The organism is Streptomyces sp. NPDC002680, from assembly GCF_042889145.1.
In the GTDB taxonomy this organism is placed as follows: domain Bacteria; phylum Actinomycetota; class Actinomycetes; order Streptomycetales; family Streptomycetaceae; genus Streptomyces; species Streptomyces adonidis.
Genome location: NZ_JBIAQP010000001.1, coordinates 685,055 through 909,156, shown reverse-complemented (window position 1 = coordinate 909,156; position 224,102 = coordinate 685,055). Strand labels below are relative to the sequence as shown.

229 protein-coding genes, 9 pseudogenes and 1 riboswitch (1 of these 239 cut by a window edge) are annotated in these 224,102 nt (G+C 69.1%); of the genes and pseudogenes, 93 read left to right on the top strand and 145 right to left on the bottom strand.

Going from position 1 to position 224,102, the window contains the following annotated elements; genetic code table 11:
- From ACFYXF_RS04175 to ACFYXF_RS04160, 4 genes and pseudogenes are all read left to right on the top strand, one after another.
- Positions 1-122: the final stretch of a PucR family transcriptional regulator gene (locus ACFYXF_RS04175; RefSeq protein ID WP_389347944.1), read on the top strand. The gene continues 952 nt to the left of window position 1, outside the view; only the last 122 of its 1,074 coding nucleotides appear in the window; its start codon lies beyond the left edge, outside the window; it ends in the stop codon at positions 120-122.
- A gap of 71 nt (positions 123-193) precedes the next feature.
- Complete coding sequence (locus ACFYXF_RS04170) at positions 194-1,873, top strand: choline dehydrogenase (RefSeq protein WP_389347943.1); 1,680 nt, start codon at positions 194-196, stop codon at positions 1,871-1,873.
- Between the two features lie 158 nt (positions 1,874-2,031).
- Positions 2,032-3,219, top strand: coding sequence for a cytochrome P450 (locus ACFYXF_RS04165; RefSeq protein WP_389347942.1), 1,188 nt, complete (start codon positions 2,032-2,034; stop codon positions 3,217-3,219).
- A 49-nt stretch (positions 3,220-3,268) separates the two neighbouring features.
- A pseudogene (locus ACFYXF_RS04160) lies at positions 3,269-4,250 on the top strand (epoxide hydrolase family protein); the annotation flags it as partial.
- A gap of 70 nt (positions 4,251-4,320) precedes the next feature.
- On the opposite strand, the gene ACFYXF_RS04155 reads toward ACFYXF_RS04160, so the two are convergent.
- The gene (locus ACFYXF_RS04155) at positions 4,321-4,515 is read right to left on the bottom strand and encodes a ferredoxin (RefSeq protein WP_389347941.1); all 195 of its coding nucleotides are present in this window, start codon (positions 4,513-4,515) and stop codon (positions 4,321-4,323) included.
- 396 nt (positions 4,516-4,911) lie between these two features.
- Here ACFYXF_RS04155 and ACFYXF_RS04150 point away from each other — a divergent pair, with 396 nt between their 5' ends.
- Complete coding sequence (locus ACFYXF_RS04150) at positions 4,912-5,178, top strand: hypothetical protein (protein WP_389347940.1); 267 nt, start codon at positions 4,912-4,914, stop codon at positions 5,176-5,178.
- Positions 5,175-6,437, top strand: coding sequence for a cytochrome P450 (locus tag ACFYXF_RS04145; RefSeq protein WP_389347939.1), 1,263 nt, complete (start codon positions 5,175-5,177; stop codon positions 6,435-6,437). Before ACFYXF_RS04150 ends, ACFYXF_RS04145 begins: the two co-directional genes overlap by 4 nt.
- Positions 6,438-6,670: 233 nt before the next feature.
- On the opposite strand, the gene ACFYXF_RS04140 is transcribed toward ACFYXF_RS04145, so the two are convergent.
- The 4 genes from ACFYXF_RS04140 to ACFYXF_RS04125 form a co-directional block, all read right to left on the bottom strand.
- Positions 6,671-7,606, bottom strand: a complete 936-nt coding sequence (locus ACFYXF_RS04140) for an EamA family transporter (RefSeq protein WP_389347938.1) — start codon at positions 7,604-7,606, stop codon at positions 6,671-6,673.
- Positions 7,607-7,768: 162 nt separating this feature from the next.
- Positions 7,769-8,428, bottom strand: a complete 660-nt coding sequence (locus tag ACFYXF_RS04135; RefSeq protein ID WP_389347937.1) for a GntR family transcriptional regulator — start codon at positions 8,426-8,428, stop codon at positions 7,769-7,771.
- Between the two features lie 30 nt (positions 8,429-8,458).
- Entirely contained in the window at positions 8,459-9,385 is a 927-nt protein-coding gene (locus ACFYXF_RS04130) for an LLM class flavin-dependent oxidoreductase (protein ID WP_389347935.1), read from the bottom strand.
- Positions 9,386-9,665: 280 nt separating this feature from the next.
- Positions 9,666-10,295 carry a TetR/AcrR family transcriptional regulator gene (locus ACFYXF_RS04125; RefSeq protein WP_389347933.1) on the bottom strand — a complete coding sequence of 210 codons (630 nt, stop codon included), beginning with the start codon at positions 10,293-10,295 and terminating at the stop codon, positions 9,666-9,668.
- A gap of 121 nt (positions 10,296-10,416) precedes the next feature.
- On the opposite strand from ACFYXF_RS04125, the gene ACFYXF_RS04120 reads away from it, so the two are divergent.
- Together ACFYXF_RS04120 and ACFYXF_RS04115 are read left to right on the top strand one after the other, a co-directional pair.
- Positions 10,417-11,619 carry an NAD(P)/FAD-dependent oxidoreductase gene (locus ACFYXF_RS04120; protein ID WP_389347931.1) on the top strand — a complete coding sequence of 401 codons (1,203 nt, stop codon included), beginning with the start codon at positions 10,417-10,419 and terminating at the stop codon, positions 11,617-11,619.
- 22 nt (positions 11,620-11,641) lie between these two features.
- Entirely contained in the window at positions 11,642-13,246 is a 1,605-nt protein-coding gene (locus ACFYXF_RS04115; protein ID WP_389347929.1) for a CocE/NonD family hydrolase, read from the top strand.
- Between the two features lie 61 nt (positions 13,247-13,307).
- Here the strand turns inward: ACFYXF_RS04115 and ACFYXF_RS04110 are convergent.
- Positions 13,308-13,663, bottom strand: a pseudogene (locus ACFYXF_RS04110) (transposase family protein); the annotation flags it as partial.
- Positions 13,664-14,587: 924 nt separating this feature from the next.
- On the opposite strand from ACFYXF_RS04110, the gene ACFYXF_RS04105 reads away from it, so the two are divergent.
- Positions 14,588-14,809 (top strand): hypothetical protein, encoded by a 222-nt coding sequence (locus ACFYXF_RS04105; protein ID WP_389347927.1) that lies wholly within the window; start codon positions 14,588-14,590, stop codon positions 14,807-14,809.
- 291 nt (positions 14,810-15,100) lie between these two features.
- Entirely contained in the window at positions 15,101-15,991 is an 891-nt protein-coding gene (locus ACFYXF_RS04100; RefSeq protein ID WP_389347925.1) for a DUF5655 domain-containing protein, read from the top strand.
- A 305-nt stretch (positions 15,992-16,296) separates the two neighbouring features.
- On the opposite strand, the gene ACFYXF_RS04095 is transcribed toward ACFYXF_RS04100, so the two are convergent.
- The 6 genes from ACFYXF_RS04095 to ACFYXF_RS04070 form a co-directional block, all read right to left on the bottom strand.
- Positions 16,297-16,902 carry a hypothetical protein gene (locus ACFYXF_RS04095; protein WP_389347923.1) on the bottom strand — a complete coding sequence of 202 codons (606 nt, stop codon included), beginning with the start codon at positions 16,900-16,902 and terminating at the stop codon, positions 16,297-16,299.
- A gap of 236 nt (positions 16,903-17,138) precedes the next feature.
- Entirely contained in the window at positions 17,139-18,692 is a 1,554-nt protein-coding gene (locus ACFYXF_RS04090) for an AAA family ATPase (RefSeq protein WP_389347921.1), read from the bottom strand.
- A 158-nt stretch (positions 18,693-18,850) separates the two neighbouring features.
- On the bottom strand, positions 18,851-20,224 hold the full coding sequence (locus tag ACFYXF_RS04085) for a DUF317 domain-containing protein (RefSeq protein ID WP_389347919.1): 1,374 nt from the start codon (positions 20,222-20,224) through the stop codon (positions 18,851-18,853).
- A gap of 57 nt (positions 20,225-20,281) precedes the next feature.
- Entirely contained in the window at positions 20,282-21,397 is a 1,116-nt protein-coding gene (locus ACFYXF_RS04080) for a DnaB-like helicase N-terminal domain-containing protein (RefSeq protein ID WP_389347917.1), read from the bottom strand.
- Positions 21,397-22,668 carry a DNA cytosine methyltransferase gene (locus ACFYXF_RS04075; protein WP_389348460.1) on the bottom strand — a complete coding sequence of 424 codons (1,272 nt, stop codon included), beginning with the start codon at positions 22,666-22,668 and terminating at the stop codon, positions 21,397-21,399. Before ACFYXF_RS04075 ends, ACFYXF_RS04080 begins: the two co-directional genes overlap by 1 nt.
- A 5-nt stretch (positions 22,669-22,673) precedes the next feature.
- Complete coding sequence (locus tag ACFYXF_RS04070) at positions 22,674-22,949, bottom strand: hypothetical protein (RefSeq protein WP_389347915.1); 276 nt, start codon at positions 22,947-22,949, stop codon at positions 22,674-22,676.
- Between the two features lie 159 nt (positions 22,950-23,108).
- On the opposite strand from ACFYXF_RS04070, the gene ACFYXF_RS04065 reads away from it, so the two are divergent.
- Positions 23,109-23,483 (top strand): hypothetical protein, encoded by a 375-nt coding sequence (locus ACFYXF_RS04065; protein WP_389347913.1) that lies wholly within the window; start codon positions 23,109-23,111, stop codon positions 23,481-23,483.
- 12 nt (positions 23,484-23,495) lie between these two features.
- A complete protein-coding gene (locus ACFYXF_RS04060; protein WP_389347911.1) occupies positions 23,496-24,185 on the top strand; it encodes an XRE family transcriptional regulator in 690 nt (229 codons plus the stop codon).
- 97 nt (positions 24,186-24,282) lie between these two features.
- Here the strand turns inward: ACFYXF_RS04060 and ACFYXF_RS04055 are convergent, their stop codons facing one another.
- From ACFYXF_RS04055 to ACFYXF_RS03960, 20 genes are all read right to left on the bottom strand, one after another.
- Positions 24,283-24,903, bottom strand: a complete 621-nt coding sequence (locus tag ACFYXF_RS04055) for a hypothetical protein (RefSeq protein ID WP_389347909.1) — start codon at positions 24,901-24,903, stop codon at positions 24,283-24,285.
- 403 nt (positions 24,904-25,306) lie between these two features.
- Complete coding sequence (locus tag ACFYXF_RS04050) at positions 25,307-26,152, bottom strand: hypothetical protein (RefSeq protein ID WP_389347907.1); 846 nt, start codon at positions 26,150-26,152, stop codon at positions 25,307-25,309.
- Positions 26,149-27,954 carry a type IV secretory system conjugative DNA transfer family protein gene (locus tag ACFYXF_RS04045; RefSeq protein WP_389348459.1) on the bottom strand — a complete coding sequence of 602 codons (1,806 nt, stop codon included), beginning with the start codon at positions 27,952-27,954 and terminating at the stop codon, positions 26,149-26,151. Before ACFYXF_RS04045 ends, ACFYXF_RS04050 begins: the two co-directional genes overlap by 4 nt.
- A 24-nt stretch (positions 27,955-27,978) precedes the next feature.
- The gene (locus tag ACFYXF_RS04040; RefSeq protein WP_389347905.1) at positions 27,979-28,758 is read right to left on the bottom strand and encodes a DUF317 domain-containing protein; all 780 of its coding nucleotides are present in this window, start codon (positions 28,756-28,758) and stop codon (positions 27,979-27,981) included.
- The gene (locus ACFYXF_RS04035; RefSeq protein ID WP_389347903.1) at positions 28,755-29,357 is read right to left on the bottom strand and encodes a hypothetical protein; all 603 of its coding nucleotides are present in this window, start codon (positions 29,355-29,357) and stop codon (positions 28,755-28,757) included. The genes ACFYXF_RS04040 and ACFYXF_RS04035 overlap by 4 nt, the downstream gene beginning before the upstream one ends.
- Before the next feature lie 172 nt (positions 29,358-29,529).
- Positions 29,530-30,141, bottom strand: coding sequence for a hypothetical protein (locus ACFYXF_RS04030; RefSeq protein WP_389347901.1), 612 nt, complete (start codon positions 30,139-30,141; stop codon positions 29,530-29,532).
- The gene (locus ACFYXF_RS04025) at positions 30,138-31,001 is read right to left on the bottom strand and encodes a DUF317 domain-containing protein (RefSeq protein ID WP_389347899.1); all 864 of its coding nucleotides are present in this window, start codon (positions 30,999-31,001) and stop codon (positions 30,138-30,140) included. Before ACFYXF_RS04025 ends, ACFYXF_RS04030 begins: the two co-directional genes overlap by 4 nt.
- A complete protein-coding gene (locus tag ACFYXF_RS04020; protein WP_389347897.1) occupies positions 30,992-31,210 on the bottom strand; it encodes a hypothetical protein in 219 nt (72 codons plus the stop codon). Before ACFYXF_RS04020 ends, ACFYXF_RS04025 begins: the two co-directional genes overlap by 10 nt.
- A gap of 61 nt (positions 31,211-31,271) precedes the next feature.
- Positions 31,272-32,087, bottom strand: a complete 816-nt coding sequence (locus ACFYXF_RS04015; RefSeq protein WP_389347895.1) for a DUF317 domain-containing protein — start codon at positions 32,085-32,087, stop codon at positions 31,272-31,274.
- A complete protein-coding gene (locus ACFYXF_RS04010; protein WP_389347893.1) occupies positions 32,084-32,470 on the bottom strand; it encodes a hypothetical protein in 387 nt (128 codons plus the stop codon). Before ACFYXF_RS04010 ends, ACFYXF_RS04015 begins: the two co-directional genes overlap by 4 nt.
- 264 nt (positions 32,471-32,734) lie before the next feature.
- A complete protein-coding gene (locus ACFYXF_RS04005; RefSeq protein WP_389347891.1) occupies positions 32,735-33,046 on the bottom strand; it encodes a DUF317 domain-containing protein in 312 nt (103 codons plus the stop codon).
- 135 nt (positions 33,047-33,181) lie between these two features.
- Entirely contained in the window at positions 33,182-33,379 is a 198-nt protein-coding gene (locus tag ACFYXF_RS04000) for a hypothetical protein (protein WP_389347889.1), read from the bottom strand.
- A gap of 37 nt (positions 33,380-33,416) precedes the next feature.
- Complete coding sequence (locus ACFYXF_RS03995) at positions 33,417-33,830, bottom strand: hypothetical protein (RefSeq protein WP_389347886.1); 414 nt, start codon at positions 33,828-33,830, stop codon at positions 33,417-33,419.
- Between the two features lie 42 nt (positions 33,831-33,872).
- Positions 33,873-34,628: a hypothetical protein gene (locus ACFYXF_RS03990; RefSeq protein WP_389347884.1), complete on the bottom strand. Its 756-nt coding sequence runs from the start codon at positions 34,626-34,628 to the stop codon at positions 33,873-33,875.
- Between the two features lie 593 nt (positions 34,629-35,221).
- A complete protein-coding gene (locus ACFYXF_RS03985; RefSeq protein ID WP_389347882.1) occupies positions 35,222-36,133 on the bottom strand; it encodes a hypothetical protein in 912 nt (303 codons plus the stop codon).
- The gene (locus tag ACFYXF_RS03980) at positions 36,130-36,564 is read right to left on the bottom strand and encodes a hypothetical protein (RefSeq protein WP_389347880.1); all 435 of its coding nucleotides are present in this window, start codon (positions 36,562-36,564) and stop codon (positions 36,130-36,132) included. The genes ACFYXF_RS03985 and ACFYXF_RS03980 overlap by 4 nt, the downstream gene beginning before the upstream one ends.
- Before the next feature lie 35 nt (positions 36,565-36,599).
- Positions 36,600-37,037, bottom strand: coding sequence for a hypothetical protein (locus ACFYXF_RS03975; RefSeq protein WP_389347878.1), 438 nt, complete (start codon positions 37,035-37,037; stop codon positions 36,600-36,602).
- Between the two features lie 105 nt (positions 37,038-37,142).
- Positions 37,143-37,640, bottom strand: coding sequence for a hypothetical protein (locus ACFYXF_RS03970; protein WP_389347876.1), 498 nt, complete (start codon positions 37,638-37,640; stop codon positions 37,143-37,145).
- Between the two features lie 36 nt (positions 37,641-37,676).
- Positions 37,677-38,018, bottom strand: coding sequence for a hypothetical protein (locus ACFYXF_RS03965; RefSeq protein ID WP_389348458.1), 342 nt, complete (start codon positions 38,016-38,018; stop codon positions 37,677-37,679).
- A 355-nt stretch (positions 38,019-38,373) separates the two neighbouring features.
- A complete protein-coding gene (locus ACFYXF_RS03960) occupies positions 38,374-38,919 on the bottom strand; it encodes a hypothetical protein (protein WP_389347873.1) in 546 nt (181 codons plus the stop codon).
- A 319-nt stretch (positions 38,920-39,238) separates the two neighbouring features.
- On the opposite strand from ACFYXF_RS03960, the gene ACFYXF_RS03955 reads away from it, so the two are divergent.
- On the top strand, positions 39,239-39,547 hold the full coding sequence (locus tag ACFYXF_RS03955) for a hypothetical protein (protein WP_389347871.1): 309 nt from the start codon (positions 39,239-39,241) through the stop codon (positions 39,545-39,547).
- Between the two features lie 25 nt (positions 39,548-39,572).
- On the opposite strand, the gene ACFYXF_RS03950 is transcribed toward ACFYXF_RS03955, so the two are convergent.
- The 3 genes from ACFYXF_RS03950 to ACFYXF_RS03940 all read right to left on the bottom strand — a co-directional run bounded on the left by ACFYXF_RS03950 (position 39,573) and on the right by ACFYXF_RS03940 (position 41,600).
- Positions 39,573-40,100: a hypothetical protein gene (locus tag ACFYXF_RS03950; RefSeq protein ID WP_389347869.1), complete on the bottom strand. Its 528-nt coding sequence runs from the start codon at positions 40,098-40,100 to the stop codon at positions 39,573-39,575.
- Entirely contained in the window at positions 40,100-40,849 is a 750-nt protein-coding gene (locus ACFYXF_RS03945; RefSeq protein WP_389348457.1) for a glycosyltransferase family 2 protein, read from the bottom strand. Before ACFYXF_RS03945 ends, ACFYXF_RS03950 begins: the two co-directional genes overlap by 1 nt.
- A 616-nt stretch (positions 40,850-41,465) precedes the next feature.
- Complete coding sequence (locus ACFYXF_RS03940; protein ID WP_389347867.1) at positions 41,466-41,600, bottom strand: transposase; 135 nt, start codon at positions 41,598-41,600, stop codon at positions 41,466-41,468.
- A 964-nt stretch (positions 41,601-42,564) separates the two neighbouring features.
- Between ACFYXF_RS03940 and ACFYXF_RS03935 the strand changes: the two genes are divergently transcribed.
- Together ACFYXF_RS03935 and ACFYXF_RS03930 are read left to right on the top strand one after the other, a co-directional pair.
- Positions 42,565-44,478, top strand: coding sequence for a tetratricopeptide repeat protein (locus tag ACFYXF_RS03935; RefSeq protein ID WP_389347865.1), 1,914 nt, complete (start codon positions 42,565-42,567; stop codon positions 44,476-44,478).
- Between the two features lie 299 nt (positions 44,479-44,777).
- Entirely contained in the window at positions 44,778-45,152 is a 375-nt protein-coding gene (locus ACFYXF_RS03930) for a hypothetical protein (protein ID WP_389347863.1), read from the top strand.
- A gap of 9 nt (positions 45,153-45,161) precedes the next feature.
- On the opposite strand, the gene ACFYXF_RS03925 is transcribed toward ACFYXF_RS03930, so the two are convergent.
- From ACFYXF_RS03925 to ACFYXF_RS03900, 6 genes are all read right to left on the bottom strand, one after another.
- Positions 45,162-45,707 carry a hypothetical protein gene (locus ACFYXF_RS03925; protein ID WP_389347861.1) on the bottom strand — a complete coding sequence of 182 codons (546 nt, stop codon included), beginning with the start codon at positions 45,705-45,707 and terminating at the stop codon, positions 45,162-45,164.
- Positions 45,704-46,396, bottom strand: coding sequence for a hypothetical protein (locus ACFYXF_RS03920; RefSeq protein ID WP_389347859.1), 693 nt, complete (start codon positions 46,394-46,396; stop codon positions 45,704-45,706). Before ACFYXF_RS03920 ends, ACFYXF_RS03925 begins: the two co-directional genes overlap by 4 nt.
- Before the next feature lie 40 nt (positions 46,397-46,436).
- Positions 46,437-47,441: a hypothetical protein gene (locus tag ACFYXF_RS03915; protein ID WP_389347857.1), complete on the bottom strand. Its 1,005-nt coding sequence runs from the start codon at positions 47,439-47,441 to the stop codon at positions 46,437-46,439.
- 74 nt (positions 47,442-47,515) lie between these two features.
- On the bottom strand, positions 47,516-48,070 hold the full coding sequence (locus ACFYXF_RS03910) for a hypothetical protein (RefSeq protein ID WP_389347855.1): 555 nt from the start codon (positions 48,068-48,070) through the stop codon (positions 47,516-47,518).
- 26 nt (positions 48,071-48,096) lie between these two features.
- Entirely contained in the window at positions 48,097-48,888 is a 792-nt protein-coding gene (locus ACFYXF_RS03905) for a hypothetical protein (protein WP_389347853.1), read from the bottom strand.
- A 17-nt stretch (positions 48,889-48,905) separates the two neighbouring features.
- Entirely contained in the window at positions 48,906-49,418 is a 513-nt protein-coding gene (locus ACFYXF_RS03900; protein ID WP_389347851.1) for a hypothetical protein, read from the bottom strand.
- A 350-nt stretch (positions 49,419-49,768) separates the two neighbouring features.
- Here ACFYXF_RS03900 and ACFYXF_RS03895 point away from each other — a divergent pair, with 350 nt between their 5' ends.
- Positions 49,769-50,389, top strand: coding sequence for a hypothetical protein (locus tag ACFYXF_RS03895; RefSeq protein ID WP_389347849.1), 621 nt, complete (start codon positions 49,769-49,771; stop codon positions 50,387-50,389).
- Here ACFYXF_RS03895 and ACFYXF_RS03890 read toward each other — a convergent pair.
- The 8 genes from ACFYXF_RS03890 to ACFYXF_RS03855 all read right to left on the bottom strand — a co-directional run bounded on the left by ACFYXF_RS03890 (position 50,347) and on the right by ACFYXF_RS03855 (position 58,241).
- A complete protein-coding gene (locus ACFYXF_RS03890; RefSeq protein WP_389347847.1) occupies positions 50,347-51,945 on the bottom strand; it encodes a VirB4 family type IV secretion system protein in 1,599 nt (532 codons plus the stop codon). The genes ACFYXF_RS03895 and ACFYXF_RS03890 overlap by 43 nt on opposite strands.
- Positions 51,946-51,976: 31 nt before the next feature.
- Entirely contained in the window at positions 51,977-52,432 is a 456-nt protein-coding gene (locus tag ACFYXF_RS03885) for a DUF6238 family protein (protein WP_389347845.1), read from the bottom strand.
- 81 nt (positions 52,433-52,513) lie between these two features.
- Positions 52,514-53,986: an SCO6880 family protein gene (locus ACFYXF_RS03880; RefSeq protein WP_389347843.1), complete on the bottom strand. Its 1,473-nt coding sequence runs from the start codon at positions 53,984-53,986 to the stop codon at positions 52,514-52,516.
- Between the two features lie 89 nt (positions 53,987-54,075).
- Positions 54,076-55,407, bottom strand: coding sequence for a conjugal transfer protein TrbL family protein (locus ACFYXF_RS03875; protein WP_389347841.1), 1,332 nt, complete (start codon positions 55,405-55,407; stop codon positions 54,076-54,078).
- 44 nt (positions 55,408-55,451) lie between these two features.
- Positions 55,452-56,129: a hypothetical protein gene (locus tag ACFYXF_RS03870; protein ID WP_389347839.1), complete on the bottom strand. Its 678-nt coding sequence runs from the start codon at positions 56,127-56,129 to the stop codon at positions 55,452-55,454.
- Positions 56,129-56,437 (bottom strand): DUF6112 family protein, encoded by a 309-nt coding sequence (locus ACFYXF_RS03865; RefSeq protein WP_389347837.1) that lies wholly within the window; start codon positions 56,435-56,437, stop codon positions 56,129-56,131. The genes ACFYXF_RS03870 and ACFYXF_RS03865 overlap by 1 nt, the downstream gene beginning before the upstream one ends.
- Before the next feature lie 223 nt (positions 56,438-56,660).
- On the bottom strand, positions 56,661-57,026 hold the full coding sequence (locus ACFYXF_RS03860) for a hypothetical protein (RefSeq protein WP_389347835.1): 366 nt from the start codon (positions 57,024-57,026) through the stop codon (positions 56,661-56,663).
- Between the two features lie 99 nt (positions 57,027-57,125).
- The gene (locus ACFYXF_RS03855) at positions 57,126-58,241 is read right to left on the bottom strand and encodes a C40 family peptidase (protein WP_389347833.1); all 1,116 of its coding nucleotides are present in this window, start codon (positions 58,239-58,241) and stop codon (positions 57,126-57,128) included.
- A gap of 529 nt (positions 58,242-58,770) precedes the next feature.
- On the opposite strand from ACFYXF_RS03855, the gene ACFYXF_RS03850 reads away from it, so the two are divergent.
- The 22 genes and pseudogenes from ACFYXF_RS03850 to ACFYXF_RS03745 all read left to right on the top strand — a co-directional run.
- Complete coding sequence (locus ACFYXF_RS03850) at positions 58,771-59,526, top strand: DNA-methyltransferase (RefSeq protein ID WP_389348456.1); 756 nt, start codon at positions 58,771-58,773, stop codon at positions 59,524-59,526.
- Positions 59,527-59,695: 169 nt separating this feature from the next.
- Complete coding sequence (locus tag ACFYXF_RS03845; RefSeq protein ID WP_389347831.1) at positions 59,696-60,343, top strand: DUF4913 domain-containing protein; 648 nt, start codon at positions 59,696-59,698, stop codon at positions 60,341-60,343.
- Positions 60,340-60,834, top strand: coding sequence for a hypothetical protein (locus ACFYXF_RS03840; RefSeq protein WP_389347829.1), 495 nt, complete (start codon positions 60,340-60,342; stop codon positions 60,832-60,834). Before ACFYXF_RS03845 ends, ACFYXF_RS03840 begins: the two co-directional genes overlap by 4 nt.
- Entirely contained in the window at positions 60,831-61,418 is a 588-nt protein-coding gene (locus tag ACFYXF_RS03835) for a hypothetical protein (RefSeq protein WP_389347827.1), read from the top strand. The genes ACFYXF_RS03840 and ACFYXF_RS03835 overlap by 4 nt, the downstream gene beginning before the upstream one ends.
- Positions 61,337-61,906: a GNAT family N-acetyltransferase gene (locus tag ACFYXF_RS03830; RefSeq protein ID WP_389347824.1), complete on the top strand. Its 570-nt coding sequence runs from the start codon at positions 61,337-61,339 to the stop codon at positions 61,904-61,906. The genes ACFYXF_RS03835 and ACFYXF_RS03830 overlap by 82 nt, the downstream gene beginning before the upstream one ends.
- A 58-nt stretch (positions 61,907-61,964) precedes the next feature.
- Positions 61,965-62,627 carry a hypothetical protein gene (locus ACFYXF_RS03825; RefSeq protein ID WP_389347822.1) on the top strand — a complete coding sequence of 221 codons (663 nt, stop codon included), beginning with the start codon at positions 61,965-61,967 and terminating at the stop codon, positions 62,625-62,627.
- A gap of 17 nt (positions 62,628-62,644) precedes the next feature.
- The gene (locus ACFYXF_RS03820; RefSeq protein ID WP_389347819.1) at positions 62,645-63,367 is read left to right on the top strand and encodes a hypothetical protein; all 723 of its coding nucleotides are present in this window, start codon (positions 62,645-62,647) and stop codon (positions 63,365-63,367) included.
- 413 nt (positions 63,368-63,780) lie between these two features.
- Positions 63,781-64,257, top strand: coding sequence for a hypothetical protein (locus ACFYXF_RS03815; protein WP_389347817.1), 477 nt, complete (start codon positions 63,781-63,783; stop codon positions 64,255-64,257).
- Complete coding sequence (locus ACFYXF_RS03810; RefSeq protein WP_389347815.1) at positions 64,254-64,700, top strand: hypothetical protein; 447 nt, start codon at positions 64,254-64,256, stop codon at positions 64,698-64,700. Before ACFYXF_RS03815 ends, ACFYXF_RS03810 begins: the two co-directional genes overlap by 4 nt.
- Positions 64,701-64,709: 9 nt before the next feature.
- Positions 64,710-65,141: a hypothetical protein gene (locus ACFYXF_RS03805; protein WP_389347813.1), complete on the top strand. Its 432-nt coding sequence runs from the start codon at positions 64,710-64,712 to the stop codon at positions 65,139-65,141.
- 32 nt (positions 65,142-65,173) lie between these two features.
- Positions 65,174-66,058: a winged helix-turn-helix transcriptional regulator gene (locus ACFYXF_RS03800; protein ID WP_389347811.1), complete on the top strand. Its 885-nt coding sequence runs from the start codon at positions 65,174-65,176 to the stop codon at positions 66,056-66,058.
- Positions 66,055-66,576, top strand: coding sequence for a hypothetical protein (locus tag ACFYXF_RS03795; protein WP_389347809.1), 522 nt, complete (start codon positions 66,055-66,057; stop codon positions 66,574-66,576). The genes ACFYXF_RS03800 and ACFYXF_RS03795 overlap by 4 nt, the downstream gene beginning before the upstream one ends.
- Positions 66,573-67,814 (top strand): MFS transporter, encoded by a 1,242-nt coding sequence (locus ACFYXF_RS03790; RefSeq protein WP_389347807.1) that lies wholly within the window; start codon positions 66,573-66,575, stop codon positions 67,812-67,814. The genes ACFYXF_RS03795 and ACFYXF_RS03790 overlap by 4 nt, the downstream gene beginning before the upstream one ends.
- 386 nt (positions 67,815-68,200) lie before the next feature.
- The gene (locus tag ACFYXF_RS03785) at positions 68,201-69,424 is read left to right on the top strand and encodes an ATP-grasp domain-containing protein (RefSeq protein WP_389348455.1); all 1,224 of its coding nucleotides are present in this window, start codon (positions 68,201-68,203) and stop codon (positions 69,422-69,424) included.
- Positions 69,421-70,578 carry an MFS transporter gene (locus ACFYXF_RS03780; RefSeq protein WP_389347805.1) on the top strand — a complete coding sequence of 386 codons (1,158 nt, stop codon included), beginning with the start codon at positions 69,421-69,423 and terminating at the stop codon, positions 70,576-70,578. The genes ACFYXF_RS03785 and ACFYXF_RS03780 overlap by 4 nt, the downstream gene beginning before the upstream one ends.
- Positions 70,575-71,213: an HAD-IA family hydrolase gene (locus ACFYXF_RS03775; protein ID WP_389347803.1), complete on the top strand. Its 639-nt coding sequence runs from the start codon at positions 70,575-70,577 to the stop codon at positions 71,211-71,213. The genes ACFYXF_RS03780 and ACFYXF_RS03775 overlap by 4 nt, the downstream gene beginning before the upstream one ends.
- A gap of 37 nt (positions 71,214-71,250) precedes the next feature.
- Positions 71,251-72,096 (top strand): DUF317 domain-containing protein, encoded by an 846-nt coding sequence (locus ACFYXF_RS03770; RefSeq protein WP_389347801.1) that lies wholly within the window; start codon positions 71,251-71,253, stop codon positions 72,094-72,096.
- Positions 72,097-72,129: 33 nt separating this feature from the next.
- On the top strand, positions 72,130-72,996 hold the full coding sequence (locus ACFYXF_RS03765) for a hypothetical protein (RefSeq protein WP_389347799.1): 867 nt from the start codon (positions 72,130-72,132) through the stop codon (positions 72,994-72,996).
- 21 nt (positions 72,997-73,017) lie between these two features.
- Complete coding sequence (locus ACFYXF_RS03760; protein ID WP_389347797.1) at positions 73,018-73,878, top strand: DUF317 domain-containing protein; 861 nt, start codon at positions 73,018-73,020, stop codon at positions 73,876-73,878.
- A 20-nt stretch (positions 73,879-73,898) separates the two neighbouring features.
- Positions 73,899-74,375: a hypothetical protein gene (locus tag ACFYXF_RS03755; RefSeq protein ID WP_389347795.1), complete on the top strand. Its 477-nt coding sequence runs from the start codon at positions 73,899-73,901 to the stop codon at positions 74,373-74,375.
- Positions 74,376-74,407: 32 nt separating this feature from the next.
- Positions 74,408-74,605 (top strand): hypothetical protein, encoded by a 198-nt coding sequence (locus ACFYXF_RS03750; RefSeq protein WP_389347793.1) that lies wholly within the window; start codon positions 74,408-74,410, stop codon positions 74,603-74,605.
- Between the two features lie 36 nt (positions 74,606-74,641).
- Positions 74,642-75,525, top strand: a pseudogene (locus ACFYXF_RS03745) (transposase); the annotation flags it as partial.
- Between the two features lie 165 nt (positions 75,526-75,690).
- On the opposite strand, the gene pepE reads toward ACFYXF_RS03745, so the two are convergent.
- The 6 genes from pepE to ACFYXF_RS03715 form a co-directional block, all read right to left on the bottom strand.
- Complete coding sequence (gene pepE / locus ACFYXF_RS03740) at positions 75,691-76,431, bottom strand: dipeptidase PepE (protein ID WP_389347791.1); 741 nt, start codon at positions 76,429-76,431, stop codon at positions 75,691-75,693.
- An 8-nt stretch (positions 76,432-76,439) separates the two neighbouring features.
- Positions 76,440-77,090 (bottom strand): LysE family translocator, encoded by a 651-nt coding sequence (locus tag ACFYXF_RS03735; RefSeq protein ID WP_389348454.1) that lies wholly within the window; start codon positions 77,088-77,090, stop codon positions 76,440-76,442.
- Positions 77,091-77,109: 19 nt separating this feature from the next.
- A complete protein-coding gene (locus tag ACFYXF_RS03730) occupies positions 77,110-77,919 on the bottom strand; it encodes a hypothetical protein (RefSeq protein WP_389347789.1) in 810 nt (269 codons plus the stop codon).
- A 22-nt stretch (positions 77,920-77,941) separates the two neighbouring features.
- A complete protein-coding gene (locus tag ACFYXF_RS03725) occupies positions 77,942-78,232 on the bottom strand; it encodes a hypothetical protein (RefSeq protein WP_389347787.1) in 291 nt (96 codons plus the stop codon).
- 150 nt (positions 78,233-78,382) lie between these two features.
- Positions 78,383-78,565, bottom strand: coding sequence for a hypothetical protein (locus tag ACFYXF_RS03720; protein WP_389347785.1), 183 nt, complete (start codon positions 78,563-78,565; stop codon positions 78,383-78,385).
- A 415-nt stretch (positions 78,566-78,980) separates the two neighbouring features.
- Positions 78,981-79,880 carry a hypothetical protein gene (locus tag ACFYXF_RS03715; RefSeq protein WP_389347783.1) on the bottom strand — a complete coding sequence of 300 codons (900 nt, stop codon included), beginning with the start codon at positions 79,878-79,880 and terminating at the stop codon, positions 78,981-78,983.
- Here ACFYXF_RS03715 and ACFYXF_RS03710 point away from each other — a divergent pair.
- From ACFYXF_RS03710 to ACFYXF_RS03680, 7 genes are all read left to right on the top strand, one after another.
- On the top strand, positions 79,879-80,223 hold the full coding sequence (locus ACFYXF_RS03710) for a hypothetical protein (protein WP_389347781.1): 345 nt from the start codon (positions 79,879-79,881) through the stop codon (positions 80,221-80,223). The genes ACFYXF_RS03715 and ACFYXF_RS03710 overlap by 2 nt on opposite strands.
- Entirely contained in the window at positions 80,210-81,016 is an 807-nt protein-coding gene (locus ACFYXF_RS03705) for an alpha/beta fold hydrolase (RefSeq protein WP_389347779.1), read from the top strand. Before ACFYXF_RS03710 ends, ACFYXF_RS03705 begins: the two co-directional genes overlap by 14 nt.
- A 107-nt stretch (positions 81,017-81,123) precedes the next feature.
- Positions 81,124-81,933 carry a helix-turn-helix domain-containing protein gene (locus tag ACFYXF_RS03700; RefSeq protein WP_389348453.1) on the top strand — a complete coding sequence of 270 codons (810 nt, stop codon included), beginning with the start codon at positions 81,124-81,126 and terminating at the stop codon, positions 81,931-81,933.
- A gap of 296 nt (positions 81,934-82,229) precedes the next feature.
- A complete protein-coding gene (locus tag ACFYXF_RS03695) occupies positions 82,230-82,607 on the top strand; it encodes a hypothetical protein (RefSeq protein ID WP_389347777.1) in 378 nt (125 codons plus the stop codon).
- Positions 82,608-82,720: 113 nt separating this feature from the next.
- Complete coding sequence (locus ACFYXF_RS03690) at positions 82,721-83,005, top strand: hypothetical protein (protein WP_389348452.1); 285 nt, start codon at positions 82,721-82,723, stop codon at positions 83,003-83,005.
- Between the two features lie 82 nt (positions 83,006-83,087).
- Positions 83,088-83,774 carry a DUF317 domain-containing protein gene (locus tag ACFYXF_RS03685; protein ID WP_389347775.1) on the top strand — a complete coding sequence of 229 codons (687 nt, stop codon included), beginning with the start codon at positions 83,088-83,090 and terminating at the stop codon, positions 83,772-83,774.
- A 394-nt stretch (positions 83,775-84,168) separates the two neighbouring features.
- Positions 84,169-84,552, top strand: a complete 384-nt coding sequence (locus ACFYXF_RS03680; protein WP_389347773.1) for a hypothetical protein — start codon at positions 84,169-84,171, stop codon at positions 84,550-84,552.
- A gap of 160 nt (positions 84,553-84,712) precedes the next feature.
- On the opposite strand, the gene ACFYXF_RS03675 is transcribed toward ACFYXF_RS03680, so the two are convergent.
- From ACFYXF_RS03675 to ACFYXF_RS03625, 11 genes are all read right to left on the bottom strand, one after another.
- Complete coding sequence (locus tag ACFYXF_RS03675) at positions 84,713-85,135, bottom strand: NUDIX domain-containing protein (RefSeq protein WP_389347771.1); 423 nt, start codon at positions 85,133-85,135, stop codon at positions 84,713-84,715.
- Between the two features lie 169 nt (positions 85,136-85,304).
- Positions 85,305-85,997 carry a hypothetical protein gene (locus tag ACFYXF_RS03670; RefSeq protein WP_389347768.1) on the bottom strand — a complete coding sequence of 231 codons (693 nt, stop codon included), beginning with the start codon at positions 85,995-85,997 and terminating at the stop codon, positions 85,305-85,307.
- Between the two features lie 102 nt (positions 85,998-86,099).
- Entirely contained in the window at positions 86,100-86,549 is a 450-nt protein-coding gene (locus ACFYXF_RS03665; protein ID WP_389347766.1) for a hypothetical protein, read from the bottom strand.
- Positions 86,550-86,630: 81 nt separating this feature from the next.
- On the bottom strand, positions 86,631-88,364 hold the full coding sequence (locus ACFYXF_RS03660) for a relaxase/mobilization nuclease domain-containing protein (RefSeq protein WP_389347764.1): 1,734 nt from the start codon (positions 88,362-88,364) through the stop codon (positions 86,631-86,633).
- Positions 88,361-89,023, bottom strand: a complete 663-nt coding sequence (locus ACFYXF_RS03655; RefSeq protein WP_389347762.1) for a plasmid mobilization protein — start codon at positions 89,021-89,023, stop codon at positions 88,361-88,363. Before ACFYXF_RS03655 ends, ACFYXF_RS03660 begins: the two co-directional genes overlap by 4 nt.
- Entirely contained in the window at positions 89,020-89,172 is a 153-nt protein-coding gene (locus ACFYXF_RS03650) for a hypothetical protein (protein WP_389347759.1), read from the bottom strand. Before ACFYXF_RS03650 ends, ACFYXF_RS03655 begins: the two co-directional genes overlap by 4 nt.
- Positions 89,173-89,355: 183 nt before the next feature.
- Positions 89,356-89,547: a hypothetical protein gene (locus ACFYXF_RS03645; RefSeq protein WP_389347757.1), complete on the bottom strand. Its 192-nt coding sequence runs from the start codon at positions 89,545-89,547 to the stop codon at positions 89,356-89,358.
- On the bottom strand, positions 89,544-91,247 hold the full coding sequence (locus ACFYXF_RS03640) for a hypothetical protein (protein ID WP_389347755.1): 1,704 nt from the start codon (positions 91,245-91,247) through the stop codon (positions 89,544-89,546). Before ACFYXF_RS03640 ends, ACFYXF_RS03645 begins: the two co-directional genes overlap by 4 nt.
- A complete protein-coding gene (locus tag ACFYXF_RS03635; RefSeq protein ID WP_389347752.1) occupies positions 91,244-91,858 on the bottom strand; it encodes a WhiB family transcriptional regulator in 615 nt (204 codons plus the stop codon). Before ACFYXF_RS03635 ends, ACFYXF_RS03640 begins: the two co-directional genes overlap by 4 nt.
- Before the next feature lie 124 nt (positions 91,859-91,982).
- The gene (locus ACFYXF_RS03630; protein WP_389347750.1) at positions 91,983-92,738 is read right to left on the bottom strand and encodes an ATP-binding protein; all 756 of its coding nucleotides are present in this window, start codon (positions 92,736-92,738) and stop codon (positions 91,983-91,985) included.
- The gene (locus tag ACFYXF_RS03625; protein ID WP_389347747.1) at positions 92,735-93,793 is read right to left on the bottom strand and encodes a hypothetical protein; all 1,059 of its coding nucleotides are present in this window, start codon (positions 93,791-93,793) and stop codon (positions 92,735-92,737) included. Before ACFYXF_RS03625 ends, ACFYXF_RS03630 begins: the two co-directional genes overlap by 4 nt.
- Before the next feature lie 808 nt (positions 93,794-94,601).
- Here ACFYXF_RS03625 and ACFYXF_RS03620 point away from each other — a divergent pair.
- Positions 94,602-95,519 carry a helix-turn-helix domain-containing protein gene (locus tag ACFYXF_RS03620; protein ID WP_389347745.1) on the top strand — a complete coding sequence of 306 codons (918 nt, stop codon included), beginning with the start codon at positions 94,602-94,604 and terminating at the stop codon, positions 95,517-95,519.
- A 224-nt stretch (positions 95,520-95,743) separates the two neighbouring features.
- Here the strand turns inward: ACFYXF_RS03620 and ACFYXF_RS03615 are convergent, their stop codons facing one another.
- On the bottom strand, positions 95,744-96,268 hold the full coding sequence (locus ACFYXF_RS03615) for a peptidylprolyl isomerase (protein WP_389347743.1): 525 nt from the start codon (positions 96,266-96,268) through the stop codon (positions 95,744-95,746).
- Positions 96,269-96,506: 238 nt separating this feature from the next.
- Here ACFYXF_RS03615 and ACFYXF_RS03610 point away from each other — a divergent pair, with 238 nt between their 5' ends.
- The gene (locus ACFYXF_RS03610; protein ID WP_389347741.1) at positions 96,507-96,830 is read left to right on the top strand and encodes a hypothetical protein; all 324 of its coding nucleotides are present in this window, start codon (positions 96,507-96,509) and stop codon (positions 96,828-96,830) included.
- 153 nt (positions 96,831-96,983) lie between these two features.
- On the opposite strand, the gene ACFYXF_RS03605 is transcribed toward ACFYXF_RS03610, so the two are convergent.
- From ACFYXF_RS03605 to ACFYXF_RS03595, 3 genes are read right to left on the bottom strand one after another with little or no spacing between them, the layout of a single operon-like run.
- Complete coding sequence (locus tag ACFYXF_RS03605; protein ID WP_389347738.1) at positions 96,984-98,177, bottom strand: amidohydrolase family protein; 1,194 nt, start codon at positions 98,175-98,177, stop codon at positions 96,984-96,986.
- Positions 98,178-98,200: 23 nt separating this feature from the next.
- Positions 98,201-99,316, bottom strand: coding sequence for an MAB_1171c family putative transporter (locus ACFYXF_RS03600; RefSeq protein WP_389347736.1), 1,116 nt, complete (start codon positions 99,314-99,316; stop codon positions 98,201-98,203).
- A gap of 3 nt (positions 99,317-99,319) precedes the next feature.
- Positions 99,320-99,682, bottom strand: a complete 363-nt coding sequence (locus ACFYXF_RS03595) for a hypothetical protein (protein ID WP_389347734.1) — start codon at positions 99,680-99,682, stop codon at positions 99,320-99,322.
- An 826-nt stretch (positions 99,683-100,508) separates the two neighbouring features.
- On the opposite strand from ACFYXF_RS03595, the gene ACFYXF_RS03590 reads away from it, so the two are divergent.
- Positions 100,509-100,997: a pyridoxamine 5'-phosphate oxidase family protein gene (locus tag ACFYXF_RS03590; protein WP_389347731.1), complete on the top strand. Its 489-nt coding sequence runs from the start codon at positions 100,509-100,511 to the stop codon at positions 100,995-100,997.
- Between the two features lie 97 nt (positions 100,998-101,094).
- Here the strand turns inward: ACFYXF_RS03590 and ACFYXF_RS03585 are convergent, their stop codons facing one another.
- The 16 genes from ACFYXF_RS03585 to ACFYXF_RS03510 form a co-directional block, all read right to left on the bottom strand.
- The gene (locus ACFYXF_RS03585; protein WP_389347729.1) at positions 101,095-102,216 is read right to left on the bottom strand and encodes a hypothetical protein; all 1,122 of its coding nucleotides are present in this window, start codon (positions 102,214-102,216) and stop codon (positions 101,095-101,097) included.
- Between the two features lie 114 nt (positions 102,217-102,330).
- On the bottom strand, positions 102,331-104,412 hold the full coding sequence (gene fxlM / locus ACFYXF_RS03580) for a methyltransferase, FxLD system (protein WP_389347727.1): 2,082 nt from the start codon (positions 104,410-104,412) through the stop codon (positions 102,331-102,333).
- Between the two features lie 24 nt (positions 104,413-104,436).
- A complete protein-coding gene (locus tag ACFYXF_RS03575; protein WP_389347725.1) occupies positions 104,437-105,708 on the bottom strand; it encodes a lanthionine synthetase C family protein in 1,272 nt (423 codons plus the stop codon).
- Positions 105,705-108,776 carry a lantibiotic dehydratase gene (locus ACFYXF_RS03570; RefSeq protein ID WP_389347723.1) on the bottom strand — a complete coding sequence of 1,024 codons (3,072 nt, stop codon included), beginning with the start codon at positions 108,774-108,776 and terminating at the stop codon, positions 105,705-105,707. Before ACFYXF_RS03570 ends, ACFYXF_RS03575 begins: the two co-directional genes overlap by 4 nt.
- 85 nt (positions 108,777-108,861) lie before the next feature.
- Entirely contained in the window at positions 108,862-109,035 is a 174-nt protein-coding gene (locus ACFYXF_RS03565; RefSeq protein ID WP_217570664.1) for an FxLD family lanthipeptide, read from the bottom strand.
- Between the two features lie 219 nt (positions 109,036-109,254).
- The gene (locus ACFYXF_RS03560) at positions 109,255-110,091 is read right to left on the bottom strand and encodes a GntR family transcriptional regulator (protein WP_389347720.1); all 837 of its coding nucleotides are present in this window, start codon (positions 110,089-110,091) and stop codon (positions 109,255-109,257) included.
- A 235-nt stretch (positions 110,092-110,326) separates the two neighbouring features.
- Positions 110,327-110,557: a hypothetical protein gene (locus tag ACFYXF_RS03555; protein ID WP_389347718.1), complete on the bottom strand. Its 231-nt coding sequence runs from the start codon at positions 110,555-110,557 to the stop codon at positions 110,327-110,329.
- Positions 110,558-110,937: 380 nt separating this feature from the next.
- Positions 110,938-111,774 carry a zinc-dependent metalloprotease gene (locus tag ACFYXF_RS03550; RefSeq protein WP_389347716.1) on the bottom strand — a complete coding sequence of 279 codons (837 nt, stop codon included), beginning with the start codon at positions 111,772-111,774 and terminating at the stop codon, positions 110,938-110,940.
- Between the two features lie 138 nt (positions 111,775-111,912).
- Positions 111,913-113,124, bottom strand: a complete 1,212-nt coding sequence (locus tag ACFYXF_RS03545) for an acyl-CoA dehydrogenase family protein (RefSeq protein WP_389347714.1) — start codon at positions 113,122-113,124, stop codon at positions 111,913-111,915.
- Positions 113,125-113,212: 88 nt separating this feature from the next.
- The gene (locus ACFYXF_RS03540; RefSeq protein ID WP_389347711.1) at positions 113,213-113,851 is read right to left on the bottom strand and encodes a GAF domain-containing protein; all 639 of its coding nucleotides are present in this window, start codon (positions 113,849-113,851) and stop codon (positions 113,213-113,215) included.
- On the bottom strand, positions 113,851-114,405 hold the full coding sequence (locus ACFYXF_RS03535) for an ATP/GTP-binding protein (RefSeq protein ID WP_389347709.1): 555 nt from the start codon (positions 114,403-114,405) through the stop codon (positions 113,851-113,853). The genes ACFYXF_RS03540 and ACFYXF_RS03535 overlap by 1 nt, the downstream gene beginning before the upstream one ends.
- 67 nt (positions 114,406-114,472) lie before the next feature.
- Positions 114,473-114,793: a DUF742 domain-containing protein gene (locus ACFYXF_RS03530; RefSeq protein WP_389347707.1), complete on the bottom strand. Its 321-nt coding sequence runs from the start codon at positions 114,791-114,793 to the stop codon at positions 114,473-114,475.
- Entirely contained in the window at positions 114,675-115,379 is a 705-nt protein-coding gene (locus ACFYXF_RS03525; RefSeq protein ID WP_389347705.1) for a roadblock/LC7 domain-containing protein, read from the bottom strand. Before ACFYXF_RS03525 ends, ACFYXF_RS03530 begins: the two co-directional genes overlap by 119 nt.
- A 61-nt stretch (positions 115,380-115,440) precedes the next feature.
- Positions 115,441-116,832, bottom strand: a complete 1,392-nt coding sequence (locus tag ACFYXF_RS03520) for an ATP-binding protein (RefSeq protein WP_389347703.1) — start codon at positions 116,830-116,832, stop codon at positions 115,441-115,443.
- A 131-nt stretch (positions 116,833-116,963) separates the two neighbouring features.
- Entirely contained in the window at positions 116,964-117,485 is a 522-nt protein-coding gene (locus ACFYXF_RS03515) for a hypothetical protein (RefSeq protein WP_389347700.1), read from the bottom strand.
- Between the two features lie 32 nt (positions 117,486-117,517).
- The gene (locus ACFYXF_RS03510) at positions 117,518-118,159 is read right to left on the bottom strand and encodes an ATP-binding protein (RefSeq protein WP_389347698.1); all 642 of its coding nucleotides are present in this window, start codon (positions 118,157-118,159) and stop codon (positions 117,518-117,520) included.
- A gap of 130 nt (positions 118,160-118,289) precedes the next feature.
- Between ACFYXF_RS03510 and ACFYXF_RS03505 the strand changes: the two genes are divergently transcribed.
- Positions 118,290-119,534 carry a helix-turn-helix domain-containing protein gene (locus ACFYXF_RS03505; protein WP_389347696.1) on the top strand — a complete coding sequence of 415 codons (1,245 nt, stop codon included), beginning with the start codon at positions 118,290-118,292 and terminating at the stop codon, positions 119,532-119,534.
- 65 nt (positions 119,535-119,599) lie between these two features.
- On the opposite strand, the gene cutA is transcribed toward ACFYXF_RS03505, so the two are convergent.
- Positions 119,600-119,926, bottom strand: a complete 327-nt coding sequence (gene cutA / locus ACFYXF_RS03500; protein ID WP_389347694.1) for a divalent-cation tolerance protein CutA — start codon at positions 119,924-119,926, stop codon at positions 119,600-119,602.
- A 624-nt stretch (positions 119,927-120,550) separates the two neighbouring features.
- On the opposite strand from cutA, the pseudogene ACFYXF_RS03495 reads away from it, so the two are divergent.
- Positions 120,551-121,415, top strand: a pseudogene (locus ACFYXF_RS03495) (IS5 family transposase).
- Positions 121,416-121,436: 21 nt separating this feature from the next.
- Here ACFYXF_RS03495 and ACFYXF_RS03490 read toward each other — a convergent pair.
- Positions 121,437-121,820 carry a VOC family protein gene (locus ACFYXF_RS03490; RefSeq protein ID WP_389347692.1) on the bottom strand — a complete coding sequence of 128 codons (384 nt, stop codon included), beginning with the start codon at positions 121,818-121,820 and terminating at the stop codon, positions 121,437-121,439.
- Between the two features lie 375 nt (positions 121,821-122,195).
- Between ACFYXF_RS03490 and ACFYXF_RS03485 the strand changes: the two genes are divergently transcribed.
- On the top strand, positions 122,196-122,723 hold the full coding sequence (locus ACFYXF_RS03485) for a WhiB family transcriptional regulator (RefSeq protein ID WP_389347690.1): 528 nt from the start codon (positions 122,196-122,198) through the stop codon (positions 122,721-122,723).
- Positions 122,704-122,931: a helix-turn-helix domain-containing protein gene (locus ACFYXF_RS03480; RefSeq protein WP_389347688.1), complete on the top strand. Its 228-nt coding sequence runs from the start codon at positions 122,704-122,706 to the stop codon at positions 122,929-122,931. Before ACFYXF_RS03485 ends, ACFYXF_RS03480 begins: the two co-directional genes overlap by 20 nt.
- A 33-nt stretch (positions 122,932-122,964) precedes the next feature.
- Here the strand turns inward: ACFYXF_RS03480 and ACFYXF_RS03475 are convergent, their stop codons facing one another.
- From ACFYXF_RS03475 to ACFYXF_RS03455, 5 genes are all read right to left on the bottom strand, one after another.
- Entirely contained in the window at positions 122,965-124,089 is a 1,125-nt protein-coding gene (locus tag ACFYXF_RS03475) for a tyrosine-type recombinase/integrase (RefSeq protein ID WP_389347686.1), read from the bottom strand.
- A gap of 309 nt (positions 124,090-124,398) precedes the next feature.
- On the bottom strand, positions 124,399-125,232 hold the full coding sequence (locus ACFYXF_RS03470; RefSeq protein WP_389347684.1) for an ABC transporter ATP-binding protein: 834 nt from the start codon (positions 125,230-125,232) through the stop codon (positions 124,399-124,401).
- Positions 125,229-126,989 (bottom strand): dipeptide/oligopeptide/nickel ABC transporter permease/ATP-binding protein, encoded by a 1,761-nt coding sequence (locus ACFYXF_RS03465; RefSeq protein WP_389347682.1) that lies wholly within the window; start codon positions 126,987-126,989, stop codon positions 125,229-125,231. Before ACFYXF_RS03465 ends, ACFYXF_RS03470 begins: the two co-directional genes overlap by 4 nt.
- A complete protein-coding gene (locus ACFYXF_RS03460) occupies positions 126,986-127,927 on the bottom strand; it encodes an ABC transporter permease (RefSeq protein WP_389347680.1) in 942 nt (313 codons plus the stop codon). Before ACFYXF_RS03460 ends, ACFYXF_RS03465 begins: the two co-directional genes overlap by 4 nt.
- Before the next feature lie 9 nt (positions 127,928-127,936).
- Positions 127,937-129,490: an ABC transporter substrate-binding protein gene (locus ACFYXF_RS03455; RefSeq protein WP_389347678.1), complete on the bottom strand. Its 1,554-nt coding sequence runs from the start codon at positions 129,488-129,490 to the stop codon at positions 127,937-127,939.
- 637 nt (positions 129,491-130,127) lie between these two features.
- On the opposite strand from ACFYXF_RS03455, the gene ACFYXF_RS03450 reads away from it, so the two are divergent.
- Entirely contained in the window at positions 130,128-131,129 is a 1,002-nt protein-coding gene (locus ACFYXF_RS03450; RefSeq protein WP_389347676.1) for a LacI family DNA-binding transcriptional regulator, read from the top strand.
- 276 nt (positions 131,130-131,405) lie between these two features.
- On the opposite strand, the gene ACFYXF_RS03445 is transcribed toward ACFYXF_RS03450, so the two are convergent.
- From ACFYXF_RS03445 to ACFYXF_RS03430, 4 genes are read right to left on the bottom strand one after another with little or no spacing between them, the layout of a single operon-like run.
- The gene (locus ACFYXF_RS03445; protein ID WP_389347674.1) at positions 131,406-133,646 is read right to left on the bottom strand and encodes a glycoside hydrolase family 3 C-terminal domain-containing protein; all 2,241 of its coding nucleotides are present in this window, start codon (positions 133,644-133,646) and stop codon (positions 131,406-131,408) included.
- A 27-nt stretch (positions 133,647-133,673) separates the two neighbouring features.
- A complete protein-coding gene (locus tag ACFYXF_RS03440; RefSeq protein ID WP_389347672.1) occupies positions 133,674-136,316 on the bottom strand; it encodes a family 78 glycoside hydrolase catalytic domain in 2,643 nt (880 codons plus the stop codon).
- A complete protein-coding gene (locus ACFYXF_RS03435) occupies positions 136,313-137,089 on the bottom strand; it encodes an alpha/beta hydrolase (RefSeq protein WP_389347670.1) in 777 nt (258 codons plus the stop codon). The genes ACFYXF_RS03440 and ACFYXF_RS03435 overlap by 4 nt, the downstream gene beginning before the upstream one ends.
- Positions 137,086-138,393: an MFS transporter gene (locus ACFYXF_RS03430; RefSeq protein WP_389347668.1), complete on the bottom strand. Its 1,308-nt coding sequence runs from the start codon at positions 138,391-138,393 to the stop codon at positions 137,086-137,088. The genes ACFYXF_RS03435 and ACFYXF_RS03430 overlap by 4 nt, the downstream gene beginning before the upstream one ends.
- Positions 138,394-138,580: 187 nt before the next feature.
- Between ACFYXF_RS03430 and ACFYXF_RS03425 the strand changes: the two genes are divergently transcribed.
- Positions 138,581-139,588: a LacI family DNA-binding transcriptional regulator gene (locus ACFYXF_RS03425; RefSeq protein WP_389347666.1), complete on the top strand. Its 1,008-nt coding sequence runs from the start codon at positions 138,581-138,583 to the stop codon at positions 139,586-139,588.
- Positions 139,589-140,046: 458 nt separating this feature from the next.
- Here the strand turns inward: ACFYXF_RS03425 and ACFYXF_RS03420 are convergent, their stop codons facing one another.
- The 9 genes from ACFYXF_RS03420 to ACFYXF_RS03380 form a co-directional block, all read right to left on the bottom strand.
- The gene (locus ACFYXF_RS03420; RefSeq protein ID WP_389347664.1) at positions 140,047-140,829 is read right to left on the bottom strand and encodes an intradiol ring-cleavage dioxygenase; all 783 of its coding nucleotides are present in this window, start codon (positions 140,827-140,829) and stop codon (positions 140,047-140,049) included.
- 117 nt (positions 140,830-140,946) lie between these two features.
- Positions 140,947-141,357, bottom strand: a complete 411-nt coding sequence (locus tag ACFYXF_RS03415; RefSeq protein WP_389347662.1) for a nuclear transport factor 2 family protein — start codon at positions 141,355-141,357, stop codon at positions 140,947-140,949.
- 2 nt (positions 141,358-141,359) lie between these two features.
- On the bottom strand, positions 141,360-142,166 hold the full coding sequence (locus ACFYXF_RS03410; protein WP_389347660.1) for an MBL fold metallo-hydrolase: 807 nt from the start codon (positions 142,164-142,166) through the stop codon (positions 141,360-141,362).
- Positions 142,167-142,196: 30 nt separating this feature from the next.
- The gene (locus ACFYXF_RS03405; RefSeq protein WP_389347659.1) at positions 142,197-142,823 is read right to left on the bottom strand and encodes a DsbA family protein; all 627 of its coding nucleotides are present in this window, start codon (positions 142,821-142,823) and stop codon (positions 142,197-142,199) included.
- A gap of 154 nt (positions 142,824-142,977) precedes the next feature.
- Positions 142,978-143,472: a MarR family winged helix-turn-helix transcriptional regulator gene (locus ACFYXF_RS03400; protein ID WP_389347657.1), complete on the bottom strand. Its 495-nt coding sequence runs from the start codon at positions 143,470-143,472 to the stop codon at positions 142,978-142,980.
- Positions 143,473-143,577: 105 nt separating this feature from the next.
- Positions 143,578-143,796, bottom strand: a complete 219-nt coding sequence (locus tag ACFYXF_RS03395) for a hypothetical protein (RefSeq protein ID WP_389347656.1) — start codon at positions 143,794-143,796, stop codon at positions 143,578-143,580.
- Between the two features lie 208 nt (positions 143,797-144,004).
- The gene (locus ACFYXF_RS03390; RefSeq protein WP_389347654.1) at positions 144,005-145,654 is read right to left on the bottom strand and encodes a carboxylesterase/lipase family protein; all 1,650 of its coding nucleotides are present in this window, start codon (positions 145,652-145,654) and stop codon (positions 144,005-144,007) included.
- 945 nt (positions 145,655-146,599) lie between these two features.
- Positions 146,600-147,739: an ABC transporter substrate-binding protein gene (locus ACFYXF_RS03385; RefSeq protein ID WP_389347652.1), complete on the bottom strand. Its 1,140-nt coding sequence runs from the start codon at positions 147,737-147,739 to the stop codon at positions 146,600-146,602.
- A gap of 173 nt (positions 147,740-147,912) precedes the next feature.
- Complete coding sequence (locus ACFYXF_RS03380) at positions 147,913-148,956, bottom strand: LacI family DNA-binding transcriptional regulator (RefSeq protein WP_389347649.1); 1,044 nt, start codon at positions 148,954-148,956, stop codon at positions 147,913-147,915.
- Positions 148,957-149,278: 322 nt separating this feature from the next.
- Here ACFYXF_RS03380 and ACFYXF_RS03375 point away from each other — a divergent pair, with 322 nt between their 5' ends.
- The 5 genes from ACFYXF_RS03375 to ACFYXF_RS03355 all read left to right on the top strand — a co-directional run bounded on the left by ACFYXF_RS03375 (position 149,279) and on the right by ACFYXF_RS03355 (position 158,788).
- Positions 149,279-150,229 (top strand): carbohydrate ABC transporter permease, encoded by a 951-nt coding sequence (locus ACFYXF_RS03375; protein ID WP_389347647.1) that lies wholly within the window; start codon positions 149,279-149,281, stop codon positions 150,227-150,229.
- Positions 150,226-151,047, top strand: coding sequence for a carbohydrate ABC transporter permease (locus ACFYXF_RS03370; RefSeq protein ID WP_389347645.1), 822 nt, complete (start codon positions 150,226-150,228; stop codon positions 151,045-151,047). Before ACFYXF_RS03375 ends, ACFYXF_RS03370 begins: the two co-directional genes overlap by 4 nt.
- 29 nt (positions 151,048-151,076) lie before the next feature.
- Positions 151,077-152,348 carry an ABC transporter substrate-binding protein gene (locus tag ACFYXF_RS03365; RefSeq protein WP_389347643.1) on the top strand — a complete coding sequence of 424 codons (1,272 nt, stop codon included), beginning with the start codon at positions 151,077-151,079 and terminating at the stop codon, positions 152,346-152,348.
- 135 nt (positions 152,349-152,483) lie between these two features.
- Positions 152,484-155,615: a family 78 glycoside hydrolase catalytic domain gene (locus ACFYXF_RS03360; protein ID WP_389347641.1), complete on the top strand. Its 3,132-nt coding sequence runs from the start codon at positions 152,484-152,486 to the stop codon at positions 155,613-155,615.
- On the top strand, positions 155,612-158,788 hold the full coding sequence (locus ACFYXF_RS03355) for a family 78 glycoside hydrolase catalytic domain (RefSeq protein ID WP_389347639.1): 3,177 nt from the start codon (positions 155,612-155,614) through the stop codon (positions 158,786-158,788). Before ACFYXF_RS03360 ends, ACFYXF_RS03355 begins: the two co-directional genes overlap by 4 nt.
- Before the next feature lie 579 nt (positions 158,789-159,367).
- Here ACFYXF_RS03355 and ACFYXF_RS03350 read toward each other — a convergent pair.
- Together ACFYXF_RS03350 and ACFYXF_RS03345 are read right to left on the bottom strand one after the other, a co-directional pair.
- Positions 159,368-160,417 carry an MsnO8 family LLM class oxidoreductase gene (locus ACFYXF_RS03350; protein WP_389347637.1) on the bottom strand — a complete coding sequence of 350 codons (1,050 nt, stop codon included), beginning with the start codon at positions 160,415-160,417 and terminating at the stop codon, positions 159,368-159,370.
- A 36-nt stretch (positions 160,418-160,453) separates the two neighbouring features.
- Positions 160,454-161,512 carry an LLM class flavin-dependent oxidoreductase gene (locus ACFYXF_RS03345; RefSeq protein ID WP_389347635.1) on the bottom strand — a complete coding sequence of 353 codons (1,059 nt, stop codon included), beginning with the start codon at positions 161,510-161,512 and terminating at the stop codon, positions 160,454-160,456.
- A 111-nt stretch (positions 161,513-161,623) separates the two neighbouring features.
- On the opposite strand from ACFYXF_RS03345, the gene ACFYXF_RS03340 reads away from it, so the two are divergent.
- A complete protein-coding gene (locus ACFYXF_RS03340) occupies positions 161,624-162,175 on the top strand; it encodes a winged helix-turn-helix transcriptional regulator (RefSeq protein WP_389347633.1) in 552 nt (183 codons plus the stop codon).
- Between the two features lie 60 nt (positions 162,176-162,235).
- On the opposite strand, the gene ACFYXF_RS03335 is transcribed toward ACFYXF_RS03340, so the two are convergent.
- The 4 genes from ACFYXF_RS03335 to ACFYXF_RS03320 all read right to left on the bottom strand — a co-directional run bounded on the left by ACFYXF_RS03335 (position 162,236) and on the right by ACFYXF_RS03320 (position 165,476).
- On the bottom strand, positions 162,236-163,438 hold the full coding sequence (locus tag ACFYXF_RS03335) for a cytochrome P450 (RefSeq protein WP_389347631.1): 1,203 nt from the start codon (positions 163,436-163,438) through the stop codon (positions 162,236-162,238).
- A 401-nt stretch (positions 163,439-163,839) separates the two neighbouring features.
- Positions 163,840-164,037: a ferredoxin gene (locus tag ACFYXF_RS03330; RefSeq protein ID WP_389347628.1), complete on the bottom strand. Its 198-nt coding sequence runs from the start codon at positions 164,035-164,037 to the stop codon at positions 163,840-163,842.
- Between the two features lie 33 nt (positions 164,038-164,070).
- Complete coding sequence (locus tag ACFYXF_RS03325; RefSeq protein ID WP_389347626.1) at positions 164,071-164,208, bottom strand: hypothetical protein; 138 nt, start codon at positions 164,206-164,208, stop codon at positions 164,071-164,073.
- Positions 164,205-165,476, bottom strand: a complete 1,272-nt coding sequence (locus ACFYXF_RS03320) for a cytochrome P450 (protein ID WP_389347624.1) — start codon at positions 165,474-165,476, stop codon at positions 164,205-164,207. Before ACFYXF_RS03320 ends, ACFYXF_RS03325 begins: the two co-directional genes overlap by 4 nt.
- Before the next feature lie 177 nt (positions 165,477-165,653).
- Between ACFYXF_RS03320 and ACFYXF_RS03315 the strand changes: the two genes are divergently transcribed.
- From ACFYXF_RS03315 to ACFYXF_RS03295, 5 genes and pseudogenes are all read left to right on the top strand, one after another.
- Complete coding sequence (locus tag ACFYXF_RS03315; protein WP_389347622.1) at positions 165,654-166,307, top strand: TetR/AcrR family transcriptional regulator; 654 nt, start codon at positions 165,654-165,656, stop codon at positions 166,305-166,307.
- A gap of 55 nt (positions 166,308-166,362) precedes the next feature.
- Positions 166,363-167,278: pseudogene (locus tag ACFYXF_RS03310) on the top strand (aldo/keto reductase).
- A 329-nt stretch (positions 167,279-167,607) separates the two neighbouring features.
- The gene (locus tag ACFYXF_RS03305) at positions 167,608-168,504 is read left to right on the top strand and encodes a helix-turn-helix transcriptional regulator (RefSeq protein ID WP_389347620.1); all 897 of its coding nucleotides are present in this window, start codon (positions 167,608-167,610) and stop codon (positions 168,502-168,504) included.
- 167 nt (positions 168,505-168,671) lie between these two features.
- On the top strand, positions 168,672-169,523 hold the full coding sequence (locus tag ACFYXF_RS03300) for an aldo/keto reductase (protein WP_389347617.1): 852 nt from the start codon (positions 168,672-168,674) through the stop codon (positions 169,521-169,523).
- A 151-nt stretch (positions 169,524-169,674) separates the two neighbouring features.
- Entirely contained in the window at positions 169,675-170,424 is a 750-nt protein-coding gene (locus ACFYXF_RS03295; RefSeq protein WP_389347615.1) for an SDR family oxidoreductase, read from the top strand.
- Positions 170,425-170,433: 9 nt separating this feature from the next.
- Here the strand turns inward: ACFYXF_RS03295 and ACFYXF_RS03290 are convergent, their stop codons facing one another.
- From ACFYXF_RS03290 to ACFYXF_RS03255, 8 genes are all read right to left on the bottom strand, one after another.
- Positions 170,434-171,555: an XdhC family protein gene (locus ACFYXF_RS03290; protein WP_389347613.1), complete on the bottom strand. Its 1,122-nt coding sequence runs from the start codon at positions 171,553-171,555 to the stop codon at positions 170,434-170,436.
- Between the two features lie 76 nt (positions 171,556-171,631).
- Entirely contained in the window at positions 171,632-173,863 is a 2,232-nt protein-coding gene (locus ACFYXF_RS03285; RefSeq protein WP_389347611.1) for a xanthine dehydrogenase family protein molybdopterin-binding subunit, read from the bottom strand.
- Positions 173,860-174,840, bottom strand: a complete 981-nt coding sequence (locus ACFYXF_RS03280; protein ID WP_389347609.1) for an FAD binding domain-containing protein — start codon at positions 174,838-174,840, stop codon at positions 173,860-173,862. Before ACFYXF_RS03280 ends, ACFYXF_RS03285 begins: the two co-directional genes overlap by 4 nt.
- Positions 174,841-174,846: 6 nt before the next feature.
- A complete protein-coding gene (locus ACFYXF_RS03275) occupies positions 174,847-175,488 on the bottom strand; it encodes a (2Fe-2S)-binding protein (RefSeq protein WP_389347607.1) in 642 nt (213 codons plus the stop codon).
- 244 nt (positions 175,489-175,732) lie between these two features.
- Positions 175,733-176,353, bottom strand: coding sequence for a flavodoxin (locus ACFYXF_RS03270; RefSeq protein WP_389347604.1), 621 nt, complete (start codon positions 176,351-176,353; stop codon positions 175,733-175,735).
- A 119-nt stretch (positions 176,354-176,472) separates the two neighbouring features.
- Positions 176,473-177,459, bottom strand: a complete 987-nt coding sequence (locus ACFYXF_RS03265; protein ID WP_389347602.1) for an aldo/keto reductase — start codon at positions 177,457-177,459, stop codon at positions 176,473-176,475.
- A 110-nt stretch (positions 177,460-177,569) separates the two neighbouring features.
- Entirely contained in the window at positions 177,570-178,421 is an 852-nt protein-coding gene (locus ACFYXF_RS03260; RefSeq protein ID WP_389347600.1) for an aldo/keto reductase, read from the bottom strand.
- A gap of 74 nt (positions 178,422-178,495) precedes the next feature.
- Entirely contained in the window at positions 178,496-178,768 is a 273-nt protein-coding gene (locus ACFYXF_RS03255; protein ID WP_389347598.1) for a hypothetical protein, read from the bottom strand.
- Positions 178,769-178,934: 166 nt separating this feature from the next.
- On the opposite strand from ACFYXF_RS03255, the gene ACFYXF_RS03250 reads away from it, so the two are divergent.
- Positions 178,935-179,846 carry a helix-turn-helix transcriptional regulator gene (locus ACFYXF_RS03250; protein WP_389347597.1) on the top strand — a complete coding sequence of 304 codons (912 nt, stop codon included), beginning with the start codon at positions 178,935-178,937 and terminating at the stop codon, positions 179,844-179,846.
- A 64-nt stretch (positions 179,847-179,910) separates the two neighbouring features.
- Here ACFYXF_RS03250 and ACFYXF_RS03245 read toward each other — a convergent pair whose 3' ends face one another.
- The 6 genes and pseudogenes from ACFYXF_RS03245 to ACFYXF_RS03220 all read right to left on the bottom strand — a co-directional run bounded on the left by ACFYXF_RS03245 (position 179,911) and on the right by ACFYXF_RS03220 (position 186,613).
- On the bottom strand, positions 179,911-180,825 hold the full coding sequence (locus ACFYXF_RS03245) for a helix-turn-helix transcriptional regulator (protein ID WP_389347595.1): 915 nt from the start codon (positions 180,823-180,825) through the stop codon (positions 179,911-179,913).
- A 278-nt stretch (positions 180,826-181,103) separates the two neighbouring features.
- Positions 181,104-181,850 carry an alpha/beta hydrolase gene (locus ACFYXF_RS03240; protein ID WP_389347593.1) on the bottom strand — a complete coding sequence of 249 codons (747 nt, stop codon included), beginning with the start codon at positions 181,848-181,850 and terminating at the stop codon, positions 181,104-181,106.
- A gap of 283 nt (positions 181,851-182,133) precedes the next feature.
- Positions 182,134-183,672: a glycoside hydrolase family 43 protein gene (locus ACFYXF_RS03235; protein ID WP_389347591.1), complete on the bottom strand. Its 1,539-nt coding sequence runs from the start codon at positions 183,670-183,672 to the stop codon at positions 182,134-182,136.
- Between the two features lie 208 nt (positions 183,673-183,880).
- Positions 183,881-184,915: a zinc-binding dehydrogenase gene (locus tag ACFYXF_RS03230; RefSeq protein ID WP_389347589.1), complete on the bottom strand. Its 1,035-nt coding sequence runs from the start codon at positions 184,913-184,915 to the stop codon at positions 183,881-183,883.
- Positions 184,912-185,469 (bottom strand): annotated as a pseudogene (locus ACFYXF_RS03225) (fumarylacetoacetate hydrolase family protein); the annotation flags it as partial. The gene ACFYXF_RS03230 and the pseudogene ACFYXF_RS03225, both read right to left, overlap by 4 nt.
- A gap of 313 nt (positions 185,470-185,782) precedes the next feature.
- Positions 185,783-186,613 (bottom strand): IclR family transcriptional regulator, encoded by an 831-nt coding sequence (locus tag ACFYXF_RS03220; RefSeq protein ID WP_389347587.1) that lies wholly within the window; start codon positions 186,611-186,613, stop codon positions 185,783-185,785.
- 49 nt (positions 186,614-186,662) lie between these two features.
- On the opposite strand from ACFYXF_RS03220, the gene ACFYXF_RS03215 reads away from it, so the two are divergent.
- The 7 genes from ACFYXF_RS03215 (at position 186,663) to ACFYXF_RS03185 (ending at position 192,691) form a co-directional block, all read left to right on the top strand.
- On the top strand, positions 186,663-188,375 hold the full coding sequence (locus tag ACFYXF_RS03215) for an IlvD/Edd family dehydratase (RefSeq protein ID WP_389347585.1): 1,713 nt from the start codon (positions 186,663-186,665) through the stop codon (positions 188,373-188,375).
- 89 nt (positions 188,376-188,464) lie between these two features.
- Positions 188,465-189,463, top strand: a complete 999-nt coding sequence (gene paaA / locus ACFYXF_RS03210) for a 1,2-phenylacetyl-CoA epoxidase subunit PaaA (RefSeq protein ID WP_389347583.1) — start codon at positions 188,465-188,467, stop codon at positions 189,461-189,463.
- Positions 189,460-189,768, top strand: a complete 309-nt coding sequence (paaB, locus tag ACFYXF_RS03205) for a 1,2-phenylacetyl-CoA epoxidase subunit PaaB (protein WP_389347582.1) — start codon at positions 189,460-189,462, stop codon at positions 189,766-189,768. The genes paaA and paaB overlap by 4 nt, the downstream gene beginning before the upstream one ends.
- Before the next feature lie 10 nt (positions 189,769-189,778).
- The gene (gene paaC, locus ACFYXF_RS03200) at positions 189,779-190,606 is read left to right on the top strand and encodes a 1,2-phenylacetyl-CoA epoxidase subunit PaaC (RefSeq protein WP_389347579.1); all 828 of its coding nucleotides are present in this window, start codon (positions 189,779-189,781) and stop codon (positions 190,604-190,606) included.
- Positions 190,600-191,106 carry a 1,2-phenylacetyl-CoA epoxidase subunit PaaD gene (gene paaD, locus ACFYXF_RS03195; protein WP_389347577.1) on the top strand — a complete coding sequence of 169 codons (507 nt, stop codon included), beginning with the start codon at positions 190,600-190,602 and terminating at the stop codon, positions 191,104-191,106. The genes paaC and paaD overlap by 7 nt, the downstream gene beginning before the upstream one ends.
- The gene (paaE, locus tag ACFYXF_RS03190) at positions 191,106-192,215 is read left to right on the top strand and encodes a 1,2-phenylacetyl-CoA epoxidase subunit PaaE (RefSeq protein WP_389347575.1); all 1,110 of its coding nucleotides are present in this window, start codon (positions 191,106-191,108) and stop codon (positions 192,213-192,215) included. The genes paaD and paaE overlap by 1 nt, the downstream gene beginning before the upstream one ends.
- 53 nt (positions 192,216-192,268) lie before the next feature.
- Positions 192,269-192,691, top strand: a complete 423-nt coding sequence (locus ACFYXF_RS03185) for a ferredoxin (protein WP_389347573.1) — start codon at positions 192,269-192,271, stop codon at positions 192,689-192,691.
- A gap of 24 nt (positions 192,692-192,715) precedes the next feature.
- Here ACFYXF_RS03185 and ACFYXF_RS03180 read toward each other — a convergent pair whose 3' ends face one another.
- Positions 192,716-193,309: a histidine phosphatase family protein gene (locus ACFYXF_RS03180; protein ID WP_389347571.1), complete on the bottom strand. Its 594-nt coding sequence runs from the start codon at positions 193,307-193,309 to the stop codon at positions 192,716-192,718.
- A gap of 160 nt (positions 193,310-193,469) precedes the next feature.
- Positions 193,470-193,553: riboswitch (cobalamin riboswitch) on the top strand.
- 61 nt (positions 193,554-193,614) lie between these two features.
- On the opposite strand from ACFYXF_RS03180, the gene ACFYXF_RS03175 reads away from it, so the two are divergent.
- The 3 genes from ACFYXF_RS03175 to ACFYXF_RS03165 all read left to right on the top strand — a co-directional run bounded on the left by ACFYXF_RS03175 (position 193,615) and on the right by ACFYXF_RS03165 (position 196,052).
- Complete coding sequence (locus ACFYXF_RS03175) at positions 193,615-193,836, top strand: CbtB-domain containing protein (RefSeq protein ID WP_369029652.1); 222 nt, start codon at positions 193,615-193,617, stop codon at positions 193,834-193,836.
- A 25-nt stretch (positions 193,837-193,861) separates the two neighbouring features.
- Positions 193,862-194,638: a CbtA family protein gene (locus tag ACFYXF_RS03170; RefSeq protein ID WP_389347568.1), complete on the top strand. Its 777-nt coding sequence runs from the start codon at positions 193,862-193,864 to the stop codon at positions 194,636-194,638.
- A 235-nt stretch (positions 194,639-194,873) separates the two neighbouring features.
- Positions 194,874-196,052 carry an acyl-CoA dehydrogenase family protein gene (locus ACFYXF_RS03165; protein WP_389347566.1) on the top strand — a complete coding sequence of 393 codons (1,179 nt, stop codon included), beginning with the start codon at positions 194,874-194,876 and terminating at the stop codon, positions 196,050-196,052.
- A 592-nt stretch (positions 196,053-196,644) separates the two neighbouring features.
- Here ACFYXF_RS03165 and ACFYXF_RS03160 read toward each other — a convergent pair.
- Positions 196,645-197,373, bottom strand: a complete 729-nt coding sequence (locus tag ACFYXF_RS03160; protein ID WP_389347564.1) for a DUF6193 family natural product biosynthesis protein — start codon at positions 197,371-197,373, stop codon at positions 196,645-196,647.
- A gap of 272 nt (positions 197,374-197,645) precedes the next feature.
- Here ACFYXF_RS03160 and ACFYXF_RS03155 point away from each other — a divergent pair, with 272 nt between their 5' ends.
- The gene (locus tag ACFYXF_RS03155) at positions 197,646-198,155 is read left to right on the top strand and encodes a nuclear transport factor 2 family protein (RefSeq protein WP_389347562.1); all 510 of its coding nucleotides are present in this window, start codon (positions 197,646-197,648) and stop codon (positions 198,153-198,155) included.
- Positions 198,156-198,177: 22 nt separating this feature from the next.
- On the opposite strand, the gene ACFYXF_RS03150 is transcribed toward ACFYXF_RS03155, so the two are convergent.
- From ACFYXF_RS03150 to ACFYXF_RS03110, 9 genes are all read right to left on the bottom strand, one after another.
- Positions 198,178-198,840: a TetR/AcrR family transcriptional regulator gene (locus ACFYXF_RS03150; protein ID WP_389347560.1), complete on the bottom strand. Its 663-nt coding sequence runs from the start codon at positions 198,838-198,840 to the stop codon at positions 198,178-198,180.
- Between the two features lie 83 nt (positions 198,841-198,923).
- The gene (locus ACFYXF_RS03145; RefSeq protein ID WP_389347558.1) at positions 198,924-199,697 is read right to left on the bottom strand and encodes a TetR/AcrR family transcriptional regulator; all 774 of its coding nucleotides are present in this window, start codon (positions 199,695-199,697) and stop codon (positions 198,924-198,926) included.
- A gap of 79 nt (positions 199,698-199,776) precedes the next feature.
- Positions 199,777-200,313 (bottom strand): NAD(P)H-dependent oxidoreductase, encoded by a 537-nt coding sequence (locus ACFYXF_RS03140; RefSeq protein ID WP_389347556.1) that lies wholly within the window; start codon positions 200,311-200,313, stop codon positions 199,777-199,779.
- Between the two features lie 80 nt (positions 200,314-200,393).
- Positions 200,394-201,278 (bottom strand): 3-hydroxyisobutyrate dehydrogenase, encoded by an 885-nt coding sequence (gene mmsB / locus ACFYXF_RS03135; protein ID WP_389348451.1) that lies wholly within the window; start codon positions 201,276-201,278, stop codon positions 200,394-200,396.
- Positions 201,279-201,310: 32 nt separating this feature from the next.
- Positions 201,311-202,405 carry an enoyl-CoA hydratase/isomerase family protein gene (locus ACFYXF_RS03130; RefSeq protein WP_389347554.1) on the bottom strand — a complete coding sequence of 365 codons (1,095 nt, stop codon included), beginning with the start codon at positions 202,403-202,405 and terminating at the stop codon, positions 201,311-201,313.
- 30 nt (positions 202,406-202,435) lie between these two features.
- On the bottom strand, positions 202,436-203,197 hold the full coding sequence (locus tag ACFYXF_RS03125; protein ID WP_389347552.1) for an SDR family NAD(P)-dependent oxidoreductase: 762 nt from the start codon (positions 203,195-203,197) through the stop codon (positions 202,436-202,438).
- A gap of 102 nt (positions 203,198-203,299) precedes the next feature.
- A complete protein-coding gene (locus ACFYXF_RS03120; protein WP_389347550.1) occupies positions 203,300-204,718 on the bottom strand; it encodes an FAD-binding oxidoreductase in 1,419 nt (472 codons plus the stop codon).
- Positions 204,719-204,972: 254 nt separating this feature from the next.
- The gene (locus tag ACFYXF_RS03115; RefSeq protein WP_389347548.1) at positions 204,973-205,866 is read right to left on the bottom strand and encodes an NADP-dependent oxidoreductase; all 894 of its coding nucleotides are present in this window, start codon (positions 205,864-205,866) and stop codon (positions 204,973-204,975) included.
- Positions 205,867-205,916: 50 nt separating this feature from the next.
- On the bottom strand, positions 205,917-206,756 hold the full coding sequence (locus ACFYXF_RS03110) for an ester cyclase (RefSeq protein WP_389347546.1): 840 nt from the start codon (positions 206,754-206,756) through the stop codon (positions 205,917-205,919).
- 97 nt (positions 206,757-206,853) lie between these two features.
- On the opposite strand from ACFYXF_RS03110, the gene ACFYXF_RS03105 reads away from it, so the two are divergent.
- From ACFYXF_RS03105 to ACFYXF_RS03085, 5 genes and pseudogenes are all read left to right on the top strand, one after another.
- Entirely contained in the window at positions 206,854-207,519 is a 666-nt protein-coding gene (locus ACFYXF_RS03105; RefSeq protein ID WP_389347544.1) for a TetR/AcrR family transcriptional regulator, read from the top strand.
- A 67-nt stretch (positions 207,520-207,586) separates the two neighbouring features.
- Complete coding sequence (locus ACFYXF_RS03100; RefSeq protein WP_389347542.1) at positions 207,587-208,648, top strand: LLM class flavin-dependent oxidoreductase; 1,062 nt, start codon at positions 207,587-207,589, stop codon at positions 208,646-208,648.
- A gap of 99 nt (positions 208,649-208,747) precedes the next feature.
- Positions 208,748-209,897: pseudogene (locus ACFYXF_RS03095) on the top strand (thiolase family protein).
- Between the two features lie 42 nt (positions 209,898-209,939).
- Positions 209,940-210,272, top strand: a pseudogene (locus ACFYXF_RS03090) (helix-turn-helix domain-containing protein); the annotation flags it as partial.
- A 93-nt stretch (positions 210,273-210,365) separates the two neighbouring features.
- A pseudogene (locus tag ACFYXF_RS03085) lies at positions 210,366-210,488 on the top strand (hypothetical protein); the annotation flags it as partial.
- 76 nt (positions 210,489-210,564) lie between these two features.
- Here ACFYXF_RS03085 and ACFYXF_RS03080 read toward each other — a convergent pair.
- On the bottom strand, positions 210,565-211,194 hold the full coding sequence (locus ACFYXF_RS03080; protein ID WP_389347540.1) for a TetR/AcrR family transcriptional regulator: 630 nt from the start codon (positions 211,192-211,194) through the stop codon (positions 210,565-210,567).
- A 145-nt stretch (positions 211,195-211,339) separates the two neighbouring features.
- Here ACFYXF_RS03080 and ACFYXF_RS03075 point away from each other — a divergent pair, with 145 nt between their 5' ends.
- From ACFYXF_RS03075 to ACFYXF_RS03065, 3 genes are all read left to right on the top strand, one after another.
- Positions 211,340-212,089: an SDR family NAD(P)-dependent oxidoreductase gene (locus ACFYXF_RS03075; protein WP_389347538.1), complete on the top strand. Its 750-nt coding sequence runs from the start codon at positions 211,340-211,342 to the stop codon at positions 212,087-212,089.
- A 91-nt stretch (positions 212,090-212,180) separates the two neighbouring features.
- Positions 212,181-212,369 carry a hypothetical protein gene (locus ACFYXF_RS03070; RefSeq protein ID WP_389347536.1) on the top strand — a complete coding sequence of 63 codons (189 nt, stop codon included), beginning with the start codon at positions 212,181-212,183 and terminating at the stop codon, positions 212,367-212,369.
- Complete coding sequence (locus ACFYXF_RS03065; protein WP_389347534.1) at positions 212,366-213,037, top strand: DsbA family oxidoreductase; 672 nt, start codon at positions 212,366-212,368, stop codon at positions 213,035-213,037. Before ACFYXF_RS03070 ends, ACFYXF_RS03065 begins: the two co-directional genes overlap by 4 nt.
- Before the next feature lie 110 nt (positions 213,038-213,147).
- Here ACFYXF_RS03065 and ACFYXF_RS03060 read toward each other — a convergent pair whose 3' ends face one another.
- Positions 213,148-213,969, bottom strand: coding sequence for a hypothetical protein (locus ACFYXF_RS03060; protein WP_389347532.1), 822 nt, complete (start codon positions 213,967-213,969; stop codon positions 213,148-213,150).
- A 281-nt stretch (positions 213,970-214,250) separates the two neighbouring features.
- A complete protein-coding gene (locus tag ACFYXF_RS03055) occupies positions 214,251-214,901 on the bottom strand; it encodes an FMN-dependent NADH-azoreductase (protein ID WP_389347530.1) in 651 nt (216 codons plus the stop codon).
- A 132-nt stretch (positions 214,902-215,033) separates the two neighbouring features.
- Between ACFYXF_RS03055 and ACFYXF_RS03050 the strand changes: the two genes are divergently transcribed.
- On the top strand, positions 215,034-215,396 hold the full coding sequence (locus tag ACFYXF_RS03050) for a winged helix-turn-helix transcriptional regulator (protein ID WP_389347528.1): 363 nt from the start codon (positions 215,034-215,036) through the stop codon (positions 215,394-215,396).
- Between the two features lie 79 nt (positions 215,397-215,475).
- On the opposite strand, the gene ACFYXF_RS03045 is transcribed toward ACFYXF_RS03050, so the two are convergent.
- Both ACFYXF_RS03045 and ACFYXF_RS03040 read right to left on the bottom strand, forming a co-directional pair.
- The gene (locus ACFYXF_RS03045; RefSeq protein ID WP_389347526.1) at positions 215,476-216,075 is read right to left on the bottom strand and encodes a TetR/AcrR family transcriptional regulator; all 600 of its coding nucleotides are present in this window, start codon (positions 216,073-216,075) and stop codon (positions 215,476-215,478) included.
- A gap of 146 nt (positions 216,076-216,221) precedes the next feature.
- Complete coding sequence (locus ACFYXF_RS03040; RefSeq protein ID WP_389347523.1) at positions 216,222-217,061, bottom strand: helix-turn-helix transcriptional regulator; 840 nt, start codon at positions 217,059-217,061, stop codon at positions 216,222-216,224.
- 143 nt (positions 217,062-217,204) lie between these two features.
- On the opposite strand from ACFYXF_RS03040, the gene ACFYXF_RS03035 reads away from it, so the two are divergent.
- Positions 217,205-217,906 carry an alpha/beta fold hydrolase gene (locus tag ACFYXF_RS03035; protein ID WP_389347520.1) on the top strand — a complete coding sequence of 234 codons (702 nt, stop codon included), beginning with the start codon at positions 217,205-217,207 and terminating at the stop codon, positions 217,904-217,906.
- A gap of 1 nt (position 217,907) precedes the next feature.
- On the top strand, positions 217,908-218,768 hold the full coding sequence (locus ACFYXF_RS03030; protein ID WP_389347518.1) for an alpha/beta hydrolase: 861 nt from the start codon (positions 217,908-217,910) through the stop codon (positions 218,766-218,768).
- A 161-nt stretch (positions 218,769-218,929) separates the two neighbouring features.
- Here ACFYXF_RS03030 and ACFYXF_RS03025 read toward each other — a convergent pair whose 3' ends face one another.
- The gene (locus tag ACFYXF_RS03025) at positions 218,930-219,115 is read right to left on the bottom strand and encodes a hypothetical protein (RefSeq protein WP_389347516.1); all 186 of its coding nucleotides are present in this window, start codon (positions 219,113-219,115) and stop codon (positions 218,930-218,932) included.
- A gap of 28 nt (positions 219,116-219,143) precedes the next feature.
- On the opposite strand from ACFYXF_RS03025, the gene ACFYXF_RS03020 reads away from it, so the two are divergent.
- Positions 219,144-219,437 carry a CoA-transferase gene (locus ACFYXF_RS03020; RefSeq protein ID WP_389347514.1) on the top strand — a complete coding sequence of 98 codons (294 nt, stop codon included), beginning with the start codon at positions 219,144-219,146 and terminating at the stop codon, positions 219,435-219,437.
- A gap of 190 nt (positions 219,438-219,627) precedes the next feature.
- Here the strand turns inward: ACFYXF_RS03020 and ACFYXF_RS03015 are convergent, their stop codons facing one another.
- Both ACFYXF_RS03015 and ACFYXF_RS03010 read right to left on the bottom strand, forming a co-directional pair.
- A complete protein-coding gene (locus ACFYXF_RS03015; protein ID WP_389347512.1) occupies positions 219,628-220,008 on the bottom strand; it encodes a nuclear transport factor 2 family protein in 381 nt (126 codons plus the stop codon).
- 52 nt (positions 220,009-220,060) lie between these two features.
- The gene (locus ACFYXF_RS03010; protein WP_389347510.1) at positions 220,061-220,810 is read right to left on the bottom strand and encodes an SDR family oxidoreductase; all 750 of its coding nucleotides are present in this window, start codon (positions 220,808-220,810) and stop codon (positions 220,061-220,063) included.
- 277 nt (positions 220,811-221,087) lie between these two features.
- Here ACFYXF_RS03010 and ACFYXF_RS03005 point away from each other — a divergent pair, with 277 nt between their 5' ends.
- From ACFYXF_RS03005 to ACFYXF_RS02990, 4 genes are all read left to right on the top strand, one after another.
- The gene (locus ACFYXF_RS03005) at positions 221,088-221,396 is read left to right on the top strand and encodes a 2Fe-2S iron-sulfur cluster-binding protein (protein ID WP_389347508.1); all 309 of its coding nucleotides are present in this window, start codon (positions 221,088-221,090) and stop codon (positions 221,394-221,396) included.
- A gap of 52 nt (positions 221,397-221,448) precedes the next feature.
- Positions 221,449-222,033 (top strand): VOC family protein, encoded by a 585-nt coding sequence (locus tag ACFYXF_RS03000; protein WP_389347506.1) that lies wholly within the window; start codon positions 221,449-221,451, stop codon positions 222,031-222,033.
- 13 nt (positions 222,034-222,046) lie between these two features.
- Positions 222,047-223,243 (top strand): NAD(P)/FAD-dependent oxidoreductase, encoded by a 1,197-nt coding sequence (locus ACFYXF_RS02995; RefSeq protein WP_389347504.1) that lies wholly within the window; start codon positions 222,047-222,049, stop codon positions 223,241-223,243.
- A gap of 64 nt (positions 223,244-223,307) precedes the next feature.
- Positions 223,308-223,793 (top strand): flavin reductase family protein, encoded by a 486-nt coding sequence (locus ACFYXF_RS02990; RefSeq protein ID WP_389347502.1) that lies wholly within the window; start codon positions 223,308-223,310, stop codon positions 223,791-223,793.
- Positions 223,794-224,102 lie beyond the last annotated feature (309 nt).

Below are 224,102 nucleotides of genomic sequence, written 5' to 3'. Positions count from 1 at the left end.
TCACCCGCACCAACCTGCAACTTGCCCTCTGGCTGGCTGCCTACCGCAGTGCCGGCGAACCCGAAACGACCACTCTTCGACACCTGTCGAACGACAGTCGCGAGTCTCCTTCCAGGCGTTGATGCCCGCGACGGGTGACTGACCCTACGTTCAAGTCACCTGCGCACCCGGAATCGCCTGAAGGAGTCATCCGGTGACCCTGAAATTCGACTACATCGTCGTCGGAGCCGGTTCGTCCGGATGCATCGTCGCCACCCGGCTCACCGAAGACCCGAACGTACGGGTCCTTCTCGTCGAAGCGGGCGGCACCGACCGCACCAACATGTTCATCGCCATGCCAGGGGGGCTGCCGTTCGTCTACCAGAACAAGAAGATCGGCTGGGGCATCCAGTCGGGCCCCGAACCGCACCTGCACGGCAAGACCATCGACGAGAAGGCCGGCAAGGTCCTCGGTGGCGGTTCGTCCGTCAACGCGATGATCTACAACCGCGGCAACCCGATGGACTACGACGGCTGGGCGGCGGACGGCCTGAAGGACTGGGACTACGCCCACTGTCTGCCGTACTTCCGCAAGATGGAGACGTTCGAGGACGGTCCTGACGAATGGCGTGGCGGCAGCGGTCCGCTGCGCATCAGCCGGGCCCGCGCCCAGCACAAGATGTACGAGACGTTCCTGCGCGCCGGCGAACAGGCGGGGTTCGATACGACCCCGGACCACAACGGACAGCGGCAGGAAGGTCTGCACATCGCGCAGTCCTTCATCCATGACGGCGTCCGCATGAGCGCCACCAGGGCGTATCTGCGCCCGGCCCTCGACCGGCCCAACCTGAAGGTGCTGCCGAAGACGCTGGTGACACGTGTGCTCGTCGAGAACGGGGCCGCGGTCGGAATCGAGGTGGCCGGTCCCGACGGCCCGCGGCGAGCACTGTGCGAGCGCGAGGTGATCCTTGCCGCGGGCGCCATGAACACCCCCAAGCTGCTGTTGCTGTCCGGGATCGGTCCGGGTGACGAACTGCGCCGCCACGGTATCGACGTTGTAGCCGAGGCTCGCGAGGTGGGCCGCAACCTGCAGAACCACCCTGGTGTGGACCTGCAGTTCGGCACCCGCGCCGAGGACTCGCTCACCTCCGAGCTCGGCCTTGTCGGGCGGGCGAAGCTCGGCGCGGACTGGATGCTGCGCCGCAAGGGCCTGGGCACCACCAACTTCTTCGAGGCCGGTGCCTTTCTGCGCACCCGCGACGACATCGACTTCCCGAACATGCAGTGGGAGTTCCTGCCGCTCACCCGGCAGCTGAGGGGCGGCAGGCTGGTGCCGGTGCCCGGCTTCCAGTTCTGGATGGACCTCTCGCGCCCGCTCAGCCGTGGTGAGGTCACCCTGCGCTCGGCGAACCCGGCCGAGGCGCCGTCCGTCGTCTTCAACACGTACGCCGAGCGTCAGGACCTGCAGGACATGATCGACGGCGTCCGGATGACGAGAGAGATGCTGGTGGGGCAGTCCGCCTGGCAGCGCTACCGTCCCCAACTCCTCACCCCGGGCCCGGAGGTCACCTCCGACGCCGAGATCGAGGCGTTCGTCCGCCGGGCCACAGGCACCTCCTACCACCCGTCGGGCACCTGCCGGATGGGCACGGACGCGGAGGCCGTCGTGGACGGCGAGGGCCGTGTGAACGCCGTGCGCGATCTGCGCGTCGTCGACGCGTCGATCATGCCGAAGGTCATCACCGGCAACCTCAACGCGCCGGTGATGATGATGGCGGAGAAGATCGCCGACCGGATCCGCGGACGGGCACCGCTGGCGCCGTCCGACGCCGTGTACTACCGGCGTGCCGGGACCGGGACGGGGACCGCAGGTTCGGAGGCGGTCCCGGTGTGAGACCGCCGGGAGGACGAGGCGGGTGGGGTGGCTGATTCTCGCGGCACGACGGGGTGCTTGACGCGATGCAGGTGGACGAATTTCCTCCGTTTCGCCTACGGTCGAAAGCCAAGCGGACGAAATTCATCCGAATATGCCGAGCGCACTCGGAGGCCCCCATGCCCGCCACCCCCACCCCCGCTGCCCCCCTGTCCCTCGTCCGGACGTGTCCCTACGCGCCCGTGGAGGAGCACGTCCGGCTGCGTGAGGAGGAACCTGCCGCCCGCGTCACACTGCCGAGCGGCATGCAGGCCTGGGTACTGACCAGGCACGACGACATCCGGAAGATGCTGGTCGACCCTCGCTTCAACCACAACCGGAACCATCCCGGCATCCCGAGGACGGAAGCCGGCCGACTCGGTTCGCTGCCCCGCATCCCGCTCCTCACCGTGGACCCGCCGGTACACGCCCGCGAACGGCGGGAGGTCACGGGTGAGTTCACCGTGAAACGGGCCGCCGCGCTGGAATCGCGCATCCAGCAGATCGTCGACGAACACATCGACGCGATGCTCGCTGGCCCGCGCCCCGCCGACCTGGTGCAAGCACTCGCTCTACCCGTCCCGTCTCTGGTGATCTGCGAGATGCTCGGCGTGCCCTACGCCGACCACGCCTTCTTTCAGTCCCGCTCCGCCGCGATGCTCCGCTGGTCCACGCCGCAGGAGGAGCGGGCCGCGGTCATGCTTGAGCTGATGGCGTACATGCACGAGCTGACCGCGCGCAAGGAGCGGGAGCCCGGCGACGACCTCATGAGCAGGATGGTGGCGAAGACCGGGGACCTGGAGGGAATGGCCGGTCTCGGATTCCTGCTGCTGATCGCGGGCCACGAGACGACCTCCAACGTGATCTCCCTTGGCGCGATGACGCTGCTGGAGCGTCCCGAGACCCTCGCGGTGATCCGTGAGGACCCGACGAAGACGCCCGGCGCGGTCGAGGAACTGCTGCGGTACTACACCGTCGCGGAGTACGCGATCGTGCGGGTCGCGGAGGAGGACGTCGAAATCGCCGGCGTGACCATCCGCGCGGGCGAGGGCGTCCTCGCGCTGTCGAACACCGCGAACCGCGACCCGGCCGCTTTCGAGGCCCCGGACGAGTTCGACATCGCCCGTGGCGCCCGCCATCACCTGGGCTTCGGGTACGGCGCCCACCAGTGCCTCGGTCAGAACCTGGCCCGGCTCGAACTGCGCATCGTGTTCGACACGCTGTTCCGCAGGGTGCCGGGCCTGCGCCTCGCCAAGCCCGTCGAGGACCTGCCGTTCAAGTCCGACGGGCAGGTCTACGGCCTCTACGAGTTGCCGGTGGCCTGGTAGCGGCCGGTCGTGCTGGTGGCCGCGCACTGACGGGAGCCGGGATCCGATCATGACGTCCGTACCCGCCGACGCGATCCGGCCGTTCCATATCGACATCCCGCAGGGCGAACTGGACGATCTCCAGGCTCGCCTCGACGGCCGGACGACCTGCCGGGCGTGGGAAGGTCGTACGGCGGTCCCCGGGGGTATCTGCGTGAACTCGCGCGGTACTGGTGGCACGAGTAGGGCTGGCTTGTCACCGAGGCCGACTGAACGCGTGGCCGCAATTCACGGCCACGATCGACGGGGCCGCCGTGCACTTCGCCCGCGTCCGCTCCCCGGAACCGGGCACCACCCCGCTGGCCATCACCCATGGATGGCCCGGCTCGATCGTCGAATTCCTCGACGTCGTCGGTCTGTTGACCGATCCTGCCGCGGTGGCGATCCGACGGACGCGTTGCACGTCGTCCTGGGCATTCCGGGGTACGGGCTGTCCGGGGCCGTACTGGAAGTGGGCTGGGGACCGGGCCGGGTCATGCGCGGGCCCGGCCTGGTGGAGAGACTTGGCTATGAGTGCCTGTGCACAGGGCGGCGACTGGGGCGTGGTCATCACCCGCGAGTTGGGCCGTGCCCACCCGGGTCGCGTGCTCGGAGTCCACCTCAACCTGCCGCCGGGCGCCGCTGGGTGGAGTGGGCGAGCGAGGGCGCCGGGTACGCGGTGCTGCAGGCCTCTCGTCCCCTCACCGCCGACGTACACGCTCACGGACTCGCCCGTCGGCCAACTCGCCTGGTTCGTGGGGAAGTTCCGGGAGTCGACGGCCTGCGAGGAACTGTCTGGGGAGGCCGTGGACCGCGACCGGTTGCTCACCAACGTCAGCCTGTACTGGCTGACCGGGGCCGCCGGTTCGTCCGCCCGCATGTACTACGAACACCACCATGTCCCGGACACCGCTGCGGCACAAGGCGGAGCGGACGGAGAACTCGTACGGTGGACGGAGTTCGACCGGGGCGGCCAACTCCCCGCGATGGAGGAGCCGGTTCTTCTGGTCGACTCGGAAGTCCGTCAACCCGCCTTCGTGGTAGGGAAGTTGACTCGGCTGTCTGCGGGGGTGGGGGCTTGCGTCACTCCGTCAGCCGGATCGCGGCGGCCGGGCAGACCGCCGCCGCGTCCCGGACGCCGTCGAGCAGTTCGTCACCGGGGTTCTCGACGAGCACGACGGCGATGCCGTCCTCTTCCCGCTGGTCGAACACCTCGGGGGCGGCGACGACGCACTGTCCTGCGGCGACGCACCTCGGCTCGTCGAATTCCACACGCATGACGGTCTCCTGTGTTCGGTGGTGCAGTTGGGATGGGGCGCGGGCGGTCACCAGGCCATTGCCGATGCGCCTGTCGGCCGGCTCGCTGTGTCTTGCAACGACGCGAGTTCTCTGCGTGGGTGGCGGTCACGTCCGGCGCGCCGAGCCCTGTGGTGCTCCGAACTGCTGACTCTCTCGCCGGCTGATGAACCGCGGGGGCGAGATCAGTCTAACTTCTAAAGTTTTTCAGTGATAGATTTTAGAGGGGTTGATGGGCGGCTCGTCCCGCAACGTCCAGGACAGGCCGGGCCGGCTGACTGTCCGACCAGGACGGGAGGGCGTCGGCGCGGGCATCTACGCCCCGTCCGTCACCATGCCGGCGAGTTCTGGGACCGGGACGAGATCAGGAAGGGCCGCATGGTCGTCCACGCGAGCGGGTCGTTCCCTGAGTCCCATGTCAACGGGCGCGAGACCTTCCTCGCCGCCGTGAACTGGGTGGACGACTGGCCTGTGGCCGTCGAGGAGCAAGTCGCCGGAGGATTCACCGGCCGGGTGATCGGCGTGGAAACCCTCGGCGCGGACGCCCCGCTCACCCGCTTCGAGCACCAGCCGCAGCCCGTCCCCGACACCGGTCCGCGGTTCGGGCTGACTGCAATCCCCCCACCTGAAAGGAAAGTGACTTGACGCGACTCAAGGACAGTCACCAGGCTCCTCGGCCGTACCACGAACTCGACATCTCCAGCCCGGCGTTCTGGGGCCGGACTTTCGACGAGCGCGAGACGACCTTCGCGCGGCTGCGCGCGGAAGGCGGACTCACCTGGCACGAACCCATGGGGGCCTACCCGGGTGGCGAGTCCGGTTTCTGGGCGGTGACCCGCCACGAGGACATCGTCGCCGTCAGTCGCAACCACGATGTCTTCTCCTCGGCCGAGGGCGTCAGCGTTCCCCCGATGCCCAAGGAGGCCGCACGGGAGACCTCGTTCTTCCTGGTCATGGACCCGCCCGAGCACATGTCCTTCCGGCGGCTGATCGCCGCGGCCTTCACTCCCAAGCAGGTCGCCCGTATCCAGGCGCAGATCGAGACCGACGCGCGGGACATCGTCGGCGGACTGGTCGGGGCGGGGGAGATCGACTTCGTCTCGTCGTGCTCGGCCGTGCTGCCCATGCGGACCGTCTCCGACATGATCGGGATCGCGCCGGGGGACAGGGAGGCGGTCACACACGCCGCCGAGGTGTTGTTCGCGGGCCCGAGCGAGGAGGACCTGGCAGCCGGTGTCGACGGGTTGGCTCTGGTGCGGCGTCAGGTGGACGTGCTGCGTGAGGCGGCGGTCGAGATCGCCCGGGACCGGCGGCGCCGGCCCAAGGACGACCTGATGACGAACATCGTCCAGGCCGAGGTGGACGGCCGGAGGCTCACGGACGAGGAGATCGGGGCCTTCATGGTCCTGCTGTCCACCGCAGGCAACGACACCACCAAGCAGACCGCCTCGCACACCGTCCTGGCCCTGGCCAGGAACCCCGAGCAGAAGGAGTGGCTGCTGGCCGACTGGCCCGCGCGCATCGGTACGGCGGTCGAGGAGTTCGTCCGCTTCGCCTCTCCGGTCATGAACTTCGCCCGCGTCGCCAAGGTCGACGCCGAGATCCGCGGTACCACCATCCGGGCCGGCGAGAAGGTGGGTCTCTTCTACTGCTCGGGCAACCGCGACGAGACGGTCTTCGACCGGCCCGACACGTTCGACCTCTCCCGGTCGCCGAACCCACACGTCGGTTTCGGCGGCGGTGGTGTCCACTTCTGCCTCGGCCACACGGTCGCCAAGACACAACTGCGCGCTCTTTTCCGGGAACTGCTCACCCACGTGGCCGACATGGAGGTGGGTGAACCCGAATGGCTCCCCCACACGTTCGTCCACGGCATCAAGAGACTGCCGGTGCACGTGCGCTGAACACCGGCGCAACCTCTACTCAGAGACCGTTCCGCTCCCCACCGCTCGGTGGCCAGGGCGGACAACGCGGTTGAGGAACCGGGTGGTGGCGGCTGTCCACCCGGTTTCCGCCCTAAGTGGCCGCCACTGGACCTCGGCCAGGTTCTGGTTGAAGGGAACAGGGTGATCGTCCGACGGCAGTTTGGTCATTCATGGATCCTGCCCGGTGCGCGAACCGGCCCGACGCGGTTCGGTCACCGACCCAGCTCGCACGGCGCCGTCTCGCTGGGCTGTGTTCGCCGGGGGTGGATCGCGGCGCCTCGCAGGCGTTGTGCCGTGCGTATGTCGCGTACTGACAGCAGCGACTGGACCGCCAGAAGGAGCAGAGCCAGGGACAGCAGGGAGTAGACGACGATGTCCGGGCCCGTGATCCGTTCGCCGAGAGTCAGGGCGACGAAGAAGAGGAGTACGGGTTCCGCGTAGCTGAGGAGTCCGAAGGCCGGCATGGACAGGAGTCGCGCGGCTGCGAGGAAGGCATACATACCGGCCGTTCCCGCGAGCGCCATCGCGCTGATCGCGAGGACGCCCTGAGTGGTGGAGGGCCCGGGACCGGATGCGATCGCGATCAGTGCGGCGGGGCTCAGAACGGTGCACTCCGCCGCGAAGACGGCCGCGTTGTCGAGACGGAAGTACTTTCGTACGGCGAGATAGGCGGGATAGCCGAGACAGATGGTGAGGGTGACCCAGCTGATGGCGTGGGTCGCGGTGATTCTCAGAGCGACGGCGGTGGCGGCGACGCCGACGGCGATCCACTGCACGCGGGTGACGCTGTCGTGGAACACGAAGCGTCCGGTGAGGACGAGTGAGATGGGCAGAAGCAGGTAGCCGAGGGAGACGTCGAGGGCGTACCCGTGTACGGGTGCCCAGGTGAACAGCCAGAGCTGCGCTCCGATGCCGGCGCTCAGGGCCAGGAGGACGAGCGGCATCCACCAGGTGGCGGTCACGGCGGTCCAGAGCTGTTTGACGAGTTGCCGCGTGGGGCGCAGGGAGAGCAGCGCGATGCCCGATCCCGATGTGAGCAGCACCCGCCAGGCGGTGGCCACTTCCGGTGAGGTGCCGACCTGGTCGGTCAGGTAGAAGACCAGTCCGAACAGGCACGAGGCGGACAGGGAGACGGCGACTCCCCGCATCAGGCGCGCTCCTCGCGGGGGCACACCGCGTTTTCAAGACTTGACATTGTCGGATTGCTCGGCCTTCGCTCGGGGCTGCAACGGTGGTGTGCAGCACGGGTTGTGCCGGTGGCGCGTGCGGATGCGCCGCAGGTGCGGTGTCGGGCGCTGCCGGGCCGGGGATCAGCGATCGTCGCGGCGGCGGCTCTCGATGAAGGCGGCCAGTTGCTGCCCCGAGTGCTCGATGTGGTGACGCAGGAGGGCGCACGCCTCCTTCTCGGCGCCTCGGGCGACGGCATCGAAGATGGGGCCGTGCTCGTCCGCGACCGCGGTGACCGTGGCGTACAAGGGCTTCTGCCGCACCATGGCGAGTCGTGTCTCGGCCTGAAGTGAGGCGTAGGTGCGTGCCAGGCGAGGGCTGGCCGCGGCGTGGACCAGCGCGTGGTGGAAGGCGAAGTCGCGGTTGATCACCTCGGTCCATGACGCGTCCCGCGGGATCGCCTGGAGGTGTCGACAGGCCTCGCGGACTGCGTCGAGGGAAAGCTTGCGGCTCACGATCACGTGCACCGCTTCGAGTTCCAGAGCGACGCGGGCGCGGAAGATGTCGAGGACGTCCTCGGGCTCGACGGACGCGACGAACACGCCGCGTCGCGGTTCTCTGCGCAACAGCCCTTCGCTCTCAAGGGCCTGCAGGGCGATGCGCAGGGTGTGCCGTGCGACCGCGTACTGGTCGGCCAGCGACTTCTCCACGAGGTGCTCGTCCGGATCGAAGTCCCCGTTCAGGATTCTCGACCGCAGTGCATCGGTGAGCGCGTCGAGCGCGGACACCGTGTTCAGAGACATTGCTCAGCAATTGACAAGTTGGTCATAAAGTCAGCTTACCGGGTGAGGGGGCGAGGAGCTCCCCGCAGCGACTCCGATCCGCCGCAGATCTGGTAGCTCGGCGGCGATGGCGTCCAGCAGCGCTTCGTCCCCGCGGAAGGGCTGGTCCTTGCGCGGCCAGGCGATGGTGACGTCGGTGAAACCCAGCTCGGTGGCCCGGCCGAGCCGGTCGCGCAGGTGGTCGACCGAGGACAGCGAGGCCGTGCCGGACTCCATGTTCAGCATCCGTACGTACGGCCAGGCGCCCTCCAGCGTCTCGTCCATCCGGCAGGCCGTGCGGGCCACATCCCTCCACCACGCGGCCTCCTCCAACCCGCGGTCCCTGGTCCCCATCGTCACCCAGCCGTCGCCGGGCCGGCGGGCGCCGGCCGCGGCGACCCGCATGCCACGCGGACCGTCGGCGGCGACGAGGAACGGGGGGCGGGGCCGCTGCACGGGGCCGGGGATCATGCGCGCGTCCACCGCGGAATACCAGTCCCCGGACCAGTTCGTCACCGGCTGGGAGAGCAGCCGGTCGAGCAGACCACGGAACTCGACGAACCGCGCGTGGCGCCGCGCGGGTGACAGCTCCTCGCCGCCGAGCACGGCCGAGTCGTACCCCGGGGCACCCGCACCGAGCGCGACGCTGATCCGTCCGCGCGACATCACGTCCAGAGTCATCAGGTCCTTGGCCAGCGGAACCGGGTGCCGGAAGTTCGGCGTGGTGACCAGCGTGCCCAGGCGGATCCGGCTGGTGGTGAGCGCCGCCCCGACCAGCGTGGGCAGAGTCGCGTGCCACGGCCCGTCGGCCAAGGTCCGCCAGGCCAGGTGGTCGTAGGTCCACGCGTGATCGAACCCGTAGCAGTCGGCGCGTTCCCAGCGCTTTCGGTCGGTGTCCCAGTCCCGCTCGGGAAGGATGATGACGCCAATACGGATCATCGAGTCCTCAGCTCCTTGTCGGGAGCTACTGGTCGGGGTGAACACCGGCCCCGGACGGTCGGCGGCCGCACCTGCTCCCGTATCAGCAACGTAGGGGCGGGCGGTCGCACCGGGGTAGCTCCGGCTGTAGGACGTTCCGGTTTCTTCTTCGACAGATGCTGAGAGAGGGGATTCCCGCTTCTTACCCGCACTCTTCAGCTGGGCGACGCCCCTTTGGCTCCGATCGAGGGGGCCCTGCCGGGCTCCGCCGCCGGATGGGCGAGAGCCTGGGCCCGCGGGGTCAGATCGGGAAATTGTCCACTCGGCGAGACACCATGGACTCGGTGACCGGGGGCAGTTGGCTCGCGGCTGTAGGGGACAGGGCGTCCAGGAGGAGCGCGAGGTAGCGTCGCCAGCCGTCGCTGTTCGGGGGCATGGTCCGTAGCACGCCGAAGAGCATGACCATCAGCCTGGGCATGTCCTCGGGGACCACGTCGTCGCGGATGAGCCCCGCCTGCTGGCCGCGGCGGACCAACTCGGCGAGTACGTCGTGGAATTCGGCGGCGACGTCCGTCGTGAGTGAGTCGGACATCCGCGCGGCGGCCAGGGTGTTGTGCTCGCGAGCTCCGAGGGTGAGCGCCTCTTCGATCAACGCTCTCAGGCCACGCAGGGGGTCGTCGTCCTCCAACGCTCGTGCCTGGGCGGGGGACAGGTCCTCGGCGAGGAATTGCTCTAGCGCCGCCCGGGCGAGCAGACCCTTGTCGGGGAACCGGCGGTAGAGCGTCGAGATGCCCACTCCCGCCTGCCGGGCGATCTCCTCGAGTGGGGCGTCGGGCCCCTGTTCCGCCCAGACCTTGCGCGCGGCGCGCTGGATTCGCTCGGCGTTGCGCGCCGCGTCGGCACGCAGGTGTCGGGAGGCGTCCGTCGTCATCACTCCAGTCTATAACTGGGAGCTTACTTCCAGTTATGGTTCACTGGGCCAACCGGTAGTGAACTTCCAGTTCTGGGAGGCGAGTCGAGTGACAGCAACAGTCGACAGAGGAGGCCGGGCGATGAACCGTGTGGTGGTCGTCGGCGCGTCGGCGGGCGGGCTGGCCACGGCGGAGGCCCTGCGCAGAGGGAAGTACGAGGGTGAGATCACGCTCATCGGGGATGAGCCGCAGTTCCCCTACGATCGTCCGCCGCTGTCGAAGCAGTTGTTGTGCGGGCAGTGGGAGCCGGACCGGCTCTACCTGCGCTCCGGTACGGACCTTGAGGCGTTGGGTCTGGACTGGCGCCTGGGATTGCCCGCGACCGGACTCGACACGGAGCGGCGTGCGGTGATCCTGGCCGACGGTTCCGAGGTCCCGTACGACGGTCTGGTGGTGGCGACCGGTGTGCGTCCCCGGCGTCTGCCGGGTGGTGAGGCGCTGGTCGGGCTGCATGTGCTGCGGACGTTGCCGGATGCGTTGGCGTTGAAGGCGGCGCTGCGTCCGGGTGGGCGGCTGGTGATCGTCGGGGCCGGGTTCGTGGGCGCGGAGGTGGCTGCTACGGCTCGGGGCCTGGGGGCGGAGGTGACGTTGCTGGAGTCGGCGGCGGTGCCGCTGGCGTCGGCCGTCGGTGAGGAGGTGGGTCGGTTTCTCACTCGTCTGCATCGTGATCAGGGTGTCGAGGTGCGCACGCGGGTTGCGGTGGCCGAGGTTCTCGGGGAAGCCGGCCGGGTCTGCGGGGTGCGTCTTACGGATGCGACCGTGATTCCGGCGGACGATGTGCTGGTCGCCATCGGCTCGGTCCCCAACACCGAGTGGCTGGCCGGCAGCGGGCTTACCGTGGACAACGGGTTGGTGTGCGACGAGCACTGTGCCGCCGCACCCGGTGTGTACGGGGTCGGGGATGTGGCCCGCTGGCACAATCCGCTCTTCGGCACGGTGATGCGTGTCGAGCACCGTACGCACGCGGCTGAGCAGGGTATGGCGGTGGCGCGCAATCTGCTTCAGCCGGACGTGAGCCGTCCTTTCGCGCCGGTGCCGTACTTCTGGTCCGACCAGTACGGGATCAAGTTCCAGGCCCACGGAAACCTGCGGGACCACGACGAGGCATTTGTGGTGGACAGCGACTACGAGGGACACAAGCTCCTGGTCGCCTACCGCAAGGGCGAGAGGCTGACCGGCGTGGTGGCCGCGGGCGCCTCGCCCAAGACCCTGCGCGCCTGGCGCTCCCTCATCGCCGCCCGCAGCGCCTGGACGGACGCCCTTGCCGAAGCGCCGGCCGCGTGACGAGCGGCAGGGGAGGAGAGCGATGAAAGCGGTGAGCCACCTCGCCCAGCGGATCCTGAAGCTGGATCCCCCCATCACCAGGGACGTGACCGTCCAACGTGACGTGCCCGTCCCGATGCCCGACGGCACCGTGCTGCTGGCCGACCGTTGGGCACCACGGTCCGGCGGCGACGGTCTGCCGGTCGTCCTGGTGCGCTCCCCGTACGGACGGCGGGGTCCCATCGGCGTGCAACTGGGCCGGATGCCCGCGGAGCGTGGCTTTCAGGTGCTGATCCAGAGCGTGCGGGGCACTCATGGCTCTGGCGGCGTGTACGACCCCATGCGTCAGGAACGCGACGACGGGCTGGCGACGCTGAAGTGGTTGGTCGAGCAGCCGTGGTGCGGGGAGTCCGTGGTGCTGGCAGGGGCCAGCTATCTCGGTTATGTGCAGTGGGCCATGGCCGACGGACTGCCGTCGCAGGTCAAGGCGTTGATACCGAACATGACCGAGTCCGCGCTGACCCTTGAGTTCCTCCGGCCCGACGGCCTCTCCCTGGAGACGCCGTTCACCTGGGGCGTGAACAACGCCGTCGCCGAGCCGGCCGGCATCCTGCGGGGGCTGGCCCAGATACGCCGCAAGCAACGGGCGCTGAACACCCTGCCGTTGGGGCGGGCGGACGTCGCCGCGACCGGGCAGCGCGTGGAGTACATCCAGGACATCCTCGACCATGACGCCGACTCGCCGCGCTGGAGCGGGTTCGACCACCGGCACCGGGTACCCGAGACGTCCGTCCCGGTGAGCTCGATCGGCGGCTGGTTCGACATCTTCCTGCCCGGCCAGATCCGCGACTTCCAGGTTCTGCGGGCGGCTGGACGCGAGGCGAGGCTGACGATCGGGCCGTGGACTCACGCCAATCTCGACAACACACCGACGCGCGAACTGCTCACCTTCGGGCTGGCCCTGGCCCATGGCCGGCGGCCACCCGAGCGGCCCCCGGTGCGTCTGTACGTGATGGGCGAGGAGGCCTGGGCGGACTTCCCGTCCTGGCCGCCGCCCGGCTACCGGCCCACCCGATTCCACCTCCAGCCCGACGGCGGTCTGTCCACCGACCCGCCCGCCGACTCTCCGCCCGACGGGTACCGCTACGACCCGGCGGATCCCACCCCTGCCCTGGGCGGTGTCCGTGCCTCCGGGGGCGGAAGAAAGGACAACGCCAAGCTGGAGGCCCGGTCCGACGTGCTCGCGTACACCACCCGCGTTCTCGACGAGGACATCGAGGTGGTGGGCGAGGTGAGCGCCGAGATCTGGTTCCGCTCCAGCCTGCCGTACGCCGATGTGTTCGTGCGGCTGTGCGACGTGGACGAACGGGGCCGTTCGGTCAACGTCTGCGACGGGCTGGTCTCACTCTCCGGCGCGGACGAGTTGACGTGCGCGACCGTCCGGCTGTGGCCGACCGCCTATCGGTTCCGGCGCGGACACCGCATCAGGGTGCAGGTCTCCAGCGGTGCCTTTCCGCGCTACGCCCGCAACCCGGGCACCGGAGAACCGATCGCCGCCGCCGTCGAACTCCGCACCGCCCAGCAGGAGGTGCATCACGGACTTGACTGTCCCTCCGCCATCGTCCTGCCCGTGCTCCAGGTGCCGTGACCCGGCCTCACCGGCCGAGCATCCGCAAGGACGCGGTCCACGACTCCTCGGGGTCCAGGGCGTGCGCGGCACGCTGACCAGTGGATGGCTGCTCCCAGCGGCCCAGGTAAGGCACCCGCACATGGCCACCCGCACCCTGGTCGCCCTTGTTCGCCCAGCAGCGCAGGCCGACTGTGGCCAGAGCGTTGATGATGCTGCGGGTACGCGCTGCCTTGATGTCGTGCACCGGCCCGGGCAGCGCGGGCGACGCCCAACGCGGATTCCCGACCGGATCGGTGAGGACCTGCACGTTCATCCCGCGCTTCCTGTGCTTGCCTGAGCAGTACGGGCGGTCGGCGGCGACTCTGTCGATGGGCAACGGCATTCCGCCGAGGAGTCGAGGATCAGATACGCCTTGCGCCCTGCGGAACGCATGGCGGCGGAGACGTCCGCGGCCATGGCTAACGGCATTGATGTGATTCCTTGTTGGCCTCGCTGATGGGCGGGGCTCCTGGGGGCGGCGGGCGAAGGCCGGCCGAGCGGACTGGCCTCCACCCGGGCTCTCGACGGTCTCCGATGAGGGAGCGGACAGTCGGCACCTGCACGAAGGCGGCGAACTGCTGACCTGGCCGGGTTGGGTCCTGCGCCAGGGCGAGGATCTCGGGAGGCGGGTCAGGCAGGTTGCTTCGGCTGGGACGAACTCACCGGTGTACAGCAGCGGATTGTGCGAGCCAGTCCTTAGGATCGAGTCCGCGACCGAGGAGGAGAAGCCGAAGCCGCGCCGTACGCAGGCCGACAAATGGGTGATGAACTTCGCCGCCGCCAAACAGTTCTGGCGAACGCGGTGTCGCCTTCGAGTGCCGAAGCACCACATGTCGAGCGGATCAGCGGCGACAGCAGTGGGAGCGACGAGGAGCGGGAGCTCCGTCGAGGGGCATGGATCGGCAATCAGGGGAGCGGCTGTCCGCGACCGGCATGTGCGGGGCGTAGAAGTCGTGCGTCACACGTCCCTGTGATTCCCCCAGAACTGAGATGCAGGGGCCCGGACCCCAATGGTCCGGGCCTTCGCCGTGTCCCGCGAGGCCGCGACGCAAGCACCGAAGATCGGCTGTGGTGCTGCTTGCTCGCCAACGATACAGAGGAAGGCACCAGCTGATGACCAGTCACCAGACGCCCGGAGGAACGGACGCACCGGTTACGGCTACGCTGAACTCGCCACCCTGGGCTTGGGCTGAGACCCGGCAGGGACGCTCTCACGCAGAGAGCCACAGCAGGACCGCCGACCGCGCGGCGCACACCCCCGCGGATGACACCACGCAGGTGTCCGCGATCCTCGATCCCTCTGCTCAAGGGAGCAGCATCATGACACGGGACAGAGTTCCTGCCCCCGTCCAGCCGACCGATCCCACTCTCGTTCCACAGCAGTCCGCCATCGGTGCCGGCGTTCCCGCCGCGATACTCCAGGGTGCCGTACAGGGTGCCGCGCGCTCCGTCACGGCACGCATGGCGGACAAGTTCCTGTCCAACTCGCCCGACTGTCTGAAGGCGCTGTGGGACATGCTCCCACGCCCCTGGGACCACTAGCTCGCCGTGCTGGTCAGGGGTCGCCCCCTGACCAGCACCCTGGTGCGTGCCCTTGTCTCAGAATCTCTGTCTACGCGTTCAGACGGCGCCTTTTGTCCTGGCCTGCCTAGTCTGGTCTGCGGTTTCCTACGTCCCTGACGTGGGTTCCAGCCATCCGTGGGAATTTTGGTGCAGCAGTGTGATCCAGCGGTCGGACGCAGAAACTCGCACCATCTTCACGTGCTCGAAGGTGATTGTGGAAACAATCGCACCCTTCCCGGTGTTCTCGATCTCCGAGCCGAGGAGGGAAAGGTGTTGGGCCTGAAGCTGTTCCATATGATGAATGACGATGTGACGGAGGTCGCGCCGCGTCTTGCTGAGGCCGAGGCGGATGTGCAGAACCTCATCGAGGCGCACATGGTGACGATGCTGGGGGTACGGTTCCTGGCGAGTGAGTACAGTACCGGTCCCGTCCACGGAGGTCGGATCGATTCGCTCGGCATCGACGAGAACGGCGCTCCTGTGATCGTCGAGTACAAGCGCGGTACCGACGCCGGCGTCATCAACCAGGGACTGTTCTATCTGTCCTGGCTGATGGATCACCGTGCCGAGTTCGGGCAGTTGGTTCGGGACCGGCTCGGGGCGACGGCCGCGGCCCAGGTGCTGTGGAGCGCGCCCAGGCTGATCTGCGTGGCTGGCGACTTCACGCGCTACGACGTGCACGCCGTGCGGGAGCACCGGCGCAGCATCGACCTGGTCCGCTACTGCTACCTCGGCACAGAGCATCTCGGTCTTGAGACGGTGGCCTCCGTCACCGCCCAGGCCTCCGTTCCCAGGGCAGCTCACCGCCGGACGCCGACGATGGCCCGGGCGCGCATCGCAGACGTTGCGATGACAGAGCTGGCTGCGGCAGTCGACGAGGTCCTGCTCGGCCTCGGGGAGGGCATCACCCGGGTGCAGCGCAAGCAGTACTGGGCCTATCAGCGGCTGCGGAACTTCGCCTGCGTCTGCCCGCCGCAGGAGACCAAGCTTCTCGTCTACCTCAAGGCTGACCCGAAACAGGTCGACCTCGTACCGGAGTTCACCCGGGACGTGACAGGGCTTGGCCACCACGGCACGGGAGACCTGGAGCTGCAGCTGCGTACGGAGCGGGACTTGGAGCGCGCCAAGGATCTACTCCGCCTCAGCTACGCCGTCGCGTAGAGCCGCGCGCGATGTACTGGTCGGGGTGCGCGGTGATGGGAGTACGCGGTTGTCGATCAGGGCTCGTGGTGGTGCCTTCGACGACGTGCCGGCCCTGGCCGGTGCCGTTCTGCGTGCCCTGTCGCGAACCAACCGGTAAATTGTCCGCTCAAGTTCCTGCTGAACATGTAGTGATGTCACGAAGAGGCGCATGGGTCTGGAATACCGAGCCAATGGATCGGTTGGGAAAGCCTGACGCAGGCGGGCTGATCCAGTGCCGGAGGGGCCAGCACCCTCTCAAGCGCCGGAAGAGGGGCTTGACCTTTTTACCCCTGCGTGTGCCATCCACCGTTGACGTACCACTCGTCGGCTGCAAGGCCCCTGTATAGCGCGCCTCCCATTGTGTTGGGATTTCCCTCATACGCCCAGCCCCGTGCTTTGCGGGAAAGCCAGGTGGATACGTCTCTGATGGGGGTGGTCTTGAGGTCGTGGTTGGTGGCGGCGATGTGGGTCGCGACCAATTGGCGGTAGCGGTAGTCGAGGTTGAAGACTCTCAGGTGGGTGCGGAGTCGTCCGGTGAGAGTGTCGTCCCAGTCGGGGTGAGGGTCGACGAAGAATTCCATGGACATTGGTTCATGTCCTTGGGTCTTCCTCACTCTGGCGCCGAGCCAGGGGTGGAGTGAGAAGTCGTCGAAGTACGGGTGGAGTGTCTGTTCCTTTGCGTCGGCCGGACGTGTTTCTCCCTTGTTGTTGTTGCAGTCGTGGCACGCGGGAACCAGATTGATTGGCACTACGCTCAGCAAGGGATATGCGCTACTGGGGAGATGGTGGTCGAGGGTTGTGACGACGCCCTCTCCGCACAGAGGGCACTTGTTGGTGGCGCCTCTGATGGCTTCGTAGATCTGCCGGCCCGGTGAGGTCTCCTTGCGCATGCGGTCTTTGTAGACTTTCTTGAGTGATGCCCGGTCCTGGTGGCCCGAAGGTTCGCTCGCAAGATAAGTGAGGGTATGCAGAGCCTGCTGCTGGGCTGCGGCCTCATATTCGTCGCTAGCGGTGGCGACAGCGTCCTCGAAGGGCTCTAGCCGGGATCTGGTTGTTGGTCGGGTGCCATTGATACACGTTGCGAAGGAGGTGCGGGCGTCAATCCCCGGTGCTTCCAGGCGTCGCATCAGCCCTGCCCCTGTGTTTCGTTGCGGATTCCGAGCAGTGCGCTGAGCACGAGCTGAGCCTCACTGCCCAGTCGGTCACGGAAATGTTCCATGACGGCGTCGTAGGAATATCCATCCGCCACAAGACGCTGCAATTCCTTTTGGAAGCCAGCTGCGGTGACTTCAAGACCGAACACCTCATGAGTCAGGATCCCGACGTTCTCTCCGTACGTCTCGATGCGAGGCTGTTCGGCGCCCATGTATCCGCCGTAGCTCCATAGCTTCCATACGCACCGGGCTGGTATCTCCTGGAGGACCACTGGCGAGTGGGTAGCGACGATGGCGAGTCCGTTGCGCTCGGTCAGCAGGGCGGAGAGGGCGCGCATAAATGCGGCCAGGAGTGGGGGATGGAGGTGATTTTCCGGCTCGTCGATGATGACCAGCGTGCGCTCGCTGACGTGCTCGATCAGCCTGGTCATGGTGAGCAGCACGATCCTGTGACCGGAGCTGAGATGACGGAAAAGTTTCCGGGCTTTCCGTTCACGGCTGCGATGACTCGGCGAGTTCTCGAAGTTCTCCAGCCAGCCATCTTCTAGCAGACTGCTGCCTGGATAGTTGAGGGTACGGAGAGTCTCAATCCACTGTCCTAAACGTTCCCGTGTCAGGCATGCCTGCATGCCTTGGGCGAAGTCGCCCCGCAGACCGTAGGGCGTCTTGAAACGCGGTGAGCGAGCGCCTTGGACTCTCAGGCCGACATAGGAGGCGATGAACATCTCGTCGCTCTCCACGAGAGGGAAGTCGTCGAACGCGCTGAAGGACACGGTCACGAGGTTGGTGAAGGAGCGACCTTCCCGGCCGAACTCGATCACCCGCCCGAGGGTTTCCGGCTGCGGGTCGCCTGCGGCGACCGCGCGCGCCAGATGAGACAGCACGAATGACTTCCCCACCCCGTTACGTCCTGTGAGGGCGTGAACGTTGCTCGGAGGATGGGAATCGGGCTCGACCTGGAACCGGAACCGGACCGGCTCTGCCCCGTGAGGAGTGGGAGGCTCGTAGGCGACGTTGAAGCTCATCTTGCGCTCACCGCCATGGGCGATCCGCCGCAACTGTCCCCGCACAGCGGCGAGTTTCACGAAACGGAGCAGAGATTTCTGGGTAACGTCGTATCTCAGCGCTGTCAGGAGGTTGGCCTCGTCGAACGAAACGTCACGGAGAGCCCGTAGTACGTCGTCGTATGTGGAGCCGACTACGTCGCGCACATTCCGGTAGTACTCGTCCGACTGGCCAACTGAGAAGAACGACGAGTCAAGTCGGCTGAAGCGTGCTGGCAGAGGAGCGACGCGTTCTCGTTCCGCGTGCATTGATGTATGACCGATCTTCACCCTACCGATTTCCGCAATGCCTGTGCCCATGCGGATACGCAGGATGTAGACCGTGCGATATCCGCCATCCAGCGATTCAATCTCGTCGCCGGTTGCCCAAGGGTCATGGAATAGAACAGCATCGACATCCTCAGGCCAGTACTCGGACTCCTCACCCTCGGGATAGACGTGGTCCAGGACCGCGAACTGCACGGTGGCATCCTCCGGTTGAGCGCCTGGGAGTTCTGATCGGACGATCCTAGGCCGAGGAACATTCGGCCCTCATCTTGGGGTGCTGCCTGTGGACGCGGTACGACTGCCTGCGGGGGGCTGCAGCCGGGTCGAGTCCGATGGCCCCATGGTTGTGCCGGTCAGCGCCGGATGCTTGTCGGCCGGGTGCGCGGCGGCGTTGTGGGGGAAGACGTGTTCGTGATCTGCTCAGTGCGCTGGAGGGTTTGCTTGGGGACGGTAGAAGCGCGGGTCCCGGTTCCGTGCGTGAGTTCTCCTGCGAGGTCAGCGATCACCGAGGCTGGGGTGGAGGGCGACGCGTGCAGCGCCCAGGTGCGCTGGTCGACATGAGGGCCGGCCCAGATCGTCCAGGTGCCGAGGGGGCTGTTCGGGTTCTGGGCAGCGAACGCGTCGAATTGGACTCCAGCGTCTTCGGACGGGTTCGTCCAGCGCATCCAGCGTCCGTCGACGGTGTGCGTCCATCCGGCGTCGGTGAGGGGCTTGGTGGCGGCGGTGACGGTTGTGTCGGTGATGGGGCGGCCGATGACGGTGTCCCAGCCGTCGCCATCGGCGAGATGGCTGAACAAGGTCTGGAGCATGGGGGCTGGGGTGGTGCCGGTCGCGGTGAGGTGCCACATGCGGTCGGAGACAGGTGTCTCGTAGGCGGCGATGGTCCAGGCGGTGTCGCGGGGGCGGGCGTCGTGCGTGAGTTCGATGCGCAGGGTGTGGGACTCGTGGATGGCATGGGTGGTTTCGTCGGACCAGGTGCGCCACTTTTCCCAATCGCTGTGTTCGGCAAGGAAGTTGTCGAGGAGGACGTCGGGGTCTGCGGGGTCGGCGGCGTACGCCGCTACCTGTTCGGTGACCGGCTCTCGTGCCACCGGTGGGGTGTCGGTCGTCTGGAGGCTGGTGCGGGCTTGGGCTGTTTGGCGTTCGGTGTCGGTCATGGGGGCATGTCCGGGGCGCAGGGTGTCGCGGTGGGCGCGTTCGAAAGCGGTGAGGGCTTCGGCGATGGAGTCGAATGCGCCGGCGACACACCGCAGGTGGTTCTCCCCGTGCAGGTAGACGCTCTTGCCGGTGTCGCGGTAGGTGCCGACGGCCACGGTGGTCCCGTCGTCGTCGGCGTGCGCGTGGATGAGCAGGCGGCCGTGGTGGATGTCGTCGTGGATCTGCTGGGCCTCGTCGGAGACCTCGCGGATCTCGCTGCGGGTGAGCCAGGACATCGGGTGATCGGCCCAGGTCCACTCCTCGTGGATGGCTTCCCGCAGTCGGGGTGTGATCTCGCTGGCGATGCCCTGGTCGGCCAGCTCCTGGGCGGTCTTGTTGGCCCAATGGGGCTCTTCGTGGTCGATCCGGGCCAAGACCATGGTGCGGTCATCGAGGGTTTCGAAGCCCCGGCCGGTCAGCAGAGCTTGCGCGGTACCCTGCGGGCTGCCGGTGAGGTGAGCGGTGACGGCAGTGGAGTGGGCGGGGTGGGTGTCGAAGCGGACGTGGACGTCGGTGGAGGTGCCGGACATGAAGGGCGCGCTCGATTCGATCCGGGCTCGGAGATGGGGCGGGCCCGGTGGTTGAGGTCAGCGGTGGATTCGTAGGGCGGTTGGAGCGGTCTGCCGTGGAGGCCCGGCTGCTCGGGGCAGCGGCGCGGGGCGGGCGGGCGCACCGGCGACGGGCGTGGTGGCGCGGCTGTAGCGGGCGCGCAGCGTGTTGAGGTCGGCCAGGGCGCGGCGGCTGCCCGTGATGAGCTGGTGGGGCGTGTTGGCGAGGTCGTCGGTGTAGGCGGTGATCCGTTCAGCGACCTGGTGGGCGCGGGCGAGGAGAGCGCGCCCCAGGATCTGCTCGCCCCAGTACTCGGGAGACCCCGCGGGGGTGGAGACCAGGGCCATCAGATCCCGTGGGGTGAGGACCTTGGTGAGTAGTCCGCGATGCTGTGCTTCGCCGAGGACGGTGACTGGGTCGACCATGTCCCCGCGGTGGACCAGCGCGGTGATGGACTGCCAGAGTGCCGCGTGCAGCGGCAGGACGAAGTCGTCCGCCGTCAGCCACCACATCTTCTGTACGTCGCGGGGGCTTGCCGCGGCCGAGGCCAGGAGCAGGCGTTCTTCGTCGAGTTCCTCCTCGCAGGCCTGTCGTACGGCCGGGATAGGGATCGCCGTACGGGGCAGAGGGCCGGCGTGCGGGGCGAACTCGCTGGCGAGGGCGTCCAGGAGGTGGCTGAAGTCGTCGGCGAGCACGAGGACCGTGGCTGCTGGATTCGGCAGGCAGGGGTCGCCTGCGGTGAGTCCGAGGCGTTCGGCGTGTCCGCGCAGGAGCCGTCGGGCGTGGTCGGCGCGGATCATCCGGGCGTACGCCGCGGCATGCTGGGAGCGGGGGCAGAACTGGATGAGGGCGTGGAGATAGGCGGCGCTCAGGCCAGGCGCGTGCGGGCGGGCGAAGTCAAGGACCTGGTTGAGCCAGGCCGTGTCCTTGGCGTGGGCGGCGGGATCGGGCGCAGGGAGCGTGCCGATCCCCGTGAACACGGCGGCATGGGTGTGGCTCTCGAAGTGGTCGGCGGTCAACTGTCCGATGTCGGCGACACGTGTGGGGTCGAGGAGGAGGGCGCCGAGCAGCGCCTGCTCGGCGTAGTGGACGGGCCTTGGCGCTGGCGCGAGGTCGAGGTCGTCGTCCTCGTCGGGTTCGGGGGTGTGGGGCATCAGGCGGCGAGGGTGAAGTCGTCGGGGTTGAAGGGCTTGCCCAGGTGCGGGGCGAGCAGGTGGGCGGCGAGACGCGGGGGGACGGCGTTGCCGATCTGGGAGAATCGTCGCCCCTTGTTGCCCTGCCACGGGTAGTCGGCGGGGAAGGTCTGCAGGAGGCCCGCCTCGCGCGCGGTGATCCTGATCGGCGGCGGTGCCTCTGCTGGCTCCGTACCGTCGGGCGGGTGTACAGGTTCGGCGACCCAGCTGCACTGGTTGACCCTGCGACCGAAGAACAGGGTGCTGGCCGGCTCGGTGAGGGAACGCACGGTGGCGTTGGTCTGGTTATTGCTGCGCAGTGACCACGACCAGCGGTCTGCCTCGGCGGTGAACCGGGGCGTCGCCACGTTGGAGAGGCGATGGTGGCGGGTGCCGTGGTGCGCGACCCGGCTGGAGCCGTCCTTCCGAGCTGCCAGGGCGGTCTCCGTATCGGTGCGGGGCGTCCAGGTACCGCGGTCGCGAGCGTCGGTGAGGGTCTTGCGGGAGCCGGAGGGGAAGGGCTCGGGGCCTCCGCCCGGGCCGCCGCCGGCACATACCGTGGGCACCGGGCCGTCGGTGCGGCCCCAGCCCAGGGCTTCGGCCATGGACACCCACCGCTCGCGGCCTGGGCCGAACAGGCTTTGCGGTTCGGCGAGTTGAGCGTGCGTGGGCGGCGGGGGTTCGGCGGTGCGTACGCGGGAGGCGAGCAGGATCGCCCGCCTACGGGTCTGGGGGACGCCGAAGTCGGCCGCGTTGAGGACCCCCGTCCACACGGAGAAGCCCCATCCCCGCAGGATGGCCGCGTACTGCCGCCACAAGGGCAGGACGTCGGGGACTTCCTCCATCACCACCCACTCGGGCTCGCCCACCAGATTGAGGGCGTGCAGGTAGCGCATGGGCTCGGCTGCGAGGAGCGAGCGGGCGTCCGCGCACGCGCCGATCAGGTGGTCGCGGGTGTCGCGTCCGGCTGAGAGGTCGGCGACGGCCTGGTGGACGAGCGGCTGGTCGACCAGACCGAGCCTCTTACCGGCCTTCGACCATGCCTGGCACGGTGGGGAGGCAATCAGCCCGAGGATCCGCCCGGAGAAGATCCACGTCGGATAGGCGGCGACGTCGGTCCTGATCGTCAACTGGCCTGCTCTGGCACGGGTCTTACAGGCCCACTCGTCCCATTCCAAACCCACATCACGCGTGCCGAGGACGGTGAGCGCGTGGCTCCAGCCGCCGGGACCGGCGAACAGGTCGAGGATGATCCGTCTCAAGAAGCCAGTCCGAAGTCGTCCTGTACGGGCTCGGCTTCACCCCGGCAGGCCCAGGGAGAACAGCCATCGGCCACGCCGTCCTCCAACTCCTCGGCCGCAGCGGCAGGGTCGTCGAGTTCCTGCTGACGCGCTGCCCATTCGGAGGCCGTGACGTGGTCGATGGGGGCCCGGCTGAGCGGTACGCGGGAGCGGTGCAGGAACGCGTGCCCGAGCAATGGGTTCCCGGAGGCGCGGGCGTTGCCCTGGTGGATGGCCGCGTCGAAGGCGACCACGTCCGCCCATTCCTCGGGACTGGTGTCCCGGATATTTCGCCACTGCTGATTTCCGTGAAATCGGCAAGTTATTGAGAATCGAGACAGGGTTGTGACCCTTCGTTTGTGGCAGGCGAAGCCTGAGTGGGGTGAATAGGACGGACGTGGTAGACACGCGGCATGGCTGCGTTCTTGGCGTTCTTCGATGGCTCGACCACCACTTGGAGGGTGAGCTCAGCCGTTGTGACTGCTGCGATCACGGACCTTTGGCCGGAGGTCGAAGTCGACCCGACGCGACGTAGTGAGGCATGTGCCTTCACCTGGAACTTCTGCACGGATGAAGGTCCGTGTGAGGTAGCTATGCCGGAAGATGAAACGGGCCTCTACTTGGATGCGGCCCTAGCGGACTCTGCGCAGCTCGCGTGCTTGCTTCGCCAGTGGATGCCGGACTCTGTCGACTTGGTGTTCTGCGATCAGGGCTACAACTTCGATGTTCGAGTAAGCCCGGGTGCCACCGTGGCGAAGCTCATCGAAGAGGTGGACGATCAGCCCTGATGAGACTGTGCCGTGGCAGAGAACGTTCGCCTGGTCAAGGGGGATGGCTCTGTCGACCGGTGGGACAGTGTGGCCATGGAGATTGCCAACAGCACGCTGACGGTGGACGTGATCGCGGCACTGACGTACTGGCCAGACGTCATCTGGGGAGGTCAGAAGAACCCTCCGGACCCGGTGGATCTCACCGTTCTGCCTCCCTTCTTCAACGAGGTGTTGCAGGAACTTCCCTGGTGGAACCGCGACTGGAAGGTCAGCCAGGTTGAGCCGGGTCTTCCCCTGGAGATCGAGAGTGATCACCACGGTCACCCTTCAAGGTTCACCGAGGTGTCAGTGCCGGGCACGGTCGGTTCCAGCGGTGGTGAGAGCCTGCCTTTCGTCGCGAAGGTCGGGTTTGCGGGCGACCAACTGATCCGATTTCAAGCCAAGATCGGCGACGTGGTCCTCGCTCCTGCCCTTGCCCCTGCTGGGCGACTGGAGCCACATCCGTTCGCAAGGGTGCTCACCGGGTTGATGGACCTGCGTGGGATTCCGGTCAAGGCGATGGCAAGGGACACCGCACGATCGATGTCCACGATCCACATGCTCCGCAGCGGAAGGCACAACCCGGATCCGCTTCTCACCCAGGAGATCGCCAAGGTTCTGTGCATGTCCGAAGCGGACATCAGAGTCATCGCTGGACTCGACGACGGCAGTACGCGGTAGCTGACAGGCGACGGCGTCACGATGCCGCGTTGGTACTGCGTCAAGCGACTCGCTCACCTGGCGTCCTTCTGCCGGGTGACGGCGTCCGTGAGCTGGGTCAGGGGGATGAAGGCGGACGCTGTTCCAAGTTCCTTGGGCGTGGGCCCGGCAGGGGTCGGGAACTCTTATACAGCCGCCCGCCATCCACGAGTGCCTTGAGGGCGTTGTACTGGGTGAGCGTGAGCGCGGGACCGGTCGCCTGCTGTGCGGATGCCGTCTTGCGGTGCTGCACGGAGGTGAGGTTCTCGGTGCTGTCGTGGGCCACGTAGCGACAGCCGGACGCGCTCAGGTCGAGCTGGTGGGCGGCATCGCCGAGGTGCCCGGCCATGCGCGGAACCGCCTCGGCGTGCCGCGCGGTCCGCGACGACGCGTCGTCGGTCGGGTGGTCGGAGAGCGGCGCGCCCTCGTATGGGTTGGCGGAAAGGGCGTTGGCGAGGTCGGTGCCGGCGAGTGATGAGGTGTACACGACCGAGGCCATCAGCTCCAGACCGGCGGGGCTGCCGGCGAGGCTGGTGTACGCGCTGTCGTCGAGGGCGGTCAGGTGCCTCAGGGCGGTGGCCGTGAGGTTCTGTGCGGTGAGCAAGAGCGGGCCGATGCGGCGCAGCGCGTCGGTGCCGGGGGGTGTGGGAGACGTCGTGTATGCGTGCGCGGAGGGCTTCGAAGTCCTGTGCCAACTCACGGAGTTGGCGGACGCGGTCGTTCAGGTCGGATGGGGGCGTGGAGATGGGGTGGCTCCTGGAGGGGCGGCGGTTCAGCGGCTTCGGGCGGGCGCCTGAGTCGCCCCACACCGTCGTTCCGAGGGAAGGACGGTGTGGGGCGATGAGCCGCTCTCAAAACGCCGGGGTGGGCGGCGAGTTGAGGACATTTCGTGCGCTGGCGGACTCAGATGGGGCCCGTGAGGTGCAGGGGTTCGTCGGCGGCGGCACCTTGCTGACGATGGCGCTGCCCGTTCGGCGGCGAGCGAGGCGGCGGCTGACTTACCGGCACCGTGCCGACGGAAACGGCACCTGGAACAGCCGTCCGTCGATCTCGTGGCGGAGGCCGGGTTGAGGGAGAGCAGACTCCGGGGGTGGGAGACGCGGTCACCGGGAGCGCGGGCGATGCTGCTGGGGCGAGCCGGCTGACCGGCCTGGTGAGCCGGAGCGGACTGCGGCGACCCGTGCCTGTAGTGCCGTCGGCGGGAGTTGGAGGGCGGAAGCGAGCCCGGCCACCAGGCTGGTGCGACCGGCCTGGGTGAGATGAAGGCGCCAGCTGGCGAAACTCGGGTGCTTGACTTCGAGTTGGACCAGGCCCCGGGATTCCAGGGAGTTGGTCGTGGCCCGGGTGACGTGCAGATTTCCGTCGCAGAAGACATGGGTACGGTCGGCCTGTTGGGACAGGGAGACGGTGCCGAGGGAGACCTCGCGCAGCACGGCGTACTGCAGAGCGGAGAGCCGCTCGGTCGGCGCCGTGACGGTGGTGGCGATGTCGGCGGGCGGCAGGACGGAGGCCAGTGTCTCGACGGCGTGGGTGCACGCGGCGGGCACCTGGGCGAGCAGGCTGTGGGCGGCATGCAGGGGCTTGCTGGCCGCAGCGGCGAGCCGGCGGTCCCAGTGCACTCCTTCTGCTTCCGGTTGAAGCCGGCGGCCGTGGGTGACGAGTCCGGCGACGATCTGCTCGGAGGCGAGTTCGACGAGGTGAACAGAGGTGACGAGCCGCGATGTCGTCTCGCGGATCTCCCGGTGCGTGTGGGACAGGACCTGGCAGGTGCCGGACCAGGGACGCAGTCCGGAGGCGATCGCATCGGCTGTGTCCGCGAGTTCCCCGAGCGCGGGTAGCTTCAGCGGGAGACCGATATCGAAGGCGCCCCATAGATCGTCACGCAGCGCCACGGTCTTGCTTCCGAGTGCGTACAGGTCGACGAGCGTGCGGCGGGCGGGAGTTGTCATGCGGCCGTCCCGAAGTCATCTTGCTGCGGTGCGTGTTTGGCGACGGCGCGGGCGGTGATGGCCTTGGAGGCGCGGGCGGAGGCGGCGGACAACTGGTCGGCGCCGGGCTCCAGATACCAGGGGCGCAGGTCGAGCATGGCGACGCGCATGCCGGTGGCGTAGAGGAGGGCGGTGCCCTTGGGCAGGGCGCGGATCGCGTCCGCGGGCAGGATCCGTTCCTGCCGCATCGACACGGAGGTCGACTTCCCCGACTCGGAGGTGGACGTCGAGGTGGTCTGGACGTCGTGGTCGCCGATGAGGCGGGAGAGCTTGTCCGCGAAGTCCGGGTCGTCGATGCCGGAACCGATCACCTTGACGGTGGAGGCGGACCACATGGCGTCCATGCCCGCGTCGCCCCAGACCTTCTGGCCCTGGCGGTAGGACTGCAGGATCGTGATCGGGATGATCCCGCGCGACCCCAAGTGGCTGTACAGGTCCGGGAGATCGCTGATTTTGCACACGTTGGCGGCCTCGTCGAGGATCGCGAGCATCGGCGGGTCGAGGCGTCCGCCGGCGCGTTCGGCCTGGGCGGTCGCGGCCCGCATGACGGAGTCCGCACAGGCCGCGATCAGCGCGGAGGCGCCGCCTCCGCCGTCCTTGGACAGCAGGTACAGCGTGTCGGCAGAGCTGACGAACTGCGAGGGCCGGAACTCGGGTAGGTCCTTCTGCGGGGTGACCCAGGCGGCGATCTCACTGTTCAGGAGGGCTGCGGCGTACTGGCGGGCGGTCTCGTAGATCCCGTCCCGCGTCTCGGGCGGTCCTTCGACGGTGCCCTTCAGCTGCGCGGCGACCGCGGTGAAGCTGTGGTCCCGGAGGATGTCCAGCGGGGTGCGGTCGGCGGGGAACGCGAGCCACTGCATGACGTCCGTGATGGGCCGTTCGTCGAGCGCGGCGGCGAGGAAGAGCTGGGAGAGGATGTTGCTGCCGGCCTTGGACCAGAAGTCGCCCTGCTGGCTCGCGTCCACGGACGCGGCGAGGAAGTGTCCGGCCAGGCGGCCCGCGCCGTCCAAAGTTGTGGCGTCGGCGAGCGGGTTCCACCACATACGGCGCTCGGCATGGGCGATCTGCTGCGGGTCCATCGACCACACCCGTCCCACGGCGGCGCGAGCGTCGAGGGTGGCGGTGTACGCGTCGCCGGCTGCCTTGTTCGAGGTCAGCAAGACCGCGCCGGGGGCCGCCAGGATGGAGGGGATCGCGAGGCTGGTGGTCTTGCCGGAGCGCGGCGCCATGATCGCGACGGCGACGTCCTCGTAGCCCATCCTCATCTCGTGGCGGGTGCCCTGGAGGTTGCCGAGGAGGATGCCGGTGTCGGCAGCGACGATGTGCTTGGCGTTCTTCAGACTCGGGCGCAACGAACGGGCCTTGGCGGTGATCGCCCTGGCCATCAGCGGCTCGACGTCCCTCGCCTCGGCCATCCCGGCAATCTTTCCTTTCCGTCCGCCGTCGGCGCTCCTGCGGCGGGACCAGACGATCGCGATGGTGGCGGCAAGGGCGATCATCAAGGTGGCAGGGATGACGCGGGCGCCGACGAGCAGGGACGTTTCTCCGGCGGTCGGCCAGAGCCGCTCGGGATGGAGGAGGGCATCGGTCGGCTGGTACGGCGCCCAGGTGCCGGAGTCGGCGAACCGGACGGTGAGGTTGCCGCACAGCCAGGCGAGGTTGGACAGAGGGACGGAGACGGCGAGGATGCCTAGGAGGAGTCTGAAGGCGATGTCGTAGCCGTCGCTGCTGGAGGGGGCGGAGGGGCTGTTGGGCAAGGGCAGGGTTCCGGGGTAGTGGGGACCGGGTCAGCGTGTACGGCGCGGTGTCGGCAGTGGCCCACGCGGTGGTGAGGGTGCCTGATGTCGGCCGCGGGTGGAGAGGTCCTGGACGCGCTGTTCCAAGGGATCCAGTAGGTCGGCCGGACTGTCCGGCGGGACGGCGGTCCGGACGTGGGGGCGGACCCGGCGGGGCAGACCCCCAAGAACGCGGCGCAACGGTGTGGGATCGGTCAGGGCGCGGGCTAGAGGAGTGATCAGGTGGGTTGGGGTGTTGCCGTCGAGGCGTGCCTGCCAGACCAAGTCCTCGGGGTCGTCGCTGAGCGCGGTGGTGATGAGCCAATGGTCAAAGCCGCGAAGGGCGAAGTGGTCCACGTGGACGCGTCCGTCGGGAGAGGTGAACCAGTCGTCGTCGGTCTGATGCCAGTCGGCCTGCCGGAGCGGCTCGAAGGGATTACTCACGGCCGTCCCGGCGGGCGGCTGGGGAGCGGTGAGGGCGTCGGTGAACGCGGCGAGGATCTCCACCGGGGTGCGGGCTCCGAATCGGGCGTACCAGGCGGGGTGTTCATCGGTGGGGGCGTGGAGGATCGTCCACCACGGCTCGTCCGGGTCCGGGGACAGGCGCAGTCCGGCCTGTTGGTCGGGCCGGATCAGATGGACGATCGGGGAGAGCGGGGTGTGGTTGTAGCGCCATCCGTCGACATGGTGGAGAGCGGCCATGATCCAGCGTGGATCTCCGCCGCCGGCCAGATAGGGCGGGCTGATGAGAACTTCATTGGCCCCGTCGGGCTGGACGTACATCGAGTTCATCGCCGTGGTCCGCGTGTTGTGTCAGGGGATGGTGGCGGAACAGGGGGTGCCGCGCCATTCTTCGTACGCGGCATGTGGCGTTCGAAGTGCTCGTTGACGAGCCAGATCGACGATACGTACAGAGACAGCTTCCGTACGGCGTACCAGGCTTTGGCGTTGCGCTCCTCGATGAGGGAGTTGTACGCCGGCGTTCCCGCCACGGCTGATGAGGGCAGGTTGTCCAGGCGGATGCGGTAGGCCTCTTCGAGGGCGTCGAACTGGTCGAGGGCCTCTTCGCTCCATGTCAGCTCGGAGTACCAGTGGCTGGTGTTGGTGCGGCCCACAACCTCATCCACCTGAATCTTCTGTGCTCGCGCGATCGAGATCAGCTCGCGAAGAATGGCCCGGAGCGGCGCGACTGTGTTCCAGACGTCGGCGTCACGGCGGGTGATTCGCCGTCCGAACGGCTGATCGTCCTGCGCCGCTTCCCTGGGGTCGTCCGACAGGTAGATGTATTCGGTCCAGCCAGCCAGGGAGACGGTCTCGGTGAAGAGACGGTTCGCGAGTTGATCAAGGCGCTGCTGGTGGGAGGGGCTTGGCTGCGAGGGCGTGCTGGTCACAGGGGGGCCTTCATGAGCTGGGCGGGGGCGAGGATCGCGCCGTCCTGGGACTGAACGGGGGACCCCGGGGCGGCCGGAGGAGATGCCGTCCGGGCGGTACGCGGAGGGGCGGTTCCACGGGCGGAGTCATCTTGCGCGGCGCTGTACGTGACGATGACGGTGTCGGGCACGGTCACTTCCGTGCTGGGCTGCGGCGGCCGGGAACCGGGGCTGGGGTTGTGGCCGGCGTGGGGGCTAGCACGGAGGGGGTGTGCTGGGCGGCGGAGTGGATGTCCTGGATGGCGTGGTCGTGGGCGGCCCAGTCGTCGAGGCATGCCCACGCCTCGGCGTGGTGGACGGCGAGCGTGTCGTCGAAGACCTCGGTCCCGGGGCGTGCGTCGGCAGGCAGGCTGTCGAGGGTCTTCAGCCACACGTCGTGCAGGGAGTCGAGCCGGTCGAGTGCATCGTGCAAGACGCCCAATTGCCACACCCAGCGGTTCTGCACCGCGCGGGCGGGCAGGACGGTGAGCTGGACCTCGGCGGTGGCAAGCAACTGGTGCGCTCCCTCGCGTACGGGCTCGAACGCGAGGGCGGTGTCGGCGTCGCGCCGACTGGCACGCCGACCGTAGGCGTCATCGTCGTACGGCCAGCCGTCGGGATCGGTGTGCTGGTCGGAGTAGGCGTCCCACGCGGCCAGGATCCGTTCACTGGTGTTCAGGAACGTGGCGAACTGGTCGAGGTGCTGGTGGTGGAGGGCGCTTTGAGAGGAGGGGGTGGTGGCCACTGCGGGTCTTTCGTCGGTCATCGTGTGCGGGTGGCCGAAGGCATGGCGGGAGCGGGCGCAGTTGGTGAGGGGGAGGTTCCCAGCCGTTGGCGGCGTCGATCGGCGCGGACCCGGGCCTTGATGTGTGCGAGGCGCTGCTGGTGGGCGTCGGCTATGTCGGTGCCGGTGTGGTGGGTCTCCTCGTGCTGGACGGCGTGGTGCCAGCCGTGCTGGCCCCAGCCGCGTAGTAGCGGTTCGGCGCTGGTCAGTGCGGTCACGAGGCCGGTGACGGCATGGGTGGGCGTGTGCCCGTTGAGGTGGCCGGACCACACGTGGCGTCCTGGGGAGGCGTACTTGGTGGCATCGGCGGGGTACTCCGTGACGCGGATGCGCCAGTCGCGGTACCGGGTCTCGTCGCGGTAAGGATGGTCGCAGGTCACCGTCGCGCGCCGGTCGGGGGAGGATGCCTCCAGCCCGGTTCCGTCCTCGCTCTGGGTGACGTTCCATCCGGCCCTGCGGAAGAGGTCCCACGGATCGGGCAGGTCGGGCGGCTTGGGGAACAGGAGTGTGTCGGTGAGCCCGGCCAGGATTTCGGCCGGGATCTGTCGGGTGAAGGAGGCGTACCAAGTAGGGGAGTTGGGCGGGTGGATGGTCAGGTTCCACCAGTTGCCGGATGGGTTGAACTGGGGTGCGGCCGTGAGGCGGGCCAGGAGGTGGGGGCCGGTGACTTCGGTCTCCGGGGAAGCGGGGTCGGAGGTGATGGTCCAGCCTGCGGCGAGCAGGGCGTGGGTGACGTGGCGGGCGTCGCCCGATCCGGCGAGATGTCGGGGGCTGGTGGCGCGGGGGATCGTCGACTCGTGGTCGCGCCGGAAGGCGGCGAGCTGCCGCGCGGTCACCGGCATGTCCCACTCCCTGCGGTAGCGCCGCGCCCGATGCGGATCGGGGGCTGTTGCAGCGAGCGCCGTGTCTGGTGGAGCGGTTGGCGCAGCTGGTGAGCGGCGGCGACGTTGTCGGCGCTGGAGTGTAGGTGGGCGGTGAACCCGGTCAGGCTGTGGACAACCCTGTGGATATCTTCGGTGGTGGACGCGTCGTCACAGGTCAGATCGATCATGAACCTCCTTGCGGTCGAGGGGAGTTGGGGACAGAGGGTGGGCGGGACCGCCGGAAGCGGGTCAGCGGCGTCGGCCGCGGGCCGTGGCGTACGGGCTGGTGGCGGCGGACGGAGTGCGGGTACCGGTGGTGGCGAAGCGCGCCCAGGTGGCGGCGCGGGCGGCAGCAATGCGGGCCTGCTGCCAGGCGGAGAGCTGGGAGGGAAGCACCGACACGGACGTCGTGCGGATCCGGCTCGTGGACGGGACGTGTTCGCGCGGTCGCATCACGGGCTGAGGGTCGGCCAGCGCGGTGGCGAATGCCTCGATCAAGTACAGCGGGGTGGTGGAGGTGAACACGGCGTCCCAGGTCTGCCCGTGGTCGGTGCGGGCGCCCGCCCACCACAGAGCCTGGCCGTGCTCGGCGGGGCGGTACTGCAGCCAGGTGTCGCGGCCGGGATGTACGGCGGAGAAAACATGGTCCTCGCCCCGCTCGGCCGTCCAGTCTTGCTGCTGAAGTGGGGCCCAGGCGTTGGGCGCGTGCGCGGAGCGGGGCCGGGTGAGGGCGTCGGTGACACCGGCCACGATCTCCACCGGAGTCTGCCGACCGAACGTGGCGTGCCACGACGGCTGAGCACCGGCGGCCTTGCCGGAGACGGTCCAGCCGCCGGGTTCGGTGTGCGGGTCGTAGCCGATACACACCTGGTTGTCGGGGCTGTCGAAGACGAACGGGCCGCCTCGGGGGGAGGAGTCCTTCCAGCCGGAGGCACGCAGGAACTCGGTGACATGCCGCAGGTCGCCGCCGCCGGCAAGATGACGCGGCTCGATGAGGTAGTGCTGCTCGGCCTGTTCCGCCCCGGCGCGCGGTGCACTCCAGCCGGTCCACTGTTTCCTGCTCACCGGCGTCGCCTCACGACCATGGCGGTCGGCACCGGATTCGGCGCCGTCGTGGGAGTCGAGGTCCCGGTGCCGGCGAGGGCGTCGAGGACCTCGGTGTGCTCGTCGAGGTCCAGGTGGATGTCGTGGAGTTCGTTGGCGGCGCGGCCCATCGCCAGCCAGACCTCGGGCGGAAAGACCCCCTGCTCGGAATGGTGCCTGGCGGACTGGGAGCCGGTGATCAGCAGCCCCGTGAACCGGTCGAGGATCCCGTCTTCACTGAGGACGGTGGCAAGGATGCGGGCGGCCTCGTGCGGTCGGGCGAGCGAGAGATGCTCAGCGAGTTGCCCGAGCTGTTCGGCGATCGCGCGGGCGTGGGGAACCAGCGAGAGGGGAGGGTCGGTCATGGGCCTCTTGGTGGCAGACGGGTCAGGGTCAGGTGTGGTGACCGAGGCGCCGGGACTCATTCAGCGCGGACTCGGGGCGGCCGGCGGCCAGTGGGTTGGCCCTGTCTTGGGAGCTCAGGACGAAGGCACGGAGGTATCGGCGGAAGAGGAAGACGGCCAGACGGGGTGGACGATCAGCGGTGATCGATGGCGGACTTCGGCGTGGTGCGGGGATACGGAGAGCTCCTCAAACCGGGGGTGATAAGCGGGGAACCGGGGGTGTGGTCAATGCGCGCGAGTGCGCGCCGTGTGGCCTGCAGCGGGCGGCGGTACGGCGGGCGGTGAACCGGCGTGTTGACGGCCACGGGCTTCGGCGATCCGAGCTTCGAGCCGTGCCTGTTCGTCGTCGTAGCCGCGCGAGGTCTGGGTGAGGCGGGTGTAGGGTCCGCAGCCGTACAGAGGTGTGCCGATGGCCATCCGGGGCAGCGGGTCGTCGCGTGCGAGGCTGCGGGTGAACGCGGCGACGATGCCGGGTGGGGTGTGCGTGCTGAAGGCTGCTGTCCACCATCGGAATCCGTCGACCGTGCGGCCTGCCACGGGCGCGGCGCACGGCTGGGGTCGGGCTCCTCGGTGAAGCGGACCAGGCCGTCCGGTGACACGGCTGCGGGCGTTGCGGCAGCAGCATCTGTCGTCCACCCGGCCTCGTGCAACGGGCCGACGACGGCGGGGTGTTCAGCAGGTCCAGGCTCCCCGGGGTTTGAGAGCGACATGTAGACGGCCGTGAGGGTTGGTCAGGGCGGTGTGCTGGTCGATCGTGGACACGTCCCGCCAGTTGTGGCCGCTCAGAAGCAACTCGATCAAGTGGGCGCAGTCGCCTCCGTCGGCGAGATAGCCGGGCGCCGTCAGGACGTAGGGGGTGGGGCGGGGCACGCAGCTCCTGAAGAACGGACAACAGACCAGGGTGAATTCAGCCGGCGCGACGAGAACATCGGGGCCGCGAGTCCGCCCCGGCTACGGGTCCATGGGCGGGCGGTGCGGAGCGCCGGGCGCGCACGTCCGCAACGGCGCTGCGGTATGCGGCCTGGTCGAAGAGATGGTCCGCGATGGAGACGACGTAACCGGCCATCAGCAGCGGGGGAACGGCGCGGGAGGCGAGCTGCTTCTGCTCGTCCTCCCCGAGGCGGGCGGGGGTCTCGTGCCAGATGTAGACCGGACCCGCCGGGCCTGCGGGCCGGACAGTCTTGCGTTCGAAGCCGAGCTCGTCGAGCAGTGCGAGAAGCTGCTCGGGGGCGCCGGTGGGGGTGTCGGCGTGGACCGTGTAGGTCAGGGGCTTGCGGTAGATCTCGACGTCGGTGCCTTCGTCGTCGGCACGATTTCCCATGGAACGAACTCCTTCTGCGGCGCTACAACTCCTGAAGGTGGGTCACCGGGTCCGGTGCGGGACCCGTGCCGGTGAGGCGGACGGCTGAGCGGGCGCAGTGTCCAGCGCAGGCTGGCCGGGCGGGCGCGACAGCAGGACGCCGACACCCAATTCGGACAGGCGGTCGCCTACCGCTCGGACGGACGCGGCCACCCGGGCCGAGTCGCCGTCGGACAGCACGTACAGGTGCCGGCCTGCATCGAAGGTGAAGCCGGCCGCGGTCAGGGTCCGGGCGACGTCGTCGCGATCAGGCTTGGTGACCACGAGATCCTCGCCCGACCAGGTCATCACCACGCGCTGCTGATCGGCGGCCGGGGCTGTGGCGAGGCGGGAGACGTTGTCCCGCACCTGTGCCAGGGCTGCGTGGTAGCGGGGCAGCAAGCGGAGCGAGACGTGCTTGGCGGCACGGAAGGGGTCCTCGTCGACGGCGATGCCGTCCGGCTCGCGGACGCCGCGGAATGCCTCGGCGGGAAGACCTTCGGGCGCCATGGCGGCGATGAGGAAGCCGTTGTCATGGCCCTTGCGGTCCATGACGAACAGCCGGGTGCCATCCACGTGCCGGGTCAGAACGGCGTAGTGGTCGACGACGTACTCGGCCATGGCATCGGCGACCTGGTCCATGTCCCAGACGCTGGCGGTCAGTTCGTCGTGGTCGGTGTTGCCGCCATGGTCGGGGTGGTGTCGGCTGTTCCAATGGCCGGACAGCTCACCGGCGAGGACGGCGGCGAAGGAGGCGAGGGAGTCATCGAGCGCGGGCAAAGGTTTCCTTGGGGAAAGGCGGCGGGTCATCCTCGGCGGCCGGTGGAGACTGGCGCGGTGGGGAGAGCACCGGGGCTGGTGGGGATACGAGGTGGTGGGCAGGCGCAGACGGCGGAGGCTTCTGTCCCGCCCGGCCGGTCTCGGCCGTGCACGGCCGCCGAGCGGGGTGCGCGCCGGTTGGCGAGGCAGTGCAAACGCTGAGGGGTGTGTCGGTCGGCCGGCTGGCCGAGCCCGTCGTAGTCGGTGACCAGGATCAGCGAGGTGCCCGGGCGGTCAGAAGACTGTCGTGCGTGCGGTCAACTTCGTGAGGAGGTCGGCAGCTTCGTCCGTCGTGGCTGCTTCGCACAGGCACGCGGCGACACGCGACCTGGGCATCGAGCGGGAGTTCGTACGGTTCGCGGCCGTAGGCGTCGAAGGCTTCGTCGCAGTCGACGTGGTAGTGGACCGCGCGCCGCCGGGCGACGGGACGAACTCGGTGCGTTCCAGGATCCCGTGGGCGTCGGAGTCTCCGCCACGGCTGAGGACTTCGCCGGATCGAGCATCACGCCGGAGGGCCAACAGGCGCTCGGCCAAGGCCAAAGGGCAGGAAAGTTCTAGGGAGTTGAAGACGAACGGGCTGGCGTGGCCGAGGGCTGCGGGACGGCCGGAGCAGTGGTGGGAATCGCCCGGTGGGGTGCGGCGGCCAGGTCTGCCGCAGCGGTGTCGAGGTCCTGCTGGACGCCGTACAACCGGCGGGCGATCCAATCCAGTTGGTGCCGGGCTCGGTTGGCTCCGGGGAAGTCGGACTGCATGGCGAGGCACTGCGCCGTGTACTCGACGACCGCACGGACCGCGGCCAGCGGTCCGTCGGCCTCATTGCTCAGCTGGGCCAGCAGCGTCGAGAACTGGACCGAGGCGTTCGGGACGACGGGCGGCGAGGACGGTGAGTCCGCCGCAGGGGAGCGGAGTGAACGACATTCGGCGGTCGGGACGGGGAGCAGTCGGAGGTCGGATTCGATGTGCCGTGCCTCGTCCGACAGTTGTCGGAGCAGAATGTGGGGCTGTTTCTGCCAGGTGCCGTCCTCGCGGATGAGGCTCGCGAGCAGGTCGAGGCGTCCGGGCTGTGCCTGGATGGCGAACCAGCGACAGCCCTGCCCGTCGCCGGGGACCGCGAGGTGCGCGGTGCGGGCGAGGCGGTGGGCGATCTCCGACCACTCGGGTCCGGTGGGCGCCCGGTCGTCGGGGTGCAGACGAACCGTCGCGTGCCAGATGGCATCCCGGCTGCCGTGCCGGTCCGTGGTGGCGGGCCACTTCCAGCACAGGTCGTCCAGGCGCTCGGCCCACTCGTCGGACGTCCAAATGTTCGTACCGTCAGGGCGGTCCGAGGCGACGTAGTCCACTTGGCCCGGCCAGTGGGCGATCACCGTGTGTCCGGTCAGTTTCTCCTCGACGCAGACGGGACGGCCCAGCGCCTCGGCGAGCGCATCGGAGGCGGTGTCCCCCAGGGGTGCCACGCGTACGATCATGTACGCACCTCGGCGGTGCCTCGTCCGGCCAGCTCGCGAATGTCCTTGCTGGCCGCAATCAGCGATGGGTCGCGGACCAGGTCTGCGTACACAGACGCATCGCGGGGCGGCGACAGGTCCAGCTTGCGGTCTATCGTCTCCAACGCGGCCTGATGCCGGTCGAGTTGACGTGGAGTGCCCGCTGCGCGGAAGGGCACGATCGGATCGGCGCACCCGGCGAAGGGCGGTCGGGCGGCGATGCTCGGTATCGGCTCCGCATGCGGCAGGCCGAGCACACCTTGTCCGCGAGCCCGGACCATCGATGCCGCGTCGGTGCACGCCTGCGCCGATTCCTGCCAGGTGGCGGCGAGTTCCCGCAGGTCGCGAGAGCGCTGGTCGGGCCACTGGTGACCGGCTGCGGTGTTCCCGGCCAGGCTGTCGGCACGAAGCAAGGTGGGGGCGGGTCCCGGGCGACGGGCAGGACGCGTCATCGTCCGCCCCGGGCATCAGTGACGTGCACCAGCTGGTTCAGATGGGTGAGCGTGTACCAGCCGCAGTCGAAGGACCTACTGGTGACGGGCGCCTTCGGCAGCACGAAGTCCTCCAGCGCGCGCCGGTGGATCAAGCAGTCGGGGCAGTGGTGGCCACGGTGGATCATGTAGCGGGGGTGGGCGGTGATGAACGTACGGTCGCCACCGGCCGGGTTGCGCAGCCGCCAGCCGTCCTCGTCCGTCGGCAGATGCCAGGAGGGAGCGACGATCGCCATGATGTCGCCGACCAGGAGACCGTTGGCGACGCGCTGAGGGATCACGACTTGGTCGCCGGGGGCGAAGTGGGCGTGGGTGATGTCCCGTCTGGCGGTCACCGTCTCCAAGGAGGGTCTCCAGGCGGCGGGGATGTGCGTGGGGCCAGGAGCGTCAGACACAGCAGGGGTCCTTCCACGAGCAGCACGGGTGGCGGTGGAAGGCCAATCCTCCGGAGCATCCCCGGTTTCGGTAACCGGGGAACGTCGGCTATAACCGCGGGTCGGCTACCGGTACGGATTCTCGGAGCCGCGGTCGTTGTCGGTGGCGGCGTCGAGGAGTTCGGGCAGATCGGTGCCGTCGGCATCCCTTTGGTCGATCCACCATCCGGCCCGGCTGATCGTGCGGATTCTCTCCTCCAGCACCGCCCAGTCGGTCTCGTCCCAGGTGCCCTCCGTGACCAGGGCGGCGTACGCGCGGGTGGCCAGTTGGTGACGGGAACGCTCGCCCCAACCTTGGGCACGTTCGGTGCCCTCCAGCGGCGGCATCTCGAATTGCTCGGCCCATTCCGCGGCGGCCTGCTGCTCTGCGGCACGTCGGGCGGCGAGCCATTCCTCCCTGCCGGCTGCGTCGCTGTCACGCGCGGCCTTCCAGCAGTCGTTGCAGTCGCGTTCGGTGAGCCAGCGGGCGAATCCGGCCCGCCGGTCGGCAGGGCGGTCGGACAGGTCGTGCGTGATCTCGTGTCCGCAGGCGTGGACAACGGTCCAGATCTTCTGGACGGCCATAGACGGGAAGTCTCCTTTGGTCGGGTGGTGTACGGGTCAGCGGTGCTGCTGTCGTCTGCCGGACGGCGGTGAGGGCTGGGCGGTCGTCGCCGTCCTCGTACGGAGTGCCGTCGGCGGGGCGGATACGGCGGGGGGTACGGGACGCAGGCCTGGGTCGAGGTCGACGTGGTAGCGGGCGGCGGTGAGCATGTCGGCCGCCCAGCTGGCGTGTTCGTTCTCCCAGGCGCGGCCGAGGTCGAAGGGCAGTCGGACCCACTGCCCGCGCAGGGTGGGGAACGTCATGAATCCGGCGCGGGCCAGGATGCTCGCGGCGAACGCGTCATACGGTCCTTCGACTTCGACTTCGCCGCCTGTGCCGCGGGTGATGCGGATCGGCACGCTGGTCAATTCACAGGCTCCGCCCTCGGTCGTTCACGGGGGCCTCGCCGGTTGCTGGCCGGAGGCCGGGCAGTCGTCGGCGTGGGAGCCGGATCGAGCGTGCTGCTGGCCTGCACTGGATAGCCGAGGTGGCGCAGGTCGTGGATGGTTTGACGGGGGCGGTGCAGTCCTTCGCGTCTCGGCTTGGTGAGCCGATGCAGGCCCGGCGAGAAGTGATCGGGCTCGAACTGCTCGCGCACATGGAGCCGTTCAGCGAGGTGAGAGGTGGAACTCGCGGCGACAGTGACGACGAAGCCGTACTCGGGACGGACACGGAAGCGGAAGTGGTCGGACAGACAGGGAACCTTTCGGCTGGTCAGCGGTGTGTGGTCGGCGGTGGGGGAGGGGGCGGTACGGCGGGCAGGGTGGAAGTAGGGGGTGCGGTGGCGGGCGGTTGGCCGGGACCGGCGGGGGCCGCTGAACGGGCGATGCGTGCGAACGCCGTGCGTTCGGAGAGGCGGACACCGAGGGCCGGCAACACCTGCCGCCCGAGCCGGGTGCGCATCGGCCCCGGCGGTTCCAGGGCCTTGTGTAGCAGGAGTCGCAGGTCCCTCAGGCGGTCCTGCCACGCCTTCATGGCCGGCGCGCAAGAGGCGAGGGCGTCGCCGAGGCGGCGCACGAATTCGGCGTCGGCGGGATGGTGCGCGACCGTGGTGGTGCAGTTGGCCACCACGCCGGGTGCGTGGGTGAGAACGGGCAGGAACTCCAGCCAGACCCGTTCGGCGAATGCCTTCATTGCTTCCCGGAGCACCGTGGGCGAGCGCAGGGGCATGCCGTCGCTGAAGCGCCCGGAATCGCGCATCGTCCTCAGGGTGTCGTACTCGGCGCGGATCGCGTCGAGGGCGGTGATCACCGCGTCCATGCGTCGTGCGTGCAGGGCACGGTGGTAGACGGGCAGGAAGGGTCGTGGCGACGGCTTGTGCCGCAGGCCCGGGCTGTGCGGGCAGGGCGATGCTGGAGGGCGAGAACACGTTGTTGTAGCTGTTGTCGAACTCCTGGCGGGGTGCCATTACCCCGACCAGGTAACCGAGCTGGGGATCCGGGCCGCGCTCCGCCAGCAGCAGCTCGACGCCGGTGGCGCTGGTCAGCGTCGCCGCGTACGGAACTCGCTGGTCCTCCACCGCGCGGACGAGCTCACCCAGGTCCCACAGTCCGGGAAGCAGGTCCCCCTGCCAGATGGGATGGGAGTAGACCTCGACCTGGGCGGTCCACTTGCCGGGCAGCAGTTCGGCGATTCGTTCGGCGATGTCGCCGAGGAACGGACGGGAGCTGAAGGTCACGGTGGTGCGGTGATGGCGGGCCAGGAGCAGCAGCTTCGCTGCGGTGGCCCGTACATCGGGGCCGGGCGTGCTGTGGTTGCCGTCGGCCCGCTTGGTGAATCCGGCCTGGTCCAGGGCGGTGTGCGCCCACTGGTACTGCGTGCCGTGGGCGAGGGCGACCAGGCCGGCGGCGCGGCTGTAGGCGAGCGTGATCTGGGCGGGAGGCGGTGACAACTCGGCTTCCTTCGAGGGGCGTTCAGGGGCGGGTCCGCCGCAGCTCTTGCGGGGCGACGGTCGACAGGGTGCTCGGCCTTGTCGTACGCGGTGCGGAGGGTCCGGGCAGGGGAGTCGCCGTGCGCAGGTCGGCGGCGGTGTATCGGAGCCGTGCGCGGGCGGCGACGTACTTCTCGGCCGTCAGCATCCGCAGTACCTGGGGATCGTTGCGCGGATGCGTGTGGGCGAGGTCCGGTACGGCCTCGTGCTGGAAGCCGGTCGTGGCGTAGGCCAACGCTTCGGCCAGGGTGCCCAGAGCGTGCGCCATGCCCGCGGTTGCCCGGGCGAGCCGGACCAGGACGGCACGCTCCGGTGCGTGGACCGTCGCCGGGGCGGTGAACCGCTCCTGGGTGCGTTTAACGGCGTGTTGCAGATGGCGGGAGAGCGTGGCGATGTCGTCGGCGAGCGTGACCGGGTCGACGGCCTCGGGGCTGGTGGGAAACTCGGCGGCCTGTTCGTCGAGACGTCGGGCCAGGTATTCGAGTGTGCTCTGGGAGACGGAGGAGGGCATCACGCCACCCCGGCCTGCTTGCTCGTCGTCCGGGCGGCGAGGGCGGCTCGCAGGCTGTGTCCGTAGTTCCACGCATGCTGCCGGGCTGCCGGTTCCAGGGCGTTATAGGTGTCCTGGCGGGTCATCTGGCCGGGGCGTTTGCGGTAGCGGTAGACCGGGACGGGCAGCAGGAGGCCCGGTGCGAGGCAGGTGACGCCGATCGCGCTCATGTAGTCCTCGCCCTGGACGAGTCCGCCCATCGGGGCGGCACGCACCAGATCGGTGCGCGCGAGGATGGTGGTCGGGCCGAGCGGGATGGTGTCCTCGGGGTTCTTCCAGTAAGTCCAGACATCCCCGGCCTCGTGGCGGCCGGGCGGGGTCGGACACCGCCACAACGTGGTCGAGCGGTCGGGGTGGAGGTCTTGGCTGTATCCCGCGCACCAGCCGAGGCCGGTCTTCTCCAGTACGTGAAGCCGTACGGCGAGGGAGGCAGGTGTGAACTCGTCATCGTCGTCGGCCCAGTTGACGTATTCGGTGCGTACGTCGTTGAGGGCGAGGTTGCGGGCGCAGGCGGCGCCGACCGGCCTCGGCAGGGCGAGGACGCGCACGCGTGGGGCGTCCGCGAGGGGTGCGGGCAGGTGGGTGGGGTTGGCGCCGTCGAGGGCGATGACCGCCTCCCAGGGAACGCTCTGGCGGGTGAGGCTCTCGTGCATGGCCGTCAGGTGACCGAGCCGGTCGGGGCGCAGGCGGGTGGCGATGACGACCGTGATCTTGGCGGTGAGGGAGCGCAGGAGGGTCTCCGCGGCAGAAAGGGGCGGCCAGGGGGCAGCGGCGGGGCGCCGTACGAAGCGCGGTGGTCGCTGCCGGAAGTGCGACCGGCGACCTGGGGCCGGCGGTCCGCGAGGGGAGGGCGGCCGGGATCGGGCGGCCGGGTCGCCAGAGGTGGGGGTCGTTGCTGAACTGGGTCCTGGGGTCGGTGTCCCACAGGACGACAAGGCCGCGGTCCTCGGCGTGGAGGGCGATCACTTCGATGCCGGTGTTGTTTGCGCAGTGAGTGTGTCCCGCGCTGGTCGCGTCTCGTTAAGCTGGATTAGCGGGGGACTCAATTTCCCGCCGAAGCTGGCGTTCGTGTCCCTTTGCTGGGTTGCTGGATGTCACCTCTCGGAGTGGTGCATCGAACCGGCCTGCCATCAGATGCCGTTGTAGCCGGAGGCGCTCTTGGCTTCGGCAATGGTGTGGATCAGGGCGTCGGCCTGTTCGGCTCCACGGGTGGCAGGCGTTGACGCCGCAGCAGGAATCGCTGGTCGCGCTCGCCTCAGCCTTGTTGCTGGTGGTGGGCTTGGTGGCGCGGACTATTGCGAGCGCATGCCGCATCCGCCGTCCGCGCTAGCCGGCATCGGCCTCGGCCCGCCGGATCCAGCCGCGCAGGGACTCGGGATGCACTCCGAGATCGACGGCCAGCTTCTTGATCTGCGGCTTCGGATCGGAGGTGCGGTACATCCGCACCGCACGCTCACGCAACTCCAATCAGTACTTTCTGGGGGCAGCGACATGGTCACAGGTCCTCTCATGAGTCCCATCTGACCCGCTGTCAGCTCCCTTCGCATCCCGGGGTGCCTCACCTGTGCCGACGGCTGCGTAGCCTGACACTTGGTTGCGTTCCGGATATGGATGGTTGCTGGCCGCAGTACGCTGGTACCTCTGGGCTGTGGGCAGCGGGCCTTGCCCACGGGGTGTTGGTGGGTGGGGGCGGCATGCTCGACCAGGGACTGATAGCCCTTGCTTCGGCGGCTGGCACGGCGGTGGTACAGGCTGCAGGGACGGACGCCTGGGAGACTTTCAGGCTACGGTTGGCTGGGTGGTTCGGCCGCGGAGACGCCGGGCGGGAATTTGTGGCACTGCAGCGCCTGGAGCTCGGTGCAGCCGAATTGACAACCGACGGCGTGACGAGTCGGGTGAGGGACCGTCAGCAGGTCACGTGGCAGACCCGTTTCGAGACTCTGCTAGAGGACCTGGAGGAAACCGGGCGCGCGCAGGCCGCAGCTGAGCTACGGGAATTGTTGTCGGAACACGCCCCGGCCGTCGGCGATGTGTCGGCTGGCCGCGACAGCGGGGTGGTCGGCGGGGACGCTCACATTCAGGCCGATCAGGGGTCCGCGGCGGCTGTACGCATGGGAGACGTGGCCATTGGAAACCCTCCGCAGCCGGACCAGCCCCAGGGCTGACTGGTCCGGCCCTTTCCAGCCCGCCGATTGCCGCGGATACGGCGATCACTGCTATGGGCGGCAGTGTTGCCGCCTCGCGCATTGACCGAGTGGAGCACTACGCCGCGCCTCGGCCCCCGGTGGCCTGGCCGTGCCGCGTCGGGGTGGTTCCCAGAAGGGCGGGCTGTTTCCAGGATCGTGCAGAGACGAGCCTGCTCAACGGCACTGGGCCCGGCCGCGGGACCCTCGTACTGTCCCAGCTACTGACCGGGCTGGGCGGGGTGGGTAAGACCCAACTAGCTGCCCATTATGCCGAAACGTTGTGGGACCGCGGAGAGCTCGATCTGCTGGTGTGGATCACCGCCGTCAGCCGAAACGCGGTGTTGGGCGCCTACGCCAGTGCCGCCGAGCAGATCTTGAACATCGGGCAGGCCACGTCAGGGGCCGATGAACGATTCCTGAGCTGGCTCGCCGGCACAGACCGGCGCTGGCTGGTCGTGCTGGACGACCTCACCGTTGTTGATGACCTCACCGGCCTCTGGCCCCCCGAGACGCAGTACGGAAACACCCTGGTCACCACGCGCAGGCGCGATGCCGCCCTGACCGGTCGCGCCCGGAGCGTCGACGTCGGCGTCTTCACCGAGCGGGAAGCAACCAGCTATCTCGCAGCTGCCCTCGCTGCTAACCAGCGCAGCGAGCCGGAGCCAGAACTGCACGCGCTTGCCGAGGACTTAGGATTCCTGCCGCTGGCTCTGGCACAGGCCGCCGCATACATCGTCGACGCCCACATCGGCTGCGCGCACTACCGCAGTGAGTTGCGAGACCGCGCACAGCGCCTCGCCGGGCTCGCGCCGTACTCACTGCCCGACGAGCAATCCCGCGCGGTCGCGGCCACCTGGGACTTGTCCATCGATCGCGCAGAGAAGGAGGGCCCTCCCGGTCTTACGCGTCCGGTGCTCCAGTGCTCCAGCTTGCTGGATCCGAACGGAATCCCGGAAACTGTCTTCTTCCAACCTACGGTTCTCGACCACGTGTCCCGGCAGCGCGAGCGGGCCCACAGCGCGCCCGAGATCACCGCCCGGACGATGCGTGAAGCGCTGCGCGTCCTGCACCGGCTCAATCTGATCGACCACAACCCCGACAGCCCTCACCTGGCCATCCGCGTCCACCAACTCATCCAACGCGTCACCCGCGACAGCCTCCTCCCCGGACGTCTCGACGAGTTGGCCCGTGCCGTCGCCGATGCCCTCCTCACTGCCTGGCCCGACAACGAACGGGACACTGACCTCGCCCTGGCCCTGCGGGCCAACACTGCCATTCTGACCGGCAACGCGGAGGAGGCACTCCATCGTTCCGAGGCGCATCCGGTCCTCTATTGCGCGGGCGACAGCCTTGGCCATACCGGCCAGTTCGAGGCGGCTGCCCAGTACTTCGAGCACTTCGTCGACACCTGCCGACGCCGTCTCGGTCCCCTACACCCCAGCACACTGACCGCGCGCCACCACCTCGGCGACTGGCAAGGGGAAGTCGGCGAGTACGGGGAGGGAATCGAGGCTGTCGACACACTCGAAGCGCTGCTGAACGACATGACCCCGGTGCTCGGCCCCGATCACCCCGACACCCTCAACACCCGCCGCGTTCTGGCCAACTGCCGCGCCAAGACAGAGGGGCCACCTGCCGCATTCGCCGAGCTCGAACGGCTGCTCAACGACATGGTCCGGGTCCTCGGACGCGATCACCCCCACACCCTCACCACGCGTCGGCTACTGGCCGGATGGCAGGAGGACCTGGCTGACGCGATCGACGCACACGTGCAGCTGCTGCCCGACCTGGAGCGGGTACTTGGCCCCGATCATCTCGAAACCCTGGTCGCCCGCAGCGAGCTCGCACACCAACACAGCTTGCGGGGCGAGATGGCCGAGGCTCTGGAGATACTTGAAGAGGTCGTGCCACACATGATCCGCGCCCTCGGTCCCACCCACCCGTACACCTTGAAGGCCCGCAACCAACTGGGACGCTGGCAGGGCACGGCGGGCTACGTGATCAGCGCCATCGACACGTACGAGGAGTTGCTGGAGGACCTGGAGCGCGCCTACGGCCCCGATCACCCCGACATCGAAGTCGCGCGGAACAATCTCGACCACTGGTACTGGTCGCGGCAGCCGCCTTGGTTAAGAGACGACTGGATGTACTGACTCGGGTTGTCGGAGGAACGGCATCAATTGTTCGCGGGAGAACACATGCCTCAGCTGTAGGAACCGATGGTCTGACTGCCGGGAACGCCATCCCTCGGGAAGGCTTCCCCGACAGCCCCCAGGACTCCCAGCCCTCACTGGAGTAGAACGTCAGCTCCATGCCCCCGACCGTACGGACGAGACACAGCTCACCACACCCCACAAGCGTGTTCGAGCACTAGCCCATACCCCTTATGAGACATGGCAGTTGTGCGCAGACAACCGTGCGGGTGCAGGACGTAGCCCCAGTCCAATCCAGCGTGGGACGTCTCGGTGACGGTGAACGGATCAGGGTCGGCTTCGTCGTCGGTGACGACCCAGATGTGGTCGTGCCGCCAGCTGGGGTGTTCGTCGCTGCCGACGAGTTCGGCGCGCAGCGGGTGGGGAACTGTGTCGAGGAGGTCGGTGCCCAGCTCGGCCCAGCCCTCGGGTGCCTTGTCGATCAGGTGCCGGCACAGGGCGTCGAGGTCGCCGCCGAAACGGTACTGGCGGGCGCCGAGCAGCAGGGGCAGGTGGTGGCTGGGGTATCCGCTTCAGTGGACGTCGACGCCGGCATACCCGGTGTCGGTGGGACGGGCGATGAAGGAACGGGCGTCCAGAGGTTCTCCAAGGTCGGTCGGGCGCCGGTGGGTTGAGCAGGTGCGTCAGGGTCGGCGGCGTACGGGACGGGCGCCGGAGGGATCGGCGGCCCGCTGGTGCTGCTCACCCGTGACAGGCATGGAGGATGTCTCCGTGGCGGGAGGAGGGTCGGCGAGTGGGCCGGTGACGGCGGCGAGTGCGCGCTGGAGGCTGCGCAGGGCGGCGGCGTGTCCGAGGGTGATGCTCAGCTGGCTCTCGACCGGGGCGGCGGTGCCGGGGTGGGGCGTGTGCCGGTGGGCGTCGGCGAGACCGGTCACGGCCGTGCTCAGGTGGGTGGCTGCCCGGTTGGTGTGGTCGAGGGCGGTGGCCAGCTGGACGAGGTAGGCGCGTCCCGTGTCGGTGGTGGCGAGTGGGCTCTCGGCCGACTGGCGCAGGTGGACGAGGAGCAGGGTGGACAGGTTGTACACGGAGACGAGTTGCTGCAGCAGGGGCCCGAAGGCCGCCTGTGCGTTGCCGGTTTGAGGCGTGACCAGGTCGGCGGAGGTCTGCTGGATGCGGCGCTGCCAGGTGGCCAGCTGGTGGTGGACGAAGGCGTCGTCGGTGGTGTTCATCGGCGGCGCCCCTGGCGCGGGTTGCCCGGTAGAAGGGGCGGGTGGGAGCGCGGGCCGTTGGTGCCGTGCACGATGACGTGGAAGTTGCGGTGCCGCAGCTGGTTCAGGCTCTTGGTCAGCTGACGTCTGGTCTGCGCGAGGGAGAGGGAGTCCGGCGGGTGGCATTCGCCGGTGGCGGGGTCGAGGAGGAAGCCGCCGTGCCCGAGCAGCTCGATGAAGACGCGGATGTAGCCGGAGCGGATCCGCGGACGCTCGCGGGCGTCGAAGGTGACGTGGATCTGGAGGTGGCCGGGGCTGCTGAGCCGGATCGGGGTGGCAGAGGCGAGACGGTAGTCGGTCAGCAGCCGCCGGTGCAGCCGGGCTGCGGCGCGGACGGGATCACTGGGGACGGCGATCCCGCGCGGGGTCTTGATGCCCTGGACGTGCTCGTGGCCGGTGTTGGCGGGCAGCATCGGCAGCACCAGGAACTGGTCCGGGCGGTACGGGCGGGGCATGACGTACAGCTGCAGGCCGAAGTGGTGCGTCAGGACGGTGCGCTGAGCACCGGGTTCGTACGCCGTGTACGGCATGGGCCCGCTGTCCCAGATGCGCCCGCCTGCCGGGTCGTCGGCGAGGGGGACCGCACGGTTAGAGTGCTGCCAGCCGGGCAGGCGGTCGGCGAGTGAGTCGGTGAACTCGGTTATGTGCAAGGGGAGTTCCTCGTGCGGCGGGTCGTCTGGAGGGTGTCGGTCACGAGGAGGTGGCCAGGCCGTGGGCGTCGGTGCGGCGGCAGGTGTAGCCGAGCAGCGTCGACTTCCCCGGTGTGGTGGGGACGGTGGCGACGTCGGAGCAGGTGAACGTGTAGGTGAAGGACGGGGAGTTGGTGGTGCCGAGCCAGGCGCGGTCGTCCTTGTCCGGAATGATCTTGAGTCCGGCGGCGACGGTGTCGCGCTGGGTGTGGGTGTGCGCGAAGACGACGAGGGCGCTGCCGGTGGTGGTCTTGAGCGCGTAGCTGTCGGTGAACTCCGGGCCGGCGGCGGAGAACACGGTGGTGCCGCGGGTGCCGAACTTGCGGGTCGTCTTGTCGTGCACCGTGATCTGCCGGGCCGACGCCTTGGCCGTGGCGAACACCTTCTTGCCGCTCAGGTCGCCGCCGGTGGCGAAGTTGTCGCCGACCGCGGAACGCAGGACGTCGACCGGGGCGGCGACGTTCTGGGCGGAGGTGGCGTCGAGGGCGGTGGCGTTTCCGTCCGCGTCGAGGGCGATCTTCGGGAGCTGCTTCTTGTCGTCGAGGTCGACGGCGGCGACCATCTCCCACCGCTTCGTCGTCGCCTGCTCGGCCATGATGAGGAGACGGGGGTACGTGTCGGTCTTGCCGCTGTAGGTGACGGCGGCGAACCACTTCTGCTGGCCTGCGGTGAGGCGTGGGATGTAGACGGTGGTGGAGGCAAGGTTGTAGGACCACGGCTTGTACGTTTCGCGGTCGGCCTGGGGCAGGCCCTCGTCCTGCTTGTAGTCGGCGATGGACATCGCGTACAGCGGGCCGTCCTCGACGGTGTCGAGCAGGCGGCGATTATGGGTGGTGTTCGCCGAGTTGTTGATCTTGGAGTAGTGGGCGATCTGGGCGAGGGCGGCCTTCTTCGTCAGCGCCGGTTCGGCGGTCGGCGCGGGTGAAGCGGTGCGGTCGGCCTTGGCCTTGGTGGTGTCGGTGCTGCCCGGGGTGGTGCAGGCGGACGCGGTGAGGGTGGCCGTCACGACGGCGGTGAACAGGAGGGCGGTACGGCGGGCGGAGGCGTGCAGCGGAATGAGGATGCTCCGGGGAAGTGGGGCTAGCGGGTACGGGAGGTGGCGGCGGAGGCCGCGGGCGCGGGGTACGGCGGGGCCGCGTGCGGTGCTGTCCGGGTGTCGGCCGCCGTCCGCAGGTCCTTCGCGGCGCGGGCGAGGAGCAGACGGACCTCGCCGATGCAGTTCGTAAGTCCCTGGTGCACGGCGGCGGTTGACCGGGCGTGGGCCGGGCTTGGGGGTTGGTGGGTGAGGTCGGCGAGGTGGCCGAGGTGGTGGACGGCGTGGCCGAGGGCGGCGAGCGCGGCGCCGGTGGGCTCGGCGGCGGAGGCGAGCGCGAGCGCGGTGCGGCGGCCGGTGGCGGTGAGCCGGCCGGGGTAGTTGGCGGCGGCCCGGTGAAGGCGCGCGTGCTCCCCGGCCAAGTAGCTCAGCAGCCGGGCCAGATGACGAACCTCGTCGTCCAGGATCTCGCTCACCCCGGGATCCGGGCGGATCTGGTCGGGCAGCGGAAGGTGGTCGGCCACACTTCCCAGACGGTCGGCCAGGCTGTGCAGCAACGCCTGCTGGTCGAGATCGGAAGGGTCAGGACCGGACAGCGACAACTCCGGGATGGCAATAGGGGAAGGGGCTACCGTCGCGCCGGGGGCGGCGGGTTCGCGGACACCGGCGGTACGCCCGGCCCGGTTGCGGGTGGGCGGGGCGGCTGGACGGGGACGGCCGGCGCGGCGTGGCGGAAGTTGACGCCGATGCCCTGGGCGGTGAGCAGCCGGACGGCGGTCTGGAGCAGATGGGCGCGCACCATGTCGGGGTAGGAGGCGGGCAGCACGAACGCGAACTGGTCCAGGTTGTAGGAGAAGTGGCAGCTGAACAGCACCAGGCGGGCGTCCTTGGGCACGCTGTTGTACGGTGCGCCCACCACGCCGTCGGGGTACCAGATGAGCGTGACGCTCTGGGCGACCTCCGGCGCGGGCCGGCGGTACGGAGGTTCGGGCCGGGCACGGGCGTCCTCGCGTACGGCATCCAGGGCTGCGCGGTAGCGGGGCAGCAGGCGGCGCGCGATCGCGGAGGCGGCACGGACCGGATCGTCGGTGACGCTGATGTCCATCACCCGGTCGTCCACCACGCTGAAGTTGTGCGGCTTGACGCCATCCGGTTTCAGCGGGGCCACCAGGAACCGGTGCGGTTTGTACGGCCGGTCGATGACCAACAGCCGTGCGTCACCGGGGCCGTGGAGCACCGCACCCTGATGAAGGTCGTAGTCGTACAGCGCCGCGTGGGCGAAGCCGTGCTCCCAGAGCCGGTCGGCGGCCGGCCCCTGGTCCTCGAAGGCGGGATAGGTCTCGTCCTCGCTGCGCCATGGACCGGGTAGGTGCTGGGCGAGGGCGGTGGCGAAGGCGGACAGGTCGACGGTGGACGTCATGGGCTCCTGAGGCGTGGTCAGCGGGTACGCCCACGGGCCGGTGCGGACGGCGGGGGCGGGACGGCCGGTGGGTGGGGCGTGCTGGGTGCGGTGCTGTAGTGATCGGCCACGGCTGCCTGCCAGTTCTGGCGTGGAGGGCTGGCCAGGGCCTGCATCCGGTCGACGACGACGTGCAGATCCTCGCCGAGCGCGCGCACGGCGGCCGCGGCGTCCTGGAGGTCGTCGTGCAGGCCGGACCCGTCGTCGTGTTCGGACTCCTTGGCTTTCTCGGCTGCTGCCTCGAAGAACTCGGCGAGGCGTTCGAGGAGCCCGTCGGTCGGTTCCAGAACCTGGTCGGCGAGGCGCGCGGCATCGTCGTACGACACGGCGGCGTTGAGCCGATCCGTCAGGTCCAGGACGTGGCGGCCGTATACGTAGTGGCCCGCCGGATCGGTGGGTGTGCTGGGCAGGGTCATCAGCGGCGTTTCGGTGTCGTGGTGGTCGGAGGAGGCCGGTATTGGCCGGAGGTGCTGGGCGGGACGGACGTTCATGCCGAAGCCGTGATCGGCGATACGACTTGCAATGGTTTGAATGCGTGCGAGTGCCTCATCGACTCCGTCAACGGTGCCGGTGACTGCCCGGGGTGCGGTGCGGGCAGCTCGAAGTCGGGGTGCTCCAGGTGGCTTCCTGTGCCCTTGCGGGAAATAGGTCTGTCTCGCGGGTACCGGGGGCCGTTGGCGGCGGTGTATTGGGACCGGACCCGCACAGGGCCACCCTGTGGATGGACGCTATGTCTCCACTTGGCAACACCCCTGCCTCGCCCCTACGGCACGGTTCACAATCGGGTGCACGGCGCTTCGGCCAGGAGCAAGCCGGAGAAAAATACTCCAGGGGGAACGGAATGGTGGCGCCAGATCCGGTAGAGCCAGACGACATCTACAAAGCCATCCTGGAGACCATTTTCGGACCTGACAGCTTCATCCTCTACCTCGCAGTCATCGGAATGGCTCTTCACGCCTGGTTCGCATGGCTAAGATCGACACGCAGTGGTCTTCGGGTTCTTTATGCGAAAGCCTCTGAGATCCCTGCAGCCGTACGTCTGATGTCCATGGTGGCGCTGTTCGCAACGCTTGTGATACAAACCCTCTTTCTGGTCCTGAGCTACTTCCTGGCTGCCCACCTGCCTAGGGCGTTCGCCGAGACCGACAGGCCCGCTGATGTGGACGTGACGATGTGGCTGAATACCCCTGAGTCGCCACTCCATGAAAGAGCGTTCCAGATTTTCTTCGGCCTCACAGTACTGTTCGTCATATTTAGTTGGTGGGCCAGCTCCAACGTTGAAGCAAGATGTTCCCCTGTAGCCCTCTGTATGGCCACATTTGGAGTTGTGACCGTCCTCGTATTGTTCTTCCGTGCGGACGGCAATAGCCAAATGAGTCTGGTGGCGTTGATCTACTTGTTGATCGCATTGCTTGCTCTCTACGCCCCGGGATGGTGCGCGAATCGCGTACCGACTCGGTAGTTGCTCGTGTTTCGCCCGGGCGTCTCCGTGACTCGCTGGTCGTAGTGCATGCGGGCGTCAGTGTCGAAGAGCGTCAGTTCGTGTGGGTGCAGGAGGTGCTGCACGATGAAGCTGCGTCCCGCAACCTTCCACAAGCCTCGGCCTCGGTTGAGGTGGGCGATGGCTTCGGTCTCGACCGAGGTCAGGCCCAACAGGCTTGCTGCGGCGTGGAGTTGGTCGGTCTCCTGCCGGTAGATGATGCGGGTGGAGCAGTCGGCGAGGAGGCCTTCGGCCAGGGCACGTCCGCGGGATCCGGCGTCGCCGGCAGCGAGCAGGTCGGACAGCCGGTGGATCACCATCAGGTTGGCGACGCCCAGGCCGCGGCTCAACTTCCACTGGGACTGCATGCGCTGGAGGAGTCCGGGGTGGCGCATCAGGCGCCATGCCTCGTCGTAGACGATCCAGCGCCGTCCGCCGTGCGGGTCGGACAGCGCGGATTCCATCCACGCGGACGCGCAGGTCATCGCCAGGACGAGGGCGGTGTCATCGCCGGATCCGCCGAGCCTGGACAGGTCGATGGTGAGCATGGGCGAGGTCGGGTCGAAGGCGACGGTGGACGGGGCGTCGAACATGCCGGCCAGGTCGCCGTGGACGAGGCGGCGCATGGCGTGGGCAAGGTCGCGGGCGGCTTCGCCGAGCCGTCCGGACATGACTCCGGCTGCGGTGTCGAGCTGGTCTGGATGGTTGAGGGTGGCCGCGATGTCGCCCAGCAGTGGCGTGCGTTGGCGGGTAGAGGCCTGGAAGACGACGGAGTCGAGGGCGACGTCGAGCGCGGTGTGCTCCATCGGCAGCAGGTCGCGGCCGAGGACGGTTCGGGCGAGCGAGCCGAGCAGGAGCAGACGGCGTCCTCTAGTCTCGCCTGCCCAGTCGGCCTCCGTCATGCCGGCCGGGCATGGGGCGGCGTCGAGGGGGTTGAGCTTGCCGGGCAGACCGGGGCCCAGAGCGATGGAGGTACCACCGAGCGCGGACGAGACCGGCGTCCATTCACCTTTGGGATCGCAGGGCACGTAGACGCGGTAGCCGTGGGCGATCGACCGTAGGGCGAAGGACTTGGCCAGCGCGCTCTTGCCTTGGCCGATGACTCCGGCGAGCAGGACGTTGGGGTTGGTGAACCCTTCGAGGCGCCCGTACAGCGAGAACGGGTCGAAGGTGAAGCTTGCCTCGGCGTGGACATCGCGGCCGATGTAGATGCCGTCGGCGCCGAGGCCGCCTTCGGCGAGGAAGGGGTAGGCCCCGGATGCGGTGGCGGTGGTCATACGGTGCTGCGGCAGCCTCAGCCGTCCGCCGCGGGCGGAGCCGGGTCCGGGGCGGCCCCGAGGCGGGAACAGCGCGGTCGGCATCTCGGGCTCGACGGACTCGCTGCCGTCCGGGTGGGCGCCAGCTTCGGCGCGGGCCTTCGCGGTGGCTTCGGCGAGCTGACGGCGAGCGGTCTTGCGGCTGGCCCGGTCGGTGCCGTGCGGGGTGAACAGGGGAGAGGCCGAGGCGCGGCGGGCGCGTCGGGCGGGCCGGTGGGTCATGGCGTGGGCGTGCTCGATTCGGCGCGGATGTCTAGGTGGTGCAGCTGGTGGTGTGCCCCTGCGGCGGGGTGGCGAGGTCGGCGGGGGTGGTCTTGCGGCGGATCGCGTGGGAGGCGGCCAGATGCCGCTGGCAGATCGTCAGGACCAGGGGGCCGTCCGGGAGACACTCCGGTCGGCACTCCTCGGCTGCGGAGTTCTCGATGGTGGCGGGCACGGTGTGGAAGGCGTTGTGGACGGCGGCGGTGGCCTGCCACAGCCGCAGGTGTGCTGCGGCCAGATGACGGCCAGCGGCCGGATGGGTGGGCCGGGTGGCGTCGGTGAGCTGGTCGAGCAACTGGTGGGCTGCGGTGAGGTGGGCATGCAGGGTGTCCAGGTGCAGGCGGTCGGCCGGTGGTTCGTAGGCCGTATGGGCCTTGGTGTGGTGGCGGAGGCCAGCGGTGGCAGCGCGGAGGTAGGGATGCGCGTCGGAAGCCCGGGGAGGGGTCAAGAGGGTCCTTGGTACCGCGGAGCGGCAAGGTCAGCGAGGTTGGGAACAGAACTTGGGGGATCGAAGTAGCGGGGAGGGCGGTCACAGCGCCGTGCGGGCGAGCGGCAGGGCGGCGAGGGTGAACGCGTCGGGCTGCTGGTAGTACAGCCGTCTCAGGTCGACCTGGGCAGTGACCGCGGCGGTCTCGATCTGCGCGCACGCGGCGTCGAGGGCGGCGTCGGTCTCGGCGCTGACGGTGAGCAGCCCCGTCAGGGCGACATCGGCATGGCCGGCGATCAACTGCCGCTCGCGGACCTTGACGTCCGCGTACTCGACCGAGTCCGCTTCGGAGTCCACCTGTCCGCGGCGGGCACGCTCGTTGGCGTCGGCGATGATGGCCGCCTTCTTGCGCTGGACATCGCGCAGTGCCGATTCGAGCCCCTGCGGCACGTATACAAGAGACAGGCTGCGGCGGACCCCGGCGGTGAACATGATTCCGTGCAAGAAGCCGGGGGTGGTCTCGGTGCGGGGCCAGTTCTCGATCCAGTACGTGGCGTGGCGGGCGGTGTCGGTGCCGAGGCGGTCGTACTCCTCAACCTGGACCACCGGGCCGGCCGCGTGAGGGTCGGCTTCGGCCCGCCCGTTCGGCGACCACTGCTGGAGGGCGGAGAGGGCATGCGGGTCGTAGGCGGTGCGGATGACCGCGGTGATCTCCCGCGCGTTGAGCCAGCCGGTCACCGTCAGCCCCGCGCTGCGGGCGGCGAGCGCGATGGCCGATGTGGTCTGTTGCAGCACTGCGAACGCCCCGGGCAGCCCGCCGCCGGCCTGACTGACGAGGCGCTTGGCGGCCTTGAGGTCCAGGCTGATTGCCAGATACGCCTCGTGTGGAGCCGCAGCCGGTCCGGCGGAGGCGACGAGTTCGGAATACACCTGCCCGGCGACGCCGGAGTCGGGGCGGCCGTGCTTCGCCCAGTGGCGGGCGAGGGTGTCACCGGAGTCGGGGACGGTGCGTTCCAGGACCTGCACGGTGGCGACATGTCCGGTGCGGGCGATGCCGGCCAGGGCCCGGCCCCACCCGGTGACGTTCGCGTTCTGCGCGGACGGATCGAGCAGGGCGTATGCGCGGCTGCTGACCCGGGCAACGGCGGTGAGCCGTTGGTGATGCGGGTCGTGGACGGCCGCTGCGCCGTTGGCGGAGTCGCCAGGGGTGACGACCTTCAGTGAGGCGGCTGTGCCGGGGAGATGGAGCACCCCGTCCTGGCGGGGCCGGGAGACCGGCCGGGCCAGCCACAGCGTCTGCCCGGTGCGGCGCCGGAGGGCGTAACGGGCGACGATCGGCGCCCAGTCGACCAGCGAGCGGCCGTTGCGGCGGACGGCGACCAGGGCGACAACGACCGTCCACAGGGGGGTCAGGACGAGGGCGCCGAGCAGCCCGGTGGTCACTACCGTGATCAGCAGCAGTGCCAACGCGCCTGAGACGAGGGCGAGTTGCGGGAGAGAGAGGCCGAGGAGGATGCCGCGACGAGAGCGGTGCGGGAATTTGACCGTGATAGGTGAGACGGGGAGTTCAGACAAGGAGCCGGTCTCCGGGAAGACGCGCGGGCGGAGCCGGGACGGCACATCCGACAAGGGGCGTGCGTGGGCCGTCCCGGCGTGGGGGAGTGTCAGAGGCCGGTGGACGGAGGTGGCGGAGCGCTGGTTCCGGCCGAAGGCACGGGGTCTGGGGCTGGCGGGGTGCCCTGCGGCAGCGGAGTGGAAGTGTCGGCCGGAGAGGCCGGAGCGGACATGAAGCCGCTGCTGGGGGCCGGTCCGGGGTTGCCGCTGCTGTCGCCGCGCGGGCTGGCCGGTGACGGTTGCACGGGCGTCTCGATACTGCCCGTGATGCCCTCTCCGGACGACGGCGCGTTCGTGCCTCCGCCCTTCCCGCCGGTGTCCGGCGTGGGGTTGGTAGCGATGTCGCCGGGGAAGCCGCCCGGCACGGCGTCCGGGCCCTGGGGAGCGGCTCCCGCTCCGGGCGCGGCACCGCCGGTCCCTGCGGTGGCGGCCATGGCTATGGCCTTGCGTCCGGCGCGTTCGGCGTGCTGACGGGCGAGTTGCGCGCCGGCTCCGCCCGAGCGGTGCAGAGTCTCGCCGTCCGAGCCCTCCGAGGCGGCCCAGTGGACGAATTTGAACGTCGCGTACGGACACGTCAAGACGAGGGCCATGATGACGATGCCGGCCATGACATCGGCGAGCGCGGCGACGCCGTCCTTCGCCTCGCTCCTGCCTATCGCTGTGACACCCAGCACGAAGATGATGGTCATCAGGAGCTTGGAGACCACGAGGGTGGCGGTGGCCTCGATCCAGCCCCGGCGCCAGCGTCGCGCGACCTCCCAGCCGCCGCCCGCTCCGGCGAAGGGAGCGAGGATCACCAGCACCAGGATGCCGACCTTGCGGGCCACCATCACGCACCAGTAGAGGAATGCACCCACGGCGGCCCCGACGCCGGCGAAGACGGCCACCAGCCATCCCATCGCCGACAGCCCTGGAATCGCGGCTACCTTCACGATGCGGCGTACGGCGGAATCGACGGACAGGTTCGCCGTTTTGAACAGGCCGTCGGACAGGGCGTCGACTACCTCGATGGCGACCGTGGTGAAGGTGATCGCGGTGAACGCGAAGATCACGCCCGTTGCGGTGCCGGCGAACGCCTGGGTGAGGGCCTGGCCGTCGCGACGGATCGCGGCGCGGACGAGCTGGGCGCAGAACGTGGCGACGAGAAGGACCAAGGAAATCGGCAGGATCATCTCGTAGTTGTCGCGGAACCAGGCGGCGTTGAGGTCGACGCGGGTAGTGGTGTCGACCGCTTCGGCGGCCAAGTCGGCTCCGGCGGCGGCGAGTTCACCCGCTGATTTGGCCATCCAGTTACCGATGGCCTCGCCGGGGTCGGAGGCGAAGGAGACCGCGTCGCCGACCGTGCACAGCTTGTCCGCGAGGGGAAGGTCACAGAAGGCCAAGGGATGTCACCCCGTCCTTTCGTCGGTGGACTCGGGGCGCGCGCTCAGGGCACGACGCGAGGGGAGATGGCGACCAGGGAGCAGTTGGCGTTCGGGCGGCACTGCAGGGCGAGGGTGATCGAGCGGTCCTCTGCGCCGGCGCCGCCCTTCGTCCAGACGATCTGCTGCTTGCCGGTGACGGTGACGGCGTAGATGTACGCCTCGGTGATCGCCGACGGATCGTCCGCCAGAGCCTGCTTGAACGCGGACGGATAGTGGGCCTCGTCCACCGCGGCGGTGGCGTACTGGTCCTGGTCGGCCATCCGCGACCACAGCACCGGATCCGGCACCTGCGCGGCGATCGAGGACCAGTCGGCGTACCGGGTCTCCGAGGTCAGCCACGCCCTCATTGCGGTGAGCTGTTCATCACGGCTGGTCGTACGGGTGTCGTACGACCACAACATGGCCGCAGCGGCTCGGGCGAAGGCGAGCGGGTCGGCCACCGGGGGCGGTTTCGCCACCGAACCGGCCCCGGCCGACGGGGAGGCGGACGGGGAGGCGGCGCTGCTCCGCCCGGACGGAGTGGCGCTCTGCGCATCACGGGCTCCGGTACGGCCGGTGAGCATCGCGACGGCGGCGGCGAGGGCGAGGAGGATCGCGAGTCCGATCGCGCCCGCAGCGATGCGCTGCCGGGCCGACCAGCCGAGGCCGTAGCCGGACAGGGAGGGAACTCGTCGGGGCATCAATGGACTTGCGACCCCAAGGCGGAGAAGAACGCGATGATTCCGTTCGCCGCGCCGAGACCGAGAGCGGCTCCGGCCGCAACGACGGCGCCTTTCTTTCCGTTGGCTTCGGCCTGGTGTCCGCCGGTGTGGTGGCCCCAGGCCCACACGCCGAGCGAGACGGCGAGTGCGCCGACCACGGCGACGATCGCGAAGAGATTGATGCTGTTGACCACGTTCTTCAGCACGGCGAGGCCGGGAAGACCGCCGCCCGAGGGGGTGATGCCGGGGTCGTAGGCCAGGTACTGCACGGAGGAAAGCAGGTGCAAAGGGAGGCTCCTTGCGCGCCGAAGCCGACGCGCGGCAATCAATGAAGGGAAGTAGAGGGAGCGCGAGGCGGCACCTCGGGGAGACAGGCCGACAGCCGTGTGGGACCCGGCGGGCGCGCCACTGCACCCGAAGGGGCGTTCATGCCGAGCCTGGGCAGAGATCGCCCTCGTGTCGCCGCCTCGATGGCGCCCTGGCTCAGGCTTCGAGGCGGCGGCCGGGGGCCTACTTCGGGATCGGCGGGGTGGGCGCGCCCGTGCTGCCGTACGGGTTCGCGCACTGGTAGATCATGTAGCCGCGGACCTTCTTGCCGTCGGACCTCCGGGTCACGGTTCCGCGGGTGTACCAGGTGCGCTCGGAACGCTTGTACGCCCACTGGTCGTAGACGACCGTGTCACGCCGGTAGGCGACGCCGACAACGGTGGCCGTCCGCGCGGGAGCCTTGCGGACCTTGACCGCACTACAGCTGATCGTCGTACGGCCGGTGTCGGCTGCCTGCGCCGTGCCAGCGCCGGCCATGCCGCCGACGGTGACAGCGAGGCCCAGTGAGCCGGCAGTGAGGGCGCGTCGGATGCGGTGGTTCGTTGTCACGAAAATGCTCCGTGGTGGTGAGAGGGAAGGGGGAGGGCAGGCGTTTGCTCCTGCCGGTGGGTTCCTGGGGGTCTCGCAAGGCAGGGCCCGGGGATGGGGTCAGATGACGCGGCGGGCGGCCAGGACGGTCCAGTCCTTGAGCGGCGTGATCCGAACAGGTTTTCCGGTTCGGGGTGCTTCGATCACCAGGCCCGAACCCATGTACAGGCCGACGTGTTCGGGGCGGCTGGCGCTGCCTTGGGAGAAGAGCAGGTCACCGGTCTTCAGTGCCTCCGGCGAGACGGCTCTGCCCTGGTTGATCTGCGTGTATGTGGTGCGGGTGAGGTGGATCCCGGCGTGCGCGTACGCCTGCTGCGTCAGGGAACTGCAGTCGCAGCGGCCCATCGGGTCCGGACCGTGCGGCGCGGTGCAGGTGCCGCCCCACTGGTACATCGTGCCGAGCTGCGCCATCGCCCACGCGATTGCCCTGCGGGCCCTGGGGTCGGCGTCCTTGGGGATCGAGTAGCCCTTCGGGACTGACCCTTCGGGGATGGTGCCGTACCCGGATCCGTCCTGGGTCTCCGTGCAGGAGGCGGTGCTGGGGATCGTGTCGCTCTCCGTGGTGTCCTGGTCGGCGGCGGGGAAGGTAAGGGCGATCGCCTTCTGTAGGGCGGCTGCCAGCGTCTCCCAATCGGCGTAGGCATTGGGGTACGCGGAGCGCTGTACCTTCTGGGCGGCCTGGGCGACGGTCAGCTGCTCCCAGCCGTTCACCGCGAGCAGGTGCTCGTAGAACTGGGTGGACGCGTAGACGGGGTCGCGGATCTGATCGGCGGTGCCCCAGCCCTGGCTCGGGCGCTGCTGGAACAGGCCCAGCGAGTCGCGGTCGCCGGAGTTCAGGTTGCGTAGTCGGGATTCCGCCATCGCGGTGGCGAGGGCGACGATCCTGCCCTTCGCCGACACGTGGAGGCTGATTCCGGTGCCCACGATGGTCCGGGCGTTGGGGATCTGCTCCTCGGGCAGGGCCAGGCCCTCGACAGGCACGTCCGTGGCGGACGCACCATTAAGGATCTTGGTGACCTGCTCGACGACGGCGTCGGTGTCGACGTCGCCCGCGCAATCGAAGGACGCAAAGGTGCTCTGGGCGGCCTCGCTGGAGAAGGACATCAGCATGGCCGTGCCGGCGAGGAGGAGAGGGGAGAGGACGACGACGCCGATGCCGGCGGCTACGCCCTTCAACCTGGGATGCCTCCAGGGCGGTTGTCACGGTCCGGAGGGCGGTGTTCGGGGAGGGGAAGGCAGGGAACTGTCACAACGGGTCCTTCGAAGACACGATCCCGGCCGGGCGGTGGCAGTGCGGAAGGGCGCTGCGGCACGGGAGTTGGGTGAATTGGGGGTACCTCGGAAGCGCTGGCTTCCGCTCACGAGGAGCGGGTCGTTACTTCATGTGTGCCGGGGCACGGTGAATCTCCCTTGAGAACAGAGGCAGGAATTGCGCCATCGGCGGTGTTCGCCGGGCAGTTCCAAAACAGTAAGGGCGGATCCCCGGTTGCCGAAATCGCGGGTGGTGATGCCCTGATTTCCGGGCGGGGAGGCGGCGATGCGTCTCAACCGGGGTTCGTGCCCTACAGTTTTGGCTCCTCCCCTCGCCGCTCCACTTCCCGTAGGTCAGCGGTGCCGTCATGCCCGCATTCGGCCTGCCCGGGGTTACGTGCGTGAGCTGGAGGTCTTTCGCTCATCTCACCCAACCCGAAACTGGGGTACCTCTTTGCCTTTTTCCCTACACCAGGGCGACGCGCTCAGTGTCCTCGCCGGTCTGCCGGACGACTGCGTCGACTCCGTCATCACGGACCCGCCCTACAACTCCGGTGGCCGGACGGCGAAGGAACGTACGAGCCGCAGTGCCAAGCAGAAGTACACCTCCGCCGACGCCGGCCACAACCTGCCGGACTTCACCGGCGAGAACATGGACCAGCGCAGCTACGGATTCTGGCTGACACAGATCATGACTGAAGCGCACCGGCTCACCCGTGTCGGCGGCACCGCGCTGCTGTTCACCGACTGGCGTCAACTGCCCATCACCACCGATGCGATCCAGGCGGCCGGATGGCTGTGGCGCGGGGTGCTGGCCTGGCACAAGCCGCAGGCCAGGCCACAGAAGGGTCGCTTCACTCAGAACGTGGAGTTCGTCGTCTGGGCTTCCAAGGGCGCCATCGACGGCTCCCGCAACCCGGTCTACCTGCCCGGCCTTTACAGCGCCTCGCAGCCGTCGGGCAAGAACCGGCAGCACATCACCCAGAAGCCGGTCGAGGTGATGCGTGAACTCGTCAAGATCTGCCCCGAGCGGGGCACAGTGCTTGACTTCTGCGCCGGCTCCGGATCGACAGGCGTCGCTGCCCTGCTTGCCGGTCGTGACTTCATCGGCGTCGAGAAGACCGAGCACTACGCGACAATCGCCGCCGACCGGTTGACCAATACCCTGCAACAGACCCTGAACCAGGACGATTTCACCCTGTCGTCCTGACCCGCACAGCCTGCCCGCCCGACCGCCGGAAGCGGAATTTTCGGAATCCTTCCCGTCGCCCGCGCAGACGTAATAGCACCGGATCTCCGGTTGGCGAAACCGGAGATAGTCCGGATGGTTGGAGCCGCCATCCCAGCCCATTGGAAGCGGCTCCAAGGAGAACCATTTCGTGCCCGAACCCATAAACCCCACCGGCGACGGGGAAAGAGAACCGGTCCGACTGCCGGACACGGATCTGGAAAGCATCGAGGCCAGCGTGCGCAAGCTCCTCAAGCAGTCGGCGCAACAGGCCAAGCAGCTGGACAGCCTATCCACGGAGCCCGCACCGTCCGCGTTCGACGGCTTCGGCCTGCCGGGCTTCGCGGGCCTGCCGATGCCGCCCGCCCCACCGGAGCCGCGCCCGATCCTGGAACTGGACGGCGAGGAGTACGAGGACGAACTCGACAGCCTCAGCGACTGGGTGGACGACTTCCTCATGCCCATCTACGGCGCGGAGGTCACCACGGCCACACCGTGGTGCCGTCAGTGGCAGGAACACGATGGTGTCGTCGCCTGGCTGCATGCCCTGTGGCTGGCCTACCAGCAGCACAAGGACCCCGAAGCAGGACTCAGTGGCCTGTTCGTGTGGCACCGCGACTTCCTCACCCATGCCATGGCCACCGTGCGCGCCCCCGGCGGGCCGCTGTCCGCGTGCATGACCGACCCGGACCGGCCCGCCCACCGCCTTCTGCCCGGGCCCAAACCCTCCAAGCGGTCGGTGAGTTCACCCTCCGACGAGCCACCCACGGTTGGCGAGTCGGGTCTGGCCGCAGCATGAGTGGCCCCGAGCCTCAGCCAGCGTTCGGTCTTTCCTTCGACCCCCGTGCGCTGACCGACCTGCTCCAGGCCCCGGGCGACATCCGTGACCTGGCCCTCGATCAGCTTCAGAAAGTCGTCAATGCCCAGCTGTTCGGCGCCAAGTTGACCGAGGAACTCGTCGGATACCGCAAGCTCTACGTCGATCACCGCAACGCCTGGCGCCTCGTCTACGCCCAGCGCCCCGCCCCGCCCGGGGCTGCCCACCGCACCGAGATCCATGTCGTCGCCGTACGACCGAGAGCCCGGCACGACGTGTACGAAACGGCGAGGGCTCGCCTCGGAATCGCCCGGCGCCCGACCGGCGCGCGCACGCACGCCGCCCGGGCCCGTTCCCCGCAACTGGACACACCGCAGCCGCCGACGCCCAGGCCCGGCCCGCCGCCGTACGCAGTGCCCGGCCTTGCCCCACCCGCCTCCACGCCTGCTTCCTTGAAAGGCCGTGTCCGTTGACCCGCCTGCCCTTCGTTCTCGACCGCGTCGCCGAGGCACTCGCCGTCGATCCCCCCTCCACCAACCAGCATCACCTGGCCATTCTGGAGACCGCCCGAGACTGCTACGACCTCGACGAGGCGCTCGGCGCTCTCGTCGGCGAATCTGCAGAGGGTGCCCTCGCCATCGAACGGCCCGACACCTTTGCCCACCATCTCGCCCAACGCCTACGGCTCGAAGGGGAGTTGACCCGGCTCGTGCGCCAGCCTTGCTGCTGCGCGCCGGTCTACGAGAGTGACGAAGGCGAGGAAGATGCCCTGATGCACTGCGGAAGCGAGCCGGAAGCGATCCTGCACGCCTGCCGTGACGCCTTCGCCGCTGCAGGCGATCCGCCCGCCCTGACGGAAGCGGAACTCATCGGCTTGCTCAGCGGCATTTCCGAAGGTTCCGACGGGCGCGTTCCGTACGCGGGGCTGAGCGAGAACCGCCTGTCCAAGCTCCTGGTCCTGAACAACGTGTACCCATGCGCCATGGGCGAGGACCGCCAGGCCAAGGGGTACCGGCGCGGTGCTGTGCTGTTCGCCCTTCAGCGCTCCGCCTCCTGATCCACGAGCCGCCCCTCGCCACAATCCGATCGGCGTCCGCTGCGGACTGGCCGCTGGCCGACTTACTGCACCGAGCCTGCTCCGAAGCGAACATGGTCCTGCGGTGGGGCCGACCCGGTGTCGTCCGTCGAGACTTCGCCCGGTTGCTGGAGCACGGTGAGGTCTGGATCGGCCTCGGTGCCGACGGTCGTCCGCTCGCGATGGTCTCGGTCGGACCTGTCAGCCGCGAGGCAGGTGTCGTCGATCTCGGACTGCAGGTCGCCGACGCCCACCAGCGCCGAGGTATCGGCACCCTGTTGACCTGGCACGCTGCCGACCACGCCCATCGCCTTGGCGCCCACACGCTGGCCGCGTACACCGACGCCTCCAACACGCCGATGCTGCGCCTCCTCGCCCGGCTCGGCCCTGCCGTACACACCCGCGACGGCTCCCACCTCGATGTCCGCGTCCGTCTCGGCGACGCCCCTGCTGGCCATGGCTCGTGGTGATCGTCCTACCCAGAATCGGTCCCCGTTGATGTCTGCTACTTCTGCGTCGGCGAAGAAGGTGCGTACGGTATTCGATCACCGCATCGAGGCGGCCGTCGGCCAAAGCGTTGATCGGCTGTGGCAGCACCGCGACCGCGGCCTGCTCGACGAGCCGCATGCTCGTCTAGTTGACGCCCACCGCGCATTGGTCAAGGCCGAACAGGCTGTGACCTTCTACCGGGTCCAGCTTCAGCGGCTGGCCTCCGGCCAATACGCGGTCGACCAAGCGCTGCTCACTCGTATCAAACGCACCCTCGCCACGCTGCAGGAGGCGACCGTCACCCGTGACGAGCGCGAGCAGCAGGTCGGGATGGTGCTCGAACCGATCGAGGCTGCCGTCGGTACGAGTGGGCCGGGTTCGGCGTCGGAGCTGCCGGCGTCGGATCACGCTGCCCTGCTGGCCATTGCGCAGGGCGCCAAGCTGCGCGAACACCTGCTCACCCAGCGCCTGTCGGTCGTCACCGCCTCCGGCACCCGCATCCCTTACAGCCAGTTTCACCGACTTGAGGCGGCCGGGGTCGTCGCGCGCGATGACGCCCATCCGCTGCACGCCGGACAGCCCGTCACCCTTACCGACTTGGGCCGGGCGCTCCTCGCCTCACCGCGGCAGCCGGCCACGCCGGCTGCCATGCCCATGCGGAGTCCCGGAGCCTGGCCAGGCTCTCCCGCCCCTCGCCGTTGACCGATCCGAAAGCACGTATGCCTGAAGACTCCCCGGACTTCCGTCTCGCTGGTTACAGGGCTGTCAACGACTCCGTCGACGAACAGTTCTGGCAGCACATCGGCACCGACGAGAACCACCTCACCACACTGGCCGCGCACCACAGCAGCGACGGCCGGTACAGCTACTTCGTCCTGCACAACGGGAGTGTCACCTGGGGCATCCCGGGTGACCCGCAACTTATTGCCCTCCGGCTGAAGCGCGACACCGCCACGAAGACCTTCCGTTTCGACCACGCCACGCTGCCCCTGCCGACCATGGCCCAGTCCTGGCTGGTTGCTCGCGGCTGCCCCGAGGACAAGATTCTGTTGCCCGACGGCCTCGGCGGCACTCCCGCCGACGACGCCACCCGCGCCCTGGAGAAGCGGTTGCGCGGCGACGGTGATCACTTCGCCCTCCTGACCAGCTACACCCAGGACTACGAGCCCCTGCAGACCACGGTGCTGCTGCGGGCACTGGACGAACGGGTCCCCCTCCCGTTCCGGGTGCTGCTGGAAGAAGTCAATACCGATAGCGGGACGTACACCTTGCGCGAAGGGGCCTTCGCCACCTTCGAGGCGGCCACGACGTGGTGGGAAGCGCACTGGAGCGGAGAAGACGTCCCACTGCCCACGACCACGCCTCCTGCACGACAGAGCCCCCGGCCTACGGCTGCGGCGCACGCCGCACCTCCGCAAGCCCCACGCAGATCCGGCCGCTGAGCGCCGCGCCAACACCCGGTGATTTCCCGGTGATTCACACCGTGTCCGTGGGGCGGTAGCGGAACATAGCAGCCCGTCTCCGGTTAGCGAAACCGGAGATTCCCCGGACTCTTGAATCCGGCCCGTACAGGCAACTGTCCGGCCCGTATTCCCAGTTGCTCCCTTCCTGGCGCGGAGTTCAATTTCCCATGTGCTCAACCCGAATGGCGATATCCGCGGTTCCATCCGATGCGCTCACCCTGTCCCAGGCGTCGGATTCCGCAGGCCATCACCGTGTAGGCCTCCGTCTATCGCGAGGACCAAATCCACCTCCTTTCTCCTGGCAGCTCCTGCACCGTACTTGCCTGTAAGGAAGTTGGGCCGTGCAAAAGCCGCTCGCTGTCTCCCCGAATCCAATAGAAAGGAATTGTGCTGTGCTTGATGCCGACGATGTGCTGGGCGTCCTGGCCGACCAGATCCAGTCCCGCTTCCAGATGCCGATCGAGGACCTGAGCAGGGCGGTCGTCGCCGCCCCACAGGCCGACCCCGACGCCACCGCGGTCGTACGCTGGTACGGACTACTCACCGAGGCCCAGCAAGTACTGGACGAGGCCGAGGACGTGCTCGCCGAAGCCCTCGCCCGCCACGTCGACACGGTGTCAGACGGTGAATTCGTTGAGTTGCCCGACAACGTCATGCGGCTCGCGGATTCGGTGAACAGTGCGCACACCGTTCGGGAGGGGCGCGCCATGACGGTGCGCCACCTCCTTGACCCTCAGGCCATCGGGAACCGCAGCCCGGGGGCGCGACGCGGGATGGCGCTCGCTGTCCGGCAGGGTCCGGCCCTGCCCACCACCCCACCCGCTGTGCCGACCGCCGCGCAGGCCCCCGTACGCGGGGTGGCCCGATGAGCGTGATCGACAAGACCTCCAGCCAGGACAACCTGCTGGAGCAGACGTTCGGCGCACCCGTACGCGATCTGTACACGCAGGCGTCCGACCGCGATGCGTCCCAGGCACTACGGCGGGCGCTGGAGCTGCGCTCCTTCCTCGTGATTGCCGAAGAGCAGGTGGCCCGCGTTCGGGACCGCGTCCACGAAGCCACTGCCGCCGATCGCGGCATGGGCGAACTGTCCGCCGACGACCTGCGCTTCGACTCTCAGTGGATGGAAGCGGCCCTGTCCGGGCGCAACGGCTACGTCGCAGCCATCCACCAACTGCTTCGCACCATGCCTCCGCGCGGAGGTGCGCCGCACCGGCGGCCCGTACGGTTCGCGCAGCCGACGATCACTTCCGCGCTCCCACCCGTCCCGGCCGACGCCCGGGCCGAGGCGGCGCGAGGGCCCCGATCATGAAAGCCCCGCTTGCCCCCACCTGACGCGACAACGGCCCAGGCGATAGCCGAGGGCATCGAGGACCTGTACGCCCGGCCGTTGGCCGACCTCGAAACCCTCGCCGGCCTCACCCCCGACGGCAGCATGCTCGCCACCTTGATCGCTGGCCTCGCCGACCTACGACTCGCCGAGCACAACATCGCCTTCCAGAGTCTGCGGCTGGTTCAACTGGCGGACCCGGAACGGGAGATCGGCACCGCTGAGACAGGTCACATCTTCGACTGCGCCCGCCGGATCGCCGCCGCCGTCGCCGCACGCGACGCCTACGCCAAGACCCTGAGCGGCGTCCTGGCCAGCCTGCACCGCGTCCCCGCCTCCGACGCGAAGCCCGAGCCCGCTCCGGATTCCCCCACTGCCGTACCGGCTCCAGCTCCCGCACGTCCCGTCGCCCGCACCCGCTGACCCTTCCCTTCCCCGCCCGAGGAGCCTGTCCCTTGGCCGCCACCGGTCTGTCCCGCACCACCCTCAACGACCTCTCACGCGTCACCGAAAGCCTTCAGATGCTCGCCCCCAGCTGGAGTGTGTGGGTGCTGATGACCCTCGCTGCTCGGCCGCTGCGCTACACCGAGGTCAGGTCCAAGCTCGCCCTGCTCGCGGACGGCCAGCTCCACCCGAGGCTGGCCAAGCTCGTCGATGCGGGTCTCGTCGAACGCACCGAGCACGCCGCGCGGAACGTCACCTACGGGCTGACCCGTCGCGGCACCGACCTGATGACCGTCCTGCCCGTACTTGCCGCTTGGGGGGACACCCACCTGGAGAAGCCCCTTGTACGGAGCACGACCACCGGCGAGCTTCAGCCGCGGCCGGTCGCGGTGGCTCAGAACATCGAGGACACGATCGCGCTGATCAGCCCGCGGCACTCCACTCCACTGGTGTGGGCGCTCAAGGCCCGCGGACCGGCGAGCGCGAAGGCGCTGGCCGCCGAGGTCATGCCCGCCTACAGCCTCAGCCGCGTCTACCCGCCGTTGCGCCGCGTGGTCGACGACGGACTTGCCGAGACCACCCCGGCAGGCAACTACCGGCTGACCGCCAGCGGCCGGGCCCTCGCCCCCGTCTACCAGGCCCTCTCCGCCTGGGCGGGCGGACACACGGTCACCGAAGCCACCACCCACCCCGTGTGGGGCCAGACCCTGACGCCGCCTTCTTCAGCCCGGTCGGGACCCTGGCTGACCACCCAGTCCCGACTGCCCGTGCCACCGGCCTCACCCAGCCCCGTACGACCTGGCACGACTGCTCGGTGGCAGCCCGGCGACCTCTTCTCCCACCCGATACCCGCTCGCCCCCCGGCCGTCATTCCGGCCGGAGGCCCGCGCCGATGACCAGTACCGCGATCCTCAATGACCCGCACGCAGGTCGGGTCATCAACTCCCTGTCCCTGCCGTCCCTGATCCGGCTGGTCAGCGAGATCGACGACAACGGCCCCATCAGCCACCGGCGCGGCAGCCTCCAAGGAGCCTTCGGCGACCTCACCCGCAACCAGCTGCGCTACGCCATCGACGTCGCTCACGCACTAGGCCTGGTGTACGTCACCGATCAGCAATCGGCCCGCTACCGGCTCACCGCGGCAGGCGAGGACCTCGCCGCGATGTACGACACGGTCGCCCGCTGGTCCCGTACCCACCAACTCCCCGCTACGGCCAGCGACTTCGTCACCCGCGTCCAGCACACTCTGAAACTGCTCGGGGACGACGACACCGTCCTCGCCGCCGAGGCTGATCTCGCGCTCGGCCACCTGCGGACGACGCTGGCCGACTGGCTCCACACACACCCGCAGACCTTGGACGCCGTGGCATCCCGCTCCTCCCGCACAGCGGGCGAGACGGAGTACGCCGCGTGAGATCCCGTACCGGAATCCGGCGCTCCAACTGGCCGGGTTCCCCCTTGCTGCGCGGTGTCTACGTGCCGCGCACTATGGACGCCGCCGCGTTCGCCATGGCCACGTACGGCATCCCCTTGTTGGCGCTCGCCACCACCGGCTCCGCCGCCCTCACCGGTTTGGCCTTCGCCCTGGAGTGGGCGCCGCGGTTGATGGCCTTCACCGTGGCGGGAGCCCTGGTCGACCGCCACGGCACCACCCGCGTCTTCCGCCTCGCCGCCACTGCCCGGGCCGTCCTCGTCCTGGCCGCCGCGATGCTCCTCGGAGCGCAGACGGGCGGGTTGGGGGAGACCGTCACAGTGATGGCACTCGCCGCGGGCACCGGCGTGCTCACCGAGTTCAGCTACATCGCGGCCGAAACTGCTGGCGCGACAGCCAGCCGCGCCGCAGGGGCGACCGCCCACCGCGTGCAGTCGGTACTCCTGGGCATCGACCAGACGGCGACCTTGGCCGGACCCGCGCTCGCCGGCCTCCTCCTCGCCCACACCGGCGCCACCGGCATGCTCGCCGCGACCGCCGTCTTCTCCCTCCTCGCCGCTACCCTCGCCCCCAGACACCACTCCGACCGGCACGCCGCTACCCCGGCGGCCGTACGGCAGGGGCTTCGTTCGGGCTGGCGGACGCTGCGCGCGCTGCCGGCACTCGGGTGGCTCGTCGCGGGGCTGACCCTGTCCAACCTCGCCGTCGGCGTCCTGCAGGCCGCCGTACCCGTGATCGTGGTCCAGCAGTTCGGCCACTCCAGCACCGACGTCGGCCTGCTCTGGTCGGCAGCTGCCTCGGCCTCCCTGATCGCGATCTCCCTGTGCCGCCGTGCCATCGACGCCTACGGCCTGTGGCAGGTCGGCGCTGTCGCCGCGACGATCACGGCCTCGGCCTGCCTCACCCTCACTGCCGCGCACACCTACCTCACGTATCTGGCGCTGATCGCGCTCTTCATGGCGGGGGAGGGCGGCATGACCGTTGTGCTGCGTACCCTTCGCTCCCACCTGATCCCCGCCGACACCTTCGGCAGCACCCTCGCGGTGACGATCCTGCTGCTCCTGCTGCCGTTCCCGGCCGCCGGACTGCTCGTCGCTGTCATGCCGCCCGCCCAACTCGGCCATGCGATCACCGCCTGTGCCGCCCTGCAGGCCATCGGTCTGGCCGTCGCCTTCACACGGCTGCGTACCCTCCCGGGCCTGCTTCCTAGGGCCGCCTGACCTTCACTGACTCCCTGTCTGCCCTTCTGGACGGCGGTTGCCCGGTACCCGTACCCCACACCAGTGAGGCAGGAATTCCTGCTTCTTGGCTCACGCTGCCGTCGTCTCTGCCGTCTCACCCACGATCACCTGGCAGTTTCGCGCCGCTGACGCCGAACAACCTTCCGTCTAGTGCGAGTTGGGGCGGCTGACCGCAGACCAGCTCACAGCGGGGGACACCCGCATCGGCCTCAAGCCCCGCTTCGAGTGGGGCGGCACGTTCGCGCTGTGTCGCCGCACCACGTGAACCGACGGCGGGTCACCAGACCAACCCTCCTCCCTGCACGCCTATTTGGAGCCCTCTGTTGCCGCTTCGCCCCGTCGTCCTCATCGCCGCCGCCGCTGGCATGGAGGCCGAGGCGTACCGCGCGTACTGCCTTGAGAACGTCGCCGCCCACTACGACGTCGCCATGGTCACCGATGCCGAACCGACGTGGGAACGCCCCTGGCTTCTGGACTGGGAGGTCGCCGACCCGACGGACCAGACGGCACTGGCCGCCGCTGCCCTGTCCCTGTCCGAGCGGCATCCGGTGGCCGGGGTGATGACGTGGACCGAGTGGTACCTCGTGCCCGTGGCCCGCCTCGCCCGCCGACTCGGCCTGCCCACCGCCGGCCCGGAGGTGATGCAGGGTTGCCGCAACAAGGCCACCTCCCGGTCCCTGTTCGCCCGGCACGCCGTGCCGTCGGCGGCCTCGATCGGCGTTCGCACTGTCGAGGAGGCGGCCCTCGCCGCGCAGGACATCGGGTACCCGGTCGTCCTCAAGCCCGCCGCACACGCGGCCAGTATCGGTGTCATCCGGGCCGACGCCCCCGAACAGCTCGGCGCGGCCTACGAGTTCGCGAACCGGGCGGCCCGGCTGGGACGTGAGAGCCGCAGCGTCCTGGTCGAGGAGTACCTCGACGGGCCCGAGGTCTCCGTCGAGTGCGTCACCTACCGCGGCGAGACCACCGTGGTAGCCCTCACCCACAAGAGCGTGGGGCTGGCACCGTACTTCGAGGAACTGGCGCACTCGGTCGAGGCGGCCGACCCGCTGCTCGCCGTGGTCGCCCCGGCCGCGCGGGCGGCGATCCGCGCTCTCGGGATCACCGACGGCGTCAGCCACGTCGAAATGCGCCTGGTCGACGGCTGTCCCCGCCTCATCGAGGTCAACGGCCGTCTGGCCGGCGACATGATCGGTCACTTGGTGAGCCTCGCCACTGGCATCGACCTGCCGCGCGCTGCCGCCGACATCGCCTGCGGCCGAGCCCCCGACCTCACCCCCACCCGCGCCTCGGCCGCCGCGATCCACCTCATCTACCCGGACACCTCCGGCACCCTCGACCGTCTGGCGTACGAGGGGCAACGCCCGCCGTGGCTGGAGCGGATCCACTTCCACCGCCGTATTGGCGACGAGCTGGTTCTGCCCGCAGACGGGGGCGACATGTTCACCGCCCGCATCGGCTACCTGATCACCACGGGGCCCACCACCGACCTCACTCGATCCCGTGCCGAGCATGCCCTGAGTCACCTCGACGTCCACATCACACCCCGCCCGGCCAGCCCGTCCGCTCCCGCCGAGGGGGTGGCATGAGCCGTCCGCCTGTCTCCGCCCGCCGCGAGCGGAGGGTGCTGATCGGCTACTTCCTGGGCCTGGGCGTGGTGATGGCCGTCTGGGGTGCACGGATGCCCGCCGTCCAGCACGCCGCCCAACTGAGCACCGCGCGCCTGTCGTTGGTGCTGCTGGCCGCCGCTCTCGGGATGGTCGTCGGCCTCATGAGTGGCGGTCGGCTCGCCCGGCCGGAGCGGCTGCCCGCTCTCACGGTCGGCGGTGGGGCCGGCCTCGCCGGATGCCTCGCCGTCCTGGGCCAGTGCACCACCCTCGCCTCGTTGCTCCTGGTCGCGCTGGTCTTCGGGGCCGCGCACGGCATCCTCGACGTCGCCCTCAACACGGCGGCAGTGCGCTGTCAGAACGCCATCGGCCGGCCCGTGATGGCGTCCCTGCACGCCGCGTACTCCGGCGGCGCCCTCGCCGGTGCCGCCCTCGCCGCCGCGACAGCTCGTATGCCGCACACCACCCTCTTCCTGGTGACCGGACTGGTTCTGGCCGCGACCGTGCTCGCCACCGCGTCACGCGCCCGCGCCCTGACCGGGGCGGGGCAACAGGCAGCGTTCACCGGGCACGGGGCCGACGACGGTGGCCGGGCGTTGCCGACCGCGAAGCTGTGGCTGCTGGGCGCCCTGGCCGCCGCGATCCTGCTCGGTGAGGGTGCGGCAGCCGACTGGGCTGCCGTCCACCTGGACGGCCTGCACGCTACGACGGCGGTCAGCGCCATGGCGTTCGCCCTCTACAGCGCCGCCATGATGGCCGGACGGTTGATGGGCGACGAGTTCACCGCCGCCGTCGGCGCCCCCACCGTGGTCCGGGCCGGCGCGCTGCTGGCCGCGGCCGGGCTGGCCACCGGCGCGTCCGCTGACAGCGTGCCGCTCGCGCTGGCCGGGTGGGCCGTCTTCGGCCTCGGGCTGTCCACCACCATCCCCTCGCTCATCACCGCGGCCGGGGCCGGCGGACCCACAGCGGTGGCCACGGTCTCCGTCACCGGCTACCTCGGCCTGCTCGCCGGACCCGCCCTCATCGGCGCCCTCGCCAGCGCCACCTCCTTGTCCACGGCCTTGCTGCTGCCCGCCCTGCTCGCAGCCGCCGTCGCCGCTCTCGCTCACCGCGCCCTGGAGAACCCCACCCCTTGACCCGCACCACCTCCGCACACCCCGGTCTCGACGCCGCGATCCTCGACTACAACGGCGTCCTCGGCCGCCAGCCCCGCCATGGTCAGTGGCAGCACCTCGCCCGCACCGCCAACTGGCCCGAGCAGGACCTCGCAGGTTTCCAGGACGCCGTGTGGAGCGCCCGACCGGCGTACGACGCCGGGCAGTTGAGCGATATGGCGTACTGGGCGAAGATCCTCGGCGCCCACCCGGGTCCGCGTCTGCTGCGCCAACTGCGCGACGCCGACACCGACATGTGGACCACCACCGACGACCGCGTCCTTGCCGTCCTGGAGCGCGCCCATCAGAACGGGATGCCGTTGTTTCTGCTGTCGAACGCGCCCGCCTACTTGAGCGATGTCCTCGACGCCACCGACTGGTGCCGTCGGCTCATGACCCGCGCCTTCTACTCGGCCCGGCTCCAGACGAACAAGCCTGACCCCGCCGCCTATCGGCACGCCATGGCCGCGACCGGAGCCCGTGATCCGCGGCAGGTGCTGTTCGTCGACGACCGGGCTGAGAACTGCCAGGCCGCCGAGCGGCTGGGCCTGCGCACCCTGCACTACACCGGCCGGATCGCCGACCTCGAAGCAGCACTGCTGAACACCCCCGGCTGAACCGCCTTCCCGAACTCCCTTACCCCTCAGGACGCTTGTGCCCTCGAACGACGACCTTTGGATCGGCGGAGACGTCTACGTCTCACCCCGCTACCTCGCCGGACTGCCCGGACACGCCGACCCCAGCTTCACCTCTGTCTCCCACTGGCCCCACCATCATCTCGACGCCGGGCCGTGCCAGCTTGTCGTGGTCTCGCCAGACCACCGCATCCGCATCGGATGGTTTGGCGACGACCACGACACGTGGCTGATCAGCGCGGCCGAGGATGCCGTCTCCGTTGCCCGCTGGACGGCGCGCATCAACCAGAACACGCCGCCCGAGATCGCCGAAGGACTCACCCGCGCCCTCGCCGCCGAATGGGACGAAGACACCGACTCCTTCCTCGTCTCCCGATCCCTCTACTGGAGCGACGCGGTGCGGCCGTTGCTCGACGCGGGCTGGAACCGGAAGCCCGTCTCGCGCGGCACGGTGGAGATCGTCTCCCCGGACGGGCTGGCCGGGGCGAGCATCGACGTCGTCAGCACGGGACCTGACGCCGAGGTGGTGACCTTGTGGGCCGGACCGCCGGGCTGGGGAACCCGCGCCGAGGCGACCTTCACCGCACGCACGCCGAAGCATCTGATCGCTGCCACCGCCGCCGCTCTTGCCGACCCCACCCCCTTACTCCGGTACAAGGACTCACTCAAACCACAGCTCGCCAAGCTGGCCCAGCTCACTCCCGTAGCACCGTCCCGCCATCCGGTGCCGACGCCGCTGGACATCCAGCGTGCTGCCGCAGCTCGCCGCCCGGCTGGCATATCGGCCCGAAGCGTGTGCCGATGGACCACCGCCTCGCCTCCGCCCGCACCGGCCATCGGCCCTCACCCTGGCCTTCGCCGTTGATCCACACGATCCACTCACGCGGGAATGAGCGACATGGCCCTGCACGCTGAGAAGTTCTTTACCGAGGAACTCGCCCTCACCGACGGCACCGTCATCGGTGACATCTACTACGCCACCCCCAAGCCGGACACACCGCTGCGCCTGCGGATCGGATTCTCCCGCACCATCCGCGCCGACGAGTACGACGGACTACGGCTGCAGATACTCCACGCCGAACAGGGCGGCGTTCTGGACAGCGTGCACCTCGGGTTCGCCGACCACGGGACCTTCCGCAGCCGCGACGCCGCCATGGGCCGTGCCCCGGGATACGACGGCTACGCCAAGATGCGTGACTGGCACGAGCGCGACGAGCCGCCCTGGCAGGGAGCTTCGACCACCAAGCTGCGCCGCGCGATCGAGCAGTACACCCTCCTGTGGTTCCCCCAACCCCCGGCAGCAGCGCGGCCGGACAAGGCGGCGTCGCAACGGACCCTGTCCGGTCATCCGCCGGCGCCGGAGCCGAACGGGTTCTGGCTGGTGGATCCCGACTTCCGGGCCCGCCTGCGATCGGCCACCCATGTTCTGCTCGGCATCGTCGCCGACTGCCTGAATGACGACTTCCGCCTGATCCAGGCCCTCGACGGTTCCCGCTACCACGCCGCCGAACTCCTCGGCATCCCGAACGAGTTCGGCGTGCTGGCCGAAGCCGAAGCCGCAGCCGAGATCGTCGGACTCGGAAGCGGCTCCCCCTTCGCCCCCGCCGTAACCCGGGCCCTGGTCCTCCTCGACCAGCGCCCCCTCGACGACCAGGAACGGGCCGTGAGGGCCGCACTGCACCGCCGCGCCACCACCGCGTCCGCCCTCCGCCCGCCCGTCCCTGCACCGATGCCGCCGTCCACGGAATCCACCCGCACCCGCTGACCCCCTTGCACCAGGAGGCCTGTGCCACCCCACGACGACACCATCGACGGTGACACCTACGTCCTCCCGCGCCATCTCGCCCTCGCCACCCTGAGCGGAGATTCCGCCCTCGAACCGCTGCTCCGCCTGGGCTGGCCGCTGACCTACGACGAGGGTGGCAACCTCTACCTCAGCGCACCAGACGGCTCGGTCCGTCTCGGTTATCTCTCCGAGGGCCCGGACGACGGGCTGTGGCGGATCAATGCCTACGAGGACGTGTTCGCCGCGCCCACCTGGGGCGCGTGTTTCAACGACCGGTGCCCCACCGAGTTCGTGACTGCCTTTACCACCGCGCTCGCCGCGGCGTACGAGCAGGGCACCGACGCCTATCTCGCCAAGCCGGTTCGCGGCAGTATCGAGAGCGACTTCTTCCTCGCCTTCGTGCCGCTGATGAGGCGTAACTGGCAGATCGACCATCCCCGGTGGGGGGTGTTCGCGGTCGGATCGAGCGACGGGCTTGCGACGGTGGAGTACACCACCTGCGACCTCGATCCGGCGGCCGAGCTGACCACCCGCGAGGCCCGCTGGCACCTATGGGCTGGGAACTCCCCAGAGCGCCCCTTGTGGTACGCCACCGCCAGCACCGACACCTCCACCGCACTGGTCCGCGCGGTGACCGAGAGCGTCTGCGACCCCACGCCTCTGTCTCGGTGGAGACAGGAAACCCACACCTACGCCGAGGGGTTGGCCCAGCTCACTCCCATCCTCCCGCTCGACCCGCCGACCCCGACACCGCTGGACGTCCGGCGCATCGTCTTCCGAGACCCGGCTCCACTCCCTCCTGCCAGCGTCCCGCGCCGGAGCACCACCAGCCGTTCCGCCCTGCCCGACCCATGCCGCTGACCCCACACCGAAAGCCCCAAATGTCGTTCCGCGCCCGCGAGTTCTTCGCCGAGCTGATGCTCCCCTTCACCCACAGCACCGTGGTGGGCAACACCTATTACGCCACTCCCACCACCGGCAGCCCGCTGCGCCTGTGTATCGAGTTCACGCCCACCGTTTACGCGGACACCTACGGCGGACTGCGCGCGTCAGTCGTCCACGCCGACCGGGGTGAGATCAATGCCGTCGCCCTCAGCTTCGTGGACCACGGCACCTTCCACCGTCGCGACGAAGCCCAGAACACCCCCACGGACAACTCCACGTACGGGACCTTCAATACGCGCTCCCACCGGGCCGGCCAGCCTCCGTGGGAGGGAGCCGTCACCACCGGGCTGCGCGAGGCGATCGAGCACTACTGCACCGTCTGGTTCCCCGGCTCTTGGCCGGCATCCCCACCGCCCCGGACAACGGTCCGCCCTCCTCACCAGGCACCTTCTCCTGCCCGCCGAAGGACCTGACCCCCCAACAAGGCCAAGGAGCCCCCCATCTCGTGCGCACCCGTACATTCCGCAGCAACCTCTGGCCGACCGTCCTGGTCGGCGCAGTCGTGGCTGGCGCACTCGCCTGGGCCCCGGCTGCTACTGCCTTGCCGGCGGAGCCGACCCCCTCGCCGACGACCACCGGGACCCCCGACGACGTCGGCAGCGTCGCTATCCCCAAGAAGGATCCGGTCGGCGACGTCATATAGGGCGCTACGTTCATGCTGATCGACGCCGTAGGGCACCCGTTGCACACCGGCGACGAGACCGTCGCCGACCTCAAGATCCTCACCGGCCGTCGCGCGGACCTGGTCGCCGACCGTACGCGGACCGTCAACCGGCTCCGCGCCCAACTCACCGGCATCTTTCCCGGCTTGGAACGGGCACTAGACCTCACCAACACCGGCCCGCTCATGCTGCTGACCCGGCTACCAGACCCCGGCCTCCCTGCGCCGGACAGGCAAGGAGAGACTCGAGACCCGGCTGCGTAACCGCAAGGTCCTCCGTTCTGACCGGCTCGCCGAGACAGCTCCGGAGGCCGCCGGACGCCAGCACACCAGCCTGCCTGGCGAGAAACTGACCGCCCAGTTGGTGCACACTCGCGCGGGAAGTGATGGCCCTCAACCAACAGGTCGCCGAGCTCGACAAGGCGATCGAGGCTCGGTTTCGCGAACATCGGGACTTCGAAGTGATCACCAGCATGCCCGGTCTGGGCGTGATCCTCGGTGCCGAGTTCCTGACCGCGACCGGCGGCGACATGAGTCTCCTCGGCACTCCTGACCGCTTCGTCGGCTTCGGCGGCGTTGCTGCCGTTCCCCGCGGCTCCGGGAGGATCAGCGGCAGCCTCGGCCGCCCACGACGCTACAACCGCAGGCTCCAACGAGTCTTCTACATCTCCGCGTTGTTCAGCATCCGTCACTGCGAAGACTCCCGCCGGTTTTACGAACGCAAGCGAGTCGAAGGCAAGCGCCATATCCAAGCCGTCCTCGCCCTGGCCCGTCGCCGGGCCAAACCCGCAGCCGGGAATGAGCATTCAGCACTTTTCGACTGTTATTCCTTCGCCACGGCCATCGAGCACCTCTGCAGCACCGGAGCCACCTTGCCCGAGGGATGCCTGCAAGGTCCTTGACGGCAACCTTTCAGCTGCCCTGATCGGTAGGGCACTGGCCGTCGTCTGCGAAGTGGGCGCGTCCGGATGACCGGGGAGCACCAGGCACTGGCCCCGGACCACGTCTCGCTTTGCCTACTGGCCAAGGCTCATGCGGCGATGGACGGAGGCGCGGCCATACACCTGTCATGACAAATGATAGGCCTCTCGTAGATCGAAGCGAGCTGGAGCCTCAAGTAGTTCGCTGAGATCGGCGTTCTGACTGAGCTCCTCAGGTGGAGAACCACGCCGGAAGAGAACACCTCCCGCTTCAGAGCCGCCGAGAGTCAGACGGCCAGAAGATCGCCGGAGCCACGTCCCCTCTCGCACCGCTACAACAGGAACATCATTCTCCTCAAGGAACTCCTCTAGCCGCTTGGACCGGGTTTCTCCCATGTGCGAGCTATCGAGACTGCGCTCAACATAATGAGGATTTATCTGAAACGGCACCAAGTTCAGGGCGCCGAAAGTCGGTGGCTCGACAATTGGCATGTCGTTCGTGGTGCGCAAGGTAGGACAAGCCATGTTCGTTCCTGCGCTTGATCCTATGTAGGGGACGCCGCCGCGGACGCGGTCACGGATGATTCTGGTTAGCTCCTTACCATGCAGTTCCTTAAGTAGGCGGAAACTGTTTCCCCCTCCGATGAATATGGCTTTCGCTTTTTGAGCAAGATCAACCGGATCGCCGACGTGTGCGCCTATCACTGTTACCCCTAGAGGGGTTAGAGCTTCGGCGGCTTCAGCGGTGTACCCAGCATGATCAGCCAAGGCAAACGGGACGAACAAGACCTCGTTTGACCCATTCAGTATTTCCGATATCGGCTCCAATGCGTGTTCCAGAAACTTCCGCCCGAACGTTGTGGAATTCGACAACAGAAGCAGTTCCATGGCGCCCCCTAGGAGAAAATCACAGGAATGATTAGCTTTACTCCAAAGATAATGACGACCCCGCCAGCGATGCTGTCCAGGCCGCGTTGGACTACTGGCTTGTTGAGCCAATGCCCCATAAGACGGACGCCCAAGATAAGCAGGCTGAACCAGATGACATCGATGGCATTGTGAATCAAGGCCAGGAGTAGGCCCATCAGGAAATGAGGTGCGTCGTCAGGGATGAACTGTGGCAACATGGCCATATAGAATAGTCCGAACCGCGGGTTGAGCAGGTTCGAAAAGAATCCTCTTGACCAAGAGCGAAGAGCTGATTCCGCGGCCGACGTTGAACCCATCCGTGCGGTGCCGGAGGTCTGCGCAATTCGCCCTCGATTCCTAGCGCGTCGAAGCATGCCGATCCCCAGCCAGATCAAGTAAGCGGCGCCGGCGACGCAGAGCACGGTGTATGCGGTTGGCGAGGCCGCGAGAATCGCACTAGCCCCGACAGCAGCAGCCAATCCCCAGCACAGCACTCCTACACTGATGCCGAAAACAGTGGCGTATGCATTACGTGTCCCCTGGCTTGCAGCCGCTCGGAGGACGAGAGTCGTGTCCAACCCCGGAGTAATAGTCAGGACTGTAGCAACGGCGACGAAGGCACCGATCTCGGATTCCATGCTCACGAGATGTTTCCCTTTACGGCACAAAGAGGATATAGCTGGCCAGTGTGGCTATGGAAAAACCGATTATTCCACGAGGCTTCAGAAGCGCAAATGCCATGTGGAGCGCTATGCCGATGGCTATGGCCCAAGGGCGAGCTTGCGGCACGAAGAGGGCGATTGGGATCGCTACTTCTAGCATGATTGTCGCCTGCGCAGCCAGCTTCCACTTCTGGAGGCCAGTAGGGCTGTCATTCAGTACTTTCAACAGGGGGCGAGGATAGAAGAATTCCCTGTAGGGCAGCAGACCCTTCACCTCTTCTGCGCCATGCACGAATTGCGCGAGCAATAATCCGCTCATGAAATGAGGTGATCGAACCTTCAGCCAAACCCCATTCCAGTAGAGGTCAAGGGTTATCAGTACCGCAAGGAACTGGGCCCATGTGTTTGCAGAGGAAGTCTGATGAGAGATTGTGAGGCCGCTACCGAGATTTCCGGCCGGAAGCAGAGAAGCAACCATCAGGGCAGTGTAGATGGTGTTGTAGCGGTACTCGTAGATGAGTTCATAGAAGAGTCCCCCCAGCACCAAAGGTGCAGATACTCTTGGTAAAATGCCACAGGCTAAGGTAATGCTTGCGAAGAGACGGATTATGATTACAGGCCGGTAGGTGGCACTGATCAGGTCCGCCTGTTCCTTATCCATTCGACGCTGTAAAACATAGTGGGTATATCCGCCTCGTTCGAGGCGGTACCATCCCCGATTTGCAAGCGCGAGTGAGAATTTGGCGAAGCATGCGACACCGATGAAGATGCGGAAGTACTGCATCCGGCTCTCGGATGTCGGCACCAAGAAACCTGATGTAATCGCGTCAAGAAACCACATGACCATCTTTAACTTTGATTGGCTTTTCTCCCTCTGCGCACAGCATGCGGCCGGCTCCGTTCACTCGACCACGCTCGTTGGATATGTAGTCAACTACTAGCTGAAGTTCGCTAGGTGATATTGCAAACTCCCCCGATGGGAGGACATCGAAGATATTCACGCTCTCGGCGACTTCGTCATCTCCAACCCTAAGATTGACGATCACGGAGCAACCGATAGTGAACATTGGCCAACTAAGAATTTTCCCTGATTCACGGAGGAAGCCGACCCAGATCATCCTCAGGATGATGAGCACTGTTACTGAAACCTGTACTGCACTTATCAGGTCAGATCGCGCCACCGGAATCCTTTCATCCTGAATATGGCGTCGTGCGGAGTAAGCCAGCCGACCCGTATTCACGGGTCGGCCGGCCCTTTACCCGGCGACTCAGTGGTCGCGGCGCTCCGCCTTGGCCGGGTTGGCGAGGGTGAGGCCGCTGATGATCTTGACGATCTTCTTCATTTCATCCTCCAGTTGGTTATGCGATGTGCGCTTCGCGATTCCCCGCTTTCGAGGGAAGCGCATGATCCCAACACCAAGAACGTAAGAGGTGCCAGCATTGTCGGTCAAGCACACAGAAAGAAAACGTTGAATAATACATCTATGTTCAATGCGGGCCAAATCGGGTCCATTCGGTCACGCTTTTGAAGATTTCCAGACAGCGCTTTCCGTCAAGGGGTGGCCAAAATATCGGCACTCTCAGTTAACCTCGCGTCAATCGAATGCAACCCGCACCGTCACCTCTGGTGGAACTGGCGGCGGGCTGCGGGTTACGGTGCGTAGCCACTCTTGCTCTAGGGCAAAAGTATTTCCAATGCTTGGCATGTGAAAGGTTTTACTCAAGAAGGGGGGTGGGCCTATGCGGTGGCTGGAAAATGAAGTCTGAGACATGGCTCGATGTGAACAGCCAATGCGTGTGTGTCGAGTTCAGGACAATGAAAATGGGCGTCACCCTGCCCACCGCGGGGCAGGGTGACGCCTCTTGTTAGGAGTGGCGTGCATCGTGAATTCCCAGGTCATGGGTCTGGTGTGTGGAGATTCGGCTACTCGCGCCGGACGATGGCCGATGACCATGGCGTAGATCATCGGGCAGGTCCTGTTCCGGTGGGATGCCGAGTACGGCTGTGTCCGCGACCGACCGCCGCCCACGATCCGTCAGTGAGTTCTTAGAGGGCGGTATGAGGCATGATGCCCGATTTTTCGTTTCGTGCGGGACGGGCGGGCAGGCCGTGGCGACGTCGGTCGGCTGCGGCTGCGGCTGCGGCTGTGGCCGGGGCCGGGTGAGCAAGTCTTGCTCGGTCTCGGTCAGGATCCCGCGGCCGGCCAGCCGCTTGGGCTTGAGGCGGACGTTGTTGATGTTGTTGGTCGCGACCGCCAGGTCCTTGGCCTCGCACACCTGCCGGGCCCGCGGCGGGTGGTCGGCCGCGGTGAACACCGTCATGATCTGCTGGTAGGCCGGATGATCCGGCAGCTTCGGTGCCGGCGGCGCGGGCGGCCCGGGGCCGGGCAGCCCCGGCAGTGTCTTGCGGGTGATCCGGACTTCCTCGGCGGCCCGGCCGAGTCCGTCGAGCCGTGCGGTCAGCTGCGCGACCTGTTCCCGCCTCGTCTCGGCCTGTGCGGTGATCTCGCGTTCCCGCTCCTCCAGCCGCGCCGGCACCGCGCCGAGCGTCAGCTCCCCGCCGGTCACGCGGTGCGCCAGGCCGGTGTGGTCGCCCCGGTCAGCCGACGCAGTACCACCGCAGTCATCGCCCAGCTGCAGAACACCCGGGCCCAGATCGCCCTGATGCGACCCGACCCGCAGACGAGGGCGCTGTGGGAGATGTTCTCCGACCTGATGGACCTCGACGACGCCCACCGGTACGTCGCCGACATCGCTCGCCGGCATGGACGTCCGGTACGACCTGGGCGACGACCACCGGCTCGTCGGCACCCTGTGCCCGGACATGAAGTTGACACTGGAGCGGCCCGACCCGGACGTCGTCACCGCGGTGACCGGGTCGGCGGACCTGCTGCCTGAGGGGCGTGGGCTCCTGCTCGGCCTCGTCGACCGCGCGGAGGTCCGCGACGCCGCGGCCGCGTGGACCGGACGGGTCGACACCGTCACCGCCCGCGGAAGTCCTGCCCGTCGTGGAGACGGAAGCGCCTGGGGATCGTTATCCCCGCGGCGACATTTGTACAAGACGGAGAGTCGGTGGCCCCGGCATCGTCCTGTACATGGGCAACTATGACGTCAAGCACGCGCACGGGATACACGTGGTCCATGACGGCCCGCGGCAGGCGCCGCCGCTGGTGCTCATCCACGGATCGGGGTCCGCGGGCGGCTCCTGGAGCCCAGTGGTGCCGGCGCTCGCCGGCCGGCACCACGTCATCCGGGTCGACCTCCCGGGCCACGGCCACTCCCCGCCCGCGCCGTCGTACGACGTGCCTGAGCAGGCGGGCCGCCTGGCCACGGTGCTCGATGAGCTCGGCCTTCGTCCGGTCACCGTGGTCGGGCACTCCAGTGGTGGATACATCGCCACCGCGCTTGCCGAACAGCGCCCCGACCTGGTGGGTTCGCTCGCACTGATCAGCAGCGGACCGAGTCCCGACGCGCTCCTTCCGCAGCCCGTCCTGCTTCGGGTCCTGACTGCCCCGCCGCTCGGTCCGTTCCTGTGGTCGATCCGTTCGGACGCGATGCTCCGCAGGGGGATGACCTCGGTGTGCAACCGCCCGGTGGACGTCCCGGACGACCTGGTCGCCGAGGTACGGGGCATCGGCTACCGCACGTTCAGGACGGTGCTGCGCCGGAACACCGCGTACATCACTGAGAGGAGCGTGCCCGAGCGCCTCACCGCCCTCGACGTCCCGGTCCTGGTGATCTTCGGCGCTGCCGACCGCCGCTGGGATCCGTCTTCGGCGCACCACTACGACACGGTACCGAACGCGCGCGTCGAGCAACTGCCTGACGTCGGGCACCTCCCCATGCTCGAAGTGCCGGAGACGACCAGCAAGTTGCTGCTGGACTTCGCGGCGGCGCGCTGACGCCGATCGCCTACCCTGGTGCTGTGTGGTCCACCGAATCTCCCCCTGACTGGGCGTCGGTGGAGGTCGCCGTCCCGCGGCAGTCAGGTCGGCTGCCGGGGATCAGCATGGCCGGGTTCCGTCAACGTGTCCCGGCACGCATGGACATCGCCATGGTCGCGCACCCATCGGTCACCGTGCTCGTGGACCTGAGTGAGAAAGACGGCCTCGTCCACAACGCCCACGGGCGATGCGAACACGGCAGCGTGGTTGTCGGCCTGGCCCCCGGCGACTTTCGGGCCGGCGGCCGGGTGGCTGGCCGGGGCGTCGAGTGCCTCCAGATCCGGCTGTCGCCGGTTGTAGCGGTTGCGGTGCTCGGCGCATCGACCGAACTCGGCGGGACGGTGGTCTCCCTGGAGGCTCTCTGGGGTCGCGACGCCGGCCGAGTCGAGGACAGGCTGCGCGCCACCGCGTCGTGGGACGAACGGTTCACGATCGCGGTGGATGTCCTTCGTCGACGACTGGATGACCGCCCATCGGTTGATCCGGAGGTCGCTTTTGCCTGGTGGCGGATGTACACCAGCCAGGGGCGGGTGCGAGTCGGCGGCCTGGCGGACGAGATGGGATGGAGCCGTAAGCGCCTATGGTCCCGCTTCCGGTCCCAGATCGGCCTCACACCCAAGCGCGCCACCCAGCTGGTGCGCTTCGACCACGCCGCCCACCTTCTCGCGGCAGGTAACGCCGCCGCCCGGGTGGCGGCCGCAAGTGGCTACGTCGACCAGTCCCACCTCCACCGCGAGGTCAAGGCGTTCACCGGGGCGACGCCCACCGTCCTAGCCGCTGCGCCGTGGCTCGCGATCGACGACGTCGCATGGCCGACTTCGTTCGCGGACCTGACGCCGTCATCGCGTCCGTTTCATCAGGTTCGGGCGAAGTGAGAGCAGGTCTCATGCACGGAGCAGGCGTCGTCTTTCAGCGCGTGCCCGGATGAGAGTCGGACAGCACTAACGAGAACGTGTGGGAATCCGGCAGTTTCCATGAGACAGGACATCTGCGAGTCTCAGCTCTGTGTCGGATCCGACTTCCATCCGACATCGACCGTGAGATTCCGACACGGGAAATGAGATCCCACAAGATGACAAAGGGCAACAGTTCGCCGGGGGCAGACAGGAAAGAACGCGTAAGGGCTGGCCAACGTTTCTGAGGCATGTCAACGTAGACGAATTCCCGGAAAATGCCAGGTCAGAGAGGTGGTGTCGGTGACCGTGGGGTCGCCCAGCCCGGATTCGATACCACGGTTGAGGCGCCGCGACTCGTGCTCCTGGACGCTTGGCCCGGTCAGTCGACGCTGGTCATCGACCAGTTCACCGACATCGACTTCAAGCTGGTTGTCGACGACCGCACCGATGTTCATGTGAATGGCAAGAACGGCAGAATTTACCGCGGCTGGTTCCCGACGGGGCGACCGGGCACCGATGGTGAGGGCTGGGCATTCGTGGTCACCGGTTCCGCCAAGACCTGCGGCTACCGGATGCCCTTCGACCCCGAGACTTCCGCAGAAATCGTCGCCGCGGCTGCGGCCCAGGTACTGGCCACCGCCCAGAAATGGTGAACGACATGGCGGGGCAGTAGCTGTACCCCGGGTCACGCCGGTACCGCTTGCCTGGCTCCGGGGCATTCTGTCCGCTACGTGAGGAGAACACCGTGGATCTACACGAATCTGAGATGACCGTCGGCGACCTGGTCGGCCTTCTGTCCGCCTGCGACCTTGGGGCGCCGGCCCGGCTCGCCATCAATCCTCTGTTCCCCATGGCGCATCGAGTCGGTGGGGTGATCGCTTCTGAGGATGAGAATGGTCAACCGATGGTCTTCGTTGCGGAGGCCATCGATGCCGAGCAGATCGGCCACCTTCCGCCGGACGTCGCCGTCGCGCTGACCTGGCACGAACCGACCGAGGCTCCCCCGCGCCGCCGGCGTGCAGCGACCTCGTCGCGCGACGGCAGCAGCTGAACCATTCCACGACTACCTTACGGAGGCGCCCCTGCACCCGCACCATTCCCACGATCCCTACCAATCCGATTCCCCGGATCCTGTGTACTGGGTGACCCCGCGCCATCTGGCCGGTGACGACGATGCTCTCGCCGAGCGGATCGGTGACCTGCTGATCGGCATGGGCTGGCGCCTGTGGCCGACCTCCCGCCACACCCTGCTGTACGTCAGCCCGGACGAACTGCGCGGCGCCGAGTGGATCCTTGCCAGCTACCCTTTCGAACTCGGCGGACTTCCCGTGGCCTGGCAGTTGTCCGCCCGGGCGGACGCTGCGAGCGTCCTGACGGAGTGGAACGCGTACTTCACTCCTGGCGTCCCGCACGAAGCCCTCGCCGACCTCCTCCTCGCGCTCGACGCCGGGGACCTGCCCGACACGGGCTTCGGTGAGCCGGACGTGGTCCTGACCACGCTGGTCGCACAGGGCTGGATGCGGGATGTGGACCGCCCCGCGACGACCGTAACCGATCCCGGCTTCACCTCCAGCGTGTCGCTGGAGGAGGTGCCTCCGCTCATCGAGGACGCGGACCCGCGCCCCGACTTGATGGGTTGGCAGGCATGGGCGGAACCCGTCTTTGGCGCCCCGTATCTGTGGTGCGCCAGCTTCAGTGCCAGCTTCCCTCACGATTTGGTGGCTGTCTTCGGGGCTTCCCTCGCTTCCTCGGTTCCCGTGCCCCGGCGCACTCTGCCCGACAGGGCACGGGAGCGGCTCACCGTCGTACGCCGCGACTGACGAATCATCACGAGCCCGCCCACTTCGATGCCTCACCCCTTGGAGGTCTGCTTCCCCCTGTCCTTTGATTCGGCTGTCCATCTCTCCCACCAGAGGGACCGCGCACCACGGCGCGCCGCTCAGTACGAGCCGTTGACGGTGTGCTCCACGCACTCGACCGATCTCGCGCCGATCGGAGAGAACACGACGCACTCCCTATGTCAGGCGTATACGCGCGCCTGCCACATCCCAACCACTCCGCCGTACCCCGGCGGTGAATCCGGCCTCCGGCCCGCCCGGCACCGGCAAGAGCGCCATCGCACACCGGGCGATCTAGGGCCGTCGGCTGGGCCACTGCGGCAAGTCGTTCGATTCGCGCTCGACGTCCGTCCTGTGGGTGCGTGCCATCTGCACCGTGCTGGTGCCGGCGCTGGAACGTCTCCATCGCCTGGCGGGCGAGGTGAGTGTGCCCTTCGGCAGCGCATGCTTGTGGGAGGAGGACGTGTTGTGGGCACCCCACGGCCGAGGCAACCTTGTCACCGGCCACCGCCGGGAGCTGGCGGCCTTTCGGGAAGGTGCTGCGGACCTCAACTCCAGTGACGTCTATAGCCTGTTCGGCTGTCCGGGCCGGCATCACGTCATGGCCGTTGCCTACCCCCCTCCGGGACGGCAGCTCGCCGTCCTCGCATACATCCCGAACGACGACGAGATCGTGGAGCTGGGCATCCACGGCGACCGCCTGCTCATCATCGAACGGCCCCACGACCTGCCGGAGGCGAGCATGCCCGCGCTGACGTGACCGCGTGCCGTGGGCACGCACCGGCCCGCCAGGCTCGTGCCTGGCCGTGCGCCAAGTCCACTCAGTGTTCTCGGGGCCCGCCCCTCACCTTCGTCCCGGGTGAGCGGCGGGCCCGCTTACGTTGCACGCACGGATGCTCGGACGATGCGCGTGGCCCGGGTCAGGCGGACGAGGGTGGCAGGCGCAGGTTGAGCTGCTCGACGTAGTGCCGGACATGGGGCGGCATCAGCTCAGGCAGCGCGTCGAGCGGGAACAGGCGTAGGGCCTGGCCTTCGCCGAGGATCAGTTCGTTCTCGACGCCGTCCCAGACCACGACGAACACATGGGGCGGCGTCCTACCTGTCTCGTACGCGGTGACCGTCACTTCCTCGATCACCTTCGGAACGATGCCGGTCTCCTCAAGCAGCTCACGCAGGATCGTGTGGCGCGGTGTCTCGTCCGCCTCACGGCCGCCGCCGGGAAGTGACCAATGCCCAGGCCAGGCGATGCCGGCCTTGTCGTCCCGCAACTGCAGTACGACTTCACGGCGCGGCGTGGTGACGAACGCGAAGCACCCGCGGGTCTGCGCGGGACGGTTCACCACTTCGGTGCTCCTTCTGTTTCTGCCTCGGGCGACGCCAACGGCCCGAGCCGGAGGCGCACCGCGGCGCTCGCGGTGTCCAGCGTCCGGCAACACGGTAGTGCTGTACGGCGAACGTCCCGTCCCCCTTGCTCTTGGGCAGGGGGGACGGGACGCGCCGGAGCGCCGTGTGTCAGCGGGCCAGCGCAGTCCGGACGGCGTCAGCGAGGTGGGCGTCGACGAGAGTGGGAGACCCGGAGAGGATCACGAGGATCGTGCCGGTACGGATCGCCGTCTGCTTGACGACGCTGCGCTGTCCGCCGGTGGAGTAGATGAGCAGCTGGCTCCACTGCTCGTCGCCCAGGTCCGGGGTTGTCGTCTGCTGGGTACTCATGTCGATGACGCCGCTGCCTGACACGAGCTGGTATGAGGGGCAGGAGGTCATCGCGTCGAAGATCTCCGTCACGCCCGTCGACAGCCTCGTCGCGGTGTCGCTGTACAACTCCTCGGACACCTCGGACACCTCGGACACCTCGGAGTCGCTGGCGTCGGCGTAGGTGAAGGATGCCTTCGCGTGTCGGGGGAAGGACAGGCTGTTGCCGGTCGCCGCGCTGTTGCCGAGCTGGGCCAGCGCCGGGCAGCCGATCACGGTGACATCGTCCTGCGTGGCCGGGTGCTGCGGCTTGCGGTGGTAGCCCGCGCCGAGGTCGCTCTCGTCGAGGAGCCTCTTGGCGAGCGCGGCCGAGGACAGCGGCGCAGAGGCCCTGTTGTCCGAGCCCGACGGACTTGGCTCGGCGGGGGTGTTGCTGCCGGTCGAGCAGCCGGTCGTCAGGAGCAGAGCAGCGAGTGTGCTGAGGCTGAGGACGCTCGTGTTGGGAAGGCGCATGTGAAACCCCTAAGTGGCCTGCGAAGCGGGCGGGTTGACTGGCCGGTCCTCCGGATGCCGGCAGGGAGAAGGGGAGTTGGGGTTTCCGGGGTTTCGTTGGCCTCAGTGGCCGAGGTGGCGCAGACCCTCTTCGAGGGTGGGGTGGAAGTGGTCGACGGGACCGGAGTTGCGGTTGAACCAGACCGGGTCGAGGCGGTGCTCCGGCGTTGTGTGGCCCGCCTGGCAGCGCAATTGGATCGTGTCGTCGCTCATGTTGAAGATGATCCAGTCCCGGTAGGCGCCGCACTCGGGGCACGCACGGACTTCGCCGTCGATGACGAGCGGTGTCTGCCAGCGCATCATCAGGCCCTCGACCTCCTGACGTGAGGGGACCCGCAGGTCCGGCGGCAGGAAGTCGGGCACCACCGTCTCCGTCGGGTCCGGAGTCGGAGCCTGGTCGGCAGCGGGTGCCGGAAGCTGGAAGCCGGGGTGCGCTTGCGCGGTGTGCAGCAGGGCGTGGCCGGCATGCTGGGCTTCACGGAATTCCCGGTGCGCACGGGCACGTCGGAACATTCGGTCTCCTTCTCTTCGTCTGGCGGGCCACAAGGAGAGTGGTTCATGCGGCTGACCTGCTGCAACTCTCGGACTCCGTAATCAGCGGGCCTTGTTGGGCCCTTCGCCACGGACTGTTGCTGGCGTTGCCGTACGGCTCGCCGTACGGGCTGGGGTGGTGCTGGAACTGCTGGGCATCGTGGTTGTGTCGGCGGGTAGGTCGGCAAGGCGGCGCAGCCGCCATACGAGGACGTCGCTGATCGAGTCGGCGGTGTCCAGCTCGCGCCGTTCGGCGGCTTCGGCGAGCAGGGCGCCTGGGTCGTGGCCGGCGTTCTCGGCGTCGGTGAGGGTGGCCGCGAGGGTGTACCAGCCCGGTTCGGCCAGGATCCGCTCGGCCAGCTGCGGTACGGCCGCCCGCAGGCGGGCAGCCTGCTTGTGCCGCAGAGGTTGCGACAACTGTCGGCCCCGCTGGTACAGCACGCCCAATGGGGCGCTGGCGGCGGCGAGGTAGGCGGTGCGCAGGTGTTCGGCGGCTTGGCGGGCGGCGGCGGCCTGCTGGGCGTGGTTCTTCTTCGCGTGCCAGTGAACGGCGGCAGTGACGAGGAAGAACGCCATGTCGATCAGCATCGCCGTGGTCGCGCCGTCCTCCCCGCGCCCGAGCGCGGGTCCGCTGTGGACGAGGTCGCGGGCGGCTTCGCGCAGCGCGCGGTCGTGACCACGTTCGGCCTGGACGTGGGAGCGAGTGGCCCGTTCGAACGCGAAGGCCGCGTCGCGCAGTTGGGTGCGGGTATGGGTGGCGGAGGTCTGGGCGAGTGAGTCCAGGACCTCCCCGGCCGCCGCGATCTGGGCGGCCACCGCCGCGTCCCGGCCGTCGTCGATGACCAGCAGCGCCTGCCATACGGCTGTGGTCGCGCGCCGCCGTGCAGTTGCCGGGCCGCTCGGCTTCAGGGGGGTGGCCTGGTCCGGGGACGTGTCGGCGCCCGAGGTGGGGGCGTCGGTGTTGCCGGAGATGCGCTTGCGGATGCGGGGCAGGGACAGGTCGGGGGAGAGTGTGGAGCCGGCGTAGAAGACGGGTTCCTGGATGTGGTTGCGGTCGTCGGGAAGGGCGACCGTGTAGCCGAGCAGGTCTCCCGAGGGGGCTGTGCGAGTGCGGATCAAGACGCCGGAGTCGGCCAGGCGGTCGAAGAACTCCTTCTCGCTGGTGGCGCCGGCCACTGCCTGCCGTACGGTCTCGCGCAGTTCCTCGCGGGCGGGGCGCTCGCGGCCCTCGCGTTCGGCCTTGTGGCGTTCGGCGCTGGTGGGGCGTCTGGCGGCGGTGCCGTCACCGGTGTTGAGCTGTTTGAGTCCGTACTCGGCTTCGATCAGCCGAGCTTCGGCCTGGGCGCGGGCGGCGTCGTTGTTCAGGCGTGGGCGACGTCGGTCCTCGCGAACAAGGGTGGCGACGATGTGGATGTGGTCGTCCGCGTGCCGTACGGCGGCCCAGCGGCATCCCGCGTCGTCGCCGTCAGGGGCGATGCCGGTGGCTGCGACCATCCGCCGGGCGATGTCGCCCCACTGCTCGTCGCTCAGGACGGGGTCCTCGGGGGCTGCGCGGACGGACAGGTGCCACACGTGGTTCTTGGGCCGACGGCTCGTGGCAAGGGCCTGTACGGGCATGTCGAGCTGCTGCTGGAGGTCGGCGTACGTGGCGTTCAGGTCCCGGCCGGGATCGGGGGCGAGCGGGTCCCAGGCGGCGACGAGGTGCGGGTCGATGTGCTCCTCGTGGGTGCCGGGCCCATAGAGGTAGTAGAGCAGGCCGATGGTGCGCTGCCCGCGCTTGTGGACTCGGGGAATCACGTCGCCGTGGTCTCGTTCTGAACGTAGTCCTGTGTGAAGGCGTCCACGCGGCGGGCCGCGCGAGTCACGGCGTCGAGGACCGCGAGGGTGTTCGGGGCGTCCGCTCCCGAATTCAGGGCCCTGGCAACTTGGTTGAGGTTGTTGCCGATGTGGCCGAGGTGTCGGCGCAGGGCGAACAGCTCGTTGAGTACTTCGCGTTCGGTGGCGATCTCTGCGGCGGTGCGGTCGAGATCGCGGGCGGCTGTGAGCGCGGCGTGGGCGAGGAAACTGGCGACGCTCATACGGCAGGCGGACGCGGCGCGGGCGAGCAGTTGGTACTCGTCGTCGTTCATGCGGCAGCTGGGCTGGCGTACGCGTTTGTGCTCGTCGAACAGGCGCTCGCGCTGCTGGACGTGGGGCTTCGACGGTGCGGTGTGATCGCACTGGGTGGTGTGGCAGGAGTGTGTGCCTTCTTCCCCCGGACGCGAGCCGCCCTCGGCCGCGTCCTGCTCGTTCGGCGCCCCCTGGTGCCGGACGACTCCCGCCACCTCGGGGGCGGGGGAAGCAAGAGCATTGCTCCCGACGGGAGCAATGCTCTTGCGATAACTTGCTCGCGCGGTAAGCGAGTTGGGATCCGGCTCATTGAGGGTGGGGGCGGGGCTGGTAGTCGGGTTCGTCATCGGGTGCGGTTCCTGGTGCTGCGGAGGCGGTACTGGATTTCGGCGGCGAGGCCGACCATGGCGGCTGGTCCGTCGAGGACTCGAACGCGCGTTTCGAGGGTCTCCTGGACGAGCCACTGGCCGTTCGGGGCGAGAACCACCGCGTGCACGAGTTGGCGGTGGACCAGGACGTCCGCCCAGGCGGCGGCCTCGGCGGCGGAGGGGGCGTACGTTCGCAGATGCGGGAGTCGGATGGCATTCCTCTCTGATGGAGGGGCGGTGGCCCGGTGTGGAGCCGGGCCACCGCGGCGGGTGAGGGAAGTGGAGTGGCCTGGCCTGCGTCTACGCGCGCGTCAGCCGCACTCGGGGCAGCGGGCGAAGTGTCTGCTCATTGCACGGGCCATGTTGTGCTTGACCGTGATCGCCTGCTTCGCACTGGTCTTGGCCGGCGGGGTGCCGGCGTTGCGCTCCGCATAGGCGGTCAGGAAGCGGATGTCCTTCTCGAAGTCGGACCTGATGTGCGACAGGCGCGGACACGTCCTCACCGTGCGCTCCTTTTCTTTGTAGCGGACGTGGCCGTTTCGTGGCGCAAGCGTTCCAGGACGGGCGTGAGGCGGTCGTTGCGGATGCCGATGTCGTGGGCGCGCATGATTTCCCGTAGCTGGGTGCGCGTGACCTCGGCGTTCCCGTCCCGTTCCAGCAATTTGGGCACGTGGGGACGGAGCTGGGTGACGAGTTGATCAACCGTCACCTTCCCTTGCCTTCGGGATGGTTTGTCCTGACCGCCTCGGGCCCGACTCCGGGACGCCTTCGGCCTTCTGCGCGCGGGGACCGAGTGGGGACGGTCCCCACCTGCCTCGGCTTCCGTTTCGATGTCGGGGTTACCGTGGTCCCCGTCGTTGGGGACCGATTGGGGACGGCCCCCGTTGGGCTCGGTCCCCATTGCGGAGTGGCGGGCATCTCGGTCTGCGTGGGGGACCGGTGCCGGGGACGGGCGAACTGGGCTCTGAGCTGCGGTGTTGTCCCCGTGTTCCGGGCTGACGTCCGTGCGGTCCCTGGTGCTGTCGGTCCCGGAGACCGCGTTGTCCCGGTCCCCGTTCACGGCCTCGCCCGCAGCGGCATCCATGGCCCGGTCCCCTAGGGAGCCCCGGTCCCCATTCGGTGTGCGGTCCCCTACTTCGGGGACTGCGGGGAGACGGTCCCCGCTCTCGGCGGGTTCCGTCTTGGGGACCGTCCCCGCCAAGTCGTATTCGGGACCGTTCTCGATCGGCGCATTGTTTGCTCTGGGGACCGTGAGTAGACGGATCGGCCGGTCCATGGATGTTGTCCCCTCGACGAAGGGCGGGCGGACGGGGTCGCGGTCCCCGTAGTCCTTGTCCCGTGACGACTGCGTCCAGGGCGAGGGCAGGTCAACGGTTGCGAGCTCCGTGGCATGGCGGCGGGCGGCGAGCTGGTTCAGGAGATCGCGCCTCTGCTTGAGGTCGGTGCCGACGTCGGCTTTGGCGAGGGCCTTGGACAGCCGCCGGGTGATCCGCCGCCCCCGCCAACTCTGGCGGCTCTTGGCGGAACGTTCCGCCAGGCGGGCGGCCAGGGCGACGGCCTTGGAGGTGGCCCGGTCACGGGTGATCTGGGCGGCGTCACGGTCGCGTTCGGCGATGCCGAGGCGGGAGAGCAGGCGCTCGCGCGCTTCCCGTCCAAGGGTGGCCACGATCCCGTGAGAGGCGGCGCCGGGCTTGCGCAGCCGCAGCTCGATACCCATGGCCTGGTGCCACAGCATCGCCGCCATGATGGGGCCGACGAAGGCCCGTACCGTCCCGCCGACCGGTCCGGACTCCGCGTAGGCGGGGATCACCTGTATTCCGGTGATCATCCAGACCAGGACGCCGGGGAGGCCCGGCGCACCCTGGGCGGCCAGGTTTTGGCGGGCCATCAGCGCGGTGGCGAACAGCGCCAGTTCGGCGGCGGCGAACATGGCGGCGCGCTCGGCGGTGCCGGCCATGTCGAGGTAGTCGGCGGCGAACCGCCAGCTGGTGTCCGCGCTGTAGGCGGTGCAGCCGAGCGCGGCGAGGGACGCGATCCACACCGCCGGCGCCGATGCGCGTGGCGTTGTGGCGCGGTCGCGGCGGCGCAGGGTGAGCCACCCGCCCACGAGCGCGGTGAGGACCGGTAGCGCGACGGCGGCGGTGATCACGGGCGACAACTCGACGGAGGCGACAGCCAGGGGTATCGCGGAGGGGTGGATCATGCTGCCCTTCCGAGCGCGGTGATCAGGGCGTGGGTGTGCACATGCCGGGACACGGGCGAGGCGGCGGCATCGTCCTCGTCGTCCTCAACGGGCTCGGCCTCGTCGTACAGCCCCCAGTACCGGTCGCGGTCGGCTACGGCATGGGCGGCGCGGCGCATCAGGTCTCGCGCCCAGTCGAGTTCGAGCTGGAGGCTGTGGGCGAGGCGTTCGGGAGACCACCCGCGGGCGTAGGCGTGGCGGACGACGGCCTCGCGTTCGGCGTCGCTGAGGTGGACGTCGCGGCCCTGGAAGGCGGCCTTGACCCGCGCGTAGTCGAGGCGCTTGCTGACCTGTGCGTGCCACGGGCGGCGCTCGATCTCGGTCAGCCCGCCCCACATCCCGTACCGGATGTCGTTGTCCAGGGCGTAGTTGAAGCAGTCCTTCTTGACCGGGCACCGGCCGCAGATGGACCTGGCCTCCGCAGCGGCCTCGTGGTCGCGCGGGGCGTGAAAGAACAGCTCGTCGGCGTCCTCGGCGGGCATGCCGTGGCACAGGCCCCGGGCGTGCCAGCTGTGGTCGGCGATCCCGCGCAGCGTCGGGCGCGCGGTGTCGTTCGTGGTGATGGTGCGCAAGAGGATCTCCGGGTACGCCTCAGTACTCGCGCGGCGCAGGCAGGGTGGGTCGGCGTGGCGGTGAGGCGGGGTGGGGGCGCGGCGGTGCCGCACCGGAGGTGAGGGAGGTTGGGGATGGGCCGGTTCAGCGGCGCTGGAAGCGCTGGTCCGGGCCGTTGAAGTGGACCGACGTACACATGCCGGACAGGCGGGACAGGACGCGGTCGCCGATCTTGTCGCGCAGGACCGGCTGTCGAGGCGGCACGCTGTGGTCGCGGACGGGCGGAAGGTTGGTGGTGAAGATCGTGGGCAGGCGGTTCTGGCAGCGCCAGTTCACCAGCCGGAAGGTGATCTCCTCCGTCCACTCCGAGCCCTTGGCGGCGCCGAGGTCGTCGAGCAGCAGCAGCGGCACCCGCACGATCCGCCGCAGCATGTGCTCCGGATCCACACCAGCCCGCGGACGCATATCGGCGTACAGGTCGGCTGCGGTGGTCGCGTGCCAGGTGACGCCGCACCCGGCAGCCGTCAGGGCGCGGATCGCGCCGAACGCCTGGTGGGTCTTGCCCGCGCCGGTATCGCCCCACAGCAGCAGCGACGGTCCGTGTGCGATCCGCCTACGCCCGGCCGTGCCGAAGTGCGGGTTCAGGCCGCCGGCGTTCGGTTCGACCGCGGCCTCGGTGATGGAGCGGACCCAGGCGGCGACGTCGGGGTGCTCGACCACTGCGTCGCGGTAGTCGACCGGGATCCGCGCCTGGGCGGCTTCCAACGCCGGGATCGGCTCCGGGGTGTCCGGCAGCACAGCTGTTGGGTCGATGCCCCGCTCTGCCAGCTTGGCCTCCAGGCGGGCGCGGAGACGCTCGCCGATGGCGGGCTGGGGGTCGGTGAGGTGCGCGCGGGTCACAGGCGGCCTCCGAACGTGGTTGGCTCGGCGGTCGGGTTGAGGTAGGGCGTGTAGCCGGAGGCGGTGGTGGCCCAGGGCCCCGCGCCGGAGGCGGACGAGGGCTCCGACGCGGCCTGCGGGGCAGCGTTGACGACCTCGTTCACCAGGCTCGGCAGGACACTCGGGTGCAGGCCCTTGGCACGCAGTCGCTCCAGCGCTGTACGGATGTCCTGAGGGTCGAAGCGCTCGTCCAGCAGGATCCGGATCTTGCGCCCCAGGAGTCCAAGGACGTCCTGCGGCGGTCGGCGCTGGCAGTCCTGGACGTACTCGGCGACCAGTTGCTTCGCGGAGACCGATCCGGGTACGGCGTCGGGTGCGGGCGCCCCGTGCCCCCTAGGTACAGATCCAGGATCCATGATCCTAGATCCAGGGCCGGAGTCCTCCGGTCCTCCTCCCGTAGTACTCCAGGAGCCCTTCGGGAGCACCGCCTGACCTGCACTTTTCCCCGACGGCGCCGCAGCGGGCGCAGACGGGGCGGCGTGCGGCAAGAACACTGGCTCTCCAGCGTCCGTCGTGGTGTCCGCAGGCTGCGTGGCGGGCATGACCGGGCGGTGAACCCCTCCCTGCGGGCTCCCGGAGTGATCCGGGAGCGTTTCGGGAGACGTTCCGGACGGTGTCGTGCGCGTGGTGGGGCAGGCGCCGGTCTGGCACTTGCCGCATGGCTGGTCGCCCTGGTGACGGGAACAGCGCGGCAACCGGGACGCCGTGGCCTTGTTGATCTTCTGATGCTGATCCCACGTCACGACGTGCAGCCAGGTACGTCCGTCGCATCCGGTGTAGCGGCAGATCAGTCCGGCGGTGGCCAGCTCCTCCAGGTCCTGGGCGACGTGCGCGGCGGTGTGCTCCGGGCGCAGCGCCCACAGCCGGCCGGCGATGATCGCCGGATGGTCGCGGTGACGGCCGGAGTCGTCAGCCTGCGTGAGCAGCCCGATGAAGGTGAGCATGGCGGTCACCGAGCATTCCGCCAGCGACTCCGACTCGAACATCTCCGGTTTGACGGTGCGGATACGTGCCATCAGGCGTCACCGCCGCTCCGTCGCACCGACGGCGTGGCCGGGGCACAGGCTGCCGCGCGGGCTGGGGACTTCGGCCTTTCACGCAGGGCAGTCGGCATGCGAAACTCTCCCTTGAAGCAGATCCGTTCCGGCACTGGTGGACAGGGACCGGAGCGGATTCGTTGGTGATCTCCACGCCCTTCCCGGGGCGCGGGTGTCCTGGCCGTGTGGCGTCTGAGAGTTCCCGCTCTCAGGCGCCGTCGGCGTTTTCGGGGCCGTGGCCCGCTTTGATGGGCGGTGCGCGCCTCACGTGTTTCCTTCTGCGGCGGTCGCCGGGCGGATGCCCGGCGGGGGACCAGCAACATACGTGTGGCCTGCAAAGACATCCAGACTTAGCTCTTACCTTCGCGACAAGTCGTCGGCCGGCGCCCAGAGCGGGTCGAGGAATGGCCGAGAGGTGCAAGAGAGGACGGCCTCAAGCGTCACGTGGCGCCCGTACCGAGCGGGCCGACCGCCGGGCTTAAGAGGTGCTGTGGCATGGCGCGGACTTCCTGACGGGGGAGAGAGACGGGATGCCCGCCGCGGAGAGGGACACACTGCTGTGCCACGGGTACGCGGTGGAACACGCCGCGCTGTCGCACAGAGAAGGGGAGACCTCTCGCGCGAGGCACGGAGCCTCACCGTCGCCCGGAGAGCTGGCGGGGAGGCCGAATCCTGAGGGCCAGCGGCATGCAAAGGCGCTCCGTTTTCGCTACGCTGAAGCTATTCCCGGCCGAAGAAAAAGTCAACAAGATGCATTTACTTCAACTTGGAGAAAAAGTGAGGTCTGATGCCTGCCCGTCACTTCGACCGAGACCGCGCTCGCAGGCAGCGGCGAGCTGCTGAGATCTCCCAGAGTGAAGTGGCGGCAGGGGTGGGCGTGTCCGACTCGGCGGTGGCGAACTGGGAGGCCGGCCACGCCTCGCCCGATCCGGAGAAGCTGCCCGCGTACGCGACGGCGCTCCGGGGCGACCTGGACGACCTGTTTCCGCGTGTCGGCCTGCCCGATTTGGCTGATCTCCGCTGCGATGCCAGCCTCTACCAGTACGAGACGGCCGAGGTGATCGGGACCAAAAGCACGGGCCCGGTCAAGGGGGCCGAGCGCGGGGATCGCCGGCTCAAGGACAAGTACGTCACCGCTCTGGCTGCGAGGTACGGCGTCAGCGAAACGGAGCTGCGCCGCGCCGAAGACCGATCCATGGCCGCCGCGGAGGCGAGAAGGAACGGCATGGCGGGGGAGCCGGAGCGTCTGGCAGTCGCCTCTGCGGACGGCAATGGGCCGCCGACATCTCTCGCTGGCAAGATCACCATGATCCTGCAGCATTCCTACCCCGGTCCGCAGGGGCCGCCGTCGGATGCCGAGATGGCGGCCGAGGTGAACGCCCGTCTCGGGGTGGACGTTTTGACCGAACAGGACTTCGAGGACCTGCGTACCGGTGCCGAGGGGACGCCGTCCCCGGGCGTCCTGGACGCGCTGGCCGCCGTGGTCGGTGTGTCGGAGATGTACTTCAAGTCAGACGAAGCCGTGGCGGCCCAGGTCTACGAGGGTCTCCAGTTGCTTGCCGCCGCGAAGGCGGGGACTGTGGGCCGGGTGAGGGCCCGTGGTCTGGGCGCGGAGGGCCTGCCGCCCCTGGCGATGGCGTTCGTCAACGACCTGGTGGCGGAGATGAAGGAGAAGAAGGAGAAGGAAGCAGGCTCGGGCACATAGTCCCGCCCGCAGCTTGTGGGCTGCGGTCTGGTGGGACGGCTACTGCTCCCTTTCTGTCGGCTCGAATCACCCGGAGGACTCTGCGGTCTTCGCGGGGGACCGGCATGACTGGGTGCGATCTGGCGGACGTTCCCGTGTCCCGTCCGGCCCCAATGCGGCCGCAGCGGCTTTGCGAGGAGCCTGCTGGGGACCAGACCCGGACCGGAGCGTACGATCCAACGGACTCAGGTTCGGGGCCGGTGGATTTGGACGGTGTGGACGATGACATCGGTGATCGGGCGGCCACGGCGGTCGGTAGGGACCACGGCGATGGCGTCGACGACTTCTTGTCCTTGGACCACTTCGCCGATGATCGTGTGGCGGTTGTTGAGGTGTGGAGCCGGTCTGACGGTGATGAAGAATTGCGAGCCGACGGTGTCCGGGCTTGAGGTTGTCATCGCCACCATGTAAGGGCGGTCGAAGTTCAGAGCGGGGTGGAATTCATCCGGAAACGCCCAGCCTGGGTCTCCGGTTCCGTCAGCTTGTGGATCACCGCCCTGGATCATGAGGCCGTCGATCACGCGGTGGAAGATCGTTCCGTTGTAGAGCGGCCCGAAGCCCAGGGCACCCGTTCGCGGGTCGAGCCACGTCCAGGTTCCCTCGGCGAGGCCGGTAAAGCTCTTGACCGTCAGTGGCGCGTACTGCGGAAACAGCCTCACGGCAATCTGCCCCAGCGATGTGTGCAGCGTGGCAGTCAGTTCTTTCGCCATGGACTTCCGCCCTGTCGTCTGTGTTTTCCCACACGGAAGCAGGACAACGTGCAGGTCAGCGCGAGACACGCCAGATCTGACATCAGACCCCGCCGAACCGCGTCCGGCCGGGTGCGCCCCTCGACGTTGGCTGGCGGTGGTTCCACGGCATCGCCCGCCCTTCCGCCCTTGGGGGCATCGACGGAACGACGCTCAGAGCACCGACGGAAGTCGATACGGTCATGGAATGGAATCATCAATGATCACTACCGACAGCAACTCCCTGCTCTCCGACGTGCGTGAGGCCCTCAGGAGCGGGAGAGTGAGCCAGCTCGGAGACCGACCGGGGCTGCCCCATCTCCCCGAGGTCGAGACGCGGCTCGTCGACGGGGAGGTGATCCTCAAGGTCACGGTGGCTCCTGAGGAACGGCCGGGCGCGGACGCGATCCCGCGCCGGGTGCAGGACGCCCTCCGCTCAGGTGGACTCACCCTGGCCGTAACGTCCGACAGCACCACAGTGGCCGCATCCCCGGTACTTGCACTGGAATCCGGCCGGGCCGTGCGCATTGGCGGCCGACGCTGACGTAGAGCTTCGAGGAGGCTGGACGTCCCGCCTGGTAGAGCAGTCGCACAGCCGAGGGTTCCGCCGGCTCCCATGCGACGGGGCAGTCCGCCGTGTGGGAGCCGACTCGACATGGCCCGGCCCGCGGCCCGTACGGTGTGAGCCAGCGAAGGGCTATGGCTGCTCGGCCCGCGGGCCCGGCTGGTGTACTCGTCCTGCGGTGATCACCGCGTGGATTTTCTTGAGGGCGTCAAGGTCGGCCAGCGGGTCTCCGCCGACGACGAGGAGGTCCGCGCGGAACCCGGACGCGATGCGACCGGTCGATTCTCCGAGTCCGAGAGCGTCGGCCGCATGGACGGTGGCCATGTCGACGATCTGGTCGTTCGGAATGCCCAGGTGCGCGTAGAACGAGAGGGCCCCGACGAGCGACCCGTCGAAACCGGTCCGCTGCACTCCGGCGTCTGTCCCGGCGATGAGCCTGACGCCGGACTCGGCCATCTCCCGGACCTGCCCGAAAAGAACCTTCGCCCGCTCCTCGCCGAAGAAACGCGGCACCATCTGCCAGTGCGGGCTCACGGCCGGACACACAACCACACCCTGCTCGATGATCTTCTTCAGGACGTCCCGGCGCAGGCCGAAGCCGTCCTCCGTCATCCACGTACAGTGCTCGATGGTGTCCACGCCGGCGTCCACGACCGCGGCGATGCCGTCCGCCCCATGGGCGTGCGCGGCCACCGGTACGCCGGCCTGGTGCGCCTCGTCCACCAGGGCTCGTAGCTCGTTCGCGGAGAACTGGCTCTGCCAGCTCTTCGGACCGTTCTTGGTCAGGCCGCCCCCGGACGCCATGACCTTGATCACGCCGGCACCCTCCGCCAGATTGCGTCGCACCAGATCACGGACCGCGGCCTCGCCGGACACCTCGCCGCCGAGGAAGTGGCAGTGGCCTCCGGGCGTGGTCAACGGGATGCCCGCGGACACGATCCGAGGCCCGGGCGTGCTGCGGCGGCCGATCTCCTCATCCAGCCGCAGCGCCAGATGGTTTCGGTCGCCCAGGTCCCGGACAGTCGTCACCCCGCTGGAGACGAGCTCGTCCGCGCGTCGGCGCATGTCCGTCAGCAACTGCTCGTCGTCCGCAGCGCCGAGCGAGGCCACCGGATCGCTGCCACCGTCGAACACCAGATGGACGTGGGCGTCGATGAGCCCGGGCACGACCGTCGCGTCGGGAAAATCGAGATGCGTTCCGTCCGCGAGATCGGCGAGGTGTGCGCGGGGGCCGACCGCGCTGATCGTGGAGTCCACGACCAAGATGGCGCCGTCCTCCAGGTATGTTCCGGAACCGGTCAGGACCCGGCCGGCGGTGATCAGCAAGTCGTCTCCTCGTTCGTGCGCGGTCACGCGGTCAGCCGGAGCGCGTCCGACACGGCGATCAGCTGACGGACGTCATCGTCCCGGCCGTCCCCCTTCGACATGGCCAGGGCGACCGCCTGCCCAGGTGCCGGAACATCGTTCTTGACCATGTCGGTGGCGGCCAGCAGACGCTGGGCCAGCTGAGCAGGCTCAAGATCCAGCAGACCCATGCCGTCCTCCCCGCCCACCACGTAGGGGCTGATGTCGACCAGTCCGTCCCGGCACTCCACTATCCGTCGGTGATACCGGCGATGCACACCACGCGCCCTCCACCGGTCCCAGAAACCCAACGAAGCGGGACGCAGTTCGTTCTGCGGAAAGACCTCGATCAGGAGGTGCCACAGCGCGGCCAGTCGGCGGTGGTCCCGGCGCCGCCGCAGCCACAGCCGCGTGGCGGTGATCCGGGCTCGGGCCACCGAATACGTGACGCCTGCGGCGAAGAGCAGACTCGACACCACCAGCAAGAACGCCACACCGCTGTTGACCGGGTGCGGCACAGAGCCACCGCTCCACCGGACGATGACGAAGACCGCCCGGATCGCGCAGGCCACGGACATCGTGCCCAGGCCGAACGCGGTCATCCACAAGCCCGTGGCGTACGGGCGGCGGGACATGCACGCGTAGCGGGCGGACCACCATCCGGCGGCGCCCACCGCGTACATCATGTACAGGCCCGCGACGGTGTAGAAGACGAAGATCTGAGTGAGCGTCATGTCCACGGTGGCGTACGGCTCACCGAGTTCCTGCTCCGGCACGCTCACGGCCGCTACGGTGATCACCGCCGCCACCAGGGCCATGACGGCGCCCTCCCGCCGGGCACGGCGCCGTGCGGTTGGTCCGTCGGCCGAATACAGGTAGAAGCACATCAGGAAGTAGAGCGCCACCAGCAACAGCAGGTTCTGGACGAGCCTGGCCATGCCGTGCCCGGCCAGGGTCTCGATGCCGTGGGTGCCTCCCGGCATGGCCACCGGATACGACAGCCCCATGCTCAGCAGGGCGAGAGCCACCGAGCGGGTGGGCGCATCGTGCGGGGCACGCGACCACAGGTAGAGCCGCCACGCGACGGCGGCGGCAATGACCAGCAGCAGGTACGTCGCCATGACCTACACCCACCCTCGCCGGTCGCCCAGCGCGGACTGGACCCGGCGTACTTCCGGGTCGTCCGACAGCGGCGGGAGCTCGTCGAGCACCGAGGACCACTCCAGGATGATGGTGGCCGCGAGTTCTACCGAGCACTCCTCCGCGTCCTCGTACGAGCAGCGGCGGGCAACCCGCCGGATCAGCTTGGGATCCAGTACGGGGATGAGGGCCGCCCAGCCCTCGATGAAGTCGTCGGGGGACTCCTGCCCCGGCTGCTCCGCGTGGTCCTCCTCCCACTCGGCGACGAGGATGTGCAGGATTTCGTGGAGGATGATCTGCTGCTGGTGCGTCTGAGTCGTCTCCTGCTGGTAGAGGACCATGTCCATCTCCGGCGTATCGACCCACAACCCCGAGGGCCCCGGCTTCTCCAAAGGGAAGGGGCGAAGGAGGATCGGGCGTTCGCGCCTCTCGCTCAGAGCCCGGACTAGTTCTTCCACGTCCAAAGGAGGACGGACACCGAGGTCGCGCAGCTCCTGCCGCAGCCGACGGCGGAGGTCGCGTTCCCCGGGCCGTCTCTCCGCCGTACGCCACCTTCCCAGCCGCGGCTGGCTGCGGGCGCGGTCCTGCGCGGGCACCGTGGATTCCGGAGCACCACGATGACGTTCTTCCGGAGACATTGAGAGATTCCCTTCATTCCGCCGACCGAGGCTCGCGCACGGAGCCGGACGGCAGCCACCACAGGCAAACGATGTTCGGGCTCCCGGACGTCACCCATGGCCGTGATCACGAACGCCGAGACCGGCACCGTCCGAAGGGTGTGCGTCGGCCTCGGCGATTGAGGCGCGAGCACACGATCGAGGTCATCCGGACGTATGAGGTCGCTAGCGCGAACAAGTAATCCGCCCGGCCGACGTTCATCGGTGAAGCTCAGGAACCGTCTGGGACCTTACGTGAGGCTCGTATGAGATCAAGGCTGGAAATCGACACAGCGAAGATCGGTGGAGGACGTCGGGAAATCGGAGTGAAAACTATTAATTCGCCCAAATCTTGATTTGGATCATGGCTCTGAGCTGTTGATTCATTTGTGGTCATTTTGGTCCCACCTCCATGTTTGACGTGCACTTCCGTTATGGTTTCGAGATATCTGTCGATGCTTTGGTGTGCGTATGGGGCATCTGACGCCCTGTAATTTCAGGGATTGTCGCTGCGGGGATGGTCGCTCCCTCGCTGATCGGTGCGCCGTCCCGCGCTACGCTCCAGGTCGTGCCGACCGATAAATTCAGCCAAGCACCTAATAGCTCTGTGTTCTGGAGTGAGTACCATCTGTGTGCGCTGACTACCTTGCGGCCCGATGGAAGTACGCACGTGGTGCCCGTCGGAGTGACGGTTGACATTGACGCCGGGATAGCCCGAGTTATCACACGCAAATCAAGCAGGAAGGTCGCCAACATTGAGGCGGCCCGAGGTGAAGCCCGTGTGGCTGTCTGCCAGGTCGACGGAGGACGCTGGGCCACATTGGAAGGTGTGGCGAAGGTGCTCTCCGACGCCGCTGCCGTTCACGATGGCGTGGCGCGCTACGCGCACCGGTACGGACGGACGCTGGCCCCGGACCCCGAGCGCGTGGTCATCGAGATCACGATCGAGCGGGCCATGGGACTGGCTGCGCTTCCTCGCCCGGCGTCGACTGAACGTGCTGCGTGAAGCTGAAGTGCTTGGTTTCCGGTGCCAGAGCCTTACCCGCCAGGTGGTGTACGCCTGTGCGACAACCTGCGAGAGGTCGCTGCCCCCTTGGTCGGCCTCACGGCGTTGGACTGCCGAGCTCCTTCGCTGTCAGCGAGCGGCTGAGTACCGTCTCGCCAGTATCCAGAACGGTCGCGAGGTCGCGGTGTAGCGCGTCCGGAAGTGCGCCCGAGCCGAGAGCGCAGCTCCGGAGTAGGTCCTCGCAATCCTGCCGTTGTGCGTCCCTCCCGAGTACGTCGAACAGCGGGTGGGTCAGCACCTCGCGGGCCGCGTATCCGTTGCGTGCCTCTGTCGTCCGCCGAACGATGTCGTCAGCGAGGAGACGGGCTTCAGGGAGTTGAGCTGATCCGACCACGTCCAGGACCGTGAGACCGAGTCGGACGTCGAAGACAGTCGTACCTGCCTTCCCGTCGTAGTTCAGGTAGGTGTTCGTCAAACACGTCACCGAGTCGCTGGCTTGTTGCTGCGTGTCGCGGCGGCACAGAGCCGTCAGGCACGCGGTGACAGCCTGCTCCCATGGCTCACCCGGTGCCGTATCGGAGAGCAGTTCGTCAGCGCGGCTGGTCTGGCCGGCGGTGAGAGCTGCGATGACGGCGACCTGGCGGCCGTCCAGCATCCTGGTGCCCACGCCCCGGTGCCGTTCGACATGAGCCAGGGCCTCGTCCCATCGCCCCGTGGCGGTGAGGGTCCGTGTGCCGTCAGCGAGGAGCACGCGCCACAGCCAAGCCCGCACCCCTTGCCGGTCGTCAGCGGTGGCAGTGACGTCGGCTGGAACGGTGATGCCTTCGAAGGACACAGCGGTGGCGGCCCCGACGGCCCCGTACAGGTCCAGTAGTCGCTGGAGCCCGTCGTCGGTTTGGCTGGCGCGGATCTGCAAGCGGGCGAGGTTGACTAGGGGCTCCAGCCCGCGAATGGCGCTCATGGCGGGTAGAGGGCAGGCACGCATGTAGGCGGCGGCGTGCCGGTGGCAGATCGATCGGGCGAGATCCGGAAGGCCGAGATCGGAAGCGACGAGCGCCGTCTGGTTGAAAACGGTGGAGGCCAATCCCTGGTCGCTCTCTTCAGCGGCTCTGGCTGCCAACTCGGTGAGGGAGCGCACGCGGTCGGGCAGTGGCAGGCAGGCTGGGCGGAATCGGGCAATCAGTGGAAAACGCCTTGCTATCGGGCCGTTCGGATCCATGGTCTCTCCGGGCGACGTTGGCACGATGGTGGATGAACGCGCGGGGCGGTACCGGTCGGAGTGGCCGACGGGTACCGCCCCGCGTTCAGTGGCGCTTGTCTGTATGGGGCGTTGTCACCGCCAGTCGACGACGATGCGGTTGAGCGGGGTGTCGAGGGCGAAGAGCCCGGGGCGCTGCTCGGCCACCGGGGCGTCGAGGGGGTGGATCTCGAAGGTGGCCTCGCGATCGCGGTACTCGCGATCCCAGGCGCGGATCGCGTCAGCGACCTTCGCGGCCAGCTTGTCGCTGCCGGGGCCGTGGCCGATGACGCCGAACTCCCAGAGCTTGCCGCCTTCGGGGGTCTTCGTGTCCGACAGGCGGCGGGCGAGGTAGGTGATGGCGCCTTGGTCGACGGCCGCGGTGGAAGAGGGGTAGGGGTCCTCGGTGAGGACAGTCCCCTTCGCTTCCTTCGGGAACAGCATCCTGATCAGGCCGCTGGGCAGGGAGCAGGAGACGAACAGCTCCATCCACTCGGGTGACTCCATGGCCCGGACCGTCATCCCGGTCCATTCCTCGGTGCGCGGCTGCTCCAGCACGCCGACCAGCGCGTCGGCGTCGAAGTGCTGTCCGGCAGGGGCCTGGAGGCTTACGGCGCCGTCCGCGCTGAGGGGGATGACCCGGCGGTCGTCGTCGGCGATTCCCTGGCGCAGCGGCATGAAGGTGTTCATCTTGCTGCTGACGCTCGTCCAGCGTCCATCGCGCTGTTCGTAGGCGATGGACCGGGACACGCTGCCTTTGAGTCGCTGGGGCACGACGAGCCGTCCGCCGGGGGCGAGTTGCTGCATCCAGGCGTGCGGGACTCCGTGTGCGCCGACGGTGGCGATGATCCGGTCGTACGGCGCGCCCTCGGCGTGGCCGACGGCGCCGTCACGGGTCAGGGCCCGAACGTTGGTGAACCCGGCCGCGTCGAGGTGCGCGCGGGCTCCTTCCACGAGGTCGTCGTCCACGTCGATGGTGGTGACGTGACCGCTCTCGCCGACCAGGTGGGCGAGCAGGCCCGCGTTGTAGCCGGTGCTGGCGCCGAGTTCGAGAACGCGCTCGCCGGGCTGGGCTTCCAGCTGGTCGAGCATGAGCGCGACGACTCCGGGTTGGGAGGCGCAGGAGATCGTCGTGCCGTCGGTGTCGTACTTGATGTTGACCGGCGCGTCGGCGTAGGCGTCTTCGAGAGAGGCGTTGGGCACGAACCGGTGCCGAGGGACGGTACGCAGCGCGGATTCAACGGCGGCGACGCGCGCGTTTCCAGTTGCGCGCACCTGGTCGACCAGGGCGTTGCGGAGCCGGGTGGCCTCGGCGTCGGAGGTGGTGATCGTGGCGGTGTTCACCTCCTCGACGCTAGTGGCTTCGGACGTGGCCGCGGCGGGCGACGCGGTGTTGTCACTCGATCCCATGACTGCCTCTCTTGCGATGGTGAACATGGCGCTCTGGTCTCCGGACGGGAGACCTGCGCGGTTGGCGTGGAAGATCAGGTGGTGTGCGACGACGGCTCGCAGACCGCGCGTAAGACGCCCGCAGACGGCAAGCCCGGCAAGGGTTGTCCCGGCCTCCTCGAAGGCGGCGACCCAATCGGCTTGCCCTTCGAGCGGTCCTCCAGGAAGGCACAGACTGTGGGCATCGGCCGTCATCAGCTTCTGCATCGCCGCAGTCAGAACGGTGGCCCGTTTAGGAGCAGCCGGTTGGGCGGCCGGGCGGAACACGCAGGCTTTCGCCCATACGTCCCCTTGCTCGAACCAGTCGAGCCTGGCGGCCCGCATCAGTGTGCTGATGAGGAGTACGACGGTCTCCCGGCGGCCCAGCCGACCAGGGCCGGGCTGGTAGCTCAGCAGATGACGGCTGTCGTGATGGAACAGGTCGTGGGCGGTGTCCATGGCCTGTGGACCGCCGAAGGAGTCGGTCTCCGGTTCGTAGAGTTCACGTACGAACGCCGTCGCCGTGCCGTCGTTGACGAGGTCGTTCAGCAGCAACTCGACGAGCGGGGACGGTTCGGGGGCGCGGTATCGCAGCCGCCAGGGCTGCTTGTCCATGAACCACCAGTCGGTGAGCTGACCGTCTTCCTCGGCCGCGCACAGGATGGGGCCGAGGCGTTCGGCGACGGCGCGCTTGCCGGTCTCGCGATCGGTGAAGGTGATGTTGTGCTGGTGCCAGGGGTCCGGGTGCACGGCGGTGGTCCTTCGGTGGGTGGGTCAAGCGATGAGCAGGCAGGCGTCCCAGGAAGTTCGGGGCGGGGCCCCGGTCGCGGGGACCAGGAGCGCCAAGGCGATCCCGGCGGCGCCGTTGAGGAGGCCGGGCCCCGCTTCCTTGTCGTGGACGATCGCCGCGGCGGCATCGTCCGGATCCGTGCCCGGGGGACAGAGGACGGTAAGGAGGGCGGGGATCGCCGCGCGCAGCTGACCTGCGGTCGAGGGGGCTGCGTCGTCGGCCGTCCGGGCGGCGATGTGGGCGAGGCCGGCGAAACCGTGGCAGAGGCCGTTGTCCGTGGTGGCGCTGAGCTGCGCGGAGTCGGTGAGGGCAGCCACGAGCGCGTTCTCGGCTTCGATCTGACGGCCGGTGTCGCCGAGGGCGAGGGCAGCGAGTTGCTGGGCGCGGGCCAGTCCCGCGGTGCCGTAACACCATGACGGTCGCCGTGGCGCGGACGGAGCGAGGAGTCCAGTGCGCAGTTCGGCTCGATTGACCCAGTAGGGCCAGACGCGGCCACTGCTCGTTTCGTCCTGCCAACGGTCCAGCCAGGCCAGGATCGTCCGCAGGGCTTGATGGTGATGACCGACGAGGGTGCCGCGACGGGCGGCGAGCGCCAGGAGCGCGAGTGCCCCGCCGATCCCGTGCGCCATACCGGTGTTGCCGTGTCCGTCCGGGAACCGGCTGTCCGGTCGGCCCGAGGGGCCGGTCGGTGTCCACCAGCCGGGCAGGACCTCGCCGTGGTGAGTGACCGGTTCGGTGAGGCGTACGCAGTAGTCGAGGATGGCGCGTACTTCGTCCCCGGTGGGGTCGCGGTGCAGGAAGTAGGCTCCGTATCCGGTCAGGCCCCGGATCGTGTCGAACTCGGCCAGTTCCGGCAGTTGTCCGGCGTCCATGCGGCGGTGCGCGGCATCCAACCGGCGGCGGACGTCTGCGGCCAGTTGGCGGTCGATCAGGCCCAGGGCACGCTGGTAGGCGCCGGGTGTGTGGTCGGCAGCGCAGGCCATGGCGTGCGCGAGGGCGGGCACTCCGTAGAAGGGGTGGCTGTCGGGACCGCTGGTGAACGGGGAACGTACGGCTGCACCGAGCCAGTCGTGGGCGCGCTGCCACGGGCCCAGGCCGAACGCGGCCCGCTCGATGTGGAGTAGCGCGACGCCGGTCGGGCCGTACGCGAGATGCTGGCGGACGGATGTGCCATCTGGCCCCGGTAGTTCCGCAGCAGGGCGGGCCAGCAGATCGGCGACGGCCTCCGTCACCTTGAGCGTGATGGGGTCGTTCACCGTGGCCTCCGGGACATCCACGCCGTGGCGGCGGCGCGCGTGACGTACAGGCAGGCCGCTTCCTCGGGGAAGTCGACCGCGACGTGGCGGACGAAGTGGACGTGTAGCAGCGAGGAGAGGACATCGTCCTCCGCGATGCCCTGGGCGTCCGGGCCCGGGACCTGGGCTCGGTAGGCCACCAGCCCTGCGTGCCGGTCGGCCCACGCCTCCACGATGGCCTGCCCTCCGGGCACACCGCGCAGGGCCGCCCAGTCGCCGGACGGGTCGGACAGCCGTACTGCTTCCGCCAGTTGAGCGCGGGGGACTGGTGCGGGTGCGGTGCGGGGAATGTGGTCGATCAGCCAGCGCATGCCGGCCTCGGTGCTGCCGAGGAACGCGATGGCGATGGCGGTGCTGTGTGCGGCCACCAGCGTGCGCTGGTACGGACGCCGAGGCTGGCGAAGCTGAGCGACGACGGCGCGCGAGTCCGCGCGGAACACTTCCTCGGCTGCGTCCCAGGCCGCTCCGGAACCCCAACGGCCCATCTCGCGGTACGAGGTGGGATAGCGCAGATCCGACAGCAGCCCCTTGGTGCGCAGTTCGTCGGCCCAGGTGCTGATCGTACGGACGGTCTCGGTGAAGGCGGTGGAATCGGGCAGGGCGATACGCACTCGTAGATGCTGGTCGGGATCCCGGAAGCGGATGAACCACCAGGGCGGAGAGCCGAGTTGGGCCATCAGGCCGGGGATGTGATCGGCAAGGAGGAGGTCCTGGCGCCGTACGTCTCCGTAGAGGGTTGCCAGCAGCAGGGACGAGATGCCTGGAGTCTGGATCTGCGCCGGTGAGAGGGCACGGGCCGGGGTGGGGGCCGGCAAGCGCGGCCATGCTGGAGGTTGCGTCGCTTTGAGCGGTACGACCACCTCATGGGCACGGCCGCCGCACCAGTCGTGAGCGCCGTGCGGTGGGGCTTCGATGAGGAGGGCCGGGCGGGGGCGGTTCAGGTGGTGGCGGAGGAGGGTGCGGTGGCCGGCGTGGTCGAGGTCGAGGAGCAGTTGACGGTCGTCCTCGGTCAGGAACACGCGGTGCGGCATCCGCCGTCGGATCCGCCAGTCGTCGAGCGCCACGTCCCATTCGGCCTGGGGGTGGTCGCGGCCTGGGAGTTCCGCGGGCTCCAGCCGCCACCGCGCGGGGGCGAGCACGATACGCCCGTAGCGCAGCCGGGGCAGGAACGGCATGGCCGTGGCCGCGCCCCAGTCGAACAGAGTGACCTGGGCGCACTGAGCGCGGGACAACTCGGTGAGGAATCGGACGAGCGGCGGGGTATGCGTGGCGAGGTTCAACGCGTGCATGCCCACGGCTTCGACCCGGTGCCCGCGCTGGGGGAGGGCCAGGTACATGCGGCGGCCGTCGCACGCCACCGCCAGGTCGTCGGGCGTGAGGACGACTCCGTCGGGGGCGCGGTGTTCCTGGACGCTGATCACGGTGGGCAGGATCTGCGGGGTGCGGGTGACATGGGCGCTCGTGGGCAAGAGCGGGGGAAAGGACAGCTGGACAGGGACGGTCCCGGTGTCCGCCGCCGGCAGATCGGCCAGTTCCGCGCTCAGGGCGGCACGGTCCTCGGGGGCCAGCACGCTGAGGAACCTGCCCGAGATGACGCCGACGCCTCGCGACACGCTCACGATCTCCACCAGAAACCGATCGCTCTGCAAGTCGTCGGTGCTGGCGGCGTGTACGCGGACACCGATCTCCAGGTGCGGCGGCACTCGCGGGTGTTCGGGCCCGATGTCCATCGCGGCGATCAGTTCCTCGGTGAGGAGCACTTCGTCGCGGCCGTCGAGGGCGGCGGCCTGGGCCAGCCCGACCAAGGTGTCGTCCCGTACGGATGTCCGTCGGCGACGCACGTCTGCGGATGTGCCCGGGTATCCATCGGGGAAACCGGTGCCGCTGTCTGCGACGACTTCCTTGAGGGGCACCATGGTGCCGATGCCGTACCGCTCGTAGAACCGTCGCTGGTACGCCTTCCAGGCGGCGGTCCCGTACGGGAGGGCGCTGACCCGGGTCAGCGCCCAGGCAGCACGCTCGATCTCGCGGGCCACCGCCTCAGGCAGCTCGACTTGGGCATCCAGACGGAGATCGAGAGCGAGCGGGTGGCGGCGAACACCTGGAACCAGGGCCCGCATCCGCGCCGCCGTGCCGGCCCGGCCACTGCGGGAGTCACATCCGCGCAAGTCGGCCTGCACCGAACGGAGTTCGCCGATGGTGGCGGCGACCGGTGCCACGGAGTCGGCGTGCACGGTGTCGAGGCTGCTCAGCAGGTAGGTCAGCGCGTCGGTCTCGGTGCTCGGCGCGTGCAGGCTGGAGATCAGCACCTGGTGCCGCATCAGATCCTGCACGAGCCGGAGCGCCTTCTCCGGCCCTGCGTGGGGGAACTCGGAAACCAGCTTGTCGGCCAGATCGCCTGCGCGGATCGGTGATCGGGCGGCATCCAGGACCATGCGCACCGGCGCGGACAATCCGATGGACGCCTCGACAGCGTGCCGCGGGCCATCGTGGGTGTCAGGCTTGTACGGCACAACGAGCCGATCGCCGCGTTCCGCGACGACGTTGTTCAGTACCACCGGTAGACGCCCAAGTAGTTCCGGACACGACTCCAGTTGCTCAATGACGGCCGCCAGCCATTCTGCGCTCGCCCGGCCGATCGCCACATGATCCGAACCCCACACCGTGGCTGCTCGTGGCCCGAGAGCCGCTGTGGTCACACCGGCGAACAAGCCGAAGGGAGTCGCCCGATGCTCGGCACGCAGCAGATAACGGGCCACGGAAACGACCGCACGGCGCACATCCCACGAGGCCGGACAATCGGATGAGCACAGGGTCCGGACCCGGGACGCGAGTACAGGGCTGGCGTGTTCCAAAGCCTCGACGAGGTCCTCGTGAGACCACACGTCCCGCAGCCACGCGAGCCGGGAAGCCGCGCCGTGGGGTGAAGGGTCATCAAGGTCAGGACACGGAGAAGCGGGAAGCTCCGGCCACGCAACTGCACGGACAAGAGCGGTCTTACCGGCGCGGTAGCCAGTGCTCGAAGCCATCACAACCTCCGTGATCCAGACGGGGCGGCCGGTGCCCGCGCGATGCGAGTTGCGAGGCACCGGCCTGTATTGACGTGTTCTTGGGTCAGGCCACGTTGGTGGTGCAGGCGCCGCAGGTCGAACCGCAGCCGTCGTCCGTGGCGTTGATCAGGCCGGCGACGTCCGCGACCTCGACCAGGGTGACGTCGAGGTCGAAGTCGTCCGTCGTCCCGGCGCTCGGTGGGAGCGCCTTCGTGCTGGGCTGAATCTGGGGACTCATGTCAACTCCAGTTACTGGAAGGTGAGTTGTGGATAGTGGTTCTGCCGGGCGTGCGCTCGCTGGACGATTTGAGGCGTCGAGTGGTGCTTCCCGGCCACCGACCCGAGGTCCCTTGCCCCGATCTTGGAGTGGATCGGGGTCGCCTTTCCCCGGGCTGGTGTCTTGCGCCGCCCTTTGGAATCGGGCTCGGAGGGAGCGATTCCAGAAGGCGACCGTCTGTCAGGCCCTGTCGGTGCCGGTGCCGTTCTTCTCAGCGCTGGTCAGCAGGCTGCGGGCTGAGGAATGGACGACCGTGCCCCTCTGCCGGGTACCGCTGAGGATTCCCCGTTTCCTCAGCGGCCTGAGGGCGGACTTGAGCGTGCCTTCGGTGGTGCCGAATTCCTCGGTGAGCGCCTTGGTGCCGGGGATCCTGCTGCCTTCCGGATAGGTGCCGTCCTTGATTCGAGCTATGACCACGTCACGGATGCGCGGGGACTGGGTTCTCGGCAGGGTCCAGGTCTGGATCTGGCCCGATTGCTTGCGCACCCGGAGGGTGGGGCCGAGGGGCTGGGCGTCGGGGTCCATGACCACAGTGCCGAGAGCGGAGATGCCGAGTGTGAGTCCCGCATGGGCGAGCCGGGCCAGAGCCCGTCGTACGGAGTCGTCGAGGACACCGAGTTCCACGCACAACCGGTCCCGTGAGGGGAGCACGTCACCGACCCGGTAGGTTCCGTCGGAGATGCGGGCCCGCAGGACCGTTTCCACCCGATGGGCCTCGCTCGCTTCGTCCAGGCCTTCTCCAAGGTCGACGAGGCGGTGCACGAGCCCGGAAGGGCAGCCCAGGAAGGCGGCGATGCCGAACATGGATCCTCCCGCGCGGTGGGCGGCGGCGACCGCGTTGGCGTACCGGGTACGGTCGTCGTGGGTGAACCGCACGCCTGGTGTGTAGTCGGGCAGTTCTATGAGGTGCTGCTGCCAGGGCGGGGCGTCGCTCGCGGGCGGGTGTCGGCGCTCTTTGGCACGGGCGGCGGCGCCCATCTGATCGACGGGTCCCGCGTAGGGTTCGCCGCTGGTCACGGTGGTCTCCATCAGGTGGGTGCTGGATGGGGGAGTACCGGTCCTGTGTCGCTGTGCCCCAACACGGCGGCACAGGACCGGAAGCCGGCCCGTCGTTCCCTGAATCACCGACGGTCCAGGGAACGACGGGCCGTGCCCGCGTCGTCGGGCGGGGTGTCAGGACATCGCTCGACGACGAGGTGTTGAACCCGCGCGTGGCATTCCGGTTTCACGGTGCTGCCGCGCGCGGCAGCTTTCAGACGACCGTGGATCTTGACCGGTCCTGGGCGTGCGGAATACCTACGGTGGCTTCGTCCGCCTCGGTGGAAGGAGGTTCCTGGCCAGAGGGTTCGGCGGCGTTCACCCGGGCGGCCGACATGTTGACGGACGGAGAGCGGGCCCTGTCAGGAAGGAGACGGTCAGGGGTGAAGAGGTAGTCCGCAGCTGCTCTGCGGAACGTCTGGCCGAGCCCGGAGGACGTCTTCATGCCACTCCCTCCGTAAGGAAGGCGGCGAAGCCGTCGACGTCGTACACAGCCAGCTGGCTCCACGGATCAGCGGCGGCACCAAAGCGCGCGATCTGCTGCGTCATGTCGAACAGCAGGCACAACACGGTGGCCGTGATGCGATCCCACCGGTCGCCCGGCGAGGGGAACGGCAGCCGGGATCGTGGACGCGCTGGGACCGCCTTACCCAGGGGCGTGACGGTCTGAGTCGGGCCGGGGCTGCTGCACGTGCCGTCAAGAGCGGCGGAGTGGGGCTGGGGCACCGAACGTCCTGTTCAGGAGTGGTCTGGGCTGAATGGAGGTTGGGGCCGGGTGTAGTTCCCCTCGGGCATTGACGGCCGAGGGGAACCACACCCGGCAGATCATGCGGATCTCAGGGATGCGAATCGGGCCGTCCAGGCAGCCGGGTCGTCCGTCTCTTCAGTGGTAGGGACCAGGTCCGGGCTCGCCCAGACCTGGTTGAAGATGTCGAGACCGTGCTCGGCGATGATGTCGCCGACGCTGCCCCTCGCCCGGTCGAAGAAGTCGCGCGTCCCTAAACCCGGGACGGAACCCTGCAGGGCACGGAAGCGCGGGCTGGCGTGCGGGCTGAACTCATTCGTCACTACCGGGGCGCCGAGGATCTTGGTGGTGACCTGGTGGTCCGCCCAGTAGGCGTGACCCTCCAGCAAGAACTTGTAGTCGCGGTCCGCCGTACCACGGAGGTGTGGGAAAAGGGTGTCCTGGGCTTCCCAGATGCGGCCCTTCGTTGTCGCGTACTGCGTCAGGTGGGTTGCCTCGTGCGCGACGGTCTTATAGAGGAAGGGTTCGTCCTGGAGGTATCCGCCCTCCCGGAGCGACTTCGGCAGGACGACGATCTCCGGCGTCCCTGGTACGAGGGACGCGGAATGGGCCGCGATCAAAGGCCATTGCTGGCGCAGTGCCTTGCCGTTGGCCTTGATGGTGGCGTACGCCGTGCGCATGTCCGCCCACGGAGCGGAAAGCTCGGTGGCTTCGGTCCCCAACTGCCGCTTCAGCCTGCGGACGTGGGACTTGCGCCAGGCACGGGGACGCATCAGCCGGATGACCACGGAGTCGGGCAGAGGTAGCCTGGTGATGCTCTCGACCAGCGGTAACGTCTCGCCGGCAATGGCCTCCAAACGGTCCGCGAGCGGATCGAACCGGGGGCCGGCTTCGTTTCGTACGATAACAGGTGGCATCGTGCTGCTTTCCTGATAAATATTCTAGTTTTCTTCTATTTGGTCTCCCTGTTGCCGAGCCGGGGAGGTGTGGCTTGGCAACAGGGAGTGGAACCCGTACGCGGCAAGTCGATTGACGGGACTGCCACGCACGGGGGCTCATGCGGCGGCCAGCCGCTCGGACCACTCGATCTCTGCTTCTCCGAGAGCGGTCTTGGCGAGGTGGATCCGCTGGAACTCACCGGTCCCGGCGGGCGGATAGGTGTACTGGATGTCGCGGAAGAGGCGTTGGAGCAGGTAGTCACCGTCCAGGGCGCGGGCGCCGTGCAGTTCCATCGCGTCCCGCGCGGAAGCCGCAGCCAGTTCGTGGCCGGTGTGCTTCGCGCCAATCAGTTGGGAGTCACAGGGCAAACCGCGGTCGAGGAGGTGGACGGCCTGATAAGCGGAGCCCTGAGCGATTTGGAGACGGGCCTGCATGCCGCCGAGCCGGTCCCGCACGACAGGCAGGTCGGACAGGTGCCCGTCGTACCGGGGACGACTCCGCAGCCACTGGGCGGTGGTCTCGACGAGAGCTTCGTGGATGCCCAGACTGACCGCGGTGAGGTTGGGGCGGCCGTAGAGGATGCTGCTGCTCTGCGCGACGAACAGCCCCTGGCCGACGTCCCCAAGCACATTGGCCACAGGTATGCGAACACGGTCAAGGCGCAGATGACCGACGGTGAAGCCGTGCAGACCCAGACCTGGTCTGTGCCGCTGCCGGGTCAGTCCCTTGCGGTCGTGCTCGACCAGGAACGCGGTCAAAGCCTGGGAGGCGGAGACGCCGGGCGGCGCCGTACGGGCGACAACGACATGGAGACCGGCCAAGTGGCTGTTGCCGATGTGGACCTTGCTCCCAGTGATCACCCACCAGTTGCCGTCTCGCTCGGCGACCGTCTCAATCCCCCCGATATGACCACCCGCCTGCGGCTCGGTCACCGCGATCGAGAAGAGCAGCGTCCCGCCTGCCGCTTGCGGGAGCCACTGCGTCTTCTGCTCGACGGTCCCCCAGAGCTGCACCGCGCCGGCCGGGATCAGGCTGGCTTGGAGCATGGCCGCCGTGGCCGCGGACACCACACCGCTCCGATGGATGAGTACCGTCCTGGCGACGTGCCCGGCCGCCATCCCGCCGTACTGCTCAGGGATCGTCACTCCGAACCAGCCTTGCTCGGCCATGAGTTGGGCGATCCTGCGCTCGACCTTGTGCGGCGAGGCCTCCATACGTTCTACGCGGGGCGCGATGAACTCGGCGGCGAAGACATCTGCCTCGTGCCAGAGCCGGTAGTGGTCGGGGGTGAGGTAGGGGGTGAGTGCGGTGGGCGGCGTGGTGGGCATGGTCGTCTCCCTCTCCCTGGTGGAGTCGCAAGGCGGCGTGCGGCCGGGTCCCCGAGCGCGGGGCTGCCGAGTGGGGGCGAGGCGGAACTCAGTGCGCCGGTGCGCCGCTGGTCAGGGCGTGCAGGATCTCGGCGCCGCTGGCCTTGACGGCGTCGAGGAGACGGCGGGCGTCGCTGAGGGCGCGGGCTTCGGGGTCGATGGTGCACACGGTGCCCAGCGCGATGCCGGTCTCCCCGTGGATCAGGGGTGAGCCGAAGTAGGAGCGGATCCCTACCGAGTCGGCGACGTAGTTGCCGGAGAAGCGGGGCGAAGCGTGGACGTCGGGCAGGGGCAGCGCCTTCCTCCGCTCCATCACGGCGGGGCACCAGCCGTGATCGAGTCTCATGGTGCGGGGGACGACGAGGTGGCCGCTGTCCGGCGGCGGATTGTGCAGGCCGACGAACGTCTGCTCGCCCAGGAAGATGTTGACGAACCCGTAGAGCATGCCGGTCACCTCAGCAAGATGCCGGGCGAACTCGTCCATCAGCCGGTCGGGAGAGGTGGGGATGCCCAGGCTTCGGATCAGCTCATCGCGGGCCTGCTGCTCGGCGATCTTCCGAGCCTGGGCTGCGCTGATCTCCTGGCCCAGTTGGATCGTGCCGGGGTGCGGGACGATCGTCTCGGGCCGGACGCCAGGTTGGCGGCGGGCGGACCGGGACGGAAGCGGAAGGTGGGTGGGGTGCGTCATCAGGCATCCAGGGGGGTGGGGTCGGCGGGGGTGAGTTCTAGGGCGTGGTCGACGAGGCGCAGCAGGACCCGTGCGACCGACGACTTCACGCGGGCATCGCAGGTCACGACCGGGGTGCCGGGCTTGAGCGCGAGGGCCTGGCGGACCGCGTCGATCGGATAGCGGTGAGCTCCGTCGAACTGGTTGACGCCCACGACGAACGGCAGCCGTGCGCGCTCGCAGAAGGCAATCGCCGGGAAGCTGCGGTCAAGGCGGCGGGTGTCGGCGAGGACGGCGACGCCCACGGCTCCGCGGGCCAGGTCGAACCAGAAGTCGACGAACCGGTCCTGGCCGGGTGTGCCGAACAGCATCAGTTCCACGGGGCCGTCGTCGCTGTCGACGCTGAGGCGGCCGAAGTCGAAGGCCACCGTGGTGGTCTCCTTCGCCTGTACGCCGTCCAAGTTGTCGGTGGAGGTGCCGGCCTGGGTCAAGACCTCTTCAGTGGTCACCGGCTCGATCTCGCTGACCGCGCCGATGAAGGTGGTCTTGCCGACCCCGAAGCCCCCGGCCACCATGCACTTGAGCATGAGCGGGGCGCCACCGTGCGCGGCGGCTGCATCTGGGCGAGACGAGCTGGCGGTATCAGCCAGCCATGCGGTCGAGACCGACACGGAGTTTCTCCAAGAGCTGTCGGGACGGGCGGTCCCCGAGTGGGTCGTCCGGGGCGGTAGCTGGCGTGTAGGCGTCGGTGTCGGTGACGGACAGTTCCAGGACCCGGGCGTCGACGAGATCCGAGATCAACACTCGGGTCGCGGCGAGCGGGAGACGGATGGTGCCTGCAAGTTCAGCCACCGACCGGCTCCGTTGCCGGCACAGGGACGTGATCTGCTGGTACTCCTCTGCGGTCAGGCTCACGCCGGGCCTGCCCCGCCCCGCCTCCAGGACGGTGTCCGGGCTCAGCACGTGGCGACCGCGGGTACGGCCGCCGGTCACGACGTAGGGCCGTACGAACGCGGCAGCCGCAGGGGCGGGGTGCGGCATGTGTCGGCTGGGGCTGGCCATCAGGCGGTACGGGGGGCTCGACCATGTACTCGGCGAAACGGTCCACCAGCTGGCCCATCTCCCACCCGATCGTGCCCACGCTGGCCTGCGGTTCGGCGATCACCCCGAGCACCGTGTCGACCTTGCCCTGTTTGGTGCCCGGTTGGTTCGGGAAGGCCGCGCTGGTGCCAGCGATGCAGACGAGGATGATGCCGTCGGCCCGCTCGATGAGTACCTGCTGGAGGGGGGCCTTGTGTCCCTCCGGTCCCGGGATGTTCTCGCTCAGGGAGGCCAGCGAGCCCAGGGTCGCGGCCCACTTGTGGGCATAGTCCCGGTGGATCCCGCTGTCCACCAGCGGCAACGCGTCCCGCGAGATCAGGAGCGCATGGCGGACACCAGGGACCTTCTCGACGAAGCCCCTCAGCTGGTCGGCCAGCTTCTGGCGTACATCGGCGGGGTTGGACGAGGCATCCGTCGCGTCGTGGGGCTGTGGCGTGTCGAGGGTCATGGGAATCGCTCCTGCATATCTGGACTGGCCGTCGTCGCCGAAGGCCATGGGTAGGTGGGGGCTAGGAGTGCGTGGCCGGCCGGACGCTCTGCGGGTCGTGCGGGGCACGGCCGGAGCGGAAGCTGTCTCGGAACTCGGCGGCCAGGCCGAACCGCGGCCGGGCCGAGGGAGGCCTGAGGGGAGCGGGCTCGGGCTCCACGTCTTCCGGAACGCGTTGGGGCAACGGCGGCACGCCTCCCTCCTGGCCGACGCCCGGCGGCGCCAGCGCCGTGTGTGGGGTCACGGCGGGCGGTGGCGGAGACGTGTACTGCGGCGTCGGCACCGCTGCTGGGGTGGGGAGCGCGGAAGGCGCGGCCCTCTGGACCAGCAACCTGTTCGGCACGACCACCAACGCGGTGGTGCCTCCGGTGGAGTTCTCCGACAGATGGACAGCGATCCCGTGGATGCGGGCGATCTTCGCGGCAGTGAGCAGACCGAGCTTTCCAGCTCTGACCAGCGGGGTCACATCAACCTGGTCGGGATCCTCCAGCAACAGGTTGTACCGAGTCCGGTCCGCCGACTTCATCGGAATGGCCACGCGGTCCTCGACCTCGATCGCCAGACCGCGTGCCACTTGCTGTGCGCGCACCTGCACCTTGGCCGATTGGTCGCAGAACGCCGTGGCGTTCTCCACGAGTTCGGCCAGTAGATGTGTCAGGTCCGGCCCCACATGCCGAGGCAACCCCAGATCGACACCGACCGTGCTCGCCGCGATGGAAACCTGCGAGTAGTACTCCACTTCCTGCACGGCGCCCCGCAGCAACTCGACCACGTTCACCGGCTGTTGATGACTGCGCAGGGACTCGCCGGCGGATGCGGACTTGCTCTCCACCCAGCGACGCAACCGCGTCACCAGATGATCGAGCTTCCAGAGCGTGTCCAGCTGGTCCGGATCATCCGTCTGGCGCTGTACGAGATCCAGAAGCTCCAACGCCCGGTCGAGGAGGGCGTGTTCACGCCGCGCGAACTGGCCGTTCATCGACAGCAGCACCGACGACCGCGACTCGCTGTGAACACGGATCAGAGCGTCAGCGGCCTGCACCTGAAGCTCATCCAGCAGTGCCACCACATCATCGGCCGGGCCTGCCCCCTCAATTGGCGGAAGGCTCTCAGGCACCGACGGCGTACCGCCCCGGCACAGCTCCTCAGCCGTGAACTGCACGAGTTTCTCCAGAGCGGCTGCCGCCGCGGTGACCCGCTGCAACTGGGCTTTGTGCGCCTGATCAACAGCCTTCGCCGCTGTACGGGAACGGAAGACGCCGGCCACAGTGGCGGCCAGGGGGCCGCACGCCACCAGTGCCAGAAGGTATCCGGTCGGAACCTGACCTGTTCTCCAGACGATGACGGCGATGCCGAGGAACCCGAAACAGATGACCAGTGGTGGGGCGACCGCCGATCGGATCTGTTCGAGCACGAAGCGATCGATCGGAGCACGACGCTTTCCCTTACCTCGGCCGTGGGGAGCCGGGCGTGCAGAAGGCTGGGGGGCAGGCATGAGTTCCTCGGAGTCAGGTTCGAGTGGGGGTGAACGGGCTCGTTGTGCGGTCAGACGATGGGGAGGATGACCTGCACCTTCTTGCCCACGACCTCGCCGTCGGCGTTCTTCTTCAAGCCCCAGGACAGACGGCCCTTGTAGTAGGCGACCCACCACAGGCCCTTCGGCCTTCCCGCTACGGAGCCGCTCTGATTCGCTATGTCGACGAAGCCGGGAAAGTCGCGGAAGGCGTCCTGCACCTCGACGAGCAGTTCACGGGTCTTGGCGTCGACCATCAGACGCAGAGTGATGGTGCCGTCGGGGAATGCCGCACCGTGGTTGACGGCGTTGTCCACCAGCTTGTCGGCGAGGCGGGCGGCCTTGTCCAAGTTGCCCTGCCAGTGCCCATCCATCAGAGCCGACCGCACCCGCTCCCGCGCGAGGGAGCCGACATCCGTACCGGCCACCATGGCCACGATCCACTCGAAGGCCGGCTCGACCTCCGTTCTCAAAGTCATCAGAGGCGTGACGACCTCATGGGCACCGGCGTGGTTCTCGGGGCTGGCCGTAGTGGCGTCAGCTGAGGAGGGCATGAGAGCGGATCTCCAGTAAGTGCACGAGCAGGTCAGGAACAGGACGTCGGAGACAGCGAATCGGGGGCGGCGATCAAGAACCGCAGACCCTTGTCCGTTGTGGAGAGGCGCAGCGGACCGGCTCTCGGCACAGGCACGGATCGGTCACCAGCGCCAACTGATCGGCGACTTTTCGGATCCACGGTGGGAGCCGATAGCGCTTCAGCTGCGCGAGCGTCAGTCGGCGGGAGAGCGAGGGAGCACCAGGTCATGGTGCCGTCGCGGCTAACACCCCACTCCTCTGCGAGAGCGGCGACGAGCATCAGCCCCCGGCCGTTCTCCGCCTCGGCGCCCGCCTCACGTTGTTGAGCCGGAGTCGGGTTGCCGTCGGAAACCTCGATCCGCAGTTCTTCGGCAGAGCTGACGACCCGAAGCCCGATCGTGTTGCCGTGGCAGTGGCGCACAGCATTGGTGACCAGTTCCGAGAGTGCGAGCGCAGCCGTGTCATTGAGTGCTGTGAGGCCCCAAAGGCGCAGGTGTGCCAAGGTAGTCCGTCGCATGAGCCGGACGTGGGCGTCGGCTGGGGCGAATGCCACCTCGAAGCCACGAGTGGTCGCCCGCTCTGATCCGGCCGGGGCGCGCTGGTCGCAGCGCCCTCGGCCGTCCTCGTTGTTGAGCGCCTTACGGAACGTCATGGACCTATCGCACCGTGCTCTCAAGCACCCTGCCAGGGGAATCTAGAGGGGGAAAAACTTGTCAAGGGGGAAACCAGCAGGGGGATCTGAAGCCATGATTGGGTGCAGTCCACCAACAGAGGTCACACTCATGCCAGCAGATCCGTTCGCCGAACTGCTTCTCCAACTACGTAAGCAAGCGGGACGCACTCAGGACGAACAAGCAGAGGCGATCAACACTGTCTCCGGCCGGGACACCATGACCCGCCGCGAGATCAACCGGTATGAACATGGTCAGAACATCCCCACCAATCACACGGTTGCGCATATCGCGACGGCCTGCGGCTTCCCCCCTGAACAGTTGCAGCGGGAGGCAGCAGCCGCCCGCGCCCGGCGGAGGAAGGGGCACCGCCGTGGAGGGGAGGAGCTGGATGACGTGAACCGCCGGACACTGGTTGGTGGCGCTGTACTGGGCGCAGCTGCTGCTGCCGAGCCGTGGGGCCGCCTGGCGCACGCCCTCAAACGAGGGACGAAGGTCGATGCGACCGGAGTGGACGCGCTCACTGATCACGCCGCTGCGCTCCACGTGAGCGAGCATCACCTCACGGCCCGTCAGCTCCAGGGCAGGGTCGAGGCGCACCTTGACGCCATCACTGCGGTTCTGCCCCGTGTCGGCGAGCGCGAGCGCGCTGTGACCATTGCTGCTGGTGAAACGGCTGCCCTCGCTGGGTGGGTGGCTTGGGACCTGGGCGACTCCGGGAGAGCGCGCGCCTACTACGAGGTCACGAGCGCGTGCGCCGAGGCCGCCGGACATCCCCCACTGCGGGCTTTGGCCCTGGCGTACGCCAGTTATGGCGCCGCCACGCCGGAGAAGGCTATGAAACTTCTGACCCAAGCTGCCCAAGATGTTCGGGGGCCGGGTAACGCGGCCGCTGCCGCCTGGGTCCACGGCCGCCTCGCGGAGGAAGCGGCGACTGCCGGCGATGACATCGGCGCGCTGCGGGCGTTGGAGCGTGCCCAGGCCGTGTACGACTTCGCAGACCACACTACCGAACAAGCATGGGTGCGGTTCATGACCCCGTACCGCCTCGACTCTCTGTCATTGTCGGTGTACGGGCAGCTCAGGCGGCAGGAATTGGCGGAGACCGCCGACAACGCCGTCGACCGTCTCGGCGATGAGCTGCCGGAGTCAGGGGTCGTGGTCCTGGGCGACCTGGCCTCAGCGCTTCTGCGCGGAGGAGACATCGAACAAGGTGTCTACGTGTCGCATCAATTCGCAGCCGCAGCAGAGGCCCGACCGAACACCATGGGCAGGGCACGTGCGCAGGACATTGCCACGCTGCTTCCGGGCCGGGAGAAGGAACTCGCTTGGCATCTGCAACAGCTGGCAGCGTGAACTGACGTGCGGCTGCTGCGTACAACGCTCCGTGCAGCAGCCGCTCCTCGGCGGCGGTCCGCGCCTTACCTCGCCGTCGACTGTTCAGCCACCCACGACAGGTAGGCTGCGGACCCGCCGGTGATCGGCAGGACGACCCACTCTGGAACCTCGTAGCTGTGTTCCCGGGCCACCCACGCCTCAAGTTCCGGAAGACGGTCGGTGGTCGTCTTGTACGAGACCCGCCATTCCTGAGCGGTCTCGATCTTCTCCTTCCACCAGTACACCGCGGTCAACGGAGGGTCGATGTGGGCGCCGGCGGCCAGCCGGTTCTCAACCGCGCCTCGTGCCAACGCCGTTGCTTTCTCCTCGTCATCGATGGTCGTCTGCGCCACCACGATCTCGCTCGCCATGCAACTCCCCTCCCGGTCGATGTACACCGACCCTACATAGCGCGCCCCCGATGATGGAGCAGGGTGTGGTGGGCACACAGCCGCCCCACGCGTTGGCTGGAGGGGAGTGTTGGCGGCCAGATCCGTCTCTAGAGGCCGCCGTCGGGGGAGGCCGAGCGGACCGGGCTCGACGTAAACACACGTCATCGGGCTCCACGACTGTCTGTGCCCGTTCGGGCGGAGGGGCGGCGGAGCCCAGGCGGCCGCAGTACGAGGCGAGGCCCGGTTTCACGGCCTGACCGAGGTTCTGGAGCATATGCGATCAGCCGTCTGGAGGGCGTGCGGGGTGTCGAGTAAGGCGTGTTCGGGGCAGACCCCGGCGCGGTCCCGGCAGATCACTTCAACTCCCAGGTGCGCCATCGGCCATGCCGCCAGGGAAGCCGCCTCGCGTCCGGGCAGGACCTCGATGGGCCGGTGACGTTCGCCGTCCGTATTCACGGTGGCGTACGAGTGGCCTCGGCGGGTGGCGAGATAGTCCACCCCAAGAACCCGAAGCGTGCTGAACTACGGGTTTGGCGGCCCCAGGAGCCGGTGCAGCTAGGGCCTGTTGCGAAAGTGGATCTTGGTCGTGGATGATCACGCTCTGTGGGGCGTGGTGATCTGACGAACGGCCAGTGGAGCCGTTGCTGCCGAAGGGCATCAAGCCGGGCCGTCCGCCGGTGTGGACGCGGCGGCAGCTGATAGACGGCATACGGTGGCGGACCCGGACCGGTGCCCCCTGGCGTGATGTGCCGGAACGCTACGGGCCCTGGGACCGGGTCTATGACCTGTTCCGCCGCTGGCAGCGGGATGGTTCCTGGGCCAGGATCGTCACTCAGCTTCAGGCCAAGGCCGACGCGAAGGGCCTGATCGCCTGGGATGTGAATGTCGACTCGACCGTGTGCCGGGCGCACCAGCACGCGGCCGGGGCGGCGAAAAGGGGGACCTCCAGAGGGAGCCGCCCGGCGGTATTGCAGTCGAGCCAGCCGACCACAGCCTCGGACGTTCCCGGGGCGGGCTGACCACTAAGATCCATCTTGCCGCTGAGCAGGGGCAGAAGCCGCTGTCGGTGCTGATCACGGGTGGACAGCGGGGCGATTCTCCACAGTTCGAGCCTGTCTTGGACGCGATCCGGGTGCCCCGGATCGGCCCTGGTCGACCCCGCAGGCGACCGGACCGGGTGCGGGCCGACAAAGCGTATGACTCCCGCCGCAACCGCGCCTACCTGCGCAGACGCGGTATCAAGGCGACCATCCCGGTTCCTGCGGACCGGGTCCGCAACCGCCAGAAACTCGGCTCCCAAGGCGGTAGGCCGCCGAAGTTCGACAAGACCGACTACCGCGAGCGCCACGCGGTCGAATGCGGTATCAACCGCCTCAAGCGCCATCGGGCCGTCGCCACGAGATACGACAAGCTCGCCGTCCGCTACGAGGCGACCGTGCTGGTCACAGTCCTCAACGAGTGGCTGTGACCAGCACGTTTCCAAGGATTCCTAGCCGTCGTCGAGGCACAGGCAGAACGGATGCCCGGCAGGGTCGAACAGCACGCGTACGTGCTCCTGCGGCTGAACCGGCGCTAGCGAGGCTCCCATGGCCACGGCCTCGGCGACCGCCTCGTCCAGGTCGCCTACTTGGAAGTCGAAGTGCATCATCGGACGCTGCTCACCATCGGCCGGCGGCCACACAGGCGGCTGGTACCCAATGGCCTGCTGAAAGACGACATAGACGGCCCCTTGCGGCGGAGCGACGACAGACGTCCCGGGCTCCTCGTGCACGATCGGCCAGTCCAACAGCTCCGCATAGAAGCGGGCCAGAGCCCCGGGGTCCGGCGCTTCGATCGCGGTCCCCCACCACATGCGGCTTGTCTTAGAACGCATGCTCGACCCTAACCCGGACCTCCCCAAGAACCCGATGCGAACGGGCCAGCCAGATCAGTAGCCACACCCCGCACTTTCACAACAGGCCCTAGGTCATCCGCCCAACGCCGAGGCGCACTTGGGCAGGCAGTTGGGTGTCAGCCCGTCCAGGCAAGTGCGAGCCCGATGTGATCCAGCGTGTGGTTGAGCCTGATGGTGAAGCGCGCGTATCAAGCGGTCAGTTCGGGAGCGGCTCGGCGGGAGGGCGGGATCGGACGGGAAGGTAACTGACGATTCCCGGTTAGGGAAACCGGTGCTTGTTCGGATGCTTGTGCATCTGCTGGACCACCGTGGTCCTCAGGTTCAGCGCAGGCATCGGAAAAGGAAGATTCAGTGATGTACCAAGGGACCTTCGGGCCTCGGACTAGGGGAGACCAGACCTGGCAGGAGCAGGCGGCATGCGCTGCGGCCGTTGAGGTGGCAAGGGACCCAGACCTCTTCTTCCCGGCAACACGCGCAGATGAGCAGCGGGTTGGCCTGGCGAAAAGGCTGTGTGCGGCCTGTCAAGTCAGGAAGACGTGCCTTGAAGCCGCTCTGGAGGGCGGTGATACGAACGGAATCCGAGGCGGCATGACAGAAGCTGAGCTGAATTCCGCTCGCCACCAATTTGAGCTCCGATGTGACCCTGCTCGGGTCGATGCGGCAATATCGGGAAGAGATGTGTATCTCACTGCGGAGGAGCGGCGGGAGCTGATTCGTCGGGCTGCCAGGTCGGGGACGCCAACTCTGCGCGTGGCGAGCGTCCTCAAGGTGTCTGAGGCGCACGTGAAAAAACTCCTCCGACTGGAGCGTCGCGTGAACGCGAGTACCTGTCTGGAAACGACGGGCGTAGCAGAGGCCACTTTTGACGCGATCTCGGCATGAGCCGCACCAGTCGATCGGCGGTACCCACGGCGAGGCGGGTGGTCGATACCTGGAAGTCGATGAGGCGGCAGCGTATCTCTGTGTGAGCCGACGGTGGATGTATCGGGAATCCGGACGCCACGGTGTACCTCGATACTATTTCGGCGGGAGGCTCAGGTTCAAGATCTCGGATCTTGACCGATGGGCGCGGCAGCAGAGGGTAGCGTAGAAAGGGCCGGGCTATTGCCCGGCCCTTTGTGCTTCAGAGACCTTCGTTGAGGGCCTTAGCGGCTCGACCGATCGACGCCGGCATGAGATGGCGGTAGATCTTGAAGGTCATATTGATGTTCTTGTGTCCCATCCACTCTGCTACGTCCGTGATGGGTATCCCCTTGGACAGGCAGTTGGATGCGAAGAAGTGACGCAAGGAGTAGGGGGTGAGCCTCCTGGTGATGCCCGCCCTCTGCTTTGCGACGTTCCATTGGTATTCGAGCGTCGTGTGTCCCCAGTGTGTCGACCGCTGGGTGTGGAGGTAGTAGCCGTTCGGATCGACGCCGTGGTCCTTCTCGTACCGCAGAAGTGATTCGCGGACTGTCTCAGCCATGGGAGTTTCGCGGAACTCTCCTGGTTTGCGGTGCTTGAGACGTGCCGGTTGGCGCGTCCTTCCTTCGATCTGCTCCGTGATGCGGTAAACGTTGTCCGCGACCATCCCATCCCGATTGGCCGCGTAGGCTTCCCCATTGCGGTGACCGCATCCAGACATCAGGTCGATGATTACCCTCAGTTCTTTGCTTCCGACCTCCTTGAGATGGTGGACTTCCTCCAGGGTCGGGATGGTGATCCTCCGAGGGATGTACTCGGGCGGTATGACCCCGTCGAAGGGATCCTCGGCGATGCCGCCTCGTCTGCGTGCGTCGAGAAGGACCTTCTTGAGGGTGTCGAAGGCATTCTGTTGTGCGGCCAGGCCGACGGAACGTTCCTCCATCGACATGATGAAGTCTTCGACGACGGTCGACGTGAACGTGTTCATCCGGCGAGATTCCAGGATCGGAAGAACCTGGCTGTTGAGTACCTGGTTGACCGAGCGGACGCTGCCTATGGCGTAGTGGCGCTGCCGGGCGAGCCAGGCGGAGGCGTACTCCCCGAAGCGTTGTTTTCCAATTTCGCGCTTGAGGTCCGCCTGTTGGCGAGGGGTATTGCTCTTCTCGGTGTAGACCTTGGTCAGCCGCTCAGTCGCGGATTGCTGGGTCGCATACCCCGTCTCCTCGCACTGGCGGCCTGTGGCGTCGCGGTAGCGAATGGCGTACGGGTGGGGGCATCTGTTCTGGCGAGAACAGGCGCAGTTCTTGAAGAAACTGCCCATCCCACGAATGAGCTGGGTCGCCAACGTGCAAGTCTCCTGATTCATGCTGGGGGTTTGCTGACCAACGAGCCCTCAGCATGGTTCTGACCTGCGGCCGCGCCAAACTACGGGAAGTTGATGAGCATCTTCACGGGTACCTCCTGGTGAGATTGACAGATCTGCCTCTGGGTCCGGAATCCTCTCCCGAAAGTATCGACGCTGAGTAAGTGGGGGTCACGTATGCGGGCGCGAACGGGGGCCTGCGGGGTTGTGCGGTGGAGCAGGTCCGTGGCCGTGCTCTCTCGGCATCGCTCGGCCGGGACCTGTCGGGCAGGACAGCGAACTTGTTCGTGCCTAGGTCGCTTCCGGTTCGAGTCGCTTCTGCCGACGGCTGCGTTGGAGGACCGGGTCGGGGACAGGGGCGGACGCCACCAGCCGCTGTGTGTACACGTGCCGGGGCCGGTCGCAGACGTCGGTGCTGCGGCCCTCTTCGACGATGCGTCCGTGCTGGAGCACCAGAGTGCGCGCCGCGAACTCCTTGACGACGGCGAGGTCGTGCGTGATGAACAGGTACGCGCATCCGAGTGAGCGCTGGAGTTCGGAGAGCAGGTCCAGGGCCGCGGCCTGGGTGGTGACGTCGAGGGCGCTGGTCGGTTCGTCGCAGATGATGAGCCTGGGTTGTCTGGCGACGGCCCGGGCGATGGCGATGCGCTGGCGCTGGCCGCCGCTGAACTGGGCCGGGTACCGGTCGGCCGCGTCCTCGGGCAGGCCGACGCGGCGGAGCAGGTCGGTGATGTGGTCGCGGACCTCGCCGCGTGAACGGGTCGAGCCGGCGAGCAGGGGCTCGGCCAGGGTCCGGCCCACCGGGAGGGCCGGGTTGAGGGAGCCGTACGGATTCTGGAAGATCGCCTGGATGTCGGTGGACAGGGCCCGGCGGGCGCGGCCCGTGAGGTGGGTGATGTCCCGCCCGTCGAGCAGCACGCGCCCGCCGCTGACCGGGGTCAGTCCCAGGACGGCTCTGCCGATGGTGGTCTTGCCCGAGCCGGACTCGCCCACGAGGGCGACCGTCTCGGCGTGACCGACCTCGAACGACACGTTCTCGATGACCGTGGTGGGCGGCTTGCGCAGCCCGCGGGACGGGTGGCGGACCGCGAGGCCGTCGACTTGGAGTACGGGTGTGGCGGTCACGCGATCCTGCCCTCGGTCGTCGCGATGCTGGGGGTGCTGGCGATGAGTTTCTTCGTGTACGGGTCGTGGGGCCGGTAGAAGATGTCCTCGACGGGGCCTTCCTCGACGATCCGGCCCTTCTCCATGACGATGGCGCGGTCGCAGGTGTCGGCCACCACACCCAGGTCATGGGTGATCAGGATGATCGCCATGCCGCGCTCGTCGCGCAGCGACCGGAGCAGGTCGAGGATGCCTGCCTGCACGGTGACGTCGAGTGCCGTGGTGGGTTCGTCCGCGATCAGGACCTTCGGGGAGCCGGCCAGTGCCATGGCGATGACGACCCGCTGCACCATTCCGCCGGACAGTTCGTGCGGGTGCCTGCGGGCGACGTCGTCCGGGTCGCGCAGGTGGACGCTGGTCAGCAGCTCACGGACGCGTTGCCGGACGGCGTCCTTCCCGCCCGTCACCCCGCCGGTGCGCCGGACGACCTCGCCGAGCTGGGAGCCGACGGTGAAGTACGGGTCCAGGGCCCCCATGGGTTCCTGGGACACCAGGGCGATCTCCTTGCCGCGGATGCGCTGCAACTCCCGCTCCGGCAGTCCGGTGATCCGGGTCCCGGCCAGCCAGGCCGAGCCGCCCGTCACCGTCCCGCCGGGGGCGAGGAGCCCGAGCAGCGACAGGCCGGTCACCGTCTTGCCGCTGCCCGATTCGCCCACGATCCCGAAGATCTCACCGGCGTTGACCGTGAAGCCGACGGAGTCGACGACCGTACGCGGGCCCTGGGCGGTGGCGAAGGCGATGGAGTAGTCGCGCACGGCGAGCGCACCCGTGTCCGGTGCCGTGTCCGGCGTTTCGGCGGTGTCCTTGGTGATCGGCACGCGACCCGGTCGCCGCGTCCCGCCGCTGATCCCTCGCCGCCGATCCTGGTCGAGGTCGCGCAGCCCGTCGCCGAGCAGGCCGAAGGAGAGGGACATGAGGCCTATCAGGCCGCCGGTGATGAACAGCAGGGCGGGGTTCTGCTGGATGACCTGTGAGGCCTCTCCGACCATGCCGCCCCAGCTCGGAGCGGGCGGCGGGGTGGCCAGGCCGAGGAATCCGAGCCCGGTCTGCACCATGAGGGCGATACCGGAGAAGAGGCACACCTGGACCAGCAACTGCCCCACCAGGCCGGGGAAGATGTGCCGTGCCATGATCCGCGCGGGGCCGAGCCCGGAGACTCTGGCGGCGTCCACGAACAGCTCCTCCCGCAGTCCGATGCACGCGCCGCGGATGATCCGTGCGAGGCCCGCGGCGGAGAGGATCCCGAGGGTGACCATGGCGGCCACATTGCTCTGGCTGAAGATCGCCAGGACCGCGAGCATGAGGATGACCACGGGAACGGAGAGCATGACGTCCAGGACGGCCACGATGACCCGGTCGGTCCAGCCGCGCAGATAGCCGGCGAGGATGCCGAGCGACATGCCCAGGACGACGTAGACGCTCACGGCCACCGCCACTCCCAGCAGGGCAGGCCGGCCGCCGTAGAGCAGCCGGCTCAGCACGTCGCGGCCGAGGTCGTCGGTGCCCAGCGGATGACTTCCCGACGGGCCGCCGCGCGCGTGGAGCAGGTCCTGTGCCAGCGGTGGGTGCGGTGCCAGCAGCGGGGCGAGAATCACGGCGGCGGTGATCGCCAGGACCACGGCGAGCGCTGCCGCGGTGAGAGGACGGCGCCAGATCCCCGCGAGGGGGTTGGCCCGCTTCCGTGATCGACCGCTCACGGGCGGATCTGCAGCGGTCATGCCACACGCACCTTCGGGTTCAGGAGGCTGTAGACGACGTCGACGAGCAGGTTCACGGCGATCACCAGCACCGTGAAGGTGATGGCGGCGCCCTGCACGACCGGCAGATCGTGCTGGTTGGTCGCGTCCACGACCGTCGTCCCCAGACCCGGCAGGGTGAAGACGTTCTCGACGAGGATCGAGCCGGGGATGAACGCGATCGTCGAGAGGCCGACCGCGGTCGCCACCGGCATCCCGCAGCCGCGCAACGCGTGCTTCCAGACGATCGACGCGGGCGGGACACCGGAGGCGCGCAGGGTTCTGATGTGGTCGAGGGCCAGGGTGGACAGCATCGCGTCGCGGGTGACCTTGGAGATCAGGGCGACACCCCCGATCGACAGCGAGACCACGGGCAGCACGAGCCCGGCCGCCCACTGCCCCGGTGACTGGGAGAACGGGGTGTACCCGGTGGCGGGGAACAGCTGGAACCTGACGGCGAACAGGGACATGAGCATCAGCGCGAGCCAGAAGTTGGGCAGGGCGCTGCCCAGCAGGGACACCACGTCGATCAGCCGGCGGCTGAACCGGCCCCGCGTCGCGCTGTACACGCCGAGCAGCACGCCGACCAGGGTCGACAGCACGGCGGCCCCGATCACCAGCGTCAGGGTGACCGGCAGGCGTTCCCCGATCACCCCCAGCACGGATTCGCCGCTGAACAGCGAGTTGCCGAAGTCGCCGTGCAGGATGCCGCTCAGGTACAGCCAGTACTGCTCGACGAACGGTTTGTCGAGATGGAGCGTGGCTCTCAGCGCGTCGTACTGCTCCGGTGTCGCGTTGATCCCCAGGAGCGTTCGTGCCGGATCACCCGGCACGAACGACTCCAGGAGCGACGTGATGGCCGAGACGACCACCAGGAGCGGGACGGACAGCGCCAGCCTGCGGAGAATGATGGAAGACATCGGTCCTCGTCAGCGGGTGGTCCACGTGGTGTTCGGGGTCAGCTGGGCGGTGCCCGTCCCGAACCGGACCCCGTGCAGCTTGGTGTTGTACATGGCGATCGTGTCGGTGCCGGACACCGGCAGCGCGAGGGCCTTCCGCACGATCACATCGGTGAGATCCTTCGCCGCCGCACCGCTGGACGCGGGGTCCGACTCGGCGAGCCGGTCGTACGCGGCGTCGACGTCCGGGTCGTCCACGCCGAAGACGTTCATGATGCCCGCCTTGGTGAACCCCGGCTGCTGCGCGTAGAAGTTCTCGCCGCCGCCCTGGCCGGGCGACAGCACGGTGGCCGCGTACTTCTTCGTCAGCAGGTCGCTGATCCAGCCGCCGAAGTTGGCGGCGGCCCTCAGCTTCAGCGTGACACCCACGTCGGAGAGCTGGTCCTGCACGGCCTGGACCATCTTGGCGGTCGAGGGGTCGAACGACCCGTAGTTCACCGGGATGGTCAGTCCCTTCGCGTATCCCGCCGCCGCCAGCAACTGCTTCGCCTTGGCCGGGTCGTAGGGGTACATCTTCTCGGCCTCGGGGCTGTAGCCGTCGTAACCGGGCATCGCCGGCTGGGCGACCGGCGCCCCGAAGTCGCCGTAGACCGCCTTCGTGATCGCGGCCCGGTCGATGGCGAAGTTCAGGGCCTGCCGGACGCGTACATCGCCCAGCCCCTTGACGACGGTGCCGTCGCGGTCCAGGAGGAACAGGCCCGCCCAGGTGGTGGGGCTCTTGAGCGTGGTGAGCGACTTGGTCCCGGCGATGGTCGGCGCCACGTCCGGGGTGCCGTACATGAGATCGATCTGACCGGACTTCAGGGCCTGCGCCTGCGAGTTCACGTTCGGCATCACCTTGACGGTGATCTTCTTGAAGTGGATGGCGGCCTGGTCGTAGAAGTTCTTGTTCGGTACGTAGACGTAGTGGTCGCCCGAGACCGACTGCTGGGGGCTGTAGACGTACGGCCCGGCACCGAAGGTCGCGGAGGCCAGCTGTTTCGGGTCCTTCAGTCCCGCCGGGCTGATGACGGCGCCGCCCATGAAGGCGGGCGTGAACAGCGTCCCCATGTCGGGGTTCGGCGTCGGGCTGCTGATCACCACGGTCGATGTGTCCGGTGCGGCGAAGGTCAGGGGACGGTAGAAGGAACCGTTGGGCCCGCTGCCCTTTTGGAAGTACTTCAGCGAGTCGACGACGTCGGTGGCGGTGAGCGGTGTGCCGTCGGCGAACTTCACGCCCTTGCGGAGGACGACCTGGAACTTGGTGTTCCCGCTGCCGACATAGCCCCACTTCTCGGCCAGCCCGGCGGCCAGGGTGCCGTCGGCCTCGCGGGTGAGCAGCGAGGCGTAGGCGGGGTCCATGTAGTTCAGAAAGGGGCCGATCGCGACCTGGGCGGGGTCCAGGCTGTTGGGCGCCGAGTTCAGGGCGATGGTCAGATTCACCGGGCCGGCACTTCCGCCGCCGGTGTTTCCACCGCCGCAGGCGGCGAGCGCGAGCGTCGCCACCACACCGATCGAGGCCTGGAGTGCGGTTCTTCTCTTCATCGAGGATCTCCGTTTTTGAGGTGCCGGGGTGAGCCGGAGCTGGGCTGCGCGGCTCGCGGAGGATGCCCCCCGGGGGGCGGAGGGCATGGAGCGCGAGCCGTGGGTCTTGAAGGGGTTCAGTACGAAAGGCGCCGAGGTGGATGTCGATGCTGGTTCGGAAGCCCGAGTGGAACGCGCGAGCGGTCGCGCGCCGGCCGAACCGGTGCTTGGCGGCCTGACCGGGGGAGACCGGTGACGGCGGCAGGGGCGGCGGAGGCCGCCATGGTCATGGGGACCGGGCATGCGCCCGGCTGATGTCGGCCGGCCGTTGACCGGGACCGACCGTCGGGTGGCCGTAGCGACCAGCGGATCACTGGCGAACGAACCTGTCCGCATGGCGTGCGGTGCCCGGGGGTCTGGACCCGGGCGGCCACACGTCCGCGATGTGCCTTCGGAGGATCACTCCGTCTCGTGGGTGGCGGAGGCCGTCTGGTTCAATGTCGACGACCGGATGAGTCGGCAGGGCGTTCCCTCGCACCACCTCACATCTTGCCTACTTTAAGTAGCTATAACGTGTCGCTAACCCGTTATAGTGAGTGCCCCGTAAACTAACTGTGTCTCCTGCATTGCGCAAGAGGTTCGTGGAAGGTGGTCGTCGATGGCACCGCGAAGCAGCAGGGTGACGAGTGCCGACGTGGCCCGTGAGGCCGGTGTGTCGAGGGCGACGGTGAGCTTCGTCCTCAACAACACCCAGCACCAGAAGATCACCGACGCGACACGTCAGCGGGTACTGGAAGCGGCGACGAGACTCGGCTACGCCCCGTCGGCCGCGGCCCGGACCCTCCGGTACGGGCGCTCCGACGTCGTACTCGGCCTGCTGCCCGACTGGCCCCTCGGCTTCGCGGCCGGGCACCTCATTCAGGAACTGACGCTTGCCTTCGCGAAGCGCAGCCTGACCTTCGTCGTCCACTCCAGCATCCGGGGCGCCCGGTCGCTGAGCGAGATCTGGAAGGCGCTCACGCCGGCCGCGGTACTGGCCTTCGAGCCGTTCTCCGACTCCGACGCGGTCGCCATGCGGGCCGCGGGCGTCGAGGTGGTCGTCGCCCTGTACGGCTCGGCGGGGCTCGGCTCGAACGAGAGCATCGCCGGCGAGAACGCGGTAGGTGCCGCGCAGGCCCGGCACCTGGCCGCCTCCCACCGGCGACTGGGCTACGCGTACCCCGACGACGAGCGGGTCGCCGTCTTCGCGAGGCCGCGCCTCGACGGCGTCCGGGCTGTCTGCGCCGAGCTGGGCCTGCCCGATCCCGACGTCCGGACACTCCCGCTCACACCGGACGCGGCCGCCGACGCGGTCCGGGCCTGGCTCGCCGCCGATGTGCCCGTGACCGGCATCTGCGCGTTCAACGACGAGGTGGCCATGACCGTGCTGGCCGGTCTGCGGCGACTCGGCCTCGAAGCTCCTCGGGACATGGCGGTGATCGGAGTCGACAACACTCCCGCCGCCGCGGTGGCCTGTCCGCCGCTGACCAGCGTCGTGCAGGACCTTCCCGCCATCGCCCAGTTGTACGCGGACACGGTGACGGCAGCCCTCGACGGCGCACAGCCCTCCGGGAACCGGATCGAGCCGCAGATCCGGCTGGAGGTCCGCGAGTCCGCGTGACGGCCCGTACCGCGTCGCGCACTCCCTCGTCCTGGCCCCGGACAGCGTCATCGAGTCCATGGCGGAGAACCGCACGGGCGCCTGACGGATCTCCCGTGCGACGCACTGCCGGACGGGCCGGACTCCTGGCGCGGCAGCAGTCCGCGTCCGATGTCATGGTCGGCACCTGCCTGGCCGTCCGCATGCCGCACGGGGACAGGCCTGAGCGGCCCACTGTGTGTCAGGGCACAGTGGGCCGCGATCGGGGAGGCCGGTCACCGGGACCGGCGCAGGGGATCAGGCCTCGTCGGGCTCCCGGGCCGTCTCGCTCATCTTCATGAGCCGCTCCAGCACCTCGTCCGGAACCGGCCGGGGCAGGAACCCGGCGAACTGACGCATCGCCATGGACGACAACAGGACCAGCGCGTCGGCGTCCACCTCGGTCGGATCGGACGTCGCCGCTCTCAGGGCGGGACCGACGATGGGGTGGCCGAACCACTCACTGACGGTGGAGTCGAGGGTGAGCGGCCGTAGCAGGTCGTCGCCTTCAAGGTCGATGGCAGCGGTGGTGACAGGTGCGTGGGCGTTGTCGGCGAGCTGCACCTCGTACCGCCCGGCGGCGACGCTCCAGTCGCCGCGGGTGATGTCCCAGTAGGCGAAGGCGCGGCGGTCGAGGCCGATCTCGACGCTCGTGCTCTCGCCCGGGCCGAGTGTCACCTTGGTGAACCCGCGCAGTTCCCGGGCCGGACTGCTGACAGGGCGCCCGGGCGCGGCGACGTAGATCTGCACCACGTGCTTGCCGGAGCGGTCGCCGGTGTTGGTGACCGTGACGCTCGCCGTGGCGGTGTCCGGTCCGGTGGGGGTGACACGGAAGCCGGTCTGCTCGAAAGAGGTGTAGCTCAGACCGTGGCCGAACGGGTAGCGGACGGCGACATCGGCGGTCTCGTAGTAGCGGTAGCCGACCATGACGCCCTCGCCGTACCGGACGTGGCCCTGCTCGCCGGGGAAGTTCAGGAAGGACGGAGTGTCGCCCAGCCGGAGCGGGACGGTCTCGGCGAGCCGCCCCGACGGGTTGACCCGGCCGGCCAGTACGTCGGCGATCGCGCCGCCGCCTGCTTGTCCGGGCAGCCACGCCTCGACCACGGCGTCCACCTCGTCGTGCCAGCCCTCCAGGCTCACCACGCCCCCGTTGAGGAGCACGACGACCGTACGCCGGGACACTTGAGCCACCGCACGCACCAACTCGACCTGGTCGGGCGGCAGTTGGATGTGTTCGCGATCGAATCCCTCGGACTCGTCGGCCTCACGCAGTCCGATCACCAGTACGGCCGAGTCTGCCCGGCCGGCCAGTGCGACGGCCTCCTCGCGAAGCTGCCCGGCGTCCGCGTGCCCCTTGGTGTCGTAACCCTGCGCGAAGTCGACCCGGGCCTGCGGCAGCAGGGCGCGCAGCTCCTCCAACGGGCTGTCGACGCGGGTGGCCCTGACGTGGGAGCTGCCGCCGCCCTGGAAGCGCGGAGCCGAGGCGAACTCACCGATGACGGCGACATCGCCGGTGGGAGCGAGTGGCAGGGCCTGCTGGTGGTTCTTCAGCAGTACCAGGCAGTCCGCGGCTACCTCACGGGCCAGGCGGTGGTGCGCGTCGACGTCCACCGTCACGGGGTCCGCCGGTGCGCGGACCCGCTCGGCCAGGCCGCGCAGCCGCGCGACGGCGGTGTCGACGACGGCCTCGTCGAGCTCGCCGGAGCGGACTGCGGCGGCGACCTCCGCGTCGGTGTCGCGGTGTGTACCGGGCATCTCCAGATCGGTGCCGGCGAGCAGTGCGGCGACGCGGTTGTTGACGGCGCCCCAGTCGGAGACGACCAGCCCGTCGAAACCCCATTCCTCGCGCAGCACCTGGGTGAGCAGCCACCGGCTCTCGGCGGCGTAGGTGCCGTTGACCTTGTTGTAGGCGCACATGACGGTCGCCGGGCGGGCCCGGACCACGATGCGCTCGAACGCCGGGAGATAGATCTCCCGCAGGGTGCGCTCGTCCACGTCGGCGCTGACCCGCATCCGCTCGGTCTCCTGGTTGTTGGCCGCGAAGTGCTTCACCGAGGAGCCCACGCCCCGGCTCTGCACACCGGCCACATGCGCCGCCCCCAGTACACCGCTGAGCAGCGGGTCTTCGGAGAAGTACTCGAAGTTCCGGCCGCACAGCGATGAGCGCTTGATGTTGACGCCGGGTCCCAGCAGTACGTCCACACCGAGTGCCCGTGCCTCGCGGCCGAGCGCCTCTCCCACCCGGCCGATCAGTTCCGGGTCCCAGCTGGAGGCCAACGCGACCGCGGGCGGGAAACAGGTCGCCGGATGGCTGTCGTAGAGGCCGAGACCGGAGTCCGTGCGCTGGCGCCGGACGCCGTGCGGGCCGTCGCTCAGTACGAGCGGGGGAATCCCGGCCCGTTGGGCGGGCTTGGTCGTCCACATGTCCCGGCCCGAGAGCAGTGTGGTCTTCTCGTCGAGGCTCAGCTCGGCTGCGCCGTTGTCGTGGCTGGTCGCCATGGTGCGACTTCCTTGGGGAGGAGTGATTCAGGAACTGGTGCCGGGGCGCAGAACCAGGCGGTGACTTCCGGACCCGAGCCGGTCGGCCTCCTGCGTGGAGTGCCAGCCCTCGGGCGGGTGGAACTGTCCTGTCGTGCCGGGTGGCAGTACGGCGTCCACCGTGAGGGTGTCGCCGCTGATCGCCCAGGTGACGGAGGCCGTGCCGTACGGGGTGATGATCGAGGCGTCGGCGGAGGTGAGTGTCCCTCCGGGGCGGGGAGCGATCTCGATGGTCCGGTAGCCCGGAGTGCCGGCCCGTAGTCCGGCGACGGACCGGTAGAGCCAGGCGGCGACGGCGCCGTAGGCGTAGTGGTTGAAGGACAGCATCATGCCCGCGTTCTCGACGTCGATGCTGCCGTCGGGCTGGATGGCGTCCCACCGCTCCCACATGGTGGTGGCCCCGCGGGCGACCTGGTAGAGCCAGCCGGGGCACTCGGTGTTGAGCAGCAGCCGGTACGCCTCGTCCGTGTGGCCGGTGGCGGTGAGGGCGGGCAGCACGAAGGGCGTGCCGAGGAACCCGGTGGCGATGCGTCCGTCGCGGGCCCGCACCAGGGCGGCGAGGGCCTCGCCCACCGCGGTGCGCTCGGCGACGGGCGCGATGCCGAAGTGCAGGGCGAGCGCGCATCCGGTCTGCGTGGTGCGGGCGTGCGCGCCCCACTTGCGCCAGGCGGCATCAGCCGTACGCCGGTGCAGGTCCGCGTACCGGTCGGCGTCGCCGGCATGGCCCAGTTCCCCGGCGGCGTCGGAGAGCAGACGGGCGCTGTGCGCGACGAACGCGGTGGCGACGTAGCCGGAGTCGGTGGTGGCTTGAGCCGGATTCTCCGGTGGGGCGGCCGGGTCGAGCCAGTCCCCGAGTTGGGCGTTGCCGCTCCAGGTCCCGTCCTCGTCCAGATGGTCGACGGTGAACTCGACCCACGCGCGCATCGCCGCGTAGTGATGGCCCAGCAGGCTGCGCCGGCCGTAGGCCTCGAAAAGGGTCGCCGGTACGACGGTGGCGGCGTCGCCCCAGCCCGCGGCGCCGCCGGCGTGCGGAAGCTCGGCCGGTGGCAGCTCGCCGAGCGGCACATCGGGGACCACCAACGGGACCGCGCCGTCCGGTCTCTGCTCGATGCGGAGATCGGTGAACCAGCTGTCGAGGAAGGACGAGCTGTCGTACGTGGCGCACGCCGTCGGGGCGAAGGCCATGATGTCCCCGGTCCAGCCGAGCCGCTCGTCCCGCTGCGGGCAGTCCGTGGGCACGGCGAGGAAGTTGCCGCGCTGCGACCGTACGACGTTGGCGTACAGCGTGTTCACGCGCTCGTCGGAGCAGTGGAACTCGCCGACGCGGCGCAGGTCGCTGGCCACCACCTCGACCTCCACCGCTTCGACCGTCACGCCCGGTGAGGCGACGATCTCGGCGTACCGGAAGCCGTGGAAGGTGAACTCCGGCCGCAGTTCCGTCGTACCGCCGGCCAGGGTGTACCGGTCGGTGGCACGGGCGCCGCGCAGGATGCTCGTCAGCAGACGGCCGTCGCCGTCGAGTACCTCGGCATGCCGGACGGTGACCGTGCCGCCCGCCCGGCCGCCCGTGCGGATCCTGAGCCAGCCGGTGATGTTCTCGCCCGCGTCGACGGCGATCGTGCCGTCGGACAGGGTGCGTTGCTCGGGCCGGATGACCTGGACCACCCGCACGGGTGGGTGCGCCCGCTGCGTCAGACCCCTGGGCAGGGGAAGTGCGGTGACCTGTTCCCAGTCGTCGTCGACGAAGCCCCGCAGCTGCCAGCACTCCGGCTCGTGCCGCAGATCGTGTTCGCAGCCGTCGTACAGATCCGTCGCCAGCAGACCGCCGTAACCACCCTTCCAGCGGTCGTCCGTGCCGACGGTGACCTCGGTGCCGTCGGCCAGGGTGACTTCGAGCTGGGCGAGCAGCGCGGTGGTGTCGCCGTAGACGTTGCGGTTCTTGTGCCAGGTGAGATGGCCGCGGTACCAGCCGTCGCCGACCGCGGCGGACAGGGCGTTCGTGCCGGGGCGGAGCAGGCCGGTGACGTCGTAGGTGGCGTAGAGCAGCCGGTTGGGGTAGCTCGTCCAGCCCGGTTCCAGCAGGTCGTCGGAGACGGGTCTGCCGTTGACCGCGGTGCGGTGCACGCCCAGTGAGGTCACGTACAGGCGCGCGGATACCGGCTCCGCCGGGAGGTCGAACTCCCGGCGGAGCAGCGGTACCGGGCCGGGGGAGGTACGGCCCCGGTCACTGGGGAGATGGACGGGGCGGGCCGTCCAGTCCTGGTCGTCGAGGAGCGCGGCCTCCACCCGGGCAGGTTCGCTCCAGTCCGTCCACCCGACGTCGGTGCGGACCCGGACCCGCCAGTACCGGACCTCACGGCTGCGCAGGGGTTCGGCCGGCCACGGGTGATCGGTCACCGTGTCGCACTCGACCACACCGCCGGACGAGCTGTCGCTGAAGGACGGGTCGGCCGACACCTCGATCTCGTAGGCGTGTTGCAGAACGTCCGCTCGCCCGCCGGTCAGCGACCACGACAGGCGCGGGGCGGGATACGGGGTGGCCACCAGACCGGAGTCGTCCTCGGTGTGCAGCCCGACGGCCGAGGTCACGGTGTCCGTCGCGCGGAGTGCCGCATGGCTGGACGTGTTCATCGCTGGAGGTGCCTCCGGAGGAATCGCAGCGTGGACTGGTGCAGTGCGGTGCGGTGCGGGACGGAGCCCCAGGCGTGATCCGCGCCCTCGACGATCTCCAACAGCGCGTTGCCGTCGTAGTGGTCCAGATAGCGGCGTACATATGAGAGGGGAGCGATGTCGTCCTTGTCGCCGTGCAGGATGTGCACGGGCCCGGTGTACGCGCCGGAGCGCCCGTAGACGTCGAGACCGGCGAGGTCGTCGACGAGAGCGGGGCTGATCCGGTAGCCGTCGGCGTCGAAGTAGCCCTTCTCCTCCAGCTCGGGGGCGAGGCTGCGGCCCTTGAGGCGGCCGCTGCCGATCTCGAAAGGAGCGACGGCGGCCGGGGACCAGAGGCACAGGGCGCCGATCCCGGGCACTTCGGCGGCCGTGATGCCGGCGACCACACCGCCCATGCTCATACCGAGCAGGCCGATACGGCCGGGATCGACGAAGTCGAGGGTCCGGATCACCCCCAGTACCGTGCGTGTCTCGTCGATCTCACCGGTGATGGTGACATCGAAGAAGTCACCGTCGCTCTCGCCGTGTCCGGAGAGGTCGAACCGGACCGAGGCGATGCCGTGGGACTCCAGGAGCCGGGACATGGCGACGAAGTTCGGCAGTTCGAACCGGTTGGAGGTGAAGCCGTGCACGAACACCACGGTCGGCCAGCGGGTTCCGGTCGGCCCTTCCGGGATGTGCAGCGTGGAGCGCAGGGTCAGGTCACGGTGACGGAAGTCGTGATGGCGGATCAAGGAGCAGCCTTTTCGGTCGTCTTGAGTACGGAACCGCTGCTCAGGTCGGCAGACACTGCGGGCGCGGCAGCTCCGGGCAGTCGTGGCACCCAGACCAGGCCGATGACCGCCGAAACCACCGCGCAGCCGAAGAGCAGGCCGAAGAACAGCCGGGTGTGGCCCACGGCGAGGGCAGGTGTGCCCAGCGCGGCAAGACCGGCGACGGCTCGGGTGAAGGCCATGGTCACTCCCGTGGCGGTGGCCCGCAGCAGGGTGGGGAAGAGCTCCTGGGACCAGATCTTGTAGATGGACTCGCCAGCGAAGGCGTTGCCGAGGCCGGAGACGAGCATGACGGCGACCAGAGTGAACCTGCCGGGCCCGAACAGGGCCGGCAGCGCCCAGGCGAGGACGATCAGGCCGGTGCCCGCCGCGAACCAGGCGTGCCTGGCCGGTCGGTCGATGACCCGCATGAACACCAGTCCGGCGACGAAGCCCACCGGGAGTCCGAGGAGGGAGAGCTGGGAGAACCGTGCGACCTCTCCCTCGGCCAGAGCGGTCCACAGGAAGGTGCCGAACTGCCCGAGGGTGTTCGCGCCGAGATTCCAGGTGGCGTAGTAGAGGGCCGTCGCGAGCAGGGGGTAGACGGTCGGTGCCCGGAAGAGATCCCGGACGCGGCTGAACCGGATGGTCTCGGTGGCGGCGTGCGGGTGTGCGTCGGTGGCCCGGCGTGCGGCGGCCCACTCGGCCGACTCGCGGAGGGTGAGGCGCAGGAGCAGCACGACGACGGCCACGACCAGCAGATGGGCGAAGAGAATCCGGCCGCCGGACATGCCCTGCGCCCCCATGAAGGAGCTCAGCGTCAGTACGGCCACGATGCCCGCCAGCCAGAGCATGCTGGAGAACACCACCATGGTGCCCTTCCTGCCGGCCGGCGCCTCCTCATTGACCAGGGCGAGCGACACAGGAAGATCCGCGCCGATGGCCAGACCCGTGACCACCACACCGGCGTAGAGGAGAGCGGGGCCCGTCGCCACGAGGAGCAGCAGGACGCCGACCGCGTAGAGGACGAGGGAGAGGGTGAAGACGGTCCGCCGGCCGAACCGGTCGCCCAGTCGGCCACCGAACAGTGCGCCGACCGCGAATGCCAGGGTCTGCAACCCCAGCAGGGAGCCGATGGTTCCGGGACTGAGCTGGAGCGGTGCGGCGTAGTAGCCGCCGATGGCGATTCCCGACGTCACCAGGGCCGCGGCATCCAGGTACGAGGCCATGCCGGCGAGGGTCGCGGTCTTCCAGGGGTTGTTCGTGGTCTCGTTCAGGCCAGGCATGGGTCCTCTTCGTTGAGTACCGGGGACGGGGAGGGTGGGGACCTGAAAGGCGGCGCTCGGACGGCAGCTCCGAGCGTGACTACTGAGAGTTACTTAAACGCGCCACTTAAACGTGTAGGTTGACTGAGCGGGTAAGCTAGCCCGCGATCGTGGGGTTTGGCAAGGGGTCTGTCAGAGGGTGGGATGCATGGCAGGGGTGGCCAGAGGCAGACGGGTGACCAGCGGGGATGTCGCACAGGAGGCCGGAGTCTCACGCGCGACGGTGAGCTACGTCCTCAACGACACCCCGCACCAGAAGATCGCGGAGGCGACGCGCCGCCGCGTGTGGGACGCGGCCACCCGCCTCGGTTACGCGCCTTCGGCCGCCGCGCGCGCTCTGCGCACCGGGCGCTCGGACATCGTGCTCGGCCTGTTGCCGGACTGGCCGATCCAGCATGTGCTCGGACGGCTCATCCAGCAGCTGACCAGTGCCTTCGCCGAACACGAGCTCACCTTCCTCGTGCACTCGGCGGCTCAACCCGCCCGGCCGTTGCGAGAGATCTGGCGGGCCCTCACGCCGGCCGCCGTACTCGCCCTGAACGAGTTTCCCGAGTCCGAGGCCGACGCCATGCGAACGGCGGGCATCGAGGTCGTCATGACGATGCACGGCGCGGCGGCGCGGGAGCTCGGGTCCCCGTTGGTGTCCGAGGAGCCGATCGGCGCGGTGCAGGCCCGCCATCTCGTCGACGCGCATCACCGGCTCGGCTACGCCTATCCGGACATCGGGCGACTCGATGTCCTGGCCCAGCCACGACTGGCCGGGGTCCGCCAGGTCTGTGCCGAACGCGGCCTCCCCGAGCCCGATGTCCGGACCGTCCCCCTGGAGCTGGACGGTGCCACCGGAGCGGTGAAGGCATGGCTGGCGGCGGACCCGCCGGTGACGGGCATCTGCGCGTTCAACGACGATGTCGCCATGGCCGTCCTGATGGCCGCGCAGTTCCTCGGGCTGCGCGTCCCGCACGACCTCGCCGTGATCGGCGTCGACGACATCCCGAGCTCGGCTCTGCTGCGGCCGTCGCTGACCACTGTCGTCCGCGACACCGACGCCGTCGCGCGCGGTCTGGCGCGCCGCGTCGTCGACGCTCTCGACCGGAAAGAGGCGCCCGCCCACCCCGTCGAGGACGAGCTTCGGGTGCAGGTACGGGACTCCGCCTGACCGGCTGGTTGCCCCGGTGGCCGACCGACGGCAGTGGGCTCGGCCGTGGCCCCGCACCGGCGCGGGGCTGAGATCCAGGGCATCCTCGGCGGTCCGCCAGGAGCCGGGCCGGCGAACGGGTCCTCCGGGATGTCAGGGGGGCCGACCGACAGGTGGAGCGTGCCCGATCCGGTCCAACTCGCCCCTGGCGGACAGCTCCTGACCGACCGTCAGCAAGAACTGAGGGTGCCGCAGGGACGCGTGGTGAGACGCGTGCCGGTTCAGGAGACACTCGGCGCGCGGTCTGTCGCGGTGGCCGGAAGGGGGCGTGGCGGCCGAGTGAACGGCGGCCGGTACAGCGTGCCGAGCCGAGGACGCGGCGGACCTCGACGATGTCGTGCCTGCGGCCCACGAAGATGGCACCGGCCCCTCCCGCACGGTCTGGGAGGGGCCGGTGCCCGTGTCCGGGACGGGTTACGTCAGTTCGTCTCCACCCCGACCGTCAGGGACCCGGCGTATCCGGCCGACGGTGAGCTGCCCAGGGCCGTCAGGGTGAGCAGGCCGGAGCGAGCGCCCCCGCCGTCGTAGATGGAGTCCTGGGTGAGCGTCGTACGGGTGACCGTGTTGCTGCGGTACGGCGCGATCGCCGCGACCGCTCGGGTGACGGACTCGGCGAAGTAGAGCTGCCCGGTGAAGAGCTCCCGGCCGCCGGTGAAGGAGCCGTCGGGGGTGAGCCGGACGTTGACATGGACCTTGAGGTGGATGTGGATGCACCGCCCGCGGTACCAGCCCGGGTAGACCGTGGTGATCCGCGCGACGCCGTTGGAGTCCGTCAGCACGCCGCCACGGAGGAAGGTGCCGTTGTCCGGCTCGTTGTGGCCGTTCTCGCCCACGAATCCGGAGTACTCGCCCAGCACGTCCGCGTGCCAGATCTCCACCAGGGCGTTGCTCAGCGGGACGCAGGTGTCGTCGTCGACGACGGTGAGGGAGAGCTGGAACGGGATGCCTGTCTTGTTCTCGCGGATGTTGGAGCGGACGAACTGTCCGTCCAGGTAGTAGGGGCCTTCGGTCATCTCCCTCGTGAGGGTGCAGACGGCCGCGGCGGCCACGGGAGCGGTGTCCCCGGTGTCCGTGTCGGCTGTGGGGGCTTCAGTGGTGACGGCGGCACCCACGGCCAGGGCTGCGGCTGTGGCGCCGGAGGCGATCAGGACGCTGCGGCGCCCGATCGTATTCGCCTGTAAGGGCTCTGAAGTGTCTGTCATGTACTCAACAATAGAGCGGAACTTGTGAATCCGCTATGAGTTCCGAGAAGTGACATGTTGTCAAGTTCCTTATGGGGCAAGGGAGTTGAGAGGGAGAGCTCAAGATCCCGGACGAGGTCAGCCCTGCATGGCGTCGCGTACGAGCGCGGTGTCGACGAACTGCTCGAAGCGGACGATGAGCCCGCCGCGTACGACGAAGTGGTGCGCCACGCGGACGTCGATCGGCTTGCCGGTGGCCTTGTTGGCCGCGGTGTAGCGGGCGAGGACGACGACGTTCTCGCCGTCGACGACGTAGGTGTCGTCATGGGCGGTCCAGCCGTCCCAGTCCTGGCCGAGCTTCTCCATGACGTTGGCGGTGACGCCGTCGGGGGTGCGGTAGGTGCCGGCGAGGGGGAAGCCGGCCATCTCCGTCCACTCCACGTCGGGGGCGAGGGTGGCCCGAAGGGCCTCCAGGTCACCTGCCGCGGAGGCCAGGTACTGGCGGCGTACGACGTCGCCGGGGGCGGTGGAGGTCGCGGACTCGGACATGGTCAGCCCCACGTCATCTCGCCCTTGGCGACCTTCGCACCGATCTGGGCGGCGATCAGCATGCCGTTCTCCGGATAGCGCTTGACGAGGGCGTCGGTCAGCGCGGCGCCGTCGGCCGCCTTGCCGAGCTCCTCCTCGAAGGCGAGGAGATAGTCGCGGGTGGCGGTGATGGCGGTCGCGTCGGCCGGGGCAGTGGGCAGGCGGTGGCCGGGGACGACCAACTCCGGCTGCAGGGCGGCCATTTCGTCGAGCAGGTCGATCCAGGCGGCGCGGTCGCCGGGGGTGGGGGTGTCGGCGACCCAGACGTGCTCCTGCTGGAAGAGCAGGACGCCGCCGAGGAGGGCGCGGCTCTCCGCCTGCCACAGGTAGTGACGGTCGGGCAGTGCGGCCGGGCCGCCCTTGAGCTCGAAGCGGTGACCCTCCAGAGTGAGGTCGCCGGTGAGCGGGGTGAGGTCGACCAGACGAGTGGGCAGGTTGGGGCCGAGCGAGGCCCAGGCCTTGAGCTTGCCCTCGTACGAGTGCTGGATGTGCTCGATGACGAGCGGGGTGGCGACGAAGGCCGCGTCGGGGAAGGCGTCGGCGAGGACTTCGGCGCCGAAGTAGAAGTCGGGGTCGGCGTGGCTGACGAAGACGGTGGTGAGCGTCTTGCCCGAGTCGAGGATCTCGGCGGCGAGACGGTGTCCGTCGGCGCGGGTGAAGGCGGCGTCGACCAGGAGGGCCTCGTTCTCGCCGGTGACCAGCGTGGCGGTCTTGTTCTTGACGCCGGCGGGGAAGTCGAGGTCGAGGATCTTGAAGGTGAGCGTGCTCATGAGTGTTCCTTAGGTGGGGACGGCGGGGGATCAGGACGTGCGGGCGACGCCGAGGGAAGCGAGGCGGTGGTCCACCTCGTCGGTGGTGGCGTGGCCACGGGCAAGGGGGACGGCGCGTGAGCCGTCGACGGCGAGCAGGGTGGGGAAGCCGGTCACGCCCAGCTCGGCGGCGCGGCGGAAGTCGGCCTCGGCCGCGCCCTGTGTCTCGGGCGAGCCGAAGGCGCCGAGGACGGCGTCGGTGTCCAGCCCCGCCGTTTCGGCGACGTGCCGATAGGTGGCGGGGTCGGACAGGCTGCGGCCGTCGACGTAGAAGGCGTGCTGCAACGCGACTGCCGTCTCGACCGCGCGGTCCGGGGCGGCCCGGCGCAGGGCGGCGACGCCGCGAGCGGCGGCCTCGGAGTCCATCACGAACGAACCGTCCGCGATCAGCCGCTCGTAGCCGTCGCCGAACTCGGCGCCCGTCAGCTCACTGATCTGGGCGTTCGCGCCCTGGACGTAGCCGAACTCGCGGATCGGTACCCGGCGTCCACCGACGAAGAGGCCGCCCGAGACCACCTCTACGGGTAGTCCGGGGTGCCGGGAGACGACCTCGCGGAGGGTGCCGGAGAACCCGTGCGACCAGCCGCAGTAGGCATCGAAAACGTAGACCAGCTTCATCGAGGACCTCGACAAGGGGATGACGCCCACCCACTGCGGGCGATTCACCTGATCAAACAGTAACTGACTAATCAGATATTTCCACGGTTCTGTGAACCGCGCCACACGAGGTGCGGATGATGTCAGTAGACCAGTGCCGACGTCTCGGCGCAGGTCAGGGGAGGCGTGGCAGGACGTCCCGGGCCGAGTAGCTGAGGATGCGCAGGTCCTGCGCGAACCGTTCGAGGTCTTCGGCGGGGAGGGGGGCGACGAAGTACCGCTTGATGTTCTCCAGGTGCACCTGAGAGGCGCGTACGGTCGTCTCCTCGCCCTGTGGGGTGAGCCGCACGAGCTTCGCGCGCCGGTCGTCGGGTGACTCGGTCCGCGCCACCAGGCCTACCGCCTCCATCCGGTCCACCAGACGGGTGGCGCCGCCCGTGGTCAGGACCTGTTCCTGGGCGATGGCTCGCATCGAAAGGCCCGGCAGGCCCGCCCGCCCGAGGATCAGCAGGACCTCGTACATCAGATGGCTGATCCCGCACTCCACTTCGAGGGCTCGCCCGAGGATGTACTCCAGCCGGTTGGCCGCCCCCTGCAGACGCCCGAACGCCAGGATCAGCTCGTGATCCGCGGCCTCCTTCGCCGTCCCGATACCCGCCTGCTCGCTCACGGCCTCGCCGCCCCTTTCGCCGTCCCGGGTATCACCGTACCGATCATGCCCGCGGCAAGAGAGGTGACGGCGGACGCTTCGCCCGCTCGTCACGAGGGATGGGGATCAGAACACATGCTCGTCCATGACGGCCGCCCCGGCTCCGGGGCGGCCACCGGAGAGTGAGGACCGCCCTGGGACCGTCTGGGCCGAGCCCTTGCCTCGACCGTATGCATGGCGGGACAGCCGGTCCGGCCTCGTACGCGCGTCCGGCCGCAGCCGGTTGCCGACATCGACCGCCAGGACCAGCCGCCCCTCCGCCCCTACGACGCGCCATGCCCGCACGGGTGTTCAGGCGCCGGAGACAACTCGACCGGCGTCTTCGCCGGACCGGCCGCCCGCAACAAGGCGTCGCCCGGCTCGAACAGCCCTTCGGCCTGGTGAAGTGCCCCTGCGGCGGAGCGCGTCATCAGGCGAAGGCCGCTGTCATGTCCGGCACTCGGCCGAAGACATCAGCAGGTTCGAGGCCACGTTCGGCCTCAGGCGGCAGACGTCAAGCCACGACTCGGCCGCGGTTCTCCCAGAACAGTCTTTCGGTCCTGTCCGGGTCGTTGACGATCCGGCACCTGGCGTCGAGCCACATCGTGGCACGGTCGGTCAGGGTGTAGGCGGGCCATCTCGGCACGCCCGCCGCCGTGGGGCGGCCCGTGTGGGCGAAGCCCGCCCACAGTTCGCTCATGTGACGTGCGGTCGCCAGCCGTTCCGGCGACTGATCCACGTTGAGGATGGAGCCGAGGTCCTTGTCGGTGTTGGCGAACTTGAGGTTGATGTCCGACGCGTGCGGTGAGCCGATGGGGAAATCGGTGCCGGGCACCAGGGTCGGACTCGGGTAGGCGAGCTGGTACATGAACACGGGTGCGGCGTGCTGCGCCCGTTTGGCCTCCGCGATCTTGATCGAATCGCGCCAGATGGGCGAGGTGGTGATCGCGAAGTAGAGCTGTGCCGGTGTCGCTCCGGGCCGCGAGGCCTGGAAGGTCCGGATGATCCGGTCGAGTTCGGCGCCCTGATACGTACTGCTCAGCCTGGCGCGCAGCCCTGCCTCGTCGATGCCGAAGATGTCGCGCGGCCCGAAAAGGCTGAAGAACACCGTCTCGTCACGGCAGGTGCCGCACATCAGCGGCTTGTCCGCCGAGAAGGGCGCGGCGCCGTCGGCGAAGGGGTGCCGCGGGATGACGGTGCCGTCGACGAACGCGCCGAAGCCGGGGAGTGTGCCGGGGTCGCCCCACGGCGGGGCACCGTTCGCGGCTTCGGACTGCTGGATCTCGAGCAGTCTCGCGGCCGGAATGTCATGGAGCCGGGGAATGTCCGTCGTGGTCAGTCCCAGTAACTCCAGCGTGCGTCGGGCCCGGGCGGTGGCACCGTCGCGGGTGGGGAAGCGCAGCGGCGCGGCGCTCTCGATCGAGGCCTTGTGGAACAGTGGCGCGGCGGCCGGCATGGTGTGGACGGCCGCGGTCTTGGCGCCGCCGCCGCTCTCGCCCCAGACCATGATGTTGTCGGGGTCGCCGCCGAAGTTCTCGATGTTCTCCCTGGTCCAGCGCAGCGCGGCGAGAATGTCCAGCATCCCCTGGTTGGCCGCGTAGTCACGGCCGGCGAGTTCGCCCAGGAACAGATAGCCCAGCAGGCCCAGGCGGTGGTTGGACTCGACCACCACCACGTCGTACAGCTGCGCCAGGTGGGTGCCGTCCTGCCCGGTGGCGGAGCCGGAACCGATCATGTAGCCGCCGCCGTGGTTGTAGAACATCACCGGCCGCCGCCGATGGTCGGCGGCGGGGGTCCAGATGTTGAGGTAGAGGCAGTCCTCGGAGGGAGCCGGCATCCGGCCGTTGCCGCCAGGACCCATCTCGCCACCCGCCACCTGGAACGCCGGGTTGGGAAAGCTCACCGCGTCGCGTACGCCGGACCACCTTGTGGGCGGCTTCGGGGCCTTGAACCGGAGTTCGCCGAGCGGCGGCTTGGCGTAGGGTACGCCGAGAAACTTGGCGATGCCGTCCTCACGTTTCCCGCGCACCTTGCCGTGACGGGTCGCCGCCACGACCGTGCTGCCCGTGGGCCGTGCGAGCGCCGGGAAAGGCATGCTCATCGCGGCAACCACGGACAGCGAACTGCCGATCATCGCTCTGCGGTTCATTTCCGAGCCCACCATCAGACCTCCTCCTTCGGAGAGCGCAGCCGACTGCGCTCCGGACGTTTCCCTGAAATGTCGTGAAACGTTTCAATTCATGGCCTGGATCGACGCTGACTTCACCTGTCACTCGACTTGCTGATCCGCGGTACTTCCCGCGACGGCGGAGGCGGCCGTTCTCCAAACTCTGAGACGCAATGGGCAACGAAACCCAAGAGAACGACTGCCGCGTATGAGTCTCCCCGTCTCCGGGTCCGCAGGCGAGGCGTTCGCAGCATTGTCCCGCTTTGGGATCGGGTTCCATGAGTGCCCGCACACCCACGGGGACGCGCTCGTCGACCTCACGGACGCGGTACCGGGCGGAGCCGGCACGGTTGCGCCGCGCGTCGGCCTGCCGCTGCCGAGGACCGCCGACGGGTGCGCGGTGCTGGCCGAGGGCGTGTGGAGTCGGCCCCGCCCGATGTCCTGGCCGGCCGACCCGGCGAGGAGCGGTCCGTGCCGGGTCGGCCGTACTCCTTCGCCGCGCCCTGGAAACGTGTGGCGCCTCGCTGCCGAGGACCGCCGACGGGTGCGCCGTGTCGGCCGAGGGCGTGTGGAGTCGGCCCCGTCCGATGTTCTGGCCGGCTGGGACGGCTGTTCTGTCGCGTTCGCGGACAGAATGCCGCGGCGGCGAGGAGCGGTCCGTGCCGGGTCGGCCGTACTCCTTCGCCGCGCCCTGGAAACCGGCGGCGCCTCGCTGCCGAAGACCGCAAACGGGCGGCGCCTCCCGAGCCGTGCCGCTGGACACCGTGCGGCCTGGGCCCGCCGACGACGGGCGTTCCTCCGTCGCTTCGGCCTGGAGCGCGCCTTCCGGCTGATGGGAGGGACACCCGGCCGGTCCCGCCCGAAGCCCCGCCACGCCGGCACCGTGGGCGTGACGGGCCCGTCGGATCCGCCGCCCACGCCCGGCTCCGCCTCGCACTCCCGCTACGCCCCCGGGCGCAGTCCGAGCACGCCGGGCGTCGGGTCGCCCTTGACCTCGCCGAAGTAGAGGGCGAAGGTCTGCTTCCAGCGCTCGACCGCGGCGCGGTCCTCCATGAAGCGGGGGAAGCCGTCCAGGTTCCCGTTCGGGTACTCCCAGATCCTCTTCAGGCCGGCGGGCGGAGTGATGTCCGTGCGGACGGACCAGCCGTTGAAGGAACCGTTCTGCATCTCCGTCGACAGCTGCCAGTTGAGGAAGAGCTTGGCGGCGGTGGTGTTCTTCGCCTGCTTGAGGATCGCGGTCCGCTGCCCCCAGGACATGAACGGGACCCCGTCGTCGATCACGAACCGCACGGGGGACGTCGACGGGACCGCCGAGCCCGCGGTGCCGACACCGATCGGCAGCTCTCCGCCGAAGACGGCGTCGCCCGGGGAGTTGCTGCCTCGCGCGAACCGCACGTCCTGGGCGGCGAACCGGGCCACCCAGTCCCAGCCGTACTTCCGGGCGTACAGCGTGTAGAGGTAGAGAACCGCGTCGTCGTCGTGCGGGTAGGACGAGGCGATCCTGCCCTTCCAGGTGGGGTCGACCAGGTCGCGCGGGGTGAGCCGGACGCCGGAACCGACCGTCGTCGTGCTGTACATGAAACTGAAGGCGAGCGCTCCTGTGGCCACCCACGCACCCTGCGGATCCTTGAACGCGTCGTAGACCTTCGAGAATCCGGCGGGCTTGTAGGGGAGCAGCCGGCCCTCGTTCTTCCAGCGGGGGAAGTCCTGGAGGGTCTGGAGCTGTACGACGTCGGGGACGAGGGTGTCGGTGGCGAACTGGTTGTCGACGCGGACGTCGTGGTACTTGCTGTAGTCGACGATCAGGGTCAGGTCGATGTCCGGGAAGCGGGCCTTGAAGGCCGCCTTGGTGCCGTCCTGCTGGGTGGGGGTGTCACCGCCGGCGTAGACGACGAGCTTGCCGCCTTCCGCGAGCGCGGCCCGGTAGAGCTCGTCGAGCGTCCGCGTCTCCTCCCGCCCGCCCGTACCGCGGGAACCCGCGGGGGAGGCCGCGGCCGGACTCGCGGCGGCGCCGAACGCGCCGACGCCGAGGGCGGCGCCTGCGCCGGTGGCCAGGACATGTCGTCTGCTGAAGCTGGACACGTTGGGGAGACCTCTCTGATCAGGGGGTTGAGCCCGGCGCATGGCTCGGCCATGACCTTCGGGCACCCTCCATCCTGGCTCCCGCCCGCACGGATGGGCAACGTTTTCCAAGGGTGGAATCACACGTTCAACCGAACGATTGAACGTCCACCGCACCGTTCGGCGTCGACGCCTTACTCCGTCGGCCGCGCCGTGGACCGTCGCGGCACAAGGGCGGGGGAGAGGGTGACCTGGGCCGAGTTCCGGCCGCGGTCGGCGATCCGGTCCAGCAGGAGACGTACGGCGTTCCTGCCCATCTCGCGGCCCGACTGGTCGACGCTGGTCAGCGAGATGGGAGCGAACGCGGCGAACGTGGTGTTGTCGTATCCGGCCACCGAGAGGTCGCCGGGCACGGACAACCCGGCTTCGGCGACCGCGTCGAGCACACCCATGGCGACGATGTCCGCTCCGGCGAAGACAGCCGTGGGCCGGGTGGTGGCGGGACGGGCCAGCAGTTCCTTCGCGCCCAGGTAGCCGCCTTCCTGGGTGTAGGTGGTGGAGACCACGTTGATGCACTTCTCCAGCCCGTGCGCCCGCATGGCCAGGCGATAACCGTCGGCACGCCGGGCGTTGGGCATCTCCGCCAGCCGCGTCGGATCGGTCTCGCGATGCTCGATATGGGCGATCCGGCGATGTCCGAGGCCGGCGAGGTGGCCCACGACCAGGGCCGCGCCCTCGGCGTCGTCGTCGACCACGGTGTCGTACAGCGGGGACTTGCCGTGCCGGCCGACAACGACGGTCGGGACCGAGGCGGCGATGTGCTCCAGATGCGCGGGCGGCGACACGGGCGCGACCAGGATGATGCCGTCCATGCCGCGGTCGATCATCGCCTCGGTGACGCGGGCCTCCTCCTTCTCCCCGTTGCAGCCCGGTCCCAGGAGCACCTGATACTCGGTGTCCGCCAGTGAGACGGTGACGCCGTCGAGGATCTCGGGGAAGAAGGGGTTGCGGATGTCGGGCAGCATGACGCCGATGGTGTAGGTCTGCCCGCGCAGGCCCCTGGCGCCCGCGTGCGGCCGGTAGCCCAGCTCGTCGATCGCCCGGCGCACCTTCGCACGCATCTCCGGGCTGGCTCCATAAGCGTTGCGCAGCACTTTCGACGCGGCGGTGGTCGACACCCCGGCGTGCTTCGCGACATCGACGATGGTGACGCGACGAGGCCGTGCCGACGGCTCCATCCTGCTCCCTCCCCATCGGGAAACGTTGTCGTCGAGTGTACGGACGGACAGCGCGGTCCAGCAGGCGGTGAAGCAGTCGCAGTTCCGAACCGTCGTAACAATCGGGCAGCGTGTGCGGCATCTTGACGTCACACAGGCCGCTCTCTAAGGTCTGGCACACCCTTTGGGAAACGTTGCCCACGGGTGACTCCGAGTCGACCGGGCCCGGCGTCGGACCGCACCTCCCCCATGCGCGGAAAGCCGTCGGACGCTCCCGTGCCGTGTCGGCCTGATCCCTTGCTCGACGATCTGTTTGAATCGTTTCAAGACAGGAGGTCCGTCGGTGACCCTCGCCCCGCACGAGCAACTCCCGGACCACGACCGGCCCCCGGATCCACAACCGGCGGCAGCCCGGGTCCGGCGGGCGCGAACCACGCCGCCCTGGTGGTTCGCGCTCCCCGCGCTGCTGCTGTTCGCGTTCGTCGTCCTGGTGCCGAGTGTGCGCGGTGTCCACTACGCCTTCACCGACTGGGACGGCCTGGATCCCGACTTCTCCTTCGTCGGCCTGGACAACTTCTCGGAGATGTTCCACGACGCGGACGCGAAGCAGGCGATCTGGCACACCCTGCTGATCGCCGTGTCCATCACGGTCGTCCAGAACGCCCTCGGCCTGCTGCTGGCGCTCGGTGTGGACACGGCCATCAAGTCCCGGAACGTGCTGAGGGTGTTCCTGTTCGCCCCGGCCGTGATCACGCCGATCGTGACCGCGTACCTCTGGCGCAATCTGCTCGGTCCGGACGGCGCGGTCAACAGCCTGTTCGGGGCGGTGGGGCTGGGGGACTGGCAGCAGGACTGGCTGGGGAGTCCACGGCTCGCGTTGTGGGCGGTGGTCGGGGTGATCGTCTGGCAGTTCGCGGGCTACTCGATGGTGATCTTCCTGGCCGGGCTGCAGTCGGTGCCGAGGGAGGTCCACGAGGCGGCGGCCATCGACGGGGCGGGCCCGGTCCGTCGCTTCTGGTCGGTCACCCGGCCGCTGCTCGCTCCGGCCCTCACCATCAACCTGATGCTGTCGATCATCGGCGGTATCAAACTCTTCGACCAGGTCTACGCGTTGACCGGCGGTGGCCCCGGCCACGCCACCGACACCATCTCGACCCTCATCTACAAGGACGCCTTCACGCTGGGGGAGTTCGGCTACAGCATCGCGCTCGCGGTCGTCCTCACGATCATCGTGGCGGTCGTCTCGACCGGACAGTACGCCGTGCTGTCCCGCAACGAGAGGGCCGCGTCGTGAGCCGCTACCGCCCGCGCACCCTCGCGCTGGAACTGACGATGATCGCCGTCGCCCTGGTCGTCGGCTTCCCGGTGTACGTCCTGGTCAACCTGGCCCTGCGGCCGGCCTCGGACACCTCGTCGCCGCTCAGCCCGACCACCTCTCCCACCTTCGACAACTTCACGCAGGCCTGGCAACAGGGCTCGCTGGGCGGGGCGTTGGGCAACAGCGTGCTGGTGACCGTCTGCAGTGTCGTCGTCGTGCTGGCCGTGTCGTCGCTCGCGGCGTACCCGCTGGCCCGCGTCACGGCTCGCTGGTCGCGGGGCACGTATCTGACGTTCCTCCTCGGTCTGGTCCTCCCCTTCCAGCTCGCCTCGCTGCCGCTGTACCAGACCATGCGCGATCTGGGGCTGCTCGGCACACCCTGGGCACTGGTCCTCTTCTACTCCGGTCTCCAAGTCCCGTTCACCGTCTTCCTCTACGTCGGCTTCCTGCGCGCCCTGCCCCGCGACTTCGAGGACGCGGCACTGATCGACGGCTGCACCCCGCTGCAGGGCTTCCGGTACGTGGTCCTGCCCATGCTCAAACCCGTGACCGTGACCGCCCTCGTGCTCAACGCGGTCGCTGTGTGGAACGACTTCTTCACCCCGCTGCTGTACCTCAGCGGCAGCGCCCAGCAGACCATGCCGGTCGCGATCGCGGGCTTCGTCGGCCAGTACGTCACCGACTGGAACCTCATCTTCGCCGCACTGGTGATCAGCATCCTGCCCGTCCTGCTCGTCTACTTCCTGCTGCAGCGCAGCATCATCAACGGCTTCGCGGGAGGGCTGCGCGGATGAACACGCGGCGCTTCCCCGAGGGGGACATCATGAAGACACGCAAACTCCCGGTCCTGATCGCGACGTTGACGTCCGTGGCCGTGCTGGCCGCGTGCAGCGGCGGCACCAAGGCGGGCTCCGAAGGCGGTTCGGGCGGGTCGAAGACGCTGACGCTCGCCTCGGTCGACCAGGGCTCGGTCGAGGATGTCGTCAAGGCGTTCGAGAAGGCCAACCCAGGTGTCAAGGTCCGCTACACCACCAGCGGCGCCGACCAGTACCAGCAGCAGATCCGCACCCAGCTGTCCTCGGGCACGGCACCGGACGTGATGTCGGTCTGGCCCGGCAACGGCAACCCGGGCGCCACCCACGTCCTGGCCAAGCCCGGCTATCTGCGTGACCTCTCGGACCAGCCCTGGGCCGCCAGGATGCCCGACGCGATCAAGAGCGTCGCCCAGTACGAGGGGAAGACCTACAACGCGATCTTCGGCCAGAACGGCATCGGCGCCGTCTACAACGAGCAGGCCATGACGAAGGCCGGACTCACTCCGCCGGACACATGGACCGACCTGCTGGCCTTCTGCAAGGCCGCGAAGGCCAAGGGCACCCCCGCCTTCGCCCTGGGCAACCAGGACAACTGGGTCACCCAGCTCGTTCTGTACGCGCTCGTCGCCACGACCGTCTACGGACCGGACCGCGACTTCGACCAGAAGATGCAGGCCGGCCAGGCCACCTTCGCGAAGTCGCCGTGGACCACCGCCCTGGACAAGTACCTGACGATGGAGCGGACCGGCTGCTTCCAGAAGAACCCCCTGGGCACCAACTACGAGGCCAGCCAGCAACTCGCGGCCACCGGCAAGACCTTGGGCATCGTGCAGGGCAACTGGGTGATCGCCCTGCTCGAGGCGAAGAACCCGAAGGCCACCTTCACCCTCAAGGCACTGCCCGCCGGCGACACTCCGTCCGAGACGCTCATTCCAGCGGCAGCGGGCGCCGGCTACGGCGTCAACGCCAAGGCCAAGAACGAGGAACTCGCCCTGAAGTTCGTGAACTTCGTGATGTCTCCCGAGGGCATGAACCTCTTCGTCGAGAAGCAGGGCGGCTTGCCCTCCCTTCCCGGCACGGGCTTCAAGGCGACCCCCTCGCTCGCCGAACTCGCCACGTTCATCGGCTCGGACCGCACCGTGCCGTTCATGGACCAGCTCTGGCCCAACGCGAAGGTCCAGCAGACCATGCTCAGCGGCCTCCAGGAGATCTTCAGCGGTCAGTCCACGCCCGGGAAACTCCTCGACGAGATGGACGCCGACTACAAGGCCGGCAGCTGAGCGAAGCCGTCCGGCACATGGGCGAGCGTGCACATTCTCCAACTCTTCGCGAACCAACTCTTCTCGAACCAACGGAGGTTCGGCATGTCCGGCACAGCGGGCGGAGCGTTCAGTCGTAGACAGGTCGTCGGCACCATGACCGTCTCTGTGGCAGGGCTGGCGCTGCCCACCGTCCCCGGCCCCCTCACACCGGAGGCCCACGCCGACGGGAACGGCGGCAGACACGGGGCGAAGGTCACCGCTCTCGCGGTCGACGGCCGCGAGGACAACCCGATCGGCGTCGACGACACCGCCCCACGACTGAGCTGGCGGGTGGAGGGAACCGCCGGGGGATGGGCCCAGGCCGCCTACCGGATCCGCGCGGCGCGCACCGAGCCGGATCTCGACAGGGGCCGGCTTCTGTGGGACAGCGGCAAGGTCCGCTCCTCGGCCCAGACCGACATCGCCTGGCAAGGTCCTGCCCCGGCCTCGCGCGACCGGGTCGTCTGGCAGGTGCGGGCGTGGAGCACCGAGGGCGACGTGACACCGTGGAGCCGGCCCGCCTCATGGGAGACGGGGCTTCTCAAGCGCTCCGACTGGGGCGAGGCCCGGTGGATCGAGTACCCGGGCCGCACCGTCGACCGGCCACTGCCCGTCTTCGCCCGCGCTTTCCGCGTGGACAGGCGCCGAGGGAAGATCGTCAGGGCGAGGCTGTACCTGTCCGGCGTCGGACTGCATGTCGCCCGGCTCAACGACAGACCCGTCACCGACGAGGTACTCGCGCCGGGCAACTCGAACTACCAGCTCTCCACCGAGTACCGGGTGTTCGACGTCACCGGCCTCGTCCGCCACGGCGACAACACCCTGGGCGTCGAACTGGGCCACGGCACGGCGCTGGTGACGCGGTCCGTCGCGAACCCCACGACCGGCCGCACGGCCCCGTACAGCTGGTGGCAGAGCCAGTTCAAAGGCAGCGGTGGCCTGGTCGCGCCCGCTGCCCCGGGCGCCACCACCATCAAGGTGAACAGCGTGGCCAACTACCACGTCGGTGGCACCGTCAACATCGACACGGGTGACGGTGGCGAGCGCCTGGAGTCACGCACGATCACCGCGATCGGTACCGCGGGCGCCGACGGCACCGGCATCACCTTCGAGCCCGGGCTCGCCTCGGGACACGAGAACGGCGCCGTCGTCACCGGCTCCGGCAACCCGCTCGCGAGCACCGATCCCAGTGCGGGCGCCGCCGTCACACCACGGCTGATCGCCCGCCTGGAACTCACGAAGGACGACGGCACGGTGGAGACCGTCGTCAGCGACCGTTCGTGGAGGGCGGCTCTCGGCCCGACCACCACGGCCAACTGGTACTCCGGCTCCGACCACGACGCCCGGCGCGAGCAGCCCGCCTGGACCGCCCCCGGCGCGGACCTCGGCGCGTCGGCGAAACGGCGCGACGGCACGGCCATGGGCTGGACCGACGCCGGGATCGCCCCGCCGCCCAATCTGACCACCGAGCTGGTGTGGCGCGTGGCCGAGCCGCTCAAGGTCGTCGACAGACTGCGTCCGGTCGGCGTCAGGCAGCCGCAGCCCGGTGTGTGGGTCTTCGACTTCGGGCAGAACATCGCCGGCTGGCCACTGCTCACGCTCGACGGCCCGCTCCCGGCCGGCACCACCGTCAAGCTGTACCCCGCCGAGTCACTGAACGCCGACGGCACCGTCAACCAGGCGTCGATCATGGGCGGCGGCGCTGCACGCGGCACCGACGTGTTCGCCGCCTACACGACGCACGGCGGCGAGCGGGGCGAGCGCTGGCACCCGCGGTTCCACTACTTCGGCATGCAGTGGCTGCAGGTGACCGGCCTGCCCGAGGGCTACGTCCCGACCCGGGACACGGTGACCGGCCTGCAGATCCACGCGGACGTTCCGGCGGCCGGCTCCGTGCGGACCTCCGACGACCGGATCAACCGTATTCACCGCATGGCCCGGTACTCGATCATGAGCAACACCATGTCCACCTTCACGGACTGTCCCGGCCGTGAAAAGCTCGCCTACCCCGCCGACTACGTGCAGCCCTTCGGCTCCATCCACCGCACCTTCGGATACGCGGCCTACCTGCGCACCATGCAGCGCCATCTGGCGGAGGGCCAGTCCAGGGCCGGGGCCGACATCGGCAACGTGGCGCTCAAGGCCCCGGTGTACGACTGGGGTTACACCGGCCGGTTCGGCGACGAGATCAACTGGGGCAACGGCATCGTCCTGGTCCCCTGGCTGCTGTACGAGACGTACGGCGACACCCGGACGATGGCTCGTCACTACCCGCGGATGCAGGCCTTCCTGAACTACATCAGGACCAGGAAGGCCGGTACCGGCGCGGACGCCCGCATCGTGGACGCGGCCCTGGCCGACTGGATCGCCAGTGAGAACACCTCGGGCCGCATCACCGGAACCTGGGGCTACCACCAGATCGCCGACCGCATGGCGAGGATGGCGGCCCTGCTCGGGCGGGACGCCGACGCGGCCGAGTACCGCAGCCTCGCGGCCGACATCAAGGACGCGTTCAACGACGCCTTCTACAACCGGGCCCTCGGCCGCTACACCGCCGAGGGCGACCGGGGCGGTGCCGGGGCGACGCAGGCCGCGCAGGCGCTCGCGCTGGACGAGGGCCTGGTACCGGAGGGCGAACGAGGAAAGGTTCTCGACGCGCTGGTCGAACTGGTCCACGCCCACCGGCCGTTCGGTGGCGGGCCGCATTTCAGCGGCGGCACCATAGGTCTCGCCCCGATCGTCAGGGCCCTGCACGACGGAGGTCGCGACGACGTCCTGTGGGACGTCCTCCAGGAGGACACCCGCCCGGGCTACGGCTACTTCATGGCGCCCACCATCGCCAACCCCAACGGCCTGACGACCGTTCCCGAACAGTGGGACATGGGCAACTCCAAGAACCACATGATCCTCCTGCAGATCGAGGAGTGGTTCCACAGCGGCCTGGTCGGCATCCGCCAGAAACGCGGCAGAGCCGGCTACCGCGAGCTGGTGATCGACCCTCGCCCGGTCGGAGACCTCACCCGTGCCGAGGGCAGCTACCGCACGCCGTACGGCGTGGTGTCCGTGCGGTGGGTCCGCAGGAACGGCAGGTTCCGCCTCGACGTGACGCTCCCCCCGAACACCACGGCGGAGGTCCGGATGCCCACGGGCGACCGCGCCACGTACGCCGTCGGCTCGGGCCGGCACATGTTCACCACCCGCGATCCGCTGACCGATTCCCGGAAAACCGAGAGGGCCGAGGCGTGAGCCATGAAGCGCACAGCGCGGACGACGCCGACCGCGATGTCCGCGAGGGGACCGCACCCCGCGGACACGGAACGGTGGTCGGCCGTCGAACCGTGCTCGCGGCGACGGCCGGTGTCGTGTCGGCAGGAACCGGATTCGTAGGAGGCGGAGTGAGCGAGGGAGCGGAAGAGTCCCGTCGTACGGAGGACGGCGCGGTGTGGGGGCTGACGGTGGAACACCGCACCGATCCCCTGGGCATGGACGCCACCCGGCCGCGTTTCGGATGGCGTATGCGGTCGGCGACTCGTGGACGTGGCCAGGGGGCGTACCGGATCCTCGTCGCGAGTTCCCCGGAGAAGCTGACCGTCGGCCGGGCGGATGTCTGGAACAGCGGTCGTGTGCCGTCCTCCGAATCCGTGGCCGTCCGCTACGCGGGCAAGGCGTTGCGCGCCTCGACCCGCTATCACTGGACCGTCACGGTGTGGGACGGCGAAGGCCGTCCGGTCGGCGCCGCGTCCCCCTCCTTCTTCGAGACCGGCCTCATGAGCACCGACGGCGTCGGCGGATGGGAGGGCGCGCAGTGGATCGGGATGAAGGGCAAGACCCCCGACTCGGCAGGTGCGCCGATGCTGCGGAAGCAGGTAGCTCTGAAGAAGCGGGTCCGTGAGGCGCGGTTGTACGTCTCGGCCCTCGGCGTGTACGAGGCCTACGTCGACGGACGTCAGGTGACCGTGCCCCAGGACGGCGGCACCACGATCGAGCTGCTGCCCCCGGGGTCGACGAACTACGACGCGCGCGTCAACTACATGACGTACGACGTCACCGGCCTCGTGACGCGGGAGCGGGACGTCACCCTCGCGGTCGTCCTGGGCAACGGCTGGTACAACGGCCGTATCTCCGAGGGCAGTACGTACTACTCGCAGGACGGCAACGCCCTGGCCGTCAAGGCGAAGCTGCTGATCCGGTACGCCGACGGTACGGCGCAGACAGTCGTCACCGGCCCGGACGGCGGCTGGAAGGCCACGGACACCGGACCCTACCGAGCCGACGACATCTACGACGGCCAGACCTACGACGCCCGCAAGGAACTGCCGGGCTGGACGGCGCACGGATTCGACGACTCCACCTGGTCGGACGTGGAACGAGTCGCCTTCGACGACAGGTTCCCGGAGGCGCGGCTCCTCGCCTACCCGGGCGAGACCGCGCGCTTCATGCCCCGCTGGGACCGCCGACCGCAGTCGATCACCGTCGCCACCGGGGTGACCGGGCAGGACGGCAGCCCCAACGGCAGGGGCAGGATCGTCGTGGACCCCGCCCGGACGGTGACCGATCCCGCGAAGGCGGCCACCGCCCCGGTCACGATCGGCAGCGGTGAGACCGTCGTCTTCGACCTCGGCCAGAACATGGTCGGAGTGGCCTGCTACAACCTGCGCGGCTCGGTCGGAGCCACGGTCGAGTTCAGGTTCGGCGAGATGCTCAACGACGACAGCGCCGGCGCGGACGGCCCCGAGAGCTCCCTCTACCGGGCCAACCTCCGCAGCGCCAAGGCCACCAGCACCTACATTCTCAAGGGCGACCGGCACGGCGAGACCCACCAGGACTCCCTGACCTTCTACGGCTTCCGCTACGTGTCCGTCACTGCCTCGGACACCGTCACGATCACCGGTCTTACCGGCAAGGTCGCCACGTCCGCGATCCGGGAGACCGGCACCGTCACCACCGACGATCCCGACATCAACCAGCTGGTGAGCAACGTCCGTTGGGGGCAGCGGGGCAACTACCTCTGGGTGCCCACCGACTGCCCGCAGCGCGACGAACGCCTCGGCTGGACCGGTGACACCCAGGTCTTCGCCACGACCGGGCTCTACAACGTGGACGCCGCTGCCTTCCTCACCCACTTCCAGGACACCGTCGTCGACTCGCAGACCATCTACGGCGTGGACAGGGCGCAGTTCACCGGGGTCGCCCCCACAGGACGGTTCAACTTCCCGGGCGGCGGCAGCGGTTGGGCCGACGCCGGTGTCATCGTGCCGTGGACCATATGGCAGATGACCGGCGACGCGAACGTCGTCGAGGACAACTGGCCCGCGATGACCCGCTACCTGGACTGGATCCAGCAGCAGACCGGCGACACCTACGCCGGGCAGGGCTCCCTCACCGGCGACTGGCTGGGACCGCAGAAGACCAGCGCCCAGCTGATGAGCGACGTCTACTACGGCTACAGCACCCGGCTGATGGCACAGATGGCCCGCGCGACCGGCAGGACCGCCGAAGGGGAGGCGTACGACCGGCTCTTCGGGCGCATCAGGCAGGCGTTCATCACCAAGTACCTGAGCACGGACGGCGGCACGGTCACCATCAGGTCCAGCCTCGGCGACGCCTCCCCGATCGAGCCGGGCTCCGACCCCAGCCAGAAGACGGAGGACAACAGCCAGACAGCGCTGCTCTGGGTCCTCAAACTCGGCTTCTACGAGACGCAGGCCCAGCGCCGCACGCTCGTCGGCCATCTCGCCGACAACATCGGCAACGACGACGCCTACAAGGCCGCGCACCCGAACAGCATCCGGGTCCGGTACGCCGAGAACACGCTGTCCGTCGGCTTCCTCGGCGTCAACGTCCTCGCCCCCGTCCTCACCGACGAGGGACGCGCGGACCTGGCGTACAAGCTGCTGCACCAGGACGCGCTGCCGTCCTGGCTGTTCTCGGTGAAGAACGGTGCCACCACGGTCTGGGAGCGCTGGAACTCGTACTCGGAGGACAACGGCTTCGGCCCGGTCGGCATGAACTCCTTCAACCACTACGCCTACGGCGCGATCATGGAATGGATGTACGCCTACATGGCCGGCATCGCGCGCGACCCGGAGAGCCCCGGCTTCAAGCACTTCCTGCTGCGACCCCACCTCGATCCCACGGGCGGGATCACCCGTGTCTCGGCGGCCTACGAGTCGCCGTACGGGGAGATAAGGAGCGAGTGGGCGCTCCAGGACGCGGGCCGGACCCTGGTGTATGAGGCGGTCGTGCCGGCGAACAGCGCGGCGACGCTGCACCTTCCGGCCGCTTCCGCCGACGCCGTCCGCGAAGGACGAAGGCCGCTGTCAGAAGTGGACGGGGTGCGTTTCGCCGGCCACGCGGACGGGGTGTCCTCGTACCGGATCCCGTCCGGCCGGTACCGCTTGACCGTCCGGCTCCGCTGACCGCCGGGACTGGCTGGCGGTCACCGGTGCCGCCGGTGCGGCTCCGCCGACGAGGATCTGGTGCGCTCCCTGGGCGCCGATCACGTGGTCCCCCGCGGAGCGCGGGTGGGCGCGCGCTGCGCAATGGGCAGCGGTGGACAGGGTGTTCTCCGCGGATCGTTCGATCGGTGCGTTGGCCGAAGGGGGCGTCAGCTCGTCGAGAGCGTGGGGAGATCGTCCCGAGTGACTCCGAGCGACTCACCCTCGTCGCGGCTGTCGCCCGCACGGCACCGCGGCGCTCGCGGCCAACGGCGGGCTCGCCCCGGAGGCGGCCCTGAACGGCGTACACGGCGTGGTCCACCATCTGGCCCCGCTGACTGCGCGGTCGTTGGCGGCGCTCCGGTGGGTGCGTCGCTGTGACTCGTGTTCAAGACCGTGCTGGCATTCGCCCTGCCCTGTGTGCCCTCGCCGATCCACCTGCCGGCGGGGCGGTCGACGAGGGGCGGATGCCCCGGTGGCCTCGCCGACCGCCGGACGTTCGGCCGGGCCCGGACATCTTCCGGGGCGGTCAGGGCCCGGAGGCTGCTCCCATTGCCGTTCTCATGCCGCGTCGGCCTCGGCCGACCGCGCATCGGCGGTGACGCCCAGGGCTTCGGCGATGAGCGCGTGCGAGTATCGGCGGGCCTCCTGGTCGGGGCTGATGCTCTGGAGCATGACCTCGGTCGCTCCGGTCTCCTCGATCATCTGCAGGAGCTGGTCCCGTACGGTCTCGGGGCGGCCGGCGAGCTGCCGGGGCCACCGGCCGTTGACGATCCTGGAGGGCTCGTCCTTCTGCGCGGTGGTGAGCGTGCGGGAGGCTTCGTCGACGGACGGGACGACCGGGGCAGTACCTGTTCGGCCCAGGCTGTCGAAGATGGCCCGGGTCGGCCAGGTCATCCGGTGCGCCTCTTCATCGGTGTCGGCGGCGAACACGGCGACGCCGAGCATCACCTGGGGGGTCTCGGCACCGTACTGGGTGGGCCTGAACGCCTTGCGGTATGCCCGCAGGGCGGGAACCGCCCCGCCCGGGTTGATGAATCCGGCGAAGGAGTAGCCGACGCCCAGCGCGGCGGCCAGTGCGGCGCTGCTCCCGGAGGAGCCGAGGATCCATGGGTCGGGACGGGCGGTCACGGTCGGCATGAGGTCGATGCGACGGAAGGGATGATCGGCCGGGAAGTCGTGGTGCAGGAAGGCCAGTACTTCCTGCACCTGCTGGTCGAAGTCGTCGAGATGGCCACTGTCCCGGTCACGCCGGAGGGCGATGTCGACGAGGGGTCCGGTGGTCGCCCGCCCGAGGCCCATGTCGAAGCGTCCTGGTGCCACGGTCTCCAGCTGCAGGAACAGTTCGGCGACCTTCAGCGGGCTGTAGTGGTTGAGCAGGATCGCTCCGGACCCGATGCGGATGCGTTCGGTCTCCCGTGCCACGACGCCCATGAGGACCTCGGGCGCGTGCGAGCCCACGGTGCCGAGGCCGTGGTGCTCGGCGAACCACATCCGGTGGAAGCCGTGCTGCTCGGCGTGGACGGTGGTGGCAAGTGCCTCGTCGAACGCGTCGATCGCGGTCTTGTCGCGCGGGACCGTGGCCTGTTCCACGATCGAGAGTTTCACCATGGTCTGATCTCTTCTCGTTGTTCGATTGATGTCGCGTTATCCGAGGAGCTCGCGAGCGAGGAGTTCGAGGGTTCGTTCTCGGGTGGGGGAGCGCCGCGCGGGGCCTCCACGGCGGGCGGACGGCACCGGATGGATCATGACCTCGTCGACGCGGAAGCGGTCGGCCAGGGTTCGTACCTGCTCGGCCGCCGTGGCGGCGTCACCGAGGACGAAGGTCTCCCGGAGGGCGTCGACGACGGGGCGCAGGGAGTCCGTGATCGGGAGTTCGGCGGCTTCCTCCGCCAGATACTGGCGTTCGAAGGGCTGTCCGGTCTCGAAGCGGGCCAGGATGTGCAGCTGCGACAGGGCCAGGCAGTCCGCTTCCTGCCGGGTGTCGGCGACGACGGCGTTGACGACGATGATCGCCTTCGGTTCGGCGAGCTGCCGTGACGGACGGAAGCCGCTCCGGTACGTGGCCAGTGCCTGCTCGGTCCCGTGCCCGGCGAAGTGGTGCGCGAAGGCGAAGGGCCGGCCCTGTCGCGCGGCCAGTTCGGCCGAGTAGGTGCCCGAGCCCAGCAGCCACAGGTCGGGCTCGCTCGTGGCTCCCGGAATCGCCTTGAGGTTGTAGGCGCTTGTCCGGCCGGCCCGGCTGATGTCGAGGTCCAGGCCGCCCTTGGTCATCATCGCGGCGAGCTGCTCGACGTGCCCGGGGTAGTGGTCGCCGTCGTCGCCCCTGCCGCCGCGCAGCAAGTGGGCCGTGACACCGTCGCCACCCGGGGCTCGTCCGATCCCCAGGTCGATGCGTCCGGGGAACGCCGCCTCCAGGAGAGCGAAGTTCTCCGCCACGGCCAAAGGGCCGTAGTTGGGCAGCATGATGCCTCCCGAGCCCACTCTGATCCGCTCCGTCGCGGCCGCGACCAGGCCGAGGAGCACGGACGGGTTCGTGGACACGAGGCTGGCTACGTTGTGGTGCTCGCCGATCCAGTAACGGTGGTAACCGAACCCGTCCGCGGCCCGGGCCAGGGAGGTCGTGGCCGCGATCGCGTCACTGCTGGTCTGGTCCGTGCGGATCAGGACGTGGTCGAGTACGGACAGGGCCGGCATGGACGCGCTCACTCTCGCCAGACACTCCCGGGCGCGGGCACACGAAGGCTTCGCCACCTGGTGGGTGCTAAAATAGAACCAAGTGACTTCGACTTTAGCAGTAACGGAATGAGGGCGGTCAAATTGCCAAGCCGGATCAGGCTGGAGGACCGGGAGTGCCCGCTGTCCACGACGGTGGAGCACGTCGGTGAGTGGTGGACGCTGCTGATCCTTCACGACGCCTTCGACGGCTACACCCGCTTCGACCAGTTCCAGGAGAGCCTGGGCATCTCGTCCAGCATGCTCACCACCCGGCTGAAGGCCCTCGTCGTGGACGGCCTGCTGGAGCGTCGGCCGTATCAGACCAACCCGGTTCGCCATGAGTACGTGCTGACCGACCTCGGGCGCTCGCTGCGCCCGGTGATCGTGGCGCTGGCCGCGTGGGGCAACTCCCGTCTCGCGCCGGAGGAGCGCAGCATGATCCTCGTCGACGCGCACAGCGGCGAGGAGGTCGAGCCCGTCGTCGTCGACGCCAGGACCGGCCGGCGCCTCGACGACAGCGACGCGTACGTTTTCACCGCCGGCCCTGCCGCGAGCGACGCCATGCGCGACCGCTACCACCCGGGGCGGGTCGGCGGTGGAACCCCTTCGTCGGCCGGGCTGAACAGCGCCGTCGGCGTGTCGAGCCGGGACTGACGTGGCCGCGTGATTCCGGACGGGTGCCTGCCGGTCTCACGCGGCCTTACGCAACTGCCCTCACCACGTGACGGGCAGCTCCTCGATCCCGTAGACGATGGTGTTCTTCTTGAAGGCGACGTGCTCGATGGGGACGGCGAGCCGCAGTCCGGGCAGCCGCCGGAAGAGTTCGGGCAGGGCGATCTGGAGCTCGGCCCGGGCGAGTGGCTGGCCGAGGCACTGATGGATGCCGTATCCGAACGCCAGGTGCCGGCGCGCGTCGGCACGGCCCAGGTTCAGACGGTCGGGGTCGGTGAAGATGCCTGGATCGCGGTTGGCCACATTGCCGGCGATGATCACGCCTTCCCCCGCCGGAATGGTGACACCGCCGATCGTCACGTCCTCGAGGGCGTGACGACGCAGTCCGGAGTGGACGATCGAGAGGAAACGAAGCAGTTCCTCTACAGCGTTCACGACCTCGTCCGGGCCTCCGAGCAGACGGGGGACCTGGTCGGGGTTGCGCAGCAGGGCGACGGCGCTGAGGGCGATCATGTTCGCGGTGGTCTCGTGACCGGCGAACAGGAGGAACACGGCCAGATCGGTGGCGTCGCGTTCTGTGACGGTTCCCGTGTCCACCTGCTCGGCGAGGCGGGACAGCACGTCGTCACCGGGGCTCCGCCGCTTGGTCGCGAGCAACCGCAGCAGATACGCGTTGAGTTCCTCCCACGCCTGTGCGAACTGCGGCCCTGTCGCGGTGCCGTCCACGAAGACCCTTGAACGGTCCTGGAAGTACTCGTGGTCCTCGTACGGCACACCGAGCAGGTCACAGATCACCAGTGAGGGCAGCGGCAGGGCGAAACGCTTCACGAGGTCCACGGGAGCGTCCGGCCGGCTCATCCCGTCGAGCAGCCGGCTCGTGGTCCGGGCGATCCCGGGACGCAGCGCGTCGATCTTCCTGATCATGAACTCGCGGGTGAGGGCCCGTCGCATCGTGGTGTGGACCGGCGGATCGTAGTTGGCGAAGAACCCGTGCGGGAGCGGTGGCAGATCCGGCAGGTGGCCCGGGAAGCCCGGGTGCGTCTGATCGCTGCTGAACGCCGGGTTGCCCAGCACCGCGCGGGCGTCCTCCCACCGGGTCACCAGCCAGGCGCTGAGCCGTCCGTCCCAGATGGTCACCCGGCTTATCGGGTCGTCGGCCCGCAGGCGGGAGTATTGGGGAGGCGGGGCGAGGGGGGAGGTCCGGGGCCGGGCAAGGGAGTATTCGGGTGTGTCCGCAAGGGGCATGGGGGTTCCTTACGTTGTGGGTGGGTTTGGTTTCGGTCACTCGTAGGATCGAAGGGCCCAGGTGTGTCGGGTGTGGCTCATGGGCGTCTGCCCGTCCGGCGGGCGGCGATGAAGCGGCGCGAGGCCAGGTCCCCGGCGGCCACGGCTACTTCGTCATGGCCGTGCGGACAGCCGCATGCGCGGATCCTCATGTCGGACTGGTCGGACTGGTCGGACCAGGGTTAGGGCACGGGGGCGAAGGGGCGGTGGTCCCGTGGGTCCGCGCGGCGGACGGGCGTACGGCAGGTGGGGCTCGTCGCCGACGAGGGTGATCGTGCCCTCGTAGCGCTGCCCGTGCGGCGTCTCCGCGGTCGTGAGGCCACCGGTGGGGGCGCCTCCGACGACGATCCGGTCCATGGCGTTCACGATTCCCGGACGTGGATGGCCGCCGCGGGGCAGACCGTCGCGGACTCGCGTACGGCGCCGTGCAGTTCGGGGGCGGGCGTCTCGTCGAGCAGCACGACCATTCCGTCCTCGTCGCGCTGGTCGAAGACGTCGGGGGCGATCAGCACGCACTGCCCCGAGGCCACACACTTCGGGACGTCTACTTCTACCTTCATCGTGGTTCTCCGGTTCGTTCTCGTACGGACGGTTCAGCGGGTGACGCTCAGCAGGCCTGTGGTGAGGCCGCCGCTGGTGCCGCCGACTGTCGGACCGGGCGGCGCGCAGTTCACGCGGACGCCCTGCTCGCCGAGGGCGACCGCCGTGTGCGGGGTCCGTAGGACGGTCACCAGGTGACGGGGAGGGCATGGACGCCGTAGATGTCCACGTCGGTCTTGAACGGAACGTCCTCCAGCGGCACGGCGAGCCTCAACGTCGGTATGCGGCGGGCCAGCGTGCTGTAGACGATCTGGAGTTCCACGCGGGCGAGCGGCTGGCCGAGGCACTGGTGGATGCCGTAGCCGAAGGCCAGGTGGTCACGGGCGCCGCGCCGGATGTCGAGGGTGTCCGGGTTGTCGTAGTGGCCCTCGTCACGGTTGGCGGAGAAGGTCAGCGGCATCACGGCCTCGCCCGCCTTGATCCGGCGACCGCCGATGACGGTGTCCTCCTTGGCGACCCGCCAGTTCGGCTCGTTGAGGATGGTGAGGTAGCGCAGCAGTTCCTCGACCGCGAGCGGGGCCAGGGAGGGGTCCTCGCCGAGGGCCTTGTACTGGTCGGGGTGCTGGAGCAGGGCGAGGGTGCCGAGCGCGGTCATGTTGCCGGTGGTCTCGTGCCCGGCGACCAGCAGGATGAAGACGATCCCCTGGACGGCGCGGCGGTCCAGCCTGCCGGTGCGCAGCTCCTCGTGGACGAGGCGGCTGACGATGTCGGCCTCGGGATCGAGGTCCGGGTCGGCGTCGCGGGAGTCGACGAGGTCGTAGATGTAGTCGTTGAGCTCGCCGAGTTTGACGGAGCGTTCCTCGTCGGAGACGTTCCGCCTGAAGAGGTACGTCGTACGGTCCTGGAAGAAGGCGTGATCGCTCTGCGGGATGCCGAGCAGCCAGCTGATGACGGTGTTCGGCATCGGGGAGGCGATCGCCTCGAACAGGTCGGCGGGCCTGGGTCCGGCCAGCATGTCGTCGATCAGGTCGTCGACGACCTGCTGGATCCTTGGCCGCATGGCTTCGACCCGCTTGACCATGAAGTCGCGGGTGACCAGGCGTCGTAGGTCGTCGTGGACCGGCGGATCCATGCGCAGGAAGGACGGCAGGCCTGAGCCGGCCAGGGCGGCGTTGGCCTTGCCGCTCGGGCTCAGCGGGTAGTCGGGGCGGGAGCTGTCGGCGCTCAGCGCGTCGCTGAGCATCGCCTCGCGGACGTCGTCGTACGTGGTGATCAGCCAGGCGTCACGGCCGTGCAGGTTGGCCGGGGCGACCGGGCAGTGCGAGCGGAGAGCGGCGTACTCCGCCGGCGGGTCGAAGGGGACGGACCGTGCCATCGGGAAGGTCAGTCGCTCCGCGCCGCCCGACAGGCGGCGGATGAGGTCGTGTGTGGGGCCGTCGATGTGTATGTCGGCGGGCATGTCTCACAGCTCCGTTCCGGGCAGGAAAGCTGATTCGGTGAACGATGTTTAGTAACTTGATGAACACCGTAAACCACCGGCATCGCAAGCCCGGAACCAAGCAGGGCGGATTTGGACACGGCGCCCACCGACCCGGAAACTGACGGGGCCGCGCGGACCAAGAGGGGTGAGTCGTCGATGAGTGCTGCACAAGGCGCCGTGAAGCGGGTCCCGAACCGCTGGGGAGAGGGTCAGCGGCTCCGGCAGGAGATCCTGGACGCGGCGGGCCGCCTGCTGGAGGAGACCGGGCGCCCCGAGGACATCTCGCTGCGGGCGATCGCCCGCGAGGCTGGGGTGACCGCCCCGGCGATCTACAAGCACTTCAAGGACAAGGCCGAGCTGATGTGGACGCTGCTCGACGGCGTGTACGCGAGCATGGCCGAAACTCTGCGCGCCGCGCGGCGTTCGGCGCCCACCGGAGATGCCTGGGCGGGGTTGCGCGCCGTCGTCGAGGCCTATTGCCGCTTCGCGTCCGACGAACCGCGCCGCTACGAGCTGCTGTTCCGCATCGGTCCGACGCTTTCCTCGTCACCGGAGTCCGACCGCCATCCCATGGGACGCGTCCTGGACGCTTGGTGCGAGGCCACGGTGCCTTATCTGGACGAGGCGCGCGACAGGGACGCCACGAGTGATCCCGACGGCCGACCTGATGCGCGCCAGGCAGCCAAGTTGCTGTGGAGCGGACTGCACGGTCAGTTCGGTCTGTGGTGGAACGTGTCCGACGTCAGCGAGGCGTCCGAACTCGACGAACTGCGCGATTCCCTGATGCTCGCTCTGTTCGGCCGCCGGTGACGATCGTGCGCCGGGCACCTCCGGACTGAAGGTCAGCCGTATCGCCCTGGGATGCATGAGCTTCGGCGACACGTCGCAGATGCCGTGGGCCCTTAACGACGACGGCGCCGAGCCGGTCTTCCGCCAGGCCGTCGAGTCCGGGATCACCTTCTGGGACACCGCCAACATCTACGCCTACGGCACCTCCGAGGAGATCGTGGGCCGCGCGATCAAGAAGTACACGAAGCGCGACGACGTCGTCCTGGCCACCAAACTGTTCAACCCCATGCACGACGGACCCGGCGGGTCGGGCCTGTCGCGCAAGGCCGTGATGGAACAGATCGACGCCTCCCTGACCCGCCTGGGCACCGACTACGTCGACCTCTACCAGATCCACCGCTTCGACCCGCAGACCCCGGTCGAGGAGACCATGGAAGCGCTGCACGACCTCGTCAAGGCCGGCAAGGTCCGCTACCTCGGCGCCTCCTCGATGTGGGCCTGGCAGTTCGCCACCATGCAGCACGCGGCCCACAGCCACGGCTGGACACCCTTCGTGTCCATGCAGGACCAGTACAGCCTCCTGGCGCGAGGAGGAACGCGAGATGTTCGGCCTGCTCGCCCACACCGGCGTCGGCTCCATCCCCTGGGGCCCCCTGGCCGGCGGCCGCGTCACCCGCCCCTGGGGCCAGGACACCACCGTACGGGCCCAGGCCTCCCCCGACACCGACCACCTCGGCCGCCCCCTGTTCGCCGACACCGACGAAGCCATCGTCGACGCCGTCCAGAAGATCGCCGACGCACACGGTGTCCCGATGGCCCAGGTCGCGCTGGCGTGGGTCCTGAAGAACCCCGTCGTGTCCGCGCCCATCGTCGGCGCCACCAAGACCCGCCACCTCACCGACGCCGTAGCCGCCCTCGACCTCACGCTCACCGAGGACGAGATCGCCGCACTGGAGGACCCCTACACCCCCCGCCTGCCCACCTACTTCTGACCGGCTTTCTTCCCCCACGGAGCTGAGCACGTGCGGACTCCGCGGAACTCGGCATCGTGGGTGGCGAACGGTGCCAACTCGCTTGCTCGGTTTGCGGGTTGCCGCGGAATACCCCACCGCTCAGGCTGCTGAGGTGCATAGTTGCGTGCGGGCCCGCCGGGACGCGATGTGGAGTGCGCTGATCAACCGGTCGATCTGTGCGGGGGAGGCGCCCTTGCGTACGGCCGGCTCGGCACGGCGTGTGTCGTGGCTCTGGAGGTGACGGCCTGAGCCAGTTCGGGCGAGCCCGTATCGGCGGACGGCGGTCGGGGGCTGTCACACTGAGGGTTGTGGCACGTGAGCAGCAGGAAAAGAGCAGCGGCACCGAGCTCGGCCGCTTTCTGCGCGCCCGCCGGACGGAAGTCAGCCCTGAAGAGGCCGGCATCAAGGTGGGCCCCGGATTGCGTCGGACGCCGGGGCTGCGGCGGGAAGAGCTGGCCACCCTCGCCGGGGTGAGCATCGACTACTACGCCCGCTTGGAACGCGGCCGGGAGACGCACCCCAGCCCGGCCGTCCTCGACGCTCTCGCACAGGCACTGCGTCTCGGGGAAACCGAGCACAAGCACCTGCACGACCTCGGTCTGCGTGCCGCCCGCAGGCCGTCACCGAGCCAGGGACCGCCCAGTCGCTCAGTGGACCCCGGGGTCGAGTTGCTGCTCGAGCGCCTGCGGCCCTTCCCGGCCCGGGTGCTCAGCCGCACCATGGACCTGCTCGCCGCCAACCCGGGAGGCCTGCGGACGCTGACCGGTATCGAACGCTGGCCGGTCGAGCAGCGCAACATCGCGAGGTACGTCTTCCTCCACCCGACGGCCCGCGAGCTCTTCCCCGACTGGGAGGTGATGACCCGCGGCTGCGTCGCGCGGCTGCGTGCCCTGGCGGGCACCGACCCGGACGCTCCCGACCTCGCCGAACTCGTGGACGAACTGCTCCTCAAGAGCCCGGAGTTCACCCGGTTGTGGGAGTGCTACGACGTGAGGGCCTTTGCCCAAGGGAGCAAGACCCTGCGGCATCCCGAGATCGGAACTGTCACCCTCCGTTACCAGTCGCTCCTGATCGAAGGCTCTCCTGGGCATCGCCTGGTGACGTACTACGCCCTGCCGGGTACGCCCGACCACGACGCCGTGGTCCTCCTCGACCAGGCGGATCAGGGCCACCGTACGACCCCCACGGAGAAGTCCCCGGGCTGAGCAGCGGGCGTTCCGAACCGATGGCATGCGTGGGGGGTACTGGCACACCACTGAACGGCAGGGCGTGCCGCTGGGGAGGAAACGGTGGCCAGAAGGTGCCAAGGTGGTCCGGGAGCGTCGATCTCCATGTACAGCACTCCACTCCCGTACGTCCGGAAGGGCATCCCATGGAGAAGGTCAGGCTGAACAGCGGTGTCGAGATGCCGATCCTCGGGTTCGGTGTCTTCCAGATCCCGTCGGAGGAGACCGAACGCGTCGTCACTGACGCGCTTGCCGTCGGCTACCGGCTGCTCGACACCGCCGCCGCGTACGGCAACGAGGAGGCTGTCGGCCGCGCCATCAGGAACAGCGGCATCCCGCGCGAGGAACTGTTCGTCACCACCAAGCTGTGGATCCAGGACGCACCCGCGCAGGACAACACCAGGCATGCCTTCGAGACCTCGCTGGCCAAGCTCGGCCTCGACCACCTCGACCTGTACCTGATGCACCAGCCTTTCGGCGATGTCTACGGTCAGTGGCGCGCCATGGAGGATCTGCACCGCGAGGGCCGCGCCAAGGCGATCGGCGTCGCCAACTTCTACCCCGACCGGCTCCTCGACCTCATCGTCAACAACGAAGTCGTGCCCGCGGTCAACCAGATCGAGACCCACCCCTTCTTCCAGCGCGCCGACTACCAGGAGCTGATGCGGGAGCACGGCGTCCGGATCCAGTCGTGGGGCGGCCTCGCCGAGGGCAAGAACGACATCTTCACCCATCCGGTCCTGAGCGAGATCGCCGAGAAGCACGCCAAGTCGGTGGCCCAGGTCGTGCTGCGCTGGCTGACCCAGCGCGGAGTCGTCGCGATCCCCAAGTCGGTCCGCGCCGAGCGCATGGCGGAGAACATCGACGTCTTCGACTTCGAGCTCACCGACGACCAGATGGAGTCCATCGCCACCCTGGACACGGGAACCGCGCTGATCTTCGACCACCATGACCCGGCGATCGTCGGCCAGATCGCGAAGCGGCGCCTGAACGACTGAGCCGGTGGAGCGGTGACGGAAGGAAAGGCCGCACTCGTCACCGGGGCGAGTGGCGGACGCGGGCTGCAAGGCGCTCGCGGTGACCGCCGACGTGACCGACCCGCACCGCGGCGGACGTCGCAGACGCTGACATCACGAACAGGAACGGATCATGACAGTTTCCACCGTCCTCGTCGTCGGCGCGACCGGCAGTATCGGCCGGGAAGCCATGGCCGCCGCCACGGAAGCAGGGCTCGCCCCGCGAGCCCTGGTTCGTGATCTCGGCCGCGCGAAGCGGGTGTTGCCCGCCGACACGGACTTCGCCGTCGGTGACATCACCCGCGCAGACACCCTCGCGGACGCCGTCCGCGAGGTCGACGCGATCATCTTCACGCACGGCTCCAACGCCGGCGATCACCAGCGGGTCGACTACGGGGCCGTGGCCAATACGTTCCGGGCTCTCGGGAGGCGGCGGCCCCGCATCGCCCTGATGTCCTCGATCTATGTGACTCGCCAGGGCCAGGGTTACGGGCCCGTCATCGACTGGAAGCGGCGGGCCGAATGGCTTGTCCGCGCCTCCGGAGCGCCTTATACGATCGTTCGCCCCGGCTGGTTCGACCGCGTCGGTTCCGGCGACGGGCGCCTCGTCCTCGAACAGGGAGACACCGGTGACGGTGGCATCGGCCGCGACCAGCTCGCGACCGTGCTGGTGCGGTCGCTGCTGACCGATGCCGCCGTCGGGAAGACCTGCGAACTGTTCGCCCGCTCCGGAACGGCGTCGTCGGACTGGGCCGCGCTGTTCACACCGCTCGACCCCGATACCGGTCTCGACGGCGCGCACGACAGCGCCCGGGTGCCCCTGGACGCCGAACCCGCTGGAGTCCAGCGGGACATGGCGGCGGTACGCGCCGTCACCGAGTAGCGGGTGCGCTCAGGATGCTGTCCGCCGCCGGTGGATGGGGCCCGTGCCCCAGGTCAGGGACCTGCCCGAGCCCTCATGGACATGGGCGACGATCTCCGCCGCGATGGAGAGGGCCGTCTCCTCGGCGGTGTGGGCGCCGAGGTCGAGGCCGATCGGGGAGTGCAGGCGGGCCAGGTGTTCCCGGGGTACGCCGGCCTCCCGCAGTCGTTCCAGGCGGTGCTCGTGGGTGTGGCGTGAGCCCATCGCGCCGACGTAGCCCACGGGCAGGCCCAGGGCCAGCCGCAGCAGGGGGATGTCGAACTTGGCGTCGTGGGTGAGTACGCAGACGGCGGTGCGGGCGTCGACCTCGGTGGCCGCGAGGTAGCGGTGCGGCCAGTCGGCCACGACCTCGTCGGCGTACGGGAAGCGGACGGCGGTGGCGAAGACGGGTCGGGCGTCGCACACGGTGACCCGGTAGCCGAGGAACCGACCGATCTCGCTCAGGGCACCGGCGAAGTCGACCGCGCCGAAGATCAGCATCCGGGGGCGGGACGCGTGGGTGTGGACGAGGACGGACAGCCGCTCCGGGCAGGTGTCCGCGTCTCCGCCCACCTCCACCCGGCCGGTGCGGCCCGTGCGCAACAGTGCGCGGGCCCGCGTCGCCACCGCGCCTTCCCAGTCCTCGCCGTCCGGAGGTCCGTCGGGCCCGCCGCCGTCCCCGGTGGCGCACAAGGTGCGACCGACGAGTTCTTCGGGGCCCTCGACGATCTGGGCCAGGGCCACGGGCCGGCCGGACAGCACTTCGTCGAGCGCCGCCGTGAGATGAGGGTGCTCGGCCGGGTCGATCCGCTGCACCAGGACGTCGAGTTCGCCGCCGCAGGTCAGGCCCACGGCGAAGGCGTCGTCGTCGGAGTACCCGAACCGGGCCCGGGCCGGCGGTTCCCCCGAGTCGAGAACCTGCCGGCACAGCTCGTAGACGGAGCTCTCCACGCATCCGCCAGAGACGCTGCCGACCGCCTTGCCGTCGGTGTCCACGGCCATCGCGGTGCCGACGGGCAGCGGTGCGCTGCCGCTGACCTGGACCACGGTGGCGAGGGCGAAGGGGCGGGCCTCGCGGCACCATTCGCGCAGCGTGTCCGCGATGTTCAGCATGGGAGGGGTCTCCAGGAAGGACAACGGTCGGCGGGGCTGTGCGGCGGTACGTGTCCACCGCCGCACAGGGCACGGTTCAGAGCAGCGACTCGGCCGTGATGGGCAGCTCCCGTACCCGTCGGCCCGTGGCGTGGAAGACGGCGTTGGCGATGGCGGGCGCCACCCCGACCAGCACGACCTCCCCGAGGCCCTTGACGCCGAGGGGGTCGGCCTCGTCGTCCCGGCCGTCGACGTAGATCGCCCTCAGGTCGGGGACGTCGGCGTTGACCGGGACCAGGTAGTCGGCCAGGTTGGCGTTGACGATGCGCCCGTCGCGGTGGTCGGTGACCGTGTGTTCCAGCAGGGCCGCTCCGATACCGCCCGTCATCGCGCCGATGGCCTGGCTGTCGGCGAGCTTGGGGCTGATGACGCGGCCCGCGTCGAAGACCCCGAGCATGCGCCGTACCCGGACCAGGCCCAGCCGGGCGTCCACACCGACCTCGGCGAAGACGGCCCCGTACGCGTACATCGAGGACCGGGACTGACCGGGGGTCCAGGAGCCGAGGGCTTCGAGGTGCGTGCGGTCGTTGCGGGTGAGGAGTCGCCGATACGTCTCCCCGCGCGCCGGGTCGTCCGTCATGTGCAGTCGGCCGCCGCGTACGACGATGTCCTCCGCGTCGGCGCCGTACAGCGGGGAGTCCTCGTCCCCGACGGCGAGCTCGATCGCCTGCTGCCGTACCTTGTCGCAGCCGTCCTGGACGGTGGATCCGACGCTGGCCATGGTCAGCGAGCCGCCGTGGAGCGGGGCCGTCGGCATGTCCGTGTCGCCGAGCCGGAAGGTCACGTTGCGGACCGCGAGGCCCAGGGCGTCGGCCGCGACCTGCGTCATGGACGTGTACGTGCCGGGGCCCATGTCGCTGGTCGAGGACTCGACCAGGGCGGTGCCGTCGGCGTCCAGCCGCACGGAGGCCCGGCCCGGAGCCCGCAGGGTGTCGTAGAGCGCGGTCGCCATGCCCGTACCGACAAGCCAGTCGCCGTCACGGGTCGAGCGGGGCCGCGGGTCGCGGCGACTCCAGCCGAACTCCCGGGCGCCGATGGTGTAGCACTCGCGCAGCCGCCTGGTGGAGAACGGCCGCCCGCTGGACTGGTCGTTCTCGGGTTCGTTGCGCCGCCGCAGCTCGATGGGGTCGATGCCGAGCTCGTGGGCGAGTTCGTCCATCGCGCTCTCGATGGGAAACGCGGCGCTGGAGTAGCCGGGGCCGCGCATCGGCGTCGGGGTGTTCACGTCCAGCGGCACCGTGCTGTGCGTCTGGGCGACGTTGGGGGTGGTGTAGAGCATCTGCCCGGGGGCTGTGACGCCACGCTCGCTGAACGTCTCGTACGTGGACGTCTCGGCGCGCAGCTCGTGGGTCATCGCGGTGAGCCGCCCGCCGCGATCGCTGCCCAGGCGGACCTTGTACTCGTACGCCGGCCGGTAGCCCACCCCGAAGTAGAGCTGCCTGCGGGTCAGCACGAGCTTGACCGGGCGGCCCACCTCGCGGGCGGCCAGGGCCGCGACGGTGATGTGCGGCCAGGCCCGCGCGGCGTTGCCGAACGCGCCGCCGACGAACGGGGAGATGACACGGATGGACTCCGCCGGGATGCCGAAGTTCGCGGCGAGTTCGTCCCGAGGGCTCTGCACCCACTGGGTCTTGTCCCACAGCGTGAGCGTGTCACCGTCCCACTGGGCGACCGTGGCGTGCAGCTCCATCGCGTTGTGGTGGGTGCGGGCGGTCCGGTACGTCATCTCCAGGCGCACCGGGGCGGCTCGCAGGGCCGCCTCCGCGTCGCCACGCGCGTACGTCCTGGGTTGGTCCGCCGGCGGGGCGTCGGTGATGTCGGTGGCGGGCCGCTCGGCGTCGTAGTCGGCCTTGACCAGGCTTGCCGCGTGCTGGGCGGCCTCCAGGGTGGTGGCGACGACGACGGCGACCGGCTGGCCGTGGAAGAGGACCCGGTCGTCCTGGAAGACACGCAGTCGCCGACCCGGAAGGTTGAGCGAGCCCGGGTTCGGGCCGTACGGCAGCACGGGGGCGTTGCCGTGGTGGATCACCTTCAGGACGCCGGGATGGGCTTCGGCGGCGCGGGTGTCGATGGCGGTGACGCGGCCGAGGCCGACACTGCTGTCGACCACGACCGCGTGCACGACCCCGTCGGGCATGGGGGTCCCCCCGCGCGAGGTTGTTCGAGCGTGGGGGAGGTCGGCGGCGTACCTCGCCTGCCCCGTCACCTTGAGCCGTCCGTCCACGCGGGAGAGCGGTGCGCCGACGGCTGCCTGCGGCTGGGGGCTCATGCGATGTCTCCTACGATGCGGAGCTGGCGTTCGACGGTACGTTTGAGCAGTTCGACCTTGAACTCGTTGTGCCTCAGCGGGCTGGCCCCGTCCGCGGCCGACGCGGCTGCCCGGGCCCAGAGGCGGTCCGAGGGGCGTTCGCCGATGAGCGCCCGCTCGACGGCAGGCAGCCTCCACGGGACCGTGCCCACGCCCCCGGCGGCCACCTTCGCCTCCCGGATCGAGCCGCCGCGGACGTGCAGCGCGACGGCGGCGGAGGTCAGGGCGAACTCGTAGGACTGGCGGTCGCGTACTTTCAGGTAGCCGGACCGGAGCGGGCGCGGGTAGGCCGGGATTTCCACAGCGGTGATCAACTCACCTTTGCGGAGGGCCTGTTCGCGATTCGGTGTGCTTCCGGGACGGAGCAGGAAGTCGGTGAAGGGGACAGCGCGCTTCCCGTCCGGGCCGAGCAGGTGCACCCGCGCCTCCAGAGCGGCGAAGGCCACCGCCGCGTCGGAGGCGTGCGTGGCCACGCACGCCTCGGAGGTACCCAGGATCGCGTGGGTGCGGTTGAACCCCTCCCGCGCCGCGCAACCGGAGCCGGGCTTGCGCTTGTTGCAGACGGCGGTCACGTCGCGGAAGTAGGTGCAGCGGGTGCGCTGCATGATGTTGCCGCCGATGGTGGCCATGTTCCGCAGCTGGGCCGACGCACTCAGCTCCAGGGCCTGCGAGACGACCGGATACATGGTGCGCACCTTGCGGTGGGCGGCGGCCTCGCTCATGGTCACCAGCGCGCCGATACGGAGTCCGCCGCGCTCGGTCACGGTGACCTCGTCCAGCGGCAGGCCACTGATGTCGACCAGGGCTTCCGGGCGTTCGACGGTCTCGCGCATCAGGTCGACCAGGGTGGTCCCGCCGGCGATGTAACGGCCGCCGCGCCGACCGGCCTCAAGAGCCTCACGTGTGCCGGCCGCCTTGGTGAAGGAGAAGGAGTACATCGGCACTCACTTCCGGCCCGAGGCCTGCTCGACCGCACGCACGATCTTCACGTAACACCCGCAGCGGCAGAGGCTGCCGCTCATCCACTCCCGGATCTCCTCCGGCGAGTCGGTGTGCCCCTCCTGCATGCAGCCGACGCCGGACACGATCTGGCCCGGTGTGCAGTAGCCGCACTGGAAGGCGTCCTGGTCGATGAACGCCTGCTGGAGCGGGTGGAGGCGGTCGCCCTTCTCCAGGCCCTCGATGGTGGTTACCTCGGCGCCCTCCAGCCGAACCGCCAGCGTCAGACAGGAGTTGACCCGGCGTCCGTCGACCAGAACCGTGCACGCCCCGCAGGCACCGGCGTTGCAGCCCTTCTTGGAGCCGGTCAGACCGAGGTGCTCGCGCAGCAGGTCCAGGAGCGAGGTGCGGTTGTCGACCGTGACGGTGTGCCGCTCGCCGTTCACGGACAACGAGACGCCGCTGCTCGGCGAGGCCTCGGCGGCAACGGCCTCCTCGGCACCGAGCGGAGACGGACCCGCGACCAGACCACCCGCCGCCATGACACCGCCGACCGCGGAGGTCGTCGCGATGAAGGTGCGACGCGAAGGCTCGGACGGGGATCGGGTGGGGGGAGACACGGCTGACTCGGACGTTTCGGTAGTCATGCTCACTCTCTCGACACAAGGAACTCGACAGGAAGGTGGGGGACTTGCTGTTCGGCGTGAGCCCGGGAGGGAGGGTTGACCGTCGACCGGACGGCTTTCGGCTTCGGCCCAGCCTGGTGGGTCAACCGGCCGTGTGGCAGGGCGTGTTGTGCAGGGGAACGGCCAGCCAGGGCATGACAGGGCCCCTCTCCCACCTGTCGCACAGGCCACGGAGCCATCAGACTGGGCCGGTTGGGGAACGGGATCAGCCTTGAACGACGCCGATGCGCCGCAGCCACGCCCGGACCTGGGCCTCGGCCTTCCGGACCTCCTCGCCGCGTACCGCGAGCCCTTCCCCGACGGTCGCGCCCGCGCAGGACGTCGCGTAGTCGCGCTCGGTGGTGCCCAGTCCGCTCATCGCGTGCGTCGTGACCGGGTGGACCGTCCTGCCGCGGAAGTCGTACCTCTCGGCGAACGTCGACATGATCATGGGTGCCCTGATGTTCCAGATGGGGCTGGCCAGCAGCACCACGCCGTAACGGTCGATCGAGGCCGGCGGGCCGGCGATGGCGGGGCGCGCGTCGGCGTCCTGTTCGCGGACGTTGCGGGCGACCGTCTCGTCGTAGTCGTCGGAGTAGGGTTCGACGGCCTGGACGCGGTGTACGTCGCACTCGACGAGCCCGCTGATCATCCGGGCGAGGACCTCGGTGTTCCCGGTCCTGAGATCGGTACGTCCGCCGTAGTAGTAGTTCTCGCCAGGTCGGGAGAAGTAGGCGAGCAGGACCCGCTTCCCGGGCGGAGTCGTCGAAGCGGGCCGGTCGGCGGACGCCGGCGCGTCCCCGTCCGAAGGGGACGCGGAACAGCCGGCGATCTCAGATCCGGTCATGAGGGTGGCTCCTCCCACAAGTGCGCCACGCAGCAACGTGCGTCGTCCCAGGGTGGCGGCCTCGCCCTTCCTGGTGCGGGGCTCGGCCGCCGTCGTCCGCCGGCCGCCCACGGACCGGTTCAGCGGTTGATCCATCGCTGCATGTGCTCCGGATAGCGATCCCCGCTGACGTCGACCCGGTCGGCCGCCTCGGTGATCTCCGCCAGGTCCTCCGGGGTGAGTTCGACATCGACGGCACCGGTGTTCTCCCGCAGCCGGTGGACCTTCGTGGTTCCGGGGATCGGCACGATCCAGGGATGCCGGTCGAGCAGCCAGGCCAGTGCGATCTGCGCGGTCGTGGTGCCCTTGCGCTCGGCGACGGACCCGAGCAGGTCGACGAGGGCCTGGTTGGCCGCACGGGCCTGCTCGGTGAACCGGGGGAGGCTGCCGCGCAGGTCGGAGTCGCCGAAGGACGTGGCGCTGGTGATCGAACCGGTCAGGAAGCCCTTGCCCAGCGGGCTGAAGGGGACGAACCCGATGCCCAGTTCGAGCAGCGTGGGCAGGATCCGCTCCTCCGGCTCGCGCCACCACAGGGAGTACTCGCTCTGAAGTGCCGCGACCGGCTGTACGGCGTGGGCGCGGCGAATGACGTCCACTCCGGCCTCGGACAGGCCGAAGTGCTTGACCTTGCCCGCCGCGACGAGTTCTTTCACCGCGCCGGCGACCTCTTCGATCGGTACGTCGGGGTCGACCCGGTGCTGGTAGAGCAGGTCGATGCTCTCCACCTCCAGCCTGCGCAGGGAGTCCTCCACGGTCGCCCGGATGTGCTCGGGGCGGCTGTCCAGGCCGGTGGAGCGGGAGCCGTCGTAGGAGAAGCCGAACTTGGTGGCGATGACGACCTCGTCGCGCACGGGCGCCAGGGCCTTGCCGACGAGTTCCTCGTTGGTGAACGGGCCGTACACCTGGGCGGTGTCGAAGAAGGTGACGCCGAGGTCGACGGCGGCGCGGATGAGGGCGACGCCGTCCTGGTCGTCGACTGCCGGGCCGTAGCCGTGGCTGAGCCCCATGCAGCCGAGTCCGATCGCGGAGACATTCAGTCCGCTGGTACCGAGAGTGCGGGTGATCACAGCTCTTCTCCTCATGACGTACGGGATATGGCCGGGTGGGGGGCCGGAGCGGACGCGCGTGGTCGTGCGCCGGGCATGCGCGTCCGCTCCGGGGGGAGGCGCCGACCGGCTCAGGCCTCCACGCGCCGCGCGCTGAGCCACTGGACCATCGCCGGGTCGTGGTGGTCGAAGAACAGCGAGCCGCCGGTCTCCAGGGTGGCGATGGCCGCGACCTGGTCGTCGGTGAGCTCGAAGTCGAAGATGTCGATGTTCTCCGCCATGCGCTCGGCGCGGACCGACTTGGGGATCGCGACGACGTCGCGCTGGGTGAGCCAGCGGAGCACGACCTGCGCCACGGACTTGCCGTGCTTCTCACCGATCTCGCTCAGGACCGGGTTGGTGAAGAGGTCGTTCTTGCCCTCGGCGAACCCGCCCCACGACTGGATCTGGACGCCGTGCTCGCGCATGAGCTCCTGGTAGTCGGCGCGCTGGAAGAAGGGGTGGGTCTCGATCTGGTTGACCGCGGGGGTGATCTCGTTGTTGATGATCAGGTCGAGGAGGCGGTCGGGGTAGAAGTTGGCGACGCCGATCGCCCTGGCCAGGCCCTCCTGGTTCAGCGCCTCCATGGCCCGCCACTGGCCGTACACGTCACCGTAGGGCTGGTGCATCAGATACAGGTCGAGGTGGTCCAGGCCGAGCTTGGCCAGCGAGGTCTCGAAGGCGCGCCTGGTGTTCTCCTCACCGGGCGCGTCCTGGACCCACAGCTTGGTGGTGACGAACAGTTCCTCGCGCGCGATGCCGCTGTTCTTGATGGCGCGGCCGACGGCCTCCTCGTTCTGGTAGGCGGCGGCGGTGTCGAGCAGCCGGTAGCCGGCGGCCAGGGCGTCGGTGACGGCCTGCTCGGTCTGCTCCGCCGGGATCTGGAAGACACCGAACCCGAGGATCGGCATCTCGACGCCGTTGTTGAGGGTGACGTTCTGCATGGGACTTTCCTTCTGTCTCAACGGGGTGGGGAGAATGACCGGTCAGCGTTGGGGCGGGCGTGAGCCCGCGTCGTTCACGTGGCCGGAAGCTGATGAAGCTGACGGGGGACTCGGGGACGCAGCAGCCCGGAGACGAACCCGGCCCGGTCGGCGGGCACCCCGGGCATCCCGCTGCCGAACCCGCTCCCGATCGAGGGCAGGGCCACATTCACGATCATCGCGTCGAACATGATCGTGAAGAAGCCGAGCAGTACGGCGGCCGGCGCAGGGCGTGCGCCGGACCCGCTCTCCGGCAACGAATGGGCCGCGCCGACTTGGAGCGATGCGGGCGGGGCGGACGCGGGCAAGGGTTTCTCTCCTGTGAAGGGAAGGCCTGGGGGTGACAGTCATCGAGCCTCGCGCCTTTTCGGCCGCGGTGGCAGGCCGGGATGTGCCAGGGAGCGGTGTTCAGGGGTGTGACAGGGCCCCCCACACGCCTGCCACGCAGGTCAGCGCGGTGTGACACTGGCCCTCATGGCATCCGAGCAGAGCAGCAGCGCCGATCTGGAACTGGGCCGGTTCCTGCGCGCGCGTCGCAACCAGACCAGCCCCGACCGTGTCGGCCTCACCGTGGGCACGGGACTGCGCCGCACTCCCGGTCTGCGCCGTGAGGAGCTGGCGACGCTGGCCGGCATCAGCATCGACTACTACGTCCGTCTGGAGCGCGGCAAGGAGACCCGCCCCAGCCCCTCCGTGCTCGACGCCCTCGCCCGTGCGCTGATCCTCGACGACGCCGAGCACCAGCACCTGCGCGACCTGGCCGCCCAGGCCGCCAGGTATGCCCCCAAGCCCTCGGCGCCGCCCAGCCGGACCGTGGGCCCGCATCTGCAGCTGGTCCTGGAGACGCTGCGGCCGAACCCGGCCTACGTCGTCAGCCGCAGCATGGACCTGCTCGCCTGGAACCCCGGCGGCCTCGCCCTGTACGCGGGCCTGGCCGACTGGCCCGCCGGCCAGCGGAATCTGGCCCGCTACCTCTTCCTCCACCCCACCGCGCGCACCCTCTTCCCCGACTGGGACTACCAGGTCCGCGGCTGCGTCGCCCGGCTCCGCGCCGTGGCCGGCACCGACCCGGACGCACCCGACCTCACCACGCTGGTGGGTGAACTCCTCCTCAAGAGCCCCGACTTCGCCAGATTGTGGGAGCACTACGACGTCGTCGGGCGCAAGAAGATCCGGAAGACCTTCCACCACCCCCAGGTGGGAATCCTCACCCTCGGCGGCCAGAGCATGCATCTTGACGACACCCCTGGCCAACGCCTCGGTGTCTACACGGCTGAACCGGGCACCGTCGACCACGACGCCATGCTCCTGCTCGACAGCACCGCACCGGAGCCTGCCGCGCAGGCCGCCGACACGAACGCGGAACAGCAGCGCACCCAGTCCTGATGTACACCCGAGGCCTTCCGGGCGCGTCCCCGTCTCCGCGGGAAGCGGCTGAGCGAGGTCGAGGTCAGGTGGAGGTGGATGTGGGTTCCTCCCCGGAGGACGTCCGTGCATAAGGCTTCGGCTGCGAGCCGAGCATGTCGAGAAGGACGAGGGCGTCGTAGTCGGGGGTACCTGGCTCGGCGTAGTACATGACGAGCCGATGGCCCGGCGTGTCTTCCAGCTCCAGGGCCTGGTAGGCGAGGGTGAGGTCGCCGACGTCGGGGTGGTGGAAGGTCTTGCGGCCGTGGGAGCGGCCCTTGATGTCGTAGCGCTCCCACAGGCGGGCGAACTCCGGGCTCTTGAGCAGGAGTTCTCCGGCGAGCCGGGCCAGGTCGGGAGCGTCCGGGTCGGTGCCGGCCAGGGCGCGGAGGCGGGCGACGCAGCCGCGGACCTGGGCGGCCCAGTCGTGGAAGAGGGTGCGCGCGGTGGGGTGGAGGAAGACATAGCGGGCGATGTTGCGCTGTCTGACCGGCCACTCCTCGATTCCGGCCAGCAGCTTCAGCCCGCCGGGGTTGGCGGCGAGCAGGTCGTTGGTCCGGCCGACCACGTGCGCGGCGTTCGGCCGAACGCTCTCCAACAGCAGTTTCACGCCCGGCCGTATGGTCCGGCTGGGCGGCGTCGGAGGGTCCGGCGCGGTGCGGGCGGCCAGGGCGGCGAGAGCACGCAGGTGCTCGTGCTCGTCCTCCCCGAGGCGCAGGGCACGGGCCAGGGCATCGACGACGGCAGGGCTGGGGCGGGTCTCCCGGCCGCGTTCCAGGCGGGTGTAGTAGTCGATGCTGATGCCGGCGAGGGTGGCCAGTTCCTCACGGCGCAGCCCGGGCGTGCGGCGCAACCCCGGGCCGACCGGGAGACCGGCCTCGGCGGGGGTGATCCGGACCCGGCGGGCGCGCAGAAAGCTGCCCAGCTCGGTCCCCCCACTGGTGGGCTGCTCACGTGTCATGGTTTCGAGTGTGCGGGCGCGGCTGACCTGCCGGTAGGTGTGTGGGGGGCCCTGTCATACCCCTGAACACGGGTCCCCGGCACGGCGCGGTCTGGCACGTGACGCGTGTGCGAGGGACCGTTGCCGGGGTCGGAATCCGGCCTCGGCGGCCTGTCCGCCAGGTGGCTGAGGGCCCTGCGCGCGATTCGCGCGGTTCAAGGACCGCAGCGAGGTGTACCTCGGCCCCGAGGCGGATGGCACCCTGGGACGTGGATCCACCGGGCCTGAGGACGAGGAGGTCAGGCGATGTCCACCGCGTCGAGGAGCAGTTTCGTCACCGCTTCGGGTGCCGTGACCATGGCGTCGTGCGTGGCGTGGAGGACGCGGTACGGGAAGTCGGCGTCCTCGGCATGCCGCTTGCGCACCCTGTCCAGGACATGCGGTTCCAGGGTCGACGGCACGCATTCGACGAACATGCCGGGGTGGCTCCAGGCGCAGTCGGTGTTTCCCACCGGGTCCTGGTACGTCTTCAACGGCTGTGCCGTGGTGTGGCTGTTGACCCATGCGACGTCCTCCGGATCGGTGACGCCGTACCAGGAGGCGTCGGAGGGCGGGATGTACCAGCCTTCCCCGCCGCTCTCCGCCATCGCGACGAGTTCGGCGGATCGGGTGGGGCCGACCATGTCGCAGTGCGACTCGCCGGTGCGGGGGAGGAGTGCGTCGAGGAAGACGATTCTGCGCACCCGGTCGGCGATCCGTTCCATCGCGCCGGACGCGACCATGCCGCCGTAGCTGTGGGCCACGAGGACGGCGTCCTGGACGTCCTCGAACTCGAAGACGGAGACAAGGTCCTGAACGTGGGTGTCCAGGCCGATGTCCGCACTGAGCAGGTGGGCTCGCTCGCCCAGACCCGTGAGCGTCGGCGTGTACACCACGTGCCCTTCCTGCCGTAGCGCGGCGGCCACGTGCTTCCAGCACCAGCCGCCGTGGCGGCCGCCGTGCAGGAGTACGAAGGGTGGATGTGCCGGGGTCGGTGCTGCCGGCATGGCAGGTCACCTCCTGATCTGAAAGTGGGACGAAGGGGGGAGCCGTCACCGAAGGGTCCACCCTGCCACCGACGCCGTCGCCGTTCGTTCGAGGTCGCGATCCCGTGTCTCGCCGACGGTGAGCACGCAGATCAGGCCGGTGAGGCAGACGGACGCCGGCCAGGATGCAGTCGGAGGTGAAGCCGCCGTAGGCATCGATGACGGAGGCCTACCGCTGCACGGCCGCCGGTCCCGATGACGTTCCGTGGGCGTCCTTCAGGTCTCCTGCCCGGCTGAAGGGCAATCAGGCGGAGCGCAGTTCGAACCAGTCGAAGGCCGCGCTGCCCCGCGTCGCGTACATGCCGAAGACACGGCCCGTGAAGCCGCCGGCGACCTCGGTGGTGAGGTAGCGGCCGTCGAGTTCGGCGAGGATCTCGAAGTCGCCGTCGTCCGTCTCGTAGCCCAGCCGGAGGGTGTCGGGGCCGCCGGCCCGCAGGCCGGGCGGGGGAGTCGCTTCCCCGCCCTTGCCCCGCGTCGTGACCGTGGGCGGCAGGACGTCGGAGGTCGACACGTCGATCCGCAGGGTCAACGGGCCGGACGGCACCGGCCGTTCGGCGACGGCGTGGCGCAGCGGGCCGATCCTGGCGATCGCGCGGATCCTGCCGCCGTCCGCCTCCACCTCGTAGTGGTGCGCCTCGTCCAGCCGTACCGCGAGCCCGCCCCGGCCGCCCTCCGTGACGTCGATCAGCGTGCGCGCGGTGCAGTCCGCGTCGCGCTGCCGTCGGCCGACGAAGATCGCGCCGGGTGTGTCGAGGCTGTCGGCGCGGGCGTGGAGCACCAGGTGGCCCGGCCGCTCGTCGAGCCGTACGGCCTCCGGTTCGGGCCGGCGGAGCGAGACCCAGCGCGGAGCGAGCGCGGGGGAGTCGAAGTCGTCCCGGTCCGGCTCCGGCGGCCAGGGGTGCGGCGTCAACTCGGGGGCCTGGGCGTGCAGTTCCACCGGCCCGGGCAAGGGCCACCCGTCCTCCCACCGCACCGGCGCCAGGAACGTCTCCCGGCCCATGCCGTGGTACATCGGGGTGTCACCGCGCGGCCTGGTGCCCAGCAGCACCATCCACCAGGTGCCGTCGTGCGCCTCGACCAGGTCGCCGTGGCCGGTGTTCTGCACCGGATGGCCGGTACTGCGGTGCGACAGCACGGGGTTGGCCGGGTGCGGCTCGAACGGCCCCGGCAGGGCACGGGCGCGGGCGAGCGACAGCGCGTGCCCGCGTTCCGTGCCGCCCTCCGACAGCAGCAGGTACCACCACTCGCCGATCCGGTACAGATGCGGCCCCTCGGGATACTGCAGTCCGCTGCCCGACCACATCGGCACCGGATCGCCCAGCAGCTCCCCGGACTTCGGGTCGATCCGCACCCCGCGGATCCCGCCGTCGGAGAACACGCACCAGCAGGTCCCGTCCTCCTCCCAGGCGAGGTCGGGGTCGATGCCCGGCACGCCGACCGGCACCGGGTCCGACCATGGTCCGGCGGGATCCTCGGCGGTCACCAGGACGTTGCCCGCTCCGGCGACCACGGTGGTGATCAGCCAGAACAGGCCGTCGTGGTGGCGCAGCGTGGGCGCGTACACGCCCGTGGAGGACGCGGCCGTGTCGGGCAGGGCGAGCTGCGAGGGCCGGTCCAGCGCATGTCCGACGAGCCGCCAGTGCACCAGATCACGGCTGTGCCAGACCGGTACGCCCGGCACGTACTCGAAGCTCGACGTCGCCACGTAGTAGTCGTCACCGACCCGGCAGATGCTCGGGTCCGGGCTGAAGCCGGGGATCACGGGGTTGTCGAAGAATGCCATGGTCGTCCGTTCCGGGGTGAGCGGGCGTGGCGGTACGGAGGGCGGTCGCGGGGCCTGGACTGTTGAAGCGCTTCGAAGGTGACATGCAGGTCATTCGCCTGTCAACAGGTCTGCAAGCCACGATTGTCGAAGCGCTTCGACGGACCCGCTCCACGTGCGCGCAGGGCCGCGCCGATGCGCACGGCCGACACCTGCCCGACCAACGGCCTTACCCCAGACCCGGGTCCACATGGAACTTCGGCCCAGGACCCGCGCCCGCCGGACGCTCACCCGCGAGGATCGCCCCGACCTGGTCCAGGCCCACCGTCGCGGCGACCAGTGGCCTCGGATCGACCGAACCCTCGGCGTACGCGCGGATGGTGGCGTCGAGACCGGGGGAGGCGGACAGGACCCCGACCGCCGTGACGTCCTTGAGGACGAGTGTGCGTGTGTCGATCCGGCTCGGTGTGCCGGACAGGCCGATGTAGACGACATGGCCCGCCGGTTCGACCAACTGAAGGGCCAGATCGGGGAGATGGGCCGCGTTGGAGGCGTCCACGACGGCGTCGTACGGCAGATCCGGGACGGAGTCCTCCGGCCAGGCGTGCTCGAAGCCCAGCTCTCGGGCGAAGGCCAGCGAACTGTCGGTCGCGCCCATCAGGTGGACCTCCGCACCGGCGGCACGGGCGAACATGGCGACCAGCAGCCCGATCGTGCCCGGACCGAGGATCAACGCCCGGTCGCCGGCCTGTAGTTCGGCAGCCTGGGTGGCGCGCAGGGCGTTGCCCCCGGGCTCGACCAGCGCGCCCAGCACCGCGTCGACGGAGTCGGGCAGGACGTGCAACGAGGAGACGGGCACCGCGAGTTGCTCCGCCAGGGCACCGGCCCGCCCGCCACGGATGCCGACTTCCTGCCGCTTCTCGCACACATGCTGAGTGCCTCGCCGACACCGTCGGCAGACACCGCAGCCGAGCATGGTGTCGCCCATGACCCGGCGGCCGATCCACCCGGGGTCGACACCGTCGCCGACCGCAGCCACCCGCCCCGACCACTCGTGGCCGAGGCGCATCGGATAGGAGGAGTGGCCCTGGTGGAGGTAGGCCATCGCCCCGGTGTGGAACTCCATGTCGGTGCCGCACACGCCGACCCGCTCGACGTCGACGACGACCTCGCCGGGGATCGCCACCGGGGCGGGGACCTCCTGGACCTCGTACTTCCCGGGTGCCGTCAGGACGAACGCGCGTATGAGACGGCGGGCGTTCACCGGGGGCCGAGCACGCGCTGGCGCTGGAAGCCCAGACGGGTGATGCCGAGTTCCATGACGTCGTCCGGCTGGAGATACACGGGAGGCTTGAGACCCATGCCGACGCCGGGCGGGGTACCGGTGTTGATCAGGTCGCCGGGTTCCAGGACGAGGAACTGACTCAGGTAGTGCACGATGAAGTACGGGTCGAAGATCATGGTCTTGGTGTTGCCGTTCTGACGGCGGACACCGTTGACGTCGAGCCACATGTCGAGCGCGAGGACGTCGTCGATCTCGTCGGTGGTGGCCAGCCAGGGGCCCGCCGGGTTGAAGGTCTCGGCGGACTTGCCCTTCGCCCACTGCCCGCCCCGTTCCAGCTGGAAGGCGTGCTCGCTCACGTCGTTGACGACCGTGTACCCGGCGATGGCGTCCCCGGCCTCCTCGGCCGAGTCCAGGTAGCTTGTGCGGCGGCCGATCATGATCGCGAGCTCCACCTCCCAGTCGGTCTTGGTGGAGCCGCGCGGGGTGCGTATGTCGTCGTTTGGACCGACGAGGGTGTTGGGCGACTTGTTGAATCCTCCCCCAGCTGAAGCAGGGGGATTCCTGGCTCACGCCGCCTGCGGGTCAGCGACCCAACAGGTCTTCCACGATCAACACCAGCCGGGTTGAAACCAGCCCGGTTTGGTACGGCAAAGCTTGGAGGTGCATGTGCTGTCTTGGCTCTCGATCAGCACGGCGTACGCGGTTGGTTCTCGCAACGCACTGCCCGCAGCCTACCCGATCAGGTGGACGGTGTTTCGCCCTCGGGATGAAATCCCGCTTCCGGCTCTGCTCCGCAGGAGTCTGATTCCTCCCTGGCCCGAAGGCCGCGGCATCCTTGCTGGTGGTTCATCGGTGCGGCTCTGCCAACGGGCCGAGCAGCGTCCGGATCTCGTCGACCGCGTCGACCAGGATGTGCAGCGGCGTCCGGTACGTGAGCGCGCTGACGCTCACGGCCCCGGAGGGAGTCGTCGGCGAGGTCGCGTACACGGGCAGGGCGAGGCAGTTGACGCCCGCCTCGTTCTCCTGGTCGTCCACGGCGTACCCGAGGTCGCGGGTGGCCCGCAGATCCTCGTAAAGGTCGGCGGCCGTGCACAGCGTCCGGGGCGTGTGGCGGACCAGGGGCGTCTCGCCGATCCACGCCTCGACCTCCGCCACCGTCGCCAGCCCGTGGGCGAGCAGCGCCTTTCCGACGGCGGTTGCGTGGGCGGGGTTCCGGCCGCCCACCGTCGACGTGAGCCGGACGGCACCGTCCGGCGGATCGACCTTGGCGCGGTAGACGACCTCACGGCCGTCGAGGACCGCGTAGTGCGCCGTCTCGCCGAACCGGTCGGCCAGCGCGTCGAGCACGGGACGCATGCGGACGTGCTCGGGACGGTCCTCGTGATGCGCGAAGGCCATCCGCAGGAACTCGTCACCCAGGACGTAGCGACCACGGGCGCCCTGGTCGGCCAGTCCGGCCCGGCGCAGGGCTCCCAGCGCGCGGTGCACCGTCGGCTTGGGACTGCCGACCGCCCGGGTCAGCTCCTCCAGACCCACGCCGTCGGGATACCGCGCCAGCTCCTTGAGAACGGCGAGCACCCGGTCCGACCCCACGAGCCGCCCGGCGTCACCGTCGCCACCGGCGACTTCCTCGGTCACGGGGGCTGACGGGCCGTCGTGCATCTGCCTATGCTCCATCAGGTTCCGAAGAGTAGACCACTGTACCAATTGTTGGAAAGGGTCGACGGTGAAGCTTCGCAGCGCACAGTGGTACGAGGGGCAGGGCCGCAACGCCTACATCCACCGGGCCTGGATGCGCCGGGGCACACCGGACGACGCCTTCACCGGCAGACCGCAGATCGCCATCGCCAACACCGCCTCGGACCTCACCCCCTGCAACGCACACCTGAACGAGGTAGCCGCCTCCGTCCGCAACGGTGTGTACGAGGCCGGGGGCATCCCCCTCGACCTGCCCGTGGTGTCCCTCGGCGAGACACAGGTCCGCCCGACGGCCATGCTCTGGCGGAACATGGCCGCGATGGCCACCGAGGAGATGCTGCGGGCCAACCCGATCGACGGCGTCGTCCTGCTGGGCGGCTGCGACAAGACGATTCCGTCGCTGCTGATGGCCGCCGCCTCGGTGGATCTGCCCGCGGTCGTCGTCCCCGGCGGGCCCATGCTGACCGGGACCTTCCGGGGTACGCCGTTGGGCTGCGGGACCGATGTGTGGCGGCTGTCGGAGGAGGTACGGGCGGGCACGCTCTCCCAGGAGCAGTTCACCCGTTCCGAGTCGGCGATGATCCGCAGCCGGGGGCACTGCAACACCATGGGCACCGCCTCGACGATGGCCCTGGTCGCCGAGGCGCTGGGCACGGTCGTGCCGGGAGTGGCCGGCACCCCGGCTCCCGACAGCCGCCTGCTGGAGGCCGCCCACGGCACAGGCAGGCTGGCGGTGGACATGGTCGCCGCCGACCGCCGTCCGGGCACCTTCCTGACCAAGGCGTCCTTCCACAACGCGATCGTCGCTCTGGCCGCCATCGGCGGATCGACCAACGCCGTCGTGCACCTGCTGGCGATCGCCGGACGCCTGGGCATCGACCTGTCGCTCGACGACTTCGACCGGATCGGCTCCCGCGTGCCCGTCCTGGTCGACCTCCAGCCCGCCGGCCGCTTCCTCATGGAGGACTTCCACCGCGCGGGGGGCCTGTCCGCCGTCCTGCGCGAGGTCCGCGACCTGCTCGATCCCGACGCGCTCACCGTCACCGGCGAACCGCTGGTCAACCATCTCGACGACGCGCCGATCTGGGACGCCGAGGTCATCCGCACCCGCGAGAAACCGCTGGTCGCCGAGGGCGGTATCGCGGTCCTGCGCGGCAACCTCGCCCCCGACGGAGCGCTGATCAAGCCCGCGGCGGCCTCCGCGCACCTGCTGCGCCACCGGGGACCGGCGGTCGTCTTCGACTCGATCGAGGACTTCCACGCTCGTATCGACGACCCGGACCTCGACGTGGACGCCGACTCCGTGCTCGTCCTGCGCGGGTGCGGCCCCAAGGGCTACCCGGGCATGCCCGAGGTGTCCAACATGCCGCTGCCCAAGAAGCTGCTCGAACAGGGCGTCCGTGACATGGTCCGCGTCTGCGACGGCCGGATGAGCGGCACCGCGTACGGCACCGTCGTCCTGCACGTGGCCCCCGAGGCGGCGGCAGGCGGCCCGCTCGCCCTCGTACGCACCGGTGACGTCATCGACCTGGACGTCGAGGCCCGGCGCCTGAACGTCGACGTACCCGCCGAGGAACTCGCCCGCAGGACCCCGAACGCGGCCACCGTCACCGGCTATGCCAACCCCCGGCGCGGCTGGGAACGCCTGTACGTCGACCACGTACAGCAGGCCGACACGGGCGCCGACCTGGACTTTCTCATCGGGTCCAGCGGCTCGGAGGTGAGCCGGGAGTCGCACTGACGCGAGCCCCGCGAGAGACGGCTTGTGCGGGCGCGGAAAAGTCGTCACACTGGGTACCGAACGAATGGTCGGTTGGGGAGCGGGTAACGATGACGACGACACACTCCGCCGCCTCGGACACGGGCGGTGCCGGGCAGGCCGCCGAGGGGCCGCTCAAGGAGCACTTCGAGGCGACGATCGCGCGGGACCGACGGATCGAGCCGCGCGACTGGATGCCCGAGGGCTACCGGAAGACGCTGATCCGGCAGATCGCCCAGCACGCCCACTCGGAGATCATCGGCATGCAGCCGGAGGGCGAGTGGATCACGCGCGCGCCCTCGCTGCGCCGGAAAGCGATCCTCTTCGCGAAGGTCCAGGACGAGGCCGGCCACGGGCTCTATCTGTACTCGGCCGCCGAGACGCTGGGTGCCGACCGCGCGGACCTCACCGAGCGACTGATCGAGGGCCGCCAGAAGTACTCGTCGATCTTCAACTACCCCACGCTGAGCTTCGCCGACGTCGGCGTGATCGGCTGGTTCGTCGACGGCGCGGCGATCTGCAACCAGGTGCCCCTGTGCCGCAGTTCGTACGGGCCGTACGCGCGCGCGATGGTGCGCATCTGCAAGGAGGAGTCCTTCCACCAGCGCCAGGGCTACGAGCTGCTGATGACGATGATGCGCGGTACGGAGGCACAGCGCGCGATGGTCCAGGACGCCGTCGACCGCTGGTGGTGGCCCTCCCTGATGATGTTCGGCCCGCCCGACGACGCCTCGCCCAACTCCGCGCAGTCCATGGCCTGGAAGATCAAGCGCCACACCAACGACGAACTGCGCCAGCGCTTCGTCGACATGACCGTCCCGCAGGCCGACAAACTCGGCGTGACCCTGCCCGACCCGGAACTGCGCTGGAACGAGGAGCGCGGACACCACGACTTCGGCACCCCCGACTGGGACGAGCTGATGCGCGTCATCAAGGGCGGCGGCCCCTGCAACACCGAACGGGTCGAACGCCGCCGGACCGCCCACGAGGACGGCGCCTGGGTCCGCGAGGCGGCCACCGCGCACGCCGCCAAACAGAGCGCGCGGGCCGCGAAGGAGGCAGTGGCATGAGCGACGGGACGTCTTCGAACTCTTCGAACGAGTGGCCGCTGTACGAGGTGTTCGTGCGCGGCAAGCGCGGGCTGAACCATGTTCACGTGGGCTCGCTGCATGCCGCCGACGACCGGATGGCACTCACCCACGCGCGGGACCTGTACACGCGGCGCAACGAAGGCGTGAGCATCTGGGTGGTGCGCTCCGAGCACATAGCCGCCTCCTCACGCGACGAGAAGGACCCGTTCTTCGCGCCCAGCGCCGACAAGGTCTACCGCCACCCGACCTTCTACGACATCCCCGACGACGTCCCGCACATCTGAAGGAGAGGGCATGAGTGACGACCACGTCTACATGACCCTCGCGGAGGGGCACGACGACGACACCCGCTGGGCCTACGGAACCGGCTTCGAGGACCCCCTGTACGGGGTCGACACCACCGTGCCCGAGGGCGTCGACCCCGGCGAACTGGCCGCCCTCTGCCTGACGTTGGCCGACGACGCCCTGGTCTCGGCCCAGCGACTTGGCGAGTGGGTCACCCGCGCCCCCGAACTGGAGGAGGAGGTCGCCCTGGCCAACATCGGCCTCGACCTCCTCGGCCAGGCCCGTCTGCTCTACGCGCGCGCGGGCCAGGTCGACGGCACCGGGCGCGACGAGGACGCCTACGCCTACTTCCGGGACGCCGGCGAGTTCCGCAACGTACGCCTGGCCGAACTCCCGGGCGGGGACTTCGCGTTCTCGATCGTGCGACTGCTGGTGCTCTCCAGCTGGCGGCTCGCGCACTTCGAGCGGCTGGTGTCGCACCCCGACCCCGTGCTCGCGGCCGTCGCGGCGAAGGGCGCGAAGGAGCTGGCCTACCACCGGCAGTACGCCGCCGAGTGGGCGGTGCGCCTGGGCGACGGCACGCAGGAGTCGCACCGGCGGATGCGCCGGGCCCAGGAGCAGGTCGCCCCGTACCTGGGCGAGTTGTTCACGGCGTACGACGTACGGGACGAGGTCGTCGCCGTCCTGCGCCAGGTCACCGAAGCCGCAGGACTGCCCATGCCGGTGTACCGGCCGCTGCCCGGATCGGGCCGCGGCGGCGAGCACACCGAGCATCTCGCCCCGCTGCTGGCCGAGTTGCAGAGCGTGGCCCGCGCCCATCCGGAGGCGACATGGTGAGCACCCTGCTCGATACCCGGCGCGCCCGGCGGATCGCCGCCCAGGTGCCGGACCCCGAGCTGCCCATGCTCACCCTGGCCGACCTGGGCGTTCTGCGGGGCGTCGAGCTGACCGAGGACGGCACGGTCGTCGCGAGCCTGACACCGACCTACTCCGGCTGCCCGGCGATGGCCGAGATGCGCGCCGGCGTCGCCGCCCGGCTGCGCGCGGCAGGGTACGCGCGCGTGGAGATCCGTACCGTCCTCGATCCGCCCTGGACCAGTGACTGGATCACCCCGGCGGGCCGCCGCAAGCTCACCGAGCACGGCATCGCCCCGCCCGGCGCCGCACCGCACGGCCCGGTCGCCCTCTCGCTGCTGCCCACCCGGCGCACCGTGCCCTGCCCCCGCTGCGGCTCGGCGGACACGGAGGAGACCTCCCGCTTCGCCGCCACGTCCTGCAAGGCCCTGTGGCGCTGCCGCGCCTGCCGCGAGCCGTTCGAGTACGTCAAGGAGATCTGATGGCCGCGACCGTCTCCCCGATCACCGTCCCGGCGGCAACAGCCCGTCGCCGCCCGGTCTTTCACGCCCTGAAGGTCGCCGACGTACGACGGCTGTGCGCGGACGCCGTCACCGTCGGCTTCGAGGTGCCGGACGGCCTGGCCGCCGAGTACGCCTTCGCGCCCGGGCAGTCGCTCACCCTGCGCCGGGAGTTCGAGGGGCGTGAGGAGCGGCGGTCGTACTCGATCTGTGCCCCCGCCGGTGAACAGCCCCGCATCGGTGTACGGGTGGTGCCGGGAGGCCTGTTCTCGTCCTGGCTGGTCGACGACGTGCGCCCGGGTGACGTCCTCGACGTGATGACCCCGACCGGCGCCTTCACCCCCGACCTGACCGCACCCGGCCGCCATGTCCTGATCGCCGCGGGCTCCGGCATCACCCCGATGATGTCGATCGCCGAGTCGGTCCTGGCCGCCGACGACCGCTCACAGGTCACCCTCCTGTACGGCAACCGGCGTACGGACACCGTGATGTTCGCCGACGAACTGGCGGACCTGAAGGACCTGTACCGTACGCGCTTCCAGCTGGGGCACGTACTGTCACGCGAACCGCGCGAGGCCGAACTGCTGTCCGGGCGGCTGGACGCCGAACGGCTCGCCGCGCTGCTCTCAGGCCTCGTCGACGTCCCCGGCACCGACCACTGGTGGCTGTGCGGGCCGCACGGCATGGTCCGCGACGCCCAGCGGCTGCTGGGCGAGTTGGGCGTGCCCGCCGGCCGCGTGCACCAGGAACTCTTCTACGCCGACGACCAGCCGTTCCACGAGGTCCAGCACACGGACGCGGTGGCCGAGGGCCCGGTGAGCCGGGTCACGATCACCCTCGACGGCCGCTCCACCACGACCGCGCTGTCCAGGGAGACCACCGTCCTGGACGGGGCCGCGCGCACCCGCCCCGACCTGCCGTTCGCCTGCAAGGGCGGCGTCTGCGGCACCTGCCGGGCCCTGGTCACCTCGGGCGAGGCGGACATGCGCCGCAACTACGCCCTCGAACCCGCCGAGGTCGACGCGGGCTACGTCCTGACCTGCCAGTCGTTCCCCGTCTCGGAGACGCTGACCGTCGACTACGACAGCTGACACGGAAGGGAGTGCCCGGGTTTGTCGGGGCCGGTTGCGGCAACCCGATCGGGGTGACCTCTACGACTACGCACAAGCCTCCGCCTACGCAACAGGAACTCTTCCGGTTCCTGGAGGACCGGTTCGTCTGCGCCCAGGCATGCACCGAGTGCGCACGGGCGACCGCACGGCGCGCGAGCTTCGTCGACCCCGACGGGTCCGCCGACGACGCCGTCGCACGCCGGAAGGGCATCTTGTGCGCGGAAGTGTGCGACGCGACCTGCCGACTGCTCTCCGAACAGGCGCCCCAGGACGAGGCCGCGCTCCGCGTCCAACTGGAGTGGTGCCGCACGGTCTGCCTGGAAACCGCCCAGATCCTCGACGACCACCTCGGAGCCGAGGACGCGTCGAAGGCATGCAGGGAGTGCGCCCAGGCATGCGCGGACTTCATCCGGACGATGGGGACGCCGGGCGCCGTGCGCGACGGTGGTGGCTGAGAGAGCCCTCGTCCGGCACTCCCGCTACTCCTCGTACTCCCCGTGCGGCGCCCCGAGCCGCCCCCCCACCCGTACGTTCCAGCGACCCGCCCGACCGCTCAACTCCGTTGCCGTCAGCGGCGGAACGTCGATCCGCCAGAACGCCGACTCGGGCGCCCCCAGCACCCGTACCGTCACCGCCCGTACGACCTCCGGCTCGACGACCGCGATCGAGCGGCCCGTCACCTGGGCCGCCGTGTCGTCCAGCCAGCGCGCGACCCGGTCGCACAGCGCGTGGACCGACTCGCCGCCGTGCGGGGCCGACTGGGGGTCCGTCAGCCACTGGGCCAGCGCCTCCGGTTCCTTCTCCGTCACCTCGGTGAGGGTCGCGCCGCGCCAGCGGCCCGCGTCCAGGCCGGCCGGGCCGGGGCCGGACACGGTGTCCAGGGCCAGCGCCTGAGCCGTCTCCCGGCAGCGCACGGTGGGGGAGACCCAGACCCGGGAGACCGGCGGGAGCGTCCCCGCCGCCACCCGGGCGAGCCGCAGGCCCGACTCGTCCAGGGGACAGTCGTCGTCGAAACGGGCCTCCCGCAGGGCCGCGCTGATCGCCGGTGAGATCAACATCACTCGGCTCGTCATCCGGTCGCTCCCGCGCTGCTCATTCCCGCCCCAAAGTCGTTGTCATGTACGGAACTTGGGGCAGCGTACGGCGCACCGGGGCACCGTACGCCGTCCCATGCGCCCTTGGCCGGATCCCCGCTTCGCGGTACGTTCTCGTCGATATTGACGACGGTTCGACGGAAGCCGGTGGGAATCCGGCACGGTCGCGCCACTGTAAGCCCCGTACGCACCCTCCCCGGTGCGGTCCGGGGGCAAGTCAGACCCGTGGCTGTCGTCCTCCGCACCACCGATACGGGACGCGAGTTCCCCCAGGAGGTCCTGTCATGGCACAGTCCGCCGTTCAGCCGACCGCTGCTCCCACCGCCGTACCCGCGAAGCTGCCGATCGGGGCGATCGCTCCCTGGGCGGTCTTCTTCGGCGTCCTGATGCTGGTGCTGCTCTACTTCGTCGGCGCCGAACAGGGCGCCACCTCCCTGGTCTCCGGCGAGGGCGTGCACGAATGGGTGCACGACGCCCGTCACCTGCTCGGCTTCCCCTGCCACTGACGACGACAGGGAAACGTACGAGCCCATGAACTCCGCCACTGTCAGAAACCTCCTGGTCCGCGGCATGTTCGCGGGCCTGGTCGCGGGCGCGCTCGCCTGGGGCGTCGCGTACTTCCTCGCCGAGCCGCTCGTCGACGACGCGATCGCGTTCGAGATGATGCACGAGGCGCACGGGCACGCCGAACAGGCCTTCGTCGCCCGTGCGTTGCAGTCCACGGTGGGTCTGGGGACCGGTGTCCTCATGTACGGCGTCGCGTTCGGCGGTATCGCCGCGCTCGCGTACTGCTTCGCGCTCGGCCGGATCGGCCGCTTCGGGCCGCGCGCGACCGCGCTGCTCCTCGCGGGGGCCGGGCTGTTCGCCGTGTACGTCGTGCCGTTCCTCAAGTACCCCGCCAACCCGCCCGCCGTCGGCGATGCGAACACCCTCGACCAGCGCACCGCGCTGTTCTTCCTGATGGTCGCGCTGAGCGTGCTGCTGGCCGTCGGTGCGGTGCTCCTGGGCAAGCGACTCGCACCGAGCCTGGGCAACTGGAACGCGACCCTCGCCGCTGTCGCCTTCTTCGTCCTGGCCGTCGGACTCGCGTACGCGTTCCTGCCGTCGTTCACCAACGAGGTCCCGGAGGGCTTCTCCGCGAGCCTGCTGTGGCAGTACCGCGTGGCCACGCTCGCCATCCAGGCGACCATGTGGACCGCGTTCGGCCTGGTCTTCGGTCTGCTGGCGGAACGGCTGCTGGTGCCGAGGGCGACAGCGGCCGTGGGAGCCAGCGGTGCCGAGTCCCAGGCAACTCCCGTGGCGCACTGAGAGGTTCGGTTCGGGAGCGCCCCAAAGGGGCGCGGGGAACTGCGCGACCAGCCCCCACCGGCCCGCAGCCACGAACCGCATGACCGGCGCACCGCCAAGCCCTGAGGGGGTCCCGGACGTCCGGGACCCCCTCAGGCGTGTACGCACACGTCCACGCACCGCCATTCCCAATTTCTGGAACACGTTCTACCGTGTGCGCCGTCAGGTCCGGCCTTGGGAGCCAGCAGGAGGCGCCGTGCATCTCGAATACACGCCCGAGCAGCAGCGACTGCGCACCGAACTCCGCGCCTACTTCGCCGAGTTGGTGCCGGACCGCGCCTACTCGCGGTTCGGCGACCCAGCCGCCCAGAAACGCTTCTACCGCGACACCATCCGCCGCCTCGGCGCCGACCGCTGGCTCGGTGTCGGCTGGCCGCAGGAGTACGGGGGGCGCGGGCTGACCCCGATGGAACAGTTCATCTTCTTCGACGAGGCCGCACAGGCGGGCGTACCGCTGCCGCTCATGGCGCTCAACACCGTCGGCCCGACGATCATGCGGTACGGCAGCGACGAGCAGAAGACGTACTTCCTGCCGAAGATCCTGGCCGGCGAGATCGACTTCGCGATCGGCTACAGCGAGCCGGAGGCGGGCACCGATCTCGCCGCCCTGAAGACGCGTGCGGTACGGGACGGGGACGAGTACGTCGTCAACGGCCAGAAGATCTGGACGACGAACGGCGACACCGCGGACTGGGTGTGGCTGGCCGTCCGTACGGACCCGGACGCCCCGCCGCACAAGGGCATCACCATGCTCCTGATGCCGACCACCGACCCCGGCTACTCCTGCACCCTCATCCGCACCCTCGCCTCGCACGACACCACCGCCAGCTACTACGAGAACGTCCGCGTCCCCGTCGCCCACCGGGTCGGCGAGGAGAACCAGGGCTGGCGGCTGATCACCAACCAGCTCAACCACGAACGCGTCACCCTCGCCGCACACGGCACGATGGCCATCCGCTCCCTGCACGACGTACAGCGCTGGGCGATGGAGACCAAGCTCGCCGACGGCCGCCGCGTCGTCGACCTGCCCTGGGTCCGCCGCCGCCTCGCCCAGACCCACACCAAGCTCGACGCGATGAAACTCCTCAACTGGCAGATGGTGAACGCCGTCCAGGAAGGCACCCTCACCCCGCAGGACGCCTCCGCGGTCAAGGTGTACGGCTCCGAGGCCCGCCGCGAGGCCTACGCCTGGCTCCTGGAGATCGTCGCCGCCCCCGGGGCCCTGAAGGAGGGCTCGGCCGGCGAGATCCTCCATGGCGAACTGGAACGCGGCTACCGCTCGGCGGTGATCTTCACCTTCGGGGGCGGCAACAACGAGATCCAGCGGGAGATCATCTCGTGGATCGGGCTGGGGATGCCGAGGGTGCGACGCTGACCCGCTGTGACTGTGCGTCGTGTCGGCCGTCTGCCGATTCGGTACGTTGCCCAGATGAACGAAGGCTCTGACCGCGGCCTTCGTTTCAGCACGACACCCGACCTGGCTGAAGGCTCTCCCTTCTCTGTCGCGTTGACCGATCTGGGGGAAAAGGGAGTTCGTGTCTTGGGTCTGTTGCGGTCAGTAGACCGGCTACTGGCGGAGGAGCAGGAGTGGGAGCGGCGAAGTGAGATCGTGATCTCTTGCTGTCGCGGCGCGGATCGGGAACCGCCGCGAGGCAGTCCAGCAGGCCCGGATGCTCCCCGGACTCAGCAGGCCGGGCGGTGGCGAGCCAGCCCAGGCCAGTGGGGACAGGCGATGATGAACGGGCAGGCGCGGTCTTCCGTCGCGGGGATCAGGAACTCGACACCTCATGATCGCCTGGAAGGCGTGCCTGCCTTCGTCTCACCGGAATTGCAAACTGCGCAGCCACGCTGACGACCTGTGACCGGTTGGATATCCCCGCCTGCGCCCGTCTGGCGATGAGTCATGTGGTCATGAAAGTGGTCGCCGTCAGTAACTGAGTTCGGACTGCTGATTCCCGATGCGGGCATCACGCAGGTGACTCGCCGTTTCCGGCGGCGGCCGGGCCGAGGGTCGGTGGCAGGTGGGCCACCGCCAAGGCGACAGCCTCGTCGGCTGTGGCAGCTTCGCCGAGGACACCCTCGTGAAGAAACCGCTGAACGCGGTAGGGGCGTCCGGCGTGGGACGGGACAATGGCGACCACCACAGGGGAGCTGTGCCCGGTGTAGGCGCTGAACCCGAGCGTCCAGTGGCTGGACATCGGGGAGAGCTGCCGCAGGCGCGGTTCGGTCTGGGCAGCTTCCACGAGCAGGCCGAACTCAGGGAAGTGCGGCGCAGCGGCGGCCTGTTCCCGCAGCAGACGCCAGCTCACGTCAACCGCTGCGGCCGGCCCGCGTTCGTGAGCCTCGGCAAGCTCGCTGGAGTGCAGAAACGGCAGTTGCGCGTGCAGTTCCCGCAGGCTCTTGCCCTCCCCCCACGCCACGCCTGCCCGGACGACGTCAGCGAGGTCGGGGGTTGCTCCGGTGATGAGTTCGATCCCCTGGCTCCAACCGGAAACACCGAACCAGCGCCTCTCGGCTCCGATGAGAACGGACAGCGGCTGACGTTCAGGAGCCAAGGCCGCGATGCCCGCCGAAACGGCTGGTCCCCAGTCCCCGGGCACGGTCACGAGATCGACACCAAGGTCGGCCGCCACCTGGTCCAAGGCGGCGGCCAGGCTGCCCGCGGCGGCCAGGTCGGGATAGAGATCGGAGTTCACGGTCAAATTGTGCCTTCACCGCGCTCTGGCAAAGAAGAGCAATTGACGAACGATGTGCCGCCGGGCGCCGAGGCGCACGGGGAGAAGGTCTTGGCCACCGTTCAGACCTGAACCGGCATCAACGCGGACAGATCTTGCCGCAAGTAGGGACCGCCAATCCATGGACAAACGCTCCTCTCCCGCCCTGGCAGAGGTGCTTTTACGGTCGGTACTGCGGGGCGGTTCACCGGCTCGTGGCGCGAACCAATTGTGTCCAGTACCAGGAGATGACCATGAAGACCTCTGTCTCTCGCCGCTCGGCCACCCTGGCCGCTGTGGGTGCGATCACCGCCGTCACGCTGACCGTCGCGGGTACGGCCTCGGCCAGTCCGGAGGCCGGCCGCGGCCATCACCGGCCGGAGAGCCAGGTGCAGCACAACGAGCGTGTCGCCGTTGCCTTCCTGGATCTGGCCTTCAACAAGAAGCAGCCCCAGGCAGCTGCCGACCGTTATGTCGGCTCGGAGTTCATTCAGCACAACCCGCTGTCCGCCGACGGCACGAAGCCGTTCGTCGCATACGTGACGTGGCGGACCACCCAGTCCCCGGACCTGAAGTTCGACTTCAAGCGGGTGTTCGGCGAGAAGAACCTGGTGGCGGTGCACTACAAGCGGACCTACGACGCGGCCGACCGCGGCGCCGCTGTGATGGACATCTTCCGGTTCGAGAAGGGCAAGATCGTCGAGCACTGGGATGTCATCCAGGACATTCCGGAGACGTCGATGAACGACAACACCATGTTCTGAGCAGCCGTTGTCCGGGGGCCGGTCACAGGCCGTACATGGTGCGGAAGAACTGGTCGATCTCGCGGCGGCTGGGCGCGGGCCGGGGCAGTGTCTCGGAGCTGGGGGCGCGCAGCCCGTCGAGCAGGACACCGACGCAGCGGTCGCCCAGGTCCACCGTCGGGCCGGCGTCGTCCGGGTCGGGCAGGCGTGGGGGGATCGAGTTGAGCATCAGGACGATGTCGTAGGCGGTCACGTCCTGGCGCAGGGCCCCCGCACGCTGGGTCCTGGCCACCAGGTCCTCCAGGGCGGTCAGGAGCCGGGTGCGGACCTCGGCCAGTTCGGGTCCCGGTTCCTTGGCCCGCCCCCGGGACACGGGGAAGAGCTGGCTGCTCCGCAGGCGCACCATGTGGCGCACCACCCGGGTGAACGCGGCCCATGTGGCGGGTTGTTCGGCCAGGGCGCGTCGCACCTCGTCCACGCTCTCCCGCATCACCTTGACGGCGACGTGTTCCACCAGGGCGGTCTTGTTCGGGAAGTGCCGGTAGATGGTGCCCATGCCCAGACCGGAACGCCGGGCGACCTCCGCGATCGACGCCTGGTAACCGAGATCGGCGAAGACCTCCTGGGCGACATCGAGGATCTGCTCGACGTTCTGCCGGGCGTCGGCACGCAACGGACGCCCGGCAGGAGGTGTGGACGGGCTCATTCGGCTCCGATGCTGGCCACCGTACGAGGCGGCCGGAAAATGGTTCTCTGCCTGGTCCCGACGACGTCGTCGGGGTTCGGATCCTACGAGTCGTCGCGGGCCTGTTCGTCGAGTGTCCGCTCCAGGTAGTCGAGGTCCTCGCGCAGGAGTGCGAGGGCGGCCCTGGGGCCGGGTGTGCCGGGGGTCCTCGTGGTCGTCTGCTGCACCATGGACAGGGCCAGTTCGGCGATCTGCTCCGCGACCTCCTCGGGGCTCTGGCCGTGCTCGCCGGTCGGGTGGTGCCACCAGGCCACCCAGTTGCACATCCCGGCGACCGCGAGTGCGGCCGTGCGGGTCTCGACCGGACGGAACTGTCCCTTGAGGACGCCCTCGTCGATCACCTGGATCAGATGGCGCAGGGTGCTGCGCTGGGCGGCCCGCTGGGTCTCGGCCACGGCAGGCGGAAGGTCCGCCTCCGAGCGCAGCAGCAACTGGAAGCGGCTCGGCTGGCTCGCCCGTTGCAGGGTGATCAGGTGCGCGATGCGGCGCAGCCGGTCGGCGGGATCGGCGTCGGAGTCCGCCGCGAGGGCTTCGATCTCCGCCGCCGGTCCTTCGGTGATCTCCTCGACGAGCTTGGCGAGCAGCTCGTCCTTGCTCTTGACGTAGTAGTAGAGGGCCGGCCGGGTGATGCCCATGGCCTCGGCGATGTCCCCCAGGTTGGTGCCGGCGAAGCCGCGCTCGGCGAACAGCCGGGACGCCTGCTCGAACATCTCGTTCTCGACGAGCTCGCGCCGGGCCGAGGGGCGACCGGCCGAAGTGCCCTTCGCCCCGCCGCTGGAGGTGGACTCGGCTGCGGTCTTTCGCGCGCTTTTCGTCATGAAGACGATCGTAGCGACGCCGGACGCGCGGGAACGGCATAAAATCTTTGCCGACAGCGAATTTTTGACCTTGAAGTAACTAGGCGAAGGAGGCCAGCATCGCGCGGTACTGCTTGCCCGCCGTCACGACATCCTCGTGCGGGACGCCGAAGTTGGTGCCGTACAGCTTGAAGGCCGGCTGTATGTCGAACTGGCACAGGCGCAGTGTGCTGTCCCAGTTGTTGAGGAGTTCGTCGGCGGTACGGCCGACCAGACCCTCGTAGGTGTACTGGTCCTGTGTGCCGCCGATGGTGACGGCGACCATGCCCTTCTTGCCGACAGTCCGGCTCCGTCTGCCCTCGTAGTTGAACGCCCAGCCGTGCGTCAGGACGATGTCCTGCCACTGCTGGAAGAGGGGGGTGGTATTGTACCAGTGCATCGGGTGCTGGAAGACGATGACATCGTGCTCGGCGAGCAGGTCCCGCTCCGCGTCGCCGTCCACGGCGAAATCGGGGTACGTGGCGTAGAGATCGTGCACGGTCACATGTCCGAGGTCCTTGACACCGTCGAGCAGTGCCGCGTTGTACTTCGACCGGGACAGATCCGGATGACCTACGAGGATGAGTACTTTCGACATGCTGGGCCGACCTTTTCGTTGTTTCCGGGGGAGGGAGTCGGAGTCGGTGCCGGAGGAGTTCGTCTGTGCTGCGGTGCCGGTCACGCGGGACCGGCGTCCGGGCGGCGCGTGTTCTCTCCCTCCCTGATGACTCGTACGATCCCGGAGAAGTCCTCGTCCGCCCCCGCGCCCTGGGCGAACTCCGCGAACAACTCGGCCGCGCGCAGGCCCAGTTCGGCGTTGACCCCGCCGGCCCGGGCGGCGCTCGCGGCGAGACCCAGGTCCTTGGCCATCAGCGGGGCGGCGAATCCGGGCCGGTAGCCGTGGTTGGCCGGGCTCGTCGGAACCGGGCCGGGTACCGGGCAGTTGACCGTCAGTGCCCAGCACTGTCCGGAGGATGTCGAGGCCACGTCGTAGAGCGCTTCGTTGGACAGGCCCAGGCTCTCGCCGAGTACGAACGCCTCGCTCACCGCGATCATGGAGATGCCGACGATCATGTTGTTGCAGATCTTGGCCGCCTGGCCCGCGCCCGCGGGACCGCAGTGCACCACCTTGCGGCCCATCGCCGCCAACAGCGGCTCGGCCTGCGGGAGATCCTCCGCGCCGCCGCCCACCATGAAGGTCAGCGTGGCGTCCTCGGCACCGATCACACCCCCGGAGACCGGTGCGTCGAGGGCACGGTGACCGGCCCGGACGGCGGCCTCGTGGGCGGCGCGCGCATCCGCCACGTCGATGGTCGAGCAGTCGATGAACAGGGTGCCGGGCGCTGCCGCCGCGAGCAGGCCTTCCTCCTGGTAGACGGACAGGACATGGCGGCCGACGGGCAGCATGGTGATCACCGCATCGGCGCCCGCCGCGGCCTCCGGCGCCGACGCGACCACTTCGACGCCCGCCGCGGCTGCCGCCGCCCGTGCTTCGGGCGCCAGGTCGAAGCCCCGTACCCGGTGTCCGGCCTTGACCAGATGGGCGGCCATCGGTCCGCCCATGTGGCCGAGACCGACGAAACCCACGTGTGCGTTCACTGGGGCACCTCCTGCAGGGAGTCATCGAGGGTGATGGTGAGTTCCCGCTCGCCGAGCGGGGCGAAGAAGCGCGCCACGGTCTCGTCCGTGACGTCGTGGAGGGAGGCCGGGGACCAGCGTGGGTCGCGGTCCTTGTCGATGATCCGGGCCCGGATGCCCTCCACCAGATCGGGAGAGGAGAGGGCCGCACACGACACCCGGTACTCCTGTTCCAGCACACGTTCCAGCGAGCCGAGGGAGCGGGCCCGGCGCAGCGCGGCAAGGGTGACCTTGAGCGCGGTGGGCGACCTGGCCAGGATGGTTTCGGCGGTGGCCTTCGCCTCCGGGTCACCGCAGTCGAGCAGCCGGTCCACGATCTCCTCGACCGAGTCCGCGGCGTAGCAGTGGTCGATCCACTCCCGGTGCCCGGTCAGCGCACCGGCCGGTGGCTCCGCCGAGTAGCGGGCGAGCGCCTTGGGCACCTGTGATCCGGCAAGTGCGACGAGGAGACCTGGCACCAGGACGGACGGTACGAAGTGATCGGCGAGCCCGCACAGAACGGCATCGGCCGCACCCACCGGAGCGCCGGTCAGCGCCAGATGCGTACCGAGTTCGCCGGGTGCACGCGCCAGCAGATGGGTGCCGCCCACGTCGGGGGCGAGGCCGATGGCGGTCTCGGGCATGGCGACCTGCGAGCGTTCCGTGACGATCCGTACGCTGCCGTGGGCCGACACACCGACCCCGCCGCCCATCACGATGCCGTCCATGACGGCGACATAGGGCTTGGGGAAGCGGGCGATGCGGGCGTTGAGGCGGTACTCGTCGGCCCAGAAGGCAGCCGATGCCCGGCCGTCCCCGGTGCGTGCGTCGTCGTGGAAGAGACGGATGTCGCCGCCCGCGCACAGGCCCCGCTCTCCCGCGCCGCTGATCACCACCGTCGCGACGGCCGGGTCGCGCGCCCAGGCGGCGAGCGCCGCGTCGATCGTACGGATCATGGGGTGGGTGAGGGCGTTGAGTTTTTCCGGCCTGTTGAGGGTGATACGGCCGGCGCGGCCTTCGACCCGCAGTAGTACGTCGGTCTCGTCGGCGCCACCGATGTCCGCGAAAGGCATGATCGTTCTGCTTTCCTCCCTCCCTGCCGCTCAGTGCATGTCGGTGGGGCGGACCATGATGTCGTTCACGGTGACGCGGCGGGGCCGGGTGACGATGTACTCGATCGCGTCCGCGATGTCCTCGGGCCAGAGCTTCTCCACGTCGGCCAGCCACTGCGCGAAGTGCTCCCGGACGGCCGGCCGCTGGTGGTCGAACAACTCCGTGTCCACGGCGCCGGGTTCGACGAGCGAGACCCGCACGTTGTGCGGAGCGGCCTCCTGGCGCAGGGCTTCGCTGAAGGTGTTCACGCTCATCTTGGTCGCGGCGTAGACGGCCGCGCCGCCGCGAGCCGTCCGGGCGGCGCCCGAGCTGACGTTGACCAGGTCGGCGACCCGGCGAGAACTGCTCTCCGCCGCGCTGATGAGGTGGGGGAGGGCCGCGTGCGAGACGTACAGCAGCCCCATGAGGTTCAGTGAGACCATCCGCTCCCATTCCTCCACGGGAGCCTCGTCGGCAGGGCCGGTGAGCATCACTCCCGCGCAGTTCACCACGGTGTCCAGCCGTCCGAGGTCGCTCATCGTGCGCTCCACCGCGGTGGCCGCCTGCTTGCGGTCGGTGATGTCGGCGTCCAGAACCGTCACGGTGCCTCCCGACGCGCTGATCTCGTCCGCGAGTTCCGTCAGCCGGTTCTTACGGCGCGCCACCAGCGCCACGGCGGCGCCCTGCGCTGCCAGTTGCCGGGCCGCGGCGCGGCCGATGCCGCTGCTCGCGCCGGTGACCATCGCTACGGTGCCGTCCAGTTGCTCAGCCATGTGTTCGGTACTTCCTTCCGGGAAACGCGGGTCGAGGAATCTGCCGAAGAGGGGGGTGGCGTACCGGCCGGGCCCCGCGGGGCCCGGCCGGTACGCCATGGATCACCCGGCGTCGGCCGGAGTGATGTTCTTGTTGAAGCGGAGCAGGTTGCGGGGATCCCACGCCGTCTTGACCTCGGTCAGCCGACGGAACTTCTCCGGGCTGCCGTGGACACCGCGGCGCCACTCCTCACCCTGGTCGTGGGTGAGGTTGGTGTAGCCGTTCGCCAGCGCGTGCGGGCGGACCGCTGCCAGGGTGGCCTCGGCCCACTCCTCGTACTGCGCGTCCTGGTCCGGCGTCTGCCACATGTTGACGGCCTCCCACAGGAAGGCGGCGCCCTCGCGGGAGAAGGCGACGGCGTCCTCGTCGACGTCCTCGGAGATCGCGCCGCCCAGACACCACACGTTGAACGTGGTGCTCGCGGTGGGGTGGCGCGGTACGACGGCGGCACGCTCCAGCAGGACGTCGATGACCTCGCCGGTGAGCGCCGGCAGGTACCCGCCGCGCAGGGTCATCCGTACGCCGTAGGGGGCGATGGCGTCGAGCATCGAGTTGGCCTGCAGCCACGGCATCCGCCCGACCAGATTGGCCACGGGGTGGCCGAGGGCGGCGAGGGGCTCGATCACCTTGTCCGCCGTCTCCGGGTCCCCGCTGTACACCGGGACGAGGACCAGCACCGGCTGTCCGTGCGCCTCCTTGGGCAGGGCCGGCAGCGGGGGTGCGTCGGTGATCGCGATCAGCAGCCCGAGCTCACGGGGCGCGTCCGCCATGTGGCCGGGGATCTTCGCGAGGATCGAGGCGGCCTGGTCCCCGGGGAAGATGATCTGTCCGCTGACGACGTCGGGGCCCAGCGGGTGCGCCTGGAACTCGAACGAGGTGACGACTCCGAAGTTGCCGCCACCACCGCGCAGCGCCCAGAACAGCTCGGGGTTCTCCTTCTCGTCCGCGCGGACCTTGCGGCCGTCGACGGTGACCATCTCGCAGGCCAGCAGATTGTCGACGGTCGCTCCGAAGCGGCGCATGAGGTGCCCGATGCCACCCCCGAGAGTGAGTCCGGCGACGCCCGTGCTGGTGACCGTCCCGGCCGGCACCACGAGACCGTGCTCCTGCGTGGCGGCGTCCAGTTCCCCGAGCAGTACGCCGGGCTGCGCCCGCACGACACGCGTCTCGGGGTCGACGCCGACCGCCCGCATGGCCGACAGGTCGACGACCAGGGCACCGCCGGGCATCGCCAGGCCGTCCGACATGTGGCCGCCACCTCGTACGGCGATCGGGATGTCCCCCGCGGACGCGTACCGCAGGACGGTGACGACGTCGTCCTCGTCCGTGCACCGCGCGATGAGCGCGGGCCCGGAGTCGGCGGCACGGCCGTTGTAGACGGCCCTGGCCTCGTCGTAGCCGTCGTCACCGGGGCGGAAGACGGCGCCACGGAAGTCGGCGGGGAAGTCGAGGTGCTGGTTCGAGGTAGGGGCCGTGGTCATGGATGCCTCCAGGCTGGATCACTTCGAGCTAAGCGGAAATTCAATTTCCGGTTACGGGGCGAGGCTAACGCAGTCATGGACGGTGTTCGTCTTGGGCCCCGGGTCCTCCGCACTCCCGGGCCTGGTGGTCCGGGAGTGCTCGCCATCGCCCCGCATGTCGATGGTGTCAATTATCTAACTGTGGTGTCGAGGGGCGTCAAGGTGGCGGGGACCACGAATTCAACGACGCGTTGACACCGAGTTCGCATGCGCGTTCAAGGCAGCAGCGCCAGACGTCCCCGTACGCCGCCCTCCGCCAGCCGGGCATGCGCCTGCACAGCCGCGTCGAGGGAGAACGTCCCGGCGACCCGGGTGGTGAGGGTCCCCGAGTCGAGCAGCGTCACCAGCTCCGCGAGTCGTGCGCCGTCCGCCGTGACCGACACCGTGGCGGTCCGTATGCCCCGTACCGGAGCCGGTTCGAGCTGCGTGATCACGCCGGTGTAGGCGCCCTCGTCGCGTACCCACTGGAGCGCCTCGGCACCGACGACCGCCGCGTCCAGAACGGCGTCGTGCGGGGTGGCCGCACTCCCGCGCGCGGCGAAACGGGCCGCACCCAGCCCGGTCACGAGTTCCGCGTCGGCCTCGCCCGCGAGAGCGGTCACCTGGATGCCCTGGTCCGCCGCCAACTGCACCGCGTAGCCGCCCACGGCGCCGGCCGCGCCCGTGACCAGCAGGGTCTGCCCGGGGCGGAGGTCCAGCAGGTCGAGGGCCTGGACGGCGGTCAGGGCGTTCAGCGGCAGGGTGGACGCGTGCACCGCGTCCACCGTCTTCGGTGCGGCCGCGACCGCTGCCGAGTCCACGACCACGTACTCGGCGTGTGTGCCAGGGGTCGTCTTGAGCACGCCGTGATGGAGTGCGACCACCGCGGTACCCACCGCCCAGTCGCTCCCCGGACCGGTCGCGTCGATCGTCCCTGCCGCGTCCCAGCCCAGGCCGAGCCGCCCGCCTCCGCCGCCGACCGCACCGGAGCGGACCATCGCGTCCACCGGGTTGAGGGCCGCGGCGGCGACCTTGATCCGTACCTGTCCGGCAGCCGGCTCGGGTACTTCCGTCTCCACGATCCGCACGGCCTCGGGTCCACCGAATGCCGTCACGACAGCAGCGCGCATGTGTTTTCTCCTCTTGGGTGTTCGGGTGTGTGGGGTTTGTCCGGGTGCCGTCACTGGAGCCCGCCGAGAACTGTCGCCTGGTCGTACAGGCCCCAGTGCTCGGCGAACCTGCCGTCCTCGATGCGGCGGACCCGGATCTCCGTGAAGCGGACCTTCTTGCCGGCGGCCGGGATGCCGAAGAAGTCGGCCCCCGTGTGGGTGCCGACCGTCTCGAAGTGCAGAACCAGCCGGTCTCCGTCGACGACGGTGTTGACGGGGGTGAGGGTGGCGTCGGGGAACGCGGCGAAGAAGGCTCCTACGACCTCCCGGTACCACTCGATCCCGACGTCGCCCTGCGGTTCGTGGGAGACGAAGTCCGGCGCGTGCAGGGCGACGAGTTCGTCGAGGTCGTGGGCGTTGGCGAGGCGGTAGTGCTCGTCGGCGAGACGGCGCAGTTCCTCGTCCGTGGTCCGAGTGGTGGCGGTGCTGCCGGTCCCGGCCGGTGCTCCGTCGGTGAGCTGCTGGAGGAATCCCGTGAAATCGAGGTCCGCCCAGTGCTCCACGATCCGGCCGTCCGCGACCCGGTCGACGGCCGTCCCGGTGAGGAAGGCGGTCTTCCCCGAGGCGGGTATGCCGGAGAACTCCCCGGTGTGCGTCCCGCCGAGACGGTAGCGGGTGGCGACCTTGGACTCCTCGGCGACCTGGTCGAGCACGGTGAACGTGAAGTCCTCGAACGCGGGGAAGAGGGTCTTGTCGACGGTCAGCCATGCCGCGCGGTCGAAGGTGCCACCCATCACGTGGTTGACCAGACCGGTGGAGACGTACTTCTCGAAACTCGCGTCGAGGTCCCGGTCGTTGTAGCTCTCGTAGAACGAACGGGCGGTGTCCTTGGTGCTCCGGCTGTCGGTCATGGGGTCCCTTTCGGAGTCGACCGGCTAAGTGACGCATGTGCGCCACTTGGTCAACCGGGCATCCGGGATCCCTATTCCGGCCCCGTACGATCAGGTCATGAGTGAGTCCGGACTGCGTGCGGATGCCGAGCGGAACCGGCAACTGATCCTTGCGGCCGCGCGGGAGCTGTTCGCGAGCGAGGGTGTCGGCGTCTCGATGCGGCAGATCGCGCTGCGGGCCGGGGTCGGCGAACCCACCCTGCGCCGACGGTTCCCGTCGAAGGGCGCGCTGCTGGCGGAGACCTTCCAGGACCGGGCCACCGCGTACGCCGACCTCGCCGAGCAGGCGTTGGACGACCCCGATCCCTGGCACGGGTTCGTGACGTTCGTCGAACAGGTCGCCGGCATGCAGCTCGCCGACCGAGGCTTCACCGAGGTGCTCACCATGAGCTTCCCCGAGTCCATCCGGTTCGCGAAGGAACGACGGCGCGCCTACGCGGCGTTCCAGCAGGTCATCGCCCGTGCACAGGCAGCGGGCCGGCTGCGTGAGGACTTCGTCCCCGAGGATCTGATCATGCTGCTCCTGGCCCACGCGGGCGTGGTCGCGGGCGGCGGCGGGCAGGCCGGCCGGTTCTCCGCCCGGCTCATCGCCTACCTCGTACACGCCGTCAAGGCGACCGAGGAGGTGGAACCGCTGCCCCCCGCGCCCACGGCTGCCGAAACCTACGGGGAACTGCGCCGGCTGAGCCGTGCGGCCGGGTCCGCGCAAGGCCGATCGAGCTAAGTGGAATACATGCGCCACTTATGCGGTTCTCTCCGCCGTGAACCCATGGGGAGAGGACTGATACGGCATGGAGATCGGCGCATTCACCTTCGCGGACGTCGCCATCGGACCAGGTGTCGACGCCGCACGGCGCGTTCCGGAGCTGATCGAGGAGATCGTCCTGGCCGACCAGGTCGGCCTTGATGTGTTCGGCATCGGTGAGCATCACCGCGCCGGCTTCGCCGCGCCCGCACCCGCGGTGATCCTGGCCGCCGCCGCGGCCCGCACCCGGAACATCCGGCTGACCAGCGCTGTGACCGTCCTCAGCTCGGACGACCCTGTGCGTGTGTTCGAGCAGTTCACGGCCGCAGACCTGGTGTCCCGGGGGCGCGTCGAGATCATGGCGGGACGAGGGGCCCTGTTGGACTCGTTCCGGCTGTTCGGCCAGGACGTACAGGACTACGACGCGCTCTTCGCGGAGAAGCTCGACCTCCTGCTCGCGCTGCGCTCCGGCAAGCCGGTCACCTGGTCGGGCAGGTTCCGCGCTCCGCTGGTCGACGAGCTGATCCTGCCCAGGCCCGTCCAGGATCCGCTGCCGGTGTGGCTCGGGGTCGGCGGCAACCCGGGCTCGGTCGTCCGGGCCGGCCGGCTGGGTCTGCCGATGGCGCTGGCCATGCTGGGCGGTCACCCCGCTCGGTTCGCCCCGCTGCTGGATCTGCACCGTCAGGCGCTGGAGCAGTCCGGCCACGCCCCGCAGCCGTCCGCCGTCACGCTGCACGGCTTCGTCGCCAGGACCTCCCAGGGGGCCGCCGACACCTACTATCCGGCGGACGCGGAACTGTTCGCGTCGGTCCTCGGTGAGCGTGGAGTGCCACGGATGACCCGCGCCGAGTTCGACGAGAAGGCCGGCCCGCTGGGTGTCTACGCCGTGGGATCGCCGCAGCAGGTCATCGAAAAGCTTCTGCTGCACCACGAACTCTTCGGTCATCAGCGCACCCTGATCCAGCTCGCGGTGGGTTCCCTGCCGCATCTCGAACTGATGCGGGCCATCGAACTCCTCGGGACGGAGGTCGCCCCCGTGGTGCGGGCCGAGGTCCGGCGCCGGAGGGCCGCCCAAGCTGACTCCACTCTCGGGGGACGCGAAATTTGACGTGATCGATAATTAAGTGACCATAGTGTTGATGGTGGTGGCGTGGCGGGGTTAGCGTCTCTTCACACAGCGTTTGAACCAGGTGAAAGGTGGCACGCCATGCCCCGTGACGCAGTGGTCGTGGAAGCGGTGCGAACGCCGATCGGGAAGCGCAAAGGCGCGTACGCGGACGTCCATCCGGTGGACCTGTCGGCGCATGTGCTCGACGCGCTCGCCCACCGCTCCGGCCTCGACCCGGCGTTGGTGGACGACGTCGTGTGGGGCGTCGTCGAGCAGGTCGATGAGCAGGCGTTCAATCTGGGCCGGAGCGCCGTACTGGCGGCCGACTGGCCGGAGTCGGTCCCGGCCGTCACGTTGGACCGGCAGTGCGGATCGTCGCAGCAGGCGGTGCACTTCGCCGCTGCGGGAGTGATCTCGGGTCAGTACGACATCGCCGTGGCCGGCGGTGTCGAGTCGATGACGCGGGTGCCGATGGGGACCGCCTCCGGCGGAGACCTCGAGAAGCCGATGGGCCCGATGGCTGCCTCCCGGTATGCCGGGCAGCGGATCCACCAGGGTCTCGGCGCCGAGTTGATCGCCGAGAAGTGGGGGCTGTCGCGGCAGCAGTTGGACGAGTACGCGGCCATCTCCCACGCGAGGGCGGCGGCGGCCATCGACTCCGGAGCCCTGGACAAGCAGTACACCCTCGTACCGGGGACCGGGCTGACCGCCGACGAGGGCGTCCGGCGCGGGACGAGCGTGGAGAGCCTGTCGAAGCTGAAGCCGGTCTTCAAGGAGGACGGCGTCGTCCACGCGGGGAACGCGTCGCAGATGTCCGACGGCTCCGGCGCCCTGCTGATCATGACGTCCGAGCGGGCCCCGGGAGCTGGGGATGAAGCCCCTGGTGCGGCTGCACACGTTCGCGCTGGCCGGGGACGACCCGGTCATGGTCCTGACCGCGCCCATCCCGGCGACCGCCAAGGCCCTGGCGCGGTCCGGGCTGTCGATCGGCGACATCGGGGCGTTCGAATGCAACGAGGCGTTCTCCCCGGTCGTCCTGGCGTGGCTGGCCGAGACCGGTGCCGACCCGGCGCGGGTGAACCCGCTCGGCGGCGCGATAGCCGTCGGCCACCCCCTCGGCGGCTCGGGCGCGATCCTGATGACCCGGCTGATCCACCACATGGTGGACAACAAGATCCGCTACGGACTGCAGACCATGTGCGAGGGCGGCGGGCTGGCCAACGCCACCATCCTGGAACTGATCGCCTGAACACGGCCGTTCCCCCGAGGGGGACGGTCGAGGTATGTGTCCATGGGGCGACCCGAAAGGCCGGTGGACCCGGACGCCGGTCCCGTACAGCGGCTCGCCCATGAGCTCCGGGAGCTGAGGCGGACCGCCGGAAGCCCGTCCTACCGCGCCATGGCCAAGGCGGCGGCCTTCTCGGCGACAACGCTGTCGCAGGCCGCGGCCGGTGAGAGGCTGCCGTCCTTCGACGTCGTCCAGGGGTACGTACGGGCCTGCGGGGGCGATCCGGGGGAGTGGGAGACCCGGTGGAAGGCGGCGGAGGCGGTGGCCGCCGGGACGGCCAGCGAGGACGACGCCGACGCGGTACCGCCGTACCGGGGGCTCGCGCGGTTCGAGCCTCCGGGGCCAGGAGCGACAGGGGAGGGAGTCCCTTGACCAAGGACGAGGAGTTCAGGCGCGGCATGGAGCTGCGCCAGGCGAGCGCTCGGCCGGCCCACCGAGACGCGCAATCACATGAAGGGTGCACTCGCGAACGGTGTGTCGGACGTGGAGCTGCGGGAGATATGCCTGCACGCACTGCTGTACGCGGCATCCCGGCGACCGGCGAGGCCCTGAGAGTTCTTGAGGGCGTACTGGAGAGCGAGGGCGGGCCTGCGCAATGGGCGGGCGCGGGCGCTCGTGGCCGGACCCCTCAGGGTGTGCCGGTGAGGTTGCCCATCACCTGGTACATCTGCTGCGAGGTCAGCGGGCCGGTGGGGAGCGGGTGGGCCGCCTCGGTGTGCAGGCCGTCGAGCATGAAGGCGGCGCTGCGGCGCCAGGCGTCGGGGGCGGTGTCCTTGGCGGCACGGGCCAGCAGGGCGTTGGTGCCGAAGACGAACAGCAGGTCCTCGCGGGTGAAGTCGGAGCGCAGGGCGCCGGCCTGCTGGGCGCGTTCGATGATGCGCGCGGTGGCGGCGTAGGAGCGTTCGCAGACGGTCATCAGGCGCTCGGCGCCCGGGTAGCGGCCGGCGACCACGTCACCGATCGCGGGGTCGGTGGCCTGCAGCTCGCAGAGTGTCTCGATGTAGTACGCGAATCCGGCCCAGGCGTCCTCGTACGCCAGAGCCTGCTCGGCGGCCTCGTCGAGGCGGGCCGCCGCCAGGTCGGCCACCACCTCGTCGATGAGCGCCTCGCGGGTGCCGAAGAGGTTGTAGAGGGTGCCGTGGCTCACGCCGGCGCGGCGGGCGATCTCCTTCAGGGGCGCCTGGAGGCCGCGTTCGCGGAAGAGTTCGGCGGCTGCCGTGCGCAGCTTCTCCGCGTTGCGTTGCGCGTCGGCCCGCATTCGGCGTTCCTCCTGGTCGTGTGTCCGGACTCCATGGTCCCATTCCCTCACCCAGTCAACTTGACCTCGGGGTCAACTTCCATGTTACCGTCTGAAATGAAGTTGACCTCTGGGTCAAGATGCCTCTGCCGCAAGGAGTCGCGCCATGTCCAAGGTGATCGCCGTCTTCGGCGCCGGTACCGGCCTCGGCGCGTCCGTCGCCCGGCGCTTCGGCCGTGAGGGCTTCCGCGTCGCCCTGGTCGCCCGCCGCAAGGAACCGCTGGACACCCTTGTCGCACAGCTTGCCGACGAGGGCATCGAGGCCGCCGCCTTCCCCGCCGACCTGTCCGACACCGCCGCGGTCCCGGCCCTCGTCGATGCCATTCGTGACCGCTTCGGCCGCATCGATGTCGTCGAGTACGCCCCGATCGCCGCCGACATGACATTCACCCCGGCCACCGACCTGGACGCGGCCACCCTGGAGTCGCTGGCCCGGCTGTACCTGCTCACCCCGGTGGAGGTGTTCCACTCGGTGCTGCCGGAGATGATCGAGCGCGGTGACGGCGCCGTCCTGATGGGCACCGGCTACTCCGCGGTCCAGCCGATGCCCAACGCGAGCGGTGTCGGCCCGGCGATGGCCGGAGCCCGCAACTACCTCTACTCCCTCAACACCGAACTGGCCGACAAGGGCGTCTACGCCGGCACGCTCTCCGTCGCCGCCCTGATCGCCAACAGCGCCGCCGCCGTGGCCGTCGAGGCCCGGACAGGGGCCCCGGTCGGGACCGAGCCCATCACCATGCCCAACGGTTTCGAAATCCCCGTGGTCGACCCGGACGACCTCGCCGAGCACTACTGGAACCTGTACACGAAGCGCGACCGCGTCGAGCAGATCCACCCGGAGCCCGTGGCCCCGTAGACCGGCACCACCGCGTAGCCGCGGGGCGACGCCCACCTCTCGTCCGACCCCGCTTTCCCCCCGTACGGCACCGACGGCACACGCCCACGTGATGACGATTGGACTCCTGATGCCCAACCCCCTTCTGCACAACGGCACGGCGGGCCCGGCCGTCGAAACCGCGTCCGACGAACCGGATGCGACGAACGAGGACCGTCCGGGGACGGATGCCGCCCCGCTGCTCACGACTCTCGGCTCGGACAGCGCGGGCGTCTGCGTGGACGGGGTGTGTGTCCTGTGAGCACACCGACCGACACGCTGCGCATCGACATCTGGTCGGACGTCGTCTGCCCGTGGTGCTACATCGGCAAGCGGCGCCTGGAATCGGCGCTCGACCGCTTCGAGCACGCCGACGCGGTCGAGATCCACTGGCACAGCTTCCAGCTCGACCCCGCCCACCCCAAGGGCCATCGCCGGCCGGTGTTCGAGACGCTGGCGCAGAAGGTCGGCGCACCGATCGCCCAGGTGCGGACGATGACCCGGCAGATCACCGAACTCGCCGCCGCCGAAGGGCTGACGTACGACCTGGAGCGGGCCGTCTCGGTCAACACGATCGACGCCCACCGCCTCAGCCACCTGGCCGCAGCCCACGGACTGGGCGACCGGATGCACGAGCGGCTCCTGCGCGCCCACTTGGTTGAGGGCGAGATCGTCGACGACCCCGACACGCTGGTGCGGCTCGGCGTCGAGGTCGGCGTACCCGAGGACGAGATCCGGCGGACGCTGGACAGCGACGAGTACGAGGACGCCGTACAGGCCGACTTCGCCGAGGCCCGCGGTTACGGGGCGACAGGCGTGCCGTTCTTCGTCATCAATCGGGCCTACGGTCTCTCCGGCGCCCAGCCGGTCGACACCTTCCTCTCCGCCCTGCGCACCGCCCACGCGGACACCGCCCGGGCGACCAGCTGAGCCGAACCGAATCGAATCGGCCGGGGGACGAGAACGGCTGGAGGGCCGCGCACATGCTGTGCGCGGCCCTCCAGTGCTTCGGAAACCCGGTACTTCAGTGATTCGGTGTGTCAGGACTTCTTGAGCTTGTACGCCTTCTTGACCGTCAGCTCGAAGGACGAGGCGCGGTCTGTTCCCTTGTCGCGCCGGCTGACGTAGCCGTGCCCGTTGCGGTCGATCTGTGCGGCGGGCAGCGTGGCGAGGTCCGGGTGCGTGATGAGTGCCCGGTTCTTGACGACCGGCACCGTCTCCCAGGTCGTACCGCCGTCGAAGGACGCCTCGACGGTCAGCGCGCGCAGCTTGCCGCGTGCCCGGCTGCCGGTGCGCTGGATGTCGAACGGGACGGCGACGACCTGGTTGTGCTCGGCGCGCGACCACTCGTCGACCGGCGGTTCGAAGCGCACGGTGGTCAGGGGCAGCGCGGCCGTCCCGCCCTCGGCGACCGGGCCGGACCTGAAGGTCCAGACGGCGTCCATCTCGGGGGCCGTGCTCCACTTCGGCTTGCCGTTCCACGTCAGACGGGCGACGCGGGCCCTGAGTGTGTACGTACCGGTGTCGGCCGGGACCGTCCAGGCCGCGAGTGCGGTGTTGCGCGGGGACTCCGCCGCGCCGTTCCTGCTCTTCGCGATCTCCTTGCCGTCCCGGCTGAGAGCGTAGGAGTAGTCGGCAGTGAAGTCCTCGGTCCGGAACAGGTGCCGTCTGTCTGTGTCGCCGCCCAGCGGCAGATCGTTGGAGGCGGTGTAGAACTCCGTACGTGTGCTCGGCGAGGGCACGTTGACGCGACGGCCGCCGAGCGGGATGCCCTTGAGGGTCGCCGCGGCCAGCTTCGACCTCAGCGGGAAGTGCAACTCGTCGAACGTGTCGACGACGTCGCTGCCGCGGCCCCGCCCCACTACGAGTTCGCGATCGCGGAGGCGGCGCGGGCAGGGACCCCCTGGGGGCGGTGCACGTGACGGCCGTGTTCGTCGCCGCTCTGGGGCTGGCCCTGTGGGGCAGGGCCGGATTCCTGGGTGTTCTCACGGCGTACGACGGGACGGTCGGCGCGATCGTGAACGCTCGGTCGCCCGGTCTCTGGCCGACCCTTCCCCGCCCGTCGGCATGCAACCGGGGCCCCTCGAAGGGGGCCCCGGTCCGCAGGGTGATCCAGGAGCGTCACCCTGGGCGTCGCAGGGGGTCAGGCAGCCTTGAGGGCCGCGTGCTTGCCCTTGCTGGTCGCGTCCTCGAGGGCCTTGGCCTTGGACGCTTCGGCGAGCGGGATCAGCTCGGCCATGGCCGGGTTGGAGTGCGCCAGCGTGAGCTCGGGGACGATGAAGTCGACCTCCACGCCCATCATCGTGGTGAGGACCCCCTCCAGGTAGTTCTGGACGTACTCGAGGGGCTCGCGGGGGGTGCCGGGGGCGTAGGAGCCGCCGCGGCTCGCCACGACGTACACCGGGGTGCCCTTGACCGCGGACTCCTCGACGAGCGCGGTACGGCCCACGAGTATCACCTGGTCGATCCAGGCCTTCAGCGTGGAGGGAATCGAGAAGTTGTACATCGGGGCGCCGATGAGCACGGCGTCCGCGCTCTCCAGCTCCTCGATCAGCTCGAGCTGCTTCGCGAACGCGGCCGCCTGCTCCGGGGTGTGGTCGGCGGGGGGCGTGAAGTCCGCGGAGGCGGTGAGCGTGTCCAGGTGCGGGATCGGGTCGGCGTTGAGGTCCCGGTAGATCACCGTGCCGTCGGGGTGCTGTGCCTCCCATGCCTGACGGAAGGCGGCTGTGACCTCGCGGGAGGCGGAGTTCTGCTCCGGCCACAGGGCCGAGTCCAGGTGCAGCAGCGTTGCCATGAGGGGTCTCCAAAGAAAGCGGTGTGCGACAGGGACGCCAGGAAGAGACGGGCTGTCATTCCGTGCGTTCCTATTGATAACATAGGAGCTTACTTTTTCTCACCCCATCTGGTCTCGCAGTAGACTGCCGACATGACTGAGCCGGTCCCGGAGCCCTGCAAGACGGTCGACGGCGCGATCACGCGCGTCTTCGCACTGCTCGGAAAACGCTGGACCGGCCCGATCGTGGCCGTCCTGATGGAGCACCCGGTGCACTTCGCCGATCTGCACCGCGCCATCCCGGGCATCAGCGAGCGCATGCTCTCGGACCGGCTGACCGAGCTGAGCGCGGCGAAGCTGGTCGTGCGTGAGGTGGACGAGGGGCCGCCGCTGCGTGTCTCCTATCGCTTGACGGAGGCCGGCGGGGCGCTTGAGCCGGCTCTCAGAGAACTGGCCGCCTGGGCGGAGAGGCATCTCCCCGAGGTGGATCGGAGCGCAGCCCCGGCCGCCTGCTGAGCAACCGCCGCACGGGTGGGACAGCTCTCCGGCTCGCGGAGTCGGCGGACAGGTTCCCGACGATTCGGATCTTCAGGATTCACACTCCGTCGGCTCGGACCGTCCGCCGCACCAGGTCCACCCAGGTGGCCTGGAGGCGTGCGGTGGAGATCTCGCATCCGACGTGCAGGTAGTCCGTCGTCTCGAAGTTCGCGAAGGCGAGCAGGGCGTGGGCGAGCATGTCGTGGTCCCCGTCGACTCCGGTCTCTCGCAGGAGAGTTGCGACGTGCTGGTGGAACGCACGGCCGGTGTCGGAGGCGTGCCGACGCTCGTGGAGCACCTGGCGTCCCAGTGTGGCGCCCAGGTCCGTGTCGGCGGCGATGCGCTCGATCAGCGCACAGCCGAACGCCTCCAGCCGATCCCTCGCGGGCGCGCCCGGGCCCAGCGGCGGAGGGCCCTGTCTGTACGCCTTCCGGAACTCGGCCTCCGCCTCACCGAGGAGGGCGAGCAGGAGTCCGTCACGGTCGCCGAACCGGCGGAAGAGCGTGCCCTTCCCTACCCCGGCCGCCTCCGCGACCTCGTGCATCGTCACGTGCTCGGCCCCACGCTCGGCCACCAGCCCGGCCGCCGCCTTCAGCAGCCGGGCCCGGTTGCGGGTGGCATCGGCCCGCTCGGCGGCCGGGTCGTCGGGTGCGTTCATCAGGGTGTTCCTGTCATTTCATTGCCGGTGCGCAGGCCGAAGCGGGGGGCGTTCGTGCGGCGCTCGACGGTGTCCGGCCCGGAGCGGCACGGGTGAGCGTGGCCGGTCGTCGACGCTGACGACACGGGCCGCGCCAGGGACTCGGCTCAGGTGGTGAGCTGCTGGTGCCCTATGACGGAGAGGAGTTCCAGCTTGCTGTGGCTCTCCGTGCCGGGGCGGGTGGTGAGGACGACGAGGGTCTGGGCGCGGTTGTCGGTGAAGAGGGCCTGGCCGTCGACGTCGATGCGGCCGAGCTGGGGGTGGAGGATGGTCTTGCTCTCGTCGTAGCGCTGGGCGACTTGCTGGAGTTCCCACGCGCGGACGAACTCGGGGCTGTGTTCCTGGAGTTCGGCGAGGATCCGGGCGGCGCGGGGGGTGTCGCTGCCGGCGGTCAGCGCGACGCGCAGGCGGGCGGCCTGGGTGCGGCCGTGGTGTTCGTGGTCTTCCTCGGGGTAGACGAGGCGTTCGTCGGGGTCCATGAACCAGCGGTAGTAGGCGCTGCGGGCCAGGCCGGTGTGGCGGGTCTGGTCGCCGAGCAGGGCGAGGGCGAGCGGGTTCATGGCGAGGGTGTCGGCCATGTCGGTCAGGACCAGGGCGGGGGAGTCGTCCAGGCGGTCCAGGACTCGCATCAGGGTCGGGCTGACGTGCTCGGAGCGCTGGAAGCGGGCCGGGGCGTTGTGCCCGATGAGGCCGAAGAGGTGGTCGCGTTCGTCCAGGGTCAGCCGCAGTGCCCGGGCAAGGGCAGTGGCGATCTGGAGGGAGGGCTGCGGGGCGCGCTGCTGTTCCAGGCGGGCGTAGTAGTCGGTGGACATCCCGGCGAGCTGGGCGACCTCCTCGCGGCGCAGGCCCTGGGTACGCCGGCGGGGACCCTCGGTCATGCCGACATCGCGGGGGCGCAGCGCCTCGCGCCGGTGGCGGAGGAATTCGGCCAGTTCCTTTTTGTCCATGTCGTCATTCTGGCCGTATCCCGTCGGGCTATCCAGAGATCGCCAGTCCCTGGATGAGCGGTCCTCTCCCGCCCGGGCGGGGGCGCTCGTACGGTCGGCACGGGGGCGAACCCCCTCTCCCTCCGGCGAACGGATCAACAAGAATGACCATTTTCAGCGATCACACCATTGAGCTTTCGAAAATGAATTTCCATTATCGCGAGGCGGGTGATCGGGATGCGCCGCCGGTAGTTCTGCTGCACGGTCTCATGTATGACGCGCGGGACTGGGACGAGATCGCCGATTTCCTCGCCGGGCATTATCGCGTCCTGGCCCTCACACAGCGCGGACACGGCGAAAGTGCATGGCCGGGCGAATACTCCTTCGAGCTGGGGTGCGGCGATCTCGAAGCGTTCACCGATGCGCTTTCCGTGGACCGCTTCACGCTGATCGGGCATTCGATGGGCGCACGGGTCGGATGTGTTTTCGCGGAGAAGTGGCCCGAGCGGATCGAGCGGATGGTCTGGGAGGACACCGCTCCCATCGACGTGGACTTCCCGGAGGGCTCCGGGGAGGTTCCTGGTGGGGTGTCCATCGACTTCGTCGCGGCCACCTCACTCGTACAGCAGATCCACAACCCTGATCCGTCCTGGTGGAACGACCTGTCCAAGATCACCGCTCCGACGCTCGTCATCGGCGGAGGGTCCACCAGCTACACGCCCCAGGAAGGGCTGGCCGAGGCTGCCCGGCTCCTCCCCGCGGGCCGCCTGGAGACGATCGAGGGTGCCGGGCACATGGTTCACCGGACTTTCCCAAAGGAATACAAGGAGATTCTGCGTAATTTCCTCCTGGAGAACGGCGAATAGAATGCCCGCGCACAACATCACACTCGACCTGGGGGACACCCGGATCACTGGCATGGAGGAACCGGGTCGCCGTCCTGGAATGCCATTGCTGGTCTGTCTTCCCGGGGGCGGTTACAACGCGTCGTACTTCGACGTGGCCGGGTATTCGCTGTTCGACGCCGCGCGGCGTGAGGGATTTCCCCTGGTGGCCCTCGACCGGCCGGGCTATGGCGGCAGCACCGCCCTGACGGGGGAGATCTCGTTCTGCCGGAATGCCCAGGTGCTCCAGGGGGCCATCGCCGAACTCTGGCACCGGGGACTCCCGGACATCCCCGGGATCGTCCTCGTCGGACACTCGATCGGCGGGGCGGTCGCGCTGCATGTGGCGGCCGGTGACCCTGCCTGGCCGCTCCTCGGTGTCTCCGTCAGCGGGATCCACCATGAGACGCAGCGGTCGAACGACGGGTTGAGGTCCCAGCCGCCGGCCACCAGGATCGAGTTCAGCCGTGAGCACCTCCTGCGATTCATGTACGGGCCTGAGGGCACGTACGACCCGGGTGTGCTCGACATCGCGAAGCACGCCGAATCACCTGTTCCGCTGGCGGAGCTGGTGGAGGTGGCGGGCGACTGGTGCGCGGATTTCGCGGGGGTCGCCGCGAGGGTCGAGGTGCCCGTCCATTACGGGCTGGCTGAGCATGATGGGTTCTGGCCCAGCAGCGACGAATCGGTCGCCGCCTTCGGGAAGGCCTTCACCGCCGCACCCTCGGTCACTGCCCGGCGCATCCTGGGCGGTGGGCACAACATCGATCACCACTACGCCGGCGCGGCCTTCCACAGGGAACAGCTCGACTTCGCGAAGGGGCTGATCGCCCCCGCTCCGTAGTGACTGCCGGGAGCGGGCATCGTGTCGGCGTCTCGCGGGGCGGTGTCTCTGCGTCGACGAGCACCGTGCTCGGCTGCCGAAGGGCGGCCGAGCACGGTGGGGGTGGAGTCCTGGTCGATACGACGAGCGGATGCGGAGCGGACGGAGCGCGGCGGAGCGGCTCAGGCGAGCGAGACCCAGACGCTCTTGGTCTCCGTGGAGAGGTCGATGGCGCCGCGTCCGCCGATCCGCCACAGGACGCGGGCGCGCTGGGCCGGTGTGAGGCCGGCCCACTCCGGGCTGTGCAGGGCCGAACGCGCGGCGGCCACCCCGCGTCGGCATCGGCGCCGGCCACCCCGCGTCGGCATCGGCGCCGGCCGCCTCGGAGCAGCGCGCGTGCGGTTGCCCGGTCGCGGGGTCCAGGGTGTCGAACTCCACACCACCCGGGACGGCGACCCCAAGATCGTCCAGGAGTGCTCGTTGCCGTTGACCGGCCGCGCGGTCGTCGACCGGATCATCGCCGACCTGGCCGTCATCGACGTCACCGACGACGGTCTCGTCCTGCGCGAACTCGCGCCCGGCGTGACGTTCGAGCAGGTGCGGCGGGCGACCGTACCGCTCCTGACGCCCGCTCATCGGGTCGGCCTGTCGGACCCGGGGCAGGTCATGGAGGCCAGGGCCGGGGCGTAAGCCCCCGTCGCCCGCATCCCGCTGTGCTCCAGGCATGGGCTGCGGACGGCGCCGCCCCACCAGCGCTGCGCGGTCAGCAGCGCTGGTGGGGCGGCGTGCGCTGGCCAAGGCCATCGTCGTACGTGCCGTTGGCCTGCGCGCGGAAGGAGCCAGGGCCCCGGATCGGGGCGGCAGCAGACCACCCTGATGATCAGTCGCTCAGGCGTATGGCCCGCTTGGAAATGCGCCAGCCGTCGGCGGTGTGCCGGAGCTCGTCCGTGTACACGGCGCTGATGACGGTGCCGCCGTCCACGACGCCCAGGCCCTTGGACAGGACACGCGCCTCGTCGCCCGGGCCCTCCGACACGACGATGTTCGTCGTGTGATGGGCTCGCGCGTGCCCCTCGGCACCCAGGACGGCGGTGACCGCTTCCAGTCCGACGGCCGGTTCGAGGCCGAAGGCCCTTGCGTCCCACACCGCGTCCTCGGTGAGAACCTCGCCGAGGCGGTCCAGCTCGTGGTCGTCCATGATGTGACCCCACAGGGCCAGCACCCGGGCTATTTCGACGGTGTCCTCGTTCGTGGGCTTCACGTCGCCGCTCCCCCTCTGTGCCCTCTGCGCCCTCTGTGCTTCATGAACAGGATCAGACGCCACTGAGCATGGCGAGAGCCTGGTCGTACGCGCCGTTGGCCTCCGCGTAACGGACGAACTTGGCGCGCTCGACGACGAGTTCCTTGGCGTCGGGCTGCTCGCGCAGCAGGCCGAGGGTCTCGTCGAGGAACTCGTCCAGCGGCATGGCGTTCGGGGAGTCCTGCTGGCCGAGCAGGGTCGTGCGCACGCCGGGCGGGGCCGACTCGATGACCTGGACGCCGGCGCCGGCTCCGTCGAGCTGGACGCGCAGGCTCTCGGAGAAGGAGCGCAGGGCGGCCTTGGTGGCGTTGTAGGTGGGGGTGATCGGCAGCGGGACGAAGGCCAGCGCGGAGGTGACGTTCAAGATGGCCGCGCCGTCCTTGCCGACCAGGAGGGGGAGGAAGGCGTACGTCACCCGGATCGAGCCGAGCAGGTTGACCGTGATGTGGTCCTCGGCGATCTGAAGGTCGGCCGGGTCGAGGATGTTCTCCCGCAGCATGATGCCGGCGTTGTTGACCAGGACGTTCAGCTCGGGGTAAGTCGCCGCCACGGTCTCACGGGCCTGGGCGATCGAGTCGGGGTCGGCGACGTCGAGGACGAGTCCGTCGATGCCCGGGTGCTCGGCCACGATCTCGTCGAGGAGTTCCTTGCGCCGACCGGCGACGATCACCTTGTTGCCCTCCTCGTGCAGGCGCACGGCGAGTCCGCGGCCGATGCCCGAGGTGCCGCCGGTGATCAGGATCGTGTTGCCGGTCATCTTCATGGGGGGTCTCTCCTTCGCTATGGCGGGCCGGTGAGCGCCCGCACTCTCGACCGTAGGAGCGCCTCCGCGAGAGCGGGAGAGGAAGGTTTATCCATGGATCAACGGTCCCTGTCTGGGGAGGGCTGGCCCTGCGCCGCGCGGGGCATGGCCAGCGGAGAGGCGTCCGAACTCAATTCGGGTCCACCATCTTGACGGCTCTCAACGTCTACGTAAGATAGTTGACGGGCGTGACGGCAATCTGGATGTGGAGCACGCCCGCCGCCCGAGGAGCCGCCAAATGATCATTGTTCATGACCGCAATGACGTCCGTCATGATCTCGAACCCCACGACAAGAAGGCCCTTCTGCTCCAGCTCAGGACGCTGAAGGTCGGGATCATCGGTCTGTGCAACGGCAACGCCGCCTGCGGGACATGCCATGTCTACGTGGAGAAGGAGTGGCTGGACCGGTTGCCGGACCCGGACGAGTACGAGGCGGAGATGCTCGAAGAGGTCGCCGAGCGCCGGGAGAACTCCCGGCTCTCCTGCCAGATCGAGTACGGCCCCGAACTCGACGGACTCGAAATGACGGTCGCGCCCCGCAGCTGACCGGTTCGTAGCACCAAGCACACCGCACCACATTCACAAGGGAGTGAAGACAATGGCGGAGATCGAGCCGAAGATCACCAAGAGCTACCGCACGAAGACCCCACTGCTCGACATCAAGATGATTTCCCACGGCACACTGTCGGTCGTCAACATCCAGGAGTCCCGCCGCTTCTACGAGGAGGTCCTGGGCCTGGAAGTGATTCAGCACGCTCCGGTGGGCCTGATGATCCGGCTGGGCAGCGCGCACTCCTACGTCGTCATCGAGGACGGACAGAAGAGTCCCATGCGCCTCGTGGACCACAACGGCCTGGACGTACGCACCAACGACGCCGTCAACGACGCCTACCAGAAGCTGCTGAGCGTCAAGGACGAGTACGCCCTGGGGCGCATCTCCAAGCCCCAGGATCAGCACGGCGCGTACTCGTTCTACTTCCAGGACATGGACGGCAACTGGTGGGAGATCCTCGCGGAAGCCGGCGGCCCCGACAGCAACGACGGATACTCCATCGCCTTCAACGACCCCCACCGTGACATGACCGGAGCGGACGACATCGACCCCGAACTCATGGAACACGTCCTCGACAACGAGTTCGTGGCTGAGCTCACCGCGAAGCGCGCCCAGTCCGGCAAGAGCTGAGGGCAGCGCGGACATGCTGAGCAACATCGTCGTGGTCGGCGGCAGCGTCGGCGGCGTGCAGGCGCTGGAGACACTGCGCGCCGCCGGCTACGACGGTCGGCTGACCCTCGTCGGCGCCGACCCGGAACTCCCCTACAACCCGACGCCGTTGTCGAAGGAACTCCTCATCGGCGAGATGGACGAGGACGAGGTCCGCCTCATCAGCGAGGAGGAACTCGCGGACCTCCAGGTGGACCTGCGTCTGGGGACCCCCGCGCAGTCCCTCGACGTGACGTCGCGCAAGCTGCACGTGGGCACGTCGACTCTTCCCTACGACGGGCTGATCATCGCCACCGGATCCCAGGCCGTACGCCCGCGAGGCTGGTTCGACCTCGACGGAGTGCACACCCTGCGCACGCTCGACGACGCCCGGCGCATCAAGGAGGCCATGAGCACGGGCAGTCCGTCCGTGGTGGTGGTCGGAGCCGGCTTCATCGGCTGCGAGATCGCCGCGGCCGCACGTCACTTCGGCCTGGACGTCACCCTCGTCGAAGCCGCGCCCTCCGCACTCCAGCGGGCGGTGCGCCCGGACCTGGCAGAACCCGTCGTCCGCCTCCACCGCGCCAACGGCGTACGGGTGACCTGCGGGGTCGGGGTGGCCAGGCTCCTGGGCACCGACCGGGTCGACAAGGTCGAACTGACGGACGGCACCGTGCTGGACGCGGATCTCGTGGTCGTCGGGATCGGCGCGGTCCCGGCGACCGGCTGGCTGGCCGACTCGGGGCTGACCGTCGACGACGGCGTCGTCACCGACGCCACACTGCGGACCTCCGCCGCGGGTGTGTACGCCGTCGGGGACGCGGCCCGGTGGCCGCGCCCGGGAACCGACGAGACCATCCGGGTCGAGCACTGGACCAATGCCCGGGAACAGGCGAGACGGGCGGCGCTGAACCTGCTCGACCCAGGAGCCGCAGAGGCGTACACCGGGGTGCCCTACGTGTGGTCCGACCAGTTCGGCCGGCGTATTCAACTCGCCGGAACGGCCCGCGCGGAGCATGTCCACTTCCTCGACGGGGGCCCGGAGGAAGAGAGCTATCTGGCTGTGCTCGGAAACGGCGACACGGTCGTGGGCGCGGTGGGATTCGGAGGCAACCCCCGGCAGTTCAACAAGGCCCGACGCCTGGTCGCAGGCGGTGCCTCCTGGCCGGAGACAGTAGGCCGGGATGCATGATCAACAGCGCTTGCACCCTTACTTGCACGAGGACCGCATGTCACTGGCGAACACCGTTCCGCACATGGGCGGAGACATAGATCCGAGGAAGTTCCGCAATGTCCTCGGCCAGTTCTGCACCGGCCTGACCGTCGTGACGTCGATGACCGGCGACGCACCCACGGGATTCACCTGTCAGTCCTTCTCGTCCCTGTCCCTGGATCCGCCGCTGGTCGTCCTCTGCCCGTCGAAGTCGTCGACCACCTGGCCGCGGATCAGGAACAGCGGACGTTTCTGCGTCAACATCCTCGCGGATCACCACGAGACGCTCAGCGACAAGTTCGCCGTGTCCGGCGGCGACAAGTTCACCGACACCGAGTTCGGCTCCTCGCCGAACGGATCCCCGCTGCTCCCGGACGCGTTGGCGTGGCTCGACTGCAGCCTCCACGCCGAGTACGACGGCGGGGACCACTCGATCGTCGTCGGCAGGGTCCACGCCCTCGACGCCGTCTCGGACTCGCGTCCACTGCTCTTCCATCGCGGCCGGTACGCCCGTACCGCCGAACAGTGAAACCCGTCTCGCGCACCGCCGCCGGCCGTGTTCGCGGGACAGTCGCTGATCGCCCTGGGCGGTCCACGCCACCGACGGCGGCGGCCCGATCCGCAGGCAGAGCCACGGCCCGCCTGCGGGAGGGCCCTCGGGCCCGCCGTCTTCCCTGTCTCCCCGCGCTCCCACGGCGAGGGGACGATGACCGGCTGCGCGCAGACCATGGCGGACGCCACTCGATCAGCGTCTCGTTCGAGGTGCTGATCGACTCGGACATGGGGACGCCGTACATGTTCTACGGGCTCGGCAACACATGTCGGCCGCGGCCATGGG

Bases quoted from the DNA above. Each gene is read 5' to 3' on its own strand.
- ACFYXF_RS04165 (WP_389347942.1), top strand. From the start codon at position 2,032: ATGCCCGCCACCCCCACCCCCGCTGCCCCCCTGTCCCTCGTCCGGACG.
- ACFYXF_RS04155 (WP_389347941.1), bottom strand. From the start codon at position 4,515: ATGCGTGTGGAATTCGACGAGCCGAGGTGCGTCGCCGCAGGACAGTGC.
- ACFYXF_RS04150 (WP_389347940.1), top strand. From the start codon at position 4,912: ATGGTCGTCCACGCGAGCGGGTCGTTCCCTGAGTCCCATGTCAACGGG.
- ACFYXF_RS04140 (WP_389347938.1), bottom strand. From the start codon at position 7,606: ATGCGGGGAGTCGCCGTCTCCCTGTCCGCCTCGTGCCTGTTCGGACTG.
- ACFYXF_RS04135 (WP_389347937.1), bottom strand. From the start codon at position 8,428: ATGTCTCTGAACACGGTGTCCGCGCTCGACGCGCTCACCGATGCACTG.
- ACFYXF_RS04130 (WP_389347935.1), bottom strand. From the start codon at position 9,385: ATGATCCGTATTGGCGTCATCATCCTTCCCGAGCGGGACTGGGACACC.
- ACFYXF_RS04125 (WP_389347933.1), bottom strand. From the start codon at position 10,295: ATGACGACGGACGCCTCCCGACACCTGCGTGCCGACGCGGCGCGCAAC.
- ACFYXF_RS04120 (WP_389347931.1), top strand. From the start codon at position 10,417: ATGAACCGTGTGGTGGTCGTCGGCGCGTCGGCGGGCGGGCTGGCCACG.
- ACFYXF_RS04115 (WP_389347929.1), top strand. From the start codon at position 11,642: ATGAAAGCGGTGAGCCACCTCGCCCAGCGGATCCTGAAGCTGGATCCC.
- ACFYXF_RS04105 (WP_389347927.1), top strand. From the start codon at position 14,588: ATGACACGGGACAGAGTTCCTGCCCCCGTCCAGCCGACCGATCCCACT.
- ACFYXF_RS04095 (WP_389347923.1), bottom strand. From the start codon at position 16,902: ATGCGCAAGGAGACCTCACCGGGCCGGCAGATCTACGAAGCCATCAGA.
- ACFYXF_RS04085 (WP_389347919.1), bottom strand. From the start codon at position 20,224: ATGTCCGGCACCTCCACCGACGTCCACGTCCGCTTCGACACCCACCCC.
- ACFYXF_RS04080 (WP_389347917.1), bottom strand. From the start codon at position 21,397: ATGCCCCACACCCCCGAACCCGACGAGGACGACGACCTCGACCTCGCG.
- ACFYXF_RS04065 (WP_389347913.1), top strand. From the start codon at position 23,109: ATGGCTGCGTTCTTGGCGTTCTTCGATGGCTCGACCACCACTTGGAGG.
- ACFYXF_RS04050 (WP_389347907.1), bottom strand. From the start codon at position 26,152: ATGACAACTCCCGCCCGCCGCACGCTCGTCGACCTGTACGCACTCGGA.
- ACFYXF_RS04040 (WP_389347905.1), bottom strand. From the start codon at position 28,758: ATGAACTCGATGTACGTCCAGCCCGACGGGGCCAATGAAGTTCTCATC.
- ACFYXF_RS04030 (WP_389347901.1), bottom strand. From the start codon at position 30,141: ATGACCGACGAAAGACCCGCAGTGGCCACCACCCCCTCCTCTCAAAGC.
- ACFYXF_RS04025 (WP_389347899.1), bottom strand. From the start codon at position 31,001: ATGCCGGTGACCGCGCGGCAGCTCGCCGCCTTCCGGCGCGACCACGAG.
- ACFYXF_RS04020 (WP_389347897.1), bottom strand. From the start codon at position 31,210: ATGATCGATCTGACCTGTGACGACGCGTCCACCACCGAAGATATCCAC.
- ACFYXF_RS04010 (WP_389347893.1), bottom strand. From the start codon at position 32,470: ATGACCGACCCTCCCCTCTCGCTGGTTCCCCACGCCCGCGCGATCGCC.
- ACFYXF_RS03995 (WP_389347886.1), bottom strand. From the start codon at position 33,830: ATGGGAAATCGTGCCGACGACGAAGGCACCGACGTCGAGATCTACCGC.
- ACFYXF_RS03985 (WP_389347882.1), bottom strand. From the start codon at position 36,133: ATGATCGTACGCGTGGCACCCCTGGGGGACACCGCCTCCGATGCGCTC.
- ACFYXF_RS03970 (WP_389347876.1), bottom strand. From the start codon at position 37,640: ATGGCCGTCCAGAAGATCTGGACCGTTGTCCACGCCTGCGGACACGAG.
- ACFYXF_RS03960 (WP_389347873.1), bottom strand. From the start codon at position 38,919: ATGGACGCGGTGATCACCGCCCTCGACGCGATCCGCGCCGAGTACGAC.
- ACFYXF_RS03955 (WP_389347871.1), top strand. From the start codon at position 39,239: ATGGGAGTAGACCTCGACCTGGGCGGTCCACTTGCCGGGCAGCAGTTC.
- ACFYXF_RS03950 (WP_389347869.1), bottom strand. From the start codon at position 40,100: ATGCCCTCCTCCGTCTCCCAGAGCACACTCGAATACCTGGCCCGACGT.
- ACFYXF_RS03925 (WP_389347861.1), bottom strand. From the start codon at position 45,707: ATGAACACCACCGACGACGCCTTCGTCCACCACCAGCTGGCCACCTGG.
- ACFYXF_RS03905 (WP_389347853.1), bottom strand. From the start codon at position 48,888: ATGACGTCCACCGTCGACCTGTCCGCCTTCGCCACCGCCCTCGCCCAG.
- ACFYXF_RS03900 (WP_389347851.1), bottom strand. From the start codon at position 49,418: ATGAACGTCCGTCCCGCCCAGCACCTCCGGCCAATACCGGCCTCCTCC.
- ACFYXF_RS03895 (WP_389347849.1), top strand. From the start codon at position 49,769: ATGGTGGCGCCAGATCCGGTAGAGCCAGACGACATCTACAAAGCCATC.
- ACFYXF_RS03890 (WP_389347847.1), bottom strand. From the start codon at position 51,945: ATGACCCACCGGCCCGCCCGACGCGCCCGCCGCGCCTCGGCCTCTCCC.
- ACFYXF_RS03870 (WP_389347839.1), bottom strand. From the start codon at position 56,129: ATGCCCCGACGAGTTCCCTCCCTGTCCGGCTACGGCCTCGGCTGGTCG.
- ACFYXF_RS03840 (WP_389347829.1), top strand. From the start codon at position 60,340: ATGAGTGGCCCCGAGCCTCAGCCAGCGTTCGGTCTTTCCTTCGACCCC.
- ACFYXF_RS03830 (WP_389347824.1), top strand. From the start codon at position 61,337: ATGCGCCATGGGCGAGGACCGCCAGGCCAAGGGGTACCGGCGCGGTGC.
- ACFYXF_RS03820 (WP_389347819.1), top strand. From the start codon at position 62,645: ATGCCTGAAGACTCCCCGGACTTCCGTCTCGCTGGTTACAGGGCTGTC.
- ACFYXF_RS03810 (WP_389347815.1), top strand. From the start codon at position 64,254: ATGAGCGTGATCGACAAGACCTCCAGCCAGGACAACCTGCTGGAGCAG.
- ACFYXF_RS03795 (WP_389347809.1), top strand. From the start codon at position 66,055: ATGACCAGTACCGCGATCCTCAATGACCCGCACGCAGGTCGGGTCATC.
- ACFYXF_RS03785 (WP_389348455.1), top strand. From the start codon at position 68,201: ATGGAGGCCGAGGCGTACCGCGCGTACTGCCTTGAGAACGTCGCCGCC.
- ACFYXF_RS03780 (WP_389347805.1), top strand. From the start codon at position 69,421: ATGAGCCGTCCGCCTGTCTCCGCCCGCCGCGAGCGGAGGGTGCTGATC.
- ACFYXF_RS03765 (WP_389347799.1), top strand. From the start codon at position 72,130: ATGGCCCTGCACGCTGAGAAGTTCTTTACCGAGGAACTCGCCCTCACC.
- ACFYXF_RS03755 (WP_389347795.1), top strand. From the start codon at position 73,899: ATGTCGTTCCGCGCCCGCGAGTTCTTCGCCGAGCTGATGCTCCCCTTC.
- pepE (WP_389347791.1), bottom strand. From the start codon at position 76,431: ATGGAACTGCTTCTGTTGTCGAATTCCACAACGTTCGGGCGGAAGTTT.
- ACFYXF_RS03735 (WP_389348454.1), bottom strand. From the start codon at position 77,090: ATGGAATCCGAGATCGGTGCCTTCGTCGCCGTTGCTACAGTCCTGACT.
- ACFYXF_RS03725 (WP_389347787.1), bottom strand. From the start codon at position 78,232: ATGATCTGGGTCGGCTTCCTCCGTGAATCAGGGAAAATTCTTAGTTGG.
- ACFYXF_RS03710 (WP_389347781.1), top strand. From the start codon at position 79,879: ATGGACGTCCGGTACGACCTGGGCGACGACCACCGGCTCGTCGGCACC.
- ACFYXF_RS03715 (WP_389347783.1), bottom strand. From the start codon at position 79,880: ATGCCGGCGAGCGATGTCGGCGACGTACCGGTGGGCGTCGTCGAGGTC.
- ACFYXF_RS03705 (WP_389347779.1), top strand. From the start codon at position 80,210: ATGGGCAACTATGACGTCAAGCACGCGCACGGGATACACGTGGTCCAT.
- ACFYXF_RS03700 (WP_389348453.1), top strand. From the start codon at position 81,124: ATGGCCGGGTTCCGTCAACGTGTCCCGGCACGCATGGACATCGCCATG.
- ACFYXF_RS03695 (WP_389347777.1), top strand. From the start codon at position 82,230: ATGCCAGGTCAGAGAGGTGGTGTCGGTGACCGTGGGGTCGCCCAGCCC.
- ACFYXF_RS03690 (WP_389348452.1), top strand. From the start codon at position 82,721: ATGACCGTCGGCGACCTGGTCGGCCTTCTGTCCGCCTGCGACCTTGGG.
- ACFYXF_RS03670 (WP_389347768.1), bottom strand. From the start codon at position 85,997: ATGCGCCTTCCCAACACGAGCGTCCTCAGCCTCAGCACACTCGCTGCT.
- ACFYXF_RS03665 (WP_389347766.1), bottom strand. From the start codon at position 86,549: ATGTTCCGACGTGCCCGTGCGCACCGGGAATTCCGTGAAGCCCAGCAT.
- ACFYXF_RS03655 (WP_389347762.1), bottom strand. From the start codon at position 89,023: ATGACGAACCCGACTACCAGCCCCGCCCCCACCCTCAATGAGCCGGAT.
- ACFYXF_RS03640 (WP_389347755.1), bottom strand. From the start codon at position 91,247: ATGATCCACCCCTCCGCGATACCCCTGGCTGTCGCCTCCGTCGAGTTG.
- ACFYXF_RS03625 (WP_389347747.1), bottom strand. From the start codon at position 93,793: ATGGCACGTATCCGCACCGTCAAACCGGAGATGTTCGAGTCGGAGTCG.
- ACFYXF_RS03620 (WP_389347745.1), top strand. From the start codon at position 94,602: ATGCCTGCCCGTCACTTCGACCGAGACCGCGCTCGCAGGCAGCGGCGA.
- ACFYXF_RS03615 (WP_389347743.1), bottom strand. From the start codon at position 96,268: ATGGCGAAAGAACTGACTGCCACGCTGCACACATCGCTGGGGCAGATT.
- ACFYXF_RS03610 (WP_389347741.1), top strand. From the start codon at position 96,507: ATGATCACTACCGACAGCAACTCCCTGCTCTCCGACGTGCGTGAGGCC.
- ACFYXF_RS03600 (WP_389347736.1), bottom strand. From the start codon at position 99,316: ATGGCGACGTACCTGCTGCTGGTCATTGCCGCCGCCGTCGCGTGGCGG.
- ACFYXF_RS03595 (WP_389347734.1), bottom strand. From the start codon at position 99,682: ATGGACATGGTCCTCTACCAGCAGGAGACGACTCAGACGCACCAGCAG.
- ACFYXF_RS03590 (WP_389347731.1), top strand. From the start codon at position 100,509: ATGGTCGCTCCCTCGCTGATCGGTGCGCCGTCCCGCGCTACGCTCCAG.
- ACFYXF_RS03585 (WP_389347729.1), bottom strand. From the start codon at position 102,216: ATGGATCCGAACGGCCCGATAGCAAGGCGTTTTCCACTGATTGCCCGA.
- ACFYXF_RS03570 (WP_389347723.1), bottom strand. From the start codon at position 108,776: ATGGCTTCGAGCACTGGCTACCGCGCCGGTAAGACCGCTCTTGTCCGT.
- ACFYXF_RS03565 (WP_217570664.1), bottom strand. From the start codon at position 109,035: ATGAGTCCCCAGATTCAGCCCAGCACGAAGGCGCTCCCACCGAGCGCC.
- ACFYXF_RS03555 (WP_389347718.1), bottom strand. From the start codon at position 110,557: ATGAAGACGTCCTCCGGGCTCGGCCAGACGTTCCGCAGAGCAGCTGCG.
- ACFYXF_RS03550 (WP_389347716.1), bottom strand. From the start codon at position 111,774: ATGCCACCTGTTATCGTACGAAACGAAGCCGGCCCCCGGTTCGATCCG.
- ACFYXF_RS03545 (WP_389347714.1), bottom strand. From the start codon at position 113,124: ATGCCCACCACGCCGCCCACCGCACTCACCCCCTACCTCACCCCCGAC.
- ACFYXF_RS03540 (WP_389347711.1), bottom strand. From the start codon at position 113,851: ATGACGCACCCCACCCACCTTCCGCTTCCGTCCCGGTCCGCCCGCCGC.
- ACFYXF_RS03535 (WP_389347709.1), bottom strand. From the start codon at position 114,405: ATGGTGGCCGGGGGCTTCGGGGTCGGCAAGACCACCTTCATCGGCGCG.
- ACFYXF_RS03525 (WP_389347705.1), bottom strand. From the start codon at position 115,379: ATGACCCTCGACACGCCACAGCCCCACGACGCGACGGATGCCTCGTCC.
- ACFYXF_RS03515 (WP_389347700.1), bottom strand. From the start codon at position 117,485: ATGCCCTCCTCAGCTGACGCCACTACGGCCAGCCCCGAGAACCACGCC.
- ACFYXF_RS03510 (WP_389347698.1), bottom strand. From the start codon at position 118,159: ATGACGTTCCGTAAGGCGCTCAACAACGAGGACGGCCGAGGGCGCTGC.
- ACFYXF_RS03505 (WP_389347696.1), top strand. From the start codon at position 118,290: ATGCCAGCAGATCCGTTCGCCGAACTGCTTCTCCAACTACGTAAGCAA.
- cutA (WP_389347694.1), bottom strand. From the start codon at position 119,926: ATGGCGAGCGAGATCGTGGTGGCGCAGACGACCATCGATGACGAGGAG.
- ACFYXF_RS03490 (WP_389347692.1), bottom strand. From the start codon at position 121,820: ATGCGTTCTAAGACAAGCCGCATGTGGTGGGGGACCGCGATCGAAGCG.
- ACFYXF_RS03485 (WP_389347690.1), top strand. From the start codon at position 122,196: ATGTACCAAGGGACCTTCGGGCCTCGGACTAGGGGAGACCAGACCTGG.
- ACFYXF_RS03465 (WP_389347682.1), bottom strand. From the start codon at position 126,989: ATGACCGCTGCAGATCCGCCCGTGAGCGGTCGATCACGGAAGCGGGCC.
- ACFYXF_RS03460 (WP_389347680.1), bottom strand. From the start codon at position 127,927: ATGTCTTCCATCATTCTCCGCAGGCTGGCGCTGTCCGTCCCGCTCCTG.
- ACFYXF_RS03455 (WP_389347678.1), bottom strand. From the start codon at position 129,490: ATGAAGAGAAGAACCGCACTCCAGGCCTCGATCGGTGTGGTGGCGACG.
- ACFYXF_RS03450 (WP_389347676.1), top strand. From the start codon at position 130,128: ATGGCACCGCGAAGCAGCAGGGTGACGAGTGCCGACGTGGCCCGTGAG.
- ACFYXF_RS03445 (WP_389347674.1), bottom strand. From the start codon at position 133,646: ATGGCGACCAGCCACGACAACGGCGCAGCCGAGCTGAGCCTCGACGAG.
- ACFYXF_RS03440 (WP_389347672.1), bottom strand. From the start codon at position 136,316: ATGAACACGTCCAGCCATGCGGCACTCCGCGCGACGGACACCGTGACC.
- ACFYXF_RS03430 (WP_389347668.1), bottom strand. From the start codon at position 138,393: ATGCCTGGCCTGAACGAGACCACGAACAACCCCTGGAAGACCGCGACC.
- ACFYXF_RS03425 (WP_389347666.1), top strand. From the start codon at position 138,581: ATGGCAGGGGTGGCCAGAGGCAGACGGGTGACCAGCGGGGATGTCGCA.
- ACFYXF_RS03420 (WP_389347664.1), bottom strand. From the start codon at position 140,829: ATGACAGACACTTCAGAGCCCTTACAGGCGAATACGATCGGGCGCCGC.
- ACFYXF_RS03415 (WP_389347662.1), bottom strand. From the start codon at position 141,357: ATGTCCGAGTCCGCGACCTCCACCGCCCCCGGCGACGTCGTACGCCGC.
- ACFYXF_RS03410 (WP_389347660.1), bottom strand. From the start codon at position 142,166: ATGAGCACGCTCACCTTCAAGATCCTCGACCTCGACTTCCCCGCCGGC.
- ACFYXF_RS03405 (WP_389347659.1), bottom strand. From the start codon at position 142,823: ATGAAGCTGGTCTACGTTTTCGATGCCTACTGCGGCTGGTCGCACGGG.
- ACFYXF_RS03390 (WP_389347654.1), bottom strand. From the start codon at position 145,654: ATGGTGGGCTCGGAAATGAACCGCAGAGCGATGATCGGCAGTTCGCTG.
- ACFYXF_RS03380 (WP_389347649.1), bottom strand. From the start codon at position 148,956: ATGGAGCCGTCGGCACGGCCTCGTCGCGTCACCATCGTCGATGTCGCG.
- ACFYXF_RS03365 (WP_389347643.1), top strand. From the start codon at position 151,077: ATGAAGACACGCAAACTCCCGGTCCTGATCGCGACGTTGACGTCCGTG.
- ACFYXF_RS03360 (WP_389347641.1), top strand. From the start codon at position 152,484: ATGACCGTCTCTGTGGCAGGGCTGGCGCTGCCCACCGTCCCCGGCCCC.
- ACFYXF_RS03350 (WP_389347637.1), bottom strand. From the start codon at position 160,417: ATGGTGAAACTCTCGATCGTGGAACAGGCCACGGTCCCGCGCGACAAG.
- ACFYXF_RS03335 (WP_389347631.1), bottom strand. From the start codon at position 163,438: ATGCCCCTTGCGGACACACCCGAATACTCCCTTGCCCGGCCCCGGACC.
- ACFYXF_RS03330 (WP_389347628.1), bottom strand. From the start codon at position 164,037: ATGAAGGTAGAAGTAGACGTCCCGAAGTGTGTGGCCTCGGGGCAGTGC.
- ACFYXF_RS03320 (WP_389347624.1), bottom strand. From the start codon at position 165,476: ATGCCCGCCGACATACACATCGACGGCCCCACACACGACCTCATCCGC.
- ACFYXF_RS03315 (WP_389347622.1), top strand. From the start codon at position 165,654: ATGAGTGCTGCACAAGGCGCCGTGAAGCGGGTCCCGAACCGCTGGGGA.
- ACFYXF_RS03300 (WP_389347617.1), top strand. From the start codon at position 168,672: ATGGAGAAGGTCAGGCTGAACAGCGGTGTCGAGATGCCGATCCTCGGG.
- ACFYXF_RS03295 (WP_389347615.1), top strand. From the start codon at position 169,675: ATGACAGTTTCCACCGTCCTCGTCGTCGGCGCGACCGGCAGTATCGGC.
- ACFYXF_RS03290 (WP_389347613.1), bottom strand. From the start codon at position 171,555: ATGCTGAACATCGCGGACACGCTGCGCGAATGGTGCCGCGAGGCCCGC.
- ACFYXF_RS03285 (WP_389347611.1), bottom strand. From the start codon at position 173,863: ATGAGCCCCCAGCCGCAGGCAGCCGTCGGCGCACCGCTCTCCCGCGTG.
- ACFYXF_RS03280 (WP_389347609.1), bottom strand. From the start codon at position 174,840: ATGTACTCCTTCTCCTTCACCAAGGCGGCCGGCACACGTGAGGCTCTT.
- ACFYXF_RS03275 (WP_389347607.1), bottom strand. From the start codon at position 175,488: ATGACTACCGAAACGTCCGAGTCAGCCGTGTCTCCCCCCACCCGATCC.
- ACFYXF_RS03270 (WP_389347604.1), bottom strand. From the start codon at position 176,353: ATGACCGGATCTGAGATCGCCGGCTGTTCCGCGTCCCCTTCGGACGGG.
- ACFYXF_RS03260 (WP_389347600.1), bottom strand. From the start codon at position 178,421: ATGCAGAACGTCACCCTCAACAACGGCGTCGAGATGCCGATCCTCGGG.
- ACFYXF_RS03250 (WP_389347597.1), top strand. From the start codon at position 178,935: ATGGCATCCGAGCAGAGCAGCAGCGCCGATCTGGAACTGGGCCGGTTC.
- ACFYXF_RS03245 (WP_389347595.1), bottom strand. From the start codon at position 180,825: ATGACACGTGAGCAGCCCACCAGTGGGGGGACCGAGCTGGGCAGCTTT.
- ACFYXF_RS03240 (WP_389347593.1), bottom strand. From the start codon at position 181,850: ATGCCGGCAGCACCGACCCCGGCACATCCACCCTTCGTACTCCTGCAC.
- ACFYXF_RS03235 (WP_389347591.1), bottom strand. From the start codon at position 183,672: ATGGCATTCTTCGACAACCCCGTGATCCCCGGCTTCAGCCCGGACCCG.
- ACFYXF_RS03220 (WP_389347587.1), bottom strand. From the start codon at position 186,613: ATGGAGCATAGGCAGATGCACGACGGCCCGTCAGCCCCCGTGACCGAG.
- paaA (WP_389347583.1), top strand. From the start codon at position 188,465: ATGACGACGACACACTCCGCCGCCTCGGACACGGGCGGTGCCGGGCAG.
- paaB (WP_389347582.1), top strand. From the start codon at position 189,460: ATGAGCGACGGGACGTCTTCGAACTCTTCGAACGAGTGGCCGCTGTAC.
- paaC (WP_389347579.1), top strand. From the start codon at position 189,779: ATGAGTGACGACCACGTCTACATGACCCTCGCGGAGGGGCACGACGAC.
- paaD (WP_389347577.1), top strand. From the start codon at position 190,600: ATGGTGAGCACCCTGCTCGATACCCGGCGCGCCCGGCGGATCGCCGCC.
- paaE (WP_389347575.1), top strand. From the start codon at position 191,106: ATGGCCGCGACCGTCTCCCCGATCACCGTCCCGGCGGCAACAGCCCGT.
- ACFYXF_RS03180 (WP_389347571.1), bottom strand. From the start codon at position 193,309: ATGACGAGCCGAGTGATGTTGATCTCACCGGCGATCAGCGCGGCCCTG.
- ACFYXF_RS03175 (WP_369029652.1), top strand. From the start codon at position 193,615: ATGGCACAGTCCGCCGTTCAGCCGACCGCTGCTCCCACCGCCGTACCC.
- ACFYXF_RS03170 (WP_389347568.1), top strand. From the start codon at position 193,862: ATGAACTCCGCCACTGTCAGAAACCTCCTGGTCCGCGGCATGTTCGCG.
- ACFYXF_RS03155 (WP_389347562.1), top strand. From the start codon at position 197,646: ATGAAGACCTCTGTCTCTCGCCGCTCGGCCACCCTGGCCGCTGTGGGT.
- ACFYXF_RS03150 (WP_389347560.1), bottom strand. From the start codon at position 198,840: ATGAGCCCGTCCACACCTCCTGCCGGGCGTCCGTTGCGTGCCGACGCC.
- ACFYXF_RS03145 (WP_389347558.1), bottom strand. From the start codon at position 199,697: ATGACGAAAAGCGCGCGAAAGACCGCAGCCGAGTCCACCTCCAGCGGC.
- ACFYXF_RS03140 (WP_389347556.1), bottom strand. From the start codon at position 200,313: ATGTCGAAAGTACTCATCCTCGTAGGTCATCCGGATCTGTCCCGGTCG.
- mmsB (WP_389348451.1), bottom strand. From the start codon at position 201,278: ATGGGCGGACCGATGGCCGCCCATCTGGTCAAGGCCGGACACCGGGTA.
- ACFYXF_RS03130 (WP_389347554.1), bottom strand. From the start codon at position 202,405: ATGCCTTTCGCGGACATCGGTGGCGCCGACGAGACCGACGTACTACTG.
- ACFYXF_RS03125 (WP_389347552.1), bottom strand. From the start codon at position 203,197: ATGGCTGAGCAACTGGACGGCACCGTAGCGATGGTCACCGGCGCGAGC.
- ACFYXF_RS03120 (WP_389347550.1), bottom strand. From the start codon at position 204,718: ATGACCACGGCCCCTACCTCGAACCAGCACCTCGACTTCCCCGCCGAC.
- ACFYXF_RS03115 (WP_389347548.1), bottom strand. From the start codon at position 205,866: ATGCGCGCTGCTGTCGTGACGGCATTCGGTGGACCCGAGGCCGTGCGG.
- ACFYXF_RS03110 (WP_389347546.1), bottom strand. From the start codon at position 206,756: ATGACCGACAGCCGGAGCACCAAGGACACCGCCCGTTCGTTCTACGAG.
- ACFYXF_RS03105 (WP_389347544.1), top strand. From the start codon at position 206,854: ATGAGTGAGTCCGGACTGCGTGCGGATGCCGAGCGGAACCGGCAACTG.
- ACFYXF_RS03100 (WP_389347542.1), top strand. From the start codon at position 207,587: ATGGAGATCGGCGCATTCACCTTCGCGGACGTCGCCATCGGACCAGGT.
- ACFYXF_RS03080 (WP_389347540.1), bottom strand. From the start codon at position 211,194: ATGCGGGCCGACGCGCAACGCAACGCGGAGAAGCTGCGCACGGCAGCC.
- ACFYXF_RS03075 (WP_389347538.1), top strand. From the start codon at position 211,340: ATGTCCAAGGTGATCGCCGTCTTCGGCGCCGGTACCGGCCTCGGCGCG.
- ACFYXF_RS03070 (WP_389347536.1), top strand. From the start codon at position 212,181: ATGACGATTGGACTCCTGATGCCCAACCCCCTTCTGCACAACGGCACG.
- ACFYXF_RS03055 (WP_389347530.1), bottom strand. From the start codon at position 214,901: ATGGCAACGCTGCTGCACCTGGACTCGGCCCTGTGGCCGGAGCAGAAC.
- ACFYXF_RS03050 (WP_389347528.1), top strand. From the start codon at position 215,034: ATGACTGAGCCGGTCCCGGAGCCCTGCAAGACGGTCGACGGCGCGATC.
- ACFYXF_RS03045 (WP_389347526.1), bottom strand. From the start codon at position 216,075: ATGAACGCACCCGACGACCCGGCCGCCGAGCGGGCCGATGCCACCCGC.
- ACFYXF_RS03040 (WP_389347523.1), bottom strand. From the start codon at position 217,061: ATGGACAAAAAGGAACTGGCCGAATTCCTCCGCCACCGGCGCGAGGCG.
- ACFYXF_RS03035 (WP_389347520.1), top strand. From the start codon at position 217,205: ATGACCATTTTCAGCGATCACACCATTGAGCTTTCGAAAATGAATTTC.
- ACFYXF_RS03030 (WP_389347518.1), top strand. From the start codon at position 217,908: ATGCCCGCGCACAACATCACACTCGACCTGGGGGACACCCGGATCACT.
- ACFYXF_RS03025 (WP_389347516.1), bottom strand. From the start codon at position 219,115: ATGCCGACGCGGGGTGGCCGGCGCCGATGCCGACGCGGGGTGGCCGCC.
- ACFYXF_RS03010 (WP_389347510.1), bottom strand. From the start codon at position 220,810: ATGAAGATGACCGGCAACACGATCCTGATCACCGGCGGCACCTCGGGC.
- ACFYXF_RS03005 (WP_389347508.1), top strand. From the start codon at position 221,088: ATGATCATTGTTCATGACCGCAATGACGTCCGTCATGATCTCGAACCC.
- ACFYXF_RS03000 (WP_389347506.1), top strand. From the start codon at position 221,449: ATGGCGGAGATCGAGCCGAAGATCACCAAGAGCTACCGCACGAAGACC.
- ACFYXF_RS02995 (WP_389347504.1), top strand. From the start codon at position 222,047: ATGCTGAGCAACATCGTCGTGGTCGGCGGCAGCGTCGGCGGCGTGCAG.
- ACFYXF_RS02990 (WP_389347502.1), top strand. From the start codon at position 223,308: ATGGGCGGAGACATAGATCCGAGGAAGTTCCGCAATGTCCTCGGCCAG.